Below are 230,686 nucleotides of genomic sequence, written 5' to 3'. Positions count from 1 at the left end.
GGAGTACTGCGGATACAGCGGCAACACCACGATGCGCCGGATGCCGCGCGCACGCAGGGCATCGAGCGTCTTGCGCAATGCCGGCTCGCCGTAGCGCATCGCCCACTCGACGTGCCAGTCGGGCAGCGCCTGTTTCAGGCCATCGGCCAGGCGGCGGGTATACACCGCCAGCGGCGAGCCATCGGGTAACCACACCTTGGCGTATTTCTCCGCCGATTTGGGCCCGCGGATCGGCAGGATCACCCCGTACAGCAGCGGTTTCCAGAACAGCGGCGGAATGGCGACCACGCGGCGGTCGCTGAGGAACTCGGCCAGGTAGCGGCGCACGGCCGGGGCGGTCGGCGATTCGGGGGTGCCGAGGTTGACGACCAGCAGGGCGGTATCGGGAGTGGTGTTCATGCGGGCCATTCTGGCAGAGCCGGGCAGCACTGCCGAGAACACTGCACCAATGGCGGCGATCGGCCGCGTCTTGCAGCCGGTTGCGCTCACCACCGATTCATTGCGCCACCACTAACGTCGCGGCATTGCTATCTTTGACGCATCGTCCCCTGGAGCTTGTCATGCCTCGTTTGTCGCGCCTGGCCTTGTTGTTGTCGCTGACCTTCGCCGCCGGCCATGCCGTGGCCGGCCCGGAAGAAGACCAGCGCGCACGTAATGCGGTGCGGGTGCTCAACGAGATCATGAAGATTCCCGAGCAGTCCATTCCGGACAAACTGCTCGACGAGGCGCGCGCCATCGTGGTCATCCCCGACACGCTCAAGGCCGGTCTGGTGATCGGCGGTCGTCGCGGCCACGGCCTGATGTCGATGAAGAACGCCGACGGCAGCTGGTCGCAGCCGGTGTTCGTCAAGCTCACCGGCGGCAGCATCGGCTTCCAGGCCGGCGTGCAGTCGTCCGACGTGGTGCTGGTGTTCCGCAACGACCGCAGCCTGGACAACATCGTCAACGGCAAGTTCACCCTCGGCGCGGATGCCGGCGTGGCTGCAGGTCCGGTCGGCCGGAACGCCGCGGCCGCCACCGACGGCCAGCTCAAGGCCGAGATCTGGTCGTGGTCGCGCGCACGCGGGCTGTTTGCCGGCGTGGCGCTGGATGGCGCGGTGCTGCAGATCGACGATGCCGCCGACCTCAACGCCTATGGCGGGGGTGCGACCCCGCGGATGATCTTCGAAGGCCGCACCAACGAGCGCCCGTCCACCGACGTGATCGCCTTCCGCGACCGTCTGGAGGAAGTCACCTACACCGCACGCGCCAACCGCACCAGCGATGGCGACCAGGACACCGCACCGGTGCCGCCGCGCGCGCCAGGCGCGGCCCCGGCGGCGCAATCCGCACCGCCGCCGCCTGCCAACGAAGCCAGCACGGTACCGATGCAGCCCAGCACCACCCCGCCGCCGCAGCAGGGGTTCCAGCCGGTGTCCGATGGTGAAATCCGCACCGAATCACTAGACGGCAACCGCTGAGGCGCTGTCATCCCCCTGCACGGTGCGCTGGGGTATCCTGCGCCTTCCTTCTTTTCAGCAAGCGAGCAGATCATGGGCGGTTTCAGCATTTGGCACTGGCTGATCGTGCTGGTGATCGTGTTGCTGGTGTTCGGTACCAAGCGGCTCACCAGCGGTGCCAAGGACCTCGGCAGCGCGGTCAAGGAATTCAAGAAAGGCATGCACGACGACGACAAGCCGGCCGGCAAGCTCGGTGACGACTCCCGCACTGCCGAGCAGGCGCGTGAGGCGCAGGCCGAACGCGACCGCGACGCGCGCTGATCCGGAGCAGCGTCGGTGTTTGACATAGGTGTTGGCGAACTGACGCTGATTGCGATCGTCGCCCTGGTGGTGCTCGGTCCCGAGCGCCTGCCCAAGGCGGCCCGATTTGCCGGACTGTGGGTGCGCCGCGCGCGCGCGCAGTGGGATTCGGTCAAGCAGGAACTCGAACGCGAGCTGGAAGCCGAGGAGCTCAAGCGCAGCCTGCAGGACGTGCAGGCCTCGCTGCGCGAAGCCGAAGACCAGCTGCGCCACAAGCAGCAGCAGGTGGAGCAGGGTGCACGCGCACTGCACGACGACGTGGGCCGCGATATCGATATCCGCAGCAGCGCAACGCCGGTGGCCACGCCACTGGAGCTGGCGCATGCGGATCTGTCGACCGGCGCCGATGCCGAGCCGGTTGCCGGGCCTGCCTCAGGTGCTGCCATCGCCGCACCGGCGGCGGCAGCGCCGGTGATTGCACAGGCACAGCCTATTGCGCCGGCGCCCCACCAGGCAGTCGTGCCCGCGCCGCATGACCCCGTGGTACCGGCACCGCATGCAGCGCATCTCACCAGCGCGCCTGCGCAGGGCCTGGCCGCCGCACCGCCTGTCGAGCCGGGCACGCTGCACGTGTCCACCGCACCAACCCCGGCCAACCCGGCCAGGATTCAGGAGAAGCACCCGTGAGCCTGTTCGACGACGCACAGGCCGAAAGCAGTCTGATCGAGCACCTGGTCGAATTACGCGCCCGCCTGGTGCGTGCCCTGATCGGCCTGGGTGCGGTGCTGCTGGTGCTGTTGCCGTTCTCGCGGGCGATCTATTCCTGGCTGGCCGCGCCGCTGATCTCGCAGCTGCCGCTGGGGCAGACCATGATCGCGATGAACCCGGCCGGCGCGTTCTTCGCCCCGCTCAAGCTGACCTTCTTCGTGGCGGTGTTTTTCAGCGTGCCCTGGCTGCTGTACCAAGCCTGGGCGTTTGTCGCGCCGGGGCTGTACCAGCGCGAAAAGAAGCTGGCATTTCCGCTGCTGGCCTCGGCGGTGGCGCTGTTCTACGTCGGCTGCGCGTTCGCGTATTTCCTGGTGTTGCCGGCGGTGTTCCACTTCCTGGCCACGTTCAAGCCGGACGTGATCGCCATTACCCCTGACGCCAATTCGTACCTGGACTTCGTGCTGGCGATCTTCTTCGCCTTCGGTGCGAGTTTCGAATTGCCGGTGGCGCTGGTGATCCTGGTGCTGCTGGGCTGGGTCAGCCCCAAGCAGCTCAGCGAGGGCCGCGGCTATGCCATCGTCGGCATCTTCATCCTGGCCGCCGTGCTGACCCCACCGGACGTGGTGTCGCAGCTGATGCTGGCCATCCCGATGTGCCTGCTGTATGAGCTGGGCATCATCGCTTCGCGCGCCGTTGGGCCGAAAGCCGCCTAGCGCCTTCTACAGTAAGGCGCGCGCCGACATGCAGGTGCGTAACCCGGCATCACCCGGACGCAATCACCTCCGTAGGAGCGCACCCGGGCGCGACCTGGCTCTCCCGCCGAAGGCTTCGTCGCGCCCAGGGGCGCTCCTACGGGTTGGGATGGTCAGGCGGCGAACACGTTGGCGCGAGCGAGGCGCCCCGGAGACGCTTCGTCGCGCCCGGGTGCGCTCCTACGGATCAGGGTTTCGTTGTCAGCACATCCCCGGATCAAGGCGATCAGGCCGCAAACACATCCGGCCGTGAGGGCTTGATCGGCTGCGCGGCGGCGCCTTCATGGGTGAACATCTGCTTCCACGCCGCGTAGACCGAGCCGGCAAACACCGGCATCAGCACCGCCATCAGCAGCAGCTGGGCCAGCCACATCGCCACGGTCTGCCCGGCGACCAGGCCGACAATCAGCGCCACGATCATCACCGCGAAATAGATCGCGAAGATGGCGATGAAGGCCAGCACGAAGAACACCAGCATCGCCGGGAGGTTGTGCAGGCTGGCACGCAGGCTTTCGCGCAGTGCGTGGCCGCCGGTGCTGCGGTCGAACATCACCTGCGGCGGCATCACGAACAGCGCCAGCGTCATCGCCGCGAAGGTCGCGATGGTCAGCAGCAGCCACAGCAGGATGCGCCCGGCCGGCAGGCTGGCGGCCAGTTGCTCGATCTGCACCGGGTCGGGCTGGGCACCGGACTGGCTGATCTGGTTGATCTTCACCATCACTTCGGACAACTGCTGCAGCCCGCTGGCGCCGATCATCGCCAGCAACAGCACACCCAGCAGCAGGCCGGCGATCAGCTGTGGCAGCAGCGACACCAGCAGATGGGGGGCGCGGCCGTCCTGCAGGCCGTGCAGCAGATGCGACGGTTTGGCGACGCGGCCTTCGTCCACCTCGCGGATCGCCCACAGCAGGCCGCCCATGAACAGCGGGCCGGCCAGCACCAACAGGAACTGCAGGGCCGGGCCCAGCAGCGGCACCAGCACCGACAGCGACACCACCAGCGAGGCGGCCACACTCCAGATCACCCCCAGCGAGCCAAGCGCCAGCGGCGCCCGCTTCAACAGCGAGAAACCGGTCAACAGCCATTCTGCGCCGGCAGATGCCGGCACCTTGCGAATTTCGCTCATTCCCATTCCGGATCGATACGCGCGCCGGACCATCCGGCGTGACGCGATTATCGCTGCTTTTACGTGTGCGCGGCGGGACGAGCGTTCACTGTTTGCAGGCCGCGGGCGTGGTGCACGAACCGGCGCAGCAGCTTGCGGGCCACCGGCGCGGCGGTGACCTCACGGGCCACGGTGCGGGCGCAGCGGCCATGGCGGGCAATGCAGTCCGCGCGGGCCTGGACGTAGCCACGCATGTGGTGGGTGGCGAACTCCGGGTGGAACTGCACGCCCCAGGTGGCCCGGCCCCAGCGGAACGCATGGCAGCGGTCCTGGCGCGAGTGCGCCAGCACGATGGCACCGTCCGGGGCGCGCACCACCGTCTGCAGGTGGGTGGCATGGGCCGGGAACTGCGCCGGCAGCCCGGCGAATAATGGGTCCTGCCCGGCCGGCGGGTGCAGTTCCAGCGCGATCGTGCCGGACTCGCGCCCGGCCGGGTTGTAGTCGACCTCGCCACCCAGCGCATGCGCCAGCAGTTGATGCCCGTAGCAGATGCCCAGCAACGGCATGCCCTGGTGCGCGGCGGTGCGCAGCCAGCCGGCGCTGCGTTCGCTCCAGTCGGCGCGGTCGGTGACGAAGGCGGCCGAGCCGCTGACGATGACGCCGGCAAAGTCAGCCGGATCAGGCAGCGGATCGCCATTGGCGACGTCGATGGCCACCGTTTCATGCTCGGCCAGCCCCGCCGCCACGCGAATCCAGTGCGGAAAACGGCCGTAGCGCTTCATCTCCGGCACGGGCTGCCCGGTTTCGATGATCAGGAACGGCAAAACAGACATGCGCGAAGATCCGGACACGACAGATGTGCCCGATTGTAGGCGGCGGGGGCGGCTATGTTTCAAGCGTCTCCCCCGGATGGGCCCTGCGCGTCATTGCCGAATGACATGTCTTGATTCCCTCCAGGCGGGGTCGACGGGATCGCCACGGCGGTGGCATGCCCTGGATATCGGCAGAGATCGGCGCGACTGGATTATCGGCGCGTTCGTGGCGTCGCGGCCTGAGGATGCCGTGGCCTGCTTGAACGGGAGAGGCATGGCTGGATTGACCGACTTTCGACGCGAAGCCGCGCCCTCCACGCTGCGCCTTTGATGTAGGGCCCTTGCCCGCCCACCCTCGCGGGACACGCTGCAAGTACGTCCATGTAGCCCCTTGGCGGCATCCATGCCGCCAAGGGTCCCGCGACGGTGGGCGGGCAAGGACCAGTCAAGTTGGTCGTTCGCAGAGCTTTCAACAGCGCAACGACCAACGCTTTGGTGCGGTGTTTTTTCTTCTGGTAAGCCACCAGCCAACTGTCTGGTGCGATGTCCTCACCGATTGCGGGACCGTTGGCGGCATGGATGCCGCCAACGAGCCTCCAGAGACGGATTCACGGCGTGTCCCGCGAGCGGTGAGGGCACCGCGCACTCGACGACTTTGCGTTTGCTGCAGGGCCCTTGCCCGCCCACCATCGCAGGACACGCTGCAAATACGTCCATGTAGCTCCGTGGCGGCATCCATGCCGCCTAGGGTCCCGCGACGGTGAGCGGGCAAGGACCGGTGGAGATGGTCGGTGTGTCAGTGCAGGCGACAGGCGACGTGCGCTGGCTACATCACTGGGCGCGGCCAGCTTGCAGCACCCAAACGCGAAGCCGCACCGTCTTCGCACCATGCCCAGCTTCTATAAAACCGCTGTCCAACTGTCTGGTGCAGGGTCCTCGCCGCTCCCTCGGCCACAGTGGCTTGGCTACTCCCGGGGCGGCAATACCGATAGCACTTCTTCCACCGTGGTCAGCCCGGCGGCGACCTTTTCCAGCCCGGTGCGCCGCAGCGTACGCAGGCCTTCGCCGCGGGCGGCGTGGCTGAAGCTGGCCAATTCGGTGTCCGGCCGGATCAGGGTGCGCAGGCGCGGGGTGACCGGCAACAGTTCGTACAGTCCCACCCGGCCCAGGTAGCCGGTGCGGCGGCATTCCAGGCAGCCGACCGGTGCGTGCACGTTGAGTGGTTCCGGCAGCGCTTCGCCCGGCTCGCGAATCGCCGCCCAGTCGGCGTCGGTGAGCGTGTGCGGGCGCTTGCAGTGCACGCACAGGGTGCGCACCAGCCGCTGCGCGAGCACGCCGTTGAGCGTGGAGGCCACCAGGTAGTGCGGTACGCCCAGGTCGAGCAGGCGCGTGATCGCCGAGGCGGCATCGTTGGTGTGCAGCGTGGACAGCACCAGATGCCCGGTGAGTGAGGCCTGCACCGCCATCTGCGCGGTTTCCAGGTCGCGGATTTCGCCGATCATGATGATGTCCGGGTCCTGGCGCAGCAGCGTGCGCACGCCGCTGGCGAAATCCAGGTCGATGTTCTGCTGCACCTGCATCTGGTTGAATTCCGGCGCGATCATTTCGATCGGGTCTTCCACGCTGCACACGTTCACGTCCGGCGTCGCCAGGCGCTTGAGCGTGGAATACAGCGTGGTGGTCTTGCCCGAACCGGTGGGGCCGGTGACCAGCACGATGCCGTGCGGCCGTTCCACCAGCGCGCTCCAGCCGGCGGCTTCCTCGGGGCTGAAGCCGAGCTGCTCGATGCTCTTGAACGCCGAATCCGGGTCGAAGATGCGCATCACGCATTTTTCGCCGAACGCGGTGGGCATCGTCGACAACCGCATTTCCACCTCGCGCCCGCCCGGCGAGCGGGTCTTGATGCGGCCGTCCTGCGGGCGGCGGCGTTCGGCCAGGTCCATGCGCCCGAGCACCTTGATGCGGCTGACCACCGCGGTCATCACCGAGGGCGGCACTTCCAGCACCTTGTGCAGCACCCCGTCGATGCGGAAGCGCATGCGCCCGGCCTCGCGGCGCGGCTCCAGGTGGATGTCGCTGGCCCGCTGCTCGTAGGCGTATTGCAGCAGCCAGTCGACGATATGCACGATGTGGTGATCGTCGGCATTGACATCGCCGGCGCGGCCCAGTTCCACCAGCTGCTCGAAGCTGGGCAGGCCCGCATTGGACTCGGTGCTGCGCGCATCGCCGCGCGCGCCGCGCACCGACTGGGTCACGCCGAAGAACTCCATCGTGTAGCGATGCAGGTCCAGCGGGTTGATCAGCGCCAGCTCGATACGGCGCCGGCTCAGGTGCTGCACGTCGGCCAGCCATTCCAGCGCCAGCGGCTCGCTGGTGGCGATCAGCACCCGTTCGGCATCCAGCGCCAGCGGCAGGATGCGGTGGCGGCGCGCATACGCGTGCGAGACCACGCCGGTGACGGCGGCCACATCGATGCGGGTGGGGTCGATACGCAGGTAACGCAGGCCGGTGCGGGTGGCCAGCCATTCGGTCAGCCGTTCCAGCCCGAGTTCACCGGCCGGTGGCTGCGCGGCATGCAACTTCAGATTAGCCAGCAGCACCAGCGGATGCACGTCGCTGGCAGTGCGAGCGCCGGCCGCGGAGAACTGCACGCGCTCGTGTTCGTGCGGCACCACCATGCCATCGGCCAGCAACGCGGCGGCCACCGAGTCGAACATCAGCCGGCCGCGCGGCAGCAGTGCCACTGCGTTATCCGGATCGGCGGTACGCCGCTGTTCCATGCTGGTTGTCCCCTGCCGCGATCGCCCGCGGCGAAGCGCTGCGGGTGGGCCGGTATACTAGCGCACCCCTTTCGCACGGCCCTTGCTGCATGTCCGATTCCCCCCGCGTTCCAATCACGTTCCAGGGCCTGATCCAGACCCTCAACCAGTACTGGGCCGACCAGGGCTGCGTGCTGATCCAGCCGTTGGACCTGGAAGTGGGCGCGGGCACGTTCCACCCGGCCACGTTCCTGCGCGCGCTGGGACCGGAGCCGTGGAATGCGGCGTATGTGCAGCCTTCGCGCCGTCCCACCGATGGCCGCTACGGCGAGAATCCCAACCGCCTGCAGCGCTATTACCAGTACCAGGTGGCGATGAAGCCCAACCCGGACAACATCCAGGACCTGTACCTGGGCTCGCTCAAGGCGCTGGGCATCGACCCGCTGGTGCACGACCTGCGCTTTGTCGAAGACAACTGGGAATCGCCCACGCTCGGTGCCTGGGGCCTGGGCTGGGAAGTCTGGCTCAACGGCATGGAGGTGACCCAGTTCACCTACTTCCAGCAGGCTGGCGGGCTGGAGTGCAAGCCGGTGCTGGGCGAGATCACCTTCGGGCTGGAACGGTTGTGCATGTACCTGCAGAGCTGCGACAACGTCTACGACCTGGTGTGGACCTACGGCCCGGATGGCGCCGCGGTGACGTATGGCGATGTGTACCACCAGAACGAGGTGGAGCAGAGCACCTACAACTTCGAACACGCCAATGTGGCCGAGCTGTTTCACCGTTTCGATGCCTGCGAAGCCGAGGCCGGGCACCTGGTCGAGGTCGGCCTGCCGTTGCCGGCGTATGAGCAGGTGACCAAGGCCAGCCACGCGTTCAACCTGCTGGATGCACGCCGCGCGATCAGCGTCACCGAGCGCCAGCGCTACATCCTGCGCGTGCGCGCGCTGGCGCAAGGCGTGGCGCAGGCGTATTACGCGCAGCGCGAGAAGCTGGGGTTCCCCGGGGTGAAGAAGTAACGAGAGCCCCTCTCCCACCGGGAGAGGGGTTGGGGTGAGGGTACGGGGCGCAGCCCTCATGCACCCAAACTCCCAAGGCTTCGCCCGTACCCTCATCCGCCCCTGCGGGGCACCTTCTCCCCCATGAAGGGGGACAATGTCCCGACGGGAAAAGGGACCAAAGCCCCTCTCCTGCGGGAGAGGGGTTGGGGTGGGGTACGGGGCGTAGCCCTCATGTACCCAACCTCCACAGAGCTTCGCCCGTCCCCTCATCCGCCCTTCGGGGCACCTTCTCCCGACGGGAGATAGGGAATACGCAAAGGTCCATGTCACATGAGCGAACAACTTCCCCTGCTGATCGAACTGGGCACCGAAGAGCTGCCGGTCAAGGCGCTGCCGGGCCTGGCGCAGGCTTTCTTCGACGGTGTGCTGGCCGGGCTGGAAAAGCGCGGCGTTGCCATCACCCGCGGCGATGCCAAGCCGCTGTCTACCCCGCGCCGGCTGGCGGTGCTGCTGCCGGGGGTTGCCGCTGAGCAGCCGGAGCAGCGCTCTGAAGTGCTGGGGCCGTATCTCACTATCGCATTGGATGCCGAAGGCCAGCCGACCAAGGCGCTGGCCGGCTTCGCGGCAAAGGCCGGCATCGACTGGACCGCGCTGGAACGTACCAGCGACGCCAAGGGCGAGCGCTTCGTGCATCGCGCGGTGACGCCGGGCGCGCGCACTGCCGACCTGTTGCCCGACATCCTGCGCGAAGCCATCGCTGCCATGCCGATCCCCAAGCCGATGCGCTGGGGCGCGCACGACTACGCCTTCGCGCGGCCGGTGCAGTGGCTGGTGCTGTTGTTCGGTAACGAGGTAATTCCGGCCGAATTGCTGGGCGTGCGCGGCGATCGCGTGACGCGCGGGCACCGCTTCATGCATGAAGGCGCGGTGTCGTTGGCCGCGCCGGGCGAGTACGTCGAGGCGCTACGCGCAGCGCATGTGCTGGTGGACGCCGACGCTCGCCGCTCCCGCATCGTCGAAGAGGTGGAAGCGGCCGCCAAACAGGCCGGCGGCACTGCGCGCATCAGCGACGACAATCTGGAGCAGGTGGTCAACCTGGTCGAATGGCCGTCGGCGGTGCTGTGCAGTTTCGAGCGCGATTTCCTGGCGGTGCCGCAGGAAGCGCTGATCGAGACCATGGAGATCAACCAGAAGTTCTTCCCCGTGCTGGATGACGGTGGCAAGTTGACCGAGCAGTTCATCGGCATCGCCAATATCGTCTCCAAGGATGTGGCCGAAGTGGCCAAGGGCTACGAGCGCGTGATCCGCCCGCGCTTTGCCGACGCCAAGTTCTTCTTCGACGAAGACCTCAAGCAGGGCCTCGAAGCGATGGGCGCAGGCCTGGCCACTGTCACGTATCAGGCCAAGCTCGGCAGCGTGGCCGACAAGGTCGCGCGCGTGGCGGCGCTGGCCGAAGTCATCGCCCCGCAGGTGGGCGCCGATCCGGTGCAGGCGCGGCGTGCCGCAGAGCTGGCCAAGAACGATCTGCAGTCGCGCATGGTCAACGAATTCCCGGAATTGCAGGGCATTGCCGGCCGGCATTACGCCAAGGCCGCTGGTGAGCCGAGCGAGATTTCGCTGGCCATCGACGAGGCCTACCAGCCGCGTTTTGCCGGCGACGATATCGCACTGTCGCCGTTGGGCAAGGTGCTGGCGATCGCCGAGCGTCTGGATACCTTGGCCGGTGGGTTTGCGGCGGGTCTGAAGCCGACCGGTAACAAGGATCCGTTTGCGCTGCGGCGTAATGCATTGGGGTTGGCGCGGACGGTGATTGAGAGTGGGTTTGAGCTAGACCTGCTAGCGTTGCTGAACCAAGCGATTAGCGGAGTAGAAGTAGACATGTCGCGCGTTGATGATGCGACGAAGTTAGCAAAGGTTTCTGCTGTTGCTAAAGAAAAGGCTGCTCAAGGAGAACGAGTCACTTCGATTTCCATGTCATTCCCAAGCAATAAAGTTGAAGCGAAACAGCTGACGTCGGATATTCATTACTTCATCCTCGACCGCCTACGCGGCTACTACGCGGACAAAGGCGTGCCCGCAACGCATTTCAATGCAGTCGCTGGCTTGTTCTCGGTCGCGCCCGAGGGCGCTCCTACACCGCTGGGCGTAGGAGCGCACCTGGGCGCGACCCACGGCTCCCTCTACGACTTCGACCGCCGCATCGATGCCATCGGCATCTTCGCCACCTTGCCCGAAGCCGAAGCCCTGGCCGCCGCCAACAAGCGCATTCGCAACATCCTGCGCAAGGTCGAGGGCGAGATTCCCGGCGACATCGACACCAGCCTGCTACGTGAACCGGCCGAAGAAGCCCTGGCCGAAGCCGTGGAAGCGGCGATAGGCGACACCGGCGACGCGCTGCATCGCCACGACTACGTCGCCGTGCTCGTCCGCCTGGCCCGCCTGCGCCCGCAGGTGGACGCCTTCTTCGACGGCGTGATGGTCAATGCCGAAGACCCGCAACTGCGCGCCAACCGCCTGGCCCTGCTCAAGAAGCTCGGCGACCGTCTCGGCAGCGTGGCCGCCATCGAGCACTTGTCCAGCTGACGGGCAATGCGCGTGACGGTGCCGCTGCCGTCACGCGCCGGCTGGGGACGACAGCGCCTGACCGATCATCAGTGGTGCGCTGCAGCGTTGCTGCCGTAGTGCGACCCCGTGGCACAGACGCTTCACCCGCGGAGAAGGAACAACGCCACATCACTGCGCCATGTGCGGGCTGACGGTACGCGGGTGCTATCTCCGCCGATTCCCGGGAAGCCTACGGCGCTGTCCTCTCATCCGGCGAGCCTCCTGTGCAGGCGTGTGCATGCGCACGTGACAGACGACATGGCACTCTCGACCCCTAGACGTCCCATTAACAGACCTTCGCGGTCCTGCCGGTATCCTGCGCCGATGCGATTCATCTTCCGGGTTCGACCCGTTCTTCTGCTGCTGTGCGTCCTGGCTGGACCTGCCCTGGCGCGGGCAACCATCGACAAGATCGAGATCAAGGGGTTGGACGACGGCGACGACGCCGAGATGATCGAGAACATCGAGGTCTCCCTGTCTCTGTATGAGGCCGTGGGCAAGGAGCAGGGCGAGTCGCGATTGGAATATCTGCTGGCCCAGGCCGAGCGACAGACGCGCGAGGCGCTGGAGCCGTTCGGCTACTACTCGCCGACCATCGAGCTTGCGGCGCCGCGCAACGGCGACCGGGTCACGGTGGTGATCACGGTGGACCGCGGCGAGCCGGTGCGGGTGCGCACCTCGCATATCTCCATCACCGGCTGGGCCGAGCAGGACCGCTACCTGGGGCAAGACCTCAAGCAGTTCGAGCCGCGCGAAGGCCAGGTCTTCAGTCATCCGCAATACGAGGCCAGCAAGGTGCGCATCACCCGGCGCCTGGCCGAGCGCGGCTATTTCGATGCCGATTTCACCCAGCGCCGGGTGGCAGTGACGCGCGCCGAACACGCCGCCGACATCGATCTGAACTGGGACAGCGGCCGCCGCTACGACATGGGCAAGGTGCGCTTCGACTACGACTACTTCCGCGACGGGCTGTTCGACCCGCTGGTGTACTGGGACGAGGGCAGCTACTACCACGAGGGCAAGCTGGACCGGCTGCGCGAGTCGCTGACCAAGCTGGATTACTTCAGCAGCATCGACATCCAGCCCAAGCCCGAGGAGGCCGACGCCGATGGCCGCGTGCCGGTGGACGTCAAGCTCACCCGTGCCAAGCGCACCGTCTACACCTCGGGCCTGAGCTACGGCAGCGAGAGCGGTGCCGGTGTGCGCGGCGGCGTGGAGCGGCGTTACGTCAACTCGCGCGGCCACAAGATGGACACGCAGCTGGACTACGCGCAGAACCGCAAGAGCCTGACCACCAGCTACCGGGTGCCGGCGTTCCGCTGGCTGGACGGCTGGTACACCGCCTCGGCGCGGTTGTATGACGAGCAGACCGAGTACATCGACCTGCGCAACGTCAAGCTCACCGGCAGCCGCAGCGGCCAGGTCAACGAGCGCTGGAGCGCGATCGCCTCCATCAACGCCTTGCGCGAGCGCTGGCGCTTCAGCAGCGGCAACGACTTCGAAGGGGCGGTGTACGAAACCTCCACCCTGATCTATCCGCAGTTGCAGGCCAACTACGTCAATGTCGACGACCGCCTGTTTCCGCGCAGTGGCGTGTCGGCGCAGATGTTCATCCGTGGCGGCGCCGAGGGGGCGGGCTCGGACACCAACTTCGGCCAGCTGTATGGGCAGCTGCGCTGGTTCCTCGGCGCCGGCGACAACGGGCGGGTGATCCTGCGCGGCGAAGGCGGCACCACCTGGACCAGCGATCTGGTCGCCATGCCGCCGAGCCTGCGCTTCTTCGCCGGTGGCGCCAACAGCATCCGCGGCTATGCATTCCGCGAAGTGGGCCCGCGCACGCCCAAGCCGGACGAATTCGCGCTGGGTGCCAAGAATGCGGTCACCGCCAGTGCCGAGTACGAGCATTACCTCAAGGGCGGGCCGTGGGGTGGCGCGGTGTTCGTCGACAGCGGCAGCGCGTTCGACAACACGCCCGACTGGCATACCGGTATCGGCTTCGGCCTGCGCTGGCGCTCGCCGGTGGGGCCGGTGCGCGTGGACATCGCGCACGGCCTGAACGACCCCGACTCGCAGTTCCAGCTGTATATCGATATCGGTGCCAACCTGTGAGTACACCCACGCCGCCCTCCGCGCCGCGCCGCGCGCGCTTCTACCGCCGGCGCCGCTTCTGGGTGGGCTCCGGCCTGACCGTGCTCGGGCTGGTGCTGCTGGCCTTGATCGCGATCTATTGGTTGCTGCAGACCGTGGCCGGGCGCGATGTGTTGCTGGCCCAGGTGGTGGCGCGCCTGCCGGTGGGCGCCAGCTTTACCTACGGCACCGTCGAAGGCCCGGTAGCGGGCCCGTTGACCTTGCGCAACGTCGATTTCAAGTACCAGGACATCCACTTCACCGCCGAGCGCGTGTACCTGGAGCCGGATCTGCGGCCGCTACTGGGGCGCAAGCTGCAACTGGATGCCGTGCAGGTGAGCAATGCCACCTTGAACCTCGGCAAGAGCGACGAACCGTTCACCTTGCCCAGCTGGCCGGAGTCGCTGCCGCAGATCAACGTGCCGCTGGCGATCCAGGCCGACAAGATCGATGTGCAGAACCTGCGCATCACCCAACTGCAGCAGCCGATGATCGTGCTCCACACCGTGCAGGGCGGCCTGGAAGTGGCCACCGGCGAACTGCGCACGCGCGATCTGGTGGTCGACACCGACATGGGCGACTTCCGCCTGCATGGCGACTACCTTCCCAACGACGATTACCACGCCGATCTCACCGCCACCGCAGTGCTGCCGGCCGCGCGCGGGCGTACGCCGGCCAGCCTCGGGCTGGTTGCACGCGGCGATCTGGACAAGATGGAAGTGGCCATCGCCGGCCGCGCGCCGGCACCGCTGCAGGCCAGCCTGGTGTTCACCGGCCGCGACGACCCGACCTGGGCGTTCAAGGCGGTCACCGAGGCGCTGGACACCTCGCTGTTGATTCCAGCTGCCGATGGCGCGCCCAGCGCGCCGGCCACGCCGATCGCAGTGAACCTGGCCGCCTCCGGCAAGGGCGGCAACGCCGACCTGCAGGGCAGCATCAAGCAGGGCGAGTTGAGCGCCACCCTGCAGCCGTCGCATATCAGCTTGGCCGATCAGGTACTGACCGTCGAACCGCTGGTGATCGACACCTTCGAAGGTCGCACCCAGCTGCGCGGCACCGCCGATTTCCGCGATACCCAGAATCCGAGTTTCCGCTTTGCCGTCAACGCCAGCGGCCTGCGCTTCACCCCGACGCCGGACCCGGCCACCCCGGATGCACCGCTGGTGCCGGTGGAGTTGCAAGAGGCGCGCCTGGGCATTGCCGGCACCTTGAAGGCCTGGGCGGCCATCGGCCGCGCCACGCTGCAACGCGACGGCCAGCAGGCCGCGCTGGTGTTCGATAGCCGCGGCAACGATCAACGCGCGCAGCTCAAGCAGGTGCAGGCGAAAACGCCGGGCGGTTCGCTGGATCTCACCGGCGAGGTGGGCTGGACGCCGGAGCTGCAGTGGGACGTCACCGCGCAGCTGGCCAAGTTCGATCCGGGCTATTTCGCGCCAGGATGGAACGGAAATCTTTCCGGCAAAGTCGCCTCCAAGGGCCGCCAGTTGCCGGCACCGGCCGGCGGTGTCTCGCCGGGCTTCGAGGCCACTGCAGACATCCCCAGCCTGACCGGCCAGCTGCGTCAACGCGCGCTGTCGGCCAATGGCAAGTTCGCACTGCGTGGCGAACAAGGCGAGGGTGAGTTGCAACTGGCGCTGGGCAATAGCCGCATCAACGCCAAGGGCAAGGTGGGCGACCAGCTCGACATCGCCGCGCAGCTGCAGCCCTTGCAGCTGGACGATGTGCTGCTGGGTGCCACCGGTGTGGTGCGCGGGCAGCTGCAGGTCAGCGGCAAGCGCGATGCGCCGGACATCACCGCCGACATCGCCGGCAATGGCTTGCGCTGGGACACCTATAGCGCGCAGAGCATCAGCCTGCGCGGCCGCCTGCCGTGGCGCGGCAGCGACGGGCAGCTGGCCCTGCAGGGCACTGCCATCGAGGCGGGCGTGGTGCTGGACAGCGTGCGCGTGCAGGCACGCGGTGCGGTGGAAGCCTTGCGCCTGGATGCCGACATCGCCAACAGCATGGCCAGCGTCGCCCTGCAGGGCGATGTGCGGCGCAACGGCGAGCGCTGGCAGGGGCAGGTCGCCACGCTGCGCATCGCACCGGCCAAGGGCGATGCCTGGGCGCTGCGCCAGCCGGCGCAGTTCAGCACCGATGGCGCCGCATTTACCTTGTCCGATACTTGCCTGGGCGCGGCCACCGGCGGCGCGCTGTGCGCCAGCGCCAACTGGCCGCGTGAGGGCATGGTGGTGCACGGCGATGCATTGCCGCTGGCGCTGGTGCAACCGTGGTTGCCCAAGCAGGAAGGCCGGCAGATCTATCTGCGTGGCGAGCTGTCGCTGGACGGCAGCTTCAAGCCGCGCGGCAACGCCTGGGAAGGCAGCCTGCGTGTCGCCTCGCCGGAAGGCGGCATTCGCCTCGGCGAAACCCGTTACGCCGCGGTGGCCGGCAATCCCAATCGCGGCGAGTTGCTGCGCTACGACCAGTTCAGCGTGCAGGCCGATTTCACCCAGCAGCAGATCCAGGCCAAGCTCGGTATCGGTTTCCAGGGCGCGGGCTTTGTGGATGCCAAGTTCAACACCGGCTGGGATGCGTACGCACCGCTCAACGGCGAGCTGTATCTCAACATGTCGCGGCTGTACTGGCTGGAGCTGGTCGTGGCTGACGTGGTGCGGCCCAAGGGCCTGGTCGAAGGCCATGTGAGCCTGCGCGGCACCCGCGACAAACCGCTGCTGGGCGGCGACGCCACGCTGAGCGATTTCACCGCCGAATACCCGTCGATGGGCTTGACCCTCAGCGAAGGCAAAGGGCGCTTCGACGCGCTGCCGGATGGCTCGGCCAAGATCACCGCATCGGCCAAGTCCGGCGAGGGCACGCTCAACATCGATGGCGGGCTGTCGTGGTTCGGCACCAGCACGCCACTGCTGCTCAATATCCGCGGCGAAAACGTGCTGGCCTACAACACCAGCGAGTTGCGCATCATTGCCAATCCGGACATGCAGTTCGGCATCACCGACAACACCATGCAGCTGCGCGGCAAGGTCGCAGTGCCCGAAGCCGACATCGATCTGGAGCGGCTGGATCGCGGCACCTCAGTGTCCGAAGACGTGGTGGTGCTGGACCCGGTGGACCCGGAAGAAACACCGGCCTCGCCGCTGGATATGGACCTGGCCATCGTGCTCGGCGACAAGGTCAACATGAGCGGCTTCGGCCTGAAGGGCGGGCTGAGCGGGCAGATGCAGATCCGCGCACGCCCGGGCCGCGAAATGACGGCCAACGGCGGGCTGGATGTGCGTGGTCGCTACAAGGCCTATGGCCAGGACCTGACCATCAGCCGCGGCCAGCTGACCTGGAACAACAACATCGTTTCAGACCCGCGCGTGAGCCTACGCGCCGAACGCAAGATCGGCGATGTCACTGCCGGCATCGACGTTAGCGGACGTGCCGAATCGCCGCGTGCGGATGTGTGGTCGGAACCGGCGATGTCGCAATCGGAGGCGCTGTCGTACCTGGTGCTCGGCCGCGGCCTGTCCACCGCCAGCAGCGACGAAACCCAGCAGGTCAGCGCCGCCTCGGCGGCACTCTCGGCCGGCAGCAGCCTGATCGCCTCGCAGATCGGCGCCAAGCTCGGCCTGGACGAAGCCGGCGTCAGCGAATCCAGCACCCTCGGCGGCTCGGTCGTCGGCTTCGGCAAATACCTCTCGCCCAAACTCTACGTCGGCTACGGCGTCTCGATGGTCGGCAGCGGCTCGGTGCTGACGCTCAAATACCTGCTCAGCCGCGGCTTCGATATCGAGGCCGAATCGAGCACCGTGGAGACCAAGGGCTCGGTGAACTGGCGGCGGGAGAAGTAACAGTCAATCGCACAACAGTGCATCACATGGTGTGCGTGGCGCCGCATGTGTCAGGTCGAGACCTGACACATGCAGATATCAAGGGACGTTCGGCCATGCGTGAGGCATCGCCAGGTTGAGCGCTGCAGTTTTATCTACAACCTCTTCAGCCGCATTGTCGGGCGCGGCACACCGGCATCGCGCAGGCATTACGCACTTTTTATACCGGCGCACCAGCGCGCGAATGGCCCCTTTATGCCCATCGGTCCTACCTTGCTACTCCCGCACAGTGGTGCGTTGAGTCGAACACGATGTGTATCCTGATTTTGCGAGGTCCTCAGGCTGATGCTGCACCGTTGGTGCCGATGCATTCGCACGAGTGTGCTGGCCGTGCGTTGCGCACGTTGGCATGTGCCGATGTGGATAGCCTGATCGCCGAGTTGCACGCAGTCGGTGGCGATGCCGAGGTGGAGCTGGTGTTGCTGGATTCGGGCGATCTGCCCTTGTCCGAGCGCAGTTGCGCGCGGGCCTTGCGCGCTGCGGTGGATGCGTTGCCGACGCCGTATATCGAATTGCATACCGATGCTGATCAGGAGCTGGAGCCGTGGCTGCATGCGCAGCACGCGCCGCTGGCGGTGGTGATCACGCCGCACGATGCGCCGCGTGCGTATGCGATGTCGCTCGGCATTGCCGTGCGTTGCCTGCCGTCGCTGCACGCGCCGTTGCGCGTGGCTGCCTGAGGAGGCGCCATGTCGATCATGATCGTGCGCGGGCCGGAGGCGTCGCTGCCGCTGGTGCGTGGGCCGCAGCCGTTGCCGCGGGCCGTCATTCGCCAGCTGGTGCAATGCGCCGGCGATGCGGGCAAGACCGTGGCATTGCGGGCCTGTGGGTCGGAGCAGGAATTGCTGGATGCCTTGCGCGTGGCGGGGCAGGCGCGGATGGAGATCGCGTTGATCGATCCGGGCAGTTGCGTGGACAGTGCGCGTCTGCACCGTGTGCTGGGTGCATTGCCGTATCCGTTCGTGGAGACCCACGACGACAGCGCGGACCGGCCGGAGCGATGCTTGCCACCGGGGTTTGCGCCCTGCATTGCAACCGTGCGCGGCTACTGCGCGCAGAGTTATCTGCTCGGGCTGGAAATCGCGCTGGAGCATCTGGGCTGCACGGAGATCCAGGGCGATGTCCATGTCGGAACCTGAGCCGCGCCAGCTGCATTATTTTGCCGACTACGAAGGCTATTGCGATGGCCGGCCGGTGGTGTGGGGTCAATTGACGCACAGCGTTGATGTGCCTGCCGACGGCGAGCTGGATGCAGCGGGATTGGTGTGCGCGCTGCGCCGCCGGGCGGCCGAGGCGCATGGGCTGGAGGCGGGGCAGATCCGGCTATGCCAGGTGACCCGGCTGTAGCGGCCCTGCCGCTACCACAGCGCGGCTGGACGGTGCGCCGATGCTTCGGCCGGCATCCGCACGTGAGCTGCGTTGGATGCGGATCAAAGCCGCGTGGCGCTGCCTTGGCCGATCGGTATGCAGGGCGGGCGCATCGTATCGCCTGGAGGAATGAGCGTCCACACAGCAGCGGCGATTCAAAGATAGTGCCGCTGCGCTGCGGCCAATTGCACCGGATGGGCGCTCGAATGTACCTCGCTATGGCCATGCCCGAGTAGCAAGACATGCAGCATGCTCCTGCGCATCGAGCGCGAGGATCACGACAACTGCAGACACAACGACGCCACCCGAAGGTGGCGCCGTTGTCATGCCGTGCTGCGCGTCAGGTCGCGCAGAGCATCCACGTTGACCCCTACTTGCCTGCAGGGGCGTCCGGCACGAACTTGATCAACTGGTTGGCCGTGGCTGCGACGCCGAAGTTGTTGCGCGCATAGCCGGAGCCCCAGTACAGCGCACCGTCCACGATCGATGGTGCGCTCATCACCGAGCCGGTCGCCTTGTAGTTCCACAGCGTGGCACCGGTGTCGCTGTCCAGGGCCACCATGTTGCCTGCCATCGAGCCGGCAAACAGCAGGTTGGGTGAGACGCTGATCGGTCCCTGGGCACCTGCCGGCACGGCCGGGTTGACGGGGTTGATGCCCGGCGTCTTAACCTGCCACAGGATCCGGCCGGTGGCCGCATCCAACGCTGCCCACGAGCCGCCGTTATGGCTGACGGTATTGCCCGGCGCCAGCGTGTAGGGGGTATTCAAATTGTTGTTGATCCCCACATACACGCGCGACTTGTAGGGGTCGAACGCCGCGCCCCACTCGATACCGCCGGTGGTGCCACCGGGGCCGACCTGCGTGGACCACACCTTGGCACCGGTCTTGGCGTCGAAGGCCCAGTAGATGCCGCTCTTCTGGCCGGCGCCGACCAATTGCTGCAGCTTGCCCTCGCGCTGTACGGAAAACAGGTTGATGCCTGCGCCACCGAAATCGTAGTCGGGCCCGGTCAGATTGGTCGCCTGGGTATTCGGGCACAGGCCATTGGTGGGAGCGAGGATGCAGGACAGGTTCCAGGCGTCATACCCCTGGTTCCGGTTGGCCCAGACCAGCTTGCCGGTGTCCAGATTCAGCGAGACCACCGAGTCGACATAGTTGTCCGGCGCCATGCAGTTGAGTTCATCCTGCACCGTCAGTTCGCTGCCACGGTACGAACGTGCGTTGGACACGCAGTTCCCCACGCTGGCAGGAATGTTGTAGTTGTTGCCGGTGCCGAAGTAGATGCGGCGTGCGATGGGATCGACGGCGACCTGGCCCCATGTCGACGCGCCGGTATAGCCTTCGGGTGCGTTGTAGAACTGCCACACCTTCTTGCCGGTAGCGAGGTCCAGTGCCACGACGCTGCCGCGGAACGAGAACCGATGGGTCGGATCAAGACTTTCGTAGTCCCTGGACGACACGCCCAAGTACACGCGGTTTCCGTAGACCACAGGCGACGAGGTGATCTGGGCCTGCGGGTTGGTTTCCACCTCGCTCTTCCACAGCAATTTGCCGGTCTTCTTGTCCAGGGCCAGCACGGTGCCGCCGGCCATGTCGCCCAGGATGATGCTCTTGGGGGTAATGGCCGGGGTGGTCCGCGACAGCGACGTGCTCTTGCCGGTGTAGTCGGACAGCTTGGCCTGCCAGTTCGGCTTGCCGGTCTGGGTATCGACGCTGTACAGCGTGCCGCCCCAGTCGGGGACATACAGCGTGCCGCCCTCGATGCTGGGCGTTGCCGAGATGTCGCCGGTGGTGGTCAGGGTCCACGCCGGCTTGAGCGAGGAGACGGTGCTGCGATTGATCTTCCACTCGCCTGGCGCGAAGCGCTGGTTCAAATAACCACCGCCGGCAATCGGCCAACTGGTGGGACTGGCGAAGGGCTGCGCATTGCCGAAGCTGCGCCAGACCTCGCCGGAGCGCGCGAACGCCTGCGTATCCAGCGACGACGCGGGCGCCTGCGCGGTTGTGGCGCCAGATTGGGCGAAAGCCACTGCGCTGGCGAGCAGGCAAGGGATGAGCGTCAAACTGCGTAAGCGCAAACGGCGATTGGGATTTGTCATCACGGCGTGTCCATTGATGGAAGGAAGCGCTGGATCCCCCCGGATCTGCTGGATGAAGATCGCCGATTGTGGCGACCGTGCAACACGGCCTGGTCGCTGCATTCAGAGAGTGGTCGGGTCTGCTTGGATCTGGTCGTACCAGCTCGCAAAATTTGCGTTCAACGCGTGCGTTAATCGCACAAATGGTGATGATTCATCACTATTTAGCGTGTGTGCGATAGAAAAAATGATTCAGCCAGAAAGCGCCGGATGTCCCTGCAAATCAGCGGTTTGCAAAAAGTAACCAGGAAATGTTGCGCCACCTTGTGCGGTGGATCGACACGGCGGTGACGCCGCGAGCGCTGCGCGCTGCGCAGCGATCTCTGGTGGCGGTGGTGGTGGCATTGGCCTGCAGCACTGCACGTGTTGCGCGTTCTGATTTGATCGAACGCAACGTACGCTGCGGTGAGGGGTAAGCCCACTCCCCTCTGGCGAATGGCACTGCCTGCGCGCCGTTGTCACGCGTGCCTTGGGGCACTCGCCGCCGGCGTGCGTCGAACACGTAGAGGTAAGGGGCGACGCCGTTGTGTCGTCCGCACCCACGGGCTTGGCCCGCATCCCCATCCGGTGCTGCGCGCCATCCTGTTCCCATGTGAGCGGGAGACGCCCGGGGCGTGCGATGCCGGGCTGCGTTAGCTGGTGCGTCAGGCGTTTTGAGGCGAGGGTGCGGCATTGTGCACCGCAGTGGGAGCGATCAGCGCCAGCTGCGTGATCGCATCCTGCACTACCTCCGCCACCGTGGCGTCCACATCCACCGACACCACGTCCGCTTCGTCCAGCGGCAGCTCCAGGGTCTGCAGCTGGCTGTCGAGCAGGCTGGGCGGCATGAAGTGGCCGGCGCGCGCGCTCAGGCGTGCGGCAATCACGTGCGGGGCCGCATGCAGGAACACGAAGCGCATCGGTATGCCGCTGCCGCGCAGCAATTGCCGGTGCGTACCGCGTAAACCCGAGAACGCCAGCACCACCGATTCGCCGGCATGCACGCAGTCGCGCAGGGTCGCGGCCAGCAGTTCCACCCAGGGCAGGCGCATGGCATCGGTGAGCGGTTGGCCGGCGGCCATCTGTGCGCGTGCGGCCACGCTGTGGTAGTCGTCGGCATCCAGAAAGCGGTAGCCGTAATGCGCGGCGAGCGCCTGCGCGATGGTGGTCTTGCCGCTGCCCGACACGCCCATCACGACGATGGCCAGGGGCGAAGCGGACGCAGGCGTGGAGGGGACGGCGGTGTCCATCACGTCAGGTTATATCTCCGGATCGATTCGGCATTTGAGCGGATTTCACGTTGGCGGCAGCCGATGCGTGGTGTAGCGTCGGCGCTCCTTGCCAGGTGAGCGGGCACCCAGCGTAACGGCGTGCCCGGCCGGGTACAACGCATGCGAAGGTCTGCCGATGACGTCACCCCCTGCAACGTCTCCTCCATCGGCGCCCCTGCGCTGGCGCGAAAAGCTCGGCTACGGCGCCGGCGATCTGGGCCTGAATCTTTACTGGGCCAACATCTCGGCGTTTTTGCTGATCTTCTACACCGACACCATGCACCTGCCGGCTGCGGCAGTCGGCACGATGATTTTGTTGACCAAGATCGCCGATGCGATCGCCGACCCGGCCATGGGCGCCATCGCCGACCGCACGCGCAGCCGCTGGGGCAAGTTCCGCCCGTATCTGTTGTGGGGCGCGGTGCCGATGGCAGCGACCGGCGTGCTTGCCTACACCACCCCGGAGCTGGATCAACACGGGCGCATGGTGTGGGCCACGCTCAGCTTCCTGGTGATGATGCTGGCCTACACGGTGGTGAGCATTCCGTACTCGGCGTTGTCGGGCGTGATCACCGCCGACAGCAAGCAGCGCACCGGTCTGATCAGCCTGCGGTTCATCGGTGCATTTGCGGGCACCACGCTGGTCAATTACTTCACGATGGACCTGGTGCGCTGGTTCGGCAGTGGCAACGATGCGCTGGGCTGGCAGCGTACGATGATGCTGTATGGCGCCATTGCGGTGGCGCTGTTCGTCGGCGTGGCCCTGACCACGCGCGAGCGCGTGCAGCCACCGCCGCAGCAACGCACGCCGGTACGCCGCGACATCGCCGACCTGTTGCAGAACAAGCCGTGGTGCGTGCTGTTCGTGCTGTCGCTGATCATCATGATCACCATCACCATGCGCGGCGGCGCGGGCGTGTACTACCTCAAGTATTACGTGCAGCGCCCGGATCTGGTCGGCTTGTTCCTGGGCTGCTATTCGGTGGCGTTGGGTGTGGGCGCGGCGATCACGCCGCTGCTGACCCGGCACTGGGACAAGCGCCAGCTGATGTGCGGGCTGATGGTGATGGTCGGCCTGCTGAGCTGTGCGATGTTCTTCGTGCCTGCCGATGCGGTGTGGGCCATCTTTGCGTTGAACATGCTGATCGGCCTGGCACTGGGGCCGAAGTCGCCGCTGGCGTTTTCGATGTACGCCGACAGCGCCGATTACACCGAATGGCGCACCGGCCGGCGTGCCACCGCGATGACGTTTGCGGCCGCCACGTTTTCGCAGAAGCTTGGCGGCGCGCTGGCCTCGGCCGGCATCGCCTGGGTGCTGGCCGGTATGGGCTATGTGGCCAACAGCGCGCAGTCCACCGGCTCGTTGACCGGCATCGTGCTGCTGCTGACGGTCATCCCCGGCGCAGTGGCGCTGCTGGCGGCCTGGACCATGCGTTTTTATCCGCTGGATGACGGCTTGCTGCGCCGCATCCAGCACGAACTGGCCGCGCGCAAGCGCGACGAACCGGAGCACCCCTGACCGTGTCTGCACTGCCCACTGCTGCGTCCGACGATCTGTCCACCTTGCTGGCGCCCAGCGCCGACGGCGCGCGCTACGCGCTCTACAGCCCCACGGCCATGCCCAATGCCGGCGGGTTCCTGTGGAACCGCCGCATGATGTTGCAGCTCACCTGTCGCGGCTATGCCACCGGCCAGTTCATGCAGCCGGAGCCGTCCAAGTACGCGCATGCACCGGTGCTGGAGGCGCGCAACTTCATGATGCCGGAGCAGCCGTATTACGCGCACCATCCCGGGCGCTTTTTCTATCTCAAGGATGAAGACACTGGCGCGTTGTATTCGGTGCCGCACGAGCCGGTGCGCGCGCAGCCGCAGGCATTCGAATTCTCCGCCGGCAAGCACGATGTGCGCTGGCGCGTGCAGCACGACGACATCGTGGTGGAGCTATGCGTGGGCTTGCCCACCGACGATGCGGTGGAGCTGTGGGAATGCCGCGTACACAACGCTTCCGGACGTGCGCGCAGGCTGAGCCTGTATGTGTATTTCCCGGTTGGCTACATGTCGTGGATGCATCAGTCCGGCGGCTACGAGCCGGCGCTGGGCGGCATCGTTTGCCGTAGCGTGGCGCCGTACCAGAAGGTGGACGACTACTTTCGCCAGCGCGATTTCAAGGATTGCACCTTCCTGCTGCACGAACAACCGCCAGTGGCGTGGGACGCGCAGCAACTGGCGTTCGAAGGCGAAGGCGGGTTGCATGCGCCCTCCGCCATCCAGGCCGAGCAGCTGGGCAACAGCGACGCGCATTACGAAACCCCGGCGGCGGCGCTGCAATACCGCCTGCGTCTGGAAGCGGATGCGGCGAGCGTGTACCGCTTTGCGTTCGGGCCGGCCAAGGACGATGCAGAAATCGCCGCGCTGCGTGCGCGCTATCTGTCGGAAGCAGGCTTTGCGCAAGCGGCACGTGAGTATGCGCAGTACCTGCAGGCCGGCCATGGCTGCGTGCAGATCGCCACGCCGGATGCGGCGCTGGACAACCTGGTCAACCACTGGTTGCCGCGGCAGGTGTTCTACCACGGCGACGTCAATCGCCTGACCACCGATCCGCAGACGCGCAATTATCTGCAGGACCATATGGGTATGGCCTACCTACAGCCGGCCACCGCGCGTGCGGCGCTGCTGCACGCGCTGTCGCAGCAGGAACCCAGCGGTGCGATGCCGGACGGCATCCTGCTGGTGGAAGGCGCCGAGCTCAAATACATCAACCAGGTGCCGCATACCGACCACTGCGTGTGGTTGCCGATCTTCCTGAGCGCGTATCTGGCCGAAACCAATGATGCCAGCGTGCTGGAGGCAGTGGTGCGCACGCAGGATGGCCAGGCGCTGAGCGTGGCCGAGCGGCTGGATGCGGCCATGCAGTGGCTGCTGGACGCACGCGATGCACGCGGCTTGAGCTTCATCGCCCAGGGTGACTGGAACGACCCAATGAACATGGTCGGCTGGCGCGGCAAGGGTGTGTCCGGCTGGCTGACCGTGGCCACCGCGTATGCGCTGCGGCTGTGGTCGGACATCTGCGCTACGCACGGGCGCAGCGCACAGGCGGAGAGGTTTGGCCAGGCGGTGGGCGCGGTCAATGCCGACGCCAATCGCGAGCTGTGGGACGGCAACTGGTATGCACGCGGCATCACCGACGACGGTGTGCGCTTCGGCATCGCCGACGACGTGGAGGGGCGCATCTATCTCAATCCGCAGAGTTTCGCGCTGTTGGCCGGCACTGCGGATGCACAGCAACGCGCGGCGCTGCTGGAGGCCGTGCGAGAGCAGCTGCACACCCCGTATGGCCCGGTGATGCTGGCGCCGGCGTACACGCACATGCGCGACGACGTGGGGCGGCTGACCCAGAAGTGGCCCGGCGCGGCAGAGAACGGCGCGGTCTACAACCACGCGGTGGCGTTCTATCTGTACAGCCTGTACCAGATCGGCGAGGCCGACCGCGCGTGGGAGATCCTGCGCGCGATGCTGCCGGGCCCGACGCGCGAGGACGTGCTGCAGCGCGGCCATCTGCCGGTGTCGCTGCCCAACTATTACCGCGGTGCCTGGCATCAGTATCCGCGCACCGCCGGGCGGTCGAGCCAGTTGTTCAACACCGGCACGGTGGCCTGGGTGTATCGCTGCGTGCTGGAAGGCTTGTTCGGGCTGGTCGGTGAGGGCGAGGCGCTGGCGATCCGCCCGCAGCTGCCGTCGCACTGGCCGCGGGCGCAGGTCACGCGCCAGTTCCGGGGCGCGCAGTTCGAGGTGCAGCTGCAGCGCGAAGCCGGACGCGTGGCGACGGAGGTGCTGGTGGATGGTGTGGTCAGCGCGGACCAGCGCGTGCACGCGGTGACCGCCGGCCGGGTGTATCGGGTGCAGGTGCGGCTGCCGGGCTGAGCGGCCCTCACCCGCCCTCCGGGCACCCTCTCCCGCAGGCGGGAGAGGGGGAGCGGCCAACACCGGGTGGCCCCCGCATCATCGGCTGATCGCGACAACGGCGCAGCGTTGCCCGACCGTAGCGGTGCATCGTCGCCGACCGTAACGGTGCATGCCGCCCGGCCTTGCACACTCTCGTACCGCCATGCGGCAGACGCTCCCTGCCGGCTGCCTGACCTAGTGGGCCGGAGATGCGACAGGCGATTGCGCATGGCACACCGCAACCGCGATCCCTTCTCCCGCCTGCGGGGGAAGGTGCCCGAAGGGCGGATGGGGGGCGTTTGACCTTCAGCCCGACGCCTATGACCAGCTTGGTGGGCCGGAGATGCGACAGGCCAGTGCATGGCACATCGCAACCGCGGTCCCTTCTCCCGCCTGCGGGGGAAGGTGCCCGAAGGGCGGATGGGGGGCGTCTGACCTTCAGCCCGATGCCCCTGGCCAGCTTGGTGGGCCGGAGATGCGACAGGCGATTGCGCATCGCACACCGCAACCGCGGTCCCTTCTCCCGCCTGCGGGGGAAGGTGCCCGAAGGGCGGATGGGGGCGTTTGACCTTCAGCCCAATGCCTCTGGCCAGCTTGGTGGGCCGGAGATGCGACAGGCCAGTGCATGTCAGAACGCAACCGCGGTCCGTTCTCCCGCCCGCGGGGGAAGGTGCCCGAAGGGCGGATTGGGGGGGCGTTTGACCGTCAGCCCGACGCCTCTGACCAGCTTGGTGGGCCGGAGATGCGACAGGCCAGTGCATGGCACACCGCAACCGCGTTCCCTTCTCCCGCCTGCGGGGGAAGGTGCCCGAAGGGCGGATGGAGGGCGTTTGACCTTCAGCCCGATGCCCCTGGCCAGCTTGGTGGGCCGGAAATGCGACAGGCCAGTGCATGGCACACCGCAACCGCGGTCCCTTCTCCCGCCTGCGGGGGAAGGTGCCCGAAGGGCGGATGGGGGGCGTTTGACCTTCGGCCCGATGCCCCTGGTCAGGGACTGATTCAAAGGCGCGGCGTCCCGGCAACGCGCACGCGTGCAACGCCTACATCACGACACCACGCCTCCTGCAAGACGGCAGGAACTGCCAGAGGTGGCCGAAGGGCTTCGCCCTCCGCCAAACAGTCCGGCACGATTCCCCAATCCCCAATCCCACTGCGTAAACTCCCAGGCTCGCATCGCGCCGCCTGGGAACGCCCCTTGGTATCAAGCTGGATCCTGCTGCTGGTCTCCGTGGGCTACGCCGCGTTGCTGTTCGGCGTGGCGTGGTGGGGCGACCGCCGGCCGATGTATCCGGAGCGGCCATGGCTGCGGCCGGCGGTCTATAGCCTGGCACTGGCGGTGTACTGCTCGTCGTGGACCTTCTATGGCGCAGTCGGCTCGGCGGTGCGCAACGGCATCGGCTATCTGCCGATCTATCTGGGGCCGTTGCTGTTGCTGCTGTTCGGCTGGCGCATCATCGAGCGACTGGCGCTGATCGCACGCGCCGAAAACACTGTGTCCATCGCCGATTTCATTTCCTCGCGCTATGGCCGCTCGCGGCGGCTGGCGGCGTTGGTGGCGGTGATCGCGCTGGTCGGCATCGTGCCGTACCTGGCGCTGCAGTACAAAGCGGTCGCAATGAGCCTGGAGGTGCTGACCGGGCATAGCAGCGCGGGGCGCGGCATCTTCGCCGACCCGGCGTTGTACGTGGCGTTGTTGATGGCCTTGTTCGCCACCTTGTTCGGCACCCGCCAGGTGGATGCCACCGAGCACCATCACGGCATGATGCTGGCCATCGCGCTGGAGTCGGTGATCAAGCTGATCGCCATCGTGGCGGTGGGCCTGTTTGCCTGGCTGTGGTTGAGCGACCACCAGCTGCATATCGCCGATTCGGCGCGCACCCTGTTCGAGCACACGCCATCGGTGGGGTTCATTTCGCAGACGCTGTTGAGCTTTCTGGCGGTGATCTGCCTGCCGCGGCAGTTCCATGTGGCAGTGGTGGAATGCAGCGATGTCGGCGATATCCGTCGCGCGCGCTGGTTGTTCGGGGCGTACCTGGTGATCATCTCGGCGATGGTGGTGCCGATCGCCTCGGCCGGCATCGCGCTGTTCGGCAAGGGTAGCGCGGTGGTGGACGATGCGGTGGTGCTGGCGCTGCCGCTGAGCCAGGGCAACACGGTGCTGGCGTTGGTGGCCTACGTGGGTGGTTTTTCCGCGGCCACCGGCATGGTGATCGTGGCCAGCATCGCCCTGGCCACCATGGTCAGCAACGATCTGGTGATGCCGGTGCTGCTGCGCCGCCGCGTCAGCGCCAACGCGCGTGCGGCAGTGGCCTCGCGCGTGCTGTGGATCCGCCGCGTCGCCATTTTGCTGCTGGCGCTGGTCGCCTATGGCTACCACCGCAGCGTGGCCAACGACACCACGCTGGCCGCGTATGGGTTGATGGCGTTTGCGGCGGTGGCGCAGTTTGCGCCGGGCGTGATCGGCGGGCTGTACTGGCGCGGCGCCAGCCGCAAGGGCGTGGAGACCGGCATGGTGCTGGGCTTCATGACCTGGATCTATACGCTGCTGCTGCCGGCCGCCACGCGTGCGGGCTGGTTGCAGCCGGAGTGGTTGGTGGACGGGCCATTCGGCATTGCGTGGCTGCAGCCGCAGCAGTTGTTCGGCATGCGCGGCTGGGACCCGCTGGCGCACGGCACCTTTTGGTCGTTGCTGATCAACGTCGGCGCGATGATGCTGGTGTCGGCGCGTTGGCGCCCCGGGGTGGACGAGCGGCTGCGTGCCGCGCCCTTCCTGGACCCGTATGCGCAGCGTCCGGCGGTGGCCGGCGAATGGCCGGGGCATGTGCGGGTGGGCGACCTGCAGGCATTGGCCGAGCGCGTGGTGGGCGAGCGGCATGCGCGCCGTGCGTTCGTGGAGCAGGCGCAGTTGCTGGAGCGCGAGCTGCAGCCGACTGTGGTGGCCGACCGCGCCTGGGTGCAATTCACCGAGCGCCTGCTGGCAGCCTCCATCGGTGCCGCCTCCGCGCGGCTGGTGCTGACCAGCCTGTTGCGCGGTTCGGGCATGGAGCTGGGCGAGGTGGTGGCGGTACTGGACGAGGCCGGCCAGGAGCTGCGCTTCAACCGCGAGATCCTGTCCACCACGCTGGAAAACATCAGCGCCGCGGTCAGCGTGGTCGACCCGGACATGCGCCTGACCGCGTGGAATCGGCGCTATCAGCAGCTGTTCGGGTACCCCGACGGCATGCTGTACGTCGGCCGCCCGGTGGCCGACCTGATCCGCTACAACGCCGAGCGCGGCGAGCTGGGCGAGGGCGATATCGAAGACCAGATCGACCGCCGTATCCGCCACATGCGCGCCGGCTCGCCGCATGTGTTCGAGCGCACCCGCAGCGACGGCAAGGTGATCGAAATGCGAGGCCAGGCGCTGCCCGGCGGCGGCTATGTCACCAGCTACAACGACATCACCGACTACAAGCGCGCCGAGCGCGCGCTGCTGGACGCCAACGAGAATCTGGAACAACGCGTGGCCGATCGCTCGCGCGAGGCCGAGCTGGCGCAGCAATCCAAGACCCGCTTTCTGGCCGCCATCAGCCACGACGTGTTGCAGCCGCTCAACGCCGCACGCCTGTTCGCCTCCGCGCTGCGCGAGAGCCACCAGAACAACGAAGAACAACGCCATCTGGCCGAACGCGTGGACGCCTCGCTGCGTGCGGCCGAAGAATTGCTCGATGGTCTGCTCGATGTCTCGCGGCTGGATGCCGGTGGCCTGCGGCCGACGGTGGAGGATTTCGATGCCAGCGCACTGATGCACGAACTGGCCGCGCAGTACGCACCGGTGGCCGCCAGCCGTGGCCTGCGCCTGCAGGTGCACAGCCGCACGATCTGGGTGCGTAGCGACCGCCGGCTGCTGCGCCGGGTGATGCAGAATTTCCTGGCCAATGCGCTGCGTTACACGCGCCAGGGACGCATCGTGCTGGGCATGCGCGGGCGCGGGCAGCAGGTGGAGCTGCAGGTGTGGGACACCGGCCCGGGCATTCCCGAACATCACATGCGGCAGATCTTCGAAGAGTTCCGCCGCTACCAGCAGCCGTTCGACTGGGGCGAGCAGGGCCTGGGATTGGGCCTGTCGATCTGCCAACGCATCTCGCGCCTGCTCGACCACGACTTGAGCGCGCGCAGCCAGGTCGGCCGCGGCAGCATGTTCTCGATCCTGCTGCCGCGCGTGGCGGCGGTCCCGGTGGCGCCGCTGTTGCCGGTGCCGGCTACGCGCGCGTTGCCCAGTGGCGATTCATTGGCCGGCTTGCGCGTGCTGTGCGTGGACAACGACCGCGAAATCCTCGACGGCATGCGCGCGCTGCTTGGCCGCTGGCAGGTGGAAGTCATCACCGCCAGTACCGTGGACCAGGCGCTGGAGCGTGCGCGCGAACAACCGGACCTGATGCTGGTGGACTATCACCTGCACGACAGCCTGGATGGCCTGGACACGCTCGACGCCGTGCAGGCTGCGGCAACCGCACCGATCGCTGGCGCCTTGCTCACCGCCGACGGCCGCGACGAGCTCAAACAGCTTGCGCGCGAACGCGGCTACCGCCTGCTGACCAAGCCGGTGAAACCGGCCTCGCTGCGCGCGTTTTTGAGTGCGTATCACGACGCGAAAACCCGCTGACGGGTGCATCCCTGCCATCACCGCGACATGCGGCGATGCAGTCGGCATCGAGTAAACGTCCCACGATGCCGATCGCGCGCGGAGCGCATGCCATGCATCGTAGGAGCGCACCCGGGCGCGACGGGGCTTTCCCGGTAATGCCCGTCGCGCCCGGGTGCGCTCCTACGGCAGACCGCTGCGTGCTACGCCGCGCCGCTGAGGTGTTCGTAGAGGATCACGCTGCCGACGATCACCAGGATCACACCGCCGAGGATCTCGGCGCGCTTGCCGATCAAGGCGCCCAGTGCACGCCCCAGCATGATGCCGGCGGTGACCATGCTGAAGGTGCACAGGCCCACCACCACCGCCACCACACCGATGTGCACGTCGAGAAACGCCAGGCTGACGCCGACTGCCATCGCGTCGATGCTGGTGGCAAAGCCGGTGGTGGCCAAGGCCAGCAAGCCATGCCGCTTCGGCGTCTGGGAGGCTGCGTCTTCGGCATCGTCCGGTTCGTTGCGCAGGCCGGCCACGATCATGTGCACGCCCAACGCGCCCAACAGGCCGAAGGCGATCCAGTGATCGAAGGCCTGCAGATGGCTGGAGGCCGCACGGCCCAGCAGCCAGCCGATCACCGGGGTGATGGCTTCGATGCAGCCGAAGACCAGGCCGGCGCGCAATGCGTCACGCCACTGCGGCTTGCGCATCGCAGCGCCCTTGCCGATGGCGGCGGCAAAGGCATCGGTGGACATCGCAAAACCGATCAACACAATGGAAACAGGAGACATCGACACGCTCGGGTTGGGCACGTTCACAACGGCATGCGCCCGCGCCAACCATCGTCAGGCACGCATGTCGTTGGTCTCGCCAAACCACACGGGTTGCCTGCACCACGGCGCAACGGCCGAGGATGTTGATGCAGGCGCTTTCGATGGACGAAAGCAGGCTACTCCCCAAGGGGCGCGCAGTGTAACAACGCAAAACGCGCTTCCGGGCGTTTTGCCCGCACGCGAAGGTCGGTCTGATCTTTATAGCCTTGGCTATCGTAGCGGCCGTTATGCTGGCTTCCTGCGGGGAATCACGCCGCTCGCCACTGCACGCAACAGCTTCGACGAGTACCGCGGAGGCGCTGCCCGGGCCACCGCAACGGACCGCCGCGTCAATCTGCCGCAGCCGCAGCTGAGGCGCGTGCAATCACAGTCGTTCGAGTGCCATCGCAGGTACACGCGGCATTGCGCCGTCTTGTCGGTCACCCCGTCGCCGGTGATCGCGCGCGTGCGACATCGCCACAAGCGCCAAGCCCGCTCTGGCCTCGATTCACCCGCCCAATGCGCGTGGCGGGTGATACATCAGCGCATCGGAAATCTCGGCGGTTGCCGCACACAGGGCTTGCATCGCTGCGCGCGCGTTGACCAGCTCCGGGCGACGTTCGATGAAGGGCACCGTCAGCGTGTAGGTGGCGCTGCCGTGTTGCAGGATCGGGGCGGTGAGGTCGATCACGCCGACGACCGCTTCGCTGGCGTGCATCGCATAGCCATCGCGACGTGTTTGCTGCGCGTCCTTCAGGAACTGCGCGCGGTCGTAGGCAACCGCGCTGGCGTCCAGCGCCTCCAGCCAGCGCTCCTGCACATCGGCTTGCTGAAACGCGAACAGCACCAGGCCGGACGTGGAGTGGGCCAACGGGCGACGATGTCCCGGGCGCACCACCAGGCCCAGGTCGCTGGGCACATCCATCTGTGCGATCACCACGATCTGGTCGCCCGACGGCGCCACCAGATGGCAGGGCTGGCAGATCGCATCGGCCAGGCGCCGCATCACCGGCAGCGCGGCTTCGGTGACGTTTTGTACCTGCGGCTGCTGCATGCCGAGCATGAACAGCCGGTTGGTCAGCACATAGTCGCCCTCGGCGTCGCGCATCAGGTAGCCGCGTTCTTCCAGCACCTGCAGCATGCGGAAGATCTCCCCGCGCGAGCGCCCCACACCCTGCGAGATCGCCCCCATGCTCATCGGCCGCGCTTCACGCGCCAGCAGCTCCAGGATGTCCAGGCCCTTGTCCAGGGCCGGCGCGCGGTACTTGGCGGGTTCGGTGCTCATCCGTTTGCGGTTCCAGGGCAGGGTGCGGCGCGCCAGGGTACAGGCATCGCGGGCGCGGGTCAGTGCGGTGCTGTTCGTGCAAATATAAACAAAGATTTTATATTTGCATGGCGTTGGCGTGCGCAGTACGCTCGCTGGATTGCAACGCAAGCGCCACAACCTTGGGAGGGGATCGGTCGCATGCATCACAGTGACATTGCCGCGTCACCGCGCGGCAACCTGGCGCGTACCGCCATGGTTCCCCTGTTGTTGATCGTCAGCCTGTTCTTTTTGTGGGGCATGGCCAACAACCTCAACGACATCCTGATCAAGCAGTTCAAGAAGGCCTTCGAACTGACCGACCTGCAGGCCGGGCTGGTGCAGAGCGCCTTTTACATGGGCTATTTCGTGTTTGCGATGCCGGCGGCGATGTTCATGCGCCGCTACAGCTACAAGGCTGCGGTGGTGCTGGGCCTGCTGCTGTATGCGTGCGGTGCGTTCCTGTTCTATCCGGCTGCGCAGGTGCATACCTACTGGCTGTTCCTGTTGGCCTTGTTCGTGATTGCCAGTGGCCTGGCGTTTCTGGAAACCACCGCCAATCCGCTGGTGACCGTGCTGGGGCCCGCCGACGGTGCGGCGCGACGGTTGAACCTTGCGCAGGCGTTCAACCCGCTAGGCTCGATCACCGGCGTGCTGGTGGGCCAGCACTTCATCTTCTCCGGCGTGGAGCACAGCCCGGCCGAACTGGCGGCGATGGCGCCGGCCGCGCGCGAGGCGTTCTTCGCCGCCGAATCGGCCGCCGTGCAGATGCCGTACCTGATCATCGGCGTGGTGGTGGTGCTGTGGGCGATCCTGATCGCGCTGGTGCGCTTTCCCAGCGGCGCCCCGGAGGCGACCCCCGGCGAAGCACCCAGGCGCGCACGCTTTGGCGAATTGCTGCGTAACCGGCTGTTCGTGTTTTCGGTGGTGGCGCAGTTCTTTTATGTGGGCGCGCAGGTCGGCATCTGGAGCTACCTGATTCGCTACCTGCAGGATGCCGTGCCGGGCACCCCGGAAAAAACTGCAGCGACCTATCTGACCATTTCGCTGGTGCTGTTCATGGCCGGTCGGTTCGTGGGCACCGCGCTGCTGCGGTATCTGGCGCCGGCCAAATTGCTGGCGAGTTTTGCCACGATCAATCTGCTGCTGTGTGCAGTGGCCATCGCGCTGCCGGGCTGGACCGGGCTGTACGCACTGGTGGCCGCCAGCGTGTTCATGTCGGTGATGTTCCCGACCATCTTCGCGCTGGGGCTGGACGGCATGCATGACGACGCCCGCAAGCTGGGCTCGTCGTTGCTGGTGATGTCCATCATCGGCGGCGCGTTGCTCACCGCGGTGATGGGCGGGGTGTCGGACATGGCCGGCATCCATTGGGCGATGGTGGTGCCGGGCGCATGCTTTGCGGTGATCTTGTTGTTCGCGCTGCGTGCCCGTCGCGCGGCGCCCGTGATTGCAGGAGCCTGAGCATGCCGCGTCTTTGCTATGTGCTGGACCTGCACGACGATGCGGCGCTGATCGCCGAGTACGAGCGCTGGCATCGGCCCGATGAGGTATGGCCGGAGGTCGTGGCCTCGCTGCAGCAGGCCGGCATCCGCGAGCTGGAGATCTTTCGCAGTGGCGACCGGCTGGTGATGCTGATGGAGGTCGGCGAAGACTACGACCCGGCGGCCAAGGCGGCGCGCGATGCGGGTGATCCGCGGATTCAGGCCTGGGAAGACCTGATGTGGCGGTTCCAGAAACCGCTGCCGGGCAGCGCGCCTGGGGAGAAATGGCGCGAGGCGGGGCGGATCTTTGCATTGAGCGAGGCGATCCAGGCGCAGCGCTGAGCCCGCGCCCTCATCCGCCCTGCGGGCACCTTCTCCCGCAGGCGGGAGAAGGGCGTGCTCGGCGTTGGCACCGGCGCGGTGGAGCGTTTGCGCCATGCACCCCCATCTGCTTGGTGTCCGCAGCGGGCCGCGTGTCAGCCGCTCGTTTTTCCGTGCGCTGAGCCCGCGCCCTCATCCGCCCTGCGGGCACCTTCTCCCGCAGGCGGGAGAAGGGCGTGCTTGGGTTTGGCACCGGCGCGGTGGTGCGTCTGCGCCATGCACCCCCATCTGCTTGGTGTCCGCAGCGGGCCGCGTGTCAGCCGCTCGTTTTTCCGTGCGCTGAGCCCGCGCCCTCATCCGCCCTACGGGCACCTTCTCCCGCAGGCGGGAGAAGGGCGTGTTTGGCGTTGGCACCGGGGCGGTGGTGTGTCTGTGCCATGCACCCCCATCTGCTTGGTGTGTGTAGCGGGCTGCGTGTCAGCCGTTCGTTGTTCCGTGCGCTGAGCCCGGGCCCTCATCCGCCCTGCGGGCACCTTCTCCCGCAGGCGGGAGAAGGGCGTGCTCGGCGTTGGCACCGGGGCGGTGGATCAGCTGCAGCTGGCGCAGCCGATCGGCCAAGGTGCGTTTGCGCCATGCACCCCTATCTGCTTGGTGTCTGTAGCGGGCTGTGTGTCAGCCACCCGTTGTTCCGCCAGGCCCAAGACCTGGCCCCAGAAGCGCCGACCCGCAGCGCCAAGCCTGCTGAATCACCATCCCGCCCAGCCATGGCCGGCCTGCGCACCCCCAGCCTTCCGGCCGCTGCTTCCTTCTCTCGCGTGCGGGAGAAGGTGCCCGAAGGGCGGATGAGGGGCCGTAGCCTCAGCCTTTCGCGCTGGCAGCCAGATCTTCGACCCAGAAGCGTCCGTCGGGGTAGCTGAATTCTGCAATTGAGGCAGCGTGCATTTCCGCGGAAAACCCAGGCGCTTCCGGGGCCAGATAACGGCCGTGCTGGATGCGCACCGGGTCCAGGAAGTGCTGGTGCAGATGGTCGACGAATTCGATCGCGCGGTCTTCCATCTGGCCGGTGATGGCGACGAAATCGGCCATCGCCAGGTGTTGCACCAGCTCGCACAGACCGACACCGCCGGCGTGTGGAAACACGCGCACATTGAACTTGGCAGCCAGCAGCAGGATGGCGAGGTTTTCGTTGACCCCGCCGACGCGTGCGGCGTCAATCTGGATCAGGTCCACCGCGCCGGCCTGCAGCAGCTGCTTGAACACCACACGGTTCTGCGTGTGTTCGCCGGTGGACACCGGCACCGGGGTGATGCCCTGGCGGATGGCGGCATGGCCGAGCACGTCGTCCGGGCTGGTGGGTTCCTCGATCCAGGCGATGTCGAATTCGGCCAGTTGGCGCATCCAGTCGATTGCCGGGCCCACGTCCCAACGTTGATTGGCATCGACCGCCATCGCGATGTCCGGGCCGATCGCTTCGCGCGCCAGGCGGCAGCGGCGGATGTCGTCCTGCACGTTGGCGCCGACCTTGAGCTTGATGGTGCGGAAGCCATCGGCCACCGCTTCCTTGGCCAGCCGCACCAGCTTCTCGTCCGAGTAACCGAGCCAGCCGGGCGAGGTGGTGTAGGCCGGGTAGCCCTGCTCGATCAACTGCGCGATGCGCTGCGCACGCTGCGGCTGTGCAGCGCGCAGGATGGCCAGCGCTTCGTCGCGGGTGAGTGCGTCGGTGAGGTAGCGGAAGTCGATGGTGTCGACCAGCTGCTCGGGCGTGAGTTCGGCAATGTAGCGCCACAGCGGTTTTTTCGCGGCGCGTGCAGCCAGGTCCCAGGCGGCGTTGATCACTGCGCCGATGGCCATGTGCATGACGCCCTTCTCCGGGCCCAGCCAGCGCAGCTGCGAATCGTTGGTGAGCCGGCGCGCGAACGCGCCGAGGTCGGCGATGACCTCATCCACGCGCAGGCCGACCACGTGTTCGGCCAGTGCGGCCACCGCAGCGGTCTGCACATCGTTGCCGCGGCCGATGGTGAACACCAGTCCGTAGCCGGCCAGGTCATCGGGCGCATCGGTGCGCAGCACGACATAGGCGGCGGAGTAATCCGGATCCGGATTCATCGCGTCCGACCCATCGAGCTCGCGCGAAGTGGGGAAGCGGACGTCGTGGGTCTCGAGGGCAATGATGGTGCTCATGAAAGTCCTGGCGATGGCAAGCGGGAAGTGAAGACGGGCGGAAGACAGATGGGTGCAAGAACGAAGGGTCAAGAAAACGACAGCAGTGAAGCGCGCTTGAGCCCCTCTCCCGCCGGGAGAGGGGTTGGGGCGAGGGTACGTACGAACGCGTAGCGCTGGGGATGTTGAGGCGCTGCAGTGACGCAGGCGTTTGCGACTCAGCCCAATGAATCTATTGCACGACCAATTGCATTTTGCGATCGACGCGCTACAACGTTTAGACACTTAATGCGGCAGCAAACTCCGTGAGAGCAACGTGCGTGTGATGCGTGAGCACGAGCGTCGAACTATCAGGGCCACATAACAAGTGGACTGACGTCGCGTTGCGCGCATCCGTGGCGACGTACCCTCACCCCAACCCCTCTCCCGAGGGGAGAGGGGCTTTGCTTTGCTGCACGATTCGTGTTGTGTGAATACTTCGGCCTTCGCGTGAGAACATTCTGAGAGGTGGGACGCACTGCAATGCAGTACTCCCTCAGTCCTTCCAAAAAACCTCAACCCCCATCACGCGGATGCGCCACCACCGGCTGGCGCTGACGGCCCAGGCCTTCGATCTCCAGCTCCATCACGTCGCCCGGCTTGAGGTAGACCGGCGGCTTCTGGCCCAGGCCTACGCCCGGCGGGGTGCCGGTGCTGATCACATCGCCGGGCATCAGCGTCATGTAGCGGCTGATGTGGCTGACCAGTTCGGCCACGCCGAACACCATGGTGCGGGTGCTGCCGTTCTGATAGCGGTGGCCGTTGACCTCCAGCCACATCGACAGGTTCTGCGGGTCGGCGATTTCATCGCGGGTGACCAGCCACGGGCCGATCGGGCCGAAGGTATCGGCGCTCTTGCCCTTGACCCATTGGCCGCCGTGTTCGAGCTGGAATTCGCGCTCGGACAGGTCGTTGATCACCGCGTAGCCGGCCACATGGTTCAAGGCTTCGTCCACCGAGACATCGCGCGCCACGTCGCCGATCACCACGCCCAGCTCCACTTCCCAGTCGCTCTTGACCGAGCCGCGCGGGATGATGACGGTGTCGTTGGGGCCGCACACGGCGGTGGTGGCCTTCATGAACAGGATCGGCATCTTCGGCACTTCCATGCCCGATTCGGCGGCATGGTCGGCGTAGTTGAGCCCCACGCAGATGAACTTGCCGATGCGGCCCACCGCGGCGCCGTAACGCTGCTCGCCTTCGATCAGCGGCAGCGTGGTCACATCCAGCGCGCGCAGCTTTTCCAGGCCGGCGTTGGTGATGTGCTCGCCGGCCACATCGTCGATGACGCCGCTCAAATCGCGGATGCGGCCTTCGCTATCGATCAGGCCAGGGCGTTCGTGGCCTTCGGCGCCAACACGTACGAGTTTCATGCAGTCTTCCTTTGCAGGGGAGGAGTGGAGCGGCCGATCACACGGCGCGGACGGGTGCGTAAGGTGCGCTCGGAACAGGAATGCGGGTGATGCATGCTGCAAACAACTGACGCCAGGTGTGAGATGCGGCCTGGTGTCAGCGGACAGAGAGCGATCCAGCGCCTCTCAGTTCGACCAGCCGCCATCGATGATATGGGTCTGGCCGGTGGTGAACGACGATTCGTCCGAGGCCAGATACACCACCAGCTGCGCGATCTCGCGCGGGTCGCCCAGGCGGCCCATCGGCTGGCGGTCGGTGAAGCTCTTCCACACGGCCTGTTCGTCGCCGCCCAAGGCCTGCACGCGCTGCGCCAACGAGGGCGTCTTGATGGTGCCCGGGCAGATCGCGTTGCAACGCACGCCCTGCGCCACGTAGTCGGCGGCAATGGCCTTGCTCAGGCCGATCACGGCGGCCTTGGTCACGCCATAGACGAAGCGGTTGGGCACGCCCTTGATGCTGGAAGCCACCGACGACATGTTGATGATGCTGCCGCGGCCGCGTTCGAGCATGCCCGGCAGGACCGCCTTGCAGGTGTAGTACATCGCGTCGACATTGATCGAGAACGAGCGGCGCCACGCTGGCTCGTCGCAGTCGAGGATGCTGCCCTGGTGCACGTAACCGGCGCAGTTGAACAACACATCGAACGGGCCGTGCTCCGCGACCAGCGCAGCGATCGCCGAGGCATCGGTGACATCCAGGAGCTGGGTGGTGATGGCGTCCGATTCGGCCGCCAGCGCCTGCAAGGCCGCGGCGTCGATGTCGGTGGCGATCACCTGCGCGCCGGCGCGTGCGCAGGCCAGCGCGCTTTCGCGGCCGATGCCGGCGCCAGCGGCGGTGACCAGGCAGCGCTTGCCCTGCAGGCGGGTGGTGGGTGTGGTGGGGATCGAGACTGTCATACCGATAAGGTTCCGTGGGTGGGGGCCGCCGGCCGTGGCAGACGATAGAACGTACGTGCGTTGTCGCCGAAGACCGCATCGGCGTGGGCGGCGGCATGCCGGGTGACGAGCTGCTGTGCAAGATCGACCCAGTGCGCGTAATCGGCGCGCAGGGTCAGCACCGGCCAGTCGCTGCCCCACAGCAGGCGCTGCGCACCGAAGCGCGCGAACAGGTGCGCGACATACGGCTCCAGTGCGTCGATGCCGGCGCCGCGTGCGGCTTCGGTGAGCAGGCCGGAGAGTTTGCAATGCACGTTGGGATGCTGCGCCAATGCGGCCATGCCGGCGGCCCAGGCGACGAATTCGCCGGCCGCAATCTGCGGCTTGCCGCCGTGATCGACGACCACGCGCAATGCCGGATGCCGTTTCAGCCGCGCCTGCAAAGCCGGCACGTGTGCCGGGCGGATCAAGGCGTCGAAGGCCAGATCGTGTTGAATCATCGCATCGAAGGCGGCGTCCAACTCGGCGCCCGCCAGCCAGTGCACGTCGGCAATGTCCTGCACCATCGGGCGCAGGCCCTTGAGCAGGCCGCCGCCCGCGCGCACCAGCGCGCCGATGCGGGCGGCGGCGTCGGGCGCGGCAAAATCCACCCAGCCGACCACGCCGGTAATGCGCGGCGCATCGTGCACCAGTTTGAACAGGTAACAGGTTTCGGCTTCCGTTGCGGCGGCCTGCACCACGACCACGCTGCCAACGCCGGCCGCATCCAGCGCAGCGCTGACATCGTGCGGAGCAAAGTCGCGATACAGCGGCGCAAGCTCGGGCGTCAGCCAGGCGTAATCGCCACGTGCCAGATGCCAGAAGTGCAGATGCGCATCGACGCGGTTCATGGCGTGGGCAGGTCCGTATCGAGCAGGCCGCCGTCGCGCAGGCGCTGCCATAGCGCAGGCGGAATGGTCGCCTGCAACCGTGCGGCGGCCGAGTGCACCTCGGCCACGGTGCGCATGCCGGCCACCACCGTGGTCACTGCCGGATGCGCCAGCGGAAACTGCAACGCAGCCGCGCCGATATCCACCCCGAACGCGGCGCAGGCGGCATACAGGCGCTGCGCATGCTGCAAGGTGGCGGTGTCGACCGGGGCGTAGTTGTAGGTGGCGCCGGGGCCGCGTGCATCGCTGAGCAGGCCGGAGCTGTATGGCCCGGCCGACAGGATCGACACGCCGTGTTGCTGCGCCTGGTCCAGCAGCGCGCGTGCGCCGTGCTGTTCCAGCAGGGTGTAGCGGCCGGCCAGCATCACGCAGTCGAGCGGAAACCGCGGCAGCACCTCCAGCGCCACGTCCTGCTCGTTGACGCCCAGGCCGATCGCCCCGCACGCACCGGACGCCTTCAACTCCGCCATGGCCGGCAAGGCCTCCTCCAAGGCCTGCTGCAGCACACGGGCATGGTTGTCGCCGTGGGTCAGCGCACCGATGTCGTGCAGCAGCAGCACGTCGATGTAGTCGGTGCCCAGGCGCTCCAGGCTGGAGGCGAAGGCGCGCCGCACGCCGTCGGCGCTGTAGTCGAACTCGGCGCGGCGCCCGGCCACCGCAAAACCATCGCGGCCGGCAACGGCCTGGGCGTCGTCGTAGACGCAGCGGCCGACCTTGGTCGACAGCGTGTACGCATCGCGCGGCACGCCGGCCAGGCCGCGGCCCAGGCGCGCTTCGCTCAAGCCGTAGCCGTAGTAGGGCGCGGTATCGAAATGGCGGATGCCGGCCTCGAACGCGCCCGCCACCGCAGCCAGTGCGTCGGCCTCGTCCACTTCGGCGTACAGATTGCCGATCGGCGCGGCGCCGAAGCCCAGCGTCGACAGCTGCACGTCGGTGCGCCCCAGGCGCTGCCGCGCGACGGTGCTCATGCGCACTGCTCCGAAAAGACGGCGCAGGCGGAACCGGAGTCTGGAAAGCGGTAGCTGGGCATCACAACGTCCACCAGCCGGTGGGCGTCCGGCTGTTCGCATATGAATATGGCAATCATCAATGAACAGATCACGCTGCAGTGCAGCATGGCAGGTGGGGCTTGCAGGCAGTTGCCTGGGTGGGCGCCGCAGGCGGCGGGGCGGTCGCCGGGCCGGGCATCGCGTTCGTGTGGTTCCGGCCGAATGCGCGAGAGGTGTGGTCCGCTCGGCCGGGCTACGGGTTGTGACACCTCCAGGCAGCTTCTGGATACCCAGTCAGGTGCAGTCCAGCGATAAACGTCGCACCGCCTCCGGCCGGTGACGGTCCGACGAGCTCACGGTGCCGAACGCGATGACGCATCGTGCCGTCATGTCCTTGCGGAGAAGAGCGTCATCCAGGCCAACGCACGGACACCTGCCTGCACAGCACGAGCGCGTGCATCCCGATGCTGCTGCGCAGTCCCGCTCGCTGCAACGCGCCACTGCCAGGCTATTTCAAAATCCGCATGCCGCATCACCAGTTCCTATAACGCAGGTTGCGCGGTTGCCCCCAGCCCGCCCATAGGGCTAGATACCAGCCCTCATCCGATGAAGCGGGCACATGCCAGACACGACACGGCGAGACTTGTTCAAGGTACTGGCCGCCAGCGCGCTGGTCGCGCCCTTGTCGGCTGCCGCGGAGGCGCCGTCTGCACCCTGCGCTCGCACCCCGCAGTGGGCACGCGGCATCGAAGGGCAGCGCAAGGCGGATCTGGGCAACGGCACCTACCTCAACCCCATCGTGGCCGGCGATCACCCCGACCCCACCATCCTCAAGGATGGCGACGATTACTACATGACGTTTTCGTCGTTCTTTTCCTACCCGGGCATCGTGCTGTGGCACTCCACCGACCTGGTCAACTGGGCACCGATCGGCCCGGCGCTGCATCAGGAACTGGGCACGATCTGGGCGCTGGACCTGTGCAAGCACGACAACCGCTACTTCATCTACATCCCGGCCAATCCGGACGACCACGGCTGGAAGATCTTCGTGATCTGGGCCGACGACATCCGCGGGCCGTGGAGCGCGCCGATCGATCTGGGCATCGCCGGCTGCATCGATCCCGGCCATGTGCTGGGCGAGGACGGCAAGCGCTACCTGTTCGTCAACGGCATCCGCAAGATCCGCCTGCGCGACGACGGCCTGGCCACCGACGGGCAACTCGAACCGGCCTACGCACCATGGCGCTATCCCGATGACTGGATCGTGGAGAACTTCGCCCCCGAAGGCCCCAAGCTCACCTGGCACAACGGCTGGCTGTATCTGGTGACCGCGGTCGGCGGCACCGCCGGGCCAGTGACCGGGCATATGGTGATCGCCGCGCGCTCGCGTTCGGTGCATGGGCCGTGGGAACACTGCCCGCGCAATCCGCTGGTGCGCACCTTGTCCGAGCAGGAGCCGTGGTGGTCGCGCGGGCATGCCACGCTGGTGGAGGGCCCGCGCGGCGATTGGTGGCTGGTCTATCACGGCTACGAAAACGGCTTCCGCACGCTGGGCCGGCAGACACTGCTGGAGCCGGTCGAGTGGACCGCCGACGGCTGGTTCCGCGCCACCGGTGGCGACCTGTCCAAGCCAATGCGCACGCCCGCACTTGCAGCTGTCGGCGCGCGTGCCGCGGCCAGCGGTTTTGCATTGTCGGACGATTTTTCCAGCGACCGTTTCGGCACCCAGTGGAGCCTGCATGCGCCCAAGCCCGGCGAGCAGGCACGGGTGCGACGTGCGAACAGGGCGCTGACGCTGGCCTGCGCGGGCACATCGCCCATCGATAGCGCGCCGCTCACCTGCGGCGTGCCCGATCGCGCCTACGTGGCCGAGGTGACGCTGGAGCTGGTCGGCACTGCCGAAGGCGGCATCGTGCTGTTCTACAACCACAAGGCCTTCGTCGGCATCGGCTTCACCGCCGACACCATGAAGACCTACGAATACTCAGAAGAGCTGGTGTGGGCCCGTACGCCCAACACCCACCGCCGCATCCGCGTGCGGTTGACCAACGATCACCACATCGTGCGCTTCGACTACTCCTTCGACGAGGGCCGGCAGTGGACGCGCCATCCCACCCGCATGGAAGTGTCCGGCTTTCACCACAACGTCTTTGGCGGGTTCCTGAGCCTGCAGCTGGGCATGTACGCCGCGCAGCAGGGCGAGGTGGTGTTGCGCGACTTCCGCTACCGCGCGCTGGGCTGACGGCGGACGGTTGGATCGGTGCCTGACAGGTGCCGCCTTGCTCGCGGTCAGCTGAGCGGTTGGTGCGCGGCGTCACCGCGGCGGCCAGCGTGCGCACGATGACAACGCGATGGCGGTCAGCGAGGGTTGCACGACGGTGGCCTGCATTGGCAGCGCAGCACCGCCATCGCACTGCAGAGGGCGGGGCCCGGATGGCCCCGCCGCCGACTCAGCCGCAGCAGTAGCAGACGTTGCCTTGTCCGAGATCGCCACCGAACTCTGGGCACTCGGCCTTGCAGGCCCATGCACTACACGATTCGACTTTCGGCTGTGCATTGTCCACGGCCATCACCTGGAAGGCACCGAATCCGGTGCTGGCCAGAAACGTGGCCGCCATCAACGCACTGCGCAAGCTTACCCAACGCTTTTTCATGCATTACTCCTTCACCGTTGCAAAAGCCGCTGGCGCATCCGTGCGGCGCAACGCGGCAACCAGGTCCTGCACCCGCTCCGTGGTATCGAACACGCCAAGATGGGAATGGCGCACGCGCCCGGCCCCATCGATGGCCATCAGCAGTGGCACGTTGCGCGCACGGAACAGCATCAGCGCGCGACGGTCGGTCAACGTGACCACCGGAAAATCGAACCCATGCACATGCGCATAGCGCGCGGCCTGCGCCGCATCGCAATGACAGACACCCAGCAGTTGCGGCCGCCCCGGTAGATTGGCCTGCAGCTCCCGCGCCGCGCGCAGCACCGTTGGCGCCGAACGCTGGCAATACGGGCAGGTGGTGGTGAAGAAGAACAGCACCTGTGCCGGGCCCTGCGGCGCACCCAGCAGATGGCGCTGACCATCGCCATCGATCGCCTCGATCCGGGGCACGTACATGCCCTCGTAAGGGGTGCTGATGCGCGTCTGCAACCACTGCTGCTGCACCCGCAGCTGCCGGTTCTGCCACGCCAGCACCGCGATCAGTGCGCACGCCACCAGCAGGCCCATCCAGAGCCACGGAAATCGTCGCGTCATGCCACCCCAACTCCAAAGCGCCCCTGGTGACCGAGCCTTGCCCAGGCATCAGCACATGGTCAATGGTGATATCGACAACTGCGATGTCGCACGGCGCGCAGATGTGGAGACGATCACGCCGCCGCGCTTGGGCTTGCCACTGTGGAGCAACGTTGAGCAGCGGGTTTGCGCAAAACACCGCGGCAACCAGCCACGCACCAGGTGGCACGGGCGGCTGTCGCAGCGCTGGCTGCCGTGCACGGTGCATGGCATGCCGTGTACTGCACCGCGTTGGTGCCTGCCCGTCTCGGGAATCGATGGACACGCGTCACTGCCGCGCTAGCGGTGTCCTGCATCATGTGACTGGCAGATGCGGGCCCAGGCGTCGTGGCTTGCGCGCGACGGGGCTGCCTTGATGATGCCGTCGCGCCAGGGTGCTGCCATAGCGGCGTGTTGGTGTGTGTGGCGTGATGCCTGTTGTTGCGTGACCTGGCAGATGCAGGGTCAGGCGTCGTCACGCGCGTGCGTGCGCTGGGGCTGTATCGATGATGCCGTCGCGTCCGGGGCGCTCTTGCAGCGGTGTGTCGGTGTGGTGCCTCCTGTCGCGTGACCTGGCAGATGCGGGGTCACGCGTAGGAGCGCACCTAGGCGCGATAGGGCTTCCCCCGAGACGCCCGACGCAGGCACGTGCCGCGCGGGTTACTCCTCTTCCGGCGGCAGCACGATGCCATCCGAATCGATGGCGAGCTTGCCCGCCATCAGCACCGCCTGGGTGCGGTTGGTGACGCCGAGCTTGCGCAGGATCGCGGTGACGTGCGCCTTGATGGTGGCTTCGGACACGCCCAAGTCGTAGGCGATCTGCTTGTTGAGACGGCCGGCGCCCAGCATCTGCAGCACGCGGAACTGCTGCGGGGTGAGATCGCGCAGGCGCTGGCCGACCTCACGTTCTTCGCTGTCGGTCGGCGGCAGGTTCTGCGCTTCTGCAGGAATCCAGCGTTCGCCATCGAGCACGGTGGCCAGGGCGCGGCCAATGGTGTCCGAATCGGCGGACTTGGGAATGAAGCCGAACGCGCCATGGTCGATCGCACGCCGCATCACGGTGGGTTCTTCGCGTGCAGACACCACCACCACCGGCAACTGCGGATGCAGCGAACGCATATGCACCAGCGCGCTGAATCCCTGCGCGCCGGGCATGTTGAGATCCATCAACAGCAGATCGGCATCCGGCTGCGCATCGGCCAGCGTATAGAGGGCATCGACATTGTCGGCCTCGAACAATTCCACCCCCGGCATCACCCGCTGCACTGCCCCGCGCAAGGCTTCGCGGAACAGGGGATGGTCGTCAGCGATCAGCAGGGTGGTCATTTTGGGGCCGGGAATCGGGAATCGGGAATTGGGAATCGCAAGAGCAAACGCTAAGAGCGACAGCGACAGCAACAGCAGCAGCAATAGCAACAGCAATAGCAATAGCAACAGCAATAGCAATAGCAATAGCAACAGCAACAGCAACAGCAATAGCAATAGCAACAGCGGTGAGAGATGGTACGTCGGGTGGCTAGGGAAAGCGGCGCGCAACAGCGGTTGACAGAGGCGGGCTAGAGACTGTTTTTACACTCCCCATGCCGCCTCTGCGCCGGGTGGCAGGGAACCACTCCAACGATTCCCCATTCTCGATTCCCTCCGTTCGCAGGGAACCGCTTCAACGATTCCCCACTCCCGATTCCCCATTTCCAACGCGCGTCAGCGCGTTAGCGCGTCAGCCTTTCATTGACCAGCGAATCCACCACCGACGGATCGGCCAGGGTCGAGGTGTCGCCCAGCTGGTCCGGTGCGTTTTCGGCGATCTTGCGCAGGATGCGGCGCATGATCTTGCCCGAGCGGGTCTTGGGCAGGCCGGGGGCCCACTGCAGGTGGTCGGGCGAGGCGATCGGGCCGATCTCCTTGCGCACCCAGCTCACCAATTCCTTGTGCAGGTCTTCGCTCGGAGTCTCGCCGGCGATCAGCGTGACGTAGGCGTAGATGCCCTGGCCCTTGACGTCGTGCGGGAAGCCGACCACGGCCGCTTCGGCCACCTTCGGGTGCGAGACCAGCGCGCTTTCCACTTCGGCGGTGCCGATGCGGTGGCCGGACACGTTGATCACATCGTCCACGCGGCCGGTGATCCAGTAATAGCCATCGGCATCGCGGCGGCAGCCATCGCCGGTGAAGTAGCTGCCCGGATAGGTACGGAAATAGGTGTCGATGAAGCGCTGGTGGTCGCCGTAGACGCTGCGCATCTGACCCGGCCACGAATCCAGCAGCACCAGATTGCCTTCGGTGGCGCCTTCCAGGATCTTGCCCTCGGCATCGACCAGCGCCGGCTGCACGCCGAAGAACGGCAGCGTGGCCGAGCCGGGCTTGAGATCGACCGCGCCGGCCAGCGGCGAGATCAGGATGCCACCGGTTTCGGTCTGCCACCACGTGTCCACGATCGGGCAGCGGCTGTCGCCGACCACCTCGTAGTACCAGCGCCAGGCTTCCGGATTGATCGGCTCGCCCACGCTGCCGAGCAGGCGCAGGCTCTTGCGCGAGGTCTTCTTGACCGGCGCCTCGCCATCGCGCATCAGTGCGCGGATGGCGGTGGGCGCGGTGTAGAACAGGGTGACCTGGTGCTTGTCGATCACTTCCCAGAAGCGCGACACGCTGGGGTAATTCGGCACGCCCTCGAACATCAGCGCCGTGGCGCCGTTGGCGAGCGGGCCATACACGATGTAGCTGTGGCCGGTGACCCAGCCCACGTCGGCGGTGCACCAGTAGATGTCGTCCTCGCGCAGGTCGAACACCACTTCATGCGTGTAGCTGGCGAACAACAGATAGCCGGCGGTGGTGTGCAGCACGCCCTTCGGCTTGCCGGTGGAACCGGAGGTGTAGAGGATGAACAGCGGGTCTTCCGCATTCATGCGCTCGGGTTCGCACTCGGCCGGCTGGCCATCCACCACATCGTGGAACCAGCGGTCGCGCGGTGCCTGCATCTCCACCGCGCCGCCGGTGTGGCGCACCACCAGCACGGTTTCGACCGTATTGGTGCCGGGGATCTTCAGCGCCGCATCCACGTTGGCCTTGAGCGGAATCTTCTTGCCGCCGCGCAGGCCCTCGTCGGCGGTGATGATCAGCTTGCTTTGGCAATCGATCACGCGGTCGGCGATCGAGTTGGCGGCAAAGCCGCCGAACACCACCGAATGCACCGCGCCGATACGCGCACAGGCCAGCATGGCCACGGCCGCGTCGACGATCATCGGCAGATAGATGGTGACCCGGTCGCCCTTCTTGACGCCGAGATTGCGCAGGGCGTTGCCGAGCTTGCACACGCGCTCATAGAGCTCGCGATAGGTCACCGGGTAGGAGGCGGCGTCCGGGCTGTCGGGTTCGAACAGCAGCGCGGTCTTGTCGCCGCGCGTGGCCAGCTGGCGGTCCAGGCAGTTGACGCTGGCGTTGAGCTCGCCGTCGCCGAACCAGCGGATATGGAAGTCGTCCAGCGCGAAGCTGACGTCCTTGACCTGGGTGGGCTGCTTGAACCAGTCCAGCCGCTGCGCGGCCTTGCCCCAGAACTGCTCGGGGTGCTCGATCGATTCGCGGTACAGCGTTGCGTACTGCTCGCCATTGACGCGTGCGCCCTTGGCGAACGCGGGATCGACGGGATAAACATCAGCCATGGCACCCTCACTTGCGATGATCTTGTCGGAAGAGGGCGCTGCGGCTGCCCTCGGTAGGTAATCAGTGTGCCGCATCCATTCTGTCCCGGTGGTCAACGGCGCCTTAGACCATGGTCGTAACCAGGTCAGTGCGCCAGCGCACATCCATTGCGGGCTCTGGTGCGACGATCGGTCACCTTGCGGAATGCTGCGTTGCAGCTACGACCAAAGGCGAATAGGCTGCAAACCGCGGACTGCCTCACGCTCCGCACAGCATCGCCATCAAGCGCGAGGCCTTCATCGGGGAGAGGGTTCCATGAAACACCGTACTGCACCGCTGGTGCGCCATCCATTGGCTGCCGCCTTGTTCGTGGCCAGCATCCTGCCGGGTATGGCGTTTGCACAGACGCCGAAGGAAAAGGCGCTGGAAGCACGCATCGCCGAGCTCGAACGTCAGGTTCAACTGCTGGTGACCGCGCAGCAACAGCAGCAGGGCCAGATCGCACAGACGCAGACACAGGTCAGCGAAGTGCGCACCCTGCAGGCGCAAGCGCCGGCAGCGGCGCCCGCGCCTGCGGTTCCAGCCGGCAAGCGGCCGATCCAGATCACCAGCATCACACCGAACGCAGCGGCGGGGACAACGTTCCGTTACGGTGGTTTCATCAAGGCCGACTTCATGACCACCCGCACCAGCGATGGTGCGTTGCCCGAAGGCGCGGTGGGGCGGTACCTGTACATCCCGACCCAGACGCCGGTCGGTGGGCAGGCGTCGAGCACCGACACCGATTTCCATGCCAAGTTCTCGCGCTTCAACCTGGGCGTGGACACGGTCACCGAAAACGGCGACAAGCTCACCGGCTTCATCGAACTGGATTTCTTCGGCAACGCGCTGGCCAACCAGGTCAACAATCTCTACGGCGGCACCCTGCGGCATGCCTACATGAGCTGGAACAATTGGCTGGCCGGCCAGACCTGGTCCAACTTCATCGACGCCACGATCCTGCCGGAAGCGGCCGACATCGTCGGGCCGACCGATGGCGCGCTGTTCAGCCGTCAGACCCAGATCCGCTACACGCGCGGCGCCTTCAGCGTGTCGGCAGAAAACCCGGAAACGCTGACCACGCCCTACCAGGGCGGCAACACCATCCTGGCCTCGGACCACGGCGCCATGCCGGACCTGACCGCGCGCTACAACTGGAAGGGCACCTGGGGCACGTTCGGCCTGTCGGCCATCGCACGCCAGTACCGCACCCGCAGCGCGCTGACCAACGACACCGAGTTCGGCGGCGCCATCGCCGGCGGCGGCCGCTGGATCATCAATTCCAGCAACGACCTGCGCTACCAGCTCAGCTACGGCGAAGGCCTGGGGCGCTATCTGGGCCTGGGCAACGGCTCGGACGTGGAGCTGGATGTGGACGGCAACATCCACACCGTCAGCACCGTGGCCGGCTGGGTGGCGTGGCGCCACGACTACAGCGCCAAGCTGCGCAGCACCATCATGTATTCGCGGGTGGATTACGACCACAGCCTGGCCAACACCGGCGGGCTTGCCAGCAAGTCGCAGCAGAGCCTGCGTGCCAACGTCTTCTATTCGCCGCTGCCCAAGGTGGATGTGGGTGCAGAGCTGATGTACGGCCGCCGCGAAGCCGAAAACGGCGACTCCGGCGACATCTCGCGTCTGCAGTTCACCACCAAGTACAGCTTCTAAGGTTCATCCCGCCGGCCGCCCGCCACGCATGTGGGCGGGCCGTGCCGCCCGCACTCCAGGAGACAGACCATGACCGTCTCGAATGACGCACTGATCGCCAAGATCGATGCCAATCCGAAGTACCACGCGCTCAAACGCCAACGCAACACGCTGGGCTGGACGCTGACCGTGCTGATGTTGCTGGCCTACTACGGCTACATCGGCCTGATTGCCTTCGACAAGGAATTCCTTGCCAAGCCCATCGGCGACGGGGTGACCTCGATCGGCATTCCGATCGCGATCGGGGTGATGGTGTTCACCATCATCATCACCGCCATCTACGTGCGGCGCGCCAACAACACCTACGACCAGCTGACCGCGCAGATCCTGGAGGACGCCCGCAAATGAGCAAGACTTCGCGCCTTCTCCTGATTTTGGCCGGCCTGCTGCCGGCCGGCCTTGCGCTGGCCGCCGGTGGCGACATGGGCCAGGTCGACAAGCAGCCCACCAACTGGGTGGCGATCGGCATGTTCGGCTTCTTCGTGCTGGGCACCTTGTGGATCACCAAGTGGGCGGCGGCCAAGACCAAGTCGGCCGCCGACTTCTACACCGCCGGCGGCGGCATCACCGGCTTCCAGAACGGCCTGGCGATCGCCGGCGACTTCATGTCGGCGGCCTCGTTCCTGGGCATCACCGCCGCGGTGATGGCCAACGGCTACGACGGCCTGATCTATGCGATCGGCTTTCTGGTCGGCTGGCCCATCCTGACCTTCCTGATGGCCGAACGGCTGCGCAACCTCGGCAAGTACACCTTCGCCGACGTGGCCGGTTATCGCTTCGCGCCGACCGCGATCCGCAGCTTTGCCGCGTCGGGCACGCTGGTGGTGGTGCTGTTCTACCTGATCGCGCAGATGGTCGGCGCCGGTGCGCTGATCAAGCTGCTGTTCGGCCTGGACTACTGGGTCGCGGTGACGCTGGTCGGCGTGCTGATGATGGTCTACGTGCTGTTCGGCGGCATGACCGCCACCACCTGGGTGCAGATCATCAAGGCCGTGTTGCTGCTGACCGGCGTGACCTTCATGGCCGTGGCGATCATGTGGCACTTCAACTTCAGCTTTGAGGCGCTGTTTGCCGAGGGCGTGCGGGTGAAGACCGCGATTGCGGCCAACGGCGGTGCATCGCCGGAGGACGCGGCCAAGGCCGGCCTGTCGATCATGGGCCCGGGCGGCTTCGTGAAGGACCCGATCTCGGCGATCTCGTTCGGCATGGCGCTGATGTTCGGCACCGCCGGCCTGCCGCACATCCTGATGCGCTTCTTCACCGTTCCCGATGCCAAGCAGGCACGCAAGTCGGTGTTGTGGGCCACCACCTGGATTGGCTACTTCTACATCCTGATCTTCATCATCGGCTTCGGTGCGATCGCGCTGGTGCTGACCAACCCGCAGTTTGCGGACGTCACCACCGGCACCATCCACGGCGGCAAGGGTGCAGCCAACATGGCGGCGGTGCTGGTCGGCAATGCGGTCGGCGGTAACGTGTTCATGGGCTTCATCTCGGCGGTGGCCTTCGCCACCATCCTAGCGGTGGTCGCAGGGTTGACCCTGTCCGGCGCGTCGGCGGTGTCGCACGACCTGTACGCCACGGTGCTCAAGAAGGGCAATCCGGCGCCGGGCTCGGAGCTGAAGGTCTCGCGCGCCACCACCCTGGTGCTGGGCGTGATCGCGGTGCTGCTGGGCATCGTGTTCGAGAAGCAGAACGTGGCCTTCATGGTGTCGCTGGCCTTCGCCATCGCCGCCTCGGCCAACTTCCCGGTGCTGATCCTGTCGCTGCTGTGGAAGAACTGCACCACGCGCGGCGCGGTGACCGGTGGCTTCCTGGGGCTGGTGTCCTCGCTGGTGCTCACCGTGCTGTCGCCGTCGGTGTGGGTGGACACGCTGGGCAACGCGGCCGGTTCGGCGCCGTTCCCGTACACCTCGCCGGCGCTGTTCTCGATGATCATCGGCTTCGTCGGCATCTGGCTGTTCTCCATCCTGGATCACAGCCCGCAGGCAGCCAACGAACGCGCCGCGTTCAAGGCGCAGCAGATCCGCGCCGAAACCGGCCTGGGTGCCAGTGGTGCCTCGGGCCACTGAGTGCAGCGTTGTACAGGTGATCGCAGACGCCGGCCTTGTGCCGGCGTCTTGCGTTTTGGCGCTATCGCTGCGCGCCCGGTGCCGGCATGGCAGCCACGCCTTGCAGCGCGACGCGCAGGCGCGCGGCTGCGGTAGCCTCATTGCGGCAAGGGCACGTGCACAGTCTGGCAATGGAACCGCCCGGGGAGTGCGGCCGCGTGCAGCGGCGCCGGCTGACGTGGCGATGCATCGCCGGAAGTGCTGCGCCTCACCGGCTGTGTCGCTGCGCCGACCGTGCAGGCGTAGCGCCTGCGCTAGGCCCCGACCAGCTCGGGACGTCATTTGGCCCGGCCCTGAGGCATGCGCGGGCGGCGCGGTACCATTGGCGGTTTGGACCACGGCCCCCTCCATGAAAATCGCCTCCTGGAACGTCAACTCGCTCAACGTACGCCTGCCGCACCTGCAACAGTGGCTCGGCGCGTTTGCGCCGGACGTGGTGGGCGTCCAGGAAACCAAGCTGGAAGACCACAAGTTCCCGGATGCGGCGCTGGCTGCCCTGGGCTACCGCAGCGTGTTCTGCGGCCAGAAGACCTACAACGGCGTGGCGATCCTGTCGCGCTCGCCGGCGCTGGACGTGCAGATGGGTATCCCGGGCTTCGACGACGTGCAGCAACGCGTGATCGCCGCCACCGTGGACGGCGTGCGCATCGTCAACCTGTACGTGGTCAATGGCCAGGACGTGGGCACCGAGAAATATGCCTACAAGCTGCGCTGGCTGGATGCGGTGCACGACTGGATCGCGCAAGAGCTGCAGCGGTATCCGCAGCTGGTGGTGCTGGGCGACTTCAACATCGCCCCGGATGCGCGCGACGTACACGATGCGACGGTGTGGAACGAGCACCACATCCTCACCTCCACTGCCGAACGCGCCGCGTTGCAAAAACTGCTGGCGCTGGGCCTGCACGATGCATTCCGGTTGCATCACGATGAAGCCGAGCACTTCAGTTGGTGGGATTACCGCCAGGCCGGGTTCCGCCGCAATCTCGGCCTGCGTATCGACCTGACCCTGGTGTCGGAGGCCTTGCGCGCACGTGCCGTTGAATCGGGCATCGACCGCGAACCGCGCACCTGGGAGCGTCCCAGCGACCATGCGCCGGCCTGGGTGCGGCTGGCAGAGGCAGGCGCATGAGCGAGCGTCATCTGCGTCGCAGTACCCACAAGGTGGGCGATGTCACGCTGGGGCCGGTGCACCGGTTGAGTTGCCATTGCGGCGCAGTGCAGATCGATCTGGAGTTGCCGCACGGCCTGCTCGACCCGCGCCGTTGCGATTGCTCGATGTGTCGCCGGCGTGGCGCCATCGTCGCCTCGGTCACCCTCGACGGCCTGCACGTGGTGCAAGGCCAGGACGCGCTACGGCTGTATCAGTTCAACACCCACGCCGCCGCGCATTACTTCTGCGGCGTGTGCGGCATCTACACCCATCATCGGCGCCGTTCCAATCCCAACGAATACGGCTACAACGTCGGTTGCCTGGAAGGCGTCAATCCGTATGCGCTGAACATCGCGGTGCCGGTGGAAGACGGCGTCAACCATCCTGCCGACCGCGCCGCCACCGGTCGCTGAAACGACAACGCCCGGGCGGGCCCGGGCGTCGTGGCAACCGATGCTGCGCCGATCAGCGCACGCGGCCGCGGGTAAACAGGTTGACGATGGCCAGCAGGATCACCGCGCCCACCAGCGACCAGACGAAGGTCCACAGGGTGATGGCCTGGTTGATGCCACCGCCGAACAGAAAACCGGCAATCAGCGCACCCACGATGCCGACGACCACATTGAGAATGATGCCCTGCTGCGCATCGCGACGCATGATGATGCTGGCCAGCCACCCCACGATGCCGCCGACGATCAACCAGATGATGATGCCCATGTTGCCGATCTCCTCATGTCTGTGCACCCGACGTGGTGCATGGGCGCCATTGGACGCACCGCGCCGTGAAGCAGCTGTCGAGCGCGGCCGCCGGGCTGGCGAAGCAGTTGGGTTGGTGGGCGCCGCGTGACAGCGTACGCAAGCTGGCAGCACGGGCCGGTGCAACTCTGGCTACGGCCGCACCGGCCCGGCGAACGCGGCGAGCCGCAGGCGCGGCAGCTGCTGGGTCAGGCATTGGGCCTGGATCCGGCGCAGGTGCCATTGCTACGTGACGCACGGGGCCGCCCGACCCTGCAGCCGGCCTTGCCGGACTGGGATACCGGCTGGAGCCATAGCGGCGATTACCTGCTGGTGGGGCTGGGGCAGGGCGTGCGGCTGGGCGTGGACCTGGAGCGGATCCGCCCGCGCCCGCGCCTGCTGGAGATCGCGCATCGCTTCTTCCACCCCGACGAACTGGCGCTGCTGGCCGCCTTGCCGGCGGACGCACAGCAGGCGCTGTTCTTTCGTCTATGGTGCGCCAAGGAAGCCCTGCTCAAGGCGCATGGGCATGGCCTGTCGTTCGGCCTGCATCGGCTGGCCTACGCGCTGGCCGCCGATGGCGCCCTGCAGTTGCAGTGGTGCGACCCGGCGCTGGGCCAGGCCGCGCGCTGGCAGCTGCACGAATGGTGGGCCGCACCGCAGTGCCGCGCCGCGCTGGCGCTCTACCCTCACGCGGCCGCGTGAGGCCCCGCGCCATACGGCAGGATCGGCTGACGGAACTGTGCCACGCCATCCAGGTCGCGCAAGGTCACCGTCAGCACGCCGCTGGCGCCATCGATCTCCACCTCGCCGAAGAACTGGTACCCGGCCAACGGTGAGGTATTGGGGGCAGGCGGCGCCTTCTGGAACACCACCGTGGGGCCGAAGGTGGCATCCAGCGCGTTCGGCCCGAAGCTGCCGGCATTGAGCGGGCCGCCCACGAATTCCCAGAACGGCTCGAACTGCTGAAACGCGGCGCGGCCGGGGTGGTAGTAATGGGCTGCGCAGTAATGCACGTCGGCAGTGAGCCACACCGTGTTGCGGATGCGCGCACGGCTGATGAAGCGCAGCAGCGTGGCGATTTCCTGCTCACGGCCACGCGGCACGCCGGGGTCGCCGTTGGCGATCGCTTCCCAGCGCGGACGCCCCTCTCCATCTTCACCATCGGGCACCTGCAGGCCGATCGGCATGTCGGCGGCAATCACCTTCCACTGCGCGCGCGAGCCGGCCAGTTCGCGCTGCAGCCACGCCAATTGCTCCGGCCCGAGAAACGCGGCATCGGGGCCGGGTTGCGGTTGCAGGTTGTCGCTGTTGGCGCCGCGGTAGCTGCGCATGTCCAGCACGAACACGTCCAGCAACGGGCCGTAGGCGATCTTGCGGTAGATGCGCCCGTTGCCATCGGCGCGCACGCTGCGCAGCGGTGCGTATTCCAGGAAGGCCTGGTGCGCGCGTTGGGCCAGCACGTCGATCTCGCGCACCTGGTAGCGCGCATCCAGCTGCTTGCCGGGCGACCAGTTGTTGGTGGTTTCGTGGTCGTCCCATTGCCACAGTTGCGGCACCTCGGCATTGAAACGGCGCACATGCTCGTCCAGCAGGTTGTACCGGTAATTGCCGCGGAATTCGTCCAGCGTTTCGGCCACCTTGCTCTTGGCCGCAGTGGTGAGGTTGCGCCAGCGCTTGCCGTCTTCGACGGTGAGTTCGGCCGGAACCGGGCTGTCGGCGTAGATGGTGTCGCCGCTGTGCAGGAAGAAATCCGGGTTGCGTTCGCGCATGGCGCTGTAGATGCGCATGCCGCCGATGTCCGGATTGATGCCGAAGCCCTGGCCGACCGTGTCGCCGCTCCAGACAAAACGCACGTCGCGCCGTGTCCGCGGCGCGCTGCGCAGATGGCCATGTACCGGCGCGCTCAGTACCCCGCTGTCGGCGTCCTCGAAGCGCACCCGGTAGAAGATGTCCTGATCACGCGGCAGGCCGCTCAGGTCCACGCGCGCAGTGAAATCGTGGGCGGCCACCGCCATCGGTCCATCCACCCGGCGTGCCTGGCGCAGGCTGGGGCGCGTGTCCCATTCCACCCGCATCCGCGCCGGCCGATCTGCACGGCTCCATAGCATCGCGCGGTCTTCCAGCGCATCGCCGCTCTGCACTCCGTCGGTGATCAGTGGGCGCCCGGAAGGCGCGGCCAGGCTGCGCGCGGACCAGCCGGCAGTGGCTGGCAGCAACAGGCCGGCACCCAATCCTTGCAGGAGGCGGCGGCGGGCGCGATCGGAGGCGGGCATGGCGTTCTCCAAGCTCTGGCAGCGGTGTCCAGATATAGCGCCGCTGTCTTACCGGCACGTGTCCATTGCGGTGGGTCCAGCGCGTGTGTCCAGCGTTGCGAAGAGGCGTCGGCCGGGTCGGCCCGGACAACCCGGCAGCATCCTCGCCTGCACACGCGCGCCCGCACGACACCCCAGCTGCGATAATCGCGCCATGAACGATGCCGCACTCGCCCCCGATGTCTCCGCCGCGCTCGAGCGCGGCCTGCAGGCCCAATCCCTGGATGCGGCCTTCGCCGCACCGCTGCTGCGTTACCTGGCCCTGCTGGTGCGCTGGAACAAGACCTACAACCTCACCGCCGTGCGCGACCCACGCGAGATGGTCACCCGCCACCTGCTCGATTCCCTGGCCATGCAGCCCTACATCGCCAGCGGCACCCTTGCCGACCTGGGCACCGGCCCCGGCCTGCCCGGCATCCCGCTGGCGATCACCCGCCCGCAGCTGCAGGTGACGCTGGTGGAAAGCAACGGCAAGAAGGCGCGCTTCATGCGCGAGGCCCTGCGTCACCTGGAGCTGCGCAATGCGCGGGTGGCCGAATCGCGCGCCGAAGCGCTGGACGAGCCGGCCGCCTACGACCACCTCACCGCGCGCGCGCTGGACACGCTGGCCGGCATCATCGATGTCGGCGGCCACCTGTTGCGCCCGGGCGGTAGCCTGCTGGCAATGAAGGGCGTCTATCCGCACGAGGAAATCGCCGCATTACCTGCCGGCTGGACCATGAGCGAGGTGCATCCGCTGCAGGTGCCCGGCCTGGAGGGCGAGCGGCATCTGGTGGTGGTGCGCAAGGCCTGAGCCGAGCCGACGCCGATCGGCCTCAAGCGGCCCTCACCCCAGCCCTCTCCCGCAGGCGGGAGAGGGGGCAACACCGACCTCGCCAGTAACGTCAGTTGCCCGCCCGGTGGAAAGACGTCAGTTGCCCCGCCCCGACTGAAAGACAACCAAACAACCCTCGACAACCGTCAGGTCCCTTCCCCGCCTGCGGGGGAAGGTGCCCACAGGGCGGATGGGGGCAGCGCCCGACACTCCGTCTAATCAGCGCAACAGCCCCACATGCCCTCCAAGGCAGGCGAGGGAACTCAACCCCAGCAACGTCAGTTGCCCCGCCCGGTGGAAAGACGTCAGTTGCTCCGCCCCGGCGGAAAGACAACCAAACAACCCTCGACAACCACCAGGTCCCTTCCCCCGCCTGCGGGGGAAGGTGCCCGCAGGGCGGATGGGGGCAGTGCATGACACTCCGGCCAATCAGCGCAACAGCCCCACACGCGCTCCAAGGCAGGGAGGGAGCTCAACAGCCACCACAGCGCGCCAGCCCGCATTGGGACTTCCGGCCCATGGCAGCGCGGGCGTGGGCTGCCATGATCGGGCGTTCGCTCCAGATCAGGCTTTCCGCACGTGACCTCTCCGCTCGCCGTCGCACTCTCGCTCGCCCTGCTGGGCACCTCGTTCGTCGCGTCCACGCATGCCGCCACGCCGCCTGCGCCGGCCACGCGCACCGCCGAAGCGCCCGCCGATGCACGCTTCCGCGCAATCTACGAAAAAGAGTGGGCCTGGCGGCAGGCCGAAACCGGGCAGGCCGACGAAGACAGCGACAGCACCGGTGACAACACGCATCTGCCGGATGTCAGCGCGGCCGCCCAGCAGGCGCGCCTGGCGGTGTGGGACGGCGTGCTCAAGCAGCTTGATGGCATCGACCCCAGGCAGCTCTCGCCGGCCAATCAGATCAACTTCGCCATCTACCGCCCACAGGTGGAGAACCTGGCCGCCGACGTGCGCCTGCGCCTGTACGAAATGCCGTTCAACTCCGATAGTTCGTTCTGGTCGAACCTGGGCTTCATGGCGCAGCGGCCGATGAAGACCGCTGCCGAATACCGCGCCTACATCGCGCGCCTGAACGATGTGCCGCGCTATTTCGACCAACAGATGGTCAACATGCGCGCCGGCCTGGCGCGCGGGTTCAGCGTGCCGCGCGCGGTGCTCGATGGGCGCGACGTCTCCATCGCCACCATCGCCGAGGTCAAGGACCCCACCGAATCGACCTTCTACGCGCCGTTCAAGCAGCTGCCTTCACAGATCCCCGCAGCCGAGCAGGCGCAACTACGCGAACAGGCCAAGGCCGCGCTGAGCACGGCCGTCCTTCCGGCGTACAGCAGGTTGCTGGGCTTCTTCCGCAACGACTACATGCCCAAGGCGCGCACGACGCTGGCGGCCGAAGCATTGCCCGACGGCAAGGCCTTCTATCGCCAGCAGATCCGCGAATACACCACGCTGGAGCTGAGCCCTGAGCAGATCCACCAGATCGGCCTGGACGAAGTGGCGCGCATCCAGTCGCAGATGAACGCCATCATCCAGCAGGTCGGTTTCAAGGGCAGCTTCGCGCAGTTCCTCACCTTCCTGCGTACCGACCCGCAGTTCTACGCCAAGACCCCGCAGGAGTTGCTCGATCGCGCGGCGTGGATCTCCAAGCGCGTGGACGGGCAGGTGGGCAAGTTCATCGGCACCTTGCCGCGCGGGCGCTTCACCATCAAGCCGGTACCCGACGATATCGCCCCGTTCTGGACCGCCGGCCGCGGTGGCGCCACGACGTATTGGGTCAACACCTACAACCTGCTATCGCGGCCGCTGTACAACCTGCCGGCGTTGACCTTGCACGAGTCCTCGCCCGGGCATTCGCTGCAGGGCTCGCTGGCGCTGGAGCAGGGCGAGCAGCCCGCGTTCCGCCGCGAAAACTATATCTCCGCCTACGGCGAAGGCTGGGCGCTGTACACCGAAAAGCTCGGCCAGGAGATGGGTATCTACGAGACGCCTTATGAAGAATTCGGTCGGCTCACCTACGAAATGTGGCGCGCCTGCCGGCTGGTCATCGACACCGGCGTGCACCACGACGGCTGGAGCCGCGCGCAGGCGCTGGCCTACCTGCGCGACCGCACCGCACTCAGCGAGCACGAAGTCACCACCGAGGTGGACCGCTACATCTCCTGGCCCGGCCAGGCGCTGAGCTACAAGCTGGGCGAGATCAGCATCGTCAAGCTGCGCGCCGAGGCCGAACAGCAACTGGGCGAGCGCTTCGACATCAAGGCGTTCCACGACGTGGTGCTGAAGCAGGGTTCGGTCACCCTGCCGGTGCTGGAGCAGCAGGTGCGCGCCTTCATCGCCGAGAGCAAGGCACGCCCGATCAAGTCCAAGCCAGCCGCTGCCAGCGCACCGTGATGTGCTGGTAACGGCGTCTGAGGGCATCGAGTTGAGATCCCGCGAGCGGTGAGGGCACCGCGCACTCGACCGAGGCTGCGAGTTTGCTGCAGGGCCCTTGCCCGCCCACCATCGCAGGACACGCTGCAAGTACGTCCTTGTAAGCTCCGTGGCGGCATCCATGCCGCCAAGGGTCCCGCGACGGTAGGCGGGCAGGACCAGTCGAGATGGTCGGTATGCATGGTTTTCAACGAGCAACCGGCAAGCCGCGACGTGCTCCTCGCTCTTCAACGAAACCACCAGCCAACTGTCTGGTGCGGTGTCCTTACCGATTGCGGGACCGTTGGCGGCATGGATGCCGCCACCGAGCCCCCATGGACGGGTTGACGGCGTGTCCCGCGAGCGGTGAGGGCACCGCGCACTCGACAGACCACGCTTTAAGAGCATCCGAGCAGAAAGAGCATCCAAGCACCCCCCAACCACGCCACACCCGCATGCAATTGTGTAACCACCCTGGGCTCTATACGCTGCGCCCATGCTGCTGCGTCGCGCCCGCCTGTTGCACCCCTTGCTGCGCCTGATGGCGCTGGCAGTGCTGGCGCTGGGCGTGCTGGTGGCGCCGGTGGCCTGCGCATTGGGCGATGTGCATGCATTGGCGCACGACCAGATGCATCTGGAAGACACCGCGCCGCATGGCCATGACGGCGCCGACGAAGGCGATGCCGGCGAGCGCGATGGGGCCGGCCTGATGCACGCCCTGATGCATAGCGGCTACTGCCACGGCCAGAATCCGGCTGTCTTGCCGGCGCTGGCCTGGCTGCCGTTGTCCACGCACGCGCACGCCCGGCCTGTGGCCGTGTTTGCGCACTACCGCTCGCACCTGAGCGAGACCGGATTGCGTCCCCCGATCGCGGCCTGATGCCTCGCCGGCAGTGCCGGCCTGTCCATCGATCCCGATTCCGGAGACACCCTCATGTGGTTGCGACTGACGGCGATTGCCGTCTTCGCGGTCGTGCCGTGCGCCATGGCGCAGGACGTATCGCCCAAACCCGTGCTGACCCTGGACGACGCCATCGCGCGCGTCGCCCTGCAGCACCCCGACCTGCGCCTGGCCGATGGCCAGCGTGCCGTCCTCACCGCCGAAGCCGAACGCGACGCGCTGCGTCCGCCGTTGCGCATCGGCGCCGAACTGGAAAACGTGTTCGGCAGCGGCCCCACCCGCGCGCTGGACCAGGCCGAACTCACCGTCACCCTGGCCGGCGTGCTGGAACGCGGCGGCAAACTGGATGCGCGGCGCACGCTGGCCCAGGCCCGTATCGATGCGCTGGCACCGCAACGGGCGATCGCGCGGCTGGACGTGCTGGCCGAGGTGGCGCGGCGTTACCTGGCCATCACCGCCGCCCGCCAGCGCCGCACCGTCGCGCTGGAGACCCTGGCGCAACGCCAGCGCACCGTGGCCGCCGCGCGTTTGCGGCTGCAGGCCGGCGCCTCGCCGGAGTCGGTGGTGTTGACCGCGCAGGCCTTGCAGGCACGTGCGGAGCTCGATCGCGACCGCGCGCAACTGGAAGAGGCGGCCGCACGCCGCCAGTTGGCGGTGCTGTGGGGGCAGCGTGCGCCGGACTTCGGCGATGTCACTGGCGACCCATTGCAGCTGCCGGCGATTCCCGAGTTCGAGGTGCTGGTGCAGCTGCTCGATGCCACGCCCGAACTGGCGCGCTTGAACGGCGAGCAGCGCGTGCGCGAGGCGCGGGTGCGGCTGGCACGCAGCCAGGCGCGCCCGGACCTGGACTGGCAGGTGGGCGTGCGCCGGCTCGAAGCCAACGACGCCACCGCGCTGCTGGGCAGCGTCTCGCTGGCGCTGGGCAGCGCCGCGCGCGCGCAACCGGACATCCGCGCCGCCGAAGCGGAGCTGTCGTTGCTGGACATCGAACGCCAATCGCAGGCATTGCTGCTGTACGCCACGCTGGCCGACGCGCATGGCCGCTACCGCGCCGCGCAGCTGGAAGTGGCGCGCATGCGTAGCGATGTGCTGCCCGCACTTGCGCGCGCCGATGCCGCCGCCGAGCGCGCGTACCGTGCCGGCGCCACCAGTTATCTGGATTGGGCGCAGCTGCAGGCGCAACGCAGCGATGCACGTCAGCAGCAACTGGCCGCCGCACTGGACGCGCAGACCGCGTTGATCGAGATCCAGCGCCTGACCGGGCAGCCGTTCGTGCTCGACAGTGCCGCGCAGGTGGGGCCATGAGCGCTGACGCCTTCTCATTTTTTCGCGCGGACTGCGTACGCACGGTTGCATCTGCTGCAACTGCAACTGCAACTGCATCATCTAGCGGCCGCGAAGCACTGCCCATGCCCGGCGCGCACGCAGCGCAAGCCAGCTTCATTCGTTCGCCCGACGCACTGCATCGGCGCCAATCAGGACCCATTTCGATGACACGTTTTTTGATGGCGCCGCTGCTGTTGGCGCTGCTGCTGAGCGGCTGCGGCCGCAGCAGTGAAGAGTCTCACGACGACCACGCAGGGCATGCTGCCGAAGCTGATGCCGATGCTGACGCACATGGCGAAGACGCACAAAAAGGCGCACACGGCGGGCGCCTGCTCAGCCAGGACGGCGACAGCGTGGAGCTGGCGATCGCCGAGGACGGCAGACCGCCCACCTACCAGGCCTGGCTGTACCGCGATGGCAAACCGTTGCCGGCCACTGCTGGCAACGTGGAAGTGCATCTGAAGCGGCTTGGCGGCGTCGATGAAGTGCATCGGTTGCGGCCACGCGACGACGGCAGCCTGCTGGCCGACAGCACCGTGGGCGAACCGCATTCGTTCGATGTGGACGTGCGCGCCACCGTGCAGGGCAAGACGCATCGCTGGCGCTATGCCAGCTACGAAGGCCGCACCACCATCGCTGCGAAAATCGCCCAGGATGCCGGCATTCGCATTGCGCCGGTGGGTGCTGGCAGCATCGCCGACCAGCATGAAGTGCAGGGTCTGTTGACGCCCGCAGAAGGCGCGCAGGCGCAGGCCACCGCGCGTTTCCCCGGCCCGGTGCGCAGCCTGCGCGTCAATGTCGGCGACCAGGTGCGCGCAGGCCAGGTGCTGGCCACGGTGGAGAGCAATCTGAGCCTGACCACCTATTCGGTGAGCGCACCGATCGGTGGCACTGTGCTCGCCCGCAATGCCAGCCTGGGCAGCAACGCGGGCGAAGGCCAGACGCTGTTCGAAATCGCCGACCTGTCCACCTTGTGGGTGGATCTGCACATTTTCGGCGCCGAAGCCGGCCACATCACCGCCGGCGCACCGGTGACGGTCACGCGCATCAGCGATGGCGTGGTGGCGCAGACCACGCTGGAGCGCGTGTTGCCAGCCACCGCCACGGCCAGCCAGAGCACGGTGGCGCGCGCGGTGCTGCGCAACAGCGATGGCTTGTGGCGGCCGGGCTCGGCGGTGAAGGCACGGGTGACGGTGGCGCAGCAACCGGCGGCGATGGTGGTGCCGACCGGTGCGTTGCAGCGGTTCCGCGACTGGGACGTGGTGTTCGTGCGGGTGGGCGATGTGTACGAAGCGCGGCCGGTGCAGCTGGGCGCGCGCGATGCGCAGCAGGTGGAAGTGGTGTCCGGCGTGGCGCCGGGCGACACGGTGGTGGTGGAGCAGAGCTACCTGGTGAAGGCCGACATCGAAAAGTCGGGGGCCTCGCATGATCACTGAACGCTGCGTTTCCGGTTTGCTGCTTCCTTGGCCGCACGCAGGTGCGTGCGAACAGCTCTTCCGTGCTTCAGCGACACGTCTTTTCGGTCATCGACGCGGTTGCGGCGCAGGCACGCACGCACTGATCGGTGTGGCTGGGCACGCAGTTGCGCCAAGTGTGCGCGGAGGTGCGCGTCATGCTCACTAACATCATCCGGTTCGCGATCGCACAGCGCTGGTTGATGCTGGCCTTGACGGGCGTGTTGATTGCGATCGGCGCGTGGAGTTTTTCGCGCTTGCCGATCGATGCGACACCGGACATCACCAATGTGCAGGTGCAGGTCAACACCGGGGCGCCGGGATATTCGCCGCTGGAATCCGAGCAGCGGGTGACGTTTCCGCTGGAGACGGTACTGGCGGGACTGCCGGGGCTGGAATCCACCCGATCGTTGTCGCGCTATGGCTTGTCGCAGGTGACGGCAGTGTTTGCCGATGGCACCGACTTGTATTTCGCGCGGCAGCAGGTGGCCGAGCGCTTGCAGCAGGTCAAGTCGCAACTGCCGGCCGAGCTGGAGCCGCAACTGGGGCCGATCGCCACCGGGCTGGGCGAAATTTTCATGTATACGGTCGAAGCCAAGCCGAATGCGCGCAAGCCCGATGGCAGTGCGTGGACCGCGACCGATCTACGCACCCTGCAGGATTGGGTGGTGCGCCCGCAGCTGCGCAATGTGCCGGGCGTGACCGAGGTCAACACCATCGGCGGCTACGCGCGGCAGATCCATATCACCCCCGATCCGGCGCGCCTGGTGGCGCTGGGCTTTACCCTGGACGACGTGGCACGGGCGGTCGAGGCCAACAACCGCAACATCGGTGCCGGCTATATCGAACGGAACGGTCAGCAGTTTCTGGTGCGCGTGCCGGGGCAGGTGGACGACATCGCGCAGATCGGCGCGATCGTGCTGGACCGGCGCGAAGGCGTGCCGATCCGCGTGCGCGATGTGGCGCAGGTGGGCGAAGGACGCGAGCTGCGCACCGGCGCCGCCACCCAGGACGGCAATGAAGTAGTGCTGGGCACGGTGTTCATGCTGGTCGGCGCCAACAGCCGCACCGTGGCGCAAGCCGCCGCACAGCGCCTGGAAGTAGCCAACGCCAGCCTGCCGGCCGGTGTGCAGGCGGTGCCGGTGTACGACCGCACCGCATTGGTGGACCGCACCATCGTCACCGTCGCCAAGAACCTGATCGAAGGCGCGTTGCTGGTGATCGTGGTGTTGTTCCTGTTGCTGGGCAATGTCCGCGCAGCCCTGATCACGGCCGCAGTGATTCCGCTGGCGATGTTGTTCACCCTCACCGGCATGGTGCGCGGTGGCGTGTCCGGCAACCTGATGAGCCTGGGTGCGCTGGATTTCGGCTTGATCGTCGATGGCGCGGTGATCATCGTGGAGAACTGCCTGCGCCGTTTCGGCGACGCGCAATTGCGCCTGGGGCGTGTGCTCGAGCGCGACGAGCGTTTCGAACTTACCGCCGAAGCCACCGCCGAGGTGATCCGCCCCAGCCTGTTCGGCCTGGGTATCATTACCGCGGTGTATCTGCCGGTGTTCGCGCTCACCGGCATCGAAGGCAAGATGTTCCACCCGATGGCGATCACCGTGGTGCTGGCACTGACCGGGGCGATGCTGTTGTCGCTGACCTTCGTGCCGGCAGCGATCGCGTTGCTGCTGGGCGGCAAGGTTGCCGAGCATGAAAACCGCGCAATGCGCTGGGCGCGCGGCGTGTATGCGCCATTGCTGGATCGCGCGCTGCGGCACGGGCGCTGGGTGGGCATCGCGGCGCTGGCAGCGGTAGCGGCGTGCGCGGTGCTCGCCACACGCCTGGGCAGCGAGTTCATCCCCAACCTGGACGAAGGCGATGTCGCGCTGCATGCCTTGCGTATTCCCGGCACCAGCCTGGAACAGGCCATCACCATGCAATCCACCCTGGAAAAACGCATCAAGCAGTTTCCGGAAGTGGCGCTCGTGTTCGGCAAGCTCGGTACCGCCGAAGTGGCGACCGACCCGATGCCGCCCTCGGTCGCCGATACGTTCTTGATCATGCATCCGCGCGATCGATGGCCGGACCCGCGCAAGCCCAAGGCGCAGTTGCTGGCCGAGATCGAGCAGGCGGTCAAGCAATTGCCCGGCAACAACTACGAGTTCACCCAGCCGATCCAGATGCGCATGAACGAGCTGGTTTCCGGCGTGCGCGCGGATGTCGCGATCAAGGTCTATGGCGACGATCTGGAGACATTGGTCAGGCTCGGGCAACGCGTGCAGGAAGTGGCCAGCGCGGTGCCGGGCGCGGCCGATGTGAGCCTGGAGCAGGCCACCGGATTGCCGATGCTGGCGGTGGTGCCCGACCGCGCCGCGCTGGCCGGCTACGGGCTCAATCCCGGCGTGGTGCAGGACACCGTCGCGGCAGCCGTGGGCGGGCAGGCGGCCGGGCAGTTGTTCGAGGGCGACCGCCGCTTCGACATCGTGGTGCGCCTGCCCGAAGGCCTGCGGCAGGACCCCACCGCGTTGGCGGACCTGCCGATTCCGTTGCGCGGCGATGGCGAGCGCGCCGATGCCGACGAATCCAGCCGCGCCGCCGGCTGGCGCAGTGGCGAACCGACCACGGTGCCGCTGCGCGAGGTGGCCAGGATCGAGACCGTCCTCGGCCCCAACCAGATCAATCGCGAAGACGGCAAACGCCGCATCGTGATCACCGCCAACGTGCGCGATCGCGACCTGGGCGGTTTTGTCGCCGAGGTGCAGCAGCGCGTGCGGGCGCAGGTCAAGCTGCCCACCGGCTACTGGATCGGCTACGGCGGCACCTTCGAGCAATTGATCTCCGCCAGCCAGCGCCTGGCCTGGGTGGTGCCGGGCACCTTGCTGCTGATCTTCGCGCTGCTGTACTGGTCGTTCGGCTCGCTGCGCGATGCGCTGGTGGTGTTCAGCGGCGTGCCGCTGGCGCTGACCGGCGGCGTGGTGGCATTGGCGCTGCGCGGGTTGGCGCTGTCGATTTCCGCCGGTGTCGGCTTTATCGCGTTGTCGGGCGTGGCGGTGCTCAACGGCCTGGTGATGATCGCCTTCGTGCGCAGCCTGCGTGCCGAAGGCATGCCGCTGGAGCAGGCGCTGCGCGAAGGCGCGCTGTCGCGTTTGCGCCCAGTGTTGATGACCGCACTGGTGGCCGCGCTGGGCTTCGTGCCGATGGCCTTCAACGTGGGCGCCGGCGCCGAAGTGCAGCGCCCGCTGGCCACGGTGGTGATCGGCGGCATCGTCTCCTCCACCCTGCTGACGTTGCTGGTGTTGCCGGTGTTGTATCGCTGGCTGCATCGGGACAAGGCCGGGCGTGTAGCACCAGCGGATGCCGCAGTGCCGCAGCGGGGCGGAACGTGACCGTGCTCCGCTCGCGCCGGGGCACCTCGGCGGCGCAGGGTGTGACCGGGCGGCGATGACGCGGCCGGGCGCGTGCCAATGCTGGTTCGGGGCCTGTCCCGGGAGTGCTGCGGCGTTTTCTGCTGCGGCCCGGGCGCGCGCAAGCGGCCGGTACATCGCTCGCTGCGTCTGCAGGAGAGGGCTGGCGACGACGACGACAAGCGATGCGGCAGGCAGGCCGCATCGCAGGCCGCGTGCGCAAGGTGCTGCCGCACGCCACCGGCGCCTGGCCTAAGTGCTTGCAGCACAAGGGATTGCCGTGCATAATGCGCGGCTCGCTGTGCCCGGATCGTTCCGGACGGCGGCACCCAGCGCGATGTGGTGCCGGCCTCTTCCCAGCGTTAAGTGATTGATTCCCAACGTTGCGTGGCAGCCAAACGGCTGTCGGGGCCGCCGTTTTCCTGGCTAAGGAAGACACCAAACTTTATCGAGGTGCGTAATGTCCCGCGTATGCCAAGTGTCCGGCAAGCGTGTGCAGACGGGTAACAACGTCTCCCACGCAAACAACAGAACCCGTCGTCGCTTCCTGCCCAACCTGCACGAGCGTCGCTTCTGGGTCGCCAGCGAAAACCGCTGGGTGAAGCTCCGTGTCTCCGCGCATGCATTGCGCACCATCGACAAGAACGGGATTGATGCCGTTCTGAAAGAGCTGCGTGCGCGCGGCGAAAAGGTCTGAGGAGTAAGCAGTCATGGCAAAAGGCAAGCGTGACAAGATCCGTATGATTTCCTCGGCCGCTACCGGCCACTTCTACACCACGGACAAGAACAAGAAGAACACTCCGGGGAAGATGGAAATGATGAAGTACGACCCGGTCGTGCGTAAGCACGTCATGTACAAGGAAGGCAAGATCAAGTAATCCACCGATTACACGATCTGCATCCAAGCAAACACCCGCCGAAAGGCGGGTGTTTGCGTTTGGGGAGTGTTGCGGGCGGATGATCGCGACAATGGTTCAAATCCGCACACGTCCTGGGCCACTCCGCCTCGGCGGACTGTATCCCCTCTCCTATGGGAGAGGGGTAGGGGTGAGAGTACGGGGCGAAGCCACTCGCAGTGGTTGGAGTACCAGAGGCTTCGCCCGTACCCTCATCCGCCCCTGCGGGGCACCTTCTCCCCCATAAAGGAGGACGATGTCCCGATGGGAGAAGGGAACACCGCTACAACCCACGCGCCCGCAATTGCGCATCCAGCCGTGGATACACCCGCCGCGCATTGCCTTCGAACACCTTGTGCTTGTCGGCTGCGGAAATCGCCAATGCATCGATGTAGCGTTTGGTGTCGTCGAAATAGTGGCCGGTCTGCGGGTCGATGCCGCGCACCGCGCCGACCATTTCCGAGCCGAACAGGATGTTGTCGATATCGATGACCTCGAACAGCAGGTCGATGCCTGGCTGGTGATAAACACACGTGTCGAAGAACACATTGCGCATCACATGCGTGGACAGCGGTGGCTTGCCGAGCATGTCGGCCAGTCCGCGGAAGCGTCCCCAGTGATAGGGCACCGCGCCACCGCCATGCGGGATGATGAAGCGCAAATCCGGGAAGTCGGTGAACAGGTCGCCTTGCAGAAACTGCATGAAGGCGGTGGTGTCGGCGTTGAGATAGTGCGCGCCGGTGGCGTGGAAATTGGCGTTGCAGCTGCCCGACACGTGCACCATTGCCGGCACGTCGAGCTCGACCATTTTTTCGAAGAATGGATACCAGGCACGGTCGGTCAGGGGCCGCCCGGTCCAGTGGCCGCCGGAAGGATCGGGATTGAGGTTGCAGCCAACGAACCCGAGCTCGGTGACACAGCGTTCCAGCTCGGCGATCGAGTGGGCGATCGACACTCCCGGCGACTGCGGCAACTGGCACACGCCGATGAAGGTGTGGGGATACAGCTGCACCACGCGGGCGATGAGGTCGTTGCAGTGGCGTGTCCACACCTGGCTCACCGCCTCGTCGCCGATGTGATGCGCCATGGTGCTGGCACGTGGCGAAAAGATGGTCATGTCTGAGCCGCGTTCACGGAGCAGGCGCAACTGATGTTGCTCGACGCTCTCGCGTAGCGCGTCGTCGGAGATGGCCGGGTACACCGGCGCGGGCACGCTGGCGTCGGTGTAGTGCGCAATCTGCGCCTTGCGAAACGTATCGTGCGCCGCGGGCGCGGTGGTGTAGTGGCCGTGGCAGTCGATGATCATGGCAATGCTCGTCGCGATGCGGAGAGAGGTAGTGGCACGCAGTCAACTGCCGGCGCGCAGGGCTGGTCGGTGACGTTCACGCAAACAATTCACCATCGAACAGTTTGCGCGCAGTCCTGATCACCGCCGCGCGCACCACCGCGCCCTGTGCGTCGCACTCGATGAGGCAGTTGCTCATGCCATTGGGATGCTCCACCCCCACCTGCTGGCTGTCGCCGCCGGGCAGCTGCGCCAGCGCATGCGCAGGCGCGTCCGGCAGCAGGCAGGCGGTGGCGACGCTGACCGCGCCGAGCACGCCGATGGAGGCGTGGCAGCGGTGAGGAATGAACGAGCGCACGCAGATCGCGCCGCCGTCGCGCGGCGCAGCCACCAGCATCATCTTCGGCACCGTCGCAGCGCTGACATCGCCCAGCCGCATCAGCGGGCCAGCCTGCAGACGAATGGATTCCAACTGTGCCTTGAGCGACGCGTCGGCATCCAGGGTGGCGCGGTCTTCGTAGCCGCTGATGCCCACATCGCTGGCGCGCAACACCACGCAGGGCATGCCATTGTCGATCAGGGTGACCTCCACGCCGTCGATCGTGTCCAGCGCTCGCCCGCTGGGCAGCAGGGCGCCGCAGGAGGAGCCGGCGATGTCGGCAAACGCCAGCGCAATCGGCGCGGCGGTGCCGGGAACGCCATCGATGCGCGCATCGCCGGCATAGCTGACCCGGCCGCCGGGCGTCTGTACGGTGGCCGTGGCCAGGGTGCCGGTGTTGCGCATGAAGATGCGCACCTCGGTTTCGCCGTCGCGCGCCGGCAGCAGGCCGCGTTCCAGTGCGAATGGCGCGACACCGGCCAGCATGTTGCCGCAGTTCTGTGCGTCGCTGACCTGCGCCTGGTCCACGGCCACCTGCAGGAACAGATAGTCCACGTCAGCATCGGCGCGGGCCGAGCGCGACACCACGGCGACCTTGGACGTCAGCGGGTCGGCGCCGCCCATGCCGTCGATCTGGCGCAGGTCCGGCGAGCCGTAGGCGCGCAGCAGGAAGGCAGCGCGCGCGGCGCTGTCGGCAGGCAGCTCATCGGCGAGAAAGAAGCCACCCTTGGAGGTGCCGCCGCGCATCCACATCGCGCGCACCCGCTCAGACATAGCGCAGCCCTTTGGCCGCCAGGCGCTCGCGCATGGCGTAGATGTCCAGCCCCAGCTCGCCGCGCGCCAGGCGCTCGCGCTTGAGCAGTTCGCGCGCTTCGCGGGCCTGCGCTTCGGCCAGCACCTCGGCGGCGCGTTCGCGCGGCACCACGCACACGCCGTCATCGTCGGCCACCACCACATCGCCCGGCTGCACCAGGGCCCCGGCGCACACCAGGGGCACGTTGACCGATCCCAGCGTCTCCTTGATGGTGCCCTGCGCGCAGATGGCGCGGCTCCAGGCCGGGAACTGCATGGCGGTGAGGTCGCGCACGTCACGCACGCCGGCATCGATGATCAGCCCGCGGCAGCCGCGCGCCTGGGCCGAGGTCGCCAGCAGATCGCCGAAATAGCCGTCGCAGCAGTCGCTGGTGGGCGCCACCACCAGCACGTCGCCTGGCTGCAGCTGTTCGATGGCCACATGCATCATCCAGTTGTCGCCGGGCGGCACCGACACGGTGACCGCAGTGCCGGCGATGCGGCAGCCGCCGTAGATCGGGCGCAGCCGGTGATGCAGCAGGCCGGTGCGGCCTTGCGCTTCATGCACGGTGGCCACGCCGGCCTGCGCCAGCCCGTCCACGACGGCGATCGGGGTGCGCGCGATCTGGGTGACGACCTGGCTCATCCATCCATCCTCGTTAGTGCTGTGCCGAGTCTGAGTGGCGAGAGCGAGACAGCTCAAGATTCATTTGAGGTATGCGTATTGGTTTTGCTTATAGTTAGAGCATGCCGCCGATGCCCGAGCCGAACCTCCGCCATCTCCACGCCCTGGTCGTGGTGCATCGGCTGGGCAGCATCAGCGCGGCCGCCCCGCAGGTGAACCTGTCGCAGCCCGCCCTGACCCAGGCGGTGGCACGGCTGGAGCAGCAACTGGGGGTGCGGTTGTTCGACCGCCAGCCTGGCGGGATGGTGGCCACCGAGGCTACCCAGCTGGTGGTGCCGCGGATCGAGCGTGCGCTGGCGCATCTTGGCCGCGGCATCCGGGTGGCGCGGCGGGCGCTGCGCTTGCCCGCCCGCCCGGGGCTGGAGCGGCGCGTGTCGCTGGGGCAGTTGCAGGCGCTGGTCGCCGTGGATGTGGCGGGCAGCTACTCGCTGGCGGCCGTGCAGGTGGGGGTGTCGCAACCGGCGGTGTATCGGGCGGTGCAGTCGCTGGCCGATGTGATCGAGGTGCCGCTGACCATGCGCCGCGGCAAGGCGATGCAGCCCACGCCGGTGGCCGAGCGGCTGCTGCGGCAGGTGCGGCTGGCGCTGGCCGAGGTACGCGCCGCGCTCGACGAGGTGGCGGCGCTGCGCTCGCAGCATGCCGGCCGGGTGGTGGTGGGGGTGATGCCGCTGGCACGGGCGATCCTGTTGCCGCAGGCGCTGGCGCGGTTTGCGCGCGCGCACCCGGCCGCGCGCATCAGCGTGGTCGAAGGGCCGTATGCAGAATTGCTGGCACATCTGCGCGACGGCGGGCTGGATCTGCTGATCGGCGCGCTACGCGAGCGGCTACCGGTCCGTGACGTGCTGCAGGAGCCGCTGTTCGACGACGAGCCGGTGATCGTGGCGCGCAGCGGGCACCCGCTGGCCGGGCAGTCGTATGCGTTTGCGCAGCTGCTCGACTACCCCTGGGTGATCGCCGCCGCCGGCACGCCGGTGCGCGAACGCTGGGAGCGCATGTTCCGCGACCGCCAGCTGGAGCCGCCGGCGCTGCGTATCGAGTGCGGCGCGGAGCTGACCGTGCGCGGGCTGTTGCTGGAAGACGACTGGCTGACCCTGATGTCGCGCGACCAGTTCCTGTTCGAGCGCCGCGCCGGCTTGCTGGCCGAGATCGGCCGCGCCGGGCCGCAGCTGCGCCGGCAGATCGGCATCACCACGCGCAGCGACTGGCACCCCACCCGCGCGCAGACTGCCTTCGTACAGACGCTGCGGCAGGTCTGCGCCGAGCGCGTGCGGCCGGCAGCCTCGGAAGCGGGGCCCTTTCGCCATTGCGGACAGGCCGGTGGCAGCACGCCGTTGCGTTCACGTCCGGCCCGGTCAGAATCGGCTTCCTCATGAGAACGGAGCGCTGATGCTGCCCGACTGGTTGCAAGGGACCTGGCTGCTGGCGCTGGACTGGGTGATCCGGCTGGCCGCCCTGCTGTGGATTCCCGCCCGCACCACGCCGGGCGCGGCGCGCAGCTGGTTGCTGTTGATCGGCTTCGTGCCGGTGGTCGGCCTGCCGCTGTACCTGCTGTTCGGCCACCCGTGGCTGTCGCGCCTACGCGTGGAACGGCAGGCCACCGCCTCGCAGGTGATCCGCGAACAGCAACTGCCCTTGCACGCATTGCGCTGGACACCGCAGGCGGACACCAGCAGTGCCGAGGTGGTGCCGCTGATCGAACGCCAGGGCGATTTCATGCCGACCCTGGGCAACGCGGTGGAGTTGCTGGACGACTACGCGCAGTCGCTGCAGGCGCTGATCGACGCGATCGATGCAGCAGAACAGCGCGTGCATCTGCTGTATTACCTGATGTTCGACGATGCCGTGGGCGAGGCGGTGGTGGCTGCGCTGGAGCGTGCCAGTGCGCGTGGCGTGCGCTGTCGCGTGCTGCTCGATGCGGTGGGCGCCAAGCGTGGCCTGCGCCGCTATCGCAAGCGTCTGCTGGCCGGTGGCATCGAGGTGCTGGCGGTGCTGCCCGGTGGCTTGCGCTGGCGCCGCAGCGGGCGCATGGATCTGCGCAACCACCGCAAGATCGCGGTGATCGACAATCAGGTGGGTTTTGTGGGCTCGCAGAATCTGGCCGATGCCGGCTTCGTCCACGGCCTTCCCAATCGTGAACTGGTGGCGCGCGTGCGCGGGCCGGTGGTCAACCATCTGGAAGCGGTCTTCGCCAGCGACTGGTTCACCGAAACCGGGCAGCGCCTGGACGTGTGGCCGGATGCGCCGGTGTGCCAGGCCAACATCGCCACCCAGCTGCTGCCCAGCGGGCCGGCGTATCCGTTCGAGAACGCGCGCGATGCCATCAACGCGGTGATCCACCTGGCGCGGCGCAAGGTGGTGCTGGTGACGCCGTATTTCGTGCCGGACGAAGCCTTGCTGAGCGCCTTGCGCATCGCCGCGGTATCGGGCGTGGACGTGCAACTGATCCTGTCGCAGAGCAACAACCAGCGTCTGGCGGCCTGGGCGCAGGAAGCCTACTTCGACGAGCTGCTGCGTTGCGGGGTGAAGATTGCGCTGTATCGCCCGCACTTTCTGCATGCCAAGCACCTGAGCATGGACGACGACATCGCGCTGGTCGGTTCGATCAACCTGGACATCCGCTCGTTTGCGCTCAACGCCGAGATCGGCATGCTCTGCTACGACCGCACCGTGGTGCAGCGGCTGCGCGAGATCGAACAGGACTATCTGGCCCACGCGCGCCAGCTGGAGCTGGAGCAGTGGCGCCGTCGCCCGGCCTGGCGCCGCAGCCGCGAAGGCATTGCGCGGCTGGCCGATGCGTTGATGTGAGGCGGGCACGGGCGCTGCGGGCTGTGCGCGACAGGGCCGATCGGCGGCGGATCGTGGTCTTCCTGCATCTGCGGGCAGTAGCGGCGCGTACGGGTCTGGAGCGTGGCCATGCGCGTGCCCGGCGGATGTGTCAGGCAGCAGGCGTGGCTGCTGCGGCCGGGCGTAGGTCGGGCCGGGTCGCGCAGCGGTCATCGACGCGACGCAGGCATCGCCTACAATTGCCGGATGACTGAACTGCACAATCCCGGCGATGCGGTGATCGCCATCGTCGGTGGTGGCGCATCCGGTGTGCTGGTGGCAGTGCAGCTGCTGCAGCAGGCGACCACACCGATGCAGATCGTGTTGATCGAGCCGCATGCGGTGCTGGGCGAAGGCGTGGCGTATTCCACCACGCGCCCCGAACACCTGTTGAACGTGCCGGCCGGCCGCATGAGTGCGCTCGCCGACGTGCCGCAGGATTTCGTCGACTACCTGCGCACGCAGGGATGTTGCGCGGCGCTGGACGCTGCGCAGCTGCCGCAGCAATTTGTCGGTCGCAGGCATTACGCACCGTATCTACGCGACCGCCTGCAGGCAGCGCGTGCCGGCAGCACTGCCACCCTGCGCGTGCACGCCGCACGCGTGCAGACCCTGCAACCCAGCGCCACCGGTGCGCTGTTGCAGCTGGACGACGGGCACACGGTACTGGCCGCTGCGGTGGTGCTGGCAGTGGGCAATGCGCTGCGTCCCTTGCCGCTGCGTGGCGCTACCGGCCTGTCGGCGGCGCAGCGGGTCGAAGCCTGGGACACCGGGGCGGTGGCTGCGCTGCCGCAGGATGCGGCCGTGTGTATCGTCGGCTCCGGGCTGAGCATGGCCGACACGGTGGTGACGCTGGCCGCACAGGCGCATCGCGGCGCAGTGCACGTGGTGTCGCGGCATGGCCTGTTGCCGCTGCCGCAGGCGCATGGCGCGGCGGCCGACTTCGACCCGCAGCCGCTGCTGGCACTGCCGTTGCGCGCGCGGCTGCGCCGGCTGCGGCAGCATGCGCGTGACGCACTGGCGCAGGGGCGGCCGTGGCAGAGCGTGATGGAGCGGATTCGCCCGTTGAGCCAGGCCTTGTGGCAGACGCTGTCGGTGGCCGATCAACGCCGTTTCCTGCGCCATGTGGTGCGCTACTGGGACGTGCATCGTCACCGCATCGCTGCGCCGGTGCATGCGCAGCTGCAGGCCATGCGCGCGCGCGGGCAATTGCAGCTGCATCGCGCGCGGCTGGATGTGGCCTTCGAAGTGGGTGCCTGCGTGCGCGTGAGTGCCGGCGCCGCCAGTGCCGGGCACGCATTGCAGTTGGATGTGCAGGCGCTGGTCAATGCCACCGGTGTGGAAATGCGGGTGCAGGCCATGCGCAACCCCTTGCTGCAGCAATTGCTGGGGCAGGGCATTGCCGTGGCCGGCCCGCACGGGATCGGCGTGGATACTGCCGCCGATGGCAGCCTGATCGACGCCGACAGGCAGGCCAACCCACGGCTGCGGGTGATCGGCAGCCTGCGCATCGGCTCGCTGTGGGAGAGCCTGGCGGTGCCGGAGTTGCGCGAGCAGGCAGCGGCGATTGCGCGGGATGTGTTGGTAATGCTGGGCACTGTTCCCTTCTCCCCTCGGGAGAAGATGCCCCGCAGGGACGGATGAGGGTACGGACGAAGCCTCGCAATCCCGACCGCTTCATCGCAATCTCAGCCGCAGCGACGCCACAACCGGTAAAATACCGCGGTGGATGTCTCTCATTTGCTCGATCATTTAAACCCCGCCCAGCGCGAGGCCGTTTCCGCGCCGCCGGGGCATTACCTCGTGCTGGCCGGCGCCGGCTCCGGCAAGACGCGCGTGCTGATCCATCGCATCGCCTGGCTCAACGAAGTCCAGGGCGTGCCGAATCACGGCATCTTTGCGGTGACCTTCACCAACAAGGCCGCCGGCGAAATGCGTCACCGCACCGACCTGCAGCTGCGCAACGGCAGCCGCGGGATGTGGATCGGCACCTTCCACGGGCTGGCGCATCGCCTGCTGCGCCTGCACTGGCAGGACGCGCGCCTGCCGGAAGGGTTCCAGGTCATGGACAGCGACGACCAGCTGCGGCTGGTCAAGCGCGTGGTGCAGTCGCTGGAACTGGACGAAGGCAAGTATCCGCCCAAGCAACTGAGCTGGTGGATCAACGAGCAGAAGGACGAGGGGCGCCGTCCGCAGCATATCCAGCCCGAGCCCAACGACGATTGGACCGAGGTGCGCCGGCAGGTGTATGCGGCCTACCAGGAACGTTGCGACCGCTCCGGCCTGCTGGATTTTGCCGAGTTGCTGCTGCGCGCGCATGAGTTGCTGCGCGACACGCCGGCCCTGCTGGCGCATTACCGCGCGCGCTTTCGCGAGATCCTGGTGGACGAGTTCCAGGACACCAACGCCATCCAGTACGCCTTCGTGCGGGTGCTGGCCGGCGAGTCCGGCAACGTGTTCGTGGTGGGCGACGACGACCAGGCCATCTATGGCTGGCGCGGTGCCAAGGTCGAAAACGTGCAGCGGTTCCTGAAGGATTTCCCCGGCGCGCAGACCGTGCGCCTGGAGCAGAACTATCGCTCCAGCGCCAATATCCTGGGCGCGGCCAATGCAGTGATCGCGCACAACCCCGACCGTATCGGCAAGCAGCTGTGGACCGACTCGGGCGATGGCGACCCGATCGATCTGTATGCGGCCTACAACGAAGTGGACGAAGCGCGCTATGTGGTCGAGCGCGCCCGGCAGTGGGTGCGCGATGGCGGCAGCTACGGCGAAGTGGCGGTGCTCTACCGCAGCAACGCGCAATCGCGCGCGCTGGAAGAGGCGCTGATTTCCGAACAGCTGCCGTACCGCGTGTACGGCGGCATGCGCTTTTTCGAACGTGCGGAAATCAAGGACGCGCTGGCTTACCTGCGTTTGCTCACCAATCGCAGCGACGACGCCGCGTTCGAACGCGCAGTCAATACGCCCACGCGCGGCATTGGCGACCGCACGCTGGATGAAGTGCGCCGGCTGGCGCGCGCCAACGCCTTGTCGTTGTGGGAAGCGGCAATGCTGGCCACGCAGGAAAACAGCCTGGCCGCGCGTGCGCGCAATGCCTTGGCCACGTTCCTGAGCCTGGTCGGCCAGCTGCATGCCGAAACCGGGCAGATGGAATTGGCCGAGCGCATCGACCACGTGCTGATGCGCTCGGGCCTGCGCGAGCACTGGGCCAAGGAAAGCCGCGGCGGGCTGGATTCGGAATCGCGCACCGAGAACCTGGACGAACTGGTTTCGGTGGCCTCGCGCTTCACCCGTCCGGACGACGAAGACAGCCAGGGCATGACCGAACTGGTCGCGTTCCTGGCCTATGCCTCGCTGGAGGCCGGCGAAGGCCAGGCGCAGGCCGGCGAAGAAGGCGTGCAGCTGATGACGCTGCATTCGGCCAAGGGCCTGGAATTTCCGATCGTCTTCCTGGTCGGGCTGGAAGATGGCCTGTTTCCAAGCGCACGCTCGCTCGAAGAGACCGGCCGGCTGGAAGAAGAGCGCCGCCTGGCCTACGTGGGCATCACCCGCGCGCGGCAGAAGCTGGTGCTGTGCTACGCCGAATCGCGCCGCATCCACGGCCAGGACAACTACAACGTGCCTTCGCGCTTCCTGCGCGAGATTCCACGCGATCTGTTGAACGAAGTGCGCCCGAAGGTGCAGGTCTCGCGCACCGCCTCGCTGGGCGCGGCGCGGGGCGGCCCGGTACACGGCATCGTGGAGACGGCGCCGATCAAGCTCGGCGCCAACGTCGAGCACCCCAAGTTCGGTGGCGGTGTGGTCATCGATTACGAAGGGGCCGGCGCGCACGCCCGCGTGCAGGTGCAATTCGACGAAGTCGGCGCCAAGTGGCTGGTAATGGCGTACGCCAATTTGACGGTGGTGTAATCGGGTGACGTCCATCGGCGCTGCACCGTCCTTGAGGATGGCCGCCGGTTGCGCTGGAACACGCTGAGCGGTCCTCGCACCGGCAGCGGGCAACGGCGCCGTTGTTGATGCGCTGCCAGCCGGCCGCTGCCATCTCCCACCTTCGTCGTGCCCCCCATCTCGTCCCCTCTCCCGCAGGCGGGAGAGGGAGGGCCTGCACGCGCGTGCGAGTTCCCGTGCACGCCGAGACGTCAGTGCGGGCAAACACCCCGCATCGCTCCCTTCCCCCCGCAGGCGGGGGAAGGTGCCCGAAGGGCGGATGGGGGCAGCCGATCAGCCCGGCCAGGGCTTCCCGCATCCGTCGCCGGTAATGGCGGAGAAAGAGCGCTCAGCACGTCCCTGCGCATCGATGATGTCGTTGCGACGCGATAGCAAAACCCGGGCGTCGCCGTTGGCGGATCTGGCAACCATTGGTGCATCGCTCGATGCATTCGCTGTGGCGTCCATGCCACCCTGCAAGCCGACATCACGACCGGGGACGCCAAGCCATGCGGACCGAAAAACAGAAGATGCTGGCAGGCGAACTGTACAGCGCCACCGATGCGCAGCTGCAGGCCGATCAAGCGGCCGCGGCCGCGTGGATGCAGCGCTACAACGCGGCTTCAGTGCAAACGGCAGCACAGCGCCACGCACTGTTGCGCGAGCGCCTTGCCGACGTAGGCGACGGCGCCGTGATTCGTGCGCCGTTTCATTGCGATTACGGCTACAACATCCGTTTGGGCGCAGGCGTGTTCCTCAATTTCAATTGCGTGATCCTGGATATCTGCGAGGTGCACATCGGCGACGGCACGCAGATCGGCCCAGGCGTGCAGATCTACGCTGCCGATCACCCGCGCGATGCCGCCGGGCGTGCCAGCGGCCTGGAGTTCGGGCGGCCGATCCGCATCGGGCGCAATGTGTGGATCGGCGGCGGGGCGATCATCTTGCCCGGCGTGACCATCGGCGACGATGCGTTGATCGGCGCCGGTGCGGTGGTCACGCGCGACGTGCCAGCAGGGGCGACCGCGGTCGGCAATCCGGCACGCCTCCGCGAGGTGCGCCCGGACCCGGATGCGGTTGCCACCGATTGAGCGCAGCGCGTGCCGAGTCGTGGTCTTCGTCGTCGATCACACAGGCGCTGCGCGGCATGCACCATGGAGACAGGAACAGCGGAGGCAAAGCGCTGGCGGCAACAGCGGCATGGCAACTGCAAGCTCGCAAGCATCCAGCCACCGCCCGCACGGCAAAGCAATCGAAGCATCACTCTCGGCAGCATCAACGCGTCCCCAACACAGCCAGCAGCATCGCCGCACTGATCCGCATCAAGGCCCGTTCCACCCGCACATGCCACCGTGCGTTCACGCCCATCGGCAGCACTGCCACCCTTGCAGGAGGTCACCATGTACAAACGTATTCTCATCGCTATCGATGCATCCGAGCTGTCCCACCGTGGCTTGTTTCAAGGGTTGGAACTGGCCAAGGCCACCGGCGCCAAGGTCGACATCGTCACCGTGTCCGAGCCGTGGGCGATGGGCATGTACGATGCGATGGGCTGGAGCGTGGGGTACGAAGCAAGCCCGGAGTACCGCACCGAACGCGAAGCGGCGGCCGAGAAGATCCTGCGCCCGGCACTGGAACTGGCAGCGGCTGCCAACATCAAGGCGACCTCGCGACATGTGCTGGATCGCTTCGCCGCCGAAGGCATCGTGCAGACCGCCGAGGAATGCAAAAGCGACCTGATCATCATGACGTCGCACGGACGTCGCGGCATGCGCCGCATGCTGCTCGGCAGCCAGACCGTGGAAGTGCTCACGCACAGCACGATTCCGGTATTGGTGATTCGCTGAGGCACCGACGCGCTGCACTGCTGCACGCAACGCGCCCAGCGGCTGTGCCAGCAAGCCGTGGTCTGCATCCGTGGTGCAACGCCATGTCCCGAGCTGTCACGCACAGGTTTCTCGTTCCACCGTAGGAGCGCACCCGGGCGCGAGGGCCTTCCCAGCAAACCCCTCGCGCGCAAGCCCATTCCTGCGGGCGGCAGCTCACGCGTCCAACGGCTCGCGCTGCAGTGTGGCGCCGATTGCCGGCCGCGTCAGGCGGCGCAGCGCCTCGGCGTGCATCAGCGGTGCGCCATGCGCACCTGGCATGCGGCTGCGTAATGCGCTGACGGGCTGCGGTTGCAGGTCCTGGCTCAGTTCACGCATGAAGCGCCACATCGGCATGCAGTGGCCGCGGCGCGGTGCCGGCGCATGCGGCGTGGCGCGACACAGGCGGCGCCACTGCATCGGCGGCATGCCGAAGCGTTGCTGGAACGCGCGCTGGAACTGTCGCTCCGAGGCAAAGCCCATCTCGTACAGCAGCCAGGTCAGGCTGCACTCCGGGTACGCCTGAAGATAGCGATACGCGGTACGCAGGCGTTGCTCGCGGATATAGCTGGCCACCCCGCCACGCGATTGGAACAACCGGTACAACGAGGCACGCGACAGCGCGAACGCCTGTTGCAACGACCCGGTACCAAGCTCCGCCTCGCCGATGTGCTGCTCGATGTAGGCCAGCAGATCGATCATCAGTGACGCGTGCGCCTTCGTGGCTGCGGGCGCTTGCGGAACGATGGCGCTGTAGTAACTGATGCTCATGCGGTGCTGCCTGCGGCCCACTCCCCGGGGCCTGTCCCTGGATCAACCGAAAAAAGCATCGCCAACCCATCACGCGCCGTTCTTGAATCCGGCGTTGCGTCACGCATCGGTGCCATCGACCCCGAATCAGGCGGCCTCGCCTCGATGCATCGCGACGCTGGCGAGCCGGATGGAGCCGGCCTGCGCGTTGGCCAGCCGCTGATGCAAGGTGTGCACTTCATCGAGATCGGCGCTGGTAACAGCCAGCACGTTCCTGTGCGAGGTCGCTGGTTCATCGAAGCAAAGGACGAGTCCTGCAGCAGTCGCCGTCCGCCAGATGATGCCGAACTCACCACGGCCCAACCGCTTGCGGCAAAAGCGGTCGGACATCACAGGATCGACGTCGCCAATCCAGATCAGGTCAAGCGCAACAAACCGCTGGAGGGCAGGGCGATTCTCAGCCAACTGGTGATGCGGGGAATCTGTGCAAGGGCTGGTGCCACAACCCGAAATCTGGCAAATCCTGCAACTGCCAAGATCAGGCACGGGGGCGGCTGGCGATTGGACGCCGGAGCCTGCGTGGCCTTCATCCGTCAGGGCCGATGCGAAGGCCGGCTTGCTGACCGCCGGATCGGGCGTCCCAACGTCTATGTGCCAGGCACGGCGCAAGCGAACCAAACCGTTCGGGCTTGAAGCGCCCGGCCGCTCGCCAATGCGGGATACTGCGCGTCCACGCAGGCGAGATGGACTTCGATGCCCGAGCTGCCGATCACCGAGTTGTTGCAGGCCTGGCAGCGCGACGAGCCCGGGGCGGGCGACGCCTTGGCGCGGCAGGTCTATGAGGTGTTGCGGGCGACCGCCTTGCGCGAGCTGCGGCGCGATGCGCGTGCCGGCTTGCAGGCCACCGAGCTGGTGCATGAAGCCTGGCTGCGGCTGGAACAAGGCCAGCAGGCGTTCCGTTCGCGCACGCATTTCTATGCGGTGGCGGCCTTGCAGATGCGGCACCTGCTGGTGGATCTGGCGCGCCAGCAGGCCAGCGCCAAGAGGCTGGGGCAGGCCGTGACGCTGACAATCAGCCTGTCCGATGGCGCGGCGCGGCCGGAGGCGCTGATGCTGGTGGCCGATGCCTTCGACAAGTTGGCGCAGGTAGACGAGCGCAAGGCCCGCGCGTTCGCGTTGACCGAGCTGGTGGGGTTCAGCGTGGCCGAAGCGGCCGATCAGCTGGAGGTGTCGGTGCCCACGCTGGAGCGCGATCTGCGCTTTGCGCGGGTGTGGCTGGCGGCGCAGCTGTGAGCGTGGCGGCCACTACCTGGCAACGGCTGGAGGCCTTGTTTCACCAGGCCTGCCTGTTGCCGGCCGCAGAGCGCGACGCCTTCGCGCGCGCGCAGGCTGGCGACGAGCCCGTGTTGCGCGACGAGTTGCTGGCGATGCTGGCGGTGGAATCGCAGGCCACCTTGCGCGTGCGCGCACCGCTCAAGCAGGCGGCCGCGGCCTTGCACGCGCCATTGCCGGAACTACCGGCGGGCACGCGCTTCGGCGCGTGGGCGATCGACCGCCTGCTCGGCGCAGGCGGCATGGGCCAGGTGTACCTGGGCCACCGCGCCGACGGTGCCTACGAGCGCGAGGTGGCGATCAAGCTGGTGGCCGCCGACGCGCTGGATGCGCAGGGCCGGGCCCTGTTCGAGTTCGAATGCCGCTTGCTGGCGCAGATGGTGCACCCGGCCATCGCGCAGATCCACGACGTGGGTACCGATGCGCAGGGCCGTCCGTATCTGGTGATGGAGTACCTGCGTGGCGAGCCCATCACCTGGTGGTGCGACGAACATCGGTTGTCGCTGCATGCACGCGTGCTGCTGATGCTGCGGGTGAGCGAGGCGGTGCAGCACGCGCACCAGAAGGGCGTGATCCATCGCGACCTCAAGCCCGGCAACGTGCTGGTGAGCGAGATCGACGGCCGGCCGATGCCGGGCGTGATCGACTTCGGCATCGCCATCGATGCGACCAACCCCGGCATGACGTCCGCGCATGGCCGCGGCACGCCCGGCTACATGAGCCCGGAGCAGGCGCGTGGTGTGCAGGACGTGGATGCGCGCAGCGATATCTATGCGCTGGGCGCGATGTTCTACGAGCTGAGCTGCGGGCTGGCGCCGGTGGCCGGCAGCGACGGCGTGCCGCAGCCGCCCTCGCAACGGGTGGCGGCCGTGCCGGCCGATGCGCGTGCACGCATCTGCGCAGCACGCGCGACCACCCACGCGCAGCTACAGCAGCAGCTGCGCGATGGTCTGGATGCGATCGTGCTGCGTGCCCTGGCGCCGCAACCGGTGTCGCGCTATGCCTCGGTGTCGGCGCTGCTGGACGATCTGCACCGCTGGCTCGACGGCTACCCGCCGCGCGCCTTGCAGGCCCGCCGCTGGGTGCGGCTGCGCAAGTTCATTCAGCGCCATCGCAGCGGCGTGCTGGCCGGCGGCCTGGTGGCGGTTGCCTCGCTCGCCGGCCTCGTCGCCACGCTGTGGTCGTTGCAGCAGGCCGCGCGCGATGCGCAACGCGCGCGCGTCACCGGCGATTTCATGAGTTCGGTGTTGTCCAGCGTGGACCCCGGCGTGGCGCAGGATATGGACAAGACGCTGATGCTGCGAGTGCTGGAGCAGGCCTCGCAGCGCGCCGCGCGCGAGCTGGCCAGCCAGCCGGATGCGCGCACCGATGTGGAGCTCACCCTGGGCCGCACCTTGATTGCACTGACCAAGTACCCGCAGGCGGTGGAGCACCTGCGCACTGCGCAGACGCTGGCGCAGCAGAGCACCGGGGAGGGCAGCATGCCGGCACTGCAGGCGGCCTCCATGCTGGGCCAGGCGCTACGCGGTGCCGGTCGGCGCGAGGACGCCGCGCAGCTGCTGCGCCAGGGCATTGCGCAGGCGCAGCGTGGCGACGCGCAGCAGCAGACCATGGCCAACGATATGCGCGGATGGCTGGCCTGGACGCTGCGCGACCAGGGCCGCATTGCCGAGGCCATGACCGAAAGCCGGCATGCCTACGTGGCGGCGCTGGCCAACCCTGCCACGCGCCCGGGGCAGCGCATCAACGCGGGCAATGTCTACGCCGCCATGCTGGCCGAGGTCGGGCAACTGGCGCCGGCGATCACCCTGCAGCGCGCCCTGCTGCGCGAGCGCATCGCGCTCGACGGGCCCGAGCATCCGTTCACGCTGTCGATGCGCAACAGTCTGTCGATGTATCTGCTGATGCAACGCGACTACGCCGGTGCAGAGGCCGAGCTGGCGCCGCTGCTGCAGGTCAGCCGCAGGCTCTATGGTGACAACGCCATCGACACGCTGATGGTGGAAGGCAACCTGGCCGGCGCATTGCGGCAGCAGGGCAAGGTGGCCGAGGCCGGCCCGCATTACCGGGCGGTGCTGGACCGCGCGCGCGCGGTGCTCGGCGACGACGCGCCCGAGACGATCGCCTTCCGCAGCAACCATGCGTTCTGGTTGCTGGACGCCGGGCAGGCTGCGCAATCGCTGGCAGAACAGCGCGCCACGCTGGCGGCTTCGCTGCGGGTGCTGGGCCGCGTACATCCGCAGACGGCAGAAATTCTGCGCGGCATGTCCGAAGCCGAGCGCACGCTGGGGCAGGCCGCCGCCGCGCGCGACCACGCGCAGCAGGCGGTGCAGATCAGCACCGGGCTCGATCGTGCGGGCTTCGAGCAACGCCCGCCCATCGCAGTGGCCTTGGCCACGCCGGTTCAACCGCAATCGCCCCCGCCCCCGCTCCAGCCCTGAACGCAACGGTGCAGCGCTGGGCCACCAAGGATGGGTGCGCCCTCGCAGCCGATAAAGACGCTGTAGACGACGGCCGTGTGCAACACCCGGCGGCTTCCCTGCTGCAAGGCAGGGTGTCCGTTTGTCGGCTTCCGGCTCACCTCACTGCGAACCAGTGGCAGTGAGGCCCGGCCTGCCTACCGGTCACAGCCCACCGGCATCGGCATGGACATTGCGGGCGCTGGCCTTCATCCAGCTGCAATCTGCCCGCCAACCGCTGCGCGGCCGCTTGGCCATCACTGCTCCACATCCAACACGTCCAAGATCGACGCCGCCAGCTTGCGTGACGGCCCACACCTGGGCGCATCCGCCTGCCATGCCGCGCTCAGCGGCCTGCAATACCCCGCCGACAACCGGCACCGACACCAACTATCGGCCCGGTTCCATCAATCCCGATCCCGACTCCCGAATCACCAGCTATACAGCTGCCAGTACACCTTGTTGACCTTGTCCTTCTCCGCGTCGGTATGCCCGTCGTGGTCGCGGTCGTACAGGAAGTAGGGCGCGCCGCGCGCCGGGGTCACGCGCACCATTTCCAGCTGGCCGTTGACGCGGTATTCGTCCACCTTGTCGCCATTGCCCATGGTCTTGCTGGTGACATCGGCACCGGCCGGGATCCTGTCACCGCCGGCGCCGCCGGAGGTGGTGGCGCAGCCGCCAAGCAGCAGCAACGGCAGCAGCAAAAGACGTGCTCTCTTCATCGTTGTCATCCATTCTAGGTCGCCGGCCAGTATGCGCTGGCACGGTGTGGCGTGGGCGTGCAGCGTAGAATTGGGCCATGAGCAGATTAGTCCTGATCGACGGGTCCAGTTACCTGTACCGCGCGTTCCACGCGCTTCCGCCGCTGACCAATGCCCAGGGCGAGCCCACTGGCGCCTTGTTCGGCGTGGTCAACATGCTGCGCGCCACCTTGAAGGAGCGCCCGGCCTACGTCGCGTTCGTGGTGGATGCGCCGGGCAAGACATTTCGTGATGACTTGTATGCCGACTACAAGGCCAACCGTCCGTCGATGCCCGACGACCTGCGCGCGCAGGTGCAGCCGATGTGCGACATCGTGCATGCGCTGGGTATCGACATCCTGCGCATCGACGGCGTGGAAGCGGACGATGTGATCGGTACGCTGGCGCTGCAGGGCGCGGCCGACGGCTTGAGCGTCACCATCTCCACCGGCGACAAGGACTTTGCCCAGCTGGTGCGCCCGGGCATCGAACTGGTCAACACCATGAGCGGCAGCCGTATGGATTCGGACGAGGCGGTGATCGCCAAGTTCGGCGTGCGGCCCGACCAGATCGTCGATCTGCTCGCGCTGATGGGCGATGCCATCGACAACGTGCCGGGCGTGGACAAGTGCGGCCCCAAGACCGCCGCCAAATGGCTGGCCGAATACGACTCGCTCGATGGCGTCATCGCCAACGCCGACAAGATCAAGGGCAAGATCGGTGACAACCTGCGCGCCGCACTGCCGCGGCTACCGCTCAACCGTGAGCTGGTCACCATCAAGACCGATGTGGTGCTGGCCAGCGGCCCGCGTGCGCTGGACCTGCGTGAGCCCAATGCCGAAGCCTTGGCCGTGCTGTACGCCCGCTACGGTTTCAGCCAGGCCTTACGCGAACTGGGCGGCGCGGCCGCAGCCGGGGCGCAGACCGAAGCGATGGCGGTGGCCCGCACCGAGCCCGGCCGCGCCCGTGGCACCGGGTTCGTGTCCGGCCCGGCCAGTGCGCCGGTGGATCTGGACCCGGCGCTGTCCGCCCCCGGCCAGTACGAGACCATCCTCACCCAGGAACAGCTCGACAGCTGGGTCGCGCGCCTGCGCACGGCCGGGCAGTTTGCCTTCGACACCGAAACCGACAGCCTGGACCCGCTGCAGGCCGACCTGATCGGGCTGAGCGTGGCCGCCGAGCCCGGCCAGGCGGCCTATCTGCCGTTCGGCCACAACTTCCCCGGTGCCCCGGCACAGCTCGACCGCGCCCAGGCGCTGGCCCAGCTGGCACCGCTGCTGACCGACCCTGCCCTGCGCAAGCTCGGCCAGCACGGCAAGTACGACCTGCACGTGATGCGCCGCCACGGTGTCGACCTGGCCGGCTATGCCGACGACACCCTGCTGGAAAGCTTCGTGCTCAATTCCGGCAGCGCCCGCCACGACATGGACAGCCTGGCCAAGCGCTACCTGGGCTACGACACCGTCAAGTACGAAGACGTCTGCGGCAAGGGCGCCAAGCAGATTCCCTTCGCCCATGTCAGCCTGGAAGATGCCACCCGCTACGCTGCCGAAGACGCCGACATCACCCTGCGCCTGCACCAGGTGCTGGGCAAGCGCCTGGCCGCCGAGCCCAGCCTCGAGCGCGTCTATCGCGAGATCGAGATGCCGCTGGTAGGCGTGCTGGCACGCATCGAAGCCAACGGCGTATGCGTGGACGCGACCGAGCTGCGTCGCCAGAGCGCGGACCTGTCCAAGCGCATGCTCGCCGCCCAGCAGAAAGCCACCGAACTGGCCGGGCGCACCTTCAACCTGGATTCGCCCAAGCAGCTGCAGGCGCTGCTGTTCGACGAGCTCAAGCTTCCCGCAGTGGTCAAGACGCCCAAGGGCCAGCCCTCGACGAATGAAGAAGCGCTGGAAGCCATCGCCGACCAGCACGAGCTGCCGCGGGTGATCCTGGAATACCGCGGGCTGACCAAGCTGCGCAGCACCTACACCGACAAGCTGCCGGAGATGATCCACCCGCAGTCCGGGCGCGTGCACACCAGCTATCACCAGGCCGGTGCCGCTACCGGGCGGCTGTCCTCGTCCGACCCCAACCTGCAGAACATCCCGATCCGCACCGAGGACGGCCGCCGCATCCGCCGTGCCTTCGTCGCACCGGCCGGGCGCAAGCTGATCGCCTGCGACTACTCGCAGATCGAGCTGCGCATCATGGCGCACCTGTCCGGCGACCCCGGCCTGGTGGGCGCGTTCGAGTCCGGTGCCGACGTGCACCGCGCCACCGCCGCCGAGGTGTTCGGCCGCACCATCGACACCGTCAGCGGGGATGAGCGCCGCGCCGCCAAGGCGATCAACTTCGGCCTGATGTACGGCATGAGCGCGTTCGGCCTGGCCCGCCAGCTCGGCATCGGCCGCGGCGAGGCGCAGGACTACATCGCGCTGTACTTCAGCCGCTACCCGGGCGTGCGCGACTTCATGGAAACCACGCGCCAGCAGGCGCGCGACAAGGGCTATGTGGAAACCGTGTTCGGCCGCCGGCTGTATCTGGACTTCATCAACGCCGGCAGCCAGGGCCAGCGCGCCGGCGCCGAGCGCGCCGCCATCAACGCGCCGATGCAGGGCACCGCTGCAGACATCATCAAGCGCGCCATGGTCAGCGTGGACGGCTGGATCGCCGACCACGCGCAGCGCGCGCTGATGATCCTGCAGGTGCACGACGAACTGGTGTTCGAGGCAGATGCCGATTTCGTGGACACGCTGCTGCGCGAAGTTACCACGCGCATGGCCGCAGCGGCCGAGCTACGCGTGCCGCTGGTGGTGGATTCGGGTGTTGGCGATAACTGGGACGAGGCGCACTGACGCGCCATAAGACGCTGATATGCTGAACGCACAGACCAGACATAAGCCGGTCAAACATAATGCGAATTCAGCAAGTTTGAGGGAATGAATAACCGCTAAATTCTACATTTTTTTAACAGTTATCTTCACGATCCATCAATGTAGAAAATGGTGTTATATCCCTCGACGGGCGCAACGCCTGTCGGCAGATCTCTCCCATCCCCTGGAGCAGATCTCGGAGCGGAAACTCCTCCCCAAGTTTCCGTTCCCTGGCCCCGCCGACCTCCCCCTGGTCTGCGGGGCTTTTTTATGTCCTCTGCTCAACAGCTCTCTAGCGCATGGCGCATCGCAACACACGAAATGGATTTCGGCGTCTAGGTGCGATCAATTACAAATATAAATAGGCGTGATTAACTCGATTAATCAACACAGTGTTTCATTCTCCCAATTCAGGTTTGCATAAATTAGGATTCTGAATACGCCGCTGAGTGGCGCTTGATTGGGCGATGGCGATAAGGCGCTGACGTCTCTCTCTGTGGATCAGGATGTCAGCGCTTCCGTTAAACGCCGAAGCAGATCAGCTGGCCGCTGACGCCATCAGCCCAGCCAGTCGCGCGGGACCAGATAATCCAGCAGCCGTGCCTCGGCGCTGCCGGGCTCTGCGGTGTAGCCATACTCCCAGCGCACCCGGGGCGGCAGGCTCATCAGGATGCTTTCGGCACGCCCGCCGCTCTGCAGCCCGAACAGAGTGCCGCGATCGTAGACGAGGTTGAATTCCACGTAGCGGCCGCGGCGGTACAGCTGGAATTCGCGCTCGCGCTCGCCGAACGGCTCATCCTTGCGGCGCTGCACGATCGGCATGTAGGCATCCAGGAAGCCGTTGCCGACCGCTTGCTGGTACGCAAAGTCGCGCTCGAAGTCCTGACCCAGATCGTCGAAGAACAACCCGCCGACGCCGCGGGTCTCGTTGCGGTGGCGCAGGAAGAAGTATTCGTCGCACCAGCGCTTGTGCGCGGCATAGCGCTCCTCGCCGAAGGGGGCGCACAGCGCCTGGGCGACGCGGTGCCAGTGCTGCACGTCTTCGTCCACCGGGTAGAACGGGGTCAGGTCGAAGCCGCCGCCAAACCAGGCGGCGACCACCTCACCATCGCGTTCGGCGCGGAAATAGCGGACGTTGGCATGCGTGGTGGGCACATGCGGGTTGTGCGGATGAAACACCAGCGACACGCCGCAGGCGCGCCAGGTGGCGCCGGCCAGTTCGGGGCGGTGCGCACTGGCCGAGGGCGGCAGGCGGGTACCCGAAACGTCGGAAAAGCCGATGCCGGCCTGCTCGAACACCGCGCCATCGCGCAGGATGCGGGTACGCCCGCCGCCGCCTTCCTCGCGTTGCCAGAGATCTTCGGAGAACCGCGCTCGCCCATCGGCTGCTTCCACAGCAGCGCAGATACGGTCCTGCAGGTCGGTCAGATAATCGCGTACACGGTCGAATTCGTTCATGACGCAATTCTAAGCGGTGCATCGCGGCCGGTGCGCGCACCCGAACGCGCCAGTTTGTCGCAGGGCGATGTGGAGAGTGGATGCCCGGCGGAAGAGGGAAGAGCGGAAGAGCAACTGATCTGCAGGTTGGCTGCAAGGCCCTTGCCCGCCCACCATCGCGTGACACGCTGCAAGTACGTCCATGTAGCTCCGTGGCGGCATCCATGCCGCCAAGGGTCCCGCGACGGTGGGCGGGCAAGGACCAGTGGAGATGGTCGGTCCGCATGGATCTCAACCAGCGACTAGCAAGCTGGCGGCGCGGTGCCTTTGCTCTTCAACAAAACCACCAGCCAACTGTCTGGTGCGGTGTCCTCGCCGATTGCGGGACCGTTGGCGGCATGGATGCCGCCACCGAGCCCCCATGGAGGGGTTGACGGCGTGTCCCGCGAGCGGTGAGGGCACCGCGCGCTCGACCAGGCTTGAAGCTTGAAGATCGCCAAGCGCTCGCGATACGCGCGATGCAGTCGTCGCTACCTGATGGCTCAATACTGGCAAATCAGGCGGAGAGCGGATCATCAGCGCCTTCGCTGCAGGGCCCGGTCTGCTCCAAGCGCGAGACGCCGGATGTCGAAGACGGCATGCCCTGGCCGTGGCCGGCAGGAAATTCGCGGCTGGTGACCGACGCGCTGCTGCAGCCACTACGCCTGGGCAAACTCCGCGCGCACGGCTGGCGTGCACAGCCGCCATGCCAATGCTGCGTGTACCCAGCCGATTGCCACGACGCCCAGGCCGGTGAGGATGAACGCCATCTGCCGGGTTGCCTGCAAACGTGCTTGCATCTGTGGCCATTCCGGGCTCTGCAGTACATCGGCGGGAAGTAACGTCTGCACGCCGTCGAACAACGGTCCGATCAACGCCAGCCCGCCGAAACTGAGCAGACCGGTCATCACGAGCACCACCACGAAACCGACTCTTGCCCATTCGCGCCGCTGTAGCAGCGCCCAGCTCAACCACGCGAAGGTGGCCGACAGCACCACGCCAGCGACAGACAATGACAGCGCATGGTCGATCAGCCATTGCCAGGAGTGTGGCAGGGTGATGCCTTCGGGCAGTCCCAGCGATGCTGCATCCGGCGTCAGCGCGATCAGCACGATCTGCAACAGGTTGGCCAGCGCACTCACCACGCCCAGCAACAATGACACCCATGCCAGCGGCGAGACGAATCCGCCGTGCGGCTGCGGTGCTGCGCGCCCTGTCGCGTTCATTGCAGGGAGGCGATATGCGCGGCGACCGCGGCCTGCCCCGGCGGGTCCAGCGCAGGCTGCAGCTGTGCGTACCAGCCGGGCAGGGCATCGGCCGGCAGGCACTGGCGCAGCAGCGGGGTGCTGCGCTCGAGAAAGGCCTCCAGGAACGGCAGGCCACGCACATACAGGAAATGACTGTCGGTGATCGACATCCCGGCATAGGCTTCGCGCAGCCACTCCAGGTGCGGCAAGGCATGTGCACCGTGGCCGGCGCGGGTCAGTGCGGTCAGGAAGCTGGTGCGTGCGGTGGCAGGCGAGGTCGATCGCTCCTGCGCGTTGAGATCGTCGAAGGTCAGCAGCCACTGTTCGCCGCGTTCGATCTCGTTGCACATCACCGCCGTGGTGGCCAGCTGCAGCGCGTTGTGTGCGGTGGGCTCCAGCTCATACAGGGCCAGCCAGTGCGGGTAGGCCTCGCGGTAGCGGTCCAGCGCGCTCAACGACAGAGCGCACAGGCGCTGCGCGTCCGCACCCAGGTGCAGCTGCGCCTGCGCAGCGTTGTAGGCGCCGACGTGGTCGCCGCGCTGAAACGCAGTCAATGCCGGCTGCAATGCGGGGTCGATCTCGGCCGCCGCCTCCGATGCGTGTTCGGCAGCGACGGGCACTGCGGCTGGTTCTGTGCGCGGCGTCTTTGCCGCAGCGGTCTTGCGTCCAAACAAACGGTCCCACAGGCCCATCGTTTCTACCTTCCCTGCGCCAATGGTGAGTGGAAGCGCCGCCATGCCGGCGGCGCACCGGTCATTCGGCGGACCAGTAACGCGGCGCAGGCGATGCGCCAGCGCGTTACCTATCCTGCGCCAAGCTTAGAGCCACTTGTGTAGCGACAGGTGAGTGCGAAGCAACCGAGCCGCGCACGTGGGGTTGCGTGCGCATTGCGGCCGGGAGTGTGCAGCCGCGGCGGCCGATAGTGGGACGGGGAAAAGTTTGCACACGTGGCCAAGGCGGTTCGTCGCTGCCCCGCGCCCGGAGCACTGAGAGCGCTTCGGAGCGACAAGCCCAAGTGCGTAGAGAGGCATCAGCGTGGCATCTGCCGACTTTATGCAAACCCGCCATACCCAGGTCTCGACGTCGGGGCTGGTGCTGCCAGCTGCCGTCAGGGGCCGCATAAGCGCTGGCGGTCAAGGCAGAAGATGGAGTCACCTTCTGCCCCCAACACGCGCAAACGAGTTCTACGCGCGCGGTCAATATCCATTTCAAGACAGCACGCGCAGTTGTCAGCCGTTTACGGCTTCACCTGCTCGTTGAACAGCTTGAGGATGCGCTTGTACTCGTCCAGCCATGCATCGGCGCGGGTGAACCCGTGACGTTCCAGCGGGTACGGCGCCACCTGCCAGTTGTCCTTGTGTAGTTCGATCAGCTTTTGCGTCATGTCCACCGAGTCCTTGAAGAACACGTTGTCGTCGATCATGCCGTGGGCGATCAGCAGATGGTCGCGCAGGCCGTCGGCGTAGTTGATCGGCGAGGAGGTCTTGTACGCCTCCGGGTCGAGCTCGGGCGTGTTGAGGATGTTGGAGGTGTACTCGTGGTTGTACTGCATCCAGTCGCCCACCGGCCGCAGTGCCGCACCGGCCTTGAACGTGCCCGGGCTGCGGAACAACGCCATATAGGTCATGAAGCCGCCGTACGAACCACCATAGATGCCGGCGCGTGCGCGATCGCCCTGTTTGGTGGCCACCAGCCAGTCCAGGCCGTCCAGATAGTCTTCCAGTTCCGGGTGGCCCATGTTGCGATAGATCGCGGTGCGCCAGGCGCGGCCGTAGCCTTCGGAGGCGCGGTAGTCCAGATCCAGCACGATGTAGCCCTGCTGCACCAGCAGGTTGTGGAACATCTGCTCGCGGAAATACGGCGTGTAGCGCTCGGACACGTTCTGCAGATAGCCGGCGCCATGCACGAACATCACGATCGGATACTGCCTGCCCGGCTCGGGATTTTTCGGCCCGTAATATTTGCCCCAAACCGTGCCGGCGCCATGCTTGGACGGCACCTGCACGTACTGCGGTGCGATCCACGGCTGCGCCTTGAATGCGGGCGTGCGCGTGTCGGTGAGCACGGTGGCCTGGCCGCCGGTGGCCGGTACCACGGCCAGCTGCGTGGGCAGGTAACTGCCGGAGTAGCGCACCAGCAGCTGCTGCCCGTTCGGCGACAGGCTGAAGCCTTCCACGCCGTTCAACGCCGTGACTTCGGTGAGCTGGTCGCTGCGCAGGTCCAGCTTGCACACCTCGTAGTCGCCCGGCCATTTCTGGTTGCACAGAAAGTACATGCCATTGCCGTCGGCGCTGGGCACCGGCATCGACACTTCCCATTTGCCGCGTGTGCGCTGACGCGGTTTGCCATTGCCTTCCACCGTGTACAGCTGCGAATAGCCCGATTCTTCCGACAGCAGCCACAGCGTGCGGTTGTCGGGCAGCCAGCCGAAATCGTTGAAGTCCCAGTTGATCCAGGCGCCATCGCTCAGGCGGTGACGCGGCTGCAGCCTGGCGTTGTCCAGGTCCACACTGGCGATCCAGCGGTCCTTGTTGTCCACCGCGCGGATTTCCACCGCCACGTTGCGGCCGTCGTCGCTCCAGTGCACGGCAGGGCCGCGACCGTCGCCATCGCTTTCCACCCGCACGGCGCGGTTGCCCTTGAGCGCATCGCGCTTGGCGGCCTTGCGCAGCGCGGCGAGCGGGTCGGTGGCAATGCCGGGCAATGCATCGAAGGACAGCTGCCGTGCGCTGCCTGCTGCCACATCGACCAGCCACAGCGTGTGCGCGGCCGGGGCGTTGCGGCCCACCCGGGTGCGCGCTTCCTGGAATTCCTCGTAGCCGGATTCGGTCACGTACTTGGGCATCTTGCCGGCCTGGCCTTCGTCGGCGCTTTTGGCCTGCGTCACCACCAGCAGGTGCCGGCCATCCGGCGACAGGGCGCTGTCCACGATCTCGACCTCATCGCCCAGGTACACCGGCGCCGCCGCACGGGTGGCGTCTGCACGGCGCCAGGCATCTTCCTGGGTACGCAAGGCGTCGCGCTGCTCGCGGTCACGACGCAGCGTGGCGAGCGTGGCCAGTTGCTGTTCCCGCAGCACATCGGCCTTGGGCGCGGCGTTGGGGTCGCGCTCGGCCTTGACCACGGCGACCTGTGCGGTGCCGCCGTCGGCACGCCAGTGGTACCAGTTGTTGCCCGCGCGCCAGATCGCGCCGCCATCGCTGGCGAACTGCGGACGCGATTCGAGCTCGTTGCTGCGGGTCAGCTGCGTCAATGCGCCCGAGCGCAGGTCACGCAGAAAGATGTCGCCATTGCGTGCGAACAGCATGCGCTGACGGGTTGCGTCGTAACTGGGGTTGGCCGCATCCAGGCCGGCGCGGGCGGTGTCGGCCACACGTTCGGCAGTGCCGCCGCCGGTGCTCTGGCGATAGGTGTCGCGCACCGGGCTACCGTCGCGCTTGAGCAGGTACTGCACCTGTTTGCCGTCCCATTGCCACCAGGCCTGATCGACCGACGGCCCGATCCAGTCCGGGTCGGCCATGACCTGTTCGATGGTGAGCGGTGCGGCGGACTGCGCATGTGCGGTGGCGGCCAGCAGCAGGAGGGTCAACGGCAACAGTCTGGGCATCGGTAACAACGGGCGCAACGGAAGAGCAGGCAAGCCTAGCAGTTTGCCTCTGCGGCACGCTTGGGCCACAGGTCATGCGTGGGCGGTGCCACGCCGCGGTCTGGGATGACGAGCGGGACTGTTGCGCGGCGGCAGACGGCGATGATCGACGCGGTGATGGTGGGCAGTGCAATGCGATGCCACGACGTCGCTGTGTGCCTGTCGATTGCGGTACCGGGATCGGGCTAGACGCTTCAGTCTGCCGGGCGCGCGTGCTTGCCTGTGCGGACCTGCGGCACTGCGCTTGATCGAGGCTGTGCGGCGTCGCGTTGGCGCTGCGGCCGGCTGGCGCGGCGGTTGCGTTCGAGCACTGCACGCGCGTTTGCGCGTAAACCGGCGCGGCCATGCACGACGCTGGTGTCCAGCGGCAGAAAGCGGCGTGCGCGTGTCGCGCAGCGATGCCTGTTCGCGCCGATCGCGTTGCAGCAGCGATGGCTCGGTGCACGGGTAACCGATGCAAAACGGCCGCTGGCGGTCGGGTCAATGCGCGTGGCCAGTGCTTCAGGCGGCGGCCGTCAGGTGAGCGGGTGGTCGGTAAAGATGCCCCATCGGATGCGCCGACCGGCACCGCACTTCCGTGAGGTGCGGCGTCGCTGGTTGCAGGCAGCGCGCATCCCAGCGGTAGCCCCGGTTGTCGTCCTGAGCCTTGCCGGCAGCACGCATCTGGCAGCTGTTCGGCCGCGTCCCACTGCCGGAAACCTCCCGACTTGCCAGCAGCCCGGGTGGCCCCCAAGCTAGCGCGCTTTTGCGATTGTCGGTGCACATGTCCAGCCTGCCTGCTTCTGCCGTTTTTCACCCGATGGCCGTCGGCGCGCCTGACCGGCCGCTGGCGTGGCGCGCGGGGCAGTCGGTCGACCTGGAGACGTTCATCGCGCACGTGCACGGCCTGGCGCAGCAGCTGCCCGACGGCCAGCACGCGGTAAACCTGTGCGAAGACCGGTACCGCTTCATGGTCGCGTTCTACGCCTGCGCGCTGCGTGGGCAGGTGTCGCTGCTGCCATCCTCGCGCGCGCCGGCCGTGGTCGGCGAAGTGCAGGCCCGTCACGCCGATGCGTACTGTCTGGGCGATCTGGCGCTGGAGCTGGCGCCGCCGCGGTATTGGCAGCTGCCGGCCGAGCTGCCGCAGGCCGATGGCGCGGTGCCGCAGCTGGCTGACGACGCCCTGGTGGCGATCGGCTTCACCTCCGGCAGCACCGGCAGCCCGCAGCCCAATCCCAAGACCTGGGGCAGCTTCCTGACCAGTACGCGGCAGGATCTGGTTGCCCTGCAAAGCCTGTGGGCCGGGACCGACGCGGTGCCGCACGTGGTGGCCACGGTGCCGCCGCAACACATGTACGGCATGGAGCTGTCGGTGCTGCTGCCGATGGTGACCGAGCTGGCGGTGCATGCCGGCCGGCCGTTCTTCCCCGACGATGTGGCGCGCGCGCTTTCAGAGATTCCCGCGCCGCGCGTGCTGGTGACCACGCCAGTGCACCTGCGTGCATTGGTGGAATCGGGCGTGGCGCTGCCACCGCTGGCGGGCATCGTGTCGGCCACCGCGCCACTGACCCAGGACATTGCCGCCGCCGCCGAGGCGCGCTTTGGCGGAGAAGTCCGCGAGATGTTCGGCTCCACCGAAACCTGCGTGTTCGCCGTGCGCCGCACCGCCCTGGAAGCGGCATGGACACCGCTGCCCGGCGTGCGTCTTCAGGCCCAGGCCGCGGGTACCCTGGTGCATGCACCGCATCTGGCCACCCCGGTGATGCTGGCCGACATGATGGACGTGGCCAGTGATGGCACCTTTCAGGTGCGCGGGCGCCAGGCCGACTTGCTGGAGATTGCCGGCAAACGCGCCTCGCTGGCCGATCTCACCCGCCGCCTGCTCGCCATCCCCGGCGTGGTCGACGGCACCATCGTGCAACTCGCCGCCGAACCCGGCCAGGCGGTGGGCCGCATCGCCGCGCTGGTGGTGGCGCCGAGCCTGGACGAAGCCCAGATCCTGGCCGCATTGCGCGTCAGCGTCGACCCGGTGTTCCTGCCGCGCCGCCTGCGCAAGCTCGCCGCCCTGCCACGCAACGAGACCGGCAAACTGCCGCGCGATACCGTGCTGGGCTTGCTCAACGGCTGAGCGTTGCAGACGCGCGCGTGCAGCCGGCAAACGCTGCCTGTCGCTCATCCTTGGCAGTCGGGCGCCGTAGACGGGATCTGCGGCGGGCGTGGTTTACCTACCCGTGTACCCCATCGATCTCCACCGCCAGCTCGTCGCGGCAGATCACCGCGTGCAGCAGCAGGCGCGGGACCGCATTGCCGAAGCGTGCGTCCAGGGCCTGGGCGACCTTGGGCAGATCGTCCTGCTCGCGCACATAGACCTTCAGGCGGGTGCCGGCGCCGAACTGCGCGGGCAACGCGGGCGCGTGCTGACGCGCGGCGCCGAGCAGGGCATCGAAATTGGCAAAGGTCTCTTCCAGCTGCGCCAGCAATTGGCCGGTATGCATCGAGGCATGGCCGACCACCGCCGCGGTGCCTGACAGCAGCAGGGGCATGTCGCTGCCGGGTGGCGGCAGCATGGCGCGCGCGAAGCTCGGCGGCTGCGGGCCGTACTGGCGCGGGTAGTGGTAGGCGCTGACCTGGCGCGGATTCTCCAGCGGCGTGCCGGCGTCAGCGGCGGCCAGCCAATAGATCTGGATGATGCGCTCGGCATCGCAGCGGCCCACCGCCGTGGCAGCGGGCAATTGCGCGGTGTCGAACGCTCCCAGCCCCCGCGCGCGGCCCACGCAGAACTGGCGATAGCGCTCGCGGTCGCCACTGCCAAGCGTGATCGCATCCAGGTAGTTCCAGATGCGCAGCAGGCGCGGTGTCGCGCTGCCGCTGACGAACGCGGTCATTTCCGCATACGCCTTGGCGGCGGCCTCTTCGATATCGACCTCCTGCTCGTCGATCTCGATCACGCCGAACTGCAGATGCCCATCGCTGGACCAGGCGATGTTGCCGTTACGGCCACTGCGCACCGGCGCATCGGTCCGCCACACTTCCAGCACGTCGGCCCGGTACGGCTGCAGCGGCACGCGCAGATAGCGCGGGTCGTCCAGGCCAGGCGCCGCGTTGCCGAATCCGAACACCGCCAGCACCTGCGGGTCGGCCAGCAATGCACTCGGGTCGGTCTGGTCGACATAATCGACCTGCAGGCGGGGGGGGCGCAGCGGCTGCGCGGTCTGGGCCGGGGAAGCGGTCATTGAGGGTCTCGTTGCAAGGTGTCGCCGTCGAAACCGAGCTTGGCCTGGCGCCGACGCAGGCGCCACGAGTGCCAGGCGCGCGGCATCATCGACAGTGTGGTGAGCGCATAAATGGCGCGGAACGCACGCAGGCGCAAGCGGACCTTGGGGCTGTCGAACACGTCGCCGGCCAGCATCGCCACCACCGCCTGTTCCAGCTGCCAGGTGTTCTGCGGCTGCGCGAACAGCGCGCGCATCGTCGGCGAGGTGAAGCGGTAGATGAACCATTTGAATTCGTCGATGCCGCGGTCCAGTTCACGCTGCAGCCTGCGCTGCAGCTTGGCCTCCTGCTGCGGCGCGCGCAGTGCGGCATCCACCATCGCCGCGCCGCGTTCGGCGCTGTGCATGGCCAGGAAGACGCCGGAGGAAAACATCGGGTCGACGAAGGTATAGGCATCGCCCAGCATCAGCCAGCGCGGCCCGGCCATGCGCGTGCATTCGTAGGCGTAGTTGCCGGTGGCATGCACCGGCGCCACCCGCTGCGCACCGGCCATGCGTGCGGCAACTTCGGGGTTGAGCGCCAGCGTGCGCATCAGAAACCCTTCGCTGTCGCCCTGACGGGTCTTCATGTACTCCGGATAGCAGACCGCGCCCACGCTCATGATGTCGTCGGGCAGCGGAATCAGCCACATCCAGCCGTGCGCGTGCCGATAGATGCTGATGTTGCCGGCATCCTCGCCCGGCCGCCGGGCGACGCCGCGGAAATGGCTGAACAGCGCTGCGGATTGATGTTTGGCATTGGCGCGCTTGAGCTTGAGCCGGTTGCCCAGGAAGGTGTCGCGGCCGCTGGCATCGAGCAGGTAACGCGGGCGGAACTGCAGGCGCTGGCCGTCGGCGCTGCGTGCCTGCAGCACCGGTTGTTCGCCGTCCAGGTTCACCTGTTCGACGAGGACCTGCTCACGCGCATCCACGCCCACCGCGCGTGCGCGGTTGAACAGGACCTGGTCGAACTGCGCGCGCGGGACCTGGAAGGCGAAGTCGGCCTTGGCATCGAGCGCGTGCGAAAACCGAAACGTGTTGTAGCCGCCGGCGTCGTTGGGGAAATCCGCGCCGCGCTTGAGCACGCCGATCTGGCGCACCTGTTCCAGCACGCCCAGCCGTTCGAGGATCGGCATGTTCATCGGCAGCAGCGATTCGCCGATATGAAAGCGCGGATGCTGCGCCTTTTCGAGCAAGGTCACCGCCCAGCCGAGCTCGGCCAGTACGATCGCTGCCGCACAGCCGGCCGGTCCGCCGCCAACGATCAGGACATCCGGACACTCCGGTCCGGGGGCCGGCCCGGCTGCCGGCATGGCGGTCGGGGTGGGGCGAACAACAGTGGAAGTCATCCTGGAACGAACCTGCAGCGGGCGAGCGTCAAGCAGTCATGATAGCCTGACCGGCGGCCCGGACACTGATGCGGGCCCATGCTGCACCCACTCAGGACCATGCAAGGACAGCGCGATCGCCGGATGCGACGCGGGCCGGGCGCTCGGAATCGACAGGTACGACCACGTACACTGACGAGGCGATGCGCCGCCCGCCCCGCCGATGGCCGCGCGCCGTCGCCTGCCTGCGCCGACTTTTGCCCGACCCTCACCCTGGAACTTCTGGATGTCCTCGCAAACCGCTGCCGAACGTGAACTGGCCGAACTCCTGGTCGAAAGCCTGAACCTGGAAGACGTCCAACCCGCCGACATCGATCCGGAGGCGCCGTTGTTCAATACCGGGCTGGGGCTGGATTCGATCGATGCGCTGGAACTGGCGCTGGCGATCAGCAAGCGCTACGGCTTCCAGCTGCGCTCGGACAACGACGAGAACCGTCGCATCTTCGCGTCGCTGCGCGCATTGTCGGCGCATGTCGAAGCCAACAAGACCGTCTGAGCTAGCGCCCGGCGACGCCCCGCCGTGGGTGCTCGGGCTGGGCGTGTTGCTGGCGGTGGCGTACTCGCCGCTGGCGCACTGGGCCAACGCCACCCACCGCCCTGAGCTGGCCGTCATTGCCGGTGGTTTGCTGGTGCTGATGGTGTTGATCGAACCGATGGTGGCGCGCCGGGCCTGGGCCTGGGCGCTGGCGGTGCTGACGTTGCTGGCCCTGAGCGCACTGTGGCACTCGCCGTATGCGATGTTGCTGCTGGCCGCGCCGCCGGTGGTGTTCACCGGCTGGATCGCCTGGTTCTTCGGCCGCAGCCTGCGCCGTGGGCGCACGCCCTTGATCACGCGCATTGTCGAAGGGCTGTATCGCCAGGCCGGCATGCCGATCACGCCCGAGCAATACCGCTACACGCGCCGCCTTACGCTGGCCTGGGCGCTGCTGCTGTGCGCGCTGACCCTGGTCAACCTGGTGCTGGGCCTGTGCGCCGAGCCCAGTGGCGTGCTGGCGCAGCTGGGCTACGCCTCGCCGCTGCCGATCAGCGATGCGCGCGCCTCGCTGTTCGCCAATCTGCTCGCCTACGGCGTGGTTGGCGGGTTCTTCGTTGGGGAATATCTATTGCGTGGCCGCTGGTTTCCACAGCGTCCCTATCGTAATCTGCCAGACTTCTTGCGCCAGATGGCGCGGCTCGGGCCGGACTTCTGGCGCGATCTGCTGCGCTGAGTGCGTGGCCAGGGGCAGCGACGTACGTGCATATTTTCGGGGACAAGACAAAGATGCCGTTGGCAAGGATGCCGTCGCGCCTGGCGTGGGCCGTGTTCAACCTGTTGCAACTGGCCTTTACGCTGACGTTTACCGCTGGCGGCATCGTCTATGCCCTGGTGCTGCTGGCGATCACGCGCGACGCCGACCGCCTGCTGCGCATGGGCGCCTGGATGTGGGCGCCGGTGCTGTTCCGCGGCGCGGGCGCCACCGTCATCGTTGAAGGGCGCGAGCAGGTCGATTGGTCCAAGAACTATCTGTTCGTCAGCAACCACCAGTCGATCATCGACATCTGCGCGCTGTTCTACGCGCTGCCGGTGCCGCTGCGCTTCTTGCTCAAGGAAGAAATGCTCAAGGTGCCGTTCGTGAACTGGTACGCACGCGCCACCGGCATGCTGTTTCTGGACCGCGACAGCCGCCGGGCCGGCGCGCTGGTGCGCCGTCAGGCCGCCGCGCTGCTGCGCGAGGGCAAACAGTTGTGTCTGTTTCCGGAAGGCACGCGCAGCCGCAGCGGCGCACTATTGCCATTCAAGGCCGGGCTACTGCAGGCCGCTATCGATGCTGGCGTGCAGGTGGTTCCGGTGGCGCTGGACGGCTGCGGCAAGGTATTGCCGGTCGATGGTCTGTTCAGGGTGCGCCCCGGCATCATTCGCGTACGGATCGGTGCGCCGATCGCAGTGACCGGGCCGGATGCGCCGGACCGCCAACAATTGACCGAGCAGGCACACAAGGCCGTGGCTGCAATGCTTCAACCCAGGATCTGAGTTCTGCGCTTATGGATTTCGTCGTGCCGCATGATCATCCCTGCCTGCCCGGGCATTTCCCGGGTCGCCCCGTGGTACCCGGCGTGGTCGTGCTCGACCATGTGCTGCAGGCGGTGGAAGCGCTGCATGGTCCGCGCGCAGCCGCGCGCCTGCCGCAGGTGAAGTTCGTGCAGCCCTTGCTGCCCGGGCAGACCGCCTCGGTCACGCTGGAAGGCGATGGCCCGCGCTGGCGCTTTCGCGTGCAGCGTGAGCAGACACTGCTGGTCAGCGGCGAGCTGGTGGCGGAGGCGGCGGCATGAGCAAGCACTGGAAGCAGCGTCCGGAAGGTGGCGGGCGCTTTGCGTTGTGGCTGATCCGCGGCATTGCACGGCACGCCGGGCGTGCGGTGGGGCGCGCGCTGCTGTATCCGATCACGCTGTACTTCCTGCTGGTGCGTGCGCCCGAGCGCGCCGCTTCGCGTGCCTATCTGGCGCGGGTGCTGGGGCGGAAGGCAACGCTGCGCGACGTGGCGCGGCATATCCACACCTTCGCCTCCACTATCCTGGATCGCGTCTACATGCTATGCGGGCAGATGCAGCGCTTCCGCGTGGACATCACCGGGCTGGATCAGCTGCACACGCAGATGGATCGCGGCCGCGGCGTGCTGATCTTCGGTTCGCACCTGGGCAGCTTCGATGCGCTGCGTGTGCTGGCCACCGAGCGCCCCGACGTGCAGGTCAAGGTCGTGCTGGACAAGGCGCACAACCGCGCCATGACCGACCTGCTGGGCGCACTCAACCCGCAGCTGGCCGCCAACATCATCGACGCCGGCATGGATGCGACCTCGATCGTCATGGCGATCAAGGAAGCCACCGATGCCGGTGCGCTGGTGGCGCTGCTGATCGATCGCCCGCGCGAAGGCGACCCCGCGTTGCCGGCGATGTTCCTGGGCCGCAACGCGATGTTCCCCACCTCGCCCTGGCTGATCGCCGCCGCGCTCAAGGTACCGGTGGTGCTGGCATTCGGCCTGTATCGCGGCGGCAATCATTACGAGCTGGCCTTCGAGACCTTCAGCGAAGGCCTGGACGTGCCGCGTCGTCAGCGCGCCCCGGTGCTGGCGGTACTCATGCGCGATTACGCCGCCAGGCTGGAACATTACACACGCTACGCGCCGTACAACTGGTTCAACTTCTACGATTTCTGGAACACCCACCATGCCGATGTGCCGCACCCTGCCGTGGATGCTGATACTGCTGTTCAGCGCCGCACCGCTATGCGCCGCACCGCCTGAGACGCTGGACGTCGGCCAGGTGCTGCAGCGCCTGGCACGCCCCGCACCGGTCAGCACCGAATTCGTCGAACTGCGTGGCTCGGCCCTGCTGAAGACGCCCTTGCGCGTGCAGGGCCACTACCGTCGCCCGGATGCGCAGACGCTGGTGCGCGAAGTCAGCGCGCCGTATCGCGAGACCACCACCTTGCAGGGCGACGAAGGCGTGCTGGAACGTGAAGGCAAACCGCCGCGACGTTTTTCGCTCAGCCGCGTACCCGAACTGGCGGGTCTGAAGTCCGGCTTCGGCGCGTTGCTGGGCGGCGACCGCGCACTGCTGGAACAGCAGTATCGCGTCAGCGGACAAGGCCGACCCCACGCCTGGGCATTGACGCTGCAGCCCAAGAACGCCGCCGTTGCCAAGCAGGTACGCGAATTGCGTCTGTACGGGCGCAACGACGAGCTGCGGTGTATCGAAAGCGTGCCGGCCAAGGGCGACGTGCAGCGCACGCTGCTGGCTGGTGCAGCGCGCGAGGCGGCCAACGTCACCGATGCCGCCGCGCTGACCACGCTGTGCCACGGTCCGGGCGCGTGACCGCGCGCGCGAGGGTTGCGCCGGTCGTCTGCAGAGAGATCACACCCTCCACCTTCGGCAAGCGTGTGCTGCCGCTGACCTTGCATGCCGCGCGCGCGGCCGGTGGACGTGCGGCCGCTGCAGCAGGACACGCACACCATGGCGTTTAAGTTGAACGCAAACCGCCGCATCGGCCTGGCGTTGCTGTGGCTGGCCTTGCTGGTGGCGGCCGGAATCTGGTTGAGCGAGACGCTCAAGGTCACCGGCGACCTGCGCAAGTTCATGCCCGCCCCGCGCACGCCGGCGCAGAAACTGCTGATCGAAGAACTGGGCGAAGGCCCGGGCTCGCGGCTGCTGCTGATGGCGTTGTCCCACAGCGACCTGGACACGCTGGCGGCGCAATCGCAGCAGCTACGCGAGACATTGGTCGCGCAGCCGGCGTTGTTCGAGTTGGTCGCCAATGGCGGCACTGCCGGCCTGGATGCGATTCCCGAACGGTTGCTGCCCTATCGGTATCTGCTCAGCGACAGCTTCGACCAGGCACCATTGGATGCATCGAGCCTGCAGGCGGCGTTGCAGGCGCGCGTGCAGGATCTGGGTTCACCGGCAGCGGCATTGGTGGAGCCGCTGCTGCCGCGCGACCCCACGCTGGAAGTGCTGCATCTGGCCGAAACCCTGCAGCCGGCAGCCGCGCCGCAGACGCGTAACGAGGTGTGGTTCGACCGGGCCGGCAGCTCGGCCTTGCTGCTGGTGCAGACGCGCGCGGCCGGGTTCGATCCCACTGGCCAGCAACTGGCCTACGACGCGGTGCAGGCGGCGTTTGCCAAGGTCAGCAAGGGCACTGCCACGCGGCTGACCCTCACCGGCCCGGGCGCGTTCGCAGTGGAGATCACTGCGCGTACGCAAGGCGAGTCGCAGTGGATCGGCACGCTGGACACGGTGGGCCTGGTGCTGTTGCTGTTGATCGCCTACCGCAGCTGGAAGATTCCGGTGCTGGGCGTGTTGCCGTTGGCCAGTGCCGGGCTGGCTGGTCTGAGTGCCGTGGCGCTGCTGTTCGATGGCGTGCATGGCATCACCGTGGCGTTCGGGTTCACCCTGATCGGCGTGGTGCAGGATTACCCGATCCACCTGTTCAGTCATCAGCGGCCCGGCCTGGATCCGCGCGACAACGCGCGCCATCTGTGGCCCACGCTGGCTACCGGCGTGGTGTCGACCTGCATTGCCTATGTGACCTTCCTGTTTTCCGGCGTGGATGGCCTGCGGCAGCTGGCGGTATTCACCATCGCCGGGCTGGCGACTGCCGCCATCACCACACGCTGGTTGCTGCCGTGGTTGATCGACCCGGCGCCGCGCGACTACGCCGACTCGCGCATGCTGGCGCTGCTGTGGCGTGGCATCGCGCGGCTGCCGCGCCCACGCCTCAGCCTGGCGGCGATCGCGGTGATCGGCATCGCGGTGATCGCCTTCGCACCGGGGCAGTTCTGGCAGAACGATCTGTCCAAGCTCACCCCGGTGCCGCCCAAGGCCCTGGCCCAGGACACCCGGTTGCGTCAGGAACTGGGCGCCCCCGATGTGCGTTACGTACTGGCGCTGCCGGCAGCCAGCGATGAGGCCGCGTTGCAGGCCAGCGAGCAGTTGCGCCCGCGCCTGGATGCGCTGGTGCGCGATGGTGCGCTGGTCGGTTACGACATGGCGGCACGCTATCTGCCCAGCGCCAAGACCCAGCATGCGCGTCAGGCCGCGTTGCCCGATGCTGCGCAGGCGCGCGCATTGACCGAGCGGGCCGTCGCCACCACGCCATTCCGCGGCGATGCGTTTGCGCCGTTCCTGCAGGACCTGGACGCCGCCAAGCGCGCCGCACCGCTATTGCCGAAGGATCTGGCCGGCTCGCCGCTAGCCACCTCGGTGGGCGGGCTGTTGCTGGGCCGCGGTGATCGCAGCACCGCCCTGGTGTCGCTGACCGGTCTGCGCGACCCGGCCGTCGTGGCCGCCGCCGTGCAAGGCAGCGGCGCACAACTGCTGGATCTGAAGGACGCCTCCGAATCGCTGGTGGCGGCCTACCGCGGCCGCGTGCTGGGCGCCTTGGTACTGGCAGCGCTGTTGCTGGCGGTTACCGTGGCCATTGCACTGCGCAGTCCGCGCCGCATCGTGCGGGTGCTGCTGCCAATGGCGCTGACCACGGTGCTGATCCTGGCGATCCTGCGTGGCACCGGTGTGGAGCTCAACCTGTTCCATCTGATCGCGCTGATCCTGGCCGCCGGCCTGGGGCTGGATTACGCGCTGTTCTTCGATCATGCCGGCGACGATCATGCCGACCAGCTGCGCACGCTGCATGCCTTGATCGTGTGCAGCCTGATGACGCTGCTGGTGTTTGCACTGCTGGCTGCATCGAGCATCCCGGTACTGCGCGCGATCGGCACTACCGTGGCGCTGGGCGTAATGTTCAATTTCATTCTCGCGCTGCTGGTCTCGCGTGAGCCGGCACTGGAGCGCAGATGCGATGGAGAGCCGCATGCAGGGACGTGACGCAATTGCCGCCTTGATTCCACACCAGGGCAGCATGTGCCTGTGGGAAGAGCTGGTCCAATGGGACGCGCAGCGCATCGTGCTGCGCAGTCATGCGCATCGCAGCGACGCGCATCCGTTACGCGCCAACGGGCGACTGCGTGCGGTGCATCTATGCGAATACGGTGCGCAGGCCATGGCTGTGCACGGGGGGTTGCTGGGCCGCGAGTCCGGCAAGCCGGTACGCCCGGGGATGTTGGTGGCCCTGCGTGGCGTGGACCTGCACGTGGCCTATCTGGAGGCGTTGCCCGAGGCCATCGACTGCGACGCACAGGTGCTGCTGCAGGGTGACGACAGCCAGCAATACAGCTTCCGCCTGACCCACGGCGCGCAATTGCTTGCCGAAGGGCGTGCCACGGTGATGCTGGGCGCTGCACAGGCCCTGTAGGAGCGCGCTTGCGCGCGATGAAGCATCACCGCCAAAGCCCCATCGCGCGCGAGCGCGCTCCTACCGGATGTGGGCGATCGATGCGGGCGCTCTATTCCTGCGCCTGCTGCCAGTCGTTAGGATGAGGCTCTTTCCGCCGTCTTTACGCGGCTTTATCGGGACTGTCATGAGCACATCCATTCCGCAGCGTCGTGCACTGGTGACCGGTGGCAGCGGCGATCTTGGCGGTGCGATCTGCCGCCAGCTGGCGGCGCAGGGGCGGCATGTCATCGTGCACGCCAATCGCAATCTTGCGCGCGCAGAAGCCGTGGTGGCCGCCATCGTGGCCGACGGGGGCCACGCGGAGGCGGTGGCGTTCGATGTGGCCGATGCGCAGGCCAGCGGTGCGGCGCTGGAGCAGTTGCTGGAAGCCGGGCCGATCCAGATCGTGGTCAACAACGCCGGCATCCATGACGACGCACCGATGGCGGGCATGAATGCGCAGCAGTGGCATCGCGTCATCGATGTCTCGCTGCACGGGTTCTTCAACGTCACCCAACCGTTGCTGCTGCCGATGGCGCGCACGCGCTGGGGCCGCATCGTCAGTGTGTCGTCGGTGGCGGCGGTGCTGGGCAATCGCGGGCAGACCAACTACGCCGCCGCCAAGGCGGCCTTGCATGGCGCGACCAAATCGTTGTCGCGCGAGATGGCCAGCCGCGGGATCGCGGTCAATGTCGTCGCGCCCGGCGTGATCGAAAGCGAGATGGTCGGCGAAAGTTTTGCGCCGGAGGTGATCAAGCAATTGGTACCCGCCGGGCGCGTGGGCAAACCCGACGAAGTCGCCGCGCTGGTCGCCTTCCTGTGTTCGGAATCTGCCGGTTACATCAATGGCCAGGTCATTGGCGTCAATGGTGGGATGGGCTGAGGACGGCTGGCAAAACGCAGGCGCTTGGCGCGAGGTGGGCGCGGCCGGCCCTGTGGCTGGCCTCGGCGCTTGTGGAACCTTTGACGGCATGGACGCCGCCACGGCGCTCTTAGAACGGATTCACCGTGTGTTCCCGTAAACGGCGGGGGTGTCGCGCCCTTGACCAGTCCTGCGTTGGAACGTCGCAACGGCGATGACGCTCATGCTAGTCCTGAGAGTGATTGAACGGTGCGGATGCGTCGGGTGTAGATCGGTTGGCCTGTGGCTTTGCTGCAGGGGCCCTCGACTAAGCTTCAACAGAGCCAAGTGATGACAATTCGCACAGTGCAGGCGTCTCGACCTGATTGCTCGATCCGGAAAGATCAGGCGCAGAGCGATGGTCTGCGCCGTTGCTGCAGGGCCCTTGCCCGCCCACCATCGCGGGACACGCTGCAAGTACGTCCATGTAGCTCCGTGGCGGCATCCATGCCGCCGCGGGTCCCGCGACGGTGGGCGGGCAAGGACCAGTGGAAATGGTCGGTCTGCATGGATTTCAACAGCGACTAGCAAGCTGCGACGCGGTGTCTTTGCCTTTCAAAAAAATCACCAGCCAACTGTCTGGCGTGGTGTCCTCGCCGATTGCGGGACCGTGTGGCGGCATGGATGCCGCCACCGAGCCTCCACGGACGGATTCACGGCGTGTCCCGCGAGCGGTGAGGGCACCGCGCGCTCGACCAGACGTGAAGACAGCCAAGTGATCGCGACACGCACGATGCAGGCGTCGCTACCTGATTGCTTGATCCCGGCAGCAAGGCGCAGAGCGGATGGTCTGCGCCGTTGCTGCAAGGACCAGTCGAAATGGTCGGTCCGCAGGTTTTTCAATAAAGCGGCCGCCTAACTGTCCGCCAGAACTCACCGCGTATCGGCGCGCTCGCTCAAGCTCACGCCGCGTCGGCGTACCACGTGGCCGTCAGGATCGGCGCGCCGCTGGCATTGGCGGTCAGCGCATCCAGGCCGTGGTCGGGCAGGTCCGGGTGGCGCTGGCGTGCCTGCTGCAGGATCTCGCGGGCCAGCACTGCCATCTGCGCCACGTTGGCGTGGATGCGCGCGACGAATGCGTCGTCGTCCAGGGTGTCGTTCAACGCGCCATTGAGTTCGTTGAACCAGCCGATCAGGTACTGATCCAGCAGGCGTCCTTCGCCGCCGGTGATGCCCTGTTCGGTATTGCGCACGCCCCAGTCGTGCAGCACGCGTTGCATCGCCAGATTCATGTCGCGCGCGTAAAGGAAATCTGCCTTCATGCGCGAGAGCAGGCTCAGGTCGGCGATGCGCCCGGCGCAGAACAATGGCGCCAGCAGCGACCAGTAGTAGGTGTAATCCCAGATCACCTTGACCGGCATGACCTGCTCGTCGCCGAACAGCGCGTACTGGTCCTGATACAGGGTCAGGGTGTTTTCGTAGAACGAGAAATACAGTTGCTGGTACAGCTCCACATACGGGCTGAGCGACTTGCCGGCGCGATCGCGGCCGATCAGTTCGCAGATGTAGGTGTTGGAGATGGCGATGAAGTCGCTGCCGGGCGAATAGAACGGGTCCAGGAACAACCCGGCCTCGCCGGTGAGCGCCCAGCGCTGCGATGAAAACACCTGCTTGCAACCGTAGGAGAACTTGCGCAGGAACAGGAAGTCCTGCAGCCGGTAGTCGGCCTTGTCGAGCGTGGCGGCCACCTGCGGTTGATGCAGGCGCAGCCAGTCCATGGCTTTGTCGTGGGTGTTCATCGTCTCCAGCGGATGCATGTCCGCATCGCAGACGATGCCCAGCGAATGCGCGCCCGAGGACAGCGGGATCAGCCAGAACCAGTAGCCCGGCCCGCACATGTGATTGGTCGAGCGCCAGCGATCGGGCGGGGTGCAGCGCTGCAACCAGCTGCTGTCCTGCGACCAGCCATTGGGGTCGATCAGCCCTTCCACGCGCCACCACACGGCGTTGGCATTGTGCGCGTTGTCCTGCGCCAGGCCGAGCTTGCGCTTGAGCAGGCCGGCGCGTCCGCTGGCATCCACCACCCAGCGCGCGCTCAGCGTCGTCTGCACGCCCGCCTGTTCGTAACGCACCGCGTGATCGGCCTCGTCCCCGGACAATTCAACGCCCTTGACGCTGCAGTTGTCGAGAAAGGTGATGCCCTGCGCGCGGGCGCGTTCGCCGAGGAAATTCTCGAAGCGGCCACGGTCGATCTGCCACGAGGGTGTCGGCAGGATCTTGCTCACGCCCAGTTCGGTGCAGCGGTCGATGTCGTCGCGCTTGTCGGAGAAAAAGAAGCGGAAGCCGAACTTGCGGATCTGCTCCGTCTCCAGATGCTCGCGCAGGCCCAGCACATCGGCGAAATAATGCGCACCGATTTCCACCGTGGATTCGCCGACCTTGAAGGCGGCCTCGCGCACCGGGTGCGCGCGGCGCTCCAGCACGGTGATCGCCAGCTCCGGATCGCGTTGCTTCAGTTGCAGGGCCAGGCTCAGGCCGGCCAGTCCACCACCGGTAATGACGACATCGGTACGCTGTGCATTCATGGGGACGGGTTGCTCTTGGTGACCGCCGGCACAGTAGCAAATTCGCCGTCGGCATCGTCAACGATCACCGGGTTGGCGCGCACATTGCGGTATTCGCGCCAGATGTGCCCGTACGTCCAGGCCTGGACGACCACGTGCGAGGTGATTTCCCATAGGTCGCGCACCAGCCGGAAGTGGCTCTTGCGGAAGGTGCCGGGCGCACTGCCGGCGTAGCGGGTTTCGATCGGCACCGCGACCACGCGCGCACCGGCCTGGCGCGCGGCCGAAATCAGCAACTGCGCTTCGAACACGAAGCCTTCGCCGGGCACGTCGGGCAGGGTGAACACCGAGGCCGGGTAGAGCCGCTGCCCGCTCTGGCTGTCCACCAGCTGGAAGCCGCAGGCCCAGGCGATGCCCCAGTCGCCGAAGTCGTTGCCGATCCGGCGGATGGTGGGCTGGGTGGCGCGCTTGCGCATGCGTGCACCGACGATCACGCAGCCGGGATGGCGGTTGGCCGCCGCCAGCAGGCGCGGGAAGTCGGCGGCCTTGTGCTGGCCGTCGCCGTCCATGGTCATCACCGCACGCATGCCCATCTGCTGGGCGCGTGCAAACCCGCTGCGGAGCGCGGCGCCCTTGCCCCTGCGCTGCGGGTGGCGGATCAGGATGACCGGCAGGTCGGCGATGCAATCGGCCGTGCCGTCGTCGGAGCCGTCGTCGATCACGATCACATGCGCGCAATAGGTCAGCGCATCGGTGACCACTTCGCGGATGCGCAATGCCTCGTTCAGGGCCGGCACCAGGATGGCGGTGTCTTCGCGGCTCAGGGGTACCCGGCTCATCGTTGCAGCTCCACATGCAGCACGCGCCCAGGGCCGGCATGCAGTGCCACGGCCTTGCCAGCGCCGGCCAACAGCTCGAACAGCGGCAGCATCGGCGCCATTGCATTGCCGGCGACATGCCGCGACAACGGTCCTTCGGCCGGCGAGGGCACGCCGTCGTCCAGCCGCGCCTGCAGTTGCGGCCTGCCGGCCTGGCCGGCACGGCCCAGCACCAGCGCGCCCCCGAGCAGGCCCTGGCTGGGCGAGATCCGGCCCAGCGGCCCAACCGAGCGCGCGTCGTAGCCGGCCAGCAGCACCGCATCCACGCCGTCGGTGAGCTGCACCAGCGCTTCCAGCAGGCCTTGCGCGAAGCTGGCCGCGTTGGCGCTGATCGCGGTGGTCGGGGTCATCGCACCGGCGCCGATGGTCCAGTAGCCGGCCGCGGCGTTGTGCACCGAGTTGTGGAACTTGGTCGGCGAGATGGCCAGCGGGTCGCTGGCCAGGGTGGTGCACATGTAATCGGTGATGGCCAGATCGCCGTGGGTGGAAGTGAAGACCGAGGGCAGGCTGGTCGGGGCGCGCCCGGCGGCCGTGCAGGCAGCCAGCGCGGCTTCCAGCGACACCGCCACCGTGTCCGGTGCGCGGCGGCGTTCATTGGCGGCCAGCAGCTGCGGCGCCGGACGCGCCGGGGTGTCCTGCAGCGCGCCGCCGTGCACGAAGGCTTGCGCGGCCTCCCAGTGGGGCAGGCCCTGGGTCCAGAAGCCGATGCCTTCGATGGTGGCGGTCAGCATCAGCGTGCCCGCCCGAACAGCAGCGAGCAGTTGTTGCCGCCAAAACCGAAAGAGTTGTTCATTGCGTAATCGATCCGGGAGTGGGCAGTGTCGAAACGGATCTGCGGCCCGCAGGCCGGGTCGGGCACCTCGCTGTTGAGCGTGCCCGGCAGCAGGTCGTCGCGCAGCGCCAGCAGTGCGATCACCGATTCCACGATGCCGGCCGCGCCCAGGGTGTGCCCGGTCCAGGCCTTGGTCGAGCTGGCGTGCAGGGTATCGGGGAAGATCGCCGCCACCGCGGTCGCTTCCACGCTGTCGTTGGCCGGGGTGGCAGTGCCGTGCAGGTTCAGATAGCCCACCGCGCCCGGCTCCAGGCCGGCACGTTCGAGCGCGCCGCGCATCGCCAGCTGCGCGCCCAGGCCCTGCGGATGCGGGGCGGACATATGGTGCGCATCGCTGGATTCGCCATAGCCATACAGCCACAGCGCCGCGTCCGGTGCCGCCTCGGTGCGTTCGACCAGCGCAAAACCGCCGGCCTCGCCCAGGCTCAGCCCGACCCGTCGCGCGTCGAACGGCTGGCACATCTCCGGCGCCACCACCTGCAGCGAGTTGAAGCCGAACAGCACGCTGCCGCACAGCGTGTCCACGCCGCCGACCAGGGCCGCGTCGATCACCCCGGCGGCCATCAGCCGCGCTGCCTGCGCAAATACCTTGGCGCTGGACGAACAGGCGGTGGCCACGGTGACGCTGGGGCCGCGCAGGCCGGTGGCGTGCTGCACGAAGTCGCCCAGCGAATGCGGCGTGTGCACGATCGGGCGCTCCAGATCGGGCGGGAAGCGCGCGCCGTCGGCGTCTTCCACCAACCGTGTATAGGCCTCTTCGCTAGCACCGATGCTGGAGGTGGAGGTGCCGATGATCACCGCCACGCGCTCGGCGCCGTAGCGCTGCGCGGCGGCCTGCGCCGCGTCCAGCAGGCCATCCTGCTGCAGGGCCAGCCAGGCCAGGCGGTTGTTGCGGCAGTCCCAGCCTTGCAATGCGGCGGGCAGGACCACGTCTTCCACGCCGTCGACGCGGCCGATCCAGCAGGGCAGCGGTTGCGGCCCGAAATCGTTGCGACGCAGGCCGCTGCGCTGCGCCCGCAGGCCGGCGGCCTGGGCCGCAAGACCCGCACCGAGCGCGGTGGTGGACGTGAAGGCGGTGACGGCGACCGGGGCCATCTGGGACGAATGCTGCGCTTGGCTCACGGTGGTCTGGCTGGCAAAAAGTGCTCGCAGTATATCGATGGCGTGGCTGGGCCCCGTCGATGGCGCAACTGAACGCGCCGGTCATGTCGCTGACGCAGCTGGGATTTTTCGCAGCGGCCGCGCTTTCGCCGTCGCCGCAATTGGGACACAATCCTGCGGCCCACCTCTCTTACGAGCGCGATCACGCGCGCATGCACGCCTACGTCTATAAAAGCCAACGCAAGCAGGACACCTTCGTCTATCTCGCCACGCGTGACGACTTCTCGGGTCTTCCCGCTGCCGTGCACACGCAGCTGACGCCATTGACCTTCGTGCTGGAGGTGGCGTTGACGCCTGAGCGGCGCCTGGCGCAGGCCGATGCGGCCACCGTGCGCGAGGCGCTTGGCAAGCACGGGTTCTATCTGCAGCTACCCAAGACGGTGGTGCTGGCGGGCGAGTGCGACCATGACTGAGCCGCAGTGTGCCGCGCGGGTGCGCGCCGCCGCCCTGGCTGGCGCCGCCGGTGTGGGGTTGTCCCTGCTGGGCGGGTTTGGCGGCGGCATTGCCGCGGTGAGTCTGTGGCTGGCCCAGCCGGCCTTTGCCTTGGCGGTGTCGTGGGCGCGCGGCAGCCGCGCGCTGGCGACCCAGCCGCGTGCCATTGCCCAGACGCTGCCACCGTTGCTGACGATCTGGGGCGTCGGGCTGCTGGCGTTGGCCGCACTGATCAGCTGGCCGCTGACCGCCCTGCGCGACAGCGGCAGCCTGGCTGCGGCGCTGGCGCTGAGCGTGGCGATCAGCGCCGCGTTGCTGGGCCTTTGGCGGACCTGGCCGTTGTGGGGCGAGGTCGAGCGCGACGGTGGCGCGCTGGCGCCGCGCTGGCATGCGCTGGCCACGCAGGAATTGCATGCCTGGCGTGGCCTGCTGGCGGCCGCGCTGGTGCTGGCGGTGTGCACGCTGGGGGTGGCTCTGGCCTGGCCGGGCTGGTTGTCCGACAGCCTGCGCTGGGGCCTGGCGATTGCCGCGGCCGCGTTGCTGCCGGCCGCCCACCTGCTGCTGCAACGCACCGCCGCACCGACCCGCAGCGATGCGCCGGTGGCACGCCAGGCGGCCGATTTCTTCAATGAGGCTGCCGCCGAGCCGCGCCCGCTGGAGCCGGTGGCCCAGCATCAGCTGGTGCCCGAATTGTTCGAGGCCGCGCGCAGCGGCCGGGTGGATCGCGCGCTGCAGTTGCTGGAGGCCGGTGCCGACCCGCAGGCGATGCCGCTGCCGGAATGGCGCGACCAACGCAGCCTGCCGGCACTGGCGGCGGTGCTGCCGGACCTGCGCCTGCTGCGCGAGTTGATCGTGCGGCGCGTGGACGTCAACCAGCCGCACCGCGGCATGACCCCGCTGCTGGCCGCCACCCGCGACAGCTGGCATGGCCGTCCGGATGCGGTGATGACCCTGCTGGCCAACGGCGCCGACCCGCGCGCCAGCGACAACGACGGCAACACCCCGTTGCACCATGCAGTACGCAGTTCCGACCCCGGCGTGGCCGCGCTGTTGCGCGATGCCGCCGCCGAACTCGATGCGCTCAACAACGACGGCCACTCGCCGCTGGCAATGGCCTGCCAGGTCGGCAACTGGCGGCTGGCGAAATTCCTGCTGGAGCGCGGTGCCCATTCCGAACCGGATGGCGGCGCACCGGTGCTGCTGGCAGCCGCCGGCACCGAAGAGGACGACCCGGCCGGGGTGCAGCTGCTGCTCAAGCACAAGGCCCGTGTGGATGCGCGCGACCGGCAGCGCCGCAGCGCCCTGCACGAAGCCGCGCTGGCGGGCCATGGCGACATCGTCGAGGCGCTGCTCTCGGCCGGGGCCAACCTGGAAGCGCGCGATCTGCTTGGCCGCACGCCGTTGCTGGACGCCGCGCGGCAGGCGCGCAGCGCGGTGCTCGAACGCCTGGTGGCGCGCAAGGCCGATGTGCTGGCCGTCGATGGCGAGGGCCGCAATGCGGTGATGCTCGCCTGCGCCGCCGACAGCGTCTCGCCGGCGCTGATTCGCCGCCTGCTGGATCTGCAGGTACCGGCCGACGCGGCCGATGTGCATGGCCGCCGCGCCGTGGACGTGGCGGCCGAAGCCGGGCGCTGGGCGATCGTGCAGTTGCTCGATCCGGCCTACCCGCTGCCGGCCGCCGTCAGCGACGCCCCGGGCGACACCCCGGGTGGGACCGTGTTGCCGGATCGCCCGCCATTGGTGCTGCTGCGCGAAGGCCTGCAGTTCGGCCAGCGTGACGGCCTGACCGCCCTGGCGCGGTTGTGCGGCCCGGAAGAACTCGGCGGCCTGCTGCACGACGCGCACCTGGCGCTCAATGCCGATGCGGTCGACTGGCTGTTGCGCCACGGCGCCGATGCCGAAGTGCGCGATGCCTGCGGCGATGTGCCCATGTTTGCGCTGCTCTCGCGCGGCGTGGAGGCGGTGCCGGCCATGCAGGCCCTGCTGCGCCATGGCGTGTCGCCGGCCGGCGCCGGTGGGCTGACCCGGCTGCTCAGTGCCTGCGTGCAGCACGACGCCGCATCGCGCGGGCTGGAACAGTTCGCGCTGGAATTGCTCGACCGCGGCGCCGACCCGTTCGCGCCGTCGGCGGCGGGCGACCCCCCATTGTCGCTGGCGGTGCGGCTGGGCTGGCTGCGCCTGCAGCAGTGGCTGCTGGAACACGGGGTGGACCGCGAAGCGCGCGACAGCCATGGCATGACCGCACTGCATCTGGCCACCGCGCTGGGCCGCGACGCGTCGCTGAAATTATTGGTCAAGCAGGGCGCCTCGCCGGAAGCGCGCGCTGCCGACGGGCAGACCCCGCTGGGCGTGGCGTTGTCGATCGGCCGCCGCGATCTGGCCGACTGGCTGGACTGGCGGATCTGGTCGCTGCCGCGCCGCACGCTGCGCGAGGCCGATGTGCCGTCCGCGGCGATGACCGGCGACACCGACGCCGTGCGTCGCCTGATCGACCTGGGCCTGCCGGTGGATGCCGTCGACGCGCAGGGCTGCACCGCGCTGCTGCGTGCGGCCGGTGGCGGCCATCTTGGCGTGGTGGCGCATCTGCTCGGGCGTGGCGCCGATCCGCAGCGCGCAGCCAACAGCGGCGCCACCCCGTTGTCGGCGGCGGTGAGCATGCGCCAGACCGAGATCGTGGCCGCCTTGCTGCAGGCCGGCGCACAGATCGAGCACCGCCTGCCGGGCGGGGTCACCGTGCTGATGCTGGCCTGCGCGCTGGGCCTGCCGGACATCGTGGCGCGCCTGCTCACTGCGGCAGCCGATGTGCATGCCACCGACGATCAGGGGCTGGCGCCGCTGCATTGCGCGGCGCTGTACGGCTTCACCGCGCGCGACAAGACCCGCCTGCTGGCCCTGCTGGATACCGTGCTGCTGGCCGGTGCCGACCCGGACCATCTGGCCGGCGGCCGGGTCAGCCCGTTGCTGCTGCTGCTGGGCGCGCGTGCCGAACCGGGCACGGCCTGCGACGAGAAGGTGGTGCTGGCCGGCGTCGAACGCCTGCTGGACGAAGACGTCTCGCTGGATGTGGCCGACCAGCGTGGCTTCGGCCCGCTGCATCTGGCCGCGCTGCACGGGCTGCCGCTGCTGGTGCAGCGCCTGCTGCGCGCCGGTGCCGACGCCGATCGTCGCGATGCGCTCAACCGCACCCCGCGCGAGATCGCCATCATGCGCGGCTTCATCGATGTGGCCGGCCAGTTCGAACCGGCGCTGCCGGGCGTGTCGTCGATGGCGCGCTTCCTGCGCGAAGGCCGCTGAGCCGGCGCGGCGGGCAACCGCTGCGGGTGCTGTTCGTGTGCAGCCGCAACCGCCTGCGCAGCCCCACTGCCGAGCGCGTGTTCGCCGACTGGCCCGGCGTGCAGGCCCAGTCGGCCGGTCTGGCTGCCGATGCCGACGTACAGGTCACCCCCGAACTGCTGCACGAGGCCGAGCTGGTGCTGGTGATGGAGCGCCGCCATCTGCAGTTGCTGCGCAAACGTTTCGCCGCGCATCTGCGCCATTGCCGCGTGCTGTCGCTGCAGATTCCCGACGACTACGCCTACATGGACCCGGCACTGATCCGTCGGCTGGAACACACGGTGCCACCGTTGCTGCGCTTGCCGGCGTATTCGTAACCTGATCCCGACACCGCACATGCAAGACTGCATGTTCTTTCGCCGGAAGGAAGCGCCCATACGATGAGCGTGCGTATCGAGGACCACGCCATGCTGGGCAACTGCCACAGCGCGGCCCTGGTCGACCACCGTGGCACCATCGACTGGCTGTGTCTGCCACGCTTCGATTCCGATGCGGTCTTCGCCTCATTGCTGGGCGACGAGCAACACGGGCAATGGGCACTGGCGCCCGCAGCGGACTTCCGCAGCGAACGTGCCTACGAAGACGACAGCCTGGTGTTGTGCACACGGCTGACCACCGACACCGGCACGGTGGAGCTGGTCGATTTCATGGTGGCCAGCGAAGACGGCGAGGTGCATCAGCACCTGGTGCGCATCGTGCGTTGCGTGCAGGGCGAAGTGCCCATGCACATGCGCCTGACCTTCCGCTTCAACTACGGCCGCACGGTGCCGTGGGTGACGCGCATCGACGACGGCATCCGCGCCATCGCCGGCCCCGATCAGCTCGCACTGCGCTCGCCGCAGACGCTGCACGGCGAGGACATGGGCACCGAAGCGGACTTCACCCTGCGTGACGGCGAGAGCACCTGGTTCCTGCTCAGCCACGGCGCCTCGCACCAGCCCACGCCACCGGCGATCGACCCGAAGCAGGCGCTGCAACGCACCACCGCGTTCTGGCATGGCTGGGCGCGGCGCTGTACCGACGTCGGCCCGTGGACCGAGCAGGTGCGCCGCTCGCTGGTGGTGTTGAAGGGGCTGAGTTATCTGCCCACCGGCGGCATCGTGGCCGCGCCCACCGCCTCGTTGCCCGAGCATCTGGGCGGCACGCGTAACTGGGATTACCGCTACTGCTGGCTACGCGATTCGGTGTTCACGCTGATCGCCTTGCTGCAGGCCGGCTATCGCGACGAAGCTGCCTCGTTCCGCGACTGGGTCCAGCGCACCATCGCCGGTTCGCCCGATCAACTGCAGGCGCTGTACGGCATTGGTGGCGAACGCCGCCTGCAGGAATGGGAGGCGCACTGGTTGCCCGGTTACGAGAACTCCGGCCCGGTGCGCATCGGCAACGGCGCGGTGGATCAGTTCCAGCTCGATGTCTACGGCGAGCTGATTGGCGCCTTCCATTACGCGCGCGAAAAAGGCGTGGCGCCGCCGTCCGATGACGATGGTTCTTCTGCTTCGCTGCTGGAAAAGATCCTCGACACGCTGGAAACGCTGTGGCGCCAACCCGATGAAGGCATCTGGGAAATCCGCGACGAGCGCCGCCACTTCGTGCACTCCAAGGTGATGGCCTGGCTGGCCTTCGATTGCGGCACCCGCGATGGCATCACCCATGCCACTGCGGAAAAACGCGCGCACTGGGGCCGCATCGCCGAGGAGATCCGCGCCGAAGTGCTGGAGAAGGGCGTGCACCCGGACGGGCACTTCGTGCAGAGCTATGGCTCGGACCGCCTGGACGCATCGCTGCTGCTGATTCCGATCGTCGGCTTTTTGCCGGCCGACGACCCACGCATCGCGGCAACCGCCGATGTGATCGCGCGCGAGCTCACCATCGACGGATTGGTCGAACGCTATCGCGCCGACGACAGCGCCGATGGCCTGCCGGCGGGCGAGGGCACCTTCCTGGCCTGCAGTTTCTGGCTGGTGGAAAATTTCGCGCTGGTCGGCCGTACCGACGAAGCGCGCGCATTGCTCGAGCGCCTGCTCGGACTGTGCAACGACGTGGGGCTGCTCGCCGAAGAGTACGACCCACGGGCAAAACGCATGCTTGGCAACTTCCCGCAAGGGTATTCCCACGTGGCCCTGGTCAATGCGGCACTGCGCCTGCACGGACGCATGGGCGAAGAGGAAACACATCCATGAACGAGCAACAGACCACACCGCCCTGCATCATCGTGGTATTTGGCGCGCGCGGCGATCTGACCCGGCGGCTGGTGATGCCGGCGCTGTACAACCTGCGCCGCGCCGGTGCGTTGGGCGAGCAATTCGCCATCGTCGGCATGGACCACGGCGACATCAGCGAGCGCGCCTGGCGCAGCAACATGGGCCAATCGATGACGCAGCTGCTCAGCAGCCGCGATGCGGAATTCCAGACCGACGAATTCGACACCGACACCTGGGACTGGCTGCGCGAGCGCATGCATTACCTGCGCGGCGACTTCACCGATGTAGGCGCCTACCAGGCGCTGGACGGCGTGCTGGAGAAACTGCACAAGCGCTACGGGACGCAAGGCAATGTGCTGTTCTATCTGGCCACCGCCGCACGCTTCTTCGAGCCGGTGCTGCTCAACCTGGGCGAAGCCGGCCTGGTCAAGCAGCGCGAGAACCAGGGCTGGCGCCGCGTGATCGTGGAAAAACCCTTCGGTCACGACCTGCCCAGCGCCGTCGCGCTCAATGCCACCGTGGCCAAGGTGCTGCACGAGGATCAGGTGTTCCGTATCGACCATTTCCTGGGCAAGGAAACCGTGCAGAACATTCTGGCGTTCCGCTTCGCCAATGGCCTGTTCGAGCCGGTGTGGAACCGCGACCGCATCGATCATGTGCAGATCACCGCCGCCGAAACCATCGGCGTGGAAGGGCGCGGGCGCTTCTACGACCCCACCGGGTGCCTGCGCGACATGGTGCCCAATCACCTGTTCCAGCTGCTGGCGATGATCGCCATGGAGCCGCCGGCCGCCTTCACCACCGAGGCCATGCATCGCCGGCGTGCGGAAGTGATCGAAGCGGTACGCCCGATCAAGCCCGAAGACGTGGTACGCGGGCAATACGCCTCCGGCGCGGTCAATCGCAACGCCGTCCCCGGTTACCGCGAAGAAGACACCGTGCCGGACGATTCGGACACGGAAACCTACGTGGCGATGAAGTTGCAGGTCGACACCTGGCGTTGGGCCGGCGTGCCGTTCTACCTGCGCACCGGCAAACGCCTGCGCGAACGCACCACCGAGATCGCGATCCGCTTCAAGCCAGCGCCACTGGCACCGTTCCGCAGCACTGAAGTGGGCGGCTACGGCCCCGACTGGCTGGTGCTGCATATCCAGCCGGATGAAGGCATCTCGCTGCAGTTCGACGTCAAGCGCCCGGGCGCACAGGTCGCACTGGCGCCGGTGCGCATGGATTTCCGTTATCGCGACTGGTTTCCCAAGGAATACACGGTGGGCTACGAGCGCCTGCTGCAGGACTGCATGAACGGCGAGGCGGGCCTGTTCCAGGATGCGGCCATGGTGGAAGGCGCCTGGCGCATCGTGCAGCCGATCCTGGATGCGTGGAAGCAGCCAGCGAGCGACTTTCCCAACTACGCCGCCGGCAGCGCCGGCCCCTCGGCTGCCGACGCACTGCTGGCCATGAATGGCGGGCACGCCTGGCGCGCGCTCACCCCCGGCCGCAAACCGCCACCGCGCCGGCCGCCGGAAGCGCGTGCCAGTGCTGCAACGCCGGTGAAGAAAGCCCCCAAGAAGGCGGCCAAGAAAGCGACCAGGACGGGTAGCGCGTCCAAGGCAACCAAAGCGTCAACCAAGCGAGCGTCGGCGGCTGCCAGCCCGCCTGCGCAAGCGGCAGCCTCGGGCACCTCGGCAAAGAAGACCGCTACCGAGCGTGCAAGCAAGCGCGTGGCAAAAGCACCAAGGACCACCAGCAGCGCAGCAGGCAGCAAGGCCGCAGCGAAGAAATCCTCGGCCCGCACCACACGCAAGCCACGCAGCTGAGCGACAGAAACGCCGCCGCCGCCGGGCGGCGGCTGTGCACGCAGACAGCGTGCAATGAATCGCAGTCACGCAATGCACGCGCCCGCGTAGGAGCGCGCCCGAGCGCGACGGGCATTACCGGTAAAGCCCCATCGCGCTCAGGCGCGCTCCTACAAAAGCGCGGCTTCGCGAGTTGATGCGCGGTTGTTGATGGCGCAACGATTCGCCGATTTTCGAGTCGGCACTCGCCAGCGAGCGGCCGGTATTCGCTGCCTCGTAGGAGCGCGCCCGAGCGCGACGGGCATTACCGGTAATGCCCGTCGCGCTCGGGCGCGCTCCTACGTCAGTGCGATGTGCCGGGCTCAACGTTCGTGCGTGGTGGTGGGTGCCGGCTCGCCATCCACATCCGCCCTGACGTCGGCTTCGAACAGGTTCATCAGGTCGGCGCGCGCGTCGCGCGAGGTCTGGATCACCTTGGCTTCGTCGTCGTAGACCAGGTGCTGGCGGCGGAGCAGGTCTTCGTCGTGCTGGCGGAAGCGTTTGACGTGTTCGCGCGCATCCGCCTCGCCGAGTCCCAGCGAGGTCAATACCCGCCCACTCAGTTCCAGGCTGGAGGCAAATACCTCGCGAAACGGTTCGGCACCCAGGTCCATCAGCTTCCAGGCGTGCTGGCGGTTGCGTGCGCGCGCCAGCACCGTGGCCTGCGGATACAGGCGGCGGATCAGGCGCACCGTCTTGATGTTGGTTTCCGGGTCGTCCACCGCGATCACGAACACCTTGATGCGGTCGGCACCGGCGGCGCGCAGCAGCTCCGGGCGGGTGGGGTCGCCGTAATACAACTGGCTACCGAAGCGGCGCAGGTCCTCGACGGTGTCGGGGTTGTGTTCCAGCGCCACGAACGGCACGTGCCGCGCGGTGAGCAGGCGCGCAACCACCTGGCCAAAGCGGCCCATGCCGGCCACCAGCACCTTGGGCGTCTGCGCGTCGATGGTGTCGAACGGGCGCTCGGACTTGGGCGCACGCAGGCGCAGCGGTCCGTTGAGGATGCGTTGCATGACCAGCAGCAACAGCGGCGTCAGTGCCATCGACACACCCACGATGGCCACCAGCCGGTCGTGATTGGCCGCGTCCAACAGGCCCACGCGGTCGGCCTCGTTGAACACCACGAACGCGAATTCGCCGCCCAGCCACAGCACGCTGCCCAGCATCAGGCTGCTGCGCAGCGGCAGCTTGGCGAGGCTGCCGATGCCCACCAGCAGCGAGAACTTCACCACCAGCAGGATCGCCACGCCCGCCGCGATCAAGCCGGGCTCGGCGACCACGCGGTTGAGGTCGATGCCCATGCCCACCGAGATGAAGAACAGCCCCAGCAGCAGCCCTTCGAACGGTTCGATCTGCGATTCGAGTTCATGGCGGAATTCCGAATCGGCCAGCAGCACGCCGGCGATGAAGGCTCCCAGGCTGGCGCTCAATCCGGCTTCCTGCATGATCCAGGCGGTGCCCAGCACCACCAGCAAGGCGCTGGCGGTAAACACCTCCGGCATGCGCGTGCGCGCCACCACGTTGAACAGGTGGCGCAGCACAAAGCGCCCGCACAGGATCACCAGCGCCAGCGCCGCCACGGCCTTGGCCACGTCCGGCCAGGCGAGGGTGGCGTTCTTGCTGCCGCCCAGCAGCGGAATGGCCGCCAGCAACGGGATCGCAATCAAGTCCTGGAACAGCAGAATCGCAAACGCCAGCCGGCCGTAGTCGCTGCCCAGCGCCTTGCGCTCGGCCAGCAATTGCAGGCCCACCGCGGTGGACGACAAGGCCAGTGCCACGCCGATGATCAGCGCGCTCTTCCAGCCCAGATTGCCCACCATGAGCAGGCCGCCCAGGATCACCGTGGTCACCACCACCTGGGTGGCGCCGGCGCCGAACACCGAATGGCGCATCACCTTCAGCCGCGCCGGCGATAGCTCCAGCCCGATCACGAACAGCAGCATCACCACACCGATCTCGGCCGCACCGCTGATGCGCTCGGCGTCCTGCACCACGCCCACGCCATCGGGTCCGAGCACCACGCCGGCCACCAGATAGGCCAGCACGGCTCCCAGACCAAAGCGCTTGAACACCGGCACCGCCACGATGGCGGCCAGCATCAGCACCAGAGCCAGTTCAAGACCACCGCTATGCATGCACGTTCTCCGTTGAGGTGCTCATTATGCCGCCGGCCTGCGTGTGCCCGCCTGGATTGGCGTGCGCTGCGTGCAACGGTGCGGGCCGGCGGTACGCTTCGGTTGGGTGATCCGCCAAGCGCTGTGAGGCGCGCAGCACGCCACCGGCAACCGGTGTCCGTCCGATGACATGACGCGGCCGCACGGCAACGACGCCTGCCTGCGCCCAATCCCGGCATCGAGGCACGGTGCGCCGCGTTGCAGTCGCCAGCGCATCGCCTGTTCCGGGCCGCGCTGCAACAGGTCAGGTGAGCGCACGCTCCAGGCGTCGGGTCTCCATGCGTGCATGCTGCGAGGTGCCGCCCCGGCCCGCCACGGTGGCAGACGCCGGCCACTCGCACGGCCTGCACGGTCGCTGAGCATGGCCTGCGCAGGGCATTGACCAAGCCGACTCAGGCGCGCAGACTGCGCCGCGCTGCCGTCCGGATCGCCGGTCGGTGCGCACTCTCGGAGCCCTATCTCATGTCCAGCGACAGTCACCCTAGACCCGGGTCGATGACCCAGCTGGCGCGCGCCTGAGGCTTCAGGTTCGCCGGCTGTCATCGACGACGGTCGTCACCAGGCGAACCACCATGTACAACGAAACCCTGCGCCTTGCCCAAGGCGTCGATGCCTTGATCGCACCCATGGCCGACTTCAATACGGCCGATGCGGTGGAATACCTCAATACCCTCGACCGCGACGATGCCGCCCATGTGCTGGCCGCGCTGCCACCGCCGCGTGCGGTGAAGCTGCTCGAACAACCCGAGCTGCGGGATGCCAGCGAACTGATCGCGCAACTGCCTGCCGAACAGGCCGCCTCGCTGCTCGGGCAGATGGCCGACGACCGCGCCACCGATATCTTCCATGGGCTGGATGCCGACCAGCGCCAGCCGCTGCTGTGGTTGCTCAGTGCCGAGGCGCGGCTATCGATCCAGGCGTTGATGCGCTACCCGCCCAACACCGCCGGCGCGCTGATGACCACCGAGTTCGTGGCGGTGCCGTCCGACTGGACGGTGGGCCGCACCCTGCAGCATATCCGCGAGGTGGAGCGCAGCCGCGAGACGGTCTACGCCATCTATCTGCTCGATCCGCACACCCGCGTGCTGCAGCAGGTGGTCACCATGCGCCGGCTGATCACCGGCGTGCCGGAGGCATCGATCCTGGATGTGGCGCAGGTCAATCCGCCGGTCACCGTGGACCCGTCGCTGGACCAGGAAGAAGTCGCACGGCTGATCCGCCGCCACGACCTGCTCGCCATCCCAGTGGTGGATGCGCATGGCCATGTGCTGGGTATCGTCACCGTGGACGATGTGCTGGATGCGTTGATCGCCGAATCCACCGAAGACGTGCACAAGTTCGGTGGCATGGAGGCGCTGGACAGGCCCTACATGCAGATCGGCTTTGGCCAGATGATCAAGAAGCGCGCCGGCTGGTTGAGCGTGCTGTTCCTGGGCGAAATGCTCACCGCCAGCGCAATGCAGCACTTCGAGGATGAACTGTCCAAGGCGGTGGTGCTGACCCTGTTCATTCCGTTGATCATGAGCTCGGGCGGCAACTCCGGCTCGCAGGCCACCTCGCTGCTGATCCGCTCGCTGGCACTGCGCGAACTGCGCCTGCGCGACTGGTGGAAGGTGGCGCTGCGCGAGCTGCCCACTGGCCTCACCCTGGGCGCGATCCTGGGCGTGCTGGCGATCGTGCGTATCGCAATCTGGCAGAACGCCGGCCTGTACGACTACGGCCCGCACTGGCAGATGGTGGCGCTGACCATCGGCGCGGCGCTGATCGGCATCGTCACCTTCGGTTCGCTGTCCGGCTCGATGCTGCCGTTCGTGTTGCAACGCTTCGGCTTCGACCCGGCCAGCGCCTCGGCACCGTTCGTGGCCACACTGGTGGATGTCACCGGGCTGGTGATTTATTTCAGCATCGCCGCGGCGATCCTGAGCGGGACGTTGTTGTAGCGTCGCAATGCGTGGGCGCGTGTGCGAGCAGCTGCGCGCCGCCCTCGTCACGTCTGCAATCGTCGAGATCCGACGGTCGAGGTGCCGCATGCAGGACGGCGTTTCATACGGGGTAAGTCGCCTCTGCGTGCCATCACTTGGCGCGCAGAGGCGCTGCAGCACCCGGCCGTGCGGTTGCGGAACATCTTGCAGCCTGCGCAGCGACGCACGCTCTGCCGTGCACCACTGCGCACCGGCAACGCCGGTCAGAAGTTGACGTACACCGTGGCGCGCAGATTGCGGCCAGGCTCGCTATAGCGGCCGATGCCGTCGTCGGTGGCATAGCCGTACAGATAGAAATCGCCGCGGGTGACGTTGCGGATGCGCGCCCACTGGAAGTAACGCTCGTCGAACAGGTTGTACACGCCGAGATTGACGCGCACGTGCGCGTTGACGCGATAGCTGCCGAACAGATCGACCACGCTGTAGGCGTCGCTGAGGAACGGCTCGGCCGGCGCGCCGAAGACATCGCTCTCCACGTTGACGTCCTTGGCCTTCTTGGCCAGCGCGTGGGTGATGTTGGCAGTGATGCGCAGCCGCTCGTCCAGGCCCTGCCAGCTCAGGCCAAGCACACCGCGATCCGGATTGATGCTGTCCAGCGGGCGGCCGTCTTCCAGCTCGCCCTGGTTGTGGGTCCAGGCCGCGCGCAGCAGCCAGGCATCGCCCAGTTTGAACTGCGCATCCAACTCGACCCCCTTGACCTCGACCTGGCCGACATTGAGCAGCGTGGTGTAGGCGTAGCCGTTGCGCGAGGTGCACACGCCGCGGGTACAGGTCTGGTAACGCGTGCCGGCATCGGCGGTCACGGTTTCGCTCTGGATGAAGTCGTCGTAGCGGTCGCGGAACACCGACAGGCCCACGCGCGCCCAGTCGCTTTCCCAGCGCCAGCCCAGCTCCAGGTTGAGGCTGCGCTCTGCGTCCAGCGCGGGATTGGCGGCCACGGTCGGCACGTTGACGGTGGTGCCGGTGTCCACCCGGGTCAGCGCAGTGATGCTGGTCGGGGCGTACATTTCGGCGGTGGTCGGCGCACGGAAGCCGCGCCCGGCCTGGAACCATAGCGTCTGCTGCGGGGTGAAGGCATAGCTGATACCGGCCTGCCACGTGGGCGAAGCAAACGTCACCTCGCGTACCGTGCCGGTGGTATCGATGAAGGTGGGCGACAGTGTCGGCGTATAGCGATAGTGGTCGTAGCGGGCGCCCAGGGTGAGCTGCAGGCGGTCGTCGAGCAGGCCGATGCGATCGCGCAGGTACACGTTCCAGCTGTCGGCATCGGTCTGTGGCACCTGTGCCGGGTCGACGGTGGCGGTGTCCAGCGCGCCGGCGTTGTTCCAGCGGTAGTCCACCGCGCTGAAATCGATGCTGCGGCGCTGCCAGGCGGCCCCGTACAGCAGCGCTTGCGACCAGCCGTTGTTGTGCACCTGCTTGTCGAAATCCAGTGCAATGCGGTCCAGTGTCTGCTCGGTGTCGCGGTCTTCGGCGCGGCGGCACGGCAGCGCCACCGTGCAGCGCGTGGTGGCCGCAGTGGCGGGGGTGCTGGAGCTGCCGCTCTGGGTGAGGATGCGGGTGGTGCCGCGGCTGTCGGTCTGCTGGCGGTCGAGCTGCGCTTCCAGGGTGTCGAACAAGGCGTTGTGGGCGTTCCAGAGATACCGCAGGCCGTAACGATCGCGGTCGTTGCTGTCGTCGCCGGTGCGTTCGGCATAACTGGGCGCGCTGACTCGGCTCAGGTTGTCGACCCGGTTCTGCGAGCGGTTGCGTTCGTAGACCACGCCGAAGCGGTGCTGTGCGTTCGGTACCACGTCGAGTTTGGCCAGCACGTTTTTGCTCTCGCTGTCGATCGGGTCGGGCGTGCGCCGCGCGCTGCCGGTGTCGATTTTGGTGCTGGAATACCAGCCCTCCGCTTCGTGGCCGTCGCGGCGGGTGTAGGTCAGCATCGATTCGACGATGCCGGTGCGATTGGCGACGGTGACGTTGCCCAGCCGCTGGTCGTTATGACCGGTGTAGCCGGTCTTCAGGCCGACATAGGTGTCGTTGCCTTGCGCCTTGAGATAGTCGTAGGGGTCCTTGGTGGTAAAGACGACCGCGCCGCCGAGCGCACCGCTGCCGGCGCTGATCGAATCGGCGCCCTTGACGATGTCCACGCTCTTGAGCGAATCCACATCCACGCCACCGCGGCCGGCACGGAAGAACTCGTAGTCACGCGCGGTCTCCACGCCTTCGGCCATCGACAGGCCGTCGATGGTCATCGCCACCCGGTCGCCTTCCAGCCCGCGGATATTGAAGCCGTTCTCGCCGAAGCGGCCCATGTCGGCGATGCTCACGCCGGGGATGTAGCGCACCAGGTCCTCCATGCTTTCGGCCTGTTCCTGCTGCAGCTGCGCAGTGTCCAGGGTGGTGACGTTCTGGTTGCTGGAGGCACGCTTGTCGCGCGCGGCCTTCACTTCGACCGGGTCGAAGGTGGTGGCATCGGCGGGCGCCTGTTCGGCATGCAGCGGGAAGGCCAGGCCGGCGGCGATCGCCAGGGCAAGCAGGGTCGGTGTCGAAGTCATCGTGGGGTCCACAGTCAGGAGAAGGAGGGACGCGAAAGGCGCGGACCTGGCTGCGGGCGGCACGGAGCGGTCGCGTGGCTGGGTGGGGCCCGCCAGTGGCGGGCCAGGTGGCGCGGATGTCGATCCGCGCCGGAAGGGGCAGTTGGCCGGTTCGTCAGTCGGCCCGGGCCGGCCTAGAAGCCGGGGCAGGCGCAGGCGGCGGCAATGTCGCGTCGCTGGCGTCCACCACTCCGTCGTGATTGCGGTCGACGCGGGCAAACGTGCGCAGGCCCGAGGCCTGGTATTCGGCGAAGCTCATGCGCTGGTCCTTGTCGGTGTCGAGCACGTTGAAGCGCACGTGCACCTGGCGATCATCGGCCTGCTCGAGCGCGGTAAGGCGGCGGTTGAGGCGGTCTTCGAACTCGACGCGGTACTCGTCCATCGACAGCGCACCGTCGCGGTTACCGTCGGCACCGGCGAACTGCGCCGCGCGCAGGTCCGCGTATTCCGCGCGGCTCACCTTGCCGTCGCCGTTCTCGTCGTACAGCGCCAGGAAGCCGTCGGCCGACTGGCTGTCGGGCATGCCCGGGCGGCCGCCGTCGCGATCGAAGGCGACCGTTGGCTCGGTAGCTGCAGCATTGGCGGCGGCCGCCAGCGCTGCCTGTCCGCGCGCCCAGTCCTGCGCGCCGGCAGTATCGAATTCAGCGCGCGAGACCTGCCCATCGCCATCGCTGTCGAGTGCGGCAAAGCGTTGCTTGCCCTGCGCGGCCTGTGCGCCGCGTTCCTGTTCCAGCGCATGCTGGCGGCGCTCGCGGAACTCGTCCACGTACTCGTCCTCATCGACCGTGCCGTCGTGGTTGCGGTCGGTGGCATCGAAGCGGCTGCGGCGGAAGGCCGCAAAGTCGGCGGCGGTGATGCGGCCGTCGTGGTTGTCGTCGTGCTGGTTGATGAAGGCCTGCACATTGTTGCCGTGACCGCCGAGCAGCGGGCGCGGCTCGGATTGGGCGACAGCGACGGCAGGAAGCAGCAGCGCGCACAGACACGCGCCGGCCAGGGAGCCAGTGTTCATTGATTGCCTCGTGAGGGAAGAAAAAAGTGCCGGGCCTTGGCGCCGGTGCGACAGGCAGAGCGCTGCCTGTAGACGGCCAGCTGAGCCAGGCAGATGCGTCCGCACCGGCGTGTGGACGCCGCAAGACACGCAACCGCCGCAGCGCTTGCGCAGCGCTACTGCTCCAGCACCTGGAAGGTGAGCGTGGTGCTGTTGCTGTACTCGCGCACCGGGGCGCCGGCCGGCGCGGGGGTGCGGTGGCGGGTCAATGCCAGCCAGGTGCCGGCGTGGTCCAGTTTCAGGACTGCGCGGCCGGCGGCGTCGGTGGTCACGCTGAGCACCGTCGGCTTGCGGTCGGAGGTCCACACCGCCTCGCTGATGTCCACGGTCTGCCTGGCCAGCGGCACGCCGTCGTATTGCACCGTGAAAGCGAACGTCTCGCCCACGAACAGGTCATTGGGATGGGTGACCGGCACCAGTTCCAGGCCGCGGTTACGCGGCGCCAATGCGTTGCGATCGGGCTTGCCGACGCTCACATAGGTTTCGGCCAGGGTGCGCGACTGGAAGCTGGCGATCAACGTGGCGCCCTTGGGCATGGGCACCTTCGGGTCGCGCACGGTCTCGCGCTTGCCGTCCAGTTCCCAGGTGCGGAACTGCGCGCCTACGCGCAGGCCGCTGCTGAATCGATAGGTGCCGGGCTGCTTGCCCAGCGTGTGTTCGACGACGGTGCGGGTGTCCAGCGCCTGCACCCGCACCGGTTCGACATCGCGGCCATCGGGCCCGGTGATGCTGAAATGGCTCTGGTCGAAGGCCGCTTCGGGCACGAAGAAGGTCTCGGCGAAGGCCGCGTCCAGCGTCACCGTCTGACCGGGCTGCGGAGCGAAGGTGTTCGGTGCCAGATAAGGGGTGTGCGCGGAGGCAGATGCAGCGAGCAGCAGCGCCGATAGTGTCAACAGTTTCATGGGGGTTCCCTGTTCCGGATGAGTCGCTGGCGGCAGGGGCGCGGGACGGCGCGGGAAGCTGGCTGACCACGGGATATTAACAAAAATAAGAATCGTTCACAACAATAGGGTGTGCTGTGTCGCTGTTTCTCTGCCGCCGGGTCGATGACGCCAGCTCTGCCTGACGTGTACCGTAGCGCGATGGCAGCGTTTTCCCCCGCACGATGAGTACCTATCACCTGCAGCAGGTCTTTCGCCCCGGCACCGTGGCGGTGGTGGGCGGCAGCCCGCGTGAGCGCTCGGCCGGGCGGGCGGTGGTGCGCAATCTGCGCGCGGCCGGCTTCCCTGGCCAGATCGGTTGGGTGAGCCCGCGCTACGCCGAAATCGATGGCGTGCGCACGGTGCCGCGGCTGACCGATCTGCCGTGGGTGCCGGATCTGGTGGTGATCACCGCGCCGGCGCGCATCGTGCCGCGCATCGTCTCCATCGCGGCGCGGCGCGGGGTCGCCGCGGCGATCATCCTCACTGCCGGCCTGGGTCGCGGGCCTGGCTCGCCGGCCGCGCGCATGGAGGCGGCTGCGCGGGCCAAGGGCATGCGCATCCTCGGCCCGCACTGTTTGGGTGTGATCGCGCCGCACGCGCGGCTCAATGCCAGCATCGCCGCGCATTGCCCGCAGGCCGGCGACTTGGCGCTGATCTCCGAATCCAGCGCCATTGCCGCCGCGCTGGTGGAGTGGGGCGTGGCACGTTCGGTCGGCTTTTCCGCGGTGGTGTCGCTGGGCGATACGCTGGATGTGGATTTCGGCGACCTGCTCGACTACTTCGCCACCGACTACCGCACCCGCGCGATCCTGCTGTACGTCGAACGCATCGGCGATGCGCGCAAGTTCATGTCGGCCGCGCGTGCTGCGGCACGTGCCAAACCCGTCGTGGTGGTCAAGTCCGGCCGCCAGTTCCGCATCAACCCCAATGCCGACACCCACGCGCAGGCGCTGGCCGGCTCGGATGCGGTGTATGGCGCCGCGTTCGCACGCGCCGGCCTGTTGCGGGTGGGCGCGCTGGACGAGTTGTTCGCCGCGGCCGAGACCCTGGGCCGGCTCGGCAGCTTCCCCGGCCGGCGGCTGGCGATCCTGAGCAATGGCGGCGGGGTGGGGCAGTTGGCGGTGGACCAGCTGGTCCTGCGCGGCGGCACCCTGGCCGAGCTGTCGCCCAAGACGCTGGAAAAACTCGATCAGTCGCTGCCGGAAGGCTGGTCGCGCAGCAATCCGGTGGACATCATTGTGGATGCCGATGGCGCGCGCTACGCCGCGGCGATCGAAGCGCTGCTGGACGATGCGGAGAACGACGCGCTGCTGGTGGTCAACGTGCCCACCGCCTTCACTTCTTCGGCCGATGCCGCCAAGGCGCTGACCCGCGCGCTGGACCAGCGCAACCGCTACCAGCGCGACAAGCCGGTGTTCGCAGTGTGGCTGGGCCAGGACGATGCGGCGATCGCCGCGCTCAACGCTGCGCGCGTGCCCACCTATGCCACCGAATCGGACGCGGTGCGCGGCTTCACCCACCTGGTGCGTTACCGCGAGGCGCAGGCGGCGCTGATGGAGACCCCGCCCAGCCTGCCGGAAGACTTCGTGGTGGATGCCGGCATCGCGCGCGCCGTGGTCGATGAGGCACTGGCGGCCGGGCGGCGCTGGCTGGACCCGGTGGCCACCAACCGGCTGCTGGCCGCCTACGGCATCCCCATCGTGCCGCTGCAGGTGGCCGCCACCGCCAACGAAGCCGCGCTGTTGGCCGACCCATTGCTGGCGATGGGGCGCACGGTCACCCTGAAGGTGCTGTCCAGCGAGATCGCGCACAAGTCCGATGTGGATGGCGTGCGGCTCAACCTGTCCAGCGTGGCGGCGGTGCGCGAGGCCGCCACCGGCATCCTGGCGCGTGCGCGCGCCGCGCACCCCAATGCGCTGATCGAAGGGGTGATCGTGCAGCCCACCGTGCTGCGGCCCAAGGCGCGCGAACTGATCGCCGGCATTGCCGACGACCCGGTGTTCGGCCCGGCGATCGTGTTCGGGCGCGGCGGCACCGCAGTGGAGGTCATCAACGACCGCGAGCTGGCCCTGCCGCCGCTGGACCTGCGCCTGGCCCACGAGCTGATCGGCCGCACGCGGGTATCGCGCATCCTCAAGGCCTACCGCGACGTGCCGGCGGCCGACGAGCGCGCGGTCGCGCTGGTGCTGGTCAAGCTGGCGCAGCTGGCCGCCGACATCCCGGAAATCACCGAGCTGGACATCAACCCGCTGCTGGCCGACCGCGATGGCGTGATCGCGCTGGATGCGCGCGTGGCGGTGGCGCCGGCGCGCAAGCTGCACAAGGGCCGGGGCCATCCGCGCTTTGCAATCTTTCCGTACCCCAAGGAATGGGAGCGCCAGATCGGCCTGGGCGATGGCACCCATGCGCTGGTGCGGCCGGTGCGCCCGGAAGACGATGCGCTGTTCCGCGCGTTCTTCGCACGGGTCACCGACGAAGACCTGCGGCTGCGCTTCTTCCAGTCGGTCAAGCATTTCAGCCACGAATTCATCGCGCGGCTGACCCAGCTCGATTACGCGCGCTCGATCGCGCTGGTGGCCATCGACCCCAAGACCGGCGACATGCTCGGCGCGGTGCGGTTGCATGCCGACGCCGACTACGAGCGCGGCGAGTACGGCATCCTGATCCGCTCCGACCTCAAGGGCCACGGCATCGGCTGGCAGCTGATGCGCATCATGATCGAGTACGCGCGCTGGTTGGGCCTGAAGCAGATCGAAGGCCAGGTGCTGCGCGAGAACCGCACCATGCTGGCGATGTGCCAGAGCCTGGGCTTCGGCGTGCGCCCGGATCCGGACGATGCGACCCTGATGGCGGTGACACTCCCTATAATGGGCGAGCCGCGCCCGGCCTGACGTTGCGTCACGCCGCGGTCCCCCATCCTCCACCGCACGCCGGATCTGCCGGGCCTTGCCCTGGCCCGTTGCTCCGGCTGTCGTCTCGGCCCGCCTGGGAGTGTCAATGTTTCGCGATTTCAGAATGTCGTTCTTGGTCACAGCGATCTGCTTGGGCCTGGCTGCCTGGTGGGGTCATACCTCCGCGATGGGCATCTGGCAGGCGCTATGGCTATGCCTGGTGCTCAGCGTGCTGGAGGTGTCGCTGTCGTTCGACAACGCGGTGGTCAACGCCGGCGTGCTCAAGCACATGAACGCGTTCTGGCAGAAGTTGTTCCTCACCGTGGGCATCCTGATCGCGGTGTTCGGCATGCGCCTGGTGTTCCCGATCGTGATCGTGTCGGTGGCCACCGGCATGGGCCTGGTGCCGGTGATGCAGATGGCGCTGAAGGAGCCGGACCGCTACAGCCAGGTGCTGACCGACAACTACCCGTCCATTGCCGCCTTCGGCGGCATGTTCCTGCTGCTGGTGTTCCTCAACTTCCTGTTCGACCAGGAGCGCAAGCTGCATTGGCTGGGCCCGGTGGAGCGGCTGGTCGGCAAGCTGGGCAAGGCCGATGCGATGTCGGTGATCGTGGCGGTGACGGTCCTGCTGTGCACCAAGCTGTTCCTGCCCGAGGCCATCTTCCAAAGCGTGCTGTTCGCCGGGCTGGGCGGCATCCTGCTGTATCTGCTGGTCGGCAGCGTGGATGCCTTGTTCGAGGCGGAAGAAAGCGAAGACGGCAGCATGGGCCCGGCCAAGCGCTCGGGCATTGCCGCGTTCTTGTATCTGGAAGTGCTGGATGCCTCGTTCTCGTTCGATGGCGTGATTGGCGCGTTCGCCATCACCCGTGACGTGGTCATCATCATGCTGGGCCTGGCGATCGGCGCGATGTTCGTGCGCTCGATGACGGTCTACCTGGTGCACAAGGGCACCCTGGACGAGTTCGTGTTCCTGGAGCACGGCGCGCACTACGCCATCGGCGTACTGGCGATCATCATGCTGGTGGGCACCGTCTACCACGTGCCGGAAGTGCTGACCGGCCTGATCGGCGTGGCCTTCATCGCCGCCTCGGTGTGGTCCTCTATCCGCTACCGCAAGCGTCACCACATCGGCCCGACCGAGATCTGAGGCCGCCGCGCCCTCGACCGGACTTGAAGATGGCTAAGCGATCGCGATAGGCACGATGCAGGCGTCGCTACCTGATCGCTCAATCCTGGCAGATCAGTCGGAGTGCGGATCATCTGGGCCTTTGCTGCAGGGCCCTTGCCCGCCCACCATCGCAGGACACGCCGCAAGTACATCCATGTAGCTCCTTGGCGGCATCCATGCCGCCAAGGGTCCCGCGACGGTGGGCGGGCAAGGACCAGTCGAGATGGTCGGTATGCATGGTTTTCAACGAGCAACCGGCAAGCCGCGACGTGCTCCTCGCTCTTCAACGAAACCACCAGCCAACTGTCTGGCGCGGTGTCCTTACCGATTGCGGGACCGTTGGCGGCATGGATGCCGCCACCGAGCCCCCATGGACGGGTTAACGGCGTGTCCCGCGAGCGGTGAGGGCACCGCGCACTCAACCAGGCGTGAAGACAGCCAAGTGACCGCGAGACGTACCGTGCGGGCGCCTTGATCTGATTGCTCAATACCGGCAGATCAGGCGGAGAGCGGATCATCTGCGCCGTTGCTGCAGTCCCCTTCATGGCAGTGGCGGCCCACTGTGACCGGCTGCAGCATCGAGACGTGCGGCGGTCGTCCCAGCCGAACCCGACCAGTCAGCAGAAAGCCGGTTTGGGCCTTGACTGCGCAGTCCACTTGGACAGGTTCGCCGGCCCGGGACGACCGTTCGTCAGACAGTTCTTTGCGCTACAAGGGTTTGCGGGTTTTTCCCACATTTGGTGTTGACCCCTCCCGGGTACCCCACTATCTTGGGGGAGTCGGTGGTTGGTCGCACAAGGCGGCCGGACCAGTGGGAGCACGTATCGCGGCGGGGCCGCGGTCGAGGGCCTCCCCGCCGCGGTCGCACTCATGACTACAGCCATCCGGGCGTCGCCTGGAGTAGGCGGCGTGGTCTCGTTGCGCCGCGGTTGTTTCGCCACCGACCACTGCGCGACAGCACACCGCGCGGTGGCGGCCGTGGAATCTCCGGTGAGGAGATGGCTGGTGATGTCGATGCCGCCGCAGACGCCTGTCTTGCGTGCCGCTCGCCCTGCACCGTCATCGCTGTCCAGGGAGTCCGGATCCGGCCGCAACTCGCTCCCCGAGCGGGTTCGTGTGCCTACGCATGGAGGACGCATGACCACCAACGACACCCTTTCCGCGATCGCCGCCGGTACCGCAACACCCACCAGCGTCTCCGCCAGTGTCGCCGCGCCTGCCTGTGGCGCGCCGGAATTGACCGACCCGTCGGACATCGTGCCGCCTCCCCGCCAAGCCATTGCAATGCACGCACAGACCATCGAAGAACAAAACGTCTCCACCTGGATCACCAAGGAAGCGGGCAATCGCAAGATTCCGTTCGAGCCGGAGCGCCTGGAGCGCGCCATCGACCAGATCCATGCCGAGTTCCCGCAGCTGGACGTGGCCGACTACAAGCGCTCGGTGTTCGGCTTCGTCGAGCGCAAGGACAGCGTCAACGCCGACGACCTGGTCGACCACCTGATCCGCGAGGCCGAAGCCCGCGTCGATCTGACCACTCCGGAGTGGGAGCACTTCGCTGCGCGTCTGTACCTGCGCCGCCTGTACAAGCGCGCCAGCCGCAACCGGTTTTACGACGCCAGCCAGAAGTACGGCTCGTTCGTGGGTCTGCAGGAAAGCCTGGCCGACCGCAATGTCTATTCCAACGACATCCTGCGCCGCTATTCCAAGGACGAGCTGATCGAAGCCGGCAAGATGATCGAGCCCGAGCGCGACAAGCTGTTCGCCTATAACGGCCTGTATCTGCTGGCCACCCGTTACCTGGCCACCGACAACTCGCGCGGCGTGTTCGAGCTGCCGCAGGAGCGCTGGCTGACCATTGCGCTGTACCTGATGCAGGACGAGATCGGCACCGGCAAGGGCAGCCGCGAGCGCCGCATGCAGCTGGTGGGCGAGGCCTACTGGGCGCTGTCCAACCTGTACATGACGGTGGCAACGCCGACGCTGGCCAATGCCGGCAAGGTCGGCGGCCAGCTGTCGAGCTGCTTCATCGACACCGTCGACGACAGCCTGCAGGGCATCTACGACTCCAATACCGACGTGGCGCGCGTGTCCAAGCACGGCGGCGGCGTGGGCGCGTACCTGGGCTATGTGCGTTCGTCGGGCTCGGCGATCCGTGGCGTGTCCAATTCGTCCGGCGGCGTGGTGCCGTGGATCAAGCAGCTCAACAATACCGCCGTGTCGGTGGATCAGCTGGGCCAGCGCAAGGGCGCCATCGCGGTCTATCTGGACATCTTCCACCGCGACATCGAAGCGTTCCTGGATCTGCGCCTGAACAACGGCGACCAGCGTCTGCGCGCGCACGACGTGTTCACCTCGGTGTGCATCCCCGACCTGTTCATGGAAGCGGTCGAGCGCCGCGGTGACTGGTATCTGTTCGACCCGCACGAAGTGAAGCGGATCAAGGGCTGGTACCTGCAGGACTTCTTTGATGAGAAGAAGGGCGACGCCAACAGCAGCTTCCGTCGCAAGTACGAGGAAGTGGTTGCCGACGAGCGCATCACGCGCAAGACCGTCAAGGCGATCGACATCTTCAAGCGCATCATGGTCAGCCAGCTGGAAACCGGCAACCCGTTCATGTTCTATCGCGATGAAGTCAATCGCAAGAACCCGAACAAGCACGAGGGCATGGTCTATTCGTCCAACCTGTGCACCGAGATCCTGCAGAACATGAGCCCGACGCGGATGATGCAGGAGATCATCAGCGGCAATCAGATCGTCACCACCAAGAAGGCGGGCGACTTCGTCGTGTGCAACCTGTCCTCGATCAACCTGGGCCGCGCGATCACCGTGCAGGCCGACCAGGCGGATCTGCTGGGCGCCGACGTGCTGGAGCGCTTGATCCCGATCCAGGTGCGCATGCTCGACAACGTGATCGACCTGAACCAGCTGCCGGTGCCGCAGGCTACCATCACCAACCAGAAGTACCGCGCCATTGGCCTGGGTACCTTCGGTTGGCATCACCTGCTGGCACAGAAGTCCATCCACTGGAATGCCAAGGAAGCCGAGGACTACAGCGACGAGCTGTACGAGCGCATCAACTACCTGACCATCCAGGCGAGCATGGAGCTGGCCAAGGAAAAGGGCACCTACAGCGTGTTCCGCGGCAGCGACTGGCATAACGGCGAGTACTTCCGTGCGCGCGACTACAACAGCCCGCAGTGGCTGGAGCTGTCGGCGCAGGTGTCGGTCAATGGCGTGCGTAACGCGTGGATGCTGGCAGTTGCGCCGAACATGAGCACCGCGCAGATCGCCGGTTCCACTGCGTCGATCGACCCGATCTACAGCGCGTTCTACTACGAAGAAAAGAAGGACTTCCGTCGCCCGGTCGCCGCGCCCGGCCTGTCGCTGGAAACCTGGCCGTACTACGAAAAGGGCGCCTACAAGGTCGACCAGTTCGCCAGCGTGCGCCAGAACGCGCGCCGCCAGCGCCACGTGGACCAGTCGATCAGCTTCAACTTCTACGTGCCCAGCACCATCCGTGCGAGCACGCTGCTGGACCTGCACATGACCGCCTGGCGCGAAGGCTTGAAGACCACGTATTACGTGCGTTCCAACGATATCGACATCAGTGAGTGCGAGTGGTGCAGTAGCTAAGCGCATTCGCGCTTCGCTTCCACGGTTCGCCTTGCGAACCGTGGACCCTGCTTCACCAGCTTCCACACCCCGCGCCTTCGGCGCGCCCCCTGACTCAGGGGGCTTTCCTCCAGAATGATTGCTGCTGTCGTCCCCGCTGCACGCGCGCGACGCCTGAAACACGAGTAGAGACCCATGTCCGCAACACCGCTTGAACGCATCAAAATTCTTGAGCCGCGTCACCCGAACCGTTCGACCAGCATCATCAACGGTCAGACCTCGGGCATCCTCAACTGGAACGACATCCCGTACCCGTCCTTCTATCGGGCCTACAAGGAGCTGTCGACCAACTTCTGGATCCCCGACGAGGTGGACATGAAGGGCGATGCACGCCAGTACAACGAGCTGTCGGCGCGCGAAAAGAATGCCTACGATTCGATCATCGGTTTGCTGGCCACGCTGGATTCGCCGCAGACGCGTTTCATCTACAACGTGGCCGAATACATCACCGACCCGGCCGCGCATGCCAATGCCGCGATCATCGGCCAGCAGGAAGTGATCCATAACGAGAGCTACAGCTACGTGCTGGCCTCGATCACCGGCCTGGCCGACCAGAACCGCGTGTTCGAAATCGCGCGCACGCACCCGACCATCATCAAGCGCAACGCGCCGATCATGGGCGCCTACGAAGACTTCATGCGCGAGAAGACGGCCGAAACGCTGATCCGTTCGCTGATCCAGTCTTCGATCCTGGAAGGCATCAACTTCTATTCCGGCTTTGCGTATTTCTACAATCTGGTCCGCCAGAACCGCATGACCGGCACCGGCAAGATCATCAGCTTCATCAACCGCGACGAGCTGGCGCATTCCAAGTTCATCAGCGAGCTGATTCGCGCCATCATCGGCGAGAACCAGGCCTTGCAGGGCGACGAGCTCACCGACTACGTGCACAAGGCCTTCGAACACGCGATTGACCTTGAAACGGTGTGGACCGCCGAAGTGCTGGACGGCATCGACGGCATCGACGTCGACGAGATGATCCGCTACGTGAAGTACCGCGCCAACAAGATGGCCGGCATGCTCGGCATCGAGAAGCTGTACGAAGGCGCCAACGACAACGTGATGCCGTGGATCAAGGCATACGCCGACAACTTCACCGAGACCAAGACCGACTTCTTCGAGATGCGCAATGCGTCGTACAAGAAGACCAATTCGGACAACGGCTTCGACGATCTGTGAGTCATCGGGAATAGGGAATCGGGAATGGCAAAAGCAGACAGTACCGCGCTCTTCCAATTCCCCATTCTCCATTCCCAAATCCCAGCCCCATGAACATCCTGCTCGCCCTAGCCTCGTTGAGCGGTAACACGCGTGATGTTGCGCGCAGTGTTGCACTGCGCTGCGAAGCGGCCGGGCATGCGGTGACATGGTTGGAAACCGATATGCAGCGGCTGGACCAGGTGCCGCATTCGCATGAACAGTACGAGTTGTTTCTGCTTGGTACCTGGACCAGCAACGGCGGCCGTACGCCAGCAGAGATGAAACGTTTCATCGTCGAACTGGTCGACACGCTGGGCAAGCCGCCGCGTGTTGCTGTGTTCGGCACCGGCGAAACGCAGTGGGGCGAAGAGTATTTTTGCGGGGCGGTGCATCGCATCGCGCACTTCTTCGACAGCCCGTTTCCCCGTTTGACCATCGAACAGATGCCTCACGGCCAGCGTGATGCGCAGGCCATCGCCGCCTGGACCGACGAGGTTCTGGCCCAATGCAAGAACGATCCCAATGCAGACCATTACCGTCACGTCGCCTGAGCACTACACCCAGACCCTGGCCGCGCATCCGCGCGCGCTGGTGGATTTCTACAAGGACAATTGCCCCGGCTGCCGGATGCTGGACATGTCGCTGGACAAGTTCGCCAACAGCGAAGCCGCCAGTGGCGTGGCCTTGCTGAAGGTCAAGCTGGAAGTAGTAGGCGAGGAATTCTTCCGCGACCTGGGCCTGCGCCAGACGCCGACCCTTGCGTTGTACCGCGATGGCAGTGAGGTGGCGCGCCTGCCTGGCTTCCAGTCGCCGGCGCAGGTGGAAACCGCGGTCAAGACCAGCCTCTGAAGCATCGGTAGGTCCGAGCGCCCGCATGTGCAATGGCGGTGCTTCCCCGGGGGAGCAGCCAAGTCCGCGCCGGTCGACGCGCGCACCAACGTCTCCGTAGGAACGGCCAGGCAGCGGTGGCGTAGTGGTCAACGAATACGCACCGACGCTTTCGTAGGAGCGGCCCTGGCCGCGAGGGCCTCACCGATACCGCCAAGCAGCGCGCCGTCGATATCCAGCAGATGGCACGCTTTTGCATCCAGACATGGCCCGCTCAGCCGCACCTGCTCCAGGACGCCGCAGCCCCGTCAGCAAGCACCTCGCTACGCTCCCGCGCACGCCGCTGCGTCCAGCGGCCTGCCTTCCAGCGTCGCTGCTGCTGCAATCGCAGCGGCACGCACGGCATCGGCCACCAGCGCTTTCCCAACGGATCATCACCATGTCAGACAGCTCGCAGACCCACCCGCCGATCGAAGCACGCATGGCCGAGATCGTGTTCCCCAACCATACCAACCATATGGGCACGCTGTTCGGTGGCCAGGCATTGGCGTGGATGGACAAGGCCGCATTCCTGGCGGCCTCGCGCTATGCGCGGCGCGCTGTGGTGACCGCGCGCTCGGACCAGGTGGATTTCAAGTTGCCGATCCGTCAGGGTCAGATGGTGGAAACCATAGCGCGCGTGGTGTCGGTGGGGCGTAGCTCGATCAAGGTGGAAGTGGAACTGATCGCCGAAGACCTGCTCAGCGGCGCACGCGAACTGTGCACGCGCGGGCACTTCGTGATGATTGCGCTGGATGCCGACGGCAAGCCGACGTCGGTACCGCCGCTGCCGTCGGCCGCGGAATGACCGGGCAACGCGGCCGACTAGACGACTGCGCGGCCTCCTGAGAAGCGCCGGCAATGCCGGAACCGATGAGTGCCGCACGTCCGCTGCGTTTGCATCGCAACGTGCGTGTGTCTTCTGGCGACCGCCCGCAACGATCGGCCAGCCGCGCTTACTCCTGCACTTCGCGATCCTCGCGCTTGGTCTCTTCCATCGCTTCCGGTTCCAGTTCTTCGGCGCTGCGATTGAGTTTGACGAACACGCCCCAGGCGATTAGCAGCAAGGCCGCGCATGAGCCAACCGCTGCGGCGTATGGCAGCTTGGCCGGGTCGGCGTGCATCAGCTCGAAGATGGACACCAGCGTCTCGATTGCCAGCGCGATCACGATCACCACGAAGAAACGCGACAGGTAACGCCGTACGCGCGTGGGCCCGCTGACCTTGACGTCGCGCAGGATCTCTTCTTCGAAGATGGTCTGCCCCAGTTCCAGCGTCACCAGCGCCACCGTCAGCAGGCCGACCGCTTCCAGCACGACATTGAAGCGGTCGCGCACCACCATGTCGCCGCCGGGGGTAAAGCCATGCCACAACTCCAGCCCGGCCATGGTCACCAGGCCCGCCGCGCACAGCACGAAGAACGCCAGGATCACGAAGTGACCGGCACGGAACAGGTGGCTGAGCAGTTTCATGGCAGGCGCGACAGGGAAGGGATGCAGAGCATCGTGGGCCTGACGTCGCGGCCGCGCGAAGGCTGCGCCCAATTGGCCGGCTTCATCCGGAGTGCCCTCATCCGGCGCTTCGCGCCACCTTCTCCCGCAGGCGGGAGAAGGGAACGGCTAGGTGCAGGGCTAGGTGCAGGGCTAGGTGCAGGGCTAGGTGCGGGGGGCAAGTGATACGTCCACTGCTGCAGCGCTGATGACCTTTCCCTTCTCCCGCCTGCGGGGGAAGGTGCCCGAAGGGCGGATGGGGGAGGCAGCTCGCAGGCCCTGCACAGTCACTGGCCCTCAACCATCAACCATGCCGGACCACCTTATACGGCTGCAGATGCACATTGGTGGCCATCAGTAGCGGCGCGTTGCGATCGTTTTCGCGCACGCGCCTGAGCATGTCGCCGAACGATGACCGACAGGATTGCGACGTGGCCAGTACAGGTGGCTGAGCAGTTTCATGACAGGCCGCGCGTGCACCGGCACGAAGGCTGCGCCCAATTGGCCGGCTTCATCCGGAGTGCCCTCATCCGGCGCTTCGCGCCACCTTCTCCCGCGGGCGGGAGAAGGGAACGGCTAGGTGCAGGGCTAGGTGCAGGGGGCAAGTGATACGTCCACTGCTGCAGCGCTGATGACCTTTCCCTTCTCCCGCCTGCGGGGGAAGGTGCCCGAAGGGCGGATGGGGGAGGCAGCTCGCAGGCCCAGCACAGTCACCGGCCCTCAACCATCAACCATGCCGCACAACTTGATACGCCTGCAGATGCACGTTGGTGGCCATCAGTAGCGGCGCGTTGTGATCGTTTTCGCGCACGCGCCTGAGCATGGCGCCGAACGATGACCGACAGGATTGCGAAGTCGCCAGTACAGGTGGCTGAGCAGTTTCATGACAGGCCGCGCGTGCACAGGCGCGAAGGCTGCGCCCAATTGGCCGGCTTCATCCGGAGTGCCCTCATCCGGCGCTTCGCGCCACCTTCTCCCGCAGGCGGGAGAAGGGAACGGCTAGGTGCAGGGCTAGGTGCAGGGCTAGGTGCAGGGCTAGGTGCAGGGGGCAAGTGATACGTCCACTGCTGCAGCGCTGATGACCTTTCCCTTCTCCCGCCTGCGGGGGAAGGTGCCCGAAGGGCGGATGGGGGAGACAGCTCACAGGCCCAGCACAGTCACCGGCCCTCAACCATCAACCATGCCGTAACACCTGATACGCCTGCAGATGCACGTTGGCGGCCATCAGCAGCGGCGCATTGCGACCGGTCTCGCGCACGCGCTTGAGCATGTCGCCGACGATCTGCGCCGCTTCCACGTCCTGGCCAGCTTCCAGGTCGCGCAGCATCGAGGCCTTCAAGGGCGAATCCACCTGCAACAGGGTCTGCAGCGCCTTGGCGCGCGCAGCTTCGGGAATCGACTGCCCGGCCGCGTCGGCGGCCCACAGGCATTCGTTGTACAGGCCGTTGATCAAGGCGCGTCCATCGTCGGTGGCCACGATCGCCCCGACCGGGGCGCGCATCAGGCAGGTGGCCGCCGCCAGCGCGGTGAGGAAGCTGTACTTGATCCATTGCTCCTGCGCGATCTGCACGCTGGCCACATGGTCGATACCCGCCTGCGTGCACGCGGCCGCAAACGCCTGCACGCGCGCAGACTCCGCGCTGCCATCGCGCTCGCCGAAGGTCAGCGACGCCGGCTTGCCCAGGTGCAGGATCTCGCCATGCTCGCCCTTGGTGGCGCTGATGAAGCACAGCCCGCCCAGCACCCGCGCCGCGCCGAAGCGTTCGTCCAGCGCCGCGTAATGCCGCAGGCCGTTGAGGATGGGCAATACCGTGGTGTGCTCGCCCACCGCCGGGGCAATCGCCTCGATCGCGCTGTCCAGGTCATAGGCCTTGCAGCTGAGGATCACCAGATCGAACGGCCGCTGCGCCACCAGGGCCGGCAAGTCCTGCGCGGTGACGTGCGCCACCGGCAGCTGCGCATCGCCCAGCGGGCTGCGAATGCGCAGGCCTTCGGCCTGCAGCTGCGCGGCGCGCGCATCGCGCACCAGGAAGGTGACATCGACACCGCCCTGGGCCAGGCGCCCGCCGAAATAACCGCCGGTGCCGCCGGCTCCGAGGATCAGAATGCGCATGGCCATCAGCTCCGCAACCCCACACCGCGCCGCAGCAGCCACAGCGCCAGCGCGCTGAGCACCGCGACAAAGCCCAGCATCAGCGCGTAGGCGACCCAGATCGGCACGTCCGAGCTGCCGAGCAGGCCGTAGCGGAAGGCGTTGACCATGTAGAAGATCGGGTTGGCGTGGGTGGCCGCTTCGGCCCAGCCGGGCAGCAATTTGACTGAATAGAACACGCCGCCCAGGTAGGTCAGCGGGGTCAGGATGAAGGTGGGCACGATCGCCACGTCATCGAACTTCTTGGCGTAGACCGCGTTGACGAAGCCGGCCAGCGAGAAGATGGTCGCGCCCAGCAGCACCGTGGTCAGCGTGACGAAGGGATGCGGGATGCGCACCGGGGTGAAGAACATCGCGATGATCAGCACGATCGCCCCGACCATAACCCCACGCAACACCGCGCCGGAGACATAGCCCCACAGGATCACCCAGTTGGGCATCGGGCTGACCAGCAGTTCTTCCACATGACGGCCGAACTTGGCGCCGAAGAAGCTTGAGGAAATGTTGCCGTAGCTGTTCTGGATCACGCTCATCATCACCAGGCCCGGCACGATGAACTGCATGTAGCTGTAGCCGCCCATGTCGCCAACGCGCGAGCCGATCAGCCCGCCGAAGATCAAGAAGTACAGCGTCATGGTGATGGCCGGCGGCACCAGGGTCTGGCCCCAGATGCGCAGGATGCGCTGCACTTCGCGGCGCACGATGGTGCCCAGCGCAATCCAGTTGCGTTGGCGGTGTGTGGCAGGCGTGGCGGACATCGACGGCTCCGAGGGACTCATGGGTGACCTGCCGGGCGCGAGGGCGCCGCTGCGGCAGGGGCCGGGGCGGCGAGGGTCTCGCCGGGCCCGGTCAGGCGAACGAACAATTCTTCCAGCCGGTTGCTCTTGGTGCGCATCGAGCGCACCCGGATGCCGGCATCGCCCAGCGCGGCGAACACGCGGTTGAGGTCCATCGCGCGCGGCATGTCCAGATCCAGCGTATGGCCGTCGATGGCGGTGAGCGTGGTGCCTTCGATCGCCGGCAGCTGTGCGGGCAGGTCACCGTCGATATCGAACAGGAAGCCTTCCACGTCGAGCTTGGCCAGCAGCTCGCGCATCGGCCCCTGGGTGACGATCTGGCCGTGGTTGATGATGGCCAGGTTGCGGCACAGGTGCTCGGCTTCTTCCAGGTAATGCGTGGTCAGGATGATCGTGGTGCCGGCCGCGTTGATGTCCTTGAGCACGCGCCACATGTCACGGCGGATCTCGATGTCCACACCAGCGGTGGGCTCATCCAGGATCAGCAGGCGCGGTTGGGTCATCATGGCGCGGGCGATCATCAGCCGGCGCTTCATGCCGCCGGAGAGCGTGCGGCTCATCACCTGGGCCTTTTCCCACAGATGCGCGCGGCGCAGCTCCACTTCGGCCAGCGCCTCGGCCTCGCTGCGCGGCATGCCGTAGAAACCGGCGTAGTTGACCAGGATGTCGAACGGCTTTTCGAACAGGTTGAAGTTGATTTCCTGCGGCACCAGGCCGATCAGGCGCATCGCTTCGCTGCGATGGGCGACCAGGTCGGTGCCGAACACTTCCACCTGCCCGCCGGACAGGTTCACCAGCGAGCTGATGATGCCGATCAGGGTGGATTTACCGGCGCCGTTGGGGCCGAGCAGGGCGAAGAAATCGCCCGGTGCCACGTCCAGCGACACGCCCTTGAGCGCCTGGGTGCCGTTGTCGTAGGTCTTGCGCAGATCGCACACGCGCAGGGCAGGCGCATTGGAAGATGGGGAATTCAAGCCGGGTCCTTCGCGCCAGGGTGACGGCGCAGCGAGTTGCAGCCCGTTATTATAGAAGCCCGCGGGGGATCGCCCCGATCACAGACTGTCCCAAATACGTTCGTGCCCGTTCAATTCCCCCTCAAGCTTGTCGACCGGCGCATGATTGCGCCCACCGTGGCCCACTGCCAGTTTCTGCGTGACGACGGGCAGCCGCTGGATTTCCAGCCCGGGCAGTTCATCCAGATCCACTTCGACAACGTCGACGGCACCGCAACCAAGCGCAGCTATTCGCTGGCGACCATCCACGACCATGCGCTGGGGCCGGGCGAGGCGGTGGATATCGCGGTGAGCTTCGTGCCCGGCGGCTCGGCCACGGCCCTGTTCGAAGGCCTGCAGATCGGCGACCAGCTGCAGGCCAGCGGCCCGTATGGGCGTTTCTGCCTCCAGCCGGGCGACCACAACCAGCGCTATGTGCTGATCGCCACCGGCACCGGTGTCACCCCGTACCGCTCGATGCTGCCGTTGTTGGCCGAGGCGATGGCCACCCGCGGCGTGCAGGTGGTGCTGCTGCAGGGCGCGCGCACGCCGGCCGAGCTGCTGTACGGCGACGATTTCCGCGCGTTCGCCGACGCGCATCCGCAGTTCCGCTATGTGCCGTGCTTCTCGCGCGAGTTGCCCGCCCAGCCGCATGCCGATGTGCGGCATGGCTATGTGCAGCAGCATCTGGCCGAAGTAGCCCCCGATGCGCAGACCGATATTGCCTATCTGTGCGGCAACCCGGACATGGTGGACAGCTGCGCCGAGGCCCTCAAGACCGCCGGTCTGCCGAATGCGCAGATCCGTCGCGAAAAGTACGTCAGCTCCACGCCGCCGAAAACCTGAGCACAGGCGTCAGCTTCCACACATTGGCGCTGTCGCCTGGCGTGGTGACTGGCGCCTGCCCCGCGCCACCCGGAAGTCCTGTGGCCTTATGACGAAGCAACGAGCTGCGCCGGGCACCGCAACTCGACGGTGACGTGCACCAGCTCCTGGTGAACCTGCAGCGCCGTGCGCACCTGGTCTGCATCGATCGGTGCCGCCGTCACCAGGCTCAGCATGCAGGCGTAGCGCTCGCTGCCGACGCGCCAGACATGCAGGTCAGTGATGTCGATGGCATGCGGCAGTTCGGCGATGACCTGCTTCACTTCCGCCACCACCGGCGCATCCATTTCCGCGTCCAGCAGCACCCGGCCGGTACTGCGCAGCAGACCCCACGCCCAGACAGTCACCAGCACCGCGCCGACGATGCCCATGATGGGGTCCAGCCACCTGACGCCCCACTGCATGCCGGCCACCAGGGCCACGATGGCCAGCACCGACGTGGCCGCATCGGCCACCACGTGCAGATAGGCCGCACGCAGGTTCAGATCGGCATGGCCTTCATGGCGATGATCATGACCATGGTGTGCGTGCTCATGCCCGTGACCATGATCATGCCCATGGGCGTGGCCGTGCGAATCGCGCAACCACCAGGCGCAGACCAGATTGACCAGCAGGCCGATCACCGCGATGACGGTGGCTTCCTGGTAGTGGATGGGCTGGGGCGAGAACAGCCGCTCCACCGACTGGAAGGCCATCAGGCCGGCCACGCCCAGCAGCAGCATCGCGCTGCTGTAGCCGCCCAGCACCTCCACCTTCCAGGTGCCGAAGGTGAAGCGCGCACTGCCGGCATGGCGGCGCGCGAACCGGTAGGCAAACAATGCCAGGCCCAGCGCAAGCGCATGCGAGCTCATATGCCAGCCATCGGCGAGCAGGGCCATCGAATTGAGCGCCCAGCCGCCCACGATCTCCACCACCATCATGACGACGGTCAGGACGACGGCCTTGCGGGTGCTGCGCTCGGCCAGCGGGTTGGCGCTGGCAAAGCTGTGCGACTGCGCGCAGTGAGGTGCGACGTGCGTGATCGACATCGGCAGGGGCTCTGGCTACGATACCCCCGCAGGGTATCTCAGATACCCCCATGGGGTATAGCCAGTGGCACATCTGAATCACGACAAATCCAAGCTGCTCGCACGCGTGCGCAGGATCCGCGGGCAGGTGGAAGGGCTGGAAAAAGCCCTGGCGCAGGACGTGGAGTGCACCGCGTTGCTGACCCAGGTGGCCGCGTTCCGCGGCGCGGCGCAGGGCTTGATGGTCGAGCTGCTCAGTGAGCACCTGAAGCATCACGTGGCTGCGCCGGACGCACCGGGCGACCGCGAACAGGCCGTCGACGACGTCGCGGCCATCCTCAAGACGTATCTGAAGTGATTGTTTGAGGTGGTCAGAGTGCAGTGACCCTGTGGCGCCGGGCGTGTCGGCCGCGGCGCTATGTCCAATCGCAACGCATCACCGCGCAGCTGCGGTGGACACATTGCGTGCGGTTGCCGGTCGCCGCTGTGCCTGATGCTCAGCGCGGTTCCAACGTCACCAGCACTATGTCGTTGCTGCGCATCGGTACGCTGACGTCCAGCACGCCATCGGCCCCCACGCGCACGGGCTTGTCCTGTTCGGGCACATCGCGCGTGGCCTGCTGCAGCTGGGTCAGCTGCTTGGCGTTCAACGCCTTGGGCAGGCCCATGTCGATGTACAGCGACAGCGGATCGTTGCGCCGGTAGCCGGTCTTGCGCACCTGCAAGGTGTAGTTGCCGGCAGGCACATGCGTCACGCGCAGGCGCAGCGGTGCGCTGTCGGTGGCTAACACCTGCTTGGTATAAAACGGCGTATTGCTCACCGCCTGCACCGGCTGCTGCCAATCCCACACCAACGCAGCGAGACGCTTGCCGTCCACCGCGGCCAAGGCATGTGCATCGGCAAGCGGAATCTCGCGGCCCTTGAGCGCATTCAAGTACTTGTAGGCGAACCAGGCCGGCTTGCGGATGCCTTCACGATTCATCAGCCCGAACCCACCATGAAACGGCGTGGGCGGCGGGCCGGGTTCTTCGAACAGATCGGTATAGGTCCAGTAGCTCATGCCCTGCACCAGGCCCTTGACCTGCTTGAGCTTGGTCAGGATGTAGGGCGCGTTGATGTAGCTGTCGTGCACGTAATCGCGTGGCGTGTAGCTGCTGCTCCACTCGGTGAAGTACAGCGGCAAGTCGGGATACGGCGATGCCTTGATCTGTGCGTGGACGCGGCGCACATCGCCAACGATGGCATCCGGGGATGCAGACAGTTTGACGTCCTGCTTGCCGTCTTCATCCAGAAAGCCGCCGTCCACGCCGTAGGTATGCGTGGTCACGAAATCGATTGGCAGCTTGTTTTTTGCCACGAAGGCCAACAGCTCCGGCACCCAGTCCGCACCGGCGGTGGACGGGCCGCCGACGCGCAGCTGCGGGTCGATCGCCTTGATCGTGCGTGCGGTGTTGGCATACAGGTCGAAATAGGCCTGCTGATCGGCGTTTTCCCAGAAGTCCTTGAGGTTGGGTTCGTTCCACACCTCGAAGTACCACTGGCGCACTTCATCGGCACCATAGCGTGCACGGATGTGGCGCACATACGCATCGATCAACTGCGTCCACTTGGCGGGGTCCGGATGCGAGGTATTGCCCTTCCAGTAGAACAACGTCTGCTCGGAGGTCTTCATCGCGCTCGGGGTGAAGCCCAGTTCGACGAACGGGCGGATGCGCTTGGCCAGCAGCGCGTCGTAGAGCTGGTCCAGCTTGGTCCAGTCGTAGACGAGCTTGCCGTCGATCTCCTTCACCGTGCCGAGCGCGTCATGGAAGACATCGTGGAAGCGGATGTAGCGAAAGCCCAGCTCCTGCACCGCCGGCACCAGATGCGCCTGGGTGTCGCTGCGGATCAGCGTGCCGGGGAAATCCGAGCCAACCGACAGGTCATAGAAACGGTCCAACGGCGCGCCGGCCGTGGCCAGATCCAGCTGGATCGTGCGCGGCGCGGTGCCCTGCGCCAGTGCAGAGGTCGCCACGCAGCCCAGGATCGCCACCAACAAAACAGGTAACCGCATCGTCGCTTCCGTTGAAGGTTGGGCATGCAGCCTAACGCAGGTGGGGCGTTGCGCTGCAGTTACGCGCAACACGTTCCCGCGAGCAGCGGCTGCGGAACGGATGCGCCCGGTTTAGGGTGTAAAGGGTGCTTGACAGGCGAATCCAGCAGGCGCATCGTGCCTGTCAAGCGTACTTGACAGGGTGAACGGGATGCAGCGGCAGCACGCGCACATGGAATGCCTGCGACACCACGCGTTGCCCGCACTGGCTCGGACGGCTGCTGGCATGCGCGCGTGCGATGGCCTGCCGTGGCGGGCGACGATGGTGCAGAGGCCATGCGCATGACCCGCTGCAAACGCACTGCGCTGCGCGTGTTCTGCCTGGGACTGGCCCTGCTCGGCGTCGGGCTGCTTGGTCTGTGGCAGGTGTTGCCGTTGAGCAGTTACCTTGCCGGGCTCAGCGCCGGCATCGGTGGATCGTGCATCCTGCTGTCCTTGCCGCTGTGGCTGGCACGCGGCGATATGCGCGACAGCACCCGCCCGGTGTTGGCGCGCCGCTATCGTCGCGAATTCGGCGTGCCGATGGCGTTGTACGTGGTGGTGATGCTGTTCTGGCGTTATCTGCTTGCACAGGTGAATCCGGACTGGGCGCGGGTGCTGATCGCCTTGCTGCCGGCGGTGCTGGTCATGCTGGTGATCCGCGCGGTGGCGCGTTACGTGCGTGATTCGGACGAGATGCAACGTCGTATCGAGCTGGAAGCGATCGCCATTGCCGCCGGCCTGGTCAGCGGTGCGTACATGACCGCCGGGTTTTTGCAGGCCGCCCGGCTGATCGACGTGCCCGCGAGCGCGGCGATGCTATGGGTGTTCCCGCTGCTATGCGCGGTCTACGGCATCACCAAGGGCATCCATGCACGTCGTTTTGCATGATTAGCCGCGTACGCGAATTGCGTGAGGCCAATGGCTGGTCACAAGGGGAGCTGGGCGAGCGGTTGGGCGTGTCGCGGCAAACGATCAATGCGCTGGAAACCGGCAAGTACGATCCCAGCCTGCCGTTGGCGTTTCGGATTGCACGGTTGTTCGGGGAATCGATCGAGCACGTCTTTCTTTACGAAGACGGGCAGTAGTTGCTGCGGTCACGCATGAGCGCATGCAACGTCAGGGGACAGGGACTACCAGGAGATAGGGTGAGTATGGTCAAGCAATCCACAGTGGTGGCGGCAGCGCTGATCGCGATGCTCGCGAGCGGCTGTCAGCGCGCACACGCGCCTGCCGACGGGCAGACCGGTGCAGTGGCGCCGGGCACCGCGCAGCCGCGCGCTGCAAGCACGCAGACAGGCAATGCGGCGGGCAATCGGTATGGCAGCGTGCAGTTCGCACCCTGCACGCTGAGCTCCGGCAGCGCCGCCGGCAACATCGAAGCGCAATGCGCAAGCCTGCGCGTGCCCGAAAATCCAGCCGCGCCGAGCGGGCGCAGCATCGCCTTGAAGATCGCCTGGCTGGAAAGCGATGCTGGCGCCGGCAGCGCGCCGGACCCGGTGTTCTTCATTGCCGGCGGGCCCGGGCAGTCGGCCACGCAGGTGGCGGCGATCGTGGACATGGGCCTGCGTGAGGTGCGCAAGCAGCGCGACCTCTTTCTGGTCGATCAGCGCGGTACCGGTGGCTCCCATCCGCTGGAATGTCGCACGGCCGCCGGCACGCCGTTGGAGATGCCAGGCGGTGCCGCAGCCAGCGTGAGCCAGCTCACCGACTACGCGCGGCAGTGCGCGGCCGGCCTGCGCAACGATGCCGATCCGCGCTACTTCACCACCACCGAGGCCATTGCCGACCTGGATGCGGTGCGCGCCGCCCTGGGCGTGCAGCAGCTCAACCTGGTTGGGGGTTCGTATGGCACGCGCGTGGCGCAGCAGTATGCGATGCGCTACCCACAGCACACCCGCAGCGTGGTGCTCGATGGTGTGGCGCCCAACGATCTGGTGATCGGCGGCGAGTTTGCACGCACCTTCGACGATGCGATTGCGCTACAGGCCAGGCAATGCGCCTCCACGCCGGCCTGTGCGAAACGTTTTACGGTCGACACGCGCACCCAGCTGCGGCAGGTGGTCGAGCGCCTGCGCCAGGCGCCGGTGGCGGTGGACTATCGCGACCCGCGCACTGGCGCGCTACGCCACGAGCAGGTGACCGCCGATACGGTGGTGGGGCTGGCGTTCGGGTTTTCGTACGCACCGGAAACCGCCTCGTTGCTGCCGTTGGTGCTGGACGAGGCGGTGGCAGGCCGTTACGCCTCGTTGATGGCGCTGGCGCAGATGAGTGCGTCGGACATGTCCGACCAGATGAATCGCCCGATGCAATGGTCGGTGTTGTGCAGCGAAGACGCCGGCCGCTATCGTGCGCCGCGTGACCAGGACGCCACCTTGCTGGGTAACGACGTGGCAGAGATGTTCTTCGCGCCATGCAAGGTGTGGCCGTCGAAACCGGCACCGGCCGGGGCCTTCAAGCCGTTCGAATCGACGCTGCCGGTGCTGCTGCTGTCCGGCGAGCTCGATCCGGTCACGCCGCCGCGCTACGCCCAGCGCGTGCTGCAGGGCCTGCCCAATGGCCGCCATGTGATCGCGCCAGGGCAGGGGCACGGCGTGTTCCGGTTGGGGTGCATGCCCAAGGTGCTGAGCCAGTTCCTGCAGACCACCGACGCCAAGGCGCTGGATACGGCCTGCGTGGCCAGCCTCACCACCGTGCCTGCGTTCACCTCGTTCAACGGATGGGAACCATGAGCCGCATCGACCACGCCACGGAGGCGCACGCATGATCGTCGTCGAGAACCTGCATAAATCCTTCAAGACCAAGACCGGGCTGGTGAGCGCGGTGGACGGGGTCAGCTTCAGCGCCGCCGATGGGCAGATCACCGGCCTGCTCGGGCCCAACGGTGCCGGCAAGACCACCACCTTGCGCATGCTCTACACGCTGATGTCGCCGGACCAGGGCCGCGTCACCGTCGATGGCGTGGACGCCGCGCACGACCCGGTTGCGGTGCGCCGTGCGCTCGGTGTGTTGCCGGATGCGCGCGGCGTGTACAAACGGCTGAGCGCCCGCGAAAACATCGCCTACTTCGGCGAGTTGCATGGCCTGTCGCGCACGCAGATCGCGCAGCGTACGCAGGTGTTGTCCGCCGCGCTGGACATGGACGACATTCTCGACCGCCAGACCGAAGGCTTCAGTCAGGGCCAACGCACCAAGACCGCCATTGCACGCGCGCTGGTGCACGACCCGCGCAACGTGATCCTGGACGAACCCACCAACGGCCTGGACGTGATGACCACCCGCGCCATGCGCGGCTTCCTGCAGCAGCTGCGTGCGGAAGGGCGCTGCGTGATCTTCTCCAGCCACATCATGCAGGAGGTGGCGGCGCTGTGCGATCGCATCGTCATCATCGCCAAGGGCACGGTAGTGGCCTGCGGCAGCGCCGACGAACTGCGCGCTGCCACCGGTGAAAGCAACCTGGAAGATGCCTTCGTCAAGGCGATCGGCTCGGAAGAAGGACTGCATGCATGAGCAAGACCACCCTGATGGCCACGCTGTGGACGGTGCTGCGCAAGGAACTGCGCGACATCTCGCGCGACCGCCGCACCCTGGCACTGGCATTGCTGCTCTCGCCCCTGCTGTATCCGATCCTGATTCTCGGCATGGGCGCCTTGAGCGAAAGCCGCGTGCGCACCCAGATCGACAAGCCGCTGGACATCCCCACGCTCGGTCGCGAACACGCCCCCAACCTGGTGCGGTTTCTCGCCGCGCAGGGGCTCAACGCGGTGGATGCACCTGCAGACCTGACTGCCGCCATCCGCAACCAGGATGTGGACGTCGCCCTGCGCATCAGCGACAGCTACGCCGAGGACTGGCGCGAAGGCCGTCCGGCGTTGGTGGAGGTCATCAAGGACAGCACGCGCCGCGAAGCCGACGTGCCGAGCATGCGCCTGCAGGCGGCATTGAGTGCTTATAGCCAGCAGGTCGGTGCATTGCGGTTGCTGGCGCGCGGTATCGATGCGCAGGTGGGCCGGCCGCTGGACGTGGCCGCGCAGGACCTGGCCACCGCCGAAGCCAAGCGTGGTCAGGTCATGGCGATGCTGCTGCCGGTCTTGCTGGTGATCACTTCGTTTCTGGGCGGCGCCTCGTTGATCCTGGATGCCACGGCCGGCGAGCGCGAGCGTCAGTCGCTTGAGCCGTTGCTGGCCACGCCCGCGCCACGCAGCGCGATCGTCAGCGGCAAGATCGCGGCGGCCTGCGTGATCGGCATGGTGTCGCTGTTGCTCACCTTGCTGGCCTTCAAGCTCAGTGCGCAATTGTCCTCGTCCAATCTGGGACGCCAGCTCAACGTGGGCTTCGTGCCGATGTTGCAGATGCTCTTCATCCTGGTGCCGATGCTGTTTGTGGGCACCTCGTTGCTGACGTATCTGGCGGCGGCCGCCAAGAGCATGAAGGAAGCGCAGGCCCACATGACCTGGCTGTTGCTGCTGCCGATGCTGCCGGGTTATGCGTTGATGGCGTATCCGTTGAAGACCCAGCTATGGCAGTTTGCGGTGCCGTTTCTGGCGCAGAACCAGATGCTGCTCAAGGTGATCCGCCACGAGACCATCAACGCGCAGACCTGGGCGGTGTATCTGCTGGCCGGTTTCGGGGTGGCGGCGGTGCTGTGGTACGCAGCAGTGCGCCGGTATCACCAGGAACGCCTGGCGATTTCTGGGTGATGTGCCTTCTCCCGTCGGGAGAAGGTGCCCAAAGGGCGGATGAAGGTACGGCCTTGCGCGCAGGTTCAGCAGCACTTGCAACCACCGCTGCTCCTAGGTGCACAACCATCTAAGCGTGTCGGTGCACCAGCCTCCACAACGCATCACCGCCACAACGCAAAAGCCCGCATCGCTGCGGGCTTTTGCGTTTCCTATGTCATCGCCGATCCAGCCATCAACCGCCCGGGTTGAACGACAGCGTACGCCGCGTGGTTACCGGTGCGGTCACCGGTTCGAAGCGCCAGCGCTTGACCGCATTGAGCGCTTCGCGGTCGAACACGCGCGGCGGGTTGGCACGCAGCACGCGCGAGGCGGTGATCGAGCCGTCGGTGCCGACGGTGATCTCCACCAGCACTTCGCCGGAGGTGCCGGCGCGCAGGGCCTCGGGCGGGTAGCGCGGTGCCGGGGTACTGATCGGACGCAGCGATTGCGCGGCCGGTGCGGCGGCCGCGGCGGCTGCCGGCGTCGGACGTGGCGCCGCCGGTGCGGGTGCCGGGGCCTCGGCCTGACGGCGCGCAGCGGCCTGGCGCTCGGCGTCGGCGGTCTGCTGGCGGGCGGCTTCCTGCTGGGCGGCAATCTGCTGGGCAGCGGCGGCTTCGCGGGTCTGCTGTTCGGCCAGACGCTTCTGCTCGGCGGCCTGCTTGGCCTTGTCCTCGACCAGCTTCTTGGCCTGCTCGGCATCCTGCTCGGAGCGGTTGGCGGCGGTCTTCATGGCCGTGTCCAGGCCGCTCTTCAGGCGCGGCAGTGCCGGGGCCTTGGGGTCGACCTTTTCGATCAGTGCGATCAGCCGCTGCGCTTCGGGGAATTCCTCGCGGCTGATGCCCTGTTCGGCGGCGATCAGCGTGTAGGGCAGCAGGTCGGTCAGCGCGCTGTTGACGGTGGCGTCCTGCGGCTGCTTTTCGCGCAAGGCCAGGTAGTACTCCACCGCGTTGTCGCCGGCCGGCGCGTACATGCGGTTGTCCTGCAGCGCCTTGGTGGCCGATGCGCGCAACTGGTCGGCGGCCATCGACTGCACCTGCGGCGAGACTGCGGTGGCCGGCGTTGCTGCCGCAGCCGGTGCGGCCGGTGTGGCGCCGGTGGCTGGCGCGGTGGTGGCGGCCTTGTCTTCCTGCTTGGAGCAGGCGGCCAGGCCCACCAGCAAAATGACCGGCGCGATCCGGCGTGCCATACGGCCCTGTGTCAGATCCAACATGCGTCCCCCTTACCCCGAGTGCGAAAGATTACGTTGCTGCGGCGAGCGCCGGCCATTGTTCCCGCAATGGACGGCAGTGCCGCAATCTAGCATTGCTGGGGCGTTGGAAGCCAAGGGTTGCAGCGCCAGGAGGCGAAATTCATCCCGCCGGGGCCGCCATGGCGGCTACATCGGCCGGTGTGCGTGCGGCAGGGTCGGGCAGCGGGACGGCCGGGCAGTGGTGACGCAGGAACTGTGCATGCGGCGGCAGGCCGGCCACGGTCGCGTCCACGCGCTGGCGGATGCTCTCCAGAAAGTGGCTCAGCTCCGCATCGCCCATCAGGTCGGCCACCGGGTGATGCTGCTGCGGCACGATGCCCTGGCCCAGCATCACCTGCACCCAGGAATTTTCTGCAAACAACTCGTTGCCCTGGTGGAACACGCGCCCGCTCTGGCGGAACAGCTCCATCCGGTGACGCAGCGAGTCGGGGATGTCCATCGCGGCGCAGTCGCGCCAGAACGGCGTGTCGCGGCGCTCGGTGGCGTGGTAATGCAGGATCACGAAATCGCGGATGTGCGCAATTTCGTCGGCGGCCTGGCGGTTGTATTCGGCGATGTCCACCGCGTTGATGACCTGCGGAAAGGTCTGCAACAAGCGGACGATGCCGCGCTGGATCAGATGGATGTTGGTCGACTCGATCGGCTCCAGGAAGCCGCTGGCCAGCCCCAACGCCACGCAGTTCTTCTCCCACACGCGCTGGCGCTGGTTGGGCGTGAAGCGCAGTGCGCGTGGCTCTGTCAGCGCGCGTCCCTGCAGGTGGCGCTCCAGCACGGCCCGGGCGCTGTCCTGGTCGGTGTAGCGGCTGGAATACACGATGCCGTTGCCCACCCGGTGCTGCAGCGGAATGCGCCACATCCACCCGGCCTGGTCGGCCCGCGCCCGCGTATAGGTCACCGGCGGGCCTACCGATTCGGTCTGCACGGCCAGCGCGCTGTCGGCAAACAACCAACGCGACCAATCGTCGCTGCCCACGCCCAGGGTCTTGCCGATCAGCAATGCCGCAAAGCCGGTGCAATCGACGAACAGGTCGCCTTCCACGCGGCTGCCGTTGTCCAGTGTCAGCGCGGTGAGGAAACCGCTGTGCGGGTCGGTCTCGACCTGGCCGATGCGTCCTTCGATGCGCTGCACTCCGAAGCCTTCGCTGAAGCGACGCAGGAAGCGCGCGTACAGACCGGCATCCAGGTGGTAGGCGTAGTTCATGCCGCCGTTGGGCAGATGCGCGAACCGCCCTTCCTGGGTGGCGCGCAATTCCAGGCAGTAGTCGCCGAAGTCGCGCGCCACGCCACGCTGGCGGCCCTTCAACCAGAAATGATGAAAGCCTGCGCTCCAGTGATCGGTACCGGTATGGCCGAAGGAGTGGATGTAGTGCCTGTCCACGTCGCGCCAATGTTCGAAGGCGATGCCGAGCTTGAAGGTGGCCTGGGTGGCGGCCATGAACGTGGCCTCGTCGATCTCCAGCAGCCGGTGGAAGGTGACCAGGCTGGGGATGGTGGCCTCGCCCACGCCTACCGTGCCGATCTCGTCCGATTCCACCAGGGTGATCTGCAACTGCCGGCCCAGCAGCTTGGACAGCGCGGCGGCGGCCATCCAGCCGGCGGTGCCGCCACCGGCGATGACGACCCGACGCACCGGGCGCTGCGTCGGGTCTGGGGAAGTGGTGTGGGCCATGGGTCAGTCCTCAGCGGTTCAAGCGTTGCAGCAAGCGCGCGCGCAGGCTGCGCGCACGGGTGTCGTCCATCGGGGCCAGCACGCCGCGCGCCACGTCCGGCACGTGCGCGGCGGTGCGCTCATCGGGTTCGAACACGTAATGGCGAAACACGTCCTGCCAGATGGCGCGTTGTTCGGCGGGCAGGTCGCGAATGGTGAGCAGCGACAGCATCAGCGCATTCATCGGCGAGTCCATGTAGGCCGGGCTTTGCCGCCACCAGAAATTGACCAGCACGTTGAAGCCTTCCAGCGCCTGGACGTGATGCCACCACATGCTGGGAATGAACAGCGCATCGCCCGGCTCCAGCTCGGCAACGCACGCGTGCTGCAGTGCCTGCGCATAGCGCGGAAAGCGCTGCAGATCCGGCGCGGTGATGTCCACCAGGCTGATCGGCTGGCCGGCCGGGGTCAGGTCCAGCGGGCCGATATACAGGTTGGCCAGCTGGTCCGGCGGAAACAGGGTGAAGCGGCGGCGCCCGGCCACCACGCAGGCCAGGTTGTCGGGCAGGTCCTGGTGGGCGGCGATGCGGGTGCGGTTGCCGATCCAGATGCTGGCCAGCGGCTCGGCCTGCGGCAGCGCGATCGGATTGGCCGCGCGCAGGCCGGGCAGGTAGGTGTCCAGGGTGGTGGAGCCGACGTAGATCGCCGGCGGCTGTGCGTCGTGCAGGCCGCGCAGCAAGGTGTCCAGCACCACGCCCAGCGGCACGCGCTCGGGGCGGAAATTGAAGCCGGTCATGTCCGCGTTGTAGAAGAAGCGCCCGCCGATCTCCGGCGGCCCGACCTGCGCCACCACTGCTTCGCCGCGATCGAATCCGCGCAGGTAGGCGGCGGCCGCCTGTGCAGAGCTGGCGCCGGCGCGTGCCAGCGGCCAATCGCGCACCAGCCCGCGCAGCACCAGCGGCGTGGTGGAGCGCAGCAGGGCCGGGTCCAGTTGCTGCGGATCCAGGCCATGCCGTTCTTCGATGGCGCGCGGCTCAGCCGGCATGGCGGCGGTTGAGGCGTTCGAGCAGGTAACGGAACTGCGCAATCGAGGCCACCGCCATGTACAGCGGTTCCAGATCGCCGTGGCGGTGCAGGTCCAGCAAGGCGGTATTGCCGAGCGTGCGCAGGCGTTCTTCATGCACGGTGTGCAGGCCGGCCAGTCGGCATTCCAGGCCGTTGTCCAGGGTGGCTTCGAACACGAACGGCTCCAGCAGTTCGTAACCCAGCAGGCGTTCGACAAACGCATCGCTGGCCGCCAGCCCATCGTGCAGCGTGCGCAGCAATTGGCTGATGTGATACAGAAAATCGGTGGTGCCGCCATGTTCGCGAAACAGCAGCTCGCCTTCATCGGTGCTGACGCGCGGGCTGTCCAGGTCCACGTGCACCATCGGCCCTTCCGGCTGCTGGCCGATCAGGAACGGTTGCCGCTGGATCGCCAGCGGAATGTATGGCGCGTCCCAGCGCGCACCGTCCAGGAACAGGTTCTCGCCCAGCCGCAGTCCCAGCAGCGCCAGCGGCTGAAAACGGCCGTTCTCGTTGCGATGGAACACGATCGGGTACTGGCCCTGCAGCTGGCGGAATTCCTGCGGGAAGGTAGCCGCCGACATCACGTCGTCGCCATAGGCGGCGCCACGGGCAGTGATCACGCGCAGATCGCGGTGATCGAGATTGTTCAACAACACGGCATTGGTCATGGGGGGTCGCTATATCACGCGGGGGCGCGTGGCCCATGCTTGGACAATCCCCTTCGCACGGCAAGTGCCGGAGCATGCAGCTCCGGTCAGCACGCAGGAAGGTCGTAACCACGTCCCGGCAGCCAGGCTGCCGGGACGTGCGGTGCATTGCCTAGATCACCAGAACTTGTAGCGCAGGCCGAGCATGTAGCGCGGGCCGGTCTGGGTGGCATACACGATCTGGTTCGGGTGCCGGCCGTGCTGACGCTGCACCTCGTCGGTGAGGTTGATCGCCTCCAGGCTCAGCGACAGGTTCTCGTTCCACTGGTAGCCGATGCTCAGGTCCAGCTGGCCGTAGGCTTCGGTGTAGACCGGATTGGGCTGGCCGCTGCCGTCGAAACGCGCGGCCAGGAATTCGTCGCGCCAGTTGTAGGCCGCACGCACCTGCCACTTGTCCTTGTCGTAGAAGCCGACCACGTTGGCCGAATCGCTCAGCCCTTCCAGCGCGAACTGCTCGCCGATCACGGCGTTGTTGTAGGTCAGCCCGGAGTCGACCATGGTGTAGTTGGCCGACACGCCAAAGCCGCTGGCGCCGAACATGTGCTGCAGGTTGAATTCCCAGCCGTCCAGCGAAGCGGAGCGCTGGTTGGCCGGCGCGGTGATGGCGAAGTTGGCCACCGGGTCGCCCGGCTGCCCGCTGATCACGCCGGTGGCATTGCCGTTGGCATCGTCCGCGCCACGCACCACACCCGGCGCACCGCCGCGGTTGCGGAAGATGTAGTTGCGGATGCAGGTCAGGTCGGCCGAGGCGCAGCCATTGCCCAGCGCCTCGTTCCAGTACGCACCGCCCACCGGGGTGTTCAGGCCCAGCGAGGTGTCGTTACGCGTGGTCACACCGATGTAGTTGTCGATGTTCTTGCGGAAGAAGCCCACCGACGCGTAGCTGGCGTCGCTGTAGTACCACTCCAGCGACAGGTCGATATTGTGCGAGAGCAGCGGCTTCAGGCCGGGGTTGCCTTCCTGGCCGGTGCCGCCTTCCAGGCGTGCGATCTGGTTGAGCGTCTGCCCGCCCTGGATGTCGCCCCAGCCGGGACGACCGATGGTTTCGCCATAGCTGCCGCGCAGCACCAGATCCTCGGTGAGCTTGAAGCTCAGGTCCAGGCTGGGCAGCCAGTATTCGTACTTGCCGCTGGCGCCGGAAAATGCCGAGTCGGCCAGGCGGATCGGCAACTCGTTGTTGGCGACCCAGTCGATACCCACCGCCACCGGCACCAGTGCCTGCGCGTCCACCTTGGTTTCTTCGTAACGCACGCCGGCGGCCAGACTGATCGGCACGCGCAGATCGTCCCAGCTGTTGTTCCACTGCAGGTAGGCGTTCTTGGACTTTTCGGTGACGCGGCGGTCGGTGGTGAACACCGGCGAGATACGGTACAGCGCGTCGTCGCCGGCAGCCTGCGCGGCGGCCTGGCGGGCACGTTCGAAGTCGAACAGGAACAGCTGGTCGAACTGCGCCGGATTGCCGCTGCCGTCGATCGCATCGAAGTACTGCGCGAACGAACTGGGAATCCACAGATCGTCCGGATAATCGGCCGCGGTGCCGTTGCCGCCCCAGGTGTCGCGCTGCACGTTGGAAAATGCCGAACGGTTCTTGACCTCGGTGCTGCCGATGCCGAACTTCAACTGCGAATAGTTTTCGAAGGTGAAGTCGCCGTTGACCTGCGCCTGGTCGATCTCTGACTTCATGTAGCTGTTGCGGAACGCCGAGCCGGTGACCAGCGTGCGCGACGGGTCCAGCCCGGTCAGCCCGAAGCCCAGCTGCTGCTGCAACACCGGGAAATCCTTGCTGAAATCCACCACCGAGGTGCCGCGGTAGAAACCGGACACGCCCAGCGAGTTGCTCGACCCGTACGGGCTGTCCGCGCCGGCTTCGGCGGTAGAGCGGTGGATGTCGAAGCTGAGCTTGAACTGATCGTTCACCGCCCAATCCACGTTGAAGCCCAGCGACTTGTTCTGGTTACGCGTGGCCGCCTTGGAGCCGGCGGTGGCCAGATCGCTGGTGGCCGGGTCGACGATTTCCGAATAGGTGATCGGGCCGGCCACCGGCCCATTGGTCCAGGCGCTGGCAGACGGGCCGTAGTTGAACCACACCGACATCTCGTTGCGCTGCTGCTGGATCTTGTTTTCCGAGTAGGTGTAATCCAGCGTGGTGGTGATGTTGTCCAGCGGCTTGTACTGCAGCACCAACTGCCCGTTGGTGCGCTGGCGTTCGACCCCGACCACGCGGTAGTTGAGGTTCTGCGGCACCGAATAGATATCGTTGGGGCCAGGACGGTTGACGATGTTTTCCGAGCCCGCCGTGCCCGGCTGCGGAATGGTGCCGTAGGCGGTGGCATCGCCACGGAACGAGCGCCAGCCGTTGGGCACACCGACCTGGCTGTAGCCGAAGTCGCGTTCCTGGTAGCTGCCGCTCAGCGACACGCCGAAGCGCCCGTCCGCCGAGGTGTTGCTGAAGATGCCGGAAATTTCCGGCGTCAGCGAATCGCCTTGCAAACGCCCGGGCAGGTTCTCGTTGGACGCATCGTGCACGCCCTTCAGACCCACGTTGGCATGCATGCCGGGGTTGTCCAGCGGGCGGGCCGTCTTGATGTTGATGGTCGCGCCAATGCCGCCGGTAGGTGTGCTGGCACGGCTGGTCTTGAACACCTCGATGCCGGAGATCGACTCGGACGCCAGGTTGGCGAAGTCGAACGCACGCGAGTTGGAGGCATTGGATTCCTCGATGCTGGCGCCCGGCATCTGCCGGCCGTTCAACAGCACCAGGTTGAAGTCCGGGCCGACGCCGCGCACGGTGACGCGCGAGCCTTCGCCCAGCGAACGGTCGATCGACACACCGCTGATGCGCTGCAGCGATTCGGCCAGATTGGTGTCGGGGAACTTGCCGATATCCTCGGCCACGATGCCGTCGACGATGCCTTGCGCATCGCGTTTGACGTTCATCGACGAGGTGAGGCTGCCACGGATACCGCTGACCTGGACGGTATCGAGAGTGGCGGGATCGGCCTGGCTGGAGCCCGGGACGGTGGATGCCGACTGCGGCGCCGGCGCGGTCTGCGCGGCCAGCGGCGTCGACAATGCGAACAGCAGGGCAGACGTCAGGCGCCGCGTGCGCGGCAGGGTGCGTGTCTCTCTCACGGTGATGGCTTCCCCAAACAAAAGATAAGGCCGGCCCCGAGCGGGACAGGCAAAGGTCGATCGAACAATCGAGCATTTGTTAGCGCAGGCTTAACAAAGTCAATTTGCACTGCAGCATCGGTCGCGAGCCAATGGCGTCACACATCGTTCCAGCAGGGGCACTGACGGTGCACGCGCGTACCACAGCGGGGGCCGTACCATCCGGCCTCGATGGCATGGTCCAGCGCTTGGGATCGGTCATTTCGGGACGGCCAATGCGTGCACTCTTCATGCGCTTGTTCCGTCCCGGAGGCTTCTCATTGCGACCGACAGGGCGGCACGCGTGCACCGGTGAACTGCCCTGGCTACAACGCGGTTGCCGACCTCGGACACGCGGCCGTGCACGCCGGGGAATTCGGCGTCCCGGTCGCATCACCCCTCATCTACCGGAGCACCCATGATCGATCTGTATTACTGGCCCACCCCCAACGGCCACAAAGTCACCCTGTTCCTGGAAGAAGCCGGGCTGGACTACACCGTCAAGCCGGTGGACATCGGCAAGGGCGAGCAGTTCGCCCCGGCGTTCCTGCAGATGTCGCCCAACAACAAGATGCCGGCCATCGTCGACCATGCACCGGCCGATGGCGGCGCGCCGCAGAGCGTGTTCGAGTCCGGCGCGATCCTGCTGTACCTGGCCGAAAAGACCAGCCGCTTCCTGCCACGCGATGCGCGTGGGCGGATTGCCGCACTGGAATGGCTGTTCTGGCAGATGGGCGGGTTGGGCCCGATGACCGGCCAGATGGGTCACTTCAACGTCTATGCCCCGGACAAGATTGCCTACGCGGTGGATCGCTACAACACCGAGGTGCGCCGCCTGCACGGCGTGCTGGACAAGCGCCTGGCCGAGCACGCCTTCCTGGCGGGTGAGGATTACAGCATCGCCGACATGGCCAGCTACCCGTGGCTGGAGGTCTATGCGGACATCCGCCCCGACTACGCCGCGTTCCCCCACCTGAAGCGCTGGCATGACGCCATCGCCGCGCGCCCGGCTACGCAGCGCGCCTATGCGCTGAAAGAGCAGGTGAACCCCAACGCCGGCAAGCCGCTCAGCGAGGAAGAGCGCAAGCATTTGTTCGGTAAGCGCTGAGGTGTAGGGCTGAGGCAGAGCACGCAAGCATGGTGCTGAGGCGCCGTGCTGCTGCGGCTGAGCGCCGCAGAGGTTGCCTTGCATGGGGATGTCCTGGAGTGGATCGCCGCGCGCATTAGCGCGGTCAGACACCGCGCTACACAGCGGTTCCAAGCGCAAGGCCGGGCTGCGCCCGACCCTCATCCGGCGCTATGCGCCACCTTCTCCCGGCGGGGGAAGGAAGCTAAGCCACTTTTTCTCCCGCTGGGAGAAGCAAGCCAAAGCCCCTTTCCCTGCGGGAGAGGGGTTGGGGTGAGGGTGCGGCTCCGCATCACAGTCGCAGCCACCGGTCACCCGCGCCGCGTCAGGCCCGTGGTAGCCCGCCCGCATCGCACTTCGGCATCGAGCAGAAAGCACATACGCCGGCCTGTTCGCGACTCGGCCTCGACACCACCGACCATCCCGCGTAGAGACCCGTCGCCACGGACGCGCACGACCGCCACGCTTCTCAAACACCGCACGCACCCGCATCCTGTGCGCAGTCTTCAGACAGGATCTTCAATGCGCGCCCCATCCGCCGACCTTGCCCTCATGCCGACTGCGCCGCCATCAGACCAACGCGGCCGCTGCTCGGAATCGGCATGGACTCCTCGTACACTGCGGTTCCTGCGCGCCGTCCACGCCCGTCTGTCGACTGCCGGTTACGTGTTGTTAGCCGCTCTTATCACCATCCCCATGGCCCACGCCGAAAAACTCACCCTGGAGGCCATCACCGGCCCGTTGCCGCTGTCCGGCCCGACGCTGATGAAGCCCAAAGTGGCGCCCGATGGCTCGCGGGTGACCTTCCTGCGCGGCAAGGACAGTGACCGCAACCAGCTGGATCTGTGGGAATACGACGTCACCAGCGGCCAGACCCGCCTGCTGGTCGATTCCAAGGTCGTGCTGCCGGGCACCGAGACCTTGAGCGATGCCGAAAAGGCCCGGCGCGAGCGCCAACGCATCGCCGCATTGACCGGCATCGTCGATTACCAATGGGCCCCGGATGCGCAGGCGTTGCTGTTCCCGCTCGGCGGCGAGCTGTATCTGTATGACCTGCGCAAGACCGGTGCGGCCGCGGTGCGCAAGCTCACCCATGGCGAAGGTTTCGCCACCGATGCCAAGCTCTCGCCCAAGGGCGGCTTCGTCAGCTTCGTACGCGAGCGCAATCTGTGGGTGATCGACCTGGCCAGCGGCAAGCCGTTGCAGCTCACCCACGACGGCAGCGAGACCATCGGCAATGGCGTGGCCGAATTCGTCGCCGACGAAGAAATGGACCGCCACACCGGCTACTGGTGGGCGCCGGACGATTCGGCCATTGCCTTCGCGCGTATCGACGAAGGGCAGGTGCCGGTGCAAAAACGCCCGGAGGTATATGCCGACCACACCGAAGTGATCAGCCAACGCTATCCGCAGGCCGGCCAGCCGAATGTGGCGGTGCAATTGGGCGTGATCGCGCCGCGCGCCAAGGCGGCTCCACGCTGGATCGACCTGGGCAAGAATCCGGATATCTATCTGGCACGGGTGGACTGGCGCGATGCGCAGCGGCTGACCTTCCAGCGCCAGTCGCGCGACCAGAAAACCCTCGAGCTGATCGAAACCACGCTGGCCAGCGGCGCGCAGCGCACGCTCATCACCGAGATCTCGCCCACCTGGGTCCCGCTGACCAACGACCTGCGTTTCCTCAAGGACGGTCGCTTTCTCTGGAACTCCGAACGCAGCGGGTACGAGCACCTCTACCTTGCCTCCGAAGACGGCCGCACGCTGACGCCGCTGACCTCCGGCGACTGGGTGGTGGATGCCTTGCTCGCCGTCGATGAGCAGGCCGGCACGGTGTACTTCTCCGCCAGCAAAGAGTCGCCGACCCAGACCCAGATCTACGCGGTACCCCTGGCCGGCGGTGCGATCGAAAAGCGCTCCAGCGCCCGCGGCACGCACGTGGCCAGTTTTGCAAACAACGCCAGCGTGTATGTCGACACCTGGTCCAACACCACCACGCCGCCGCAGATCGAACTGTTCCGGGCCAATGGCGAAAAGATCGCCACCTTGCTCACCAATGATCTTGCCGATCCGCAGCATCCGTATGCCCGCTACCGCGACGCGCAGCGCCCGGTGGAGTTCGGCACGCTGACTGCCGCCGACGGCAAGACGCCCTTGCAGTACCGCCTCACCAAGCCAGACCATTTCGATCCGGCCAAGCGCTACCCGGTCATCGTCTATGTCTACGGCGGCCCGGCCGCGCAGACCGTGCTCGATGCCTGGCCCGGCCGTGGCGATGCCTTGTTCGATCAATACCTGGCCCAGCGCGGTTACGTGGTGTTTTCGCTGGATAACCGCGGCACCCCACGGCGCGGGCGCGACTTCGGTGGCGCGCTGTACGGCAGGCAGGGCACCGTGGAGGTGGACGACCAGCTGCAAGGCGTGGCCTGGCTCAAGCGCCAGCCCTGGGTGGATGCCAGGCGGATCGGCGTGCAGGGCTGGTCCAACGGTGGCTACATGACCTTGATGCTGCTGGCCAAGCACAGCGACGCGTATGCCTGCGGCGTGGCCGGCGCACCGGTCACCGACTGGGGCCTGTACGACACCCATTACACCGAGCGCTACATGGACTTGCCGGCCGGCAATGCCGACGGATATCGCGACGCACGCATCGCCACTCATCTGGACGGCCTGCGCGCCAGGCTGCTGCTGATCCACGGCATGGCCGACGACAACGTGTTGTTCACCAACTCCACCGCGCTGATGAGCGAGTTGCAGCAACGCGGCACTGCGTTCGAGCTGATGACCTATCCCGGTGCGAAGCACAGTGTTTCAGGCGCCACTGCACTGCATCGTTACAAGACCGCCGAAGCGTTTTTGCAGCGCTGTCTGGTGCCGGTGCACGACTAGGCGCGGCGCACGAAACGTCGCGAGCGGTTGTCAGCTCGGCATGCGCGGTGTCCAGGAACCGGAGCATCCGCGTGTTGCGCACCGACGTCGCGCGCCAACGTTGGACGGCGGGCCCCGCGCGTAGGGCCGAGTGCAGGTGGAGGCCACGCGCAGGCATGGCCGTTGGGCCGATCAGCACCGGCGTCCGCGGCACTCAAGGCGACCCGATCGATGTGTCGCCAGCCGCAGCATCGCTACGGTGCCCCGCCTGCCATGACCAAAGGCAGATTGCCGCGGTCGCTGCAGATGGGTAGGGTCGCGCTACTCAACTTGCGGATCCGCCTCATGAAGCCACTCGTTCTCGCCGTCGCGCTGGCGCTCGGTTCCTCGTTGCCGTTGCAGGCACAGACCAGCAAGGCAGCGCCGACCCAGCCGGCGAGCCCGGCCTGGGTGCAGACCAGCAACGGCTATGCGCAGATCCTGCTCAACGCGCAGGCGCCGTTCCAGCCCGAATACGCCAGCTTCTTCGGCGTGCCTGGCTACGACGATCAGGTCGTCGACCTGGGCCCGGACAACGCTGCGCGCTATCGCGATGCGATGCAAAAGGCGCGCGCCACGCTGCAGGCCAAGCTGGCCACCGAGCGCGATACCAACGTGCGCCAGGACCTGCAGATCATGATCGGCGCGGCCGCGCAGAACATCGAAGGCAGCGAGCTCAACGAGCGGTATCTGTTGCCCTGGAGCGACGCTCCGGAGGCGGTCTTCAGTGGCCTCAATGGCCTGCTGTCCGACCAGACCGTGCCCGAACGCCGCGCCAAGGCGCTGGACCGCCTCAAGCGTTACGTCGGCCTGGTGCCGGGCAGCACGCCCACCACCACGCTGGCGCGCCAGCGCTACGAGGAAAAGCTGGGCAACACCGCACTGCTGCAGCCCACCCAGCGCGAAGTGGAGCAGGCGCTGGCCAATGTGGACACCTACGTTGCCGGTATCGGCGAATTGTTCGCCAAGTACAAGATCGCCGGCGCCGACGAGGCGCTCAAGGCCATGTCCACCCAGCTCAAGGACTATGCCGCCTGGACCCGCAGCACGGTGCTGCCCAAGGCGCGCAAGGACACCCGCCTGCCCGAGCCGCTGTACGCCTTCCAGCTCAAGCAGGTCGGCATCGACATCGCCCCGCAGCAGTTGATCCAGCGCGCGCAGCTGGAATTCATGGAAACCCGCTCGGCCATGCGCCAGCTTGCGCCGCTGCTGGCCAAGGCCAAGGGCGTGCAGGGCGGCGATTATGTGCAGGTGATCCGTGCGCTCAAGGGCAACAAGATCGCCGACGACCAGCTGGAGACCCACTACCGCGGCGTGATCGACCAGATCGACCCGATCATCCGCCAGCAGCGCATCGTCGATGTGCCCAACCGCCCGATGCAGATGCGCCTGGGTAGCGCCGCCGAAAGCGCCGCGCAACCGGCGCCGCATTTCCTGCCGGCGCCGTTGATCGGCAACACCGGCCAGCAGGGCCAGTTCGTGCTGCCGCTGGGTAACCCGACCGCCGATGGCGCCAAGAAGGAGCAGTACGACGACTTCAACTTCGGCTCAGCGGCCTGGACGCTCAGCGCGCATGAAGGCCGCCCCGGCCACGAGCTGCAGTTCACCGCCATGGTCGAACGCGGCATCTCGCTGGCGCGCAGCCTGTTCGCCTTCAACTCGGTCAACGTCGAAGGCTGGGCGCTGTATGCCGAAGCCGAAATGGTGCCGTACGAACCGCTCGACGGCCAGCTGATCGCCCTGCAGTTCCGCCTGCTGCGCGCCGCCCGCGCCATGCTCGACCCGATGCTCAACCTGGGCCTGATCGACCGCGAACGCGCGCGCCAGGTGCTGGAAGACGACGTCGGCCTCTCACCGGCCATGACCCGGCAGGAACTGGACCGCTACACCGTCCGCGCGCCCGGCCAGGCCGGCAGTTACTTCTACGGCTACACCCGCATCCTCGAACTGCGCATGCGCACCGAACTGGCACTGGGCAAGAAGTTCGACCGCCTGGCCTTCAACAATTTCCTGCTCGACCAGGGCTTGTTGCCGCCGGACCAACTGGCCAAGGCGGTGGAGACGCAGTTCATTCCCGCGCAGCAACGCAAGCGCTAAGCAGTAGGGCTGTGTAAAAAACCTGGGGCGCGATGGAGCTGGATTCAGCCAGTCATCGCGCCCCGTTGCATTAAACACTCTCGAATTCTGGGGCCGCCTCAGCGCGTTGGAGGCGGCATCTCCGGCGCAGCGCGCTGCTGCGCCCCCGCAGGCACCCAGATCGCCATGCCGGCCGCGCGCTTCTGGGTGGTCGGGATGCCGATACCCAGCCCGCCACCGACGCGGCCGCCGTAGCTGCCGCCGCCCACCGACAGGCCGCCGCCGGAGCGCTCCGAGCCCACCCCGACGATGACCACCCCGTTTGCGCCGAGCTTGGCCGCTTCGCGCTTGAGGCGTTCCACGGCGGCATCGGTCTGGCCCTGGGTGCCGAAGCCGGCAGCGCTGGTGGATTCGAGCTGGGCGATCTCCACCGAGCCGACCGGGGCGTTGGAATACACCTGCACCTGCGCGGGGTCGATCGGCGCGCGGGCCTGGCCCAGCATCACCTTGGAACTGCTGGCGCAGCCGGCCAGCAGCAGGGCCAGTGTGGCGCCGATGACGATGTGCTTGTTCATGCAATAGCCCCCTGTTGACGACAGTGACAGCGATGATCCGGTGGCCGAACTGAAGAGTGGCTAACAACACGGCGCGGGCGGCCGTGGTGCGAGTGGTTGCGAAGTGCACCGGAGTTTGACGCACCCTAGCCACGCCCATGTGAGGCTGCCGCCAAGCCGCCATTGGTCAGGGTGACCACCCGCCCACGGCGTCTTGGCAGGCGCACCGTTAAGCTGCGCCTTTCTTCGACGGACGAGGTGGCACGTGGGACTGATCAGCCTGCTCTGGGGCATTGTGGCGCTGCTATGGATGGTGCTGGCCTTCATCCCGCTGCTGGGGTGGGGCAACTGGTTCCTGATTCCGTTCGCGGCGGTTGGCGCCATCATCGCGGCGATCGCGCTGTTGTTCACCTCGGCAGGCAACCGTGGGCGGGCCAAGACCGGCCTGCTGCTCAACGGCCTGGTGATCGTGGTCGGGGTGATCCGCCTGAGTCTGGGCGGCGGGGTGATCTAAGCCGTTGCAGCGCTGCGACAGTGCGTCGCAGCGCGTCTGCGGCAAGGCGGCAGGCGTAGACTTGTGGGCTGTCTCCAGGAGCCTTGTCATGGCCCATCCGCACTATCGCCCCCGCCGCATGCGCCACGATGCGTTTTCGCGTCGGTTGATGCGCGAAAACACGCTGACCACCGATGACCTGATCTGGCCGGTGTTCGTGCACGAGTTGCCCGGCCGCGCGCCGATCGCCTCGATGCCGGGCGTGGAGCGGCTGTCGCTGGACGAGTTGCTGCGCGAGGCAGAGAACGCCCTGGAACTGGGCATCCCGGTGATCGATCTGTTTCCGGTGATCGACCCGGCCGGCAAGAGCCTGGACGCGGCCGAAGCCTGGAACCCGGACGGCCTGGCGCAGCGCGCGGTACGTGCGCTCAAGTCGCGCTTCCCCGAGCTGGGCGTCATGACCGACGTGGCGCTGGACCCGTACACCACGCACGGGCAGGACGGCATCATCGATCACAAGGGCTATGTGCTCAACGAGATCACCGTGGAGGCGCTGGTCAGACAATCGTTGTCGCATGCGCAGGCCGGTGTGGACATCATTTCGCCCTCGGACATGATGGACGGCCGCATCGGTGCGATCCGTCGTGCGCTGGATGCCGATGCGCATCTCAACGTGCGCATCATGGCGTATTCGGCCAAGTACGCCTCGGCGTTCTATGGCCCGTTCCGCGATGCGGTGGGCAGTGCCGGCAATCTGGGCAAGGCCGACAAGACCACCTACCAGATGGACCCGGCCAACGGCGACGAAGCCTTGCGCGAGATCGCGCTGGATCTGGAAGAGGGCGCGGACATGGTGATGGTCAAGCCGGGCATGCCGTATCTGGATGTGGTGCGCCGGGTGAAGGACGAATTCCGCGTGCCGACCTTCGCGTATCAGGTCAGCGGCGAATACGCCATGCTCAAGGCGGCGGCGGCCAACGGCTGGCTGGACGAGCGCAAGTGCGTGCTGGAAGCGCTGATGGCCTTCAAGCGCGCCGGTGCCGATGGCGTGCTGACCTACTTCGCCCCGCAAGTGGCGCGTTGGTTGCGCGAAGACGCACGCTGACCCGCACGGCGCGGCTGCGCCACGGCGACGCAGCCGCACGCGCTGAATGCGCGACTGACAGAGCCGTGGGTGGAGCCGAGTGCGGGAGTAAACCCCGCGCAGGAAGAGGCAGAAGCGCTCCGGTTCCAGTCACCCATCCGCGGCGAGCGGCCGCGCGAATGGGTTGAGTGCACTCGATCCGCAACGACATCATGGTTCGATGAGCGGCACGTCCCGAACGTCTTGCGGTGGGACTGAGTCGGTTCTCTGCGGTGTCCAACCCGCACGCACCGGGATGCACTGCGGCGTGGCCAATGCCGTTTCAAACAGCATCCAGGCGCCACGAAAGTCACTGCGATGACTGCATCTGGAGCATGGCGATTCGGTGCGTCGTGTTCAGATGCAGCACGACCCGTTCCAGATCGCTCCAGGCGCTGTGCAGACACTTCCTGCCACGCCGATAACGCCATGCGGAGCGCGCTGTGTTGCCGATTTGGCCACTGCGATCGATCACCGCGTCGCACGCCGCATGCTGCACGGTCGTGGATCGGGAGCATCCAGCAGTCCCACGTGCGGCAGTGACGGTTGGACCACATGCGCCGCAGTGGGCGCCGGGTCACCCGCGCGGCGGCGCATGCGAGACGCATTCTCATCTACAATGCCCGGCCGTCACTGATCTTCTGCCGTCTTGATCAAAACGCTGCTGTTCCAGCTGCACTGGTTGCTCGGCATCACGGCCGGTCTGGTGCTGTCGGTGATGGGGCTGACCGGCGCCTCGATGTCCTTCGAGAACGAACTCGTGCGGCTGGCCAATCCGCCCCTCGTGCAGCTGGCCCAGCGGCACGCGGCAGGCGAGCGTGCGTTGCCGGTGGATGTGCTGCTGCAGCGGCTGGATCTGGCGCCGACCACGTCCGGGCCGCCGCCGGTCACCCGGATGCTGATCGACCCTACCGGTGAGCGGCCCTCCAATGCGCGGCTCGCCGCCAAGGGCAGCGCACGTGTGTATTTCGACCCGTATACCGGTGAGCGGGTGGCGGCGCCGCGGCTGAGCAGTACGTTTGCCTTCCTCGAGGATCTGCATCGCCATCTGACGGCGGGCAAACGCGGCCAGGCAGTGACTGGGGCCTGCACGCTGATCCTGCTGTTTTTCTGCGCCTCGGGGCTCTATCTGCGCTGGCCACGCCGGTGGTGGAGCCTGCGCATCTGGTGGGTGGTGGAGTGGCGCCGGCAGGGCCGCAGTTTTCTGTGGAGCCTGCACGCGGTGTTCGGCACCTGGTGCCTGCTGGTGTATCTGCTCATCGCGTTGACCGGCCTGACCTGGTCCTATCCCTGGTACCGCGACGGCATGGCGGCCGTGCTCGGCGGCGAGCCCGTGGCGCGCGACGACCGGCGCGACCGGCGTCCGGCAACGGTGGATTTTGCGCGCGTGCAACGCACCCTGGATGGCATCCCGGCCACGCATCACGCCGCGCTGGATCTGCGTATTCCCGCCGGTGCCGGGCAGGCCTTGAATGTGCGGTTTCTGCCCGATCACGCGGATCACGACCGCGCCTTGAACGCCCTGGACCTCGATGCCGCCAGCGGTGCCGTGCTGCGCCGGCAGGACTACGCGTCAAGGCCGCGCGGGCAGCAGTTGATGGTCAGCATGTTTGCGCTGCATTCGGGCAGTTTCTTCGGCTTGCCGGGGCGCATCGTGGTGATGCTGGTCAGCCTGGGCATGTCGGTGTTTTTCGTCAGCGGCTGGATGCTGTATCTGGACCGGCGCGGCAAGAAGCGCGCGTTGCGCGCCGCCCGGGTGATGCTGCAAAGCGCCCCGCCGGCGTCGCAGGTCGAACCATGGTTGATTGCGTTCGCCAGCCAGAGCGGCTTTGCCGAGCGGCTGGCCTGGCAGGCGGCCGGGCATCTGCAGGCCGCCGGCCTGCCCGTGCAGGTGCGCCCGCTGGCACAGGTGGATGCGCAGCACCTGCAGGGCACGCGGCACGCCCTGCTGGTGATCAGCACCTTCGGCGATGGCGAGCCGCCGGATGCAGCACGTGTGGTCGAGCGTGAGCTGCTGCGCCAGCAGATCGCCTTGCCGCAGCTGGCCTATGCGGTGCTGGCACTGGGCGACCGCCAGTACGCGCAGTTTTGCGGGTTTTCGCGGCGTGTCGAACAGTGGCTGGACGCGCAGGGCGCCCGCGCGCTGTTTGCAACGGTGGAAATGGACAGCGCCGATCCGCAGGCGCTGGCGCAATGGCATGCGCAGCTGGAGCAGATTGCCGGCGCACCGGTGGCCGCCGCGACCCTGGCGCAGCCACGCCTGAGTTCTTGGACATTGCTGGCGCGCGCCCATCTCAATCCGGGTAGCGAAGGCGCGCCGATCTGGCGCATCGACCTGCAGCCACCGCCCGAGGCGCACTGGCAGGCCGGCGACATTCTCGAAGTGCAGCCCGCACACGCCGACGCGCAGGTGCGGGCCTGCCTGGCCGCATGGAGCCTGCCGCCCGAGGCGCTGGTGCATGTCGATGCGCAGTTGCTGCCGCTCCATCAGGCCGCCGCCGAGCGTGTGCTGCCGCAGGCGCCCGCCACGCCGCCAGCGCAGCATCCGGATCCACAGGCCTGGCTGGATGCCTGCGACTGCTTGCCCACTCGCGACTATTCGCTGGCCAGCGTGACGGCCGATGGCGTGGCGAGCGCGGTGGTCCGGCTGACCACGCGCAGCGACGGCAGCCCCGGCCTGGGCTCGGGCTGGCTGATCTGCCACGCGCCCGTCGGCACGCCGCTGCGTGCACGTCTGCGCACCAACCCGGGCTTCCATCGCGTCGAAGCGGCACCCATGGTGTTGATCGGCAACGGCACCGGCATCGCCGGGCTGCGCGCGTTGTTGCGCGAGGCCGAACTGGCCGGCGTGCATGGGCACTGGCTGTTGTTCGGCGAGCGCCAGGCCGCGCACGACCGGTTGTTCGCCGATGAGCTGCAGGCCTGGCAGGCCAGTGGGCATCTGCAGCAGCTGGACCAAGTGTTCTCGCGCGACCAGCCGCAAAAACGCTATGTGCAGCATCGGCTGCACGACACCGGCGAGGCGCTACGGCACTGGATCGATCGCGGTGCGGTGATCCATGTCTGCGGCAGCCTGGACAGCATGGCGCGTGCCGTGGACGCGACGCTGCGCGAACTCCTGGGCGAGGCACGCGTGGAATCACTGACCGCCGCCGGCCGTTACCGGCGCGATGTATATTGAGTCAGCGTGGTTGCCGACTGCCTGCGTGAGGCCGCGCGCTGCGCACGATGGCTGGATCGAACCACCGCATCGTGCGATGCGGCGATCAGCACGAAGGTGCGAGAGCGTGTGCCGCGATGATGCGGCCTCGCCGGGGAGTGGTCCTGCGTTCAGCCACCCTGCGCGGCACCGGCACAAGATCGTGCGTTGATCCGGCGATGAAGCCTCCACGCGCGCCATCGTGGCGCGCGCTCAACGGCAGCTGGTATCACCGTCCACCGTCGGCGCCTTCATCCGGTACAGATCCAGTTGCCCTGCGCGTGGCGCGCGGGCACTGCCGGTGACCAGGAGTTCGCCCGGTTTGGCGGCGTCCACCACTGCACCAAAGGTGCGCTCCTGCGGGCCATTGAACGACAGCGGCACTGGTTGACCGTGCGTGTAGTGCCCGTCCTTGCAGGCAGCCAGCAGGAGCTGGCTGGGACCCGCACTCTTCCCGCGCGTCCACACCAGCCCACGCCCGTCGCCGAGCCAGGCCGCATCCAGCTCGTCGGCCGGCGTATTGATGTCGACCAGCGGTGCCGGCGCGGAGAATGCGTGTCCATCCCAGCGCGCCACGAATACATCCAGGCCACCGGCGCCGCCGTGGCCATCGCTGGCAAACAGCAGGCGCGTGCCGTCCAGCGACAGGCTGGGCGCATGCTCATCGCCGCGGCTGTTGATCGCGGCGCCCAGCGATTGCACCGCACCGAGCTTGCCTTGCGCATCCACCGGCACCCGGTACAGATCGCTGCCACCGGCGCCGCGAGGCCGCGCCGAGGCAAACAGCAGCCAGCGTCCATCGGCACTGAACAGCGGCGAGGTATCGTCCTGGGCGCTGTTGATCGGCAGCGCTTGCGCATCCTGCCAGCGCCCACCGCGCAGCTGTGCCTGCCACAGGTCCCAGCCGCCGGCGCCTCCGGCGCGGTCGCTGGCCCAGACGATGCGCTGCCCGTCCGGGCTGAGCGTGGCGTGCGCCTCGTTGGCCGGCGTGGACACAACGCCCATGCCTTCGATCCCGAATTCAGCAAGCCCCGAAGCAGACGGGACGCAGAGTAAACTCGCCGCCAGCGCGAGCAGTGTCCATCGATAGTGCATGCGGTGTTCCTGCCTCATCTTGCGCACAGTCTAGTCAACCAGAGAGCGTTTCATGCCCGTATCCCGTTATGCCGTGTTCGGCCACCCCGTCGCCCATTCGCTGTCGCCGGCCATCCATGCCGACTTCGGGAAGCAGACCGGCATCGCGCTGGACTACACCGCCATCGACGCACCGCCGGAGGAGTTCACCGCCGCGCTGGAGCGCTTTGCCGATGAAGGCGGCAAGGGCGCCAACGTGACCCTGCCGCTGAAGGAAGCGGCCTGCGCGCTGGCCGGCAGCCTGAGCGATCGCGCGCGCCTGGCCGGAGCGGTCAATACGCTGGTGCGGAACGATGGCCAATGGCAGGGCGACAACACCGACGGCGTCGGCCTGGTACGCGATCTCACCGATCGCCATGGACTGGATCTGCGCGGTCGCCGCGTCCTGCTGCTGGGCGCCGGTGGCGCCGCCCGCGGCGTGGCCCCGGCGCTGCTGGATGCCGGCATCACTGAAATGGTGGTGGTGAACCGCTCGCCCGAGCGTGCCGACGCGTTGTGCGATGCGCTGGGCGAACCCGGGCGCGTGGTGTCGCGCTACATCGAAGACCTGCGGGATCTGGGCGACTTCGAGTTGATCGTCAACGCCACTGCTGCGGGCCGCGACCGTGATGCCGGCGCGTTCGCGCTACCGCTGGGGCTGGTCAACAGCCTCACCGCGGCGGTTGACCTCAACTATGGCCCCACCGCCATCGCCTTCCTGGCCTGGGCGCGCGCGGCGCAATGCCGCTACGCCATCGATGGCCTGGGCATGCTGGTGGAGCAGGCCGCGGAAAGTTTCTCGCTGTGGCATGGCGTGCGCCCGCAGACCGACCCGGTCTACGCCGCGCTGCGCGCGCGCGAGGCGGTGCTGGTCAGCGCCGACTGAGCCGGCGGCGATGAACGTCACCGAGATCCTGCTCAGCCTGATCACCAGCCTGCTGTCGCGCGCACCGATGCTGATCGCGCTGTTGCTGGGCCTGGTGCTGCTGTGGCGTGCACCGCGCGGGCGCCTGCGCGGGGCTGCACTGGCCGCGCTGTGGGTGCTGCTGGGCTGCGTGCTGGCCGAGGTCGCCCTGCAGGCAATTCCGATGCTGCTGCTGCAGCAGGGCAACGTGCGCCAGATCAGCCTGGTCATGGGCATCGGCCGCTTCGTGCTGACCGCCGTGCAGGGCGTGGGGGTCGGGGTGCTGGTGTGGACCCTGGCGCGCAGCCTGCAACAACTGCCGCCGGCAGCCGGGCCGCGCGCATGATCCCGATCAAGCCGCTGGCGCTCGTGCTGATTGGCCTGCTCTGCGCAGGGCAAGGCGGTTGGACACTGCTGCACCCGCAGGCACTGGCCGCCGTCAACCGCGGCGGCCTGCTATACGAACGCTTCGGCCCGGCCGGCGTGGGCGTCGGCATGCTGGTGATGGGTGTGGTGACCTTGCTGGTCGGTAGCGTGTGGGCGCGCTACGCCTGGCCGCGCCGCAGGGCGCGCGGCTGACCGGACACCTGGTCTTCGGCCGTCGCCTGCCCGGCCGCTGATCTCGCTCGCACGGCGCAGCACTGGTTCTTTGCTGCGTTGCCCGCACCCAGCCGCCGCCCGGCCACGCCGCCGCGCGAGCGGCATGGCCGCAGATGTGCCGGTGTACCGGACAAACACGTTCAGCTGCCCAACCGGCCGGTCGCAGGCGTTGCGCCGGTCCGTGCGAAAATAGCGCGATGACTGAAGTTGCCCCACCGGCCGCGCCGTCCGCGCCCGTTCCCACCCAGCGTGTTCTGACCGACCCGATCAAGGCCGGCATCCGCGACGCTTACGCCAAGCTGCAGGCCAATACACCCGGCTTTGCCACGCGGCGTGCGCAGAGCCAGATGATCGGCCTGGTCTCGCGGGCACTGGCCACCTCCGGCGGCATCGGCATCGCCGAGGCGCCCACCGGCGTGGGCAAGAGCCTGGGTTATCTCACCGCTGGCGTGCCGATAGCGCTGGCCACCAAGAAGAAGCTGGTCATCAGCACCGGCACCGTGGCGCTGCAGTCGCAGCTGGTGGAACGCGACATCCCGGCCTTCCTCAAGGCCACCGGACTGGAAGCCACCGTGGCGCTGGCCAAGGGCCGCACCCGCTATCTGTGCACCCGCAACGCCGCCGAGCTGGAAGGCGACACCAACCAGAACGCCATGTTCGAAGACGAGCAGGCGCTCTACGACCGCCCGCTCAGCCCGGTCGATGCCGATCTGGCAAAGCGGCTGGCCAAGGCCTATGCCGCGCGCACCTGGAACGGCGACCTGGACGACGCGCCCGAGCAGGTCTCGGTGCCGCTGCGCATGCGCATCACCACGCCGGCCTCCGGCTGCGCGGGCCGCCGTTGCAGTTATGCCGCGCAGTGCCCGGTGCTCAAGGCGCGTACCGACGTGCGCGAAGCGCAGATCGTGGTCACCAACCACGCCTTGCTGCTGTCCTCCTTGTCGCTGGGCGATGCCGAAAACGGCCAGCCGTTGATCGCGCCACCGTCGGACATGCTGCTGGTGCTCGACGAAGGCCATCACATCGCCGGTGTGGCCATCGACCAGGGCGCAGCCAATCTGCCGCTGGACGAGATGGCCAAGCGCACCGGCCGCATGCAGATTCTCATCGCCGCCGCGTACCGCGCGGTGGACAAGGACAGGATCGGCAACCTGCTGCCCAACGAAGCCATCGAGGTGGCTGCGCGCGTGTCCAAACTGCTCAAGGCCTTCCACGCCGACGTCGAACGTGTGTGGAAACCCGAGCCCGGCGAACGCGATCCGTTGTGGCGTGCGGCCAATGGCAAGCTGCCGCCGCAGTGGGGCCCGGCCATCGAAGAACTCGGCGAAGACACCCGCGCGCTGTTCAACTGGGTGCACGCTGCGCACAGCGCGGTGGCCAAGGGCAAGCAGGACGATGCGGCGCGCGAGCGGCTGCAGCGCAACCTGGGCCTGGCGCTGGAGATGGCCGAGCAGCAACACAATCTGTGGAGCGGCTGGCGACGCGAAGACAAGGAAGGCCAGCCACCGATGGCACGCTGGATCACCCTCTCGCGCGACGGCGATTTGATCTGCCATTGCTCGCCGGTGTCGGCCGCGCAGGTGCTGCGCACGATGATCTGGAACGAAGTGGATTCGGTGGTGATGACCTCGGCCACGCTCACCGGCGGCGGCGATTTTCAATCCTTCGCCATCGACAACGGCCTGCCCGAGCACGCCGAAATGGCCTCACTGGCCTCGCCGTTCGACCTGCCCAATCAGGCCGAGTTGATCGTGCCCAATTTCCCGGTCACGCCCGACGACCGCGAAGGCCACCCCAAGGAAGTGGCCAAGTATCTGGTGCGCGAACTGGACTGGTCCGCCAAGGGCAGCATCGTGTTGTTCACTTCGCGCTGGAAGATGGAAAAGGTCGCCGACCTGATGCCGCTGGCGCAACGCAACCGCGTTCTGGTGCAGGGCGAAGGCAACAAGTCGCAGCTGATCACCGAACACCTGCGCCGCATCGCGGCAGGTGAGGGCTCGGTGCTGTTCGGCTTGAACTCGTTCGGCGAAGGGTTGGATCTGCCCGGCGAAGCCTGCACCACCGTGGTCATCACCCAGGTGCCGTTCGCCGTGCCCACCGATCCGCAAACCTCCACCTTGAGCGAATGGCTGGAAAGTCGTGGCCATAATGCCTTCAACCTGATCGCCATCCCGCATGCCTTACGCACGCTCACGCAGTTTGCCGGCCGGCTGATCCGCAGCTCCAGCGACCATGGCCGCGTGATCATCCTCGATTCGCGCCTGCTGACCCGTCGCTACGGCAAACGCATCATCGATGCCTTGCCGCCGTTCAAGCGGGTGATCGGTTAATCCAGCCAATCAGGGTTTCTGCTGCGGATAGGTCGATGTGACGGAATATCGTTATGCGACGCAGTGCGCTTTACAGCGCTCGTTTTGCTGATTAACTCAGCCTGAAGGAAATAGGCGTGTTTCTCAACGAAGCAGGGAATGCAGATGCCAGGCGGTTTCTTCAGGGAAGAAGTCTTACGCGCCCGCCGCGATGCCTGGCTGGTGCCGGTGCGTCTTCAAGCGCCCAAATTCGGTTGGCCGTTCTTTGTCGTTGCGCTGATTCTTGTCGCCATCGTGCTCGGACTGCTGTGCTTCGGAAGTTTCACACGGCACGAAGCAGTCAACGGCGCGCTGGTGCCGGACCGTGGCTTGCTGACATTGACGCCGCTCAGTGCCGGCATCGTTTCCAAGGCCTTCGTGGCAGAGGGAACTGCGGTGCTAGCAGGCGACCCCATGCTGGAAATTTCGGGGGAACAAGACAGTACATCGCTCGGTGATACGCAGGCATCGGTGATCTCGCAACTGGAGATAAAACGTGGTCGCCTGAATGCCGATCTGCAGGCACAGAATCAACTGTACGACGCCCAGCAGCGCGACTTGCGTCGGCGAATCACGTTGCTGCAGGCGCAGATGGACAACACGGCCGAACAAATTCGCTTGCAACGCCAGCGCGCGGAGAGTGCGCTTCGACTCTACGAACAGTGGGTAAGCGCCGCTGAAAAAGGAATCTTGACCAGGGTTCAATTGCTGCAGCAGCAGGACATCGCGATCCAGAACCAGGGACAACTCAAAGAACTGCAGAAGCATGCGCTCGACCTGCGCGTAGAACATTCTCAACTCCAATCGCAGCTGGAACAGAATCCTGCAGCTCTGGAAGGAAAGCGCAACGAGATTGCCAGGCAGATCGCAGACGTCGCCCAATCCCTTTCCGAAAGCGAGGCGCGCCGTTCGGTCGTCTTGCGAGCCCCGACCAACGGAATTGTAGGCAACCTGCTTGTCCATGCCGGACAACCGGTCACCGCGCAACAGCCCCTGGTCACCCTGTTGCCCAAGGACATCCGGTTGCGTGCCGAGCTGTGGGTGCCCTCCAAGGCGGTTGGGTTCGTCACACGCGGCGATCGTGTCCTTCTGCGCTATCAAGCATTCCCCTATCAGAAGTTCGGCCGCCAGGCTGGCCGAGTAGTGGAAGTCTCCCGCAGCGCAGTGACCTCCAAGGAGCTGTCATCGCTATTGGGCCAACAGATCGACGATGCGCGTTACCGTGTTGTCGTGGAGCTGGAAACTCAGCACATCCTGGCTAATGGACGAAAAGAACTACTTCGTCCGGGGATGGTGCTAGATGCCGATATTCTGCTTGAGAACCGTCGGCTGATCGAATGGATGTTTGAACCCTTCTACGAAATGACCTCGCGCCTGTCCACGGATCCGGCGGGGCGGCGCGGATGATCAACGCAACGCAGGTCCATCAATTGTTGTCCAGCCGTGCGCAGATCATTCCGATCATGCAGACCGAGGCGGCCGAGTGCGGTCTTGCCTGCCTGGCAATGATTGCGCGATATCACGGCGACAGGGTCGCTCTTGCACAACTCCGGCGCCGGTTCAACATCTCGCTGCGGGGCGTGCGTCTGGAGCGATTGGTGCAGATCGGGCGTGCGATGGGGCTGGATGTCCGGGCGATGCGGGCCGAACCGGAGTATTTGCAGGATCTCAGGCAGCCCTGCATCCTGCATTGGGACATGTCACATTTCGTCGTCCTGGAACGGGTCGTACGCGGCGTGGCGCTACTGCACGATCCTGCGCGGGGCGCACTGCGGCTGCCGATGTCTGAGGTCGACAAGCACTTCACCGGTGTGTTGCTGGAGTTGCAACCTGCCGCCAGCTTCCAGCCTTCGGTCCAGGAGCCGCAGGTATCTCTGCGCTCGCTGACCGGGCGCATTTTTGGGCTCAAGCGCGGATTGCTGCAGATCTTCGGGCTGGCGCTAGCGATCGAGGTGCTAGCGCTATTGCTGCCTTTTCAGATGCAGTGGGTCATTGACCATGTTCTGGTGTCGGCTGACATGCCGTTGCTCAAGGTACTGACCATCGCGTTTCTGTTGATTGTCATCTTTCAGGCCGCATTGACAGTCGCGCGGAGCTGGATCGTCAGCTGGCTCGGTGCATCGTTGAACACGCAGTGGATCACCAATCTGTTTGGCCACCTGCTGCGACTCCCGCTGGAGTATTTCGAAAAGCGGCACATGGGCGATGTGCTGTCGCGCTTCTCGTCCCTGAAGTCGATTCAGACCACGCTGACCGGAAGTTTCGTGGAAGCGATGCTCAATGGGATGACCGGATGCCTAGCTGTGGGCATTCTGCTGGCCTATAGCCCTGCGCTCACAGGTCTGGTGCTGGGCGCATTCGCCTTGTATCTCTGCTTGCGCCTGGCCTTGTATCGACTCCAGTTCATGGTTAGCCGCGACCAGCTGACCTACGCGGCACGCCAGCAGAGCGAATTGATGGAGTCGGTGCGCGGCATCCAGGCAATAAAGCTGGCCAACAAACAGGGGCTCCGGCAAGCCAGGCTATTCAACGCCACCGCACAAAGCACACGGCTGGAAATGCAGTCGCAACGCTTCAGTCTGGCATTCAACGCGGTCAATCAGGGGTTGTTCGGCACGCAACGGGTATTTCTTATCGCCATCGGTGGTTATCTTGCGTTGAATGGGACACTGTCGGCAGGCATGTTGGTCGCCTTCCTGGCATATGCGGATCTGTTCACCAGCAGGGCCGCAAGCCTGGTCGACAAGTCCATCGAGCTGAAGATGCTGCGCCTGCATGCCGAGCGGATTTCCGATATCGCCACTACCGCGCCGGAGCTGGACGAAATTTCAAGCTACAGTGGGCCGGAGCCGGTTCCCGAGATTCAGGTGAAAGGGCTGAGTTTTCGTTACTCGGACGATGATCCGTGGGTCATACGGAATCTCGACCTGCGCATCGAAGCGGGCGAGTCGGTGGCTATCGTGGGTCCGAGTGGCTGTGGCAAGTCGACGTTGGTCAAGTTGTTGCTTGGGCTAATCGAGCCAACCGAGGGCGCGATCGAGATTGGCGGGATCGACATCCGAAAGTTCGGTCTGGAAAATTACAGGGCAATGGTGGCGGCTGTCATGCAGGACGATCAACTGTTCGCCGGATCGTTGGCCGACAATATTGCATTCTTCGATCCGGATTCGAATATCGAGCGGATTGCCAGCGCTGCGCATCTGGCGGCGATCCATGACGACATCGTTAGGATGCCGATGGGTTACGAATCGCTTGTCGGGGACATGGGGTCGATTCTCTCAGGCGGACAACGCCAGCGCATCGTCCTCGCGCGCGCGCTGTATCGGCATCCCAAGATTCTGATCCTGGACGAAGCCACTAGTCATCTGGACTCCAACAGGGATCAGATCGTCAACGCGCATATCAAGGCAATGAAGATGACCAGAATCATCATCGCACACCGTCAGGAAACGATCGCGTCCGCCGATCGCACGATATCGCTCGTCGCCGAGGTGCGCGGCAAGCCAAGCGTCAGTCATGACGCCGAGAGACTTGATGCCAGTGATGGCGTCGAGCAACGCGTCGGCAATCTCGCCGGCGAACACCCCTGAAGCAGCCAAGGAGTAAGTAATGGAAAACTTCGAACTCATGGAAAATGCTCGTCCCGTCGCCCAGCGCTTCGCACGTGAAATGACTCAGGAAGAGGTCAATGCTGTGTCCTGCGGTGGTGCTGGCGATACGTTGATCATCATCATTGTCGAGGCCGTCGACACCGAGACCATCGTCATCGTCAGCTAAGTGTCCCCCGGCATGGCGACATGCAGATGTCGCCATGCTCCTGTCGCGCTCTGGAACACGTTGCGTCTATGCAAGAAAATCTCAAAAAGATATTGATTGTCGCTCCTCGCAGCGATGCGCATGCATCCACGATTGCCGCGATGATCGCTGCAGCGGGACATGTAGTAAGCCTGTTGGATACGAGCCAATGGCCGTGCGGCCTGGATGCGTCTCTGCTCTACGGGCAAAATGGCGTTAGCGTTGTGCGTGGGGGCGCGCCGGTCGTCTATGATGCGGCCTGGAGCCGTCGTTTGCTGTTCAATAAGTCGCCACCTGCGCATGTGCACGAGCAGGACGTCAGGTTCATCAAGACAGAAGGGCTGCTGTTCGATCTGGGGTCAGTGGCATTGCTTGCTGCCCGGCATGGCGTGCATCGGTGGATCAATGCGCCACTCGCAGCACTGGCCGCCGACCAGAAGCCGTTACAGCTCGCTGCTGCTGTTGCCAGTGGCCTGGTGGTGCCTGAGACGTTGATCAGCCACTGCCCCGCTGACATCTATACATTTCGCCAGAAGCATACCGATGGCGTCGTCGTCAAACCATTCAATGTCGGTGCATGGTCGGACGGCGAGAGCTATAGCGTTTCCTATGCCACACGCATTTCTCGACAAGAACAGCTGGCAGATGCTGATTTACGTGCATGTCCGACGACGTATCAGCAGGTCGTCGACCATCAAGCCGACCTGCGTGTCGTGTGCATGGGAGGCGAGTATTTCTGCATGCAGATGCGTCATTCCGTAGCAGGTGAGATCGATTACCGCGCAATTCGGCACAAGACGACCATGCACTACGACTGGGTAGCGTTGTACCCTGGGCTTCAAACGAAGCTTGATGTGCTGCGTTCTGCGCTGGGGGTCGACTTTTTTTGCGCGGATTTTGTCGTGCCGGTGACCGACGGTGAGCCTGTATTCCTTGAACTCAACCCTGGTGGGCAGTTTCTGTACTTGGACGACAAGTGTTCCGGAATGGAGATCGCGAGTAAATTTTGTTCCTTTCTGGTTTATGGTCAGACCAGTAGGTATCACGAATTTCCACGCTTATCCGAGAGACCCGTGGTGCTCCAGGGTGAGGCAGTTATCGAACGCGTTCCAGCATCGGGGGTTGCGTGCTCATGAAGACCGTGGTGATGGCGTTGCTGCTGTTGTGGCAGGTGGCACTACCGGGGCAGGGTGTTGCCACAGACAGCAAAGCGTTGCAATCAGGGCATCAGTCCATGAATGCGTCCTACCGTGAACAGCTGTTAGCCCTGGCCGACGCCGATCAGAAGATCCGCGAACAGTTTCGTGGCGCAGTCACGCCGCAGCAATTGCAGGCCAATCAGGGCGCGGCGAAGGAGGTGGCAATGCGTCTGGTCGCGTCACAACGGGAAAACCAGGTGGCGCTGTCCGCCTTGATGGACAAATTCGGCTTTCCTGACATTGCCTCGGTCGGTCAGGACGGCGCACATGCGGGGTTTTTGGTTGCGCAACACTCCACTGATCGCGAGTTCCGCGATGCCTTCCTGCAGAAGATGCAGGCCGCATCAGAGCGTGGGTCCTACAGCACTGCCGACCTTGCGTTGTTTGTAGATCGGAATCTCGTCATGTCGGGCAAACCACAGCGCTACGGTACGCAACGCAAGGCCGACGGCAGCTTGTTCGAGTTGGAGAATCCTGCCCAGCTGCGGCAACGCAGGACAGAGGCGGGTCTGCCTGACGAGTAGAGCGGCACCGGGGGGCACTGATCCGAATACGCTGCCATGGTCGCTGGGTGGCGCAGTGGGGGTACGCCTGCATTCGTGCGGAATCGGCAGCCTGTGTCCTGTCCCCTCGTGTAAGTGCGTGGACCCCCGCTATCGGCCAGACGACGGGTCGGCGCAATGCATGCTGTATCTGCTTGGCTCATGCAGCATGACGGCCGGAGCGGGGACGGTGCGGCAGCGTTCCGACAGGATGATTGAACGAGACCCGGTGCGTTCTGATCCACTGGATGTTAGATAGCGCGGACGCACTTGTACGCCGTGCACCACAACGCTCCACGGATCGTCTGTTCTTTTGCGTTGCACTATTTTTGTTGCTGTTGCCGTGTCAGTAGATTTGGCGTCACGCTACTGCTTAGGGCGCCTCAGCGAGATATTGCTACGATCTGCAACAGACGGTCACCCTTTAACGCGATGTGTATCACGTAACGCAGTCATCATCATGTTCGCCTATCGAAGCGATCAGAACTAATGACTTCTCACGCTTCGGTCTGCTGGCCATGATTCAGCTCCCTCAACACGAGCTGACGCCATGCGCCCTGGATCCCTCATGGTGCTAGCCCTGCTAGCCCCCACGCTGATCGCACCGCCGGTCTTCGCCCAATCCGTCCTGACCCGCGACAACGGCGCCAAGGTTGGCGACAACCAGAACTCGCAGACCGCCGGTGCCAACGGCCCGACCCTGTTGCAGGACGTGCAGCTGATCCAGAAGCTGCAGCGCTTCGACCGCGAGCGCATCCCCGAGCGCGTGGTGCATGCGCGCGGTACCGGCGTCAAAGGCGAGTTCACCGCCACCGCCGATCTGTCCAACCTGACCAAGGCCAAGGTGTTCAGCGCCGGCGAGAAGACGCCGGTGTTCGTGCGCTTCTCCTCGGTGGTGCACGGCAATCATTCGCCGGAAACGCTGCGCGACCCGCATGGCTTCGCCACCAAGTTCTACACCAGCGAAGGCAACTGGGACCTGGTGGGCAACAACTTCCCCACCTTCTTCATCCGCGATGCGATCAAGTTCCCCGACATGGTCCACGCGTTCAAGCCGGACCCGCGCACCAACCTGGACGATGATTCGCGTCGCTTCGATTTCTTCTCGCATGTGCCCGAAGGCACCCGCACCCTGACCCTGCTGTATTCCAACGAAGGGACGCCGGCCGGCTATCGCTTCATGGACGGCAATGGCGTGCACGCCTACAAGCTGGTCAACGCCCAGGGCGAAGTGCATTACGTCAAGTTCCACTGGAAGACGCTGCAGGGCATCAAGAACCTCGATCCCAAGCAGGTCGCTGCGGTGCAGGCCAAGGACTACAGCCACCTGACCAACGATCTGGTCGGTGCGATCAAGAAGGGCGATTACCCGAAGTGGGACCTGTACGTGCAGGTGCTCAAGCCGGAAGACCTGGCCAAGTTCGATTTCGACCCGCTCGATGCCACCAAGATCTGGCCGGACGTGCCGGAGCAGAAGGTCGGCCAGATGGTGTTGAACAAGAACGTCGACAACTTCTTCCAGGAGACCGAGCAGGTGGCAATGGCGCCGGCCAACCTGGTGCCCGGTATCGAGCCGTCTGAAGATCGTCTGCTGCAGGGCCGTATCTTTTCCTACGCCGACACCCAGCTGTACCGCATCGGTGCCAACGGCCTGAGCCTGCCGGTCAACCGTCCGCGTGTGGCGGTCAACAACGGCAACCAGGATGGCCAGGGCAATATCGGTCAGACCACCAGCGGCGTGAACTACGAGCCGAGCCGTCTGGAGCCGCGTCCGCAGGAGACCGCCGCGCGTTACAGCGAATTGCCGCTGTCGGGTACGACCCAGCAGGCCAAGATCACCCGCGAACAGAACTTCAAGCAGGCTGGCGAGTTGTATCGCTCCTACAGCAAGAAGGACCGTGCGGACCTGGTGCAGAGCTTTGGCGAGTCGCTGGCCAACACCGACACCGAGAGCAAGCACATCATCCTGTCGTTCCTGTACAAGGCCGACCCCGAGTACGGCACCGGCGTGGCCCGCGTTGCCAAGGGCGACCTGGCCCGCGTCAAGCAGCTGGCCTCCAGCCTGCAGGACTGATCCACCCCGACGGCATCGCGGCCACGCCGCGGTGCCGTCCCCGTTTTCAGGAGAGCGATATGCGCACTCTGATGTTGGTTCTGCTGAGCGCGGTGTGCGCGCCGGCCCTCGCTGCCTCGCCGTCGGCGCCTGCCGCCGCGTCCACCTCGGCGGCCGCCAACCCCGAACAGGTCAAGCTGCAGCTGCGCGAGTACTTCTTCGATGCCGCGCGCGAAGGCCGGCAGGACATGCTGGCCGAGTTCATCCGCTCGCATTACGACCTCAACACCCGCGACGAAAAGGGCTATACCGCCCTGATCCTTGCTGCCTACCACGGCCAACGCCCGGCAGTGGAACAGTTGCTCAGCGCCGGTGCCGACCCCTGCGCGCAGGACAAGCGTGGCAACACCGCGCTGATGGGCGCCATCTTCAAGGGTGAACTGGGCATCGCCAAGCGCCTGATGCAGGCCGATTGTGCGCCGGACCAACGCAACAACGCCGGCCAGACGGCGGCGATGTACGCAGCATTATTCCAGCGCACCGACGTGCTCAAGGACCTGGCTGCCAAGGGCGCGGACCTCAGCCTCAAGGATGGCCAGGGCAATGATGTGACCAAGCTGCAACGCGGCGAGTTCGCCACGGCACCGGCGCGCTGAGCGCAGCGATCGCGCGTTCCACCACGCGCTGCGTGCCTCGTCAGTGGCTCGCTCGCCGGGGCGTCGGCCACACGTCGCGCATCGATCTACTAGCGCTGCACTCAGGCTGGGCGCAGCAGGTGCCTGCAACCTTGAGCAGGGTTCTGCTGCGCAGCGATGCACGGCGCCACTTCGCATCCGCGAACGGGTGGCCACGCTCCGACCTGAAGCGACCGGCAGGTCCTTGGACCGCGCGGTCAGTGGCCAGGCGCGCCGCGGACCGCCGTAAGCCGTCTTGCTCCCGGCAGGGCCTACCGGCGCAATGACCGCATCACGGACGCCCCGCATGACACGATCGCCATGCCCCGATCCGGGGGCACGAGAGGACGCAGGCAACTGCTGCGGCCGCCGCACGCACGGCAACGTGGCCCGTATTGAAGAGACGTTTGCGGGAAATAAGAAACGGCGAGGTGGAGCCGTGCATCGCATCCAACGGATTCCCCCGGGCCCCGCACAGCACAGCCCGCAGCGTCCCAGCGCCCGACAGGCACGTGGGCACCAGCGGCGCTGGCAGGGCATCGGCAGACCGCACGCTCCGCTCTACCAGGATGGCCGTCCCATGCCGCGTCGTGCGAACGGTCGGTGCGCATCGCGATTGTGCAGCGCAGCATCGCGATTTTGTCCCCGTCGGTTTTCCGCCACACCTGCGTTGGAACTCTGGCGAATGTGGTGGTTGAACCGGCGCGGCGTCAGGAGATTTCCGACGCGCAAAGCCTTGTGCGCCAAGGCTTTGACATAAAACTGAGCGCACGCTGACCCGCTTGGCATTCGCTTGGAAAAAGCGCAGAAAACAGTTCAAGAACGGGCCGGGAACGCCGATGCTTCAGCCATCGCAGCTTGGAACCCCCGCCATGAAGATCGATCCCTCCCTCCCTTTCCTGATGTCGCTGTTGGCCATGGTGCTGTGCACAGCCACCGCCGTCGTCGCCCTGGTGTTTGGCCAGATCCACGTTCTGGCGACCTCGTGGAGCTTCTACGCGGTGATGGGCACGGCCCTGATCACGCTGGCGGTCTCGTACCACGCCCTCGGCAAGCCGCTGAGCGCCGAAGAGCGTGTGGGTTTCCGCAACCCGTAATTCCATCTGTGTCCTGTGTAGTGCGCGCCGCGCCTATGCCAGCACTGGACGAAACCTATGCCAGCACTGGACGAAAGAAGCTGCGTTCGTAACTGATGATGCAACGCGTTCGCTCGGCATAGGCGAACGCCGACAGACACGCTGCATCCTGCAGCGATGCCTCGCGATAACGCTCGTACTCGGCAAGCGAGGGAAACGAAAACAGCGCCAGCGCGATGTTGTTCGCCCCTTCCGAGGGAAGAAAGTAGCCGTGATGCTGGCCGCCAAGGCGCGTCACCAGCGGAATCCACAGCCGCGCGTAATGCTCGAATTCGGCCAGTTGATAGGGGTCGATCACGTAGCGCAGCGAACAGGTGATCATGGAGCGGGTCCGGCAGGCGGGGAGCGTCAGCATGCCATGCCGCACTGCCGCAGATTCATCGGCGCCCGTGTAAGCTGCTGATCCTGCTCCGTATTGCAATGGCTGCTCGCTGCGGCCAACCGTCGATGACCGCTTCCGCCGATCGCTACGCCGCCTCCCTGCGCCTGTCCGTCGCCCCAATGATGGACTGGACCGACCGCCATTGCCGGGTGTTCCACCGCCTGCTCGCGCCGTCCGCACGCCTGTATACCGAGATGGTGCACGCCAATGCGGTGATCCACGGCGATCGCACGCGATTGATCGGTTTCGACCCGGTGGAGCACCCGCTGGCCCTGCAGCTGGGCGGCAGCGAGCCGGCCCTGCTGGCGCAGGCGGCGGCCATCGCCCAGGACTGGGGCTATGACGAAATCAACCTCAATTGCGGCTGCCCGTCCGATCGCGTGCAGGCCGGGCGCTTTGGCGCCTGCCTGATGCGCGAGCCGGCGCTGGTGGCAGAGTGCGTGGCGGCGATGTGCGCCGCCACCGACCTGCCGATCACCGTCAAATGCCGTTTGGGCGTGGACGACGATGACGACTACGCGGTGTTTGCCAGCTTTGTCGACCAGGTGGTCGCCGCCGGCGCCGCGATGGTGGTGGTGCATGCCCGCAACGCCTGGCTCAAGGGCCTGTCGCCAAAGGAAAACCGCGAAGTGCCGCCGCTGCGGTATGACTGGGCCTACCGGCTCAAGCAGCAGCGCCCCGACCTGCCGGTCATGATCAATGGCGGTATCGCCGCCGTCGACACGGCGCTGGCCCATCTGCAGTACACCGACGGCGTGATGCTCGGCCGCGCCGCCTACCATGACCCGTATGTGCTGCATCAGCTCGATGCCGCGTTGAACCAGCGCCCCGAGCAGTCGCGCGAGTCGTTGCTGCGAGCGCTGGAGCCCTATGTGGTCACTCAGCTGCAGCAGGGTCTGGCCTTGAAGCACATCACCCGTCACGTGCTGGGCCTGTTCCATGGTCAGCCGGGCGGGCGCGCGTTTCGGCAGGTATTGAGCGAGGGCGCACACCGCCCTGGCGCCGGCTGGGAGCTGGTGGAGCAGGCCCTGCAGCGGACCGACACCCGACCCTGGCGCGTAGTGGCCTGAACTGGCCCGGCGCTTGCATGTGCTGAATGGGCAGGTGGTATTCCGAAGTGGTAGCGGCGAAGGCAGTCGCGCCGCAGGCCTCTTCTTGGAGCCGATGCGAAATCCAGACTATTCATTTGACTGAACGGTGTTAACACCAAGCTAAAAAGTTCAGATCGGATTCACCCCCAAAAATCAAGAATTTGGCTCAATTCCCGGGCCCGGCCGCAGTGTGATGCATTGCCGGTTTCACGAATTTTGAATGTTTCTGAACAACTCGCTAGGATCCCGTTGTGACCCAAACCCTCAGCCGCGCCCGTTTTGTTGTCTTGGTTGCCCTCTGGGCCGCCATGGCGGCGCCGTCTGCCTGGGGCCAGGGATATCCGATGGCGCAGAGCAGTCGCGAGGCGATGCCGCCGTCAGCGCGCGGCAACAGCCGCAGCTTGTCCGACACCATCCGCTCCGTGCAGCGCTCCACCGGTGGGACGATCCTGGGCGCCGAGCGGGTGCCGTTCGATGGCGGCAACCTCAATCGGGTCAAGTACATGAAGGATGGCCGCGTCCATACGGTGTACGAGCCGGAACAAGCGCACGCTGCGCCGCCCCGCACCTCCGTCGCACCCGACGCCCCACCACGCGACGATAACCACTGAACCCCCATAGTTCTGCGTTCAGTCTCATAAATCCCCGGCCCCGGGCCGATAACGTTACTAGGGAGAGTGCATGCGTATTCTTTTGGTCGAAGACGAAGCTCCGCTGCGCGAGACCCTTGCCGCGCGTCTGAAGCGTGAAGGCTTTGCTGTCGACGCTGCACAAGACGGCGAAGAAGGTCTGTACATGGGCCGGGAAGTGCCATTCGATGTCGGCATCATCGACCTGGGCCTGCCCAAGATGTCGGGCATGGAGCTGATCAAGGCGCTGCGCGACGAGGGCAAGAAGTTTCCGGTGCTGATTCTGACCGCGCGTTCGAGCTGGCAGGACAAGGTCGAAGGTCTCAAGCAGGGTGCCGACGATTACCTGGTCAAGCCGTTCCACGTCGAAGAATTGCTGGCACGCGTCAACGCGTTGCTGCGGCGCGCGGCGGGCTGGAGCAAGCCGACCCTGGAATGCGGCCCGGTAGCACTGGATCTGGCTGCGCAAACGGTGAGCGTCAATGGCGCCAACGTCGATCTGACCAGCTATGAGTACAAGGTGCTCGAGTACCTGATGATGCATGCCGGTGAACTGGTCTCCAAGGCCGACCTCACCGAGCACATCTATCAGCAGGACTTCGACCGCGACTCCAACGTGCTGGAAGTGTTCATCGGCCGCCTGCGCAAGAAGCTTGATCCCGATGGCGAGCTCAAGCCGATCGAGACCGTGCGCGGACGCGGTTACCGCTTCGCCATTCCGCGTACCGAAGGCTGAGTTCGCACGGCGGCAAGCAGGACGATCGGGTGCCGGTGCGCTCCAAATGGTACAAACGCTGGCGCCCGCGCTCCCTGCAGGCGCGTCAGCTGCTGGCCGCCAGCCTCAGTCTGGTGGCCTTCCTGGCGCTGGCCGGGTATGCGCTGGATGTGGCGTTCGCCGACACGGCCGAACGCAACCTGCGCGAGCGGCTGAAGAACTACGCGTCCGCATACGCGGCCAATATCGATTTTGTTCGCGATGGCTCGCTGTACATCGGCGGGCAGCCGCCTGACCCACGGTTCGACGTTCCCGGTGGCGGGCTGTATGTCGAGGTCGTGCGCCCGGACGAGAGCTGGACGTCGATGTCGGCGGAAGGCCCGAATATTCCGCATGGGCGCATGCTCGAGCCGCGGCAGGAAGAGTTCATCGGCCCGCTGGAAATGACCCAGATCGACGGCAGCCTGGGCCAGTTGTATCGCTACGGGCTGGGCGTGAGTTACGTCGAGCGCGAACACGGCGGCGAGATCCCGTACACCATCTACGTGATGGAAGACGCCCGTTCGATGGGCGCGCAGCTGCGCGTGTTCCGTGGTGCGGTGTGGTTCTACCTCGGTAGCGCCGGCGTGGTGCTACTGGTGTTGCAGGCCTTCATCCTGCAGTGGAGCCTGCGCCCGCTGCGGCGGGTCATCAACGAACTGACCAAGGTGCAGCGCGGCGAAATCCAGCGCATGAGCGAGCAGCACCCGCGCGAGCTGGAGCCGCTGACCGACAGCATCAATGCCTTCATCGAGAGCGAGCGCGACAACCTGGAGCGTCAGCGCAACACGCTGGCCGACCTGGCGCACAGCCTCAAGACACCGATCGCGGTGCTGCGCACGCAACTGGACAGCGGTGCCTCCGAGCGCGATCTGCATGCGGAAATGGACGTGCAATTGCGGCGCATGAACGACCTGGTGTCGTACCAGCTCGCGCGTGCGGCCTCCAGTGGCCACAAACTGTTCGCCGCGCCCCTGCCGATCGAGCCCAGCGCCGAAGAAATCGTGCGCGGGCTGGAGAAGGTGTACTCGGTCAAGGGCGTGCTGTGCGAATTCGACATTTCACCGGAGGCGCGCTTCCACGGTGAGCCCGGCGATCTGCAGGAACTCCTCGGCAACCTGCTGGAAAACGGCTTCAAATGGGCACGTAGCCGCGTGTTGCTCACGGCCCAGCCTGGTCCCACCACCGGTAGCCGGCGTGCCGGCCTGATCCTGTCGGTGGAAGACGATGGCCCCGGCATCGCGCCCGAGGATGTGGCCAAGATCCTGCAGCGCGGCGTGCGGGGCGACGAGCGCGTGCAGGGCCATGGCATCGGCATGTCGATCGTGCAGGATCTGATCAAGGCCTACCGCGGCGAACTGCAGGTGGTGCGCTCGCAGGAACTGGGCGGTGCCCGCTTCGATGTCACTCTGCCGGCGGGGCTGTGAGCGGCCGTCTGGCCCGATGAACCCATGGGCAATCGCCCGCGCGGCTCCGACAACCGTTTAACGCCTCGAACGTTGGCTTGCCCATACTGGTCCGGTTGCAGGCAGTTGCGATGGAGAGCCGCATGGTCGAGCGCGTTGCACAGCGTCCTTGCGTGAAAACACGTGCCAACCGGCAGCTGCGCAGATGGCGGCTGCCGCTATTGGCTGCCAGCTGCGCAGTTGCGCTGCTCGGCCATGCCGCCGAGGCGGCGTTGACGCCGACCCAGCTGCGTTGGCTGCAACGCGCCAGTTACGGTGCGAACGCCGATGGCGCGGCGCAGTTGCAGCGGCTTGGCCCCAGGCGCTATGGCGCCCTGTTGTTGCAGCCCAGCGACGATGCGGCGCTGCCGGCACCGGTGCGTGCCCAACTGCAGCGCTTCGATGCGCTGCACACGCCGCTGGTGACCTTGCTGACCCAGTACGAGGCCGACAAGATCCGCTTGCAGACCATGCCCGACGGCGATGCAAAGGCAGCCTTGCGCAAGGACTGGCAGGCGCGCGGCGGACAGATGCTGACCCAGGCGCGGCAGGCCCAGTTGCTGCGTGCGGTGTATGCGCCGGACCAGCTGCGCGAGCAGCTGGTGTGGTTCTGGCTCAATCACTTCAGCGTGTATGCCGACAAGGGCCGGGTGAAGTGGATGGCCGCCGACTACATGGAACACGCGATCCGCCCCAACGCCACCGGCAAGTTCGCCACGCTGGTCATGGCCACGCTGCAGAGCCCGGCGATGCTGGAGTATCTGGACAACGCCAAGAACGCCAGGGGCAAGGTCAACGAGAACTACGCACGCGAGCTGATGGAGCTGCACACGCTGGGCGTGCATGGCGGCTACACCCAGCAGGATGTGCAGCAGCTGGCCCTGATCCTCACCGGCGCCGGCCTGGTGCCGATCAAGGCCGATGGAGCGCCGCCGGTTCCGATCGCCGTGCCCGGCCAGCCACTGGTGGTGCGCAAGGGCCTGTTCGAGTTCAATCCGGCGCGTCACCAGCCCGGCGACAAGGTCCTGCTGGGGCAGCGCATCGCCGCTGGCGGGCTGGATGAAATCGAACAGGCCGTGCAGTTGCTGGTACGTCAGCCGGCATGCGCGCGCTTCGTGTCGCAGCGCATGGCCGAGTACTTCGTCAGCGATACGCCGCCACCGGCGCTGGTGGCGCGCATGGCCAGCACGTTCGAGCGCAGCGACGGCGACATCGCCAAGGTCGTGCAGACCATGCTGAGCTCGGCCGAATTTGCACAGGCGCAACCGCGCAAGTTCAAGGACCCCAACCGGTTTGTGGTGTCGGCCATGCGGCTGGCCTACGACGACCAGCCGGTGATCAACGCCGCGCCCATGGTCAGTTGGGTGCAACAACTCGGCCAGCCCCTGTTCGGGCGCATCACGCCGGACGGATGGTCGCTGCAGTCGCAGGCCTGGACCAGCTCCGGGCAGCTGGCACGCCGGTTCGAGGTGGCGCGTTCGCTGGGCAGCGGGCCAAAGCAGGTGTTCCGGCTCGATGGCGACAGCGACACGCCGGTCCCGCCGCTGACGCAGATCGATACGCGCACAGCGTATCGCTGGATCGCGCCCTCGCTCTCCGGCGCGACGCGTCAGGCGCTGGAACAGGCCCGTTCGCCGGCGGAATGGAACGGGTTCCTGCTGTCCTCGCCGGACTTCAACTACCGCTGATTCTGTAGTTTGCGATGCGGTGATCGCCGCAGGAGTGCACCATGCAACGACGTCAATTTCTGCTTGCCTCGGCAGCTGCCGCGAGTCTGCCGTGGACCGGACGGCTGTTCGCTGCCCCGCGCGAGGGCGCGCGCATGCTGGTGGTATTTTTGCGTGGCGGCTACGACAGCAATAACCTGCTGGTGCCGCACGCCAGCGATTTCTACTATCAGTCGCGCCCCACGCTGGCGATCGCGCGGCCGGACCCGTCCAACCCCGACAGCGCCATCGCGCTGGATGCGCAGTGGGGGCTCAACCCGGTGATGCGCGATGCCTTGCTGCCGCTGTGGCAACGCAATCAGCTGGCATTCGTGCCGTTTGCCGGCACCGATGACACTTCGCGCAGTCATTTCGAAACCCAGGACGATATCGAATCCGGGCAGGCTGGCGCGCACCGCGATTACCGCTCGGGGTTCATGGCGCGGCTGTCGGGTGTGCTCAGTGGCGTACCGGCCATTGCCTTCACCGATTCGCTGCCGCTGACCTTTCAGGGCGGCGCGGATCTGCCCAACGTCTCGCTCAAGGGCATCGGCAAGGGCGGGCTGGATGCACGGCAGGCGCAGATCCTGGCGCAGATGTACGACGCCACGCCACTGGCGGCCGCCGCGCGCGAGGGTCTTGCCTTGCGTCAGCAGGTCACCGCGCAGCTGCGCGAAGAGATGGAACAGGCCGGCCGCGGCGCTGCCAGTGCGCGGACCTTTGCCGATGAAACCCGGCGCATGGCCACCCTGATGCGCGAGCGGTACCGCCTGGGATTCGTCGATGTCGGTGGTTGGGACACGCATGCCAACCAGGGCAGCGTCGCAGGCGGGCTGGCCAACAACCTGCGCAACCTCGGCGAGGGGCTGGCCGCCTATGCCGACGCGCTGGGTCCAGCCTGGAACGACACCGTGGTGGTGGTGATTTCCGAATTCGGGCGTACCTTCCGCGAAAACGGCAGCAAGGGCACCGATCACGGGCATGGCACCACGTACTGGGTCTTGGGTGGCGGCGTGCGCGGCGGCCGCATTGCAGGCGAGCAGGTGGCTGTAGAGCAGGCGCACCTGCTGCAGAACCGCGACTACCCGGTGCTGACCAACTACCGCAGCCTGTTCGGCGGCGTGCTGCAGCGTCTGTGGGGCTTGTCGCCAGCGCAACTGGAGCGTGTGTTTCCCGGGGCGACACCGCGTGACCTGGGCCTGGTGTGAGCGGGCAAAACACCCTGTGGTGCGCGTGACATCACGGGCATCGATGTGGAACGACGCGCGCCATCACCCGGCAGGTCGCGCCGCACTCATCGCTGTGCAGCCGACGCAAACGGCGATGGGCCGTAGACCCTGGTCAAATGTGCGGCGACCGCCGGCATTGCGCGCTCCAGGACATGCGGAGCCGAGAAGTGGTATTCGCTGACCACGGCAAAGAACTCTTCCGGTGCTTCTGCAGCGTACGGGTCGATCTCGGTGTAATGACCTGCATCCACCCGTTGGCAGAACGCATCGTAGGCCTGCTGAAAATCCTGCGCCCAGCGGCGTTGCACCGCGCGTGGCAGGGGTGGCGTGCCGTCGAGTGCTCCATCCAGGGCATCGAGCTTGTGCGCCATCTCATGCACGATCACGTTGAAGCCGGCGTTCGGCTCGTCCAGATCCGCCTGCACGTCGGCCCAGCTGACGATCAACGGACCCTGTTCCCAGGCTTCGCCAATCAGGGTGTCGTCCCAGGCATGCATGACGCCGGCGGCATCGACGTGGGTGCGCTGCACCCGAAATGCGTCCGGGTACACGATCAGTTGCGACCAGCCGCGCCAGCCAGCCGCGCCAATTTCCAGCAGCGGCAGGCAGCAGGTGGCCGCCAGCAACACGTGGTCCTGCGGCTGCAGCTGCAGTCCATCGACCGGCGAGATGGTTTTTTGGTGCAGGAAGTGCGCAGTCAGCGCACGCAGGCGGTGCTGGCGGTCCGTATCGAGCGCAGCGATCCAGGCACATCCGGTGCAGACCGGTTGCCACAACGCATCGTCGATCTGAAGCGGCGGCCGGCGCAGCCAGCGCGTCAACCACTGGATCAGCGGAACATGCCCGGCAGGAAGCTGTGCCAGCGCGGCATCATGCGCATGCGTGGAAACAGGCCGTCGCCATCGTTGCCACCGCCGCCGGTTGCCGGTGCGGGCTTGTGCTGCGGCGCGCGTGCGGGTGTGGCCGGCTCGCCGTTGGGCGTCCTGCCGCGCGCGGCCGAATTGGTGCTGACGCAGCTCTCATGATCGCCGTCGACCAACTGGTCCGATGCCAGTGCGGCAAGCGGAGCCAACAACAGAAGCAGGCAAACCGTGAGTCGGCGCATCGTCCACATCCAGGGCAAGCGGCGTGAGTCGCCGATCATAACGCGGTTTTCACTGCCTCACGCAAGCCGCGCTGGGCGGCCGGGAAGGCTTGGCGCATACTTTCACGGATCGATTTGGGAACCGTTGCCGTGGACGACCGCGCATTGCTGGCCAAACTTGCAAGCGGCCGGCTCTCCGGCGATGCGCTGGCGCGCGATGCGGGGCTGACCCGCGCTGCGGTGTGGAAGCGCATCCAGAACCTGCGCGCCGCCGGTATCGCCATCGAGGGGCGGGCCGGTGACGGCTACCGTCTGGCCACGCCGCTGGACCTGCTGGATGCCGCGCGCATTCGCGCCGCCATGCCCGCCGACGCCACTGCCGGCCTGGCCGGGTTGGAGGTCGCCTGGACCCTGGAGTCCACCAACACCACGCTGCTGGCGCGTCCGGCCCCGGAGCAGGGCGTGGAGGTGTTGCTGGCCGAGCGCCAGACCGGCGGGCGCGGGCGCCGTGGCCGGCAATGGGCCTCGCCGCTGGCTGCGCATATCTATCTGTCGGCGTCGCGCCGGTTCAGCGGCGGATTGGGCCAGCTGGCCGGGCTCAGCTTGGCGGTGGGCGTGGCGGTGGCCGAAGCCTTGCGCGGCTGCGGGTTTGCCGACGTCGGCCTGAAATGGCCCAACGACCTGCTGGCACGCGAGCGCAAGCTGGGCGGCCTGCTGATCGAAGGCGGCGGCGAGATGGCCGGCAACGCACGTGCGGTGATCGGCCTGGGCTTGAACGTGCACATGCCACCGGCCGCCGCGGCCACGATCGACCAACCGTGGGTGGATCTGCAGACGCTGGCCGGCCGCGCGGTGTCGCGCGACGCCGTGGTGGTGGCGGTGTTGTCGGGTCTGCTGCCGGCACTGGACCTGTTCGAGGCGCAGGGGCTGGCGCCGTTTCTGAGCCGCTACGCGGCGCTGGATGTGTTGCGCGGCCGCACCGTGCAGGTGGAAGAATCCGGCACGCTGCATCACGGTGTCGCGCTGGGTCTGGCCGCCGACGGGGCGTTGCGCGTGCAACTGGGCGAGGCCGAACGCCTGTTCCATTCCGGAGAAGTCAGCGTGAGACCTGCATGAGCGCGTGGTTGTTCGACCTGGGGAATTCGCGGTTCAAGTACGCGCCGCTGCAGGGGCACCGTGCCGGCGACGTGCAGGCCTGGGCGCACGGTGCCGAAGCGATGGACGCCGCCGCATTGTCGGCGCTGCCGTCCGGGCGCGTCGCGTACGTGGCGAGCGTGGCGGCCCCGGCACTGACGCAGCGGATGCTCGGCTGCCTGCAGGAGCGTTTCGCGCAGGTCTGCGTCGTGCGCACCAGCGCCGAGTGCGCCGGCGTCCGCATCGCTTATGCCGATCCCGGCCGGTTCGGGGTAGATCGCTTTTTGGCCCTGCTGGGCGCGCGCGGCGATGCGCCGGTGCTGGTGGCCGGGGTCGGCACCGCGCTGACCATCGACGTGCTCGGCGCCGACGGGCAGCATCACGGCGGCCGGATTGCGGCCTCGCCCACCACCATGCGGCAGGCCCTGCATGCGCGTGCGGTGCAGTTGCCGGCCAGCGGCGGCGAGTATGTCGAGCTGGCCAACGACACCGACGATGCCCTGACCTCTGGCTGCGATGGCGCTGCGGTGGCGCTGATCGAGCGCAGCTTGCAGCACGCGCAGCGCAGCCTGGGCACGCCGGTGCGGCTGCTGCTGCACGGCGGCGGCGCGCCGCCGTTGCTGCCGTTGTTGCCCGATGCCAGCTTCCGTGCCGCCCTGGTGCTGGACGGGCTGGCAACCTGGGCGGCTGCGTCGGCCAGCCCGTAGAATCGGGGCATGTACGTGCGCGCGCTGATCGTTGTCCTGCTCGTCCTCAATGCCGGGGTGGCGTCATGGTGGGCGGTGCAGCCGCCACCGGCGCCACCGGCCGCGCCGCCGCAGCCGGCCGGTGTGGCCCGGTTGGACGTGCTGCCGCCGCGTGCCGCCGCCGCGATGCCGCCAGCGCAGGAGACCGCTGCCGCGGCTGCGGATGTGCCCCCGGCCGCTGCGCCCGTCCCGCCGCAAGCCGTGGCGACTGCGGCGGTGGCGCCCGCCTCGGCGCCGGCGCCTGCCACGGCCAGGCCGGTGCCCGCGCCCACCGACAGTGCGGTACCGGCGAATAGCGCTTCCACCGCTGCCAAGGTGGCGACTGCGGCTGCAATGCCACCGACGACACCACCGAATCCCGAACGCTGTGCCAGCTTCGGGCCTTATGCGGCACGTGGGGATGCCGACGCGGCGCTGACGCGCCTGCGTGGGCAGGCCGCCCGCGCAAGCCTGCGCGAGGACAAGGACGCCGGTGTCAGCACGTTCCGGGTGATGCTGCCCAATGTCGGCGACCGCGCGGCGGCGCAGGCGCTGGTCAAGCGCATTGCCGCCGCCGGCATCGGCGACTACTACGTCATCGCGCAGGGCGAGGACAACACCGTGGCCCTGGGGCAGTACCAGAGCCGCGAGCGCGCCGAGCGGCGCCAGGCGAGTCTGGTGGGCGCAGGCTTCCCGGCGCAGCTGGTGCCCAGCGGTACCGTCCAGTCGCGCTGGTGGATCGATGTCCGCAGCGCGGCCACGGCCGCCGCGTTGCAGGGCGCAGCCGGCGCAACGCGGCAGCGATCGCTAGATTGCGCCGCGCTGCGCTAGAATGCGCACCGGCGCGCAATGCGCCTGCCTTTGCCGGCATAGCTCAGTTGGTAGAGCAACCGCCTTGTAAGCGGTAGGTCCCCAGTTCGAATCCGGGTGCCGGCACCATCCTGCAGAGATCATCCCCCAAAGTTCGACCACGCTGATCGTGCACGCGTGTGGGCTGTGCCGTGCCGGACGCCTCAGCGGCGGGCGCCGCGTGCGATGCGCCGTGGCATCGATGCACACATTGCCTCGTGCGCACCGACCAATCTCCCACAATCTGCCGGACAACAGGGCTGGTCACGACGTGGTGCGTGTCCCGGCTGCGCGAGGTGTGACTCGGGTCGGCTGGGCCGCCCTGTCTGGCCTGAAGCGCGCAGCCCCCGCGCTGCGCCCAGCGATCAGGCGGGACGGCCGGCAGAGAGCAGCTGGAGCGCAGCCGTGCCGGCGTCGCCGCTCACGCGCTCGGCCAGGGCGGCCACAACGATGGCGAGGGCGCGGCGCAGCACGCTGTCGGCGTCGGCGCTGGCGTCCAGCACGTGTTTGCCCGGCAATTCCAGTGCGGCAAAAATCGCGCGGCAGCGCTCCAGGTTGTCCTGGGTTTCGAAATGGTTGGGTGCGTCGCCGCGGGCGCGGATACGGGCCAGGCCGGTGGGAGGCGGCAGGTCGAGCAGCATCAGCACATCCGGGCGCGGTGCGAAGGCGTTGCGTTCCAGCAGTGCGTCCAGTGGCAGGCCGGCGGCGCCCTGATAGGCGACCATCGAAGGAAAATAGCGGTCCAGGATCACGATGTCGCCGCGCGCCAGCGCCGGCGCGATCAGATTGTCCACGTGTTCGTGGCGATCGCGGATCAGCAGCTCGGCCTCGTCGTCCGCGCTCAGGCGCCCGGTGGCTGCGGATTGACGCAGTTGGGTGCCCCAGGGGCCATTGGTTGGCTCCTTGCTGGAGACCACGCGTGCGCCGGCGGTCTGCAAGGTGGCTGCCAGGCTGCGCGCCAGCGTGGTCTTGCCGGCGCCGTCGATGCCTTCGATAGCGATCAATAGCCCGCCGGGCTTCAGTTCGATTGTCATCGCGCTACTTTATCTGATCGTGACGATGGATCAGTACCCGCAGCGCGGCGGCAACGCCGGCCCGGGCGCTGTCGACGCTGGACGAGCGAGCACCTGGCGATACACGATGGCCACTGCCGCGGGCGCATGCCTGCAATGAGCAGTGGACGCCGCGGTGCGGCGGCTTCGAGGGCATCCCACGCGCCATCCCCAAGCTCATGACGCAACTCCAATCCCGAATCCCGGCCCTATTGCCAAATACTTATTACCGATATGTCCAGCGCGATGTCGGAATCGTCCCGATGTCCCGGCCGCTGCCCCCTGGGCATACTGAACAAGTCAGACGTAGCGCTCATTCGTGTCATGACTGAGTCGCGTTTCTGGCTTCAAGGAAGAAGGACGCGTCGCCGCCACCCTAGAGGCGGCATCCCCCGCGTGACGCCCTCTCAGGCCCGTCGTGACCGGATTCCTTGTTTATCGGTGCGGTTTATCGGTCCGTGCACGGCACGCGTTCGCCTTACGGCCGATCACGTCGCCGAGGTATAGCGATAGGACAGCAGTGATTTCACCAGGAAGGTGATCTGGGTGGCCGAACGCGCATCCACGCGCATCACCGGGATGCGGAAGCCTTCGGCCACCAGTGCCTCGCGGAACGGCGGCACCAGGAAATCCTCGACCTCATCGGTCATGGTGATGCCCACCGCCAGGCTGGCCTCGGGCGCGATCTGCGAAAACTCGCGCAGCAGGGCCAGGGTGGCCTCGAGCATCTGCGGATCGCGCGCATTGGTCAGCACGATCACGCCCAGCGCACCGTCGCAGACCAGCGGCCACATGAAATCCAGATATTTCTGCCCGGGCACGCCATAGACGTGCAGCAGCTCGCCGTCTTCCAGCTCGATCGAGCTGTAATCCAGCGCGACCGTGGTGTAGGTCTTGTCGCCGTAGGCATCCTGGCTGAGCGGCATTTCGGTGCTGACCGGCTCCACATCGGAGATGGCACGTACCGCCGTGGTCTTGCCGGCGCCCATGCCGCCAACGAACACCAGTTTGTTGGCTGGAAGACTCATGACTGCGCCTGAAAGAGTGAGAGGCCAAACCGACGTGCGACCCAGGAAAAGAACCGGGAATTGCTGCTGTCCGGACGACGCGGCGTAGAAGGCACGGGAATCTCCGCAGTCTGGGCAAGGCCGCTGGCAAGCGCAGCGGCGAACAGGCATTCCACCGTTTGCAGCGGGAGCTTGCAAGCATTGGCCAGGGCCTGCGGACGCCACGGGCGCGCATGCAGGTGGGCGATGGCCAGCAGGTGTGCGGGCGAGCTGGTGTCGGCACTCAGCTCGGGCCACTGACGCAGTTGCAACGCATGCGCCGGCTCCACCGCCGGCAGCGCGGGGCGCAGATGCTCGGGCAGGGCGAAGTACAGCGCTTCGAAGGAGAGCCGTTGGGGCAGCGCGACGTCGGCGTCGTCGGCCACACGCTGCCAGCCGGGCCGGTCCAGGGCGGCCACCAGCGCGGGCAAGCCGATGCCGGCCGGCAGATGCACGCAAGCGTTGGCCGGTTCCACCCGCACCTGCAGGCTTGCATGCCGCACCATCACCGTGCCGGGCCCGAATTCACCGCGGCAATGGCGCAGCAGCAGTGCCGGTTCGGCCACCTGGATGGTGTGCGGGGAGGACAGCAACAGGCGCATCTGCTCGTTGAGTTCGCGCACCGTGGCGCCATGCTTGAGCCAGGCGCCGGCAACCGGTGTGCGCGAGACCACCAGCACCCGCACCGGCTGGCCCTGCAGCGCCTGCCACGCGGCCAGGCCGTCGGCGGTTTCCAGACCCAGCACCACCACGTCGGCCGCATGCTGCGGCCACTCGCCCAGCTGCACGTCGATGCGCTCGGCAAGCAGCAGCGAACACGCCAGTTTCAGGCGCGTGGTGTGCAGCAGGTCCAGGCCGGCCGTGGCGACCCGCATGGCGTGAATGGGTGTGGTCATGAGTGGGCGCCGTCGTGGCGCAATGGAGCGACAACGCCTGCCGGTACGTACCGGCAGGCAGGGAAGGCGACGCGCAGGCGCCGCCCGTCGGGCATCAACCGAAATCCAGGGTCTTTTCGAACGCCTTGAGCTCGTGGCGGGCCATCGCCAGATTGGCCTTGGCGCGGTCCAGCACGACGTACAGGAACAAGGTGGGGTTGCTCTCCAGCGGGCGCAGCAGGTGGTACTGGCGCGACAAGGTGATCAGGATGTCTTCGATGGTGTCGTTCAGGCCGAGCTGCTCGGCGATGCGGCGCTTGGCACGCACCACGTCGGTATTGCCGGCCGCGGCCAGCTCGAGGTTGAGCTCGGTGCCGCCGGTCATGCCCAGCGCCATGCCGCTATCGCTGTCGACCAGCGCGGCGCCCACGAAACCGGCGAGCGAATGCAGTTGTTCCAGAGTGAGTTTTGACATTGGTGGTCCCCTTCCAAACGGTGAGAAAAATCGGTGCGCTCAGGCAAGCACGAACAGTGCCAGGCCTCAGCCGGCCGGCTGCGCCAGAGCGGTGGCCAGGCGGCCGGCGCAATCGCGCGCATTGAACAGCAGCGCGGCGGCATTGAGGTCCGGCCCGCCCACCGCCGTCAGCGTCAGCGGCTTGTCGGCGCGGATGCGGATCAGTACCAGCTGCCCCCCGCGGGTGCTCACGGTGGCGTAGTCCGCCTCGCTCAGGCGCGACTCGCGCGCCAGGGTCTCGCCCAGGGTGAGGAACGAGTTGGCCATCGCCGCCAGGCGACGTCCATCCACGTCCAGGCTGGAGTGTTCGGCGATGGCGCGGCCATCGGCGGTGGACAGCATCAGCAGGCGGATGCCGGGCTCGCGTTCGATGGTCTGCGCAAATTCGCGCCCGATGCGCTGCAGGTCGTACTGATGCGACGCGCGCGCGACTTCACCCACGGCGGCCTTGACGACCTGGTTGACGGCGTTGTGCGGCATGAAGATCCCCTGTTGCTGATGGCCCGAGCGCGTGCGTGGTGCATGTCCTGCGCTGGCCGGCGCACCATACCATCCAGGTATAAGCGCACAGTCACACCAGCCACAGCGGTTTCACTGGGCGGTCAGACAAGCAGAATCTGCAAAGTCCAGCGCGCCACAAACTGCCGTGGCACGTCACAGTAACGGCGCGGCGAGGCAGATCTAAACCCCTCGCCTCCGCCAGCTGGATGAGGCCGGCAAGCCGATGCAGGCGACATGCCGTGCTGCGCTGCCGCGCGTCAGCGCCCGGGCGCGCCACTAGACTGCACGGCTTTCTCGATGCTGGAGCAATGCATGGCAACGCAGTACCTGCCGGTTTCCCTGATAGGCGTTCCCACCGACATCGGTGCCGGCCACCGCGGCGCACGGATGGGGCCGGAGGCGCTGCGCATCGCCGGCTTGCAGGAGGCCCTGATCGGCCGTGGCGTGGAGGTGCGTGATCTGGGCAACCTGGATGGCCCGCGCAATCCCTGGCAGCTGCCGCAGGCCGGCTACCGGCATCTGGACGAAGTGGTGGCCTGGAACCAGGCGCTGATGGACGCCAGCTATGCCGAACTGCAGGCCGGGCGCATGCCGATCATGCTCGGTGGTGACCACTGCCTGGGCATCGGCTCGATCACTGCGGTGGCCAGGCACTGCCGCGAGCAGGGGCGCCCGTTGCGGGTGCTGTGGCTGGACGCGCATTCGGATTTCAACACCAGCGAGGTGACCCCGTCCGGCAATGTGCACGGCATGCCGGTGGCCTGCCTGTGCGGGCTGGGCCCGCAGGCGCTGACCCACCTGGGCGGCAGTGCGCCGGCGTTGTTGCCCGAGCAGGTGCGGCAGATCGGCATCCGCTCGGTGGATCCGGAGGAGAAGCGCCTGATCAAGCAGCACCGCATCGACGTCTACGACATGCGCTACATCGACGAAGCCGGCATGAAGCGCACCATGGAGGCCGCGCTGCAGGGCATGAGCGCCGAGACCCACCTGCATGTCAGCTTCGATGTGGATTTCCTCGACCCGAGCATCGCGCCGGGCGTGGGCACCACGGTGCCCGGTGGCCCCAACTACCGCGAGGCGCAGCTGGTGATGGAGATGATTGCCGACACCGGCCGCATGGGATCGCTGGACATCGTCGAACTCAATCCGGTGCTGGACAACCGCAACGCGACCGCCGAACTGGCAGTGGATCTGGTGGAGAGCCTGTTCGGCAAGTCGACCCTGATGCGAGATTGATCCAGCGCTGAACGTGGCGTGCTGCCGTTCACATCAAATCCACGTGTGCGCAGTCAGATTTGGCGCCAAGCGAGGTGCGACCGCACCGGGCGCAGACCGAGGAAGACCGATGAAGCGACTGCTGACACTGATGGTGCTGGGCCTGTTTTCGGCCGGCGTAATGACTGGCTGCAACACCATGGCCGGCGCCGGCAAGGATATGCAGGGTGCGGGCGACAAGGTCGAGAAAACGGCCGAGAAATGCAGCGACGGCAAGTGCTGATCCCAACGTCTTGCGTGTGATGTGTTCGATTTGATTGATCTGCGGCAACTGGCCGCTTACCTACGAAGGAGTCTGTTATGAAGCGTGGAATTGTGCTGCTGGTGCTGTCGGTGTTGTCGGTCGGTATGCTGTCGGGTTGCAACACCGTCGCAGGCGCGGGCAAGGACGTGCAGGGCGCCGGCGAGAAGGTGGAAGACGCAGCGCGTAAGTGATCTGACGCCGCATGCAAAAAAACGGGCCGCAAGGCCCGTTTTTTTTGCGCCCAGCCTAGGCCAACGCGAAGGCTGCACCGCAGCTGTGCGGTTGCCCGCGATCGGTTGAAGGTATGGCGCGTAGGCAACGGTTCAGTGCGGTGATCGCCGGCTTGACACCTCTTGATGAGCAACGAACGCATCCGGGGGCACCCTGATTCCACGGTCAATCGCGGCCGCATCGCAGCGGAGTCAACGCAATGAACACTGACATCATTTCCGGCAAGTGGACCCAGCTCAAAGGCAAGATGCAGGCGAAATGGGGCGACCTCACCGACGACGATTTCAAGGTTGCCGAAGGTAACGCCGAATACCTGCAGGGCAAGCTGCAGGAACGGTATGGCTGGGACCGCGACCGTGCCCAGACCGAAGTCCGCGCCTTCGAAAAATCCTTGCGCGACGACACCTGACCCATAACGCGCCGCTCCCGGCGGCAAGCGGTGTTGCAGACCACGGGCCGCCACTGCGGCCCGTTTCTGCGTGTGTGGGCGGGTGACAGGAATCCGGTGGCAGCAACACACCGCTGGCAGCCACCCGATAGGCACGGCGCGGAACCGCTAAACTTGCACGCTGACTTCCTGGCACTACGCAGATGACCACTCGCGTCCTCACCGGCATCACCACCTCCGGCACCCCGCACCTTGGCAATTACGTCGGTGCGATCCGCCCGGCCATCCAGGCCAGCGCCGCCGCCGATGCGGAAAGCTTCTACTTCCTTGCCGACCTGCATAGCCTGATCAAGGCGCAGGACCCGGCGCGTACCCAGCGCTCCACGCTGGAGATCGCGGCCAGCTGGCTGGCCTGCGGCCTGGATCCGGACAAGGTCTGGTTCTATCGGCAGTCCGATGTGCCCGAAACCACCGAGTTGATGTGGTTGCTGACCTGCGTGGCCGGCAAGGGCATCCTCAACCGCGCGCATGCCTACAAGGCGGCGGTGGACAAGAACCGCGCCGACGGCGAGGACGACGATGCGGGCGTGACTGCCGGGTTGTTCATGTACCCGGTGCTGATGGCGGCCGACATCCTCATCTTCAATGCGCACAAGGTGCCGGTGGGGCGCGACCAGATCCAGCACATCGAGATGGCGCGCGACTTTGCGCAGCGGTTCAACCATGTGTACGGCCGTGATTTCTTCACCTTGCCCGATGCGGTGATCGACGAGCAGGTGTCCACCTTGCCGGGCCTGGACGGCCGCAAGATGAGCAAGAGCTACGGCAATACCATCCCGCTGTTCGCCTCGCGCGAGGAGCTGCGCAAGCTGGTGTTTTCCATCCTCACCGATTCGCGCACGCCGGGCGAAGCGAAGGACACGCAGGGCTCGGCGTTGTTCCAGCTGTATCAGGCATTTGCCACGCCGCAGGAAACCGCCGCCTTCGCGCAGGCCTTTGCCGATGGCATCGGCTGGGGCGATGCCAAGCAGCAGCTGTTCGAGCGGATCGATCAGGAGATCAGCCCGTTGCGGACGCGCTACGAGGCGCTGATGGCCGAGCCGGCCAAGATCGAGGCGATTCTGCGCGCCGGGGGCGCACGCCTGCGTGCGCGCTATGCCACGCCGCTGCTGGCCGAGCTGCGGCACGCGGTGGGTCTGCGCGACCTGGCCGATCAGGCCGGCCCTGCCGTTGCGCAGGGCGGCGACAAGCTCGCCTTGCCGGTGTTCAAGCAGTACCGCGGACCCGATGGCCAGTTCTATTTCAAATTGAACGATGGTGCAGGTGCACTGCTGCTGCAGAGCGACGGGTTTGCCTCGCCGCGCGATGCCGGTCAACTGATCGCACGGTTGAAACAGGCCGAGCAGGTCAGCGATCTGCAGTTGCCGGGCGTGCATGCGCAGGTCGAGGCAGCGCTGATTCTTGCGGCGATGCGGGCACTGCGAGAGGCATGATCGACGCACGCGCGCAAGGGGTGGCGGCCTTGCGCGCATTGTTGACCACATCGCGCACGCACTGCGTGCTGGCCAAGCGCGCGCCGGCCCTGGGGTGGAGGCTGTTAATTCGTCGTTGCCTGGAACCGGCGGCACAGCATCTGCGCACTCCCTGCGCCTACACTGCGGTGGTCCAGGGAGCGACGGGGTAGGAATGACAGCAGTGGCCGATTCCAGCATCCACACCATCGATACCGGTTTTGGTGGTGTGCAGTTCGATGCGGCGTATCTGATCGTGGAGGCGCATCGCGCGGCGTTCGTCGATTGCGGGACCTCGCACTCGGTGCCGCACCTGCTGGCGGCCCTGCAGGCGGCAGAGCTGGCGCCGGCGCAGGTGGAGTGGTTGATCCTGACCCATGTGCATCTGGATCACGCCGGCGGCGCCGGTGCATTGCTGCAGCATCTGCCCAATGCCCGCGTGCTGGTGCATCCGCGTGGCGCGCCGCACCTTGTCGACCCCACGCGGCTGATTGCCGGCGCCACCGCGGTGTATGGCCAGGCCGAGATGGCGCGCAGTTATGGCGCGATCGTGCCGGTGCCGGCCGAGCGCGTGGTGGAAGCGGCCGATGGCCACTGCGTGCAGTTGGGCGAGCGCCCGCTGTTGACACGCGACACGCCCGGACATGCGCGCCACCATCTGTGCGTATGGGATGCGCGTAGCCGCAGCTGGTTCACCGGCGACACCTTCGGGCTGTCGTATCGCCAGCTCGACAGCGCGCAGGGCGCCTTCATTCTGCCGACCTCCTCACCGGTGCAGTTCGAACCGGAGGCGATGCTGCAGTCGATCGCGCGGTTGATGGATACCGACCCGCAGGCGATGTATCTCACCCACTACGGGCGGGTCGAATCGCCTGCACCGTTGGCGCAGGCGCTGGTGCAGCAGATTCATGCGATGACCGAGATTGCAGTGGGCTGTGCCTCGCGTGCAGACCGCCACCGTTGCCTGGTGGCCGCACTGACGGAGCTGTATCTGGAGCGCGCACGGCAGCACGGCTGCCTGCTGGACGATGCGGGCGTGGAGCAGTTGCTGGGTACCGATATCGAACTCAACGCGCAGGGGCTTGCGTGCTGGCTGGACCGCGCCGCACGCTGAGCCGACGACCTTGGCGCTGATGGCCTTGCGTGTGCGGGGGCCGGCCAGCGCTGCCGATGACGCGCCTGGCATCTGTGTCGATTGCGGCGCTGGCCGCATTGCGCGATGTGCTGCAAGCCGCGTCGCACCGGTGGCCGATGCCTGATCGCTGCCGCTGATCATGCCACCGTGGAGCCGTGATGCCTGGTAGCTGCAGCGCGTACGCGTAGTGGTCAGCGTCTGCGCGCGCCGGGTTTGCAGCGCCGCCGCGCGCGGAAGCGAACCGGTGGCTGCGGTATCGCGCTCCCGATCGGGCCGCGCGCTTGTAAACTGTCTGTCATCCGTCCGTTGCAAGGCCTTACCGTGAATCCGATGCGCATCCTGCTGTTGTCCGCCTGCCTGTTTGTGGGAGGTGTGGCACAGGCCGCCAACGATCTGCCCGGTGGCGGCATCGATGCCGAGGCGTTGTCGCGGCATGTGCGCCTGCTGGCATCGGACGACTTCGAGGGCCGCGCGCCGGCCAGTGCCGGCGAGCAGCGCACCGTCGATTACCTGGTCGAGCAGTTCAAGGCTGCCGGGCTGCAACCGGGCGGCGAGGAGGGCAGCTGGACCCAGGCAGTGCCGCTGGTGCGCGCGCAGGTCGATGGCCCGGTGCGCGCGCGCCTGCGCGTGGGCGGCAAGACGCAGACGCTGGTCAACGGCACCGATGTGACCTTGCAGAGCCTGCGTCCGCAGGCCGCAGTGGCGCTGAAGGATGCGCCGCTGGTGTTCGTGGGCTACGGCATCAGCGCGCCGGAGCGGCAGTGGGACGACTACAAGGGCGTGGACCTGCGCGGCAAGATTGCGGTGGTGCTGATCAACGATGCCGACTTCGAGAGCGCGCAGCCGGGTGCGTTCGATGGCAAGGCGGTGACCTACTACGGCCGCTGGACTTACAAGTACGAAGAAGCCGCGCGGCGCGGTGCGGCCGGGGTGCTGATCGTGCACGAAACTGCGCCGGCCGCGTACGGCTGGGCCACGGTGCAGAGTTCGGGTCTGTCGCCGCTGTTCGATATCGAACGCAGCGATGCCGATGCAAAGGCGCAGCACGTGCCGGTGCGTGGCTGGATGCAGCGCACGCTGGCGCAGACGCTGTTCAAACAGGCAGGGCTGGATTTCGAACAGGCCAAGGCGCGCGCGCAGCAGCGCGATTTTGCGCCCGTCGCGCTGGGCGATGCCACGCTGTCGGTGGAGTTCAAGCTCAAGCGCGAACGGGTGGTCACCCATAACGTGGTGGCCAAGCTCACCGGCAGCCAGCACCCGGACGAGACGGTGATCTTTTCTGCGCATTGGGATGCGTTCGGGATCGGCAAGGCCGATGCCAGTGGCGACACGATTCGACGCGGTGCGGTGGACAACGCCACTGGCGTTGCCAGCGTGCTGGAACTGGCGCGCGTATTCGCCGCCGGCCCCAAGCCGCAGCGCACGCTGTATTTCATTGCATTGACCGCAGAGGAAAAGGGCCTGCTCGGTGCCAATTACTACGCGGCGCATCCGCTGGCGCCATTGGACAAGACCGTGGCGGTGCTCAACATGGAGATGTTCAGCCCCGATGGCCCCACCCGCGACATCGCCTCGTGGGGGCGTGGACGGGTGTCGCTGGAAGGCGACCTGGAGACGGCCGCCAAGGCACGTGGCCGCACGTATTCGCCGGACCCGAATCTGGAGGCGGGCTTCTTCTACCGCGCCGACCATTTTGCGTTCGCGCGCATGGGCGTGCCGGCGATCACCGCCGGCCCCGGCCTGGACATGCTCGAAGGCGGCGTTGCCAAGGGCAAGGCGCTGCGTGACCAATACTTCGCCGATTGCTACCACCAGCCCTGCGACCGCTGGACTCCGCAGTGGGATGCCAGCGGGCACGCCGCCGATACCACCCTGGTCTATGACGTGGGCGTGGCACTGGCCAACGGCCGCCAGTGGCCGAGCTGGCAGGATGGCTCGGAGTTCAAGGCGATCCGCGCGCGCAGCGATGCGGCGCGCAGGTAAGGGCCGCTAGAAAACGGCTGCGCAGCCAGCAGGCGGGCGCGGCGGTTGCCTGGAATCGGACTGCGCCACGTGGACGCTCCGGCTCCGAGCATGCTGTCCGCACTCCACACGTGCCGCACGACGGCTGGTGCGCCGCTGCAGAGCGTGATGGCCGCGGTGTCCGCCGCGTTTCGCTAGCGCGGCTTCATGCCTGCCTTGCGCTGGTGCGACGCCGAGGGCATCGGCGCAGCACGGCCTCATGCAGCGCTTTGCAGGCGACTTCCTGCAAGCGTTCTACTTGCGGCACGGATAGCGTTTGGCCAGCGCCTGGACGATCAGGCCAGGTGCGGGCTCATCCAGGCGCGCGTCGGGCAATGCGCTGAGATCGGCCAGCACCACTTGCAGATCCGGCGGGCCGGCCTTGCCTGCGGGCATGCACCACTGCGTGCGGTAACTGGCGCTGGCCACGCCCAGCAGGTAGGCGCCGGCGCGGCTGGCCGACACCATGACCTTGAGTTCGGGCTGCCCGGGTGCGTCGATCTCCGGTGCCAGCGAGCCGTCCAGCCCGGCATCGATCAGCGCATGGCCGGTGAGCTCCCAGGGCTCGGGTGCACGTGCGGCGGCTGCGGTGGTGGAGAACAGGGCAAGCGCGACCAGGGCCAACCAGGGAGTGCGACGTGGCATGGGCATTCCATCGTGATGAGCGTCGAGCGCACCATACCGCGTGCGCTGCGCACCGTCTGTGCGGTGTCGGCGCGTGCAGGTGATCTAGAATTGAAGCTTCCGCTGCAGTTGGCAGGTCCGATGTCTTCCTCTCACGACGCTGCCGCACCCGCGCGCAGCGGGTTGGTCGTTCTCGCGTTGTTGCTGGTGTATGTGGTCTGGGGCTCGACCTATCTGGCGATCCGCTTCGCGCTGGAAGGCGGTGCGCAGCCGTTGACGATGGTGTCCGGCGCGCGCTTCATCATCGCCGGCAGCGTGCTCTACGGCGTGCTGCGCTGGCGCGGCGTGGCGGCGCCCACGCGCGCGCAATGGAGGAACGTGGCCTTGATGGGCGCGGCGCTGTTGCTGTTGGGCAACGGCATGGTGGTGCTGGCCGAGCGCAGCGTGTCCTCCGGCCTGGCCGCCACTGCAGTGGCCTCGGTGCCGTTGTGGATGGCCTTGTTCGGTGCCCTGCGCGGCCAGCATGCCAGCGGCGGCGAATGGTTGGGCATCGTGATCGGATTCCTGGGCGTGGTGTGGCTCAACGCCGGCAGCAGCCTGACCGCAACGCCGGGCGGGCTGGTGCTGCTGCTGATCGCGCCGATCGGCTGGGCATTCGGCTCGGTGTGGTCGCGGGGCCGCGACCTGCCATCGCCGTTCATGACCGCCGCCGGGCAGATGCTGTGCGGCGGCGTGTTGCTGGTGAGCACCGGGCTGTTGATCGGCGAGCGGCCGCAGGCCTGGCCCACCCCGCAGGGGTTGATGGCGGTGGCGTACCTGTGCGTGTTCGGCTCGATCGTGGCATTCACCGCCTATGTCTGGCTGCTGCATCACGTGCGCCCGGCACTGGCCGGCAGCTATGCCTACGTCAATCCGGTGATTGCGGTGGCGTTGGGCGCGTGGCTGGGACACGAGCGTTTCACCGCCCACGACATCGGTGCGATGGCGGTGATCCTGGCCGGCGTGCTGGTGGTCACCCTGGCCAAGGCGCGGCGATGAGCGCGGTCGTGCCGGTGTCGGCGGTGGAGGCGCAGCGCGGTCTGTTGATGACCGCCGCGAGCTTCGTGATCTGGGGACTGGTGCCACTGTATTGGCACCTGCTCAAGGTGGTGCCGTCGCTGCAGATCATTGCGCACCGCATCGTGTGGAGCGCAGTGCTGGTCGTTGCGTGGCTGGTGGCGACCTCGGGGCTGCATTGGTGGCGCACGATTGCCGCGCAGCCGCGCGCGCTGTGGATGCTGGCCGCCAGCAGCGTGGCGATTGCCTTCAATTGGGGCCTGTATATCTGGGCCATCAATGCCGGGCATGTGATCGAAGCCAGCCTGGGCTACTTCATCAATCCATTGCTGAGCGTGTTGCTGGGCGTGCTGGTGCTGAAAGAGCGCCTGCGTGGCATCCAGTGGCTGGCGGTGGCATGCGCTGCCGCGGGCGTGCTGTGGCTGACCGTCGATGCCGGTGCACCGCCGTGGATCGCGCTGGGGCTGGCGATCTCGTTCGGCCTCTACGGGTTGCTGCGCAAGCTGGTGTCGGTGGACCCGGTGGCCGGGCTGGGTGTGGAGAGCGTGTACCTGTTCGTGCCGGCACTGCTGCTTGCCGCATGGGGCGAGCAGGGCCATGGCGGCGCGTTCTTCAGCGGCTGGGACCTGCGAACCGACCTGCTGCTGATCTTCGGTGGCGTGGTGACGGCGGTCCCGCTGATCGGATTTGCGTACGGCGTGCGGCGGATCCCGCTGTCGCTGGTGGGCATCCTGCAATACATCGGGCCGAGCCTGCAGCTGTTGCTGGGCGTGTGGTTCTTCCATGAGCCGTTCGACCAGGGACGTGCGATCGGGTTTGCGGCGATCTGGCTGGGCTTGCTGCTGTTCGTCGGCGACAGCGTGGTGCGTTCGCGGCAGCCGGTGGTCACGCACTGAGCAAGCGCCGCACTGCAGGCAGGGCGTGTGGCCTTGATCAGCGCGACGGCCTCGCATCCGGGCGCCGCGCTGGCCCCGATCAACTGCGTGGCATTGCCAATGGGCTGGTCACTGCCAGCGTGGCAGCGGGCAGCGCCGGCGGTGCGGGGCAATGACCGGGGTCGCGTTGCACCTGCGCCAGCCAGTGATCGATCGGCCCGCCGAGCAGGTCCAGCCGTAGCGGCAGGCTCAGATGGTTTTCGCCGGGAAGCTCGACGTAATGCGCACGCGCGCTGGCCAATGCCAGTGCGCGGCCATGCGCCACCGGAATGTGCTGATCGGCATCGCCATGCAACAGCAGCACGCAGCTGCGCGTGTCGGCCAGGGCATGCGCGACATCGACATGGTCCAGGTCCAGCTTGAGCTGGGTATCGGCGGCGGCGATCACCGCATCGATATTCTGGTCGGCATAGCGCCAGCGCGCATAGGCCGCCACCGCCTGCCCGCGCCACCCGTGCGGCTGGCTGGCGAGCAGGTGCGGCACCATGTCACGGATGCCGCGACCGGCATTGGCAAAGGATTCCATTGCCACCACGCCGGCAATGCGCGGGCCAAGCTTGTCGGCGGTAAACAGCGCCGTGGCCGCACCATAGGAAATGCCGAACAGGGACAGCGGCCCCTGGATCTCGCCACGCGGCTGCAGTGCGTTGAGCACATCGATCACATCATCGGACTCGCGCGTGCCGTAGCCCGACGGGCCGCCGCCGGAATGGCCGTGGTTGCGCAGGTCGATGGTGACCACCCGGTAGCCGGCCTGGGCCAGCTGCAGCGACCAGGGCAGCAGCGAATCGCCATCCATCATCCAGCCATGCAGCAGCACCACGGTGCCACGCGGCGTCGGCGGCGGCGTGGTGGGCACGCTGAAGCCGAAGTCCACGTCAAGCGCATGCGCCGGGTCGTGGCGCTGGCCCAGGTAGCGGTAATGCATGGCGTACTGGCCGGGATCGATCGCCCGCCAGAAGATCGGCACGCCATCGCGCGTGACCACATGCCCGCTGCGGTTGGGCACCGTGGCGATGGTGGCGGCAATGCGTTCTTCGTCCAGCAACGGCGACACGCCACCGGGCGCGACCAGGCGCTCGCTGAGCGAGGTCGAAGAGGAAGAACAGCCGGCCAGCCACAGGCAGGCGCAGGCCAGCAGAATCAGGCGCGTCATGGCGAAAATCGATGGATGCAACGGCCGGGCAGGCTACGGCCTGCCGGCCCGCGCATCTACCGCACTGCGGTGACAGAACCATGACAGCCTGCAATACATTCAGCTGCCAAGCGCATCGCCTTGCTCGGCTCTACGAATCCCCAATCCCCACTCTCGAATCCCGGCGGGCCAACGGCCCGCCTACACCTCACGCAACGCCGTGGTGATCGGCAACCGCGCCGCGCGCAATGCCGGGAACAGTCCGCCCACCAGCCCGATGCCCAGCGCCCATTTCAGCCCGCTCCACAGCAGCTCCGGCGAGACCTTGAACTGGAACACCACCTGGCTGAAGTTGTTGCCCAGCGTGGAGACGGTATAGCCGTTGAACACCGCCCAGGCGATCAGCCCGCCCAGCAGCCCGCCCAGCAGTGCCAGCAGCATGGTTTCCAGCATCAGCGCCATGATCACCGGCGTGCCGCGAAAGCCGATGGCGCGCATGGTGGCGATCTCGCGCGCACGCGTGGCCACTGCCGCATACATCGTGTTGAGCGCGCCAAACACCGCGCCCACCGCCATGATCGCGCCGATCACCGTGCCCAGGATGCTGATCAACCTGTTCAAGCTGCCGCCCTGTTTGCCGTAGTAGGCGCGGGTGCTTTCTACATCCAGCTTGAGCCGCGGGTCGGCGGCCATTGCCGTCTTGAACTGCTCGAAGCCGGCCTTGCCGCTGGTGCGCGCGGTGATCGATTGGTACGCACGGCGGTTGTAGGTGGTGGCCAGCGTCTGCGCATCGGTCCACAGCTCCGAATCGTGCGCATCGCCGGAGGCGAAGACACCGACCACCGTCCATTGCTGGCTGCCCAGGGTGAGCGTCTTGCCCGGCTCCAGCCCGCGGAACTGATTCAACGCGCCCTTGCCGACCACGATTTCGCGCAGGCCGGTGTTGAAGCGGCGGCCCTGCACGATCCTGACCTTTGGGTGCACCGCCCAGGCCTGTTCGCCCACCCCGCGCAGCTGGGCGTTGACGTCGGTGCCATCGGAGCGGGAGGCGACGTTGACCACCTGCGACAACTCCGGCGAAACCATCGGGCGCCCGTTGGCATCGGTGGCGATGCCCGGCAGGCTGCCGATCAGCGGCACCAGGTCGCGGGTGATCACCGAGTTGGTCTCGGCCTGCGAGCCGCCGCGCAGGACAATCGCGGTGGTGTCGTCGCCGGTGCTGTTGAGCGTGGCCTGGAAGCCTTGGCCCATCGCCAGCATCGCCACCAGCACACCGACCACGCCGGCAATGCCGACCACGATCACCGAGGTGGAGCCCCAGCGTTGCGGCAGGCTGGCGATGCCGATGCGTGCAGCGGCCAGCGACAGGCGACCACTGCGGGTGGCGACCAGCCACACCGCCAGCAGCACCGCGACCGGCGCCAGCCAGATCCACGGCAGCGCGATCCACAGCCCCAGGCCGAGCGCCAGCAGCACCACGGACACCACAGTGACGCCACGATCTTTCCATTTGCGTTGCATGTGCATGCTCCTGTCAGCGGCCGGCGAGGGCATCGACGATCTTCAAGCGCTGCGCGCGTAACGCCGGCAGCACACCCACCACCAGGCCGATGCCGACCATCAGGGCCAAGCCAACCAGCCAGGTCTGCAGCGGCACGCTCTGTGTGGGCATCAGCCCGCCGCTGCGTGCGGACACCGCCGGAATCACCAGTGCCGCCAGGCCCATGCCGATCAGCCCGCCCAGGCCGATCAACAACACCGACTCGATCATCACCAGGCTCAGCACCGTGCGGTCCTGGAAGCCCAGCGTCTTGAGCGTGGCCAGCTCCGGGATGCGTTCGCGCACCGCCTGGGCCATGGTGTTGCCGGTGAGCAGCAGCAAGGTGAAGAACACCGCGGCCATGATGGAGGTGACGATCAGGCCGATATCGGCGAACTGCTTGACGAAGGCCTGCTGAAACGCCGATTCGGTTTGCGACTTGGTTTCGTGATCGGAGTTGGCCGACAACGCATCGATGGCCTGCGCCACGCGCGAGGCCTGGTCGGGGTTGCTCAAGGTCACCGTCAACCAGCTCACCTGGTTCTTGATGTAGTCGTTGGATTCGTCGAAATATTTCCAGTTCATCATCAACTGGCGTTCCTGATTGGCCGCCACGGTGCGGTCCTTCATGCGAAAGATGCCGACCAGCTGCAGCGGCCAGTCGTTGCTGCCGCCACGCGGAAAGATGGTGGCCTGCAACGGGATGGTGTCGCCGATCTTCCAGCCATGTTCCTTGGCCAGGGCTTCGCCGACCACCGCACCGGTGCGCGTGGTCTGGAATGCCTTGAGCTGGTCCTTGGGCAACGCGTATTCGCTGTAGACGTCGAAGAAGTTGGGCGCCACCGAAAAATTGGGGAAGAAATTCTTCGGGTCACGGTAGATGCCGCCAAACCACATCGCCGAAGTCACATCGCGCACGCCAGGCACGCTGCGCACCTGTGCTTCCAGGCGGATCGGCAGCGATTGGGTGATGGACAGGCGCGAGGCCACCACCAGCCGATTGACCCCGCTGACGCTGCCGCCGGAGGTAAACGCCACCCGCACCGAATCGAGCATGCCGAACAGCAGGAAGGCCGCCACCACCGACAACAGCGTCAGCAAGGTGCGCGTCTTGCTGCGGAACAACTGCGCCCACACCAATGACAGATACTTCATGGCAGCGTTCCTTCAGAGGACGAGCGGCGCATCGGCCAGCTCGCCCTTGTCCAGATGGATGGTGTGGGTGGCGTATTCGGCGGCCTTGGGGTCATGGGTGACCATGACGATGGTCTTGCCATGTTCGCGATTGAGTTCCTGCAACAAACGCAGGATCTCTTCGGCGTTGTGGCGGTCCAGGTCGCCGGTGGGCTCGTCGCAGATCAGGAACGTCGGGTCGGACACGATGGCGCGTGCAATGGCAACGCGCTGCTGCTGGCCGCCGGACAGTTCGCTGGGCTTGTGGTTGCGACGCTCCTGCAGGCCGACCAGGGTCAAGGCGATCTCTGCGTTGCGCTTGCGCTGCGCCGCATTGAGCGAGGTGAGCAGCAATGGCAGTTCCACGTTCTTCTGTGCGGTGAGCATCGGCATCAGGTTGTAGAACTGGAACACGAACCCGACGTGGTGGCTGCGCCAGGTGGCGAGCTGGCCGCCGCTCATGCGGTCGATGCGCTCGCCTTCGATCTCGATCTCGCCGCCGCTGGGGGTGTCCAGCCCGCCGATCAGGTTGAGCAAGGTGGTCTTGCCGGAGCCGGACGGACCCATCAATGCCACGAAATCGCCGCTGGCGATCTCCAGATCGATGCCGTGCAGCACCTGTACCTGCTCGGGGCCGCGTTGGTAGGTCTTGGTGATGTTGCGCAAGCTGACGAGAGCGGTCATGGCGACTCCTGTTGACGCAATGGGATGAGAGAGCGGTACGGCACGGCGACGGCGAGTGCATGCGGGGCGGTGCGGAGGCACGCGCCGCAGCGACGACGGTGAAGCGATCAAGCAATGGCGTGTTGCAGCGTGTGACGGGTAGCCAGATGCACCAACCCGCTGTGCCGCCGTCGCGCAGAACCTCCGTGGTCCATCGCGGCGGCGTCGCGCTCAACAGCCCACAGCGACTCCTTCAGACAGCGGTTTGGAATGCACTGACGACAATGTTTCGTTTCCGCTTGGAACAGCCGATGCAACGCGTAGCGATGACACGCCTGCCACGCAAGCACGCGACCCGACACCGCACTGCACCGCCTCGGCCATCACTGCGCAGCGTCCGCCTCAGCCTCGGCCACGGTGTCGCCATCCTTCAGCGCCTGCGGCGGATTCACCACCACGCTGTCGCCGGCAGCCAGTCCCGACAGCACCTGGCAGTCTTCGCCCATGCGCATACCGGTCGTGACGGCGCGCTCGCTGACGGTATTGCGCTCGCCCACCACGAAGACCACGGTGCGCGTGCCGCGTTCGACCAACGCGGCAGCGGGCACGCGCACGCCTTGCGGCTTGGCCGCCTCCTGTGGCTTGGCCTGCTCCAGAAAGCTCACCCGCACGCCCATCTCCGGCACGATGCGCGCATCCTTGACCTTGAGCGCCACCCGCACCTTCACCGTGGCCTTGCCACGGTCGGCCGTGGGGATGATGGCGATCACCTCACCGGGAATCTTCCACTCCGGATACGCGTTGAGCACCGCCTCCACCGGCATCTTCGGCTGCACGCGGCCGATGTAGGACTCGCCGACTTCCACTTCGATTTCCAGCGATTCCATGTCCACGATGGTGCCGATGCCGGTGCGGGTGAAACCGCCACCGGCCGAGAGCGGCGACACGATCTCGCCCGGCTGCGCGGCCTTGGCGGTGACCACGCCGGCGAAGGGAGCGCGTACCACATTGAAGTCCGAACGGATGCCGGCAATGGCCAGCTGATCGGAGGCCACCCGCACGTTGCGTTGCGCGTTCTGCAACTGTGCACGCAATGCGTCGCGCTGGGCGGTGGCCTGTTCGTACTGCGAGCGCGATACCAGCTGCGCGCCGACCAGCGATTGCAGTCGCGTGGCATCGGCATTGGCCACGGCCAGCTGCGCCTGCATGTTGTCGACCTGGCTGCGCGCGGCCGACAACTGCGAGGCCGACAGCGTACGCTGCGCGTCGGCATCCAGCGGGTCCAGCGTGGCCATCACCTGGCCCTGTTCCACCCGCATGCCTTCTTCGATCATCACCTCGCGCACCTTGCCGGTTACCTGCGCCGACACCGTGGCCATGCGCCGCGCCACCACGTAGCCGGAGGCATCCAGCACCGAGGCGCTGCTGCTGCCGGCGCTGATCGCCACCACTGGTGCGGTCTGCACCTTGGCCACCGGTGTGCGGGTGAACCACCATGCGGCAGCGGCCAGCGCGATGACGATGACGATGGCGGCGATGATCCAGCCGGTGCGGCGCGCCGGTGGCGGCGTGGCAGGACGCTGGCGGTCGATGCGGAGTTGTTTGAGCAGATCGGCGGAGGTGTTCATCGAGAACCAGGACAGAAGGCTGCGCAGAATGTGACTGCCTGCAAGGCGCGCCGCAAGCTGCCGGAAGTCACCACCTGCAAGGCGGCGACAAACGGTAGGACCTGCCGGGCTGCTGCAATTGCGCTGCAGCATGCAAGCTGGCGACGGCACCCACCAGTGACAGCTGTCACCTGCACGCCATGACAGGTGCGACTGGGCGGCCTACCTGCAGGCGCGCACGCTTGCCTATCGATCAAGCCGGGACCTGCGTATGTGTCATCCCCACCGCATGCGCTGCCCGGGTGCAGCGCATCACGACCGTCATTGCACCTTGGCGCAATGCTTGAGGTTGCTGATCCGCTCTGCAGTGCACCGCGGCACGCTCGGGCGAGCGCGGCAATGGCAGAATCGACTCACTTCTCCGGATCCATCCCGATGCCTCTGACGCTCCCGGCCTGGCTGCGGCCGGCTCCAGATTCGCAAGTGGCCGCGCGCCTGGCGCAGGGCCAGTCGCCATGGATGGACTGCGTGCACCTGCTGTGGTCGGCCTGGGTGTTCGTGGTGCCGGTATTCTCCCCACGTGGCTATGACAGCACCTGGCTGTTGTGCACGGTGGTGTCGTATCCGCTGTTCCTGCTGCTATATGCGCGCATGTTGCTGGCGCCGCGCGGCACGCTGTACCGCTATGCGTGGGCGATGGGCATGCTCAGTGCGGCGCTGCTGCCGGTGTACGCCTCGGGCATCAGCTACTTCGTGTTTGCCTGCCTGAGCCTGCGCCCGTCCACGCGACATGCGCTGTGGCGGCATTTCGCCATCCTGGTGCTGATGAACGCCTTGTACCTGGGCTGGGCGCACTGGCTCGGGTTGAGCTGGCAGTCGCTGGTGTGGTTGCCGGTGTCGGTGCTGGGCATGGCTGCGGTGAGTGCGGTGTACAGCATCAACGAGCGTAAGGACGCGCTATTGCGCCTGTCGCAGGACGAAGTGCGCCGGCTGGCGGCCACCGCCGAGCGCGAACGCATCGGCCGCGATCTGCACGACCTGCTGGGTCACACCCTGTCGCTTGTCGCGCTCAAGTCCGATCTGGCCGCGCGCCTGATCGAACGCGACCCGCAGGCCGCACGCAACGAAATCGACGCCGTGGCGCAGATCTTGCGTGACGCGCTGACGCAGGTGCGCCGTGCTGTTACCGGCATCCGCGCCGCCGGGCTGGTGGCCGAGCTGGCTTCGGCAAAGGTACTGCTGGACATGGACGGCATCGTGCTGGAACACATGCTGGACGCGTTGCCTCTGCCACCCGAACATGAAACCGCGTTGGCGCTGGTGGTGCGCGAGGCGGCCACCAATGTGCAACGCCACGCCCAGGCCAGACGGGTCCGGGTCAGCCTGCGCGCGCAGGACGGCCGGGCGGTGCTGGAGATCACCGATGATGGGCGCGGCGGGGTGATCGTGCCCGGCAATGGCCTGGATGGCATGCGTGCGCGCCTGCAGGCCCTGAATGGCGCGTTGGACGTGGATGCGCTGCCACGCGGCATGCGCCTGCGCGCCAGCGTGCCGTTGCCGCACTCCATGCCGGATGCGGCGCACCCATCGTTGCCACTGCCCTTGGTGCCGCAACCGCGCTGAGCACTCACCGGCCCGGCCGCTGCACGTCGCCGGCTCGCACTGTTATCGTGCGCAACCGTTGCACAGAGGCGAGCGCGAGCGATGATCCGGGTGTTATTGGCCGAAGACCAGGCCTTGCTGCGTGGCGCGCTGGTGGCCCTGCTCGGGCTGGAGGATGACATCGAGGTGGTTGGCTGTGCGGGCGATGGCGAAACCGCCTGGCGCGAGCTGCAACGTCTGCAGCCGGAGGTGCTGATCACCGATATCGAAATGCCCGGGCTCAGCGGCCTGGAACTGGCTCAGCGCATCCAGCGCCAGGCGCTGCCGGTGCGGGTCATGATCGTCACCACCTTTGCGCGTCCCGGGTTCTTGCGGCGCGCGCTGGATGCCGGCGTGTCGGGTTATCTGCTCAAGGACGCGCCGGCCGAACAACTGGTCAGTGCCGTGCGCCAGGTGCAGCGTGGCGGGCGGGTGATCGACCCGCAGCTTGCCATCGATGCCTGGGTGGAAGCGGACCCCTTGAGCGAGCGCGAGCGCACCGTGCTGCGCCTGGCCGGCGAAGGCCGCTCGGCCAGCGAGATCGCGCAGCAGCTGCAGCTCTCGCATGGCACCGTGCGCAACTACCTGTCCGAATGCATCGGCAAACTGGGCGTGGCCAATCGCATCGAAGCGTACCGGTTGGCGCGGCAGAAGGGCTGGTTGTAACGCCGTCAGTCGATGCCTGGCGTGTGCGGTCAGCTGGAGTTTGCGATAGATGAGACTGCATGCGCTTGAGCAGCGCTTGAGCAGCGCTTGATCGACGCGATCGCGCGACGAAGGCATGGCATCACTCGCATCCCCCACCCATCCGCAGCTATTCCAAACGCGTGCGAAGGCATGCGATTTGCACGCAGGTACACTGCGCAGCATTGGAAAACACGACGAGCAATGCATGAAATCTCTGTGGCTGTCGGGCCTGCTGTTGATGTGCGCCTTCAACGCATCGGCCGAGCAATTCAAGATACTGGTGGCAGCCATTCCCAACCAGTATCACCACGACTATATCCCTGTGGCCAAGCCGCAATTCGAGGCGATGGCGCGCAAGCATTATGTCGAGATGGTGTGGGCGTGGAATGCCAAGGCGTTCGAAGGCGATCTGTCGCAATACGCGGCCATCGTGTTGCTCAATACGCCGGCGACCGATCTGGACCCGGCGCAGCGGGCCAACTTTCAAAACTACGTGCGCAACGGCGGCGGCGTGGTCGCCGTGCACAAGGCCTTTGCGATCAAGCGCGGTGACTGGGAATGGTACGACCACATGATCGGCCGCTCGTTCCGCACCCATCCATACATGCAAACGGCGATGGTGGATGTGGTCGATGCCAATTTCCCGGCCACGGCCGGCCTGCCCAGGCGCTGGGTGTGGAGCGATGAGTGGTACGAATACGATCCACCGTACAGCGATGACCTGGTCACGCTGCTCACCGTCGACGAAAGCAGTTATGACCCCACCCTGATCTGGCCGGGCCAGGTCGCCAGGGGCATGGGCAAACAGCACCCGGTCGCGTGGTATCACCACTTCGAAGGCGGGCGCGTCTTCGCCACTGCGCTAGGCCATCTGGCCGAAGCCTATAACGATCCGCGCTATCTGGATCACCTGTACGGTGGCATCTATTGGGCGGCGACTGGCAAGGGCATCGACGCATCTGCGCCAGCGGCCAAAACAAGACGCCAGCGTTAAGCACTAGCCCCTCTCCCCGCGGGAGAGGGGTTGGGGTGAGGGTACGGAGCGCAGCCACCTGGAAGGGAGATTTGCGAGGCTTCACCCATAGCCTCATCCGCCCCTGCGGGGCACCTTCTCCCCCATAAAGGAGGACAGTGTCCCGACCGGAAAAGGGACAAGCCCTTCTTCTACTGAAAAAGGCGCGCGGTGGAGGCGCAGCGAAATCATTCTGCACAATACGTTATCCACCCAGCTCCACCCCATCAACGCGCCGACCGCTCCCCACGCGCCATGCTGGAAAACACGCCGTCCCGGCGCACCCAGGCGTGGAACAGCGCTGCGCTCAGATGCGCCAGCACGGTGGCGAACAGCAGATACGCCAGCCAGCCATGCGCGTTGCGCAGCCAGGCATACAGCGCCGGGTCGTGCGGTGCGATCGCCGGCAGGTTTGCGCCTGGCCACAGCACGATCGGGTAGCCGCCAGCCGACAGCATCGCCCAGCCGATCAGTGGCATGCCCAGCATCAGTGCATACAGCAGCCAGTGCGAAGCAATCGCGGCGGCCTTCTGCCACGCCGGCAGGTCCGCGGGCAGCGGCGGCGGGCGATGGCGAAGACGATTGATCAGGCGCAGCACCGCCAGGACAAGAATCGCGATGCCCAGTGGACGATGCAGATCGATCAACCACGGCCGTTGCGTCACCGAGGCCACCATGCCCACGCCGACAAACAGCATGGTGAGGATCATTGCGGCCATCAGCCAATGCAGCACGCGCGCGGGCAGATTGAAGTGTGTACGGCTGCTCATTGACGTGCTCCCTGGCCGGTGGCGGCGCTGCCTGTGCCGTTGGCGATCTCACGCTCGCGGCGATTGAACGACTGCGAATACACCGACGAGCGCGCTGCCAGGATCGGGTCCTTGGACGCAGCAAGGCCCTTGGGCAGGATCAGCGGGTCGTAATTCAGATCGCGGCAGGGGCCAGTGGCCTGCGGCTGCGCATGATCGATCGACAGCGTTCCGGCCACGATCTGCTTGCGGCTGGCCGGCCATGGCTGCGATGGGTCGTCCACCGCATCGTCGGGTTCGGCGATGGTCAGCACCATGTCCCAACGCAACGGCCCCTGCGCCAGCCGCGTGTCCAGATCGGTGGCGAGAAAATCGCCATCGGCCTGCTTGCGTTGCTCGGCGCTCAATTCCTTGAACGGCGTATGCGGGCGCATCGACCAGCGGATGTAGCGTTCGCGTCCATCGGCGGCAATCGCACGGAAGGCGTTGACGCCGTTGTACTGCGTGCTGGCCCAGCTGTCCGACCATGGCGCGGTCTTGGCCCACTGCTGGAACTTGGCCGCTTCCGGATACTGCTTGCCGAACGCCGCCAGTTTTTCCGGGTCCGGCTTGCCGGTGGCCGGGTCAGGCCGGGAGGCGACATTGAGCGCCTGGAAGCCGGCCGGCGTGGCCACCACGAAGAACGGAAAGCTGTTCATCGCCGTACGCCATTCCTGCCCGTCGTCGCTGCGCAACAGCAGCGCCATGCTGCGTACGCGCGCGGCACCATCGGCGCCGTGCGGGTCGCCGCCGCCGATGGACATGCGCCCCAGCACCGGCGTACTGGCCTGGCTGAAGATGCGTGCCGACGACACCCAGGTGGCCTTGCCGCTGGACTGGAACTGCCCGCTCACGCACACGCCCTTGGTATGCGCGCGGCGAAAGCCCGGATGCGGCGGCCCGCTGGATTCGATGGTATCGGTCATGCGCGCGGCAGTGAGCCGGTCGCCGCCGATCCAGTCCGCCGTCCAGGCGAATGCGATGGCAACGCCGCCGGCAATGGCGGCAATGCCCAGCAGCGGCAGCACAGGGCTGCGCGCGCGCGGGGGCGAGGGAGGTGGCAACGTCATGGCTGGCTCCGGTGGTCGATGCGGTGAGTGGTCGATGCAGTGAGACGCCGTGCAAGGCGGGTTATTCCGCGATTGCGAAAATACGTGCTGCACGCGCACGAATCGTGGGAATAGTCCACGCTCCAGTGCGTCTACTGTGTGATGCCACTACCAAGCCTGCCAATGGATGCTCTGGACGATGACCAACTGCGTGCCGTGCTGCCGGCGCTGCGCCGCTTCGCGCGGTCGCTGAGCGGCGAGGCCGCCAGCGCCGACGACCTGGTGCAGGCCACGCTGGAACGTGCCCTGCGGCGTTGGCGCACCCGGCATACCGCCGACGCTGTGCAACCCTGGTTGTTCGCCATCCTGTACCGGCAGTTTCTGGATGGGCAGCGCCGTGCCGCGCGCTGGCAGCGGGTGGTGGGCCTGTTCGCGCCACAACAGCCCAGCCATTCCGCCTCTGCCGAACAGGTGCACGACGGTCGTGCCATGTTGGCCAGTCTGGCGTTGTTGCCAGCCGAACAACGCGCCTTGCTGCTCCTAGTCAGCGTGGAGGGCTTCAGTTACCGCGAGGTGGCCGACACCCTCGGCATCCCGATCGGCACGGTCATGTCGCGCCTGTCGCGTGCGCGCGAACGCCTGCGCGCAGTGAACGAGGGCCACATGCGCCACACACCTGCTTTGAGGATCCTCAAATGACCACCACACCGCCCGACGAGCATGCCTTGCACGCCTACGTCGATGGCCGCCTGGCCCCGGAGCAACACGCAGCGGTTGCGGCGTGGCTGCAGGCACACCCTGCGCAGGCCGCGCGCGTGGCAGGCTGGAAGCGCGATGCCGAAGCGCTGCGTGCCGCGCATGCCGGCCTGCCGCCAGAGCCGGGCACAGGTGCGCTGACGCCTGCGGCGATTCGCCGTGGCCTGCAACAACGCCGCCGGGCGGTGTTTGCCACGGCCGCCAGTTGCGTGTTGGCACTCGGCCTGGGCACCGGGCTGGGCTGGCAGCTGCACGAGAGCCGGATGACCAGCCAGCGGATTCCGATGGCCGATGCCGTGGCCGCGTACCGGCTGTTCGCCGAGACCGGCGCGCAACAGGGCGTTGCGTTGGAGGCGCAGCGCCGCACCGAGCTGGAGCCCTGGTTGCGCGCGCATTTCGGCAATGCCGGTGTCGTGCCGGATCTGCGTGCGCAGGGCTATACGCTGCGCGGCGGGCAATTACTTTCCACGCCGGAGGGCGCGGCCGCCATGCTGATCTACGGCGATGCCGACGGCGCGCGCATCGGCCTGTATCTGCGTCCACGCAGCGGCCCGATGCCGACCGGCGAACGTCGCGATGGTGGTCTGTTGGCGCAGTACTGGGCCGAAGGCGACACCGCGTTTGCGCTGGTCGGCCCGGCGACGCAGACACGCCTGCGCACGATCGCGCCGTTGCTGCGTCCCCAGGGATGACCAGCGCAGCTGCAGGCGGCTGGCACTCGTCGGCGCGTGGTGTGACTGGCCGCGCTTACCCGGCGTAACGCTGCTGCAGCATCGTAAACGCCGAGCGCAGGGCCAGCGCTTCGCCACCGGCCGGGCGACCGGGGCGGTCGCTGTCGTTCCAGGCGTATACGTCCAGATGCGCCCAGCGTTGGCCCGGGGCCACGAAGCGTTCCAGATACAGCGCGGCGGTGACGGCGCCGGCCATGCGCGAGCCGGCGTTGGCCATGTCGGCCACGTGGCTGTTGAGATAACGCAGGTACGGGCGCCACAGCGGCATGCGCCAGACCGGGTCGCGGGTCTGTTCGCCAGCGCTGATCCAGGCCTGTGCCAGTGCATCGTCGTTGGCGAACAGGGCCGGCAGATCCGGGCCCAGCGCGATGCGCGCGGCTCCGGTCAGCGTGGCGAAATCCAGGATCAGGTCCGGCTTCTGTTCGGTGGCATAACTCAAGGCATCGCACAGCACCAGCCGGCCTTCGGCATCGGTGTTGTCCACTTCCACGCTGACACCGGCACGGGTGGTGATGACCTCGCCGGGGCGGAAGGCTTCAGGGCCGACCGCGTTTTCCACCGCGGCTATCAGCAGGGTCAGCCGCACCGGCAACCGCTGCGCCATCACCAGGCCGGCCAGCGCCAACGCATGCGCAGCCCCGCCCATGTCCTTTTTCATGTTGCGCATGCCATCGGCGGGCTTGAGATCCAACCCGCCGGTGTCGAAGCACACGCCCTTGCCGACCAGTATCAGATGTGGGTGCGCCACATCGCCCCACTGTAGCTGGATCAGCCGCGGCGCACGGTGCGAGGCGCGTCCCACCGCGTGGATGGTGGGGAAGTTCTGCGCCAGCAGCGCGTCGCCCACGATCGCATCCACTTGCGCGCCATGCGCCTGCGCCACCGCACGGGTGGCCTCTTCCAGATGCTGCGGCCCCATGTCTTCGGTGGGCGTGTTGACCCAGTCGCGTACCTGCAGGCAGGCCTCGATCAAGGCGCGGGTCTGCGCCGACGGCGTGGCCGCCAGTTCGGCCGGTGCGCGTGGCACCTTGCGGTACCGCGCGAAGCGGTAGGCGCCCAATCCCCAACCCAGGTGCAGCAACGCCTGTTCGGCATCGCTCAAGGCGTTGGCCAGCGTCCAGCGGCTGGCGGGCGGCAATGCCATCGGCGCGTGGGCATAGGCATACGCGTCGGCGCGGTCGCCGATGCCGACGATGGCGCCGGCCAGCCCGTGGTCGCCTGGCAGCAACAGCACGCTACCGGGCGCGGCATCGAATCGCTGCGCCTGTGCCCACGACAACACGCGCGTGGGCTGCTCGGCGCACCAGCGCGCAAAGCCCTCGCGGTCGAGCACATACAGCGGCAGGGCCGCGGCGGCGGGATCGGTGAAACCGGTAAGGTGCGACATGGACATCCTTCAATGGCGGTGTGCGCCGTCGGGTTGAACTCAGGCGGGAATACAGATGCCGTCGCGTGCGGCACCCGGATGCGGCTGCTGCGCATCCAGCCAATCGGCCAGCCCGGTCATGCTGTCGAATTCCAGATCCGGCTGCTGGGTGGGGTGCGACCACACTGCGCCTTCGCGATTGATCCAGCACGCGCGCAGGCCCGCATCCAGCGCGCCCAGCACGTCCATGCGCACGTGGTCGCCCACATGCAGCACCTGTGCCGGCGGCAGTTCCAGGCGTGCGCATGCGGCGTGGAAGATGCTGGCGTCGGGCTTGGCACTGCCGTGTTCGCGCGAGCCCAGCTGAAACGCGAAGTGATGCATCAGCCCGATGCGTTGCAGATCGGCATTGCCGTTGCTGAGCGCGGCCACCGGCACATGCGCGGCAATGCGCGCCAGCGCGTCGAGCGCATCCGGATAGCATTCCACCTGGTTGCGCGCGGCGTAGAACACCTCATAGGCCGGCTCTACCAACGCCAGGTCGCCACCGCTTTCGCGCAACGCCATTTCCAGCGTCAAGCGCCGCAACGCGCTGAGGTCGTGGTGCAGGTGCGGGTTGTCGGCAAAGCTGCGCTCGCGCAGCTCCCGCATCGCTTCCACCGGAAACCGCTCGGCAGTGACCGGGCTGTGTTCACGCATCCAGTCGTACAGCACCTGATCGATGCGCGCCCCGATCGGCGCGAAAGGCCACAACGTGTCGTCGAGGTCGAGAGTGATGGCGCTGATGTAGAAGCTCATCGCGAGATTTTACGGTCTTGCGTTGGGAATGGGGAATCGGGAGTGGCGAATGGGTAGAGCAGTGCCACTGCTCTTGCGATTCCCGAATCCCGAATCCCAGCTACTCCAACAGCCTGGCCCAGCGCTGCATCCCCTCCACCCGGCTCAGCACCATCTTGATGCAGACCAGCAGCGGCACCGCCAGCAGCAGGCCGACCATGCCCCACAGCCAGCCGAACAGCATCAGCGCCAGGATCAGCATCAGCGGCGAGATCGCCATGCGGCGTCCCAGCACGATGGGGGTGACCACCTGGCCTTCGATGGTGTGCAGCGCCAGATACAGGATTGCCGGCAGCAGCGAGGACACCGTGGTGCGGAATTCCACAAAGCCCATCAGCAGCATCAGCATCACGCCGATCAACGGACCCACATAGGGCGCGAAATTCAGCAGTGCCACCACCGTGCCCCACAGGATCGCTTCGGGCAGCGGGATCTGCAGCACATACAGAATGCCGGCAAATATCAACCCGACCAGCGTGTTGATGACGCTGATGGTGAGCACGTAACGCGAGACTTCGCGTTCGATGTCCAGCATGATTTCGGTGGTGAAACGTTGCTGCTGGCGGTTCGGTAGCAAGGCGATCGCATGCCGCTGCAGGCTCTCGCCATACACCATGAAGAAGAACGTCAGCAGCACCACCGCCAGCACCGACGCGGCCAGTTTGGGTGTGCGCACCAGCGCCTTGTAGGGGTCGTCCATCTGCGTGCGCACGATCTGCACGCCGCGCTGGCCTTCGCCACCGGCCGCGCGTGCAAAATTTTCTGCGGCCTGGTTGGCCTGCATCATCGGCTTGGTGAGGTCGCGCACATCGCGCGCAATCTGGCGCATCTGCCGCGGTGCCTGCTGCGCCCATTCGGCAGCCGGGCCGGCCAACTGTGCCGCCAGGGCCACGGTCCCGGCCAATCCCAGGCACAACACCAGCAAGGCGCCGACAAACCGCGGGATGTACAGCTTGCGCAACCCGCGCAGGATGGGGTTGCCGATGAGGGCGAAGAACGCCGCCAGCATGACCGGCAGGATGATCGTCTGCGCTGCCCACAGCGTATAGCCAACAGCGAGCGTGGCCAGCACCACCAGCGAGGCGGGTGCGCGCGGACGCGGGGCTGGTGGTGGCGGGAGCGAATCTGCCGCGACAGCAGCATCCAGCGGATCGAGAGGAAGAGACATGCGTGCCCTGGCAGCAGACTGGCGTGCCGCCAGCGGTGCGCCATTATCGGCACAACGCGTCAACGGCGCGCACAGGGTCTGTGCGCGCGGCGTCATTACGAACTGGTTGATGCGGCGGGCTCAGCCGCAGGCGCAGCAGCGCGCGCGCCGTTGTGCCTGCACGCTGGGTCAGGCGGCGTGGTCGGCCGGCACCTGCACTACCGTGACCGGCGGGTCGGCTGCCACTTCTTCGGCACTGTCGGCAGCGCGTTCGGCCTGTTCGGAGGCCTCCTGTGCGCGATGCGCAGTGAACAACGCAGAGATGGTGCTGATCATCTGCAGAATCTTGGGGATGCCTCCAAGCTTGCTGGCAATGCTGCCCAGCGCAGCCTGTGGCTCGTTGCGACCGGTCACAAAGCCCAGCCCGAAACCGACTGCCAGGATGCGCACCGGCGACCAGCCGGCGCGCCAGGTCTGGCGCAACTGGGCCCAATGCGAGCGCGTTTCCTGCGCCCGCCCTTCCACCAGGAATTCAGCGCGTTCGACGCGCTGACGCAAGGCGCCAAACTTCATGAGCGTGCTCCATTGGCGGCTGTGGCCGTGTCGTCGTCACTGGAGTCATCGAAGATGCCCAGCTTGATCAACTGCCGCCGCGTGGCATTCATGCCGGTGTGATCGAAGTAGAAGAACACCCGCCACGCCGCGATGCCGGTGACCAGCAAGCTGGCCAACGCGGTGAAGAACATCGCCTGAAACCATGACAACCCGGCACGTTGGAGCAACGCAATGATGGCGCCCGCCAACAACAGCCAGGACGAGGCGCCGAAAACGACCGCGACACAGGCCCATGCCAGGCCACGCCCGAACGCACTGCGTGCCAGTTGCAGATCGGCCGACACCAGCCGGCGTAACGCGCGGCTGGTGTCCTTGGCTGAGCCCAACGTCGCACGGCCGGCGGCACCGACCGCGCGTACGCTTTCGTCCAGTCCTGGCGTTTCCGGGCGCGCGTCTGGCGCGCCGGAGCCGGCAGCTGTAGAGGCCTGATCGCTCACGGCTTAGTTATCGTTGCTGCGTGCCAGCTTGGCGATGACCCAACCAGCTGCAAATGCCACGCCGAACGCGGCGAGCGGACGCTCGCGGATCAGGTCGGTGGCGCTTTCGAGCAGGTCGTTGCCCTTGGCCACCAGAACGTCCATCTGCTCCTTGGCAGCGGCGCCACCAAATTCGGCGGCGGCCATGCCGGCCAGCGCGGTGTCGGAGAGTTCGGCCTTGACGTTGGCGCGGCCCAGCTTGAGCTCGTCGCCTGCAGCGCTGGTAGCGCCCTTGACGGCTTCGCCGGCAGCGCTGGCGGCCGACTTCAGGTGGGTGCCGGCTTCGCTCAGGTTTTCCTTCAGCTGATCGGTATTGGTGGGGCTCATGCGATATCTCCTTGGGTCATTGAGGGCAGCCGTCACTCACGTGCGGTCGTGCAGTAGCAATAGCATCGGAGGGGTGTAGGAGGCGTTAGTGGACGCAGCCCGCAGTGCACATCGCGTCAACGCATGAGCGCGTCGTATTGCGCGTTGCCACGCAGGATGCGCACTACCAGCTGTTGTGGTTTGCGCTGGAAATTGGCGCGCCAGCTGGCAAGGTCGGCGAACTCGCCCACGCTGCTGGCCACGATCACGTCACCAGACACCAGGCCGTTGGCCGCAGCACGGCCACCGCGTTTGACCTCGCTGACCATCACCCCGGTGATACCGGACTGGCGCAGCGATTCGGGCAGGTCCACGAAGGTGGCACCGCTCAGGCGCGGGTCGAGCATGTCGCCGGTGACCGCGCGGTCCTGCTCCTTCAAGGTGGCCTTGAGCTTGAGCGGTTTGCCGTCGCGGCGGATTTCCAGGGTGACCGCGCTACCGACGGCCTGCAGGCCCTCGTAGTTGTGCAGCGCCTCCGCACTGTCCACGCGTTGATCGTTTGCTGCCACCACCACATCGCCGGGTTGCACGCCGGCCGCGGCGGCCGCCGAGCCGGGCAGCACGCGCGTCACCAGTGCGCCGCGCAGCGAGTCCACGCCCAGCCCCTGCAACATCTGCTGGGTGAGGTTCTGGGTTTCCAGGCCCAGGGTGCCGCGCACCACCACGCCTTTGGTCACCAGCTGCTCGACCACGTTGCGCGCCAGGTTGGACGGAATCGCCAGGCCCAGGCCGATATTGCCGGCCATGCTGCCCTGCGGATTGAAGCTGGCGGTGTTGATGCCGACCAGTTGGCCTTGCAGATTGACCAGCGCACCGCCCGAATTGCCGGGATTGATCGAGGCATCGGTCTGGATGAAGTTCTGGTAGCCCAGGCCGCGAATTCCGCTGCGGCCCACCGCCGAAACGATGCCGGAGGTGACGGTCTGGGTGAAGCCGAACGGGTTGCCGATGGCCACCACAAAATCGCCCACGCGCAGTGCGTTGCTGTCGGCCAGTTTGATATCGGTCAGGTTGTCGGCCTTGATGCGGATCAGCGCGATGTCGGTGTCGGCATCGGAGCCGATGAAGTCGGCCTTGACCGTGCGCCCATCGCCGAGTGTCACCTGCACGTCGTCGGCATTCTCGATGACGTGGTGGTTGGTCAATACATAGCCCTTTTGCGCATCGATGATGACGCCGGAGCCCAGCGATTCGTTGATGCGGTCCTGCGGCACCTGCGGGAACAGCCGGCGCAGGATCGGGTCGTTGAAGAACGGGTTGCGCACGCGCACCACCTGCTTGGTGTTGACGCTCACCACTGCCGGCATCGCCTGTTGCAGCATCGGCGCCAGCGAGGGCACCGGCTGCCCGGCGACCGACGCCGGCAACGCCGCTGCCGTTGGCAGGGTGAAGGTGGCATTGCCGGCCGGCGTGGCCTCGGCGCGGTTGTCCAGCCAGGCATTGATGCCGGTGGCGGCAAAGCCGCCGAATGCGGCAGCCAGTGAGAGCGTCAGCAAGGTGGGAAGCGGTCGCATGGAGCGTCTGTCCGGGTTACGCGGTGGAAGAGGAATAGGGCGTCTGACTGCGTAAATCAAGCTGAACGAGAGTGCCAGCGGGCAATTTAACTGCCGGTGAAAGCGCCGCGCAGGCCTTGCCGCCGCTGCGTTGACAGCCCGTTGAGCCCGGCGTAGCGTCCGCTTGATCCGATGCCTGTTCAGCAGACGCATGCTCTCGCGCATCGCCCGCGTTTCCCGCACTGATGCCCTTAAGGAGGGTCTATGAGCAACGGCAATGGTGTGACGGCAACCCTGTCCGACGCCGTCGATAGCGTAAAGAGCACTGCCACCGAACTGACCGACAGCATCGCCAGCACCACCAGCGAGGCGGTCGCCAACGTGCAGGAAGCGGCCGGCGCGGCGGTGCAGGAGGTCAAGGTACGTGTCGCCAAGGCACGCAAGGCGGTGGTCAAGGCGGAACAGGACGCAGCCAGCAAGGCTGCCAACGCAGCGGGCGCCGTCAAGCGCCGCGTGGCCAAGACCAAACGCTCGTTGACGGCCACCAGGGACGCAGCGAAGGACAAGCTGGTTGCAACCAAGGACGCTGCCAAGCAGAAGCTCGTCGCGACCAAGGACGCGGCGAAGCAGAAAATCACCTCCACCAAAGAGGCGGCCAGGCAGAAGCTGAGCAGTACCGGTGCCGCTGCCAAGAAGAAGATCACCGACACCAAGGCCAACACCAGACAGAAGCTGGAAACCGCCAAGGCCAATGCCAAGGCCGACGCGGCCGCATTGAGTGCCAAGACCGCCGCCAAGAGCGCGGCACGCAAGACCGCCGTGGCAACGGTGAATGCGCGCACCGCAGCGAAGAAGGCTGCGGCCAAGTCGGTGTCGGTCAAGAAGGCGGTTGCCAAGAGCATCGCCAAGAAGGCACCGGTCGCCAAGCAGACCGCCACACGCCAGGCCGCCGTGAAGAAGGCCCCGCTGAAGAAGGCAGTGACCAAAACCGCCCTGAAGAAGGCGGCCAAGGTGACCAAGACCCCGGCAACGCGCGCAGTGGCCAAGACCACCGCCGCCCGCAAGGCGGTCGGCAAGAAGGCCGTAAAGCGCGTCACGCGCTGACGCTGGACGCCAACACGTGATGCGCGCGCCAGGTAAGCGTGCATCACGCGAAGGTGCAAGAAGGCCGGCGCTGGGCTGCAGCGCCGGCCTTTTTTGATACGTCAAAACCGCATGCGCTTGCGATGGCACCGCGCCGCGTCGCGCGTGGCCAGCTGACGGAGCAAGGGGCTGGGCAAGGGCAGGCGCGAGGTGCGATGTGCGCTCTGCGCGAGGCTTCGCTCGTACCCTCATCCGCCCCTTCGGGGCACCTTCTCCCGGTGGGAGAAGGGAGAGATCAGCGGGGCGGTGAGAGATCTGTTTCTGGGAACGGGTGTGATGAAGGGGGCGGAACGATGCGCTGGAATATCACTTCGCATGAGGCTTCGCTCGGACCCTCATCCGCCCCTTCGGGGCACCTTCTCCCGGTGGGAGAAGGGAAGGCGCTGCAGACTCACAGGACGCGCGCAACCCCGTTCAAGCACTACGTCCGCCTCCCGCTTCCCCATTCCCAATTCCCAATTCCCCATTCCCGATTCCCGATTCCCGATTCCCGAAACTATTCGATCCCCTCGAGCAACTGCTCGGCCCCCTTGCGAATCCCGGCCTTCGCTGCGCCGTAGGCGCCCAGGCTGGCCTTGATGTTCATGGCGCTGGGATACTGTTTCTCGACATAGGCGGCGAGCAGGCGGTCGCTTTGGGCGTCGAAGATCTCCACCGCATAGCTGACCGAACCGGAAAATGCACCTTCCTTGCCGCGTGCGGCCTG

The 230,686-nt window shown here is 66.7% G+C and carries 188 protein-coding genes, 1 tRNA gene, 1 other RNA gene, 3 pseudogenes and 1 riboswitch (2 of these 194 cut by a window edge); of the genes and pseudogenes, 115 read left to right on the top strand and 78 right to left on the bottom strand.

Going from position 1 to position 230,686, the window contains the following annotated elements:
- Nucleotides 1–408, bottom strand: partial view of a ferrochelatase gene (hemH, locus tag ACCQ10_RS20000; protein ID WP_372363179.1) — the beginning only. 558 nt of this gene lie to the left of the window's left edge; 408 of the gene's 966 nt are visible here — the first part of the coding sequence; its start codon is at nt 406–408; its stop codon lies beyond the left edge, outside the window.
- Nucleotides 409–560: 152 nt separating this feature from the next.
- Between hemH and ACCQ10_RS19995 the strand changes: the two genes are divergently transcribed.
- The 4 genes from ACCQ10_RS19995 (at nt 561) to tatC (ending at nt 3,160) form a co-directional block, all read left to right on the top strand.
- Entirely contained in the window at nt 561–1,460 is a 900-nt protein-coding gene (locus ACCQ10_RS19995) for a lipid-binding SYLF domain-containing protein (RefSeq protein ID WP_372361692.1), read from the top strand.
- A 72-nt stretch (nt 1,461–1,532) separates the two neighbouring features.
- The gene (gene tatA, locus ACCQ10_RS19990; RefSeq protein WP_003484969.1) at nt 1,533–1,760 is read left to right on the top strand and encodes a Sec-independent protein translocase subunit TatA; all 228 of its coding nucleotides are present in this window, start codon (nt 1,533–1,535) and stop codon (nt 1,758–1,760) included.
- 15 nt (nt 1,761–1,775) lie between these two features.
- Complete coding sequence (gene tatB, locus ACCQ10_RS19985) at nt 1,776–2,426, top strand: Sec-independent protein translocase protein TatB (RefSeq protein ID WP_372361691.1); 651 nt, start codon at nt 1,776–1,778, stop codon at nt 2,424–2,426.
- Nucleotides 2,423–3,160 (top strand): twin-arginine translocase subunit TatC, encoded by a 738-nt coding sequence (gene tatC, locus ACCQ10_RS19980; protein ID WP_372361690.1) that lies wholly within the window; start codon nt 2,423–2,425, stop codon nt 3,158–3,160. Before tatB ends, tatC begins: the two co-directional genes overlap by 4 nt.
- 265 nt (nt 3,161–3,425) lie before the next feature.
- Here the strand turns inward: tatC and ACCQ10_RS19975 are convergent, their stop codons facing one another.
- The 3 genes from ACCQ10_RS19975 to ACCQ10_RS19965 form a co-directional block, all read right to left on the bottom strand.
- Nucleotides 3,426–4,325 carry a BPSS1780 family membrane protein gene (locus tag ACCQ10_RS19975; protein WP_039412276.1) on the bottom strand — a complete coding sequence of 300 codons (900 nt, stop codon included), beginning with the start codon at nt 4,323–4,325 and terminating at the stop codon, nt 3,426–3,428.
- Nucleotides 4,326–4,384: 59 nt separating this feature from the next.
- On the bottom strand, nt 4,385–5,137 hold the full coding sequence (locus ACCQ10_RS19970; RefSeq protein ID WP_104581837.1) for a glutamine amidotransferase: 753 nt from the start codon (nt 5,135–5,137) through the stop codon (nt 4,385–4,387).
- Nucleotides 5,138–6,081: 944 nt separating this feature from the next.
- The gene (locus ACCQ10_RS19965) at nt 6,082–7,896 is read right to left on the bottom strand and encodes a GspE/PulE family protein (RefSeq protein WP_372361689.1); all 1,815 of its coding nucleotides are present in this window, start codon (nt 7,894–7,896) and stop codon (nt 6,082–6,084) included.
- Between the two features lie 89 nt (nt 7,897–7,985).
- On the opposite strand from ACCQ10_RS19965, the gene glyQ reads away from it, so the two are divergent.
- From glyQ to ACCQ10_RS19930, 7 genes are all read left to right on the top strand, one after another.
- Entirely contained in the window at nt 7,986–8,894 is a 909-nt protein-coding gene (glyQ, locus tag ACCQ10_RS19960) for a glycine--tRNA ligase subunit alpha (protein WP_372361688.1), read from the top strand.
- A 312-nt stretch (nt 8,895–9,206) separates the two neighbouring features.
- Nucleotides 9,207–11,459 carry a glycine--tRNA ligase subunit beta gene (glyS, locus tag ACCQ10_RS19955; protein ID WP_372361687.1) on the top strand — a complete coding sequence of 751 codons (2,253 nt, stop codon included), beginning with the start codon at nt 9,207–9,209 and terminating at the stop codon, nt 11,457–11,459.
- A 345-nt stretch (nt 11,460–11,804) separates the two neighbouring features.
- Nucleotides 11,805–13,589, top strand: coding sequence for an autotransporter assembly complex protein TamA (locus tag ACCQ10_RS19950; RefSeq protein WP_372361686.1), 1,785 nt, complete (start codon nt 11,805–11,807; stop codon nt 13,587–13,589).
- On the top strand, nt 13,586–17,443 hold the full coding sequence (locus ACCQ10_RS19945; protein WP_372361685.1) for a translocation/assembly module TamB domain-containing protein: 3,858 nt from the start codon (nt 13,586–13,588) through the stop codon (nt 17,441–17,443). The genes ACCQ10_RS19950 and ACCQ10_RS19945 overlap by 4 nt, the downstream gene beginning before the upstream one ends.
- A gap of 290 nt (nt 17,444–17,733) precedes the next feature.
- Complete coding sequence (locus ACCQ10_RS19940; protein ID WP_372361684.1) at nt 17,734–18,162, top strand: hypothetical protein; 429 nt, start codon at nt 17,734–17,736, stop codon at nt 18,160–18,162.
- Nucleotides 18,163–18,171: 9 nt separating this feature from the next.
- Nucleotides 18,172–18,621 carry a 3-dehydroquinate dehydratase gene (locus tag ACCQ10_RS19935; RefSeq protein ID WP_039412262.1) on the top strand — a complete coding sequence of 150 codons (450 nt, stop codon included), beginning with the start codon at nt 18,172–18,174 and terminating at the stop codon, nt 18,619–18,621.
- Nucleotides 18,602–18,829: a hypothetical protein gene (locus ACCQ10_RS19930; RefSeq protein WP_372361683.1), complete on the top strand. Its 228-nt coding sequence runs from the start codon at nt 18,602–18,604 to the stop codon at nt 18,827–18,829. The genes ACCQ10_RS19935 and ACCQ10_RS19930 overlap by 20 nt, the downstream gene beginning before the upstream one ends.
- 391 nt (nt 18,830–19,220) lie before the next feature.
- On the opposite strand, the gene ACCQ10_RS19925 is transcribed toward ACCQ10_RS19930, so the two are convergent.
- The gene (locus ACCQ10_RS19925; RefSeq protein ID WP_372361682.1) at nt 19,221–20,951 is read right to left on the bottom strand and encodes an outer membrane protein assembly factor BamB family protein; all 1,731 of its coding nucleotides are present in this window, start codon (nt 20,949–20,951) and stop codon (nt 19,221–19,223) included.
- 683 nt (nt 20,952–21,634) lie between these two features.
- Nucleotides 21,635–22,219 (bottom strand): gluconokinase, encoded by a 585-nt coding sequence (locus ACCQ10_RS19920; protein WP_372361681.1) that lies wholly within the window; start codon nt 22,217–22,219, stop codon nt 21,635–21,637.
- Between the two features lie 157 nt (nt 22,220–22,376).
- Between ACCQ10_RS19920 and ACCQ10_RS19915 the strand changes: the two genes are divergently transcribed.
- The 3 genes from ACCQ10_RS19915 (at nt 22,377) to ACCQ10_RS19905 (ending at nt 30,827) form a co-directional block, all read left to right on the top strand.
- Complete coding sequence (locus ACCQ10_RS19915) at nt 22,377–23,759, top strand: MFS transporter (protein ID WP_372361680.1); 1,383 nt, start codon at nt 22,377–22,379, stop codon at nt 23,757–23,759.
- 2 nt (nt 23,760–23,761) lie between these two features.
- Nucleotides 23,762–26,161 (top strand): GH36-type glycosyl hydrolase domain-containing protein, encoded by a 2,400-nt coding sequence (locus ACCQ10_RS19910; protein WP_372361679.1) that lies wholly within the window; start codon nt 23,762–23,764, stop codon nt 26,159–26,161.
- Between the two features lie 1,216 nt (nt 26,162–27,377).
- Nucleotides 27,378–30,827: a NahK/ErcS family hybrid sensor histidine kinase/response regulator gene (locus ACCQ10_RS19905; protein WP_372361678.1), complete on the top strand. Its 3,450-nt coding sequence runs from the start codon at nt 27,378–27,380 to the stop codon at nt 30,825–30,827.
- Between the two features lie 182 nt (nt 30,828–31,009).
- Here the strand turns inward: ACCQ10_RS19905 and ACCQ10_RS19900 are convergent, their stop codons facing one another.
- Nucleotides 31,010–31,594: a manganese efflux pump MntP gene (locus ACCQ10_RS19900; protein WP_039414746.1), complete on the bottom strand. Its 585-nt coding sequence runs from the start codon at nt 31,592–31,594 to the stop codon at nt 31,010–31,012.
- A gap of 12 nt (nt 31,595–31,606) precedes the next feature.
- Nucleotides 31,607–31,767, bottom strand: a riboswitch (yybP-ykoY riboswitch).
- Between the two features lie 356 nt (nt 31,768–32,123).
- Entirely contained in the window at nt 32,124–32,900 is a 777-nt protein-coding gene (locus ACCQ10_RS19895) for an IclR family transcriptional regulator (RefSeq protein WP_372361677.1), read from the bottom strand.
- Nucleotides 32,901–33,080: 180 nt separating this feature from the next.
- On the opposite strand from ACCQ10_RS19895, the gene fucP reads away from it, so the two are divergent.
- Nucleotides 33,081–34,382, top strand: a complete 1,302-nt coding sequence (fucP, locus tag ACCQ10_RS19890; protein ID WP_372361676.1) for an L-fucose:H+ symporter permease — start codon at nt 33,081–33,083, stop codon at nt 34,380–34,382.
- Between the two features lie 2 nt (nt 34,383–34,384).
- A complete protein-coding gene (locus ACCQ10_RS19885) occupies nt 34,385–34,744 on the top strand; it encodes an L-fucose mutarotase (protein ID WP_047697883.1) in 360 nt (119 codons plus the stop codon).
- Nucleotides 34,745–35,581: 837 nt separating this feature from the next.
- On the opposite strand, the gene ACCQ10_RS19880 is transcribed toward ACCQ10_RS19885, so the two are convergent.
- The 5 genes from ACCQ10_RS19880 to ACCQ10_RS19860 form a co-directional block, all read right to left on the bottom strand.
- Nucleotides 35,582–36,904 carry an L-fuconate dehydratase gene (locus ACCQ10_RS19880; protein ID WP_047697884.1) on the bottom strand — a complete coding sequence of 441 codons (1,323 nt, stop codon included), beginning with the start codon at nt 36,902–36,904 and terminating at the stop codon, nt 35,582–35,584.
- 533 nt (nt 36,905–37,437) lie between these two features.
- Entirely contained in the window at nt 37,438–38,295 is an 858-nt protein-coding gene (locus tag ACCQ10_RS19875) for a fumarylacetoacetate hydrolase family protein (RefSeq protein ID WP_372361675.1), read from the bottom strand.
- A gap of 165 nt (nt 38,296–38,460) precedes the next feature.
- Nucleotides 38,461–39,231: an SDR family oxidoreductase gene (locus ACCQ10_RS19870; RefSeq protein ID WP_039405015.1), complete on the bottom strand. Its 771-nt coding sequence runs from the start codon at nt 39,229–39,231 to the stop codon at nt 38,461–38,463.
- Nucleotides 39,228–40,100 (bottom strand): amidohydrolase family protein, encoded by an 873-nt coding sequence (locus ACCQ10_RS19865; RefSeq protein ID WP_372361674.1) that lies wholly within the window; start codon nt 40,098–40,100, stop codon nt 39,228–39,230. Before ACCQ10_RS19865 ends, ACCQ10_RS19870 begins: the two co-directional genes overlap by 4 nt.
- Nucleotides 40,097–41,107 (bottom strand): aldo/keto reductase, encoded by a 1,011-nt coding sequence (locus ACCQ10_RS19860; RefSeq protein WP_372361673.1) that lies wholly within the window; start codon nt 41,105–41,107, stop codon nt 40,097–40,099. The genes ACCQ10_RS19865 and ACCQ10_RS19860 overlap by 4 nt, the downstream gene beginning before the upstream one ends.
- Nucleotides 41,108–41,747: 640 nt before the next feature.
- Here ACCQ10_RS19860 and ACCQ10_RS19855 point away from each other — a divergent pair.
- Complete coding sequence (locus tag ACCQ10_RS19855; RefSeq protein ID WP_372361672.1) at nt 41,748–43,370, top strand: family 43 glycosylhydrolase; 1,623 nt, start codon at nt 41,748–41,750, stop codon at nt 43,368–43,370.
- Between the two features lie 208 nt (nt 43,371–43,578).
- On the opposite strand, the gene ACCQ10_RS19850 is transcribed toward ACCQ10_RS19855, so the two are convergent.
- From ACCQ10_RS19850 to acs, 4 genes are all read right to left on the bottom strand, one after another.
- A complete protein-coding gene (locus ACCQ10_RS19850) occupies nt 43,579–43,782 on the bottom strand; it encodes a hypothetical protein (RefSeq protein WP_005922076.1) in 204 nt (67 codons plus the stop codon).
- Nucleotides 43,783–43,785: 3 nt separating this feature from the next.
- A complete protein-coding gene (locus tag ACCQ10_RS19845) occupies nt 43,786–44,349 on the bottom strand; it encodes a peroxiredoxin family protein (protein WP_162183141.1) in 564 nt (187 codons plus the stop codon).
- Nucleotides 44,350–45,054: 705 nt separating this feature from the next.
- The gene (locus ACCQ10_RS19840; protein ID WP_039566073.1) at nt 45,055–45,720 is read right to left on the bottom strand and encodes a response regulator transcription factor; all 666 of its coding nucleotides are present in this window, start codon (nt 45,718–45,720) and stop codon (nt 45,055–45,057) included.
- A gap of 383 nt (nt 45,721–46,103) precedes the next feature.
- Entirely contained in the window at nt 46,104–48,047 is a 1,944-nt protein-coding gene (gene acs, locus ACCQ10_RS19835) for an acetate--CoA ligase (RefSeq protein ID WP_039404992.1), read from the bottom strand.
- A gap of 295 nt (nt 48,048–48,342) precedes the next feature.
- Between acs and ACCQ10_RS19830 the strand changes: the two genes are divergently transcribed.
- The 5 genes from ACCQ10_RS19830 to ACCQ10_RS19810 all read left to right on the top strand — a co-directional run bounded on the left by ACCQ10_RS19830 (nt 48,343) and on the right by ACCQ10_RS19810 (nt 53,447).
- Nucleotides 48,343–49,734, top strand: a complete 1,392-nt coding sequence (locus ACCQ10_RS19830) for a DcaP family trimeric outer membrane transporter (protein WP_372361671.1) — start codon at nt 48,343–48,345, stop codon at nt 49,732–49,734.
- Nucleotides 49,735–49,803: 69 nt separating this feature from the next.
- Entirely contained in the window at nt 49,804–50,121 is a 318-nt protein-coding gene (locus ACCQ10_RS19825; RefSeq protein WP_184558047.1) for a DUF485 domain-containing protein, read from the top strand.
- Entirely contained in the window at nt 50,118–51,845 is a 1,728-nt protein-coding gene (locus tag ACCQ10_RS19820; protein ID WP_372361670.1) for a cation acetate symporter, read from the top strand. Before ACCQ10_RS19825 ends, ACCQ10_RS19820 begins: the two co-directional genes overlap by 4 nt.
- Nucleotides 51,846–52,233: 388 nt before the next feature.
- Nucleotides 52,234–53,013, top strand: a complete 780-nt coding sequence (xth, locus tag ACCQ10_RS19815; protein WP_372361669.1) for an exodeoxyribonuclease III — start codon at nt 52,234–52,236, stop codon at nt 53,011–53,013.
- A complete protein-coding gene (locus tag ACCQ10_RS19810) occupies nt 53,010–53,447 on the top strand; it encodes a GFA family protein (protein ID WP_039404977.1) in 438 nt (145 codons plus the stop codon). Before xth ends, ACCQ10_RS19810 begins: the two co-directional genes overlap by 4 nt.
- 52 nt (nt 53,448–53,499) lie before the next feature.
- Here the strand turns inward: ACCQ10_RS19810 and ACCQ10_RS19805 are convergent, their stop codons facing one another.
- Nucleotides 53,500–53,751, bottom strand: coding sequence for a GlsB/YeaQ/YmgE family stress response membrane protein (locus ACCQ10_RS19805; protein ID WP_039404974.1), 252 nt, complete (start codon nt 53,749–53,751; stop codon nt 53,500–53,502).
- 126 nt (nt 53,752–53,877) lie between these two features.
- Between ACCQ10_RS19805 and ACCQ10_RS19800 the strand changes: the two genes are divergently transcribed.
- Entirely contained in the window at nt 53,878–54,474 is a 597-nt protein-coding gene (locus tag ACCQ10_RS19800; RefSeq protein ID WP_372361668.1) for a 4'-phosphopantetheinyl transferase family protein, read from the top strand.
- Here the strand turns inward: ACCQ10_RS19800 and ACCQ10_RS19795 are convergent.
- Nucleotides 54,459–56,045 carry an alkaline phosphatase D family protein gene (locus tag ACCQ10_RS19795; RefSeq protein WP_372361667.1) on the bottom strand — a complete coding sequence of 529 codons (1,587 nt, stop codon included), beginning with the start codon at nt 56,043–56,045 and terminating at the stop codon, nt 54,459–54,461. The two genes, ACCQ10_RS19800 and ACCQ10_RS19795, sit on opposite strands and share 16 nt — an antisense overlap.
- A 193-nt stretch (nt 56,046–56,238) precedes the next feature.
- Between ACCQ10_RS19795 and rsmG the strand changes: the two genes are divergently transcribed.
- The 8 genes from rsmG to rpmG all read left to right on the top strand — a co-directional run bounded on the left by rsmG (nt 56,239) and on the right by rpmG (nt 67,261).
- Complete coding sequence (rsmG, locus tag ACCQ10_RS19790) at nt 56,239–56,877, top strand: 16S rRNA (guanine(527)-N(7))-methyltransferase RsmG (protein ID WP_047697899.1); 639 nt, start codon at nt 56,239–56,241, stop codon at nt 56,875–56,877.
- A gap of 600 nt (nt 56,878–57,477) precedes the next feature.
- Nucleotides 57,478–59,292: a DUF885 domain-containing protein gene (locus tag ACCQ10_RS19785; RefSeq protein ID WP_372361666.1), complete on the top strand. Its 1,815-nt coding sequence runs from the start codon at nt 57,478–57,480 to the stop codon at nt 59,290–59,292.
- A 514-nt stretch (nt 59,293–59,806) separates the two neighbouring features.
- Entirely contained in the window at nt 59,807–60,190 is a 384-nt protein-coding gene (locus ACCQ10_RS19780; protein ID WP_039404961.1) for a hypothetical protein, read from the top strand.
- Nucleotides 60,191–60,244: 54 nt separating this feature from the next.
- Nucleotides 60,245–61,516: a TolC family protein gene (locus tag ACCQ10_RS19775; RefSeq protein WP_372361665.1), complete on the top strand. Its 1,272-nt coding sequence runs from the start codon at nt 60,245–60,247 to the stop codon at nt 61,514–61,516.
- 185 nt (nt 61,517–61,701) lie between these two features.
- Nucleotides 61,702–62,973, top strand: coding sequence for an efflux RND transporter periplasmic adaptor subunit (locus tag ACCQ10_RS19770; RefSeq protein ID WP_372361664.1), 1,272 nt, complete (start codon nt 61,702–61,704; stop codon nt 62,971–62,973).
- 176 nt (nt 62,974–63,149) lie between these two features.
- On the top strand, nt 63,150–66,365 hold the full coding sequence (locus tag ACCQ10_RS19765; protein WP_372361663.1) for an efflux RND transporter permease subunit: 3,216 nt from the start codon (nt 63,150–63,152) through the stop codon (nt 66,363–66,365).
- A 478-nt stretch (nt 66,366–66,843) separates the two neighbouring features.
- Complete coding sequence (gene rpmB / locus ACCQ10_RS19760) at nt 66,844–67,080, top strand: 50S ribosomal protein L28 (protein ID WP_002809459.1); 237 nt, start codon at nt 66,844–66,846, stop codon at nt 67,078–67,080.
- Between the two features lie 13 nt (nt 67,081–67,093).
- On the top strand, nt 67,094–67,261 hold the full coding sequence (gene rpmG, locus ACCQ10_RS19755) for a 50S ribosomal protein L33 (RefSeq protein ID WP_002809462.1): 168 nt from the start codon (nt 67,094–67,096) through the stop codon (nt 67,259–67,261).
- A gap of 301 nt (nt 67,262–67,562) precedes the next feature.
- On the opposite strand, the gene ACCQ10_RS19750 is transcribed toward rpmG, so the two are convergent.
- From ACCQ10_RS19750 to ACCQ10_RS19740, 3 genes are all read right to left on the bottom strand, one after another.
- Nucleotides 67,563–68,585: an amidohydrolase family protein gene (locus tag ACCQ10_RS19750; protein WP_372361662.1), complete on the bottom strand. Its 1,023-nt coding sequence runs from the start codon at nt 68,583–68,585 to the stop codon at nt 67,563–67,565.
- A 76-nt stretch (nt 68,586–68,661) separates the two neighbouring features.
- A complete protein-coding gene (locus tag ACCQ10_RS19745; protein WP_372361661.1) occupies nt 68,662–69,717 on the bottom strand; it encodes a 4-oxalomesaconate tautomerase in 1,056 nt (351 codons plus the stop codon).
- The gene (locus ACCQ10_RS19740) at nt 69,710–70,381 is read right to left on the bottom strand and encodes a 4-carboxy-4-hydroxy-2-oxoadipate aldolase/oxaloacetate decarboxylase (protein ID WP_166745377.1); all 672 of its coding nucleotides are present in this window, start codon (nt 70,379–70,381) and stop codon (nt 69,710–69,712) included. The genes ACCQ10_RS19745 and ACCQ10_RS19740 overlap by 8 nt, the downstream gene beginning before the upstream one ends.
- Before the next feature lie 101 nt (nt 70,382–70,482).
- Between ACCQ10_RS19740 and ACCQ10_RS19735 the strand changes: the two genes are divergently transcribed.
- The 6 genes from ACCQ10_RS19735 to ACCQ10_RS19710 all read left to right on the top strand — a co-directional run bounded on the left by ACCQ10_RS19735 (nt 70,483) and on the right by ACCQ10_RS19710 (nt 79,020).
- Nucleotides 70,483–71,793 (top strand): LysR family transcriptional regulator, encoded by a 1,311-nt coding sequence (locus ACCQ10_RS19735; RefSeq protein ID WP_372361660.1) that lies wholly within the window; start codon nt 70,483–70,485, stop codon nt 71,791–71,793.
- 13 nt (nt 71,794–71,806) lie between these two features.
- On the top strand, nt 71,807–73,225 hold the full coding sequence (cls, locus tag ACCQ10_RS19730) for a cardiolipin synthase (RefSeq protein WP_372361659.1): 1,419 nt from the start codon (nt 71,807–71,809) through the stop codon (nt 73,223–73,225).
- A gap of 225 nt (nt 73,226–73,450) precedes the next feature.
- On the top strand, nt 73,451–74,887 hold the full coding sequence (locus ACCQ10_RS19725; protein WP_372361658.1) for an FAD/NAD(P)-binding protein: 1,437 nt from the start codon (nt 73,451–73,453) through the stop codon (nt 74,885–74,887).
- A gap of 81 nt (nt 74,888–74,968) precedes the next feature.
- A complete protein-coding gene (uvrD, locus tag ACCQ10_RS19720) occupies nt 74,969–77,155 on the top strand; it encodes a DNA helicase II (protein ID WP_047697909.1) in 2,187 nt (728 codons plus the stop codon).
- A 527-nt stretch (nt 77,156–77,682) separates the two neighbouring features.
- Entirely contained in the window at nt 77,683–78,264 is a 582-nt protein-coding gene (locus tag ACCQ10_RS19715) for a sugar O-acetyltransferase (RefSeq protein ID WP_372361657.1), read from the top strand.
- A 309-nt stretch (nt 78,265–78,573) separates the two neighbouring features.
- Entirely contained in the window at nt 78,574–79,020 is a 447-nt protein-coding gene (locus tag ACCQ10_RS19710; protein ID WP_039405036.1) for a universal stress protein, read from the top strand.
- Nucleotides 79,021–79,215: 195 nt separating this feature from the next.
- Here the strand turns inward: ACCQ10_RS19710 and tagK are convergent.
- Nucleotides 79,216–79,874 (bottom strand): annotated as a pseudogene (gene tagK, locus ACCQ10_RS19705) (transcriptional regulator TagK).
- 61 nt (nt 79,875–79,935) lie between these two features.
- On the bottom strand, nt 79,936–80,253 hold the full coding sequence (locus ACCQ10_RS19700; RefSeq protein ID WP_372361656.1) for a hypothetical protein: 318 nt from the start codon (nt 80,251–80,253) through the stop codon (nt 79,936–79,938).
- A 288-nt stretch (nt 80,254–80,541) separates the two neighbouring features.
- Between ACCQ10_RS19700 and ecfK the strand changes: the two genes are divergently transcribed.
- Nucleotides 80,542–81,081, top strand: a complete 540-nt coding sequence (gene ecfK, locus ACCQ10_RS19695) for an ECF-type sigma factor EcfK (protein ID WP_047697913.1) — start codon at nt 80,542–80,544, stop codon at nt 81,079–81,081.
- Complete coding sequence (locus ACCQ10_RS19690) at nt 81,060–83,561, top strand: serine/threonine-protein kinase (RefSeq protein ID WP_372361655.1); 2,502 nt, start codon at nt 81,060–81,062, stop codon at nt 83,559–83,561. Before ecfK ends, ACCQ10_RS19690 begins: the two co-directional genes overlap by 22 nt.
- A 449-nt stretch (nt 83,562–84,010) precedes the next feature.
- Here ACCQ10_RS19690 and ACCQ10_RS19685 read toward each other — a convergent pair whose 3' ends face one another.
- Nucleotides 84,011–84,301: a DUF2782 domain-containing protein gene (locus ACCQ10_RS19685; protein WP_104581477.1), complete on the bottom strand. Its 291-nt coding sequence runs from the start codon at nt 84,299–84,301 to the stop codon at nt 84,011–84,013.
- A gap of 77 nt (nt 84,302–84,378) precedes the next feature.
- Here ACCQ10_RS19685 and polA point away from each other — a divergent pair, with 77 nt between their 5' ends.
- On the top strand, nt 84,379–87,159 hold the full coding sequence (gene polA, locus ACCQ10_RS19680; protein ID WP_372361654.1) for a DNA polymerase I: 2,781 nt from the start codon (nt 84,379–84,381) through the stop codon (nt 87,157–87,159).
- Between the two features lie 576 nt (nt 87,160–87,735).
- Here the strand turns inward: polA and hemF are convergent.
- The 4 genes from hemF to ACCQ10_RS19660 form a co-directional block, all read right to left on the bottom strand.
- Entirely contained in the window at nt 87,736–88,635 is a 900-nt protein-coding gene (gene hemF / locus ACCQ10_RS19675; RefSeq protein WP_039404874.1) for an oxygen-dependent coproporphyrinogen oxidase, read from the bottom strand.
- Nucleotides 88,636–89,312: 677 nt separating this feature from the next.
- Nucleotides 89,313–89,879 carry a hypothetical protein gene (locus ACCQ10_RS19670; protein WP_372361653.1) on the bottom strand — a complete coding sequence of 189 codons (567 nt, stop codon included), beginning with the start codon at nt 89,877–89,879 and terminating at the stop codon, nt 89,313–89,315.
- Nucleotides 89,876–90,592 (bottom strand): SH3 domain-containing protein, encoded by a 717-nt coding sequence (locus ACCQ10_RS19665; RefSeq protein WP_372361652.1) that lies wholly within the window; start codon nt 90,590–90,592, stop codon nt 89,876–89,878. The genes ACCQ10_RS19670 and ACCQ10_RS19665 overlap by 4 nt, the downstream gene beginning before the upstream one ends.
- Nucleotides 90,593–91,137: 545 nt before the next feature.
- Complete coding sequence (locus tag ACCQ10_RS19660) at nt 91,138–93,498, bottom strand: S9 family peptidase (protein WP_372363178.1); 2,361 nt, start codon at nt 93,496–93,498, stop codon at nt 91,138–91,140.
- Between the two features lie 811 nt (nt 93,499–94,309).
- Here ACCQ10_RS19660 and ACCQ10_RS19655 point away from each other — a divergent pair.
- On the top strand, nt 94,310–95,653 hold the full coding sequence (locus ACCQ10_RS19655; RefSeq protein ID WP_372361651.1) for an AMP-binding protein: 1,344 nt from the start codon (nt 94,310–94,312) through the stop codon (nt 95,651–95,653).
- 97 nt (nt 95,654–95,750) lie between these two features.
- On the opposite strand, the gene ACCQ10_RS19650 is transcribed toward ACCQ10_RS19655, so the two are convergent.
- Both ACCQ10_RS19650 and ACCQ10_RS19645 read right to left on the bottom strand, forming a co-directional pair.
- Entirely contained in the window at nt 95,751–96,758 is a 1,008-nt protein-coding gene (locus tag ACCQ10_RS19650; RefSeq protein ID WP_372361650.1) for a chorismate transformation FkbO/Hyg5 family protein, read from the bottom strand.
- A complete protein-coding gene (locus ACCQ10_RS19645; RefSeq protein WP_372363177.1) occupies nt 96,755–98,089 on the bottom strand; it encodes an NAD(P)/FAD-dependent oxidoreductase in 1,335 nt (444 codons plus the stop codon). The genes ACCQ10_RS19650 and ACCQ10_RS19645 overlap by 4 nt, the downstream gene beginning before the upstream one ends.
- A 301-nt stretch (nt 98,090–98,390) precedes the next feature.
- Here ACCQ10_RS19645 and xanC point away from each other — a divergent pair, with 301 nt between their 5' ends.
- The 9 genes from xanC (at nt 98,391) to fabG (ending at nt 105,852) form a co-directional block, all read left to right on the top strand.
- Nucleotides 98,391–98,660 (top strand): xanthomonadin biosynthesis acyl carrier protein XanC, encoded by a 270-nt coding sequence (gene xanC / locus ACCQ10_RS19640; RefSeq protein ID WP_011260626.1) that lies wholly within the window; start codon nt 98,391–98,393, stop codon nt 98,658–98,660.
- Nucleotides 98,661–98,688: 28 nt separating this feature from the next.
- The gene (locus ACCQ10_RS19635) at nt 98,689–99,372 is read left to right on the top strand and encodes a COG4648 family protein (RefSeq protein WP_179456880.1); all 684 of its coding nucleotides are present in this window, start codon (nt 98,689–98,691) and stop codon (nt 99,370–99,372) included.
- Between the two features lie 53 nt (nt 99,373–99,425).
- Nucleotides 99,426–100,175, top strand: coding sequence for a lysophospholipid acyltransferase family protein (locus ACCQ10_RS19630; protein ID WP_184441401.1), 750 nt, complete (start codon nt 99,426–99,428; stop codon nt 100,173–100,175).
- A gap of 11 nt (nt 100,176–100,186) precedes the next feature.
- Entirely contained in the window at nt 100,187–100,474 is a 288-nt protein-coding gene (locus tag ACCQ10_RS19625; RefSeq protein ID WP_039404852.1) for an ApeI family dehydratase, read from the top strand.
- The gene (locus ACCQ10_RS19620) at nt 100,471–101,445 is read left to right on the top strand and encodes a lysophospholipid acyltransferase family protein (RefSeq protein WP_039404851.1); all 975 of its coding nucleotides are present in this window, start codon (nt 100,471–100,473) and stop codon (nt 101,443–101,445) included. Before ACCQ10_RS19625 ends, ACCQ10_RS19620 begins: the two co-directional genes overlap by 4 nt.
- Complete coding sequence (locus ACCQ10_RS19615) at nt 101,369–102,016, top strand: LolA-related protein (protein ID WP_372361649.1); 648 nt, start codon at nt 101,369–101,371, stop codon at nt 102,014–102,016. The genes ACCQ10_RS19620 and ACCQ10_RS19615 overlap by 77 nt, the downstream gene beginning before the upstream one ends.
- 138 nt (nt 102,017–102,154) lie before the next feature.
- Nucleotides 102,155–104,521: an MMPL family transporter gene (locus tag ACCQ10_RS19610; RefSeq protein WP_372361648.1), complete on the top strand. Its 2,367-nt coding sequence runs from the start codon at nt 102,155–102,157 to the stop codon at nt 104,519–104,521.
- Nucleotides 104,508–104,948, top strand: a complete 441-nt coding sequence (locus tag ACCQ10_RS19605; RefSeq protein WP_372361647.1) for a hotdog family protein — start codon at nt 104,508–104,510, stop codon at nt 104,946–104,948. The genes ACCQ10_RS19610 and ACCQ10_RS19605 overlap by 14 nt, the downstream gene beginning before the upstream one ends.
- A gap of 166 nt (nt 104,949–105,114) precedes the next feature.
- The gene (gene fabG / locus ACCQ10_RS19600; RefSeq protein WP_047697924.1) at nt 105,115–105,852 is read left to right on the top strand and encodes a 3-oxoacyl-ACP reductase FabG; all 738 of its coding nucleotides are present in this window, start codon (nt 105,115–105,117) and stop codon (nt 105,850–105,852) included.
- 920 nt (nt 105,853–106,772) lie between these two features.
- Here fabG and ACCQ10_RS19595 read toward each other — a convergent pair.
- The 4 genes from ACCQ10_RS19595 to ACCQ10_RS19580 are packed head-to-tail and all read right to left on the bottom strand — an operon-like array spanning nt 106,773 to nt 111,179.
- Nucleotides 106,773–108,395: an NAD(P)/FAD-dependent oxidoreductase gene (locus tag ACCQ10_RS19595; RefSeq protein WP_372361646.1), complete on the bottom strand. Its 1,623-nt coding sequence runs from the start codon at nt 108,393–108,395 to the stop codon at nt 106,773–106,775.
- Complete coding sequence (locus tag ACCQ10_RS19590; RefSeq protein ID WP_372361645.1) at nt 108,392–109,213, bottom strand: glycosyltransferase family 2 protein; 822 nt, start codon at nt 109,211–109,213, stop codon at nt 108,392–108,394. The genes ACCQ10_RS19595 and ACCQ10_RS19590 overlap by 4 nt, the downstream gene beginning before the upstream one ends.
- Nucleotides 109,210–109,983, bottom strand: coding sequence for a beta-ketoacyl synthase chain length factor (locus ACCQ10_RS19585; protein ID WP_104581354.1), 774 nt, complete (start codon nt 109,981–109,983; stop codon nt 109,210–109,212). The genes ACCQ10_RS19590 and ACCQ10_RS19585 overlap by 4 nt, the downstream gene beginning before the upstream one ends.
- On the bottom strand, nt 109,983–111,179 hold the full coding sequence (locus tag ACCQ10_RS19580; protein WP_372361644.1) for a beta-ketoacyl-[acyl-carrier-protein] synthase family protein: 1,197 nt from the start codon (nt 111,177–111,179) through the stop codon (nt 109,983–109,985). The genes ACCQ10_RS19585 and ACCQ10_RS19580 overlap by 1 nt, the downstream gene beginning before the upstream one ends.
- Before the next feature lie 218 nt (nt 111,180–111,397).
- Here ACCQ10_RS19580 and ACCQ10_RS19575 point away from each other — a divergent pair, with 218 nt between their 5' ends.
- The 5 genes from ACCQ10_RS19575 to zwf all read left to right on the top strand — a co-directional run bounded on the left by ACCQ10_RS19575 (nt 111,398) and on the right by zwf (nt 119,028).
- On the top strand, nt 111,398–111,658 hold the full coding sequence (locus tag ACCQ10_RS19575; RefSeq protein ID WP_372363176.1) for a YcgL domain-containing protein: 261 nt from the start codon (nt 111,398–111,400) through the stop codon (nt 111,656–111,658).
- Nucleotides 111,651–114,971: an ankyrin repeat domain-containing protein gene (locus ACCQ10_RS19570; protein ID WP_372361643.1), complete on the top strand. Its 3,321-nt coding sequence runs from the start codon at nt 111,651–111,653 to the stop codon at nt 114,969–114,971. Before ACCQ10_RS19575 ends, ACCQ10_RS19570 begins: the two co-directional genes overlap by 8 nt.
- Nucleotides 114,972–114,997: 26 nt before the next feature.
- Nucleotides 114,998–115,327 carry a low molecular weight protein tyrosine phosphatase family protein gene (locus ACCQ10_RS19565; protein WP_372361642.1) on the top strand — a complete coding sequence of 110 codons (330 nt, stop codon included), beginning with the start codon at nt 114,998–115,000 and terminating at the stop codon, nt 115,325–115,327.
- Between the two features lie 63 nt (nt 115,328–115,390).
- A complete protein-coding gene (locus ACCQ10_RS19560; protein WP_372361641.1) occupies nt 115,391–117,190 on the top strand; it encodes a glycoside hydrolase family 15 protein in 1,800 nt (599 codons plus the stop codon).
- Nucleotides 117,187–119,028: a glucose-6-phosphate dehydrogenase gene (zwf, locus tag ACCQ10_RS19555; protein WP_372361640.1), complete on the top strand. Its 1,842-nt coding sequence runs from the start codon at nt 117,187–117,189 to the stop codon at nt 119,026–119,028. Before ACCQ10_RS19560 ends, zwf begins: the two co-directional genes overlap by 4 nt.
- Nucleotides 119,029–119,369: 341 nt before the next feature.
- On the opposite strand, the gene ACCQ10_RS19550 is transcribed toward zwf, so the two are convergent.
- Nucleotides 119,370–121,184 (bottom strand): monovalent cation:proton antiporter-2 (CPA2) family protein, encoded by a 1,815-nt coding sequence (locus tag ACCQ10_RS19550; RefSeq protein ID WP_372361639.1) that lies wholly within the window; start codon nt 121,182–121,184, stop codon nt 119,370–119,372.
- A gap of 611 nt (nt 121,185–121,795) precedes the next feature.
- Here ACCQ10_RS19550 and mgtE point away from each other — a divergent pair.
- On the top strand, nt 121,796–123,163 hold the full coding sequence (gene mgtE / locus ACCQ10_RS19545; RefSeq protein ID WP_372361638.1) for a magnesium transporter: 1,368 nt from the start codon (nt 121,796–121,798) through the stop codon (nt 123,161–123,163).
- Nucleotides 123,164–123,408: 245 nt separating this feature from the next.
- Here the strand turns inward: mgtE and ACCQ10_RS19540 are convergent, their stop codons facing one another.
- From ACCQ10_RS19540 to ACCQ10_RS19530, 3 genes are all read right to left on the bottom strand, one after another.
- Nucleotides 123,409–125,748: a TonB-dependent hemoglobin/transferrin/lactoferrin family receptor gene (locus ACCQ10_RS19540; protein ID WP_372361637.1), complete on the bottom strand. Its 2,340-nt coding sequence runs from the start codon at nt 125,746–125,748 to the stop codon at nt 123,409–123,411.
- Nucleotides 125,749–125,902: 154 nt separating this feature from the next.
- Nucleotides 125,903–126,796 carry an EF-hand domain-containing protein gene (locus ACCQ10_RS19535; RefSeq protein ID WP_372361636.1) on the bottom strand — a complete coding sequence of 298 codons (894 nt, stop codon included), beginning with the start codon at nt 126,794–126,796 and terminating at the stop codon, nt 125,903–125,905.
- A 155-nt stretch (nt 126,797–126,951) separates the two neighbouring features.
- Nucleotides 126,952–127,737, bottom strand: a complete 786-nt coding sequence (locus ACCQ10_RS19530) for a DUF4198 domain-containing protein (RefSeq protein WP_372361635.1) — start codon at nt 127,735–127,737, stop codon at nt 126,952–126,954.
- A gap of 203 nt (nt 127,738–127,940) precedes the next feature.
- Here ACCQ10_RS19530 and ACCQ10_RS19525 point away from each other — a divergent pair, with 203 nt between their 5' ends.
- The 7 genes from ACCQ10_RS19525 to ACCQ10_RS19495 all read left to right on the top strand — a co-directional run bounded on the left by ACCQ10_RS19525 (nt 127,941) and on the right by ACCQ10_RS19495 (nt 138,370).
- Nucleotides 127,941–130,649: a bifunctional acetate--CoA ligase family protein/GNAT family N-acetyltransferase gene (locus ACCQ10_RS19525; protein ID WP_372361634.1), complete on the top strand. Its 2,709-nt coding sequence runs from the start codon at nt 127,941–127,943 to the stop codon at nt 130,647–130,649.
- A 106-nt stretch (nt 130,650–130,755) separates the two neighbouring features.
- Entirely contained in the window at nt 130,756–131,799 is a 1,044-nt protein-coding gene (locus ACCQ10_RS19520; protein WP_047697938.1) for a DUF475 domain-containing protein, read from the top strand.
- A gap of 1,158 nt (nt 131,800–132,957) precedes the next feature.
- The gene (locus ACCQ10_RS19515; protein ID WP_228334987.1) at nt 132,958–135,456 is read left to right on the top strand and encodes a ribonucleoside-diphosphate reductase subunit alpha; all 2,499 of its coding nucleotides are present in this window, start codon (nt 132,958–132,960) and stop codon (nt 135,454–135,456) included.
- A gap of 174 nt (nt 135,457–135,630) precedes the next feature.
- On the top strand, nt 135,631–136,674 hold the full coding sequence (locus ACCQ10_RS19510) for a ribonucleotide-diphosphate reductase subunit beta (RefSeq protein WP_024712257.1): 1,044 nt from the start codon (nt 135,631–135,633) through the stop codon (nt 136,672–136,674).
- Between the two features lie 89 nt (nt 136,675–136,763).
- Complete coding sequence (locus tag ACCQ10_RS19505) at nt 136,764–137,246, top strand: flavodoxin (RefSeq protein WP_372361633.1); 483 nt, start codon at nt 136,764–136,766, stop codon at nt 137,244–137,246.
- Entirely contained in the window at nt 137,218–137,544 is a 327-nt protein-coding gene (locus tag ACCQ10_RS19500; RefSeq protein ID WP_166744939.1) for a thioredoxin family protein, read from the top strand. The genes ACCQ10_RS19505 and ACCQ10_RS19500 overlap by 29 nt, the downstream gene beginning before the upstream one ends.
- A 418-nt stretch (nt 137,545–137,962) precedes the next feature.
- Nucleotides 137,963–138,370 carry an acyl-CoA thioesterase gene (locus tag ACCQ10_RS19495; RefSeq protein WP_039406396.1) on the top strand — a complete coding sequence of 136 codons (408 nt, stop codon included), beginning with the start codon at nt 137,963–137,965 and terminating at the stop codon, nt 138,368–138,370.
- Between the two features lie 148 nt (nt 138,371–138,518).
- Here ACCQ10_RS19495 and ACCQ10_RS19490 read toward each other — a convergent pair whose 3' ends face one another.
- The 6 genes and pseudogenes from ACCQ10_RS19490 to ACCQ10_RS19465 form a co-directional block, all read right to left on the bottom strand.
- Nucleotides 138,519–139,034, bottom strand: a complete 516-nt coding sequence (locus ACCQ10_RS19490) for a hypothetical protein (RefSeq protein ID WP_010369841.1) — start codon at nt 139,032–139,034, stop codon at nt 138,519–138,521.
- A gap of 322 nt (nt 139,035–139,356) precedes the next feature.
- Nucleotides 139,357–139,461, bottom strand: a pseudogene (locus ACCQ10_RS19485) (oxidoreductase); the annotation flags it as partial.
- A 318-nt stretch (nt 139,462–139,779) separates the two neighbouring features.
- Nucleotides 139,780–139,881: pseudogene (locus tag ACCQ10_RS19480) on the bottom strand (oxidoreductase); the annotation flags it as partial.
- 345 nt (nt 139,882–140,226) lie between these two features.
- Entirely contained in the window at nt 140,227–141,171 is a 945-nt protein-coding gene (gene panE / locus ACCQ10_RS19475; protein ID WP_372361632.1) for a 2-dehydropantoate 2-reductase, read from the bottom strand.
- The gene (locus ACCQ10_RS19470) at nt 141,171–141,983 is read right to left on the bottom strand and encodes an ABC transporter permease (RefSeq protein WP_372361631.1); all 813 of its coding nucleotides are present in this window, start codon (nt 141,981–141,983) and stop codon (nt 141,171–141,173) included. The genes panE and ACCQ10_RS19470 overlap by 1 nt, the downstream gene beginning before the upstream one ends.
- A complete protein-coding gene (locus ACCQ10_RS19465) occupies nt 141,980–142,975 on the bottom strand; it encodes an ABC transporter ATP-binding protein (RefSeq protein WP_039406390.1) in 996 nt (331 codons plus the stop codon). Before ACCQ10_RS19465 ends, ACCQ10_RS19470 begins: the two co-directional genes overlap by 4 nt.
- 36 nt (nt 142,976–143,011) lie before the next feature.
- Between ACCQ10_RS19465 and ACCQ10_RS19460 the strand changes: the two genes are divergently transcribed.
- A complete protein-coding gene (locus ACCQ10_RS19460; RefSeq protein WP_184375628.1) occupies nt 143,012–143,839 on the top strand; it encodes a ferredoxin--NADP reductase in 828 nt (275 codons plus the stop codon).
- 86 nt (nt 143,840–143,925) lie between these two features.
- Here ACCQ10_RS19460 and dmeF read toward each other — a convergent pair whose 3' ends face one another.
- On the bottom strand, nt 143,926–144,906 hold the full coding sequence (gene dmeF / locus ACCQ10_RS19455; protein WP_372361630.1) for a CDF family Co(II)/Ni(II) efflux transporter DmeF: 981 nt from the start codon (nt 144,904–144,906) through the stop codon (nt 143,926–143,928).
- A gap of 64 nt (nt 144,907–144,970) precedes the next feature.
- Between dmeF and ACCQ10_RS19450 the strand changes: the two genes are divergently transcribed.
- Nucleotides 144,971–145,243, top strand: coding sequence for a metal-sensing transcriptional repressor (locus tag ACCQ10_RS19450; RefSeq protein ID WP_166752577.1), 273 nt, complete (start codon nt 144,971–144,973; stop codon nt 145,241–145,243).
- A gap of 139 nt (nt 145,244–145,382) precedes the next feature.
- Here ACCQ10_RS19450 and ACCQ10_RS19445 read toward each other — a convergent pair whose 3' ends face one another.
- A complete protein-coding gene (locus ACCQ10_RS19445; protein ID WP_372361629.1) occupies nt 145,383–146,939 on the bottom strand; it encodes a GH39 family glycosyl hydrolase in 1,557 nt (518 codons plus the stop codon).
- A gap of 321 nt (nt 146,940–147,260) precedes the next feature.
- Between ACCQ10_RS19445 and ACCQ10_RS19440 the strand changes: the two genes are divergently transcribed.
- Genes ACCQ10_RS19440 through ACCQ10_RS19420 form a run of 5 tightly spaced genes read left to right on the top strand, consistent with a single transcriptional unit; the run spans nt 147,261 to nt 151,657 of the window.
- A complete protein-coding gene (locus tag ACCQ10_RS19440) occupies nt 147,261–147,848 on the top strand; it encodes a hypothetical protein (protein WP_372361628.1) in 588 nt (195 codons plus the stop codon).
- Nucleotides 147,845–148,045: a helix-turn-helix transcriptional regulator gene (locus tag ACCQ10_RS19435; RefSeq protein ID WP_039406380.1), complete on the top strand. Its 201-nt coding sequence runs from the start codon at nt 147,845–147,847 to the stop codon at nt 148,043–148,045. The genes ACCQ10_RS19440 and ACCQ10_RS19435 overlap by 4 nt, the downstream gene beginning before the upstream one ends.
- A gap of 60 nt (nt 148,046–148,105) precedes the next feature.
- The gene (locus tag ACCQ10_RS19430; RefSeq protein WP_372361627.1) at nt 148,106–149,689 is read left to right on the top strand and encodes an alpha/beta hydrolase; all 1,584 of its coding nucleotides are present in this window, start codon (nt 148,106–148,108) and stop codon (nt 149,687–149,689) included.
- Between the two features lie 31 nt (nt 149,690–149,720).
- Nucleotides 149,721–150,467 carry an ABC transporter ATP-binding protein gene (locus tag ACCQ10_RS19425; protein ID WP_039406377.1) on the top strand — a complete coding sequence of 249 codons (747 nt, stop codon included), beginning with the start codon at nt 149,721–149,723 and terminating at the stop codon, nt 150,465–150,467.
- Nucleotides 150,464–151,657, top strand: a complete 1,194-nt coding sequence (locus tag ACCQ10_RS19420) for an ABC transporter permease (RefSeq protein ID WP_372361626.1) — start codon at nt 150,464–150,466, stop codon at nt 151,655–151,657. Before ACCQ10_RS19425 ends, ACCQ10_RS19420 begins: the two co-directional genes overlap by 4 nt.
- Before the next feature lie 214 nt (nt 151,658–151,871).
- Here ACCQ10_RS19420 and ACCQ10_RS19415 read toward each other — a convergent pair whose 3' ends face one another.
- The 5 genes from ACCQ10_RS19415 to ACCQ10_RS19395 form a co-directional block, all read right to left on the bottom strand.
- Nucleotides 151,872–152,888, bottom strand: coding sequence for an energy transducer TonB (locus ACCQ10_RS19415; protein WP_039406373.1), 1,017 nt, complete (start codon nt 152,886–152,888; stop codon nt 151,872–151,874).
- 139 nt (nt 152,889–153,027) lie between these two features.
- Nucleotides 153,028–154,596, bottom strand: a complete 1,569-nt coding sequence (locus ACCQ10_RS19410; RefSeq protein ID WP_372361625.1) for a tryptophan halogenase family protein — start codon at nt 154,594–154,596, stop codon at nt 153,028–153,030.
- 10 nt (nt 154,597–154,606) lie between these two features.
- Complete coding sequence (locus ACCQ10_RS19405) at nt 154,607–155,620, bottom strand: cupin-like domain-containing protein (RefSeq protein ID WP_372361624.1); 1,014 nt, start codon at nt 155,618–155,620, stop codon at nt 154,607–154,609.
- A complete protein-coding gene (locus tag ACCQ10_RS19400; protein WP_372361623.1) occupies nt 155,610–156,311 on the bottom strand; it encodes a SapC family protein in 702 nt (233 codons plus the stop codon). The genes ACCQ10_RS19405 and ACCQ10_RS19400 overlap by 11 nt, the downstream gene beginning before the upstream one ends.
- Before the next feature lie 156 nt (nt 156,312–156,467).
- Entirely contained in the window at nt 156,468–159,482 is a 3,015-nt protein-coding gene (locus ACCQ10_RS19395; protein WP_372361622.1) for a TonB-dependent receptor, read from the bottom strand.
- Nucleotides 159,483–159,918: 436 nt separating this feature from the next.
- Here ACCQ10_RS19395 and ACCQ10_RS19390 point away from each other — a divergent pair, with 436 nt between their 5' ends.
- The 4 genes from ACCQ10_RS19390 to ACCQ10_RS19375 all read left to right on the top strand — a co-directional run bounded on the left by ACCQ10_RS19390 (nt 159,919) and on the right by ACCQ10_RS19375 (nt 165,627).
- Nucleotides 159,919–160,608 carry a glutathione binding-like protein gene (locus tag ACCQ10_RS19390; protein WP_372361621.1) on the top strand — a complete coding sequence of 230 codons (690 nt, stop codon included), beginning with the start codon at nt 159,919–159,921 and terminating at the stop codon, nt 160,606–160,608.
- Between the two features lie 620 nt (nt 160,609–161,228).
- Nucleotides 161,229–161,304: non-coding RNA, sX9 sRNA (locus tag ACCQ10_RS19385), on the top strand.
- Between the two features lie 18 nt (nt 161,305–161,322).
- Complete coding sequence (locus tag ACCQ10_RS19380; protein WP_372361620.1) at nt 161,323–163,512, top strand: S9 family peptidase; 2,190 nt, start codon at nt 161,323–161,325, stop codon at nt 163,510–163,512.
- 324 nt (nt 163,513–163,836) lie between these two features.
- Nucleotides 163,837–165,627, top strand: a complete 1,791-nt coding sequence (locus tag ACCQ10_RS19375) for a DUF885 domain-containing protein (RefSeq protein WP_372361619.1) — start codon at nt 163,837–163,839, stop codon at nt 165,625–165,627.
- Between the two features lie 98 nt (nt 165,628–165,725).
- Here the strand turns inward: ACCQ10_RS19375 and ACCQ10_RS19370 are convergent, their stop codons facing one another.
- A complete protein-coding gene (locus tag ACCQ10_RS19370) occupies nt 165,726–166,181 on the bottom strand; it encodes a hypothetical protein (protein ID WP_166750739.1) in 456 nt (151 codons plus the stop codon).
- A gap of 250 nt (nt 166,182–166,431) precedes the next feature.
- Here ACCQ10_RS19370 and ACCQ10_RS19365 point away from each other — a divergent pair, with 250 nt between their 5' ends.
- From ACCQ10_RS19365 to ACCQ10_RS19355, 3 genes are all read left to right on the top strand, one after another.
- Nucleotides 166,432–166,674: a hypothetical protein gene (locus tag ACCQ10_RS19365; protein ID WP_179456633.1), complete on the top strand. Its 243-nt coding sequence runs from the start codon at nt 166,432–166,434 to the stop codon at nt 166,672–166,674.
- A gap of 88 nt (nt 166,675–166,762) precedes the next feature.
- The gene (gene hemB, locus ACCQ10_RS19360; RefSeq protein ID WP_166778441.1) at nt 166,763–167,758 is read left to right on the top strand and encodes a porphobilinogen synthase; all 996 of its coding nucleotides are present in this window, start codon (nt 166,763–166,765) and stop codon (nt 167,756–167,758) included.
- A 667-nt stretch (nt 167,759–168,425) separates the two neighbouring features.
- Nucleotides 168,426–170,957, top strand: coding sequence for a PepSY domain-containing protein (locus tag ACCQ10_RS19355; RefSeq protein WP_372361618.1), 2,532 nt, complete (start codon nt 168,426–168,428; stop codon nt 170,955–170,957).
- Nucleotides 170,958–171,188: 231 nt separating this feature from the next.
- On the opposite strand, the gene ACCQ10_RS19350 is transcribed toward ACCQ10_RS19355, so the two are convergent.
- Nucleotides 171,189–172,070 (bottom strand): TolB family protein, encoded by an 882-nt coding sequence (locus tag ACCQ10_RS19350; RefSeq protein WP_372361617.1) that lies wholly within the window; start codon nt 172,068–172,070, stop codon nt 171,189–171,191.
- A gap of 52 nt (nt 172,071–172,122) precedes the next feature.
- On the opposite strand from ACCQ10_RS19350, the gene aroE reads away from it, so the two are divergent.
- From aroE to ACCQ10_RS19285, 13 genes are all read left to right on the top strand, one after another.
- Complete coding sequence (aroE, locus tag ACCQ10_RS19345) at nt 172,123–172,974, top strand: shikimate dehydrogenase (RefSeq protein WP_039406341.1); 852 nt, start codon at nt 172,123–172,125, stop codon at nt 172,972–172,974.
- Nucleotides 172,975–172,984: 10 nt separating this feature from the next.
- Complete coding sequence (locus tag ACCQ10_RS19340; RefSeq protein WP_047692890.1) at nt 172,985–173,338, top strand: hypothetical protein; 354 nt, start codon at nt 172,985–172,987, stop codon at nt 173,336–173,338.
- Nucleotides 173,335–173,571, top strand: coding sequence for a hypothetical protein (locus ACCQ10_RS19335; RefSeq protein ID WP_372361616.1), 237 nt, complete (start codon nt 173,335–173,337; stop codon nt 173,569–173,571). Before ACCQ10_RS19340 ends, ACCQ10_RS19335 begins: the two co-directional genes overlap by 4 nt.
- A gap of 218 nt (nt 173,572–173,789) precedes the next feature.
- Nucleotides 173,790–175,922 (top strand): ATP-dependent DNA helicase DinG, encoded by a 2,133-nt coding sequence (gene dinG / locus ACCQ10_RS19330; RefSeq protein ID WP_372361615.1) that lies wholly within the window; start codon nt 173,790–173,792, stop codon nt 175,920–175,922.
- 138 nt (nt 175,923–176,060) lie between these two features.
- Nucleotides 176,061–177,347, top strand: a complete 1,287-nt coding sequence (locus ACCQ10_RS19325) for a beta-barrel domain-containing protein (protein WP_372361614.1) — start codon at nt 176,061–176,063, stop codon at nt 177,345–177,347.
- Entirely contained in the window at nt 177,344–179,530 is a 2,187-nt protein-coding gene (locus tag ACCQ10_RS19320; protein ID WP_372361613.1) for a peptidase domain-containing ABC transporter, read from the top strand. The genes ACCQ10_RS19325 and ACCQ10_RS19320 overlap by 4 nt, the downstream gene beginning before the upstream one ends.
- Before the next feature lie 19 nt (nt 179,531–179,549).
- Nucleotides 179,550–179,717, top strand: coding sequence for a hypothetical protein (locus tag ACCQ10_RS19315; RefSeq protein WP_068838472.1), 168 nt, complete (start codon nt 179,550–179,552; stop codon nt 179,715–179,717).
- A 20-nt stretch (nt 179,718–179,737) separates the two neighbouring features.
- Nucleotides 179,738–180,871 (top strand): ATP-grasp domain-containing protein, encoded by a 1,134-nt coding sequence (locus ACCQ10_RS19310; protein WP_372361612.1) that lies wholly within the window; start codon nt 179,738–179,740, stop codon nt 180,869–180,871.
- Entirely contained in the window at nt 180,868–181,458 is a 591-nt protein-coding gene (locus tag ACCQ10_RS19305; RefSeq protein ID WP_372361611.1) for a DUF6624 domain-containing protein, read from the top strand. The genes ACCQ10_RS19310 and ACCQ10_RS19305 overlap by 4 nt, the downstream gene beginning before the upstream one ends.
- Before the next feature lie 586 nt (nt 181,459–182,044).
- Nucleotides 182,045–183,550 carry a catalase KatB gene (gene katB, locus ACCQ10_RS19300; protein ID WP_184390185.1) on the top strand — a complete coding sequence of 502 codons (1,506 nt, stop codon included), beginning with the start codon at nt 182,045–182,047 and terminating at the stop codon, nt 183,548–183,550.
- A gap of 59 nt (nt 183,551–183,609) precedes the next feature.
- Entirely contained in the window at nt 183,610–184,185 is a 576-nt protein-coding gene (locus tag ACCQ10_RS19295; protein ID WP_104581218.1) for an ankyrin repeat domain-containing protein, read from the top strand.
- Between the two features lie 621 nt (nt 184,186–184,806).
- On the top strand, nt 184,807–184,980 hold the full coding sequence (locus ACCQ10_RS19290; RefSeq protein WP_372361610.1) for a hypothetical protein: 174 nt from the start codon (nt 184,807–184,809) through the stop codon (nt 184,978–184,980).
- Nucleotides 184,981–185,075: 95 nt separating this feature from the next.
- Nucleotides 185,076–185,300 carry a hypothetical protein gene (locus ACCQ10_RS19285; protein WP_184441336.1) on the top strand — a complete coding sequence of 75 codons (225 nt, stop codon included), beginning with the start codon at nt 185,076–185,078 and terminating at the stop codon, nt 185,298–185,300.
- Nucleotides 185,301–185,355: 55 nt separating this feature from the next.
- Here ACCQ10_RS19285 and ACCQ10_RS19280 read toward each other — a convergent pair whose 3' ends face one another.
- Nucleotides 185,356–185,661, bottom strand: coding sequence for an NIPSNAP family protein (locus ACCQ10_RS19280; protein WP_372361609.1), 306 nt, complete (start codon nt 185,659–185,661; stop codon nt 185,356–185,358).
- Between the two features lie 125 nt (nt 185,662–185,786).
- Between ACCQ10_RS19280 and dusA the strand changes: the two genes are divergently transcribed.
- The 6 genes from dusA (at nt 185,787) to ACCQ10_RS19250 (ending at nt 192,554) form a co-directional block, all read left to right on the top strand.
- Nucleotides 185,787–186,791 (top strand): tRNA dihydrouridine(20/20a) synthase DusA, encoded by a 1,005-nt coding sequence (gene dusA, locus ACCQ10_RS19275; protein ID WP_372361608.1) that lies wholly within the window; start codon nt 185,787–185,789, stop codon nt 186,789–186,791.
- A gap of 329 nt (nt 186,792–187,120) precedes the next feature.
- Nucleotides 187,121–187,423, top strand: a complete 303-nt coding sequence (locus ACCQ10_RS19270) for a hypothetical protein (protein WP_047692868.1) — start codon at nt 187,121–187,123, stop codon at nt 187,421–187,423.
- 70 nt (nt 187,424–187,493) lie between these two features.
- Complete coding sequence (locus tag ACCQ10_RS19265; RefSeq protein WP_002808458.1) at nt 187,494–188,177, top strand: response regulator transcription factor; 684 nt, start codon at nt 187,494–187,496, stop codon at nt 188,175–188,177.
- A 74-nt stretch (nt 188,178–188,251) separates the two neighbouring features.
- Nucleotides 188,252–189,622, top strand: a complete 1,371-nt coding sequence (locus ACCQ10_RS19260) for an ATP-binding protein (RefSeq protein ID WP_052076952.1) — start codon at nt 188,252–188,254, stop codon at nt 189,620–189,622.
- A 122-nt stretch (nt 189,623–189,744) separates the two neighbouring features.
- Nucleotides 189,745–191,328 carry a DUF1800 domain-containing protein gene (locus tag ACCQ10_RS19255; protein ID WP_372361607.1) on the top strand — a complete coding sequence of 528 codons (1,584 nt, stop codon included), beginning with the start codon at nt 189,745–189,747 and terminating at the stop codon, nt 191,326–191,328.
- Between the two features lie 41 nt (nt 191,329–191,369).
- On the top strand, nt 191,370–192,554 hold the full coding sequence (locus tag ACCQ10_RS19250; protein ID WP_372361606.1) for a DUF1501 domain-containing protein: 1,185 nt from the start codon (nt 191,370–191,372) through the stop codon (nt 192,552–192,554).
- 86 nt (nt 192,555–192,640) lie between these two features.
- Here ACCQ10_RS19250 and ACCQ10_RS19245 read toward each other — a convergent pair whose 3' ends face one another.
- Nucleotides 192,641–193,396: a M90 family metallopeptidase gene (locus ACCQ10_RS19245; RefSeq protein WP_372361605.1), complete on the bottom strand. Its 756-nt coding sequence runs from the start codon at nt 193,394–193,396 to the stop codon at nt 192,641–192,643.
- A gap of 8 nt (nt 193,397–193,404) precedes the next feature.
- Nucleotides 193,405–193,719, bottom strand: a complete 315-nt coding sequence (locus ACCQ10_RS19240; RefSeq protein WP_039414699.1) for a hypothetical protein — start codon at nt 193,717–193,719, stop codon at nt 193,405–193,407.
- 90 nt (nt 193,720–193,809) lie between these two features.
- On the opposite strand from ACCQ10_RS19240, the gene birA reads away from it, so the two are divergent.
- From birA to ACCQ10_RS19220, 4 genes are all read left to right on the top strand, one after another.
- Nucleotides 193,810–194,775, top strand: a complete 966-nt coding sequence (birA, locus tag ACCQ10_RS19235; RefSeq protein ID WP_506191977.1) for a bifunctional biotin--[acetyl-CoA-carboxylase] ligase/biotin operon repressor BirA — start codon at nt 193,810–193,812, stop codon at nt 194,773–194,775.
- Nucleotides 194,772–195,500: a type III pantothenate kinase gene (locus ACCQ10_RS19230; protein WP_372361603.1), complete on the top strand. Its 729-nt coding sequence runs from the start codon at nt 194,772–194,774 to the stop codon at nt 195,498–195,500. The genes birA and ACCQ10_RS19230 overlap by 4 nt, the downstream gene beginning before the upstream one ends.
- Nucleotides 195,501–195,509: 9 nt before the next feature.
- On the top strand, nt 195,510–196,349 hold the full coding sequence (locus tag ACCQ10_RS19225) for an SPOR domain-containing protein (RefSeq protein ID WP_372361602.1): 840 nt from the start codon (nt 195,510–195,512) through the stop codon (nt 196,347–196,349).
- 32 nt (nt 196,350–196,381) lie between these two features.
- Nucleotides 196,382–196,457 (top strand) — tRNA-Thr (locus tag ACCQ10_RS19220).
- 275 nt (nt 196,458–196,732) lie between these two features.
- On the opposite strand, the gene tmk is transcribed toward ACCQ10_RS19220, so the two are convergent.
- From tmk to ACCQ10_RS19195, 5 genes are all read right to left on the bottom strand, one after another.
- Complete coding sequence (gene tmk, locus ACCQ10_RS19215; protein ID WP_372361601.1) at nt 196,733–197,401, bottom strand: dTMP kinase; 669 nt, start codon at nt 197,399–197,401, stop codon at nt 196,733–196,735.
- 506 nt (nt 197,402–197,907) lie between these two features.
- On the bottom strand, nt 197,908–198,447 hold the full coding sequence (locus tag ACCQ10_RS19210; RefSeq protein ID WP_047692844.1) for a GTP-binding protein: 540 nt from the start codon (nt 198,445–198,447) through the stop codon (nt 197,908–197,910).
- The gene (locus ACCQ10_RS19205; protein WP_372361600.1) at nt 198,444–199,361 is read right to left on the bottom strand and encodes a hypothetical protein; all 918 of its coding nucleotides are present in this window, start codon (nt 199,359–199,361) and stop codon (nt 198,444–198,446) included. The genes ACCQ10_RS19210 and ACCQ10_RS19205 overlap by 4 nt, the downstream gene beginning before the upstream one ends.
- Nucleotides 199,362–199,455: 94 nt before the next feature.
- Nucleotides 199,456–199,815: a roadblock/LC7 domain-containing protein gene (locus tag ACCQ10_RS19200; protein ID WP_047692840.1), complete on the bottom strand. Its 360-nt coding sequence runs from the start codon at nt 199,813–199,815 to the stop codon at nt 199,456–199,458.
- A gap of 66 nt (nt 199,816–199,881) precedes the next feature.
- Complete coding sequence (locus ACCQ10_RS19195) at nt 199,882–200,334, bottom strand: roadblock/LC7 domain-containing protein (protein ID WP_039404601.1); 453 nt, start codon at nt 200,332–200,334, stop codon at nt 199,882–199,884.
- A 333-nt stretch (nt 200,335–200,667) separates the two neighbouring features.
- Here ACCQ10_RS19195 and rocF point away from each other — a divergent pair, with 333 nt between their 5' ends.
- The 7 genes from rocF to ACCQ10_RS19160 all read left to right on the top strand — a co-directional run bounded on the left by rocF (nt 200,668) and on the right by ACCQ10_RS19160 (nt 207,122).
- Complete coding sequence (rocF, locus tag ACCQ10_RS19190) at nt 200,668–201,591, top strand: arginase (protein ID WP_039404638.1); 924 nt, start codon at nt 200,668–200,670, stop codon at nt 201,589–201,591.
- A gap of 109 nt (nt 201,592–201,700) precedes the next feature.
- A complete protein-coding gene (locus ACCQ10_RS19185) occupies nt 201,701–201,853 on the top strand; it encodes an entericidin A/B family lipoprotein (protein WP_039404598.1) in 153 nt (50 codons plus the stop codon).
- A 77-nt stretch (nt 201,854–201,930) separates the two neighbouring features.
- Nucleotides 201,931–202,065 carry an entericidin A/B family lipoprotein gene (locus ACCQ10_RS19180; RefSeq protein ID WP_372361599.1) on the top strand — a complete coding sequence of 45 codons (135 nt, stop codon included), beginning with the start codon at nt 201,931–201,933 and terminating at the stop codon, nt 202,063–202,065.
- Nucleotides 202,066–202,304: 239 nt separating this feature from the next.
- Nucleotides 202,305–202,514: a CsbD family protein gene (locus ACCQ10_RS19175; protein ID WP_039404591.1), complete on the top strand. Its 210-nt coding sequence runs from the start codon at nt 202,305–202,307 to the stop codon at nt 202,512–202,514.
- 182 nt (nt 202,515–202,696) lie between these two features.
- A complete protein-coding gene (locus ACCQ10_RS19170) occupies nt 202,697–203,986 on the top strand; it encodes a tryptophan--tRNA ligase (protein WP_372361598.1) in 1,290 nt (429 codons plus the stop codon).
- 193 nt (nt 203,987–204,179) lie between these two features.
- A complete protein-coding gene (locus ACCQ10_RS19165) occupies nt 204,180–205,118 on the top strand; it encodes an MBL fold metallo-hydrolase (protein ID WP_506191968.1) in 939 nt (312 codons plus the stop codon).
- 351 nt (nt 205,119–205,469) lie between these two features.
- Nucleotides 205,470–207,122 carry a M28 family metallopeptidase gene (locus ACCQ10_RS19160; RefSeq protein WP_372363174.1) on the top strand — a complete coding sequence of 551 codons (1,653 nt, stop codon included), beginning with the start codon at nt 205,470–205,472 and terminating at the stop codon, nt 207,120–207,122.
- Nucleotides 207,123–207,395: 273 nt separating this feature from the next.
- Here ACCQ10_RS19160 and ACCQ10_RS19155 read toward each other — a convergent pair whose 3' ends face one another.
- Nucleotides 207,396–207,785, bottom strand: coding sequence for a Rap1a/Tai family immunity protein (locus tag ACCQ10_RS19155; protein ID WP_372361597.1), 390 nt, complete (start codon nt 207,783–207,785; stop codon nt 207,396–207,398).
- A gap of 120 nt (nt 207,786–207,905) precedes the next feature.
- On the opposite strand from ACCQ10_RS19155, the gene yedA reads away from it, so the two are divergent.
- Both yedA and rarD read left to right on the top strand, forming a co-directional pair.
- Nucleotides 207,906–208,802: a drug/metabolite exporter YedA gene (yedA, locus tag ACCQ10_RS19150; protein ID WP_372361596.1), complete on the top strand. Its 897-nt coding sequence runs from the start codon at nt 207,906–207,908 to the stop codon at nt 208,800–208,802.
- The gene (gene rarD / locus ACCQ10_RS19145; protein WP_372361595.1) at nt 208,799–209,716 is read left to right on the top strand and encodes an EamA family transporter RarD; all 918 of its coding nucleotides are present in this window, start codon (nt 208,799–208,801) and stop codon (nt 209,714–209,716) included. The genes yedA and rarD overlap by 4 nt, the downstream gene beginning before the upstream one ends.
- 79 nt (nt 209,717–209,795) lie before the next feature.
- On the opposite strand, the gene ACCQ10_RS19140 is transcribed toward rarD, so the two are convergent.
- The 5 genes from ACCQ10_RS19140 to ACCQ10_RS19120 all read right to left on the bottom strand — a co-directional run bounded on the left by ACCQ10_RS19140 (nt 209,796) and on the right by ACCQ10_RS19120 (nt 215,894).
- Entirely contained in the window at nt 209,796–210,911 is a 1,116-nt protein-coding gene (locus ACCQ10_RS19140) for an alpha/beta hydrolase family protein (RefSeq protein WP_372361594.1), read from the bottom strand.
- A gap of 180 nt (nt 210,912–211,091) precedes the next feature.
- Nucleotides 211,092–212,417: an ABC transporter permease gene (locus tag ACCQ10_RS19135; RefSeq protein WP_372361593.1), complete on the bottom strand. Its 1,326-nt coding sequence runs from the start codon at nt 212,415–212,417 to the stop codon at nt 211,092–211,094.
- 7 nt (nt 212,418–212,424) lie between these two features.
- Nucleotides 212,425–213,585 (bottom strand): ABC transporter permease, encoded by a 1,161-nt coding sequence (locus ACCQ10_RS19130; RefSeq protein ID WP_039404569.1) that lies wholly within the window; start codon nt 213,583–213,585, stop codon nt 212,425–212,427.
- A gap of 12 nt (nt 213,586–213,597) precedes the next feature.
- Complete coding sequence (locus tag ACCQ10_RS19125) at nt 213,598–214,287, bottom strand: ABC transporter ATP-binding protein (protein ID WP_039404566.1); 690 nt, start codon at nt 214,285–214,287, stop codon at nt 213,598–213,600.
- Nucleotides 214,288–214,649: 362 nt separating this feature from the next.
- Entirely contained in the window at nt 214,650–215,894 is a 1,245-nt protein-coding gene (locus ACCQ10_RS19120) for an efflux RND transporter periplasmic adaptor subunit (protein ID WP_372361592.1), read from the bottom strand.
- Nucleotides 215,895–216,308: 414 nt separating this feature from the next.
- Between ACCQ10_RS19120 and ACCQ10_RS19115 the strand changes: the two genes are divergently transcribed.
- From ACCQ10_RS19115 to ACCQ10_RS19105, 3 genes are all read left to right on the top strand, one after another.
- Entirely contained in the window at nt 216,309–217,496 is a 1,188-nt protein-coding gene (locus tag ACCQ10_RS19115; protein WP_372361591.1) for a sensor histidine kinase, read from the top strand.
- A gap of 81 nt (nt 217,497–217,577) precedes the next feature.
- Nucleotides 217,578–218,180 (top strand): response regulator transcription factor, encoded by a 603-nt coding sequence (locus ACCQ10_RS19110; protein WP_372361590.1) that lies wholly within the window; start codon nt 217,578–217,580, stop codon nt 218,178–218,180.
- 226 nt (nt 218,181–218,406) lie between these two features.
- Nucleotides 218,407–219,195, top strand: a complete 789-nt coding sequence (locus ACCQ10_RS19105; RefSeq protein WP_372361589.1) for a ThuA domain-containing protein — start codon at nt 218,407–218,409, stop codon at nt 219,193–219,195.
- A 245-nt stretch (nt 219,196–219,440) separates the two neighbouring features.
- Here the strand turns inward: ACCQ10_RS19105 and ACCQ10_RS19100 are convergent, their stop codons facing one another.
- Nucleotides 219,441–219,983, bottom strand: a complete 543-nt coding sequence (locus tag ACCQ10_RS19100; protein ID WP_372361588.1) for a cytochrome b — start codon at nt 219,981–219,983, stop codon at nt 219,441–219,443.
- Nucleotides 219,980–221,071: a catalase family peroxidase gene (locus ACCQ10_RS19095; protein WP_372361587.1), complete on the bottom strand. Its 1,092-nt coding sequence runs from the start codon at nt 221,069–221,071 to the stop codon at nt 219,980–219,982. Before ACCQ10_RS19095 ends, ACCQ10_RS19100 begins: the two co-directional genes overlap by 4 nt.
- Nucleotides 221,072–221,233: 162 nt before the next feature.
- On the opposite strand from ACCQ10_RS19095, the gene ACCQ10_RS19090 reads away from it, so the two are divergent.
- Nucleotides 221,234–221,749 carry an RNA polymerase sigma factor gene (locus ACCQ10_RS19090; protein WP_372361586.1) on the top strand — a complete coding sequence of 172 codons (516 nt, stop codon included), beginning with the start codon at nt 221,234–221,236 and terminating at the stop codon, nt 221,747–221,749.
- Nucleotides 221,746–222,498, top strand: coding sequence for an anti-sigma factor family protein (locus tag ACCQ10_RS19085; RefSeq protein WP_372361585.1), 753 nt, complete (start codon nt 221,746–221,748; stop codon nt 222,496–222,498). The genes ACCQ10_RS19090 and ACCQ10_RS19085 overlap by 4 nt, the downstream gene beginning before the upstream one ends.
- 55 nt (nt 222,499–222,553) lie before the next feature.
- Here the strand turns inward: ACCQ10_RS19085 and ACCQ10_RS19080 are convergent, their stop codons facing one another.
- The 7 genes from ACCQ10_RS19080 to ACCQ10_RS19050 all read right to left on the bottom strand — a co-directional run bounded on the left by ACCQ10_RS19080 (nt 222,554) and on the right by ACCQ10_RS19050 (nt 228,858).
- Nucleotides 222,554–223,924: a leucyl aminopeptidase family protein gene (locus tag ACCQ10_RS19080; RefSeq protein ID WP_372361584.1), complete on the bottom strand. Its 1,371-nt coding sequence runs from the start codon at nt 223,922–223,924 to the stop codon at nt 222,554–222,556.
- Between the two features lie 39 nt (nt 223,925–223,963).
- Nucleotides 223,964–224,701: an HAD family hydrolase gene (locus ACCQ10_RS19075; protein WP_039404547.1), complete on the bottom strand. Its 738-nt coding sequence runs from the start codon at nt 224,699–224,701 to the stop codon at nt 223,964–223,966.
- A 100-nt stretch (nt 224,702–224,801) separates the two neighbouring features.
- Nucleotides 224,802–225,908, bottom strand: a complete 1,107-nt coding sequence (locus ACCQ10_RS19070) for an AI-2E family transporter (protein ID WP_039404628.1) — start codon at nt 225,906–225,908, stop codon at nt 224,802–224,804.
- A gap of 168 nt (nt 225,909–226,076) precedes the next feature.
- Nucleotides 226,077–226,460 (bottom strand): hypothetical protein, encoded by a 384-nt coding sequence (locus ACCQ10_RS19065; protein ID WP_039404544.1) that lies wholly within the window; start codon nt 226,458–226,460, stop codon nt 226,077–226,079.
- Nucleotides 226,457–226,939, bottom strand: a complete 483-nt coding sequence (locus ACCQ10_RS19060; RefSeq protein ID WP_039404543.1) for a hypothetical protein — start codon at nt 226,937–226,939, stop codon at nt 226,457–226,459. The genes ACCQ10_RS19065 and ACCQ10_RS19060 overlap by 4 nt, the downstream gene beginning before the upstream one ends.
- Nucleotides 226,940–226,942: 3 nt before the next feature.
- Nucleotides 226,943–227,305, bottom strand: a complete 363-nt coding sequence (locus ACCQ10_RS19055) for a hypothetical protein (RefSeq protein WP_010374821.1) — start codon at nt 227,303–227,305, stop codon at nt 226,943–226,945.
- A 116-nt stretch (nt 227,306–227,421) separates the two neighbouring features.
- Nucleotides 227,422–228,858, bottom strand: coding sequence for a Do family serine endopeptidase (locus ACCQ10_RS19050; RefSeq protein ID WP_039404527.1), 1,437 nt, complete (start codon nt 228,856–228,858; stop codon nt 227,422–227,424).
- Nucleotides 228,859–229,101: 243 nt separating this feature from the next.
- On the opposite strand from ACCQ10_RS19050, the gene ACCQ10_RS19045 reads away from it, so the two are divergent.
- Nucleotides 229,102–229,941 (top strand): histidine biosynthesis protein HisIE, encoded by an 840-nt coding sequence (locus ACCQ10_RS19045; RefSeq protein WP_372361583.1) that lies wholly within the window; start codon nt 229,102–229,104, stop codon nt 229,939–229,941.
- A gap of 535 nt (nt 229,942–230,476) precedes the next feature.
- Here the strand turns inward: ACCQ10_RS19045 and ACCQ10_RS19040 are convergent.
- Nucleotides 230,477–230,686, bottom strand: partial view of a DUF3313 domain-containing protein gene (locus tag ACCQ10_RS19040; protein WP_372361582.1) — the final stretch only. The gene runs 453 nt beyond the window's last position; the window shows 210 of its 663 coding nt (coding positions 454–663); the start codon falls outside the window, past its right edge; it ends in the stop codon at nt 230,477–230,479.

The sequence above is a fragment of the Xanthomonas sp. NCPPB 1325 genome (assembly GCF_041477645.2).
Classification (GTDB): Bacteria; Pseudomonadota; Gammaproteobacteria; order Xanthomonadales; family Xanthomonadaceae; genus Xanthomonas; species Xanthomonas cannabis.
This window is presented reverse-complemented; position numbering and strand designations above follow the sequence as displayed.

Bases quoted from the DNA above. Each gene is read 5' to 3' on its own strand.
- ACCQ10_RS19135 (WP_372361593.1), bottom strand. From the start codon at position 212,417: ATGCACATGCAACGCAAATGGAAAGATCGTGGCGTCACTGTGGTGTCC.
- ACCQ10_RS19710 (WP_039405036.1), top strand. From the start codon at position 78,574: ATGTACAAACGTATTCTCATCGCTATCGATGCATCCGAGCTGTCCCAC.
- ACCQ10_RS19520 (WP_047697938.1), top strand. From the start codon at position 130,756: ATGTTTCGCGATTTCAGAATGTCGTTCTTGGTCACAGCGATCTGCTTG.
- ACCQ10_RS19210 (WP_047692844.1), bottom strand. From the start codon at position 198,447: ATGAGTCTTCCAGCCAACAAACTGGTGTTCGTTGGCGGCATGGGCGCC.
- ACCQ10_RS19105 (WP_372361589.1), top strand. From the start codon at position 218,407: ATGAAATCTCTGTGGCTGTCGGGCCTGCTGTTGATGTGCGCCTTCAAC.
- tmk (WP_372361601.1), bottom strand. From the start codon at position 197,401: ATGACAATCGAACTGAAGCCCGGCGGGCTATTGATCGCTATCGAAGGC.
- fabG (WP_047697924.1), top strand. From the start codon at position 105,115: ATGAGCACATCCATTCCGCAGCGTCGTGCACTGGTGACCGGTGGCAGC.
- ACCQ10_RS19625 (WP_039404852.1), top strand. From the start codon at position 100,187: ATGGATTTCGTCGTGCCGCATGATCATCCCTGCCTGCCCGGGCATTTC.
- ACCQ10_RS19375 (WP_372361619.1), top strand. From the start codon at position 163,837: ATGAAGCCACTCGTTCTCGCCGTCGCGCTGGCGCTCGGTTCCTCGTTG.
- ACCQ10_RS19055 (WP_010374821.1), bottom strand. From the start codon at position 227,305: ATGAGCCCCACCAATACCGATCAGCTGAAGGAAAACCTGAGCGAAGCC.
- ACCQ10_RS19390 (WP_372361621.1), top strand. From the start codon at position 159,919: ATGATCGATCTGTATTACTGGCCCACCCCCAACGGCCACAAAGTCACC.
- hemF (WP_039404874.1), bottom strand. From the start codon at position 88,635: ATGAACGAATTCGACCGTGTACGCGATTATCTGACCGACCTGCAGGAC.
- ACCQ10_RS19425 (WP_039406377.1), top strand. From the start codon at position 149,721: ATGATCGTCGTCGAGAACCTGCATAAATCCTTCAAGACCAAGACCGGG.
- ACCQ10_RS19270 (WP_047692868.1), top strand. From the start codon at position 187,121: ATGGCGGCGCCGTCTGCCTGGGGCCAGGGATATCCGATGGCGCAGAGC.
- ACCQ10_RS19160 (WP_372363174.1), top strand. From the start codon at position 205,470: ATGCGCATCCTGCTGTTGTCCGCCTGCCTGTTTGTGGGAGGTGTGGCA.
- panE (WP_372361632.1), bottom strand. From the start codon at position 141,171: ATGGCCATGCGCATTCTGATCCTCGGAGCCGGCGGCACCGGCGGTTAT.
- ACCQ10_RS19590 (WP_372361645.1), bottom strand. From the start codon at position 109,213: ATGAGCCGGGTACCCCTGAGCCGCGAAGACACCGCCATCCTGGTGCCG.
- ACCQ10_RS19965 (WP_372361689.1), bottom strand. From the start codon at position 7,896: ATGGAACAGCGGCGTACCGCCGATCCGGATAACGCAGTGGCACTGCTG.
- ACCQ10_RS19415 (WP_039406373.1), bottom strand. From the start codon at position 152,888: ATGTTGGATCTGACACAGGGCCGTATGGCACGCCGGATCGCGCCGGTC.
- ACCQ10_RS19470 (WP_372361631.1), bottom strand. From the start codon at position 141,983: ATGAGTCCCTCGGAGCCGTCGATGTCCGCCACGCCTGCCACACACCGC.
- cls (WP_372361659.1), top strand. From the start codon at position 71,807: ATGCTGCCCGACTGGTTGCAAGGGACCTGGCTGCTGGCGCTGGACTGG.
- ACCQ10_RS19820 (WP_372361670.1), top strand. From the start codon at position 50,118: ATGAGCAAGACTTCGCGCCTTCTCCTGATTTTGGCCGGCCTGCTGCCG.
- ACCQ10_RS19440 (WP_372361628.1), top strand. From the start codon at position 147,261: ATGACCCGCTGCAAACGCACTGCGCTGCGCGTGTTCTGCCTGGGACTG.
- rpmB (WP_002809459.1), top strand. From the start codon at position 66,844: ATGTCCCGCGTATGCCAAGTGTCCGGCAAGCGTGTGCAGACGGGTAAC.
- ACCQ10_RS19065 (WP_039404544.1), bottom strand. From the start codon at position 226,460: ATGAAGTTTGGCGCCTTGCGTCAGCGCGTCGAACGCGCTGAATTCCTG.
- ACCQ10_RS19645 (WP_372363177.1), bottom strand. From the start codon at position 98,089: ATGCCGGCAGCCGGGCCGGCCCCCGGACCGGAGTGTCCGGATGTCCTG.
- ACCQ10_RS19255 (WP_372361607.1), top strand. From the start codon at position 189,745: ATGGTCGAGCGCGTTGCACAGCGTCCTTGCGTGAAAACACGTGCCAAC.
- ACCQ10_RS19495 (WP_039406396.1), top strand. From the start codon at position 137,963: ATGTCAGACAGCTCGCAGACCCACCCGCCGATCGAAGCACGCATGGCC.
- ACCQ10_RS19125 (WP_039404566.1), bottom strand. From the start codon at position 214,287: ATGACCGCTCTCGTCAGCTTGCGCAACATCACCAAGACCTACCAACGC.
- ACCQ10_RS19970 (WP_104581837.1), bottom strand. From the start codon at position 5,137: ATGTCTGTTTTGCCGTTCCTGATCATCGAAACCGGGCAGCCCGTGCCG.
- ACCQ10_RS19825 (WP_184558047.1), top strand. From the start codon at position 49,804: ATGACCGTCTCGAATGACGCACTGATCGCCAAGATCGATGCCAATCCG.
- ACCQ10_RS19805 (WP_039404974.1), bottom strand. From the start codon at position 53,751: ATGGGCATCATCATCTGGTTGATCGTCGGCGGCATCGTGGGGTGGCTG.
- ACCQ10_RS19940 (WP_372361684.1), top strand. From the start codon at position 17,734: ATGTGTATCCTGATTTTGCGAGGTCCTCAGGCTGATGCTGCACCGTTG.
- ACCQ10_RS19840 (WP_039566073.1), bottom strand. From the start codon at position 45,720: ATGACCACCCTGCTGATCGCTGACGACCATCCCCTGTTCCGCGAAGCC.
- katB (WP_184390185.1), top strand. From the start codon at position 182,045: ATGGTGCTAGCCCTGCTAGCCCCCACGCTGATCGCACCGCCGGTCTTC.
- ACCQ10_RS19795 (WP_372361667.1), bottom strand. From the start codon at position 56,045: ATGCCCGCCTCCGATCGCGCCCGCCGCCGCCTCCTGCAAGGATTGGGT.
- ACCQ10_RS19200 (WP_047692840.1), bottom strand. From the start codon at position 199,815: ATGTCAAAACTCACTCTGGAACAACTGCATTCGCTCGCCGGTTTCGTG.
- ACCQ10_RS19685 (WP_104581477.1), bottom strand. From the start codon at position 84,301: ATGAAGAGAGCACGTCTTTTGCTGCTGCCGTTGCTGCTGCTTGGCGGC.
- ACCQ10_RS19715 (WP_372361657.1), top strand. From the start codon at position 77,683: ATGCGGACCGAAAAACAGAAGATGCTGGCAGGCGAACTGTACAGCGCC.
- glyQ (WP_372361688.1), top strand. From the start codon at position 7,986: ATGTCCGATTCCCCCCGCGTTCCAATCACGTTCCAGGGCCTGATCCAG.
- ACCQ10_RS19570 (WP_372361643.1), top strand. From the start codon at position 111,651: ATGACTGAGCCGCAGTGTGCCGCGCGGGTGCGCGCCGCCGCCCTGGCT.
- ACCQ10_RS19510 (WP_024712257.1), top strand. From the start codon at position 135,631: ATGTCCGCAACACCGCTTGAACGCATCAAAATTCTTGAGCCGCGTCAC.
- ACCQ10_RS19350 (WP_372361617.1), bottom strand. From the start codon at position 172,070: ATGCACTATCGATGGACACTGCTCGCGCTGGCGGCGAGTTTACTCTGC.
- ACCQ10_RS19775 (WP_372361665.1), top strand. From the start codon at position 60,245: ATGTGGTTGCGACTGACGGCGATTGCCGTCTTCGCGGTCGTGCCGTGC.
- mgtE (WP_372361638.1), top strand. From the start codon at position 121,796: ATGTACAACGAAACCCTGCGCCTTGCCCAAGGCGTCGATGCCTTGATC.
- ACCQ10_RS19090 (WP_372361586.1), top strand. From the start codon at position 221,234: ATGGATGCTCTGGACGATGACCAACTGCGTGCCGTGCTGCCGGCGCTG.
- ACCQ10_RS19650 (WP_372361650.1), bottom strand. From the start codon at position 96,758: ATGACCGCTTCCCCGGCCCAGACCGCGCAGCCGCTGCGCCCCCCCCGC.
- ACCQ10_RS19070 (WP_039404628.1), bottom strand. From the start codon at position 225,908: ATGTCTCTTCCTCTCGATCCGCTGGATGCTGCTGTCGCGGCAGATTCG.
- ACCQ10_RS19535 (WP_372361636.1), bottom strand. From the start codon at position 126,796: ATGAACACTGGCTCCCTGGCCGGCGCGTGTCTGTGCGCGCTGCTGCTT.
- ACCQ10_RS19325 (WP_372361614.1), top strand. From the start codon at position 176,061: ATGCAGATGCCAGGCGGTTTCTTCAGGGAAGAAGTCTTACGCGCCCGC.
- ACCQ10_RS19100 (WP_372361588.1), bottom strand. From the start codon at position 219,983: ATGAGCAGCCGTACACACTTCAATCTGCCCGCGCGCGTGCTGCATTGG.
- ACCQ10_RS19550 (WP_372361639.1), bottom strand. From the start codon at position 121,184: ATGCATAGCGGTGGTCTTGAACTGGCTCTGGTGCTGATGCTGGCCGCC.
- ACCQ10_RS19130 (WP_039404569.1), bottom strand. From the start codon at position 213,585: ATGAAGTATCTGTCATTGGTGTGGGCGCAGTTGTTCCGCAGCAAGACG.
- ACCQ10_RS19400 (WP_372361623.1), bottom strand. From the start codon at position 156,311: ATGACCAATGCCGTGTTGTTGAACAATCTCGATCACCGCGATCTGCGC.
- ACCQ10_RS19115 (WP_372361591.1), top strand. From the start codon at position 216,309: ATGCCTCTGACGCTCCCGGCCTGGCTGCGGCCGGCTCCAGATTCGCAA.
- ACCQ10_RS19610 (WP_372361648.1), top strand. From the start codon at position 102,155: ATGGCGTTTAAGTTGAACGCAAACCGCCGCATCGGCCTGGCGTTGCTG.
- xanC (WP_011260626.1), top strand. From the start codon at position 98,391: ATGTCCTCGCAAACCGCTGCCGAACGTGAACTGGCCGAACTCCTGGTC.
- ACCQ10_RS19080 (WP_372361584.1), bottom strand. From the start codon at position 223,924: ATGTCGCACCTTACCGGTTTCACCGATCCCGCCGCCGCGGCCCTGCCG.
- ACCQ10_RS19580 (WP_372361644.1), bottom strand. From the start codon at position 111,179: ATGGCCCCGGTCGCCGTCACCGCCTTCACGTCCACCACCGCGCTCGGT.
- ACCQ10_RS19120 (WP_372361592.1), bottom strand. From the start codon at position 215,894: ATGAACACCTCCGCCGATCTGCTCAAACAACTCCGCATCGACCGCCAG.
- ACCQ10_RS19595 (WP_372361646.1), bottom strand. From the start codon at position 108,395: ATGAATGCACAGCGTACCGATGTCGTCATTACCGGTGGTGGACTGGCC.
- ACCQ10_RS19095 (WP_372361587.1), bottom strand. From the start codon at position 221,071: ATGACGTTGCCACCTCCCTCGCCCCCGCGCGCGCGCAGCCCTGTGCTG.
- ACCQ10_RS19280 (WP_372361609.1), bottom strand. From the start codon at position 185,661: ATGATCACCTGTTCGCTGCGCTACGTGATCGACCCCTATCAACTGGCC.
- ACCQ10_RS19180 (WP_372361599.1), top strand. From the start codon at position 201,931: ATGAAGCGTGGAATTGTGCTGCTGGTGCTGTCGGTGTTGTCGGTCGGT.
- zwf (WP_372361640.1), top strand. From the start codon at position 117,187: ATGAACGAGCAACAGACCACACCGCCCTGCATCATCGTGGTATTTGGC.
- ACCQ10_RS19810 (WP_039404977.1), top strand. From the start codon at position 53,010: ATGAGCGAGCGTCATCTGCGTCGCAGTACCCACAAGGTGGGCGATGTC.
- ACCQ10_RS19170 (WP_372361598.1), top strand. From the start codon at position 202,697: ATGACCACTCGCGTCCTCACCGGCATCACCACCTCCGGCACCCCGCAC.
- ACCQ10_RS19540 (WP_372361637.1), bottom strand. From the start codon at position 125,748: ATGACTTCGACACCGACCCTGCTTGCCCTGGCGATCGCCGCCGGCCTG.
- ACCQ10_RS19075 (WP_039404547.1), bottom strand. From the start codon at position 224,701: ATGAGCTTCTACATCAGCGCCATCACTCTCGACCTCGACGACACGTTG.
- ACCQ10_RS19885 (WP_047697883.1), top strand. From the start codon at position 34,385: ATGCCGCGTCTTTGCTATGTGCTGGACCTGCACGACGATGCGGCGCTG.
- ACCQ10_RS19620 (WP_039404851.1), top strand. From the start codon at position 100,471: ATGAGCAAGCACTGGAAGCAGCGTCCGGAAGGTGGCGGGCGCTTTGCG.
- dusA (WP_372361608.1), top strand. From the start codon at position 185,787: ATGACCGCTTCCGCCGATCGCTACGCCGCCTCCCTGCGCCTGTCCGTC.
- ACCQ10_RS19305 (WP_372361611.1), top strand. From the start codon at position 180,868: ATGAAGACCGTGGTGATGGCGTTGCTGCTGTTGTGGCAGGTGGCACTA.
- rocF (WP_039404638.1), top strand. From the start codon at position 200,668: ATGGCAACGCAGTACCTGCCGGTTTCCCTGATAGGCGTTCCCACCGAC.
- ACCQ10_RS19410 (WP_372361625.1), bottom strand. From the start codon at position 154,596: ATGGCCCACACCACTTCCCCAGACCCGACGCAGCGCCCGGTGCGTCGG.
- ACCQ10_RS19750 (WP_372361662.1), bottom strand. From the start codon at position 68,585: ATGATCATCGACTGCCACGGCCACTACACCACCGCGCCCGCGGCGCAC.
- ACCQ10_RS19165 (WP_506191968.1), top strand. From the start codon at position 204,180: ATGACAGCAGTGGCCGATTCCAGCATCCACACCATCGATACCGGTTTT.
- ACCQ10_RS19560 (WP_372361641.1), top strand. From the start codon at position 115,391: ATGAGCGTGCGTATCGAGGACCACGCCATGCTGGGCAACTGCCACAGC.
- ACCQ10_RS19950 (WP_372361686.1), top strand. From the start codon at position 11,805: ATGCGATTCATCTTCCGGGTTCGACCCGTTCTTCTGCTGCTGTGCGTC.
- ACCQ10_RS19265 (WP_002808458.1), top strand. From the start codon at position 187,494: ATGCGTATTCTTTTGGTCGAAGACGAAGCTCCGCTGCGCGAGACCCTT.
- ACCQ10_RS19830 (WP_372361671.1), top strand. From the start codon at position 48,343: ATGAAACACCGTACTGCACCGCTGGTGCGCCATCCATTGGCTGCCGCC.
- ACCQ10_RS19605 (WP_372361647.1), top strand. From the start codon at position 104,508: ATGCAGGGACGTGACGCAATTGCCGCCTTGATTCCACACCAGGGCAGC.
- ACCQ10_RS19230 (WP_372361603.1), top strand. From the start codon at position 194,772: ATGAGCGCGTGGTTGTTCGACCTGGGGAATTCGCGGTTCAAGTACGCG.
- ACCQ10_RS19515 (WP_228334987.1), top strand. From the start codon at position 132,958: ATGACCACCAACGACACCCTTTCCGCGATCGCCGCCGGTACCGCAACA.
- ACCQ10_RS19310 (WP_372361612.1), top strand. From the start codon at position 179,738: ATGCAGATGTCGCCATGCTCCTGTCGCGCTCTGGAACACGTTGCGTCT.
- glyS (WP_372361687.1), top strand. From the start codon at position 9,207: ATGAGCGAACAACTTCCCCTGCTGATCGAACTGGGCACCGAAGAGCTG.
- ACCQ10_RS19050 (WP_039404527.1), bottom strand. From the start codon at position 228,858: ATGCGACCGCTTCCCACCTTGCTGACGCTCTCACTGGCTGCCGCATTC.
- ACCQ10_RS19525 (WP_372361634.1), top strand. From the start codon at position 127,941: ATGAGTACCTATCACCTGCAGCAGGTCTTTCGCCCCGGCACCGTGGCG.
- ACCQ10_RS19935 (WP_039412262.1), top strand. From the start codon at position 18,172: ATGTCGATCATGATCGTGCGCGGGCCGGAGGCGTCGCTGCCGCTGGTG.
- ACCQ10_RS19315 (WP_068838472.1), top strand. From the start codon at position 179,550: ATGGAAAACTTCGAACTCATGGAAAATGCTCGTCCCGTCGCCCAGCGC.
- ACCQ10_RS19185 (WP_039404598.1), top strand. From the start codon at position 201,701: ATGAAGCGACTGCTGACACTGATGGTGCTGGGCCTGTTTTCGGCCGGC.
- ACCQ10_RS19870 (WP_039405015.1), bottom strand. From the start codon at position 39,231: ATGACAGTCTCGATCCCCACCACACCCACCACCCGCCTGCAGGGCAAG.
- ACCQ10_RS19845 (WP_162183141.1), bottom strand. From the start codon at position 44,349: ATGGGCCTGCTGGTGGCGTGCGCACTGATCGCGGTGCTGGCGTGGCAG.
- rsmG (WP_047697899.1), top strand. From the start codon at position 56,239: ATGAACGATGCCGCACTCGCCCCCGATGTCTCCGCCGCGCTCGAGCGC.
- ACCQ10_RS19920 (WP_372361681.1), bottom strand. From the start codon at position 22,219: ATGGACACCGCCGTCCCCTCCACGCCTGCGTCCGCTTCGCCCCTGGCC.
- ACCQ10_RS19500 (WP_166744939.1), top strand. From the start codon at position 137,218: ATGCAGACCATTACCGTCACGTCGCCTGAGCACTACACCCAGACCCTG.
- ecfK (WP_047697913.1), top strand. From the start codon at position 80,542: ATGCCCGAGCTGCCGATCACCGAGTTGTTGCAGGCCTGGCAGCGCGAC.
- ACCQ10_RS19630 (WP_184441401.1), top strand. From the start codon at position 99,426: ATGCCGTTGGCAAGGATGCCGTCGCGCCTGGCGTGGGCCGTGTTCAAC.
- ACCQ10_RS19340 (WP_047692890.1), top strand. From the start codon at position 172,985: ATGAACGTCACCGAGATCCTGCTCAGCCTGATCACCAGCCTGCTGTCG.
- polA (WP_372361654.1), top strand. From the start codon at position 84,379: ATGAGCAGATTAGTCCTGATCGACGGGTCCAGTTACCTGTACCGCGCG.
- ACCQ10_RS19925 (WP_372361682.1), bottom strand. From the start codon at position 20,951: ATGACAAATCCCAATCGCCGTTTGCGCTTACGCAGTTTGACGCTCATC.
- ACCQ10_RS19085 (WP_372361585.1), top strand. From the start codon at position 221,746: ATGACCACCACACCGCCCGACGAGCATGCCTTGCACGCCTACGTCGAT.
- rpmG (WP_002809462.1), top strand. From the start codon at position 67,094: ATGGCAAAAGGCAAGCGTGACAAGATCCGTATGATTTCCTCGGCCGCT.
- ACCQ10_RS19140 (WP_372361594.1), bottom strand. From the start codon at position 210,911: ATGACGCGCCTGATTCTGCTGGCCTGCGCCTGCCTGTGGCTGGCCGGC.
- ACCQ10_RS19615 (WP_372361649.1), top strand. From the start codon at position 101,369: ATGCCGATGTGCCGCACCCTGCCGTGGATGCTGATACTGCTGTTCAGC.
- ACCQ10_RS19900 (WP_039414746.1), bottom strand. From the start codon at position 31,594: ATGTCTCCTGTTTCCATTGTGTTGATCGGTTTTGCGATGTCCACCGAT.
- ACCQ10_RS19670 (WP_372361653.1), bottom strand. From the start codon at position 89,879: ATGAACGCGACAGGGCGCGCAGCACCGCAGCCGCACGGCGGATTCGTC.
- ACCQ10_RS19655 (WP_372361651.1), top strand. From the start codon at position 94,310: ATGTCCAGCCTGCCTGCTTCTGCCGTTTTTCACCCGATGGCCGTCGGC.
- ACCQ10_RS19665 (WP_372361652.1), bottom strand. From the start codon at position 90,592: ATGGGCCTGTGGGACCGTTTGTTTGGACGCAAGACCGCTGCGGCAAAG.
- ACCQ10_RS19575 (WP_372363176.1), top strand. From the start codon at position 111,398: ATGCACGCCTACGTCTATAAAAGCCAACGCAAGCAGGACACCTTCGTC.
- ACCQ10_RS19110 (WP_372361590.1), top strand. From the start codon at position 217,578: ATGATCCGGGTGTTATTGGCCGAAGACCAGGCCTTGCTGCGTGGCGCG.
- ACCQ10_RS19225 (WP_372361602.1), top strand. From the start codon at position 195,510: ATGTACGTGCGCGCGCTGATCGTTGTCCTGCTCGTCCTCAATGCCGGG.
- ACCQ10_RS19740 (WP_166745377.1), bottom strand. From the start codon at position 70,381: ATGAGCCAGGTCGTCACCCAGATCGCGCGCACCCCGATCGCCGTCGTG.
- ACCQ10_RS19295 (WP_104581218.1), top strand. From the start codon at position 183,610: ATGCGCACTCTGATGTTGGTTCTGCTGAGCGCGGTGTGCGCGCCGGCC.
- ACCQ10_RS19865 (WP_372361674.1), bottom strand. From the start codon at position 40,100: ATGAACCGCGTCGATGCGCATCTGCACTTCTGGCATCTGGCACGTGGC.
- fucP (WP_372361676.1), top strand. From the start codon at position 33,081: ATGCATCACAGTGACATTGCCGCGTCACCGCGCGGCAACCTGGCGCGT.
- ACCQ10_RS19445 (WP_372361629.1), bottom strand. From the start codon at position 146,939: ATGCGGTTACCTGTTTTGTTGGTGGCGATCCTGGGCTGCGTGGCGACC.
- ACCQ10_RS19435 (WP_039406380.1), top strand. From the start codon at position 147,845: ATGATTAGCCGCGTACGCGAATTGCGTGAGGCCAATGGCTGGTCACAA.
- ACCQ10_RS19405 (WP_372361624.1), bottom strand. From the start codon at position 155,620: ATGCCGGCTGAGCCGCGCGCCATCGAAGAACGGCATGGCCTGGATCCG.
- dmeF (WP_372361630.1), bottom strand. From the start codon at position 144,906: ATGTCGATCACGCACGTCGCACCTCACTGCGCGCAGTCGCACAGCTTT.
- yedA (WP_372361596.1), top strand. From the start codon at position 207,906: ATGTCTTCCTCTCACGACGCTGCCGCACCCGCGCGCAGCGGGTTGGTC.
- ACCQ10_RS19765 (WP_372361663.1), top strand. From the start codon at position 63,150: ATGCTCACTAACATCATCCGGTTCGCGATCGCACAGCGCTGGTTGATG.
- ACCQ10_RS19175 (WP_039404591.1), top strand. From the start codon at position 202,305: ATGAACACTGACATCATTTCCGGCAAGTGGACCCAGCTCAAAGGCAAG.
- ACCQ10_RS19240 (WP_039414699.1), bottom strand. From the start codon at position 193,719: ATGATCGGCGACTCACGCCGCTTGCCCTGGATGTGGACGATGCGCCGA.
- ACCQ10_RS19855 (WP_372361672.1), top strand. From the start codon at position 41,748: ATGCCAGACACGACACGGCGAGACTTGTTCAAGGTACTGGCCGCCAGC.
- ACCQ10_RS19195 (WP_039404601.1), bottom strand. From the start codon at position 200,334: ATGCCGCACAACGCCGTCAACCAGGTCGTCAAGGCCGCCGTGGGTGAA.
- ACCQ10_RS19380 (WP_372361620.1), top strand. From the start codon at position 161,323: ATGGCCCACGCCGAAAAACTCACCCTGGAGGCCATCACCGGCCCGTTG.
- ACCQ10_RS19205 (WP_372361600.1), bottom strand. From the start codon at position 199,361: ATGACCACACCCATTCACGCCATGCGGGTCGCCACGGCCGGCCTGGAC.
- dinG (WP_372361615.1), top strand. From the start codon at position 173,790: ATGACTGAAGTTGCCCCACCGGCCGCGCCGTCCGCGCCCGTTCCCACC.
- ACCQ10_RS19915 (WP_372361680.1), top strand. From the start codon at position 22,377: ATGACGTCACCCCCTGCAACGTCTCCTCCATCGGCGCCCCTGCGCTGG.
- ACCQ10_RS19530 (WP_372361635.1), bottom strand. From the start codon at position 127,737: ATGAAACTGTTGACACTATCGGCGCTGCTGCTCGCTGCATCTGCCTCC.
- hemB (WP_166778441.1), top strand. From the start codon at position 166,763: ATGGCCCATCCGCACTATCGCCCCCGCCGCATGCGCCACGATGCGTTT.
- ACCQ10_RS19850 (WP_005922076.1), bottom strand. From the start codon at position 43,782: ATGAAAAAGCGTTGGGTAAGCTTGCGCAGTGCGTTGATGGCGGCCACG.
- ACCQ10_RS19735 (WP_372361660.1), top strand. From the start codon at position 70,483: ATGCCGCCGATGCCCGAGCCGAACCTCCGCCATCTCCACGCCCTGGTC.
- ACCQ10_RS19045 (WP_372361583.1), top strand. From the start codon at position 229,102: ATGAGCAACGGCAATGGTGTGACGGCAACCCTGTCCGACGCCGTCGAT.
- ACCQ10_RS19745 (WP_372361661.1), bottom strand. From the start codon at position 69,717: ATGTCTGAGCGGGTGCGCGCGATGTGGATGCGCGGCGGCACCTCCAAG.
- ACCQ10_RS19880 (WP_047697884.1), bottom strand. From the start codon at position 36,904: ATGAGCACCATCATTGCCCTCGAGACCCACGACGTCCGCTTCCCCACT.
- ACCQ10_RS19975 (WP_039412276.1), bottom strand. From the start codon at position 4,325: ATGAGCGAAATTCGCAAGGTGCCGGCATCTGCCGGCGCAGAATGGCTG.
- ACCQ10_RS19770 (WP_372361664.1), top strand. From the start codon at position 61,702: ATGACACGTTTTTTGATGGCGCCGCTGCTGTTGGCGCTGCTGCTGAGC.
- ACCQ10_RS19725 (WP_372361658.1), top strand. From the start codon at position 73,451: ATGACTGAACTGCACAATCCCGGCGATGCGGTGATCGCCATCGTCGGT.
- ACCQ10_RS19155 (WP_372361597.1), bottom strand. From the start codon at position 207,785: ATGCCACGTCGCACTCCCTGGTTGGCCCTGGTCGCGCTTGCCCTGTTC.
- ACCQ10_RS19505 (WP_372361633.1), top strand. From the start codon at position 136,764: ATGAACATCCTGCTCGCCCTAGCCTCGTTGAGCGGTAACACGCGTGAT.
- ACCQ10_RS19930 (WP_372361683.1), top strand. From the start codon at position 18,602: ATGTCCATGTCGGAACCTGAGCCGCGCCAGCTGCATTATTTTGCCGAC.
- ACCQ10_RS19860 (WP_372361673.1), bottom strand. From the start codon at position 41,107: ATGAGCACCGTCGCGCGGCAGCGCCTGGGGCGCACCGACGTGCAGCTG.
- acs (WP_039404992.1), bottom strand. From the start codon at position 48,047: ATGGCTGATGTTTATCCCGTCGATCCCGCGTTCGCCAAGGGCGCACGC.
- ACCQ10_RS19780 (WP_039404961.1), top strand. From the start codon at position 59,807: ATGCTGCTGCGTCGCGCCCGCCTGTTGCACCCCTTGCTGCGCCTGATG.
- ACCQ10_RS19250 (WP_372361606.1), top strand. From the start codon at position 191,370: ATGCAACGACGTCAATTTCTGCTTGCCTCGGCAGCTGCCGCGAGTCTG.
- ACCQ10_RS19995 (WP_372361692.1), top strand. From the start codon at position 561: ATGCCTCGTTTGTCGCGCCTGGCCTTGTTGTTGTCGCTGACCTTCGCC.
- rarD (WP_372361595.1), top strand. From the start codon at position 208,799: ATGAGCGCGGTCGTGCCGGTGTCGGCGGTGGAGGCGCAGCGCGGTCTG.
- ACCQ10_RS19490 (WP_010369841.1), bottom strand. From the start codon at position 139,034: ATGAAACTGCTCAGCCACCTGTTCCGTGCCGGTCACTTCGTGATCCTG.
- ACCQ10_RS19585 (WP_104581354.1), bottom strand. From the start codon at position 109,983: ATGCTGACCGCCACCATCGAAGGCATCGGCTTCTGGACCCAGGGCCTG.
- ACCQ10_RS19895 (WP_372361677.1), bottom strand. From the start codon at position 32,900: ATGAGCACCGAACCCGCCAAGTACCGCGCGCCGGCCCTGGACAAGGGC.
- ACCQ10_RS19370 (WP_166750739.1), bottom strand. From the start codon at position 166,181: ATGAACAAGCACATCGTCATCGGCGCCACACTGGCCCTGCTGCTGGCC.
- ACCQ10_RS19335 (WP_372361616.1), top strand. From the start codon at position 173,335: ATGATCCCGATCAAGCCGCTGGCGCTCGTGCTGATTGGCCTGCTCTGC.
- tatA (WP_003484969.1), top strand. From the start codon at position 1,533: ATGGGCGGTTTCAGCATTTGGCACTGGCTGATCGTGCTGGTGATCGTG.
- aroE (WP_039406341.1), top strand. From the start codon at position 172,123: ATGCCCGTATCCCGTTATGCCGTGTTCGGCCACCCCGTCGCCCATTCG.
- ACCQ10_RS19320 (WP_372361613.1), top strand. From the start codon at position 177,344: ATGATCAACGCAACGCAGGTCCATCAATTGTTGTCCAGCCGTGCGCAG.
- xth (WP_372361669.1), top strand. From the start codon at position 52,234: ATGAAAATCGCCTCCTGGAACGTCAACTCGCTCAACGTACGCCTGCCG.
- ACCQ10_RS19285 (WP_184441336.1), top strand. From the start codon at position 185,076: ATGAAGATCGATCCCTCCCTCCCTTTCCTGATGTCGCTGTTGGCCATG.
- ACCQ10_RS19420 (WP_372361626.1), top strand. From the start codon at position 150,464: ATGAGCAAGACCACCCTGATGGCCACGCTGTGGACGGTGCTGCGCAAG.
- ACCQ10_RS19875 (WP_372361675.1), bottom strand. From the start codon at position 38,295: ATGAAACTCGTACGTGTTGGCGCCGAAGGCCACGAACGCCCTGGCCTG.